The following is a 230,686-nucleotide window of genomic DNA, read 5'->3' on the forward strand; positions in this document are numbered from 1 at the left end:
CTTCACGTACAGGTATCTCAATCGTTACCTTTGTAACCGCTCTCGGAGTTGGATTAATTACCGCACATAATATGATTGCGCCAACGCCAGGCCCGATGGTTGTAGCTGAGAATACAGGCTCGGATTTAGGACTGTTTATTCTGTACGGCATTATCGTAGCGATTCCGGCAACTCTTGTTGGGGGATACATCTATGGAATGTTCATAGGAAAGCGCATCAAGACGGAGGATGAAGTTGAAACCGTTGAGGAAGAAGTTAAACAACTGCCGCGTAAGGAAATCAGCACAGCGATGTCCTTCGGCATGCTCTCCCTTCCGATCATCCTGATCCTTGCCAACACAATTTCACAGATGCTGTTTCCTGGGACATTCATTGAAACGTTGTTCGGATTTCTGGGAGACAAGAATGTTGCGCTGCTGATCAGTGTATTAGCTGCTATTGTCCTGCTTCGCCCTTATATTGCAGAAGATTCAGGCAAATTGTACACCGAAGCCATCGCAACAGGCGGTATGATCATTCTGATTACCGGTGCCGGCGGCGCGTTCGGTGCTGTCATTAATCACAGCGGAATTGGTGACTATCTGATTACGACGATGCAGAGCTGGAGCATACCTGTGCTGCTGCTGGCATTCATATTCACACAAATTCTGAGAGCATCCTTAGGATCTTCAACTGTTGCCCTCGTTACTACATCAAGCATTATGGGACCGCTCGTTGCGGATCTTGGTGTATCTCCGATCCTGCTTGGACTGGCCATCTGTGCCGGGGGTATCGGCTTGTCCCTTCCGAATGATTCCGGATTCTGGGTTGTTAACCGGTTTGGTAAGCTGACGGTTACCCAGACTCTGAAGGTATGGACACTGGGTGGATTTATCGCAGGATTGACAGCGCTTGCGACAGTCTATGTATTAAGCTTGTTCAGCGGAATTCTGCCGGGAATTTAATCAATACCATAATTACAATATATAGATAAGGTGTGGATACGATGAGTGGAACGACAGAGAAACGAGATGCTGCGGAAATATTAGACCAGCTCCCTTCACTAGATCATGAGATGGTGCAGCAGCTTCTGTCCATAGAAATTAAGGAGCTGGATCGAAAAATTATCGTTCTGGATGATGATCCGACAGGAGTGCAGACCGTACACGGCATATCTGTATACACGGACTGGTCTATGTCCACCATGCTGAATGGTTTTCGCGAGGAGCAGTCCATGTTCTTCATCCTGACGAATTCCCGTGCCATGGTGGCCACTGAATCAGAAGAGGCTCACAAGGAAATTGCCCGCAATGCCGTTGCGGCTTCTAAAGAGCTTAATAAGCCTTTTCTCATCATCAGCCGAGGTGATTCCACATTACGGGGCCATTATCCACTGGAAACAGATACACTGAAGGATACGATTCAAGCGGAGTCAGGCTCCACATTTGAAGGAGAAGTTATTCTTCCTTATTTCAAGGCAGGCGGACGTTATACGATCGACAACATTCACTATGTACAGTATGGCGAGAAGCTAGTTCCTGCTGGCGAAACTGAATTTGCCAAGGATCGAACCTTTGGTTATACCAGTTCTCATCTGGGGGATTGGGTTGAGGAGAAATCTGAGGGTGCTTATCTGGCCAAGAACACCACTTACATTGCTCTGGATACACTGCGCTCTATGGATATTGATACGATTGTAGAGCAGCTTATGCAGGTCCAGCACTTTAACAAGGTCGTGGTTAACGCCGTTGACGATGTAGATGTGAAGGTCTTTACAATAGCACTGATCCGTGCCATCCGCAGCGGGAAAAATTTCATGTTCCGTACAGCAGCCTCCTTCACCAAGGTCATTGGAGGAATCAGCGACAAGCCGCTGCTAAGCAGGGAAGAGCTAATCCCCTCTCCTTCTAATGAAGGCGGACTGATTCTGGTCGGTTCACATGTTCAAAAGACGACAGAACAGCTTGAACAACTAAAAACAATGGCGGATATCGCATTTATCGAATTTGATGTACATCTCGTTACCGATGACACCGCATTTGCAGCTGAAACAAAACGGGTCATCTTGGAAGCCGAGCAAGCCATTGCATCAGGCAAGACCTGTACCGTATATACTCGTCGTGAACGGCTGGATCTCGGTGAAGGCATGAAGAATGAGGAATTGAAGCAGTCTGTAAAAATATCCGATGCCGTAACAAGTATCGTCCAGCAGCTCAACGTGCGTCCGCGCTTTATCGTAGCCAAGGGCGGTATTACTTCGAGCGATATCGGGACCAAGGGACTCGAGGTGCAGCGTGCTACCGTTGCTGGTCAGATCAAACCCGGCGTTCCGGTGTGGATTACAGGTGAAGAGAGCAAGTTCCCTCACATTCCTTATATCATCTTCCCTGGTAATGTCGGAGATCAGGACACGCTCAAAGAAACGGTCGAGCTGTTAGATCAACAATAGTTCATGAGTATCATCACGTATTCATATAAACAAGGGCTGACGGATATCCGTCAGCCCTTGTTTATATTATCGAAACTTCGCTCTTGAATTCTTGTTCATTACGAAGGGATGCTCAGGTTACATGTGTCTCTACTCATACAGACAGGAGCTAAATACATTGTGCACATGAATATTGTCTACCGTTTTGGCCAGCTGCGCCGTCATCAGTACAAATGCATATCCTTGCTTCGGATACATCCAGACCATACAGCCGCCTATACCGTTATGACCAAAAATATCCCGTTCGATGTACCCTTTGTGACGCGCAGGCATTTTCCATACAAATCCGTAATCCGAATCGACCTCATCAATATGAAGCGTCTGAGGTGTAACCATCTGTCTGAACGTCAGTGGCTGTAGAAGACGCTTGTCTTCCGCATACTTCGTTTCATTCAGCATGGCCTTTGCGAAGATCATCAGATCATCCGCTGTACTGATCAAGCCGCCAAAGGGCAGCTTCGCACTCATCAGCTGGTCCATTCGCCCCGCTATCGCTTCAAAGCTTCCTATAGGTGCCATTCTGGACTGATCTGCACCAGGTTCACCAAAGCCGGTATCCTTCATCCCCAGCGGATCAAAAATATGTGTCTTCAGATAATCTTCATAGGTCATGCCGCTGATACGCTCGATGATCTCCGCAAGCACAGTAAATGCAATATTGTTGTAGCTTACTGAAGTACCGGGAGCAGCTGTTAAGGTACTGGATACGAGAGAAGTGAAGATCTTGGAATGATTCATTCCGTCTGCTTCAAGCTTGCCTTGAGCCCATCTTGCCATATAGGACTCATCCAATCCTGACGTATGGGTCAGCAAATGCCATAAGGAAAGCTTGTCTTTTCCCTGTTCACCGAACTCAGGGAGCAGCTCAGTTATAAGCTGGGATGGATGAAGTAACCCCTGCTCCCATAACTGCATAATGGCTAATCCAAACATGGGCTTCGTGATGGAAAATACCGGATAAGTGCTCGTACTGTCTATATTTGTTCCATGATCATGCATGCCATAAGACCGCAGATCAATGAAATGCTCTTTATCTGTGATGCCAAGTACAGCAGATGGCCATGCTCCAGCCTTCACTTTCTGTTCGATGTAACGATACATGGGTTCAAATTGACTTAATTGCTGGCTCACTCCTGATACCTCCATCTAAATATGTAAATTTGGGGCTGATTTTGTCGTGCTTACTACTAGCCCATCCCATATCGTAACACGGAAATTTATTGGTTACAAAAAAACGTCTGCTCCTTAGCAAAGGAAGCAGACGATGTTCCTATGAAATTTCGGGGAGCAGAACCTTTAGTCAGTCCACTCTTGAATTCGATTCAGCATGACGCTGACCTCAGCACGATTCGCCATGTCATTCGGTGCGAATTTGGACTGGGATTTACCTTGGATCAGCTGGTTGTTGTACAGATAGGAGATGGAGGACTGGGCCCAGTGATTCTGAATATCTGTAAATGGTGCCGTTTTAACGGTCGACTCACTTGTCCCTGCCGTAAGATGCCTGGATAGGATCGCAGCTAATTCTGCTCTTGTAATGGGAGCATTCGGCTTGAACGTCAGCGCCCCACTCTTATCCTTGGAGCCCTGAATCAGACCGTAACTCGCAGCGGTTTCCACATAATCATAATACCAATCGGTCGTTTTGATATCCGAGAATGAGGGTGCCATCGTCTGAGCCATATTAAGCTCAAGTGCAGTTACAACCGCTTTGGCGAATTCAGCCCTTGTCATATTGCGGAGCGGTTCAAAGTTGCCCTCATTCGTGCCGACAAGCACTTCACTTGTAGCCAGACGAATGATGGCATTCTCTGCCCATTTGACTTTGCTCAATGCCGACTGATCTTTAAACCCGGAGATGATCTCTTTACTTGTCGGCAGACTCACTTTTTGCTCAGCTTTATCTCCCACGGTCTCAATAACTTCATTTACTTTACCTGCTCCCGATCCGCTCCCTGAGATCGTAATTGTAGGATGGTTCACACGATGTATGATGTTAATGCCAGGATTATCCGGCTGAATAATGATCGACTTGGATTGGTTCAGTTTAGCTGCCCCCGCCTTCAATGCGCGAAATTTTACCGTACCTACTTTACCATATCCCGTAAACAGCTTCGCATTCTTCGATGTAATCGCCTCGGCAATTTGTACGGTACCTGACGCATTCACTTTATTAAGCAGGCTCATCGGATTGCTCGTTTTCTTAAAAACGCTTGGCGTAAGCTTGGTCTCTCCCTCGACAGGCGCAAGGAGCACTTTATCAAAATTCAAGTGAACCTCATAGCCCTGTACTTTGCTGTAGTCTCCCGTAAAACCCTGCAGCCATATCGCAACTTCAACAACATCTCCTGTCTTGACATGGTATGAAGAGGGTACGAGACGAACCATCGGAAGATCGGATTGGCTGTTCGAGGCAGAAGTAACGGCCGTCGATTCTGCAGCAAAGATCGCTGTAGAATTTATAGTAAGTACTAGACTGCTTGCCAGTAGAATTGCGGCTAATTTCTTCGATATCGGAGAATTGGTCATCAAGAGTACAGCTCCTGTCATCTTAATATGTAAGGAGAGAGGACTTGTGGTCCTCCCTCCAGCTTACTGATTCGTTCATCCATTCGAAATTACAGCTCGTAGTTGCCGATAATGTATGAGATATCCAGCAGGTCTACTGCACTGTCGCGGTTAATATCGGCAGCAGATGCCTTGGCATTTGCCCATGCAGAGCCTTTTGTCTTACCGAACTCTTTGGCTGTCAGCTGCAGATCTACGAGATTCACTGCACCGTCATTATTGACGTCACCTGCTGTCAGCGGTCCGAAGTTCAATGTTTCATTGCCGTCTACGGTTACGCCTGCTGTTTCCGTGATGTGACCCGGAACAACAACGCGTACTGTGTAAGTTCCTTCAGGAACCTCAATGGTGTACGTACCGTCAGCCCGAACCGTTCCAACACCTGCTACTGAACCGTTGCTATCTACAGCTTCAACAACGACCTTGTGTACGCCATCCGCACCTTGGTACCAAGTCTCGCTGTAGTCAACACCGTCAGCGAAGGCTTCGGCATCAATGCTGCCTGTAATGGAGTATTGACCTGGTGAAGGATCACTTGTTACCGTTACAGACGCTCCGGTTATGTCACCTACAGCAATATCTGCAGAAGTACTGTTCAGTGCACGAACATTCGATAATTCGAAGTCGTATTCGCCTTCACTTACGCCAGCGAAGTTGAACGATGCAAGTGCACCCTCTCCGGTATACCCAGACTCCAATCCTACCAAAGTAATGACGTAGTCTGTTTTCGCCAGCCCATTACCGAGTGCCGTTGTTTCTTCATAGACGTATGGGGTTACGCCCGGATTCTGCTCTTCTTGATACGTTGCGAGAACCACGCTTGGTGCTGTTGTACCTTTTACCAGATCCTCGTCATACGTCAAGCTGAACTGAGCAGAATAGAGATCTTCCACTTCGGAGAAATCAATGTCCAGATTAAAGGATTCATTGACACCAACTTCATCGGCAGAAGGATCCACCGTTAAGGAGATTTCGCCTGGTGTCGGTTCTCCTGGTTCTTCTCCGTCACTTTCGTAGCTGACAAGATGTGAAGGTTCAATAAACCCATTGCCCGTGTAATCATAGACATACACTTCGAAATCATTCTGGCCTTCTACAATGGGTACTTCAATTGTAAATTCACCGTTATCCGAGATCGATCCAATTGCATAGTCCCACTCGCCATCAACAAGGTAACCTGCCTCAACACCAATACCTGAATAATTACCCAGAGCATCTACCATAAGGTCGGATTCAATCTGCCCCCGGATGGTCCCGACGTCACCTTCGACGGTAATTTGTGGGTCATCCAGAGTCGACACTGGTGCTGCCGTATCGAGAACAAATGGATACGCTTCATCTAGATACTCTATCCAGCCTCCATTTATTAAAGCTGATCCAGAGGCAAAGTAAATTCCATCCTCAAGTTTGATAATGTTAGGCCCATTAATGATCGTTCCATCCCATTGTTGTATCCAGTAATCTCCAGGCTCCATTTCTCCATTAGATTCATCAATTGAACCCAGCCATTTTCCATTAGGATTAAGAATATCTAAAGCTATTTTTTCGTTCCCTGCATTCACGGAGAAATATACATCTGTATAGTCATACAGCTCATCTTCATTAGGCGAGAAAAATTGAGGGTCTACCGCAACATCAGATACGACAGGGATTTCAACAGGCTCACCAACGTACACATAGACTGGAATTTTCAGCTGGTGACCGCCAGCTTCCGTCAATATAAGCTCGCCTTCGTAATTTCCATCCGCTATCCCATTACTCATTGCAATCGTTACATCAATCGAAGCTTCTCCATTAACGGGAACAGAAATGCTGGATTCACTGACACTCAGCGTCCCTGGAGGAGTACCATACCACTCTGTGGATACGCTGTAGGAAGATCCTTCACCCACCACATCACTGACTTCAATCGTTTTGGTTGATGTCGATCCTCCATCAAGTATTCCATAGCTCAGTAGTCCTGTCTCATAAGGAGTCTCTTCACCCGACTCTACTGCGGTTGTTTCCTCCTGAACCAAGGCTACTGCCTTCGCTTCCAAGGTACTCTCCAGATCAAGCCTGCCTGCCCCTTGAATGTTGTGCTCATACCGGTTTCCATCTAGATCACTCAGTTTAAGTGCATTATTGGTCATTAAACCTTTGATTTCAGATAGGGTTAAGCTCGCATCCTTATCCAGCAGCAGTGCAGCTGCTCCCGCAACATGCGGTGTAGCCATACTTGTACCCTGGAAGTCAGCATAAGCTTCTGAATAATCTCCACCATAGGCTGGAATTGAAGAACGAATCGCAACACCAGGTGCGGAGATATCCGGTTTGATTCCATATTTAGGAAGAGCGGGACCTCTGGAGCTGAAATCTGCCATTAAGTCCTGCTGTAAGTCAATTCCGAATGTAATTTCATAACCAGGAGTAGCCTCGATCTTGCTCTTCAAGGCTGTACCATCCTCAAGAGATATACTAAGGGTTGGGATGTAATCCCCTGGTACACCCAAGGTTCCACCAAAGTTCCCTGGTTCGTTATTATAAATGATGGCAGCTACAGCACCCGCAGCCTGTGCATTTACAGATTTCTCTGTAAAGGAAATGCTTCCTCTTTGGATAAGTGCAACCTTTCCAGTCAAATCGACTGCTTCTGTTTCGTCCGTCGTTCCAAGACCTGCATAAACGACTTCTATTGTTTCTCCATCCAGTGTGGATAAATCCGGAGAGAATGTCATCAGGCTGCCATAAGAAGTAAGTAGCCCCTCACCATCAACTGTTGGTACATTAAGAGGGGGAGTAGAAGCACCTACCGAGATGGGTATTTCGGCAGCTCCCGGCGAACCAAGTGTATAATCATCTGGTCCCGAATTACCATTAGCAACGACGGCAACAACACCAGCCAGAGCCGCATTGTTTAGTGCAACGGAAGCAGGGTCAAATTCGTTGTTCATTTCACTTCCCAAAGATAGATTTATGATATCCATGTCATCCTCAACCGACTGTTCAATTGCTGCAATTACTCCTGATGTTGGACCGCTGCCGCCTGGACCGAGCACTCGATACGCATATATATCAGCTCCATAGGCTACGCCCCGTACCCAGCCTGTTCCACTTTCTGGATCAAGCGGATTGCCGCGGCCGGCAATCGTACCGGACACATGCGTTCCATGATCGGTAGCAGCTTCAGGATCATTAGGATCTGGAGGTGTTTCGTAAGGATCATCATCATTATCAATGAAATCATATCCGCCTTTATATGCATCAGCTAAGCTTGGATGCTCATAATCAATTCCCGTATCCAGTACACCTACCTTAATGCCTGCCCCATCATATCCGATATCCCAGAACGTATCTGAACCAATAAACGGTGCACTTTCATCCATATTAGGAGTAATACTGTTGATTGGCGTCGCTTTCATCTCACTATCCGGATACACGGCTTTGACACCCGGAATCGCTAACAGGCTTTCAACCCGATCAGCCCGGATATCTACTGCATACCCGTTAAAAACAACAGAATATGGTGTCTTCAGCGTGGCATTCAGTCTTTTTGCAGCAGAGGCAAAAGACTGTTGCTGTTTCTGAATGAGGCTGCGCTGATCGTTATTTCCCGAGTTTAAATTTTGAGAAGACTTCGATTCATAGAGTGCGATCGGCTCTTCTGATAACTCTACGATTACACTGATTGTACTTGTACTGTCTGATTCAGGAACATAATTTTGCGGGGTAATTACTGAGGAAGCTCGTTCGGAATTATCACTCTGTGTATAGGATTCAATTTTCGAACCGGTATTCGTACTCTGATCTGTGTTATTTAATGCAGCTTGCTTCTTGCTACTATTCAATGTGACACCATTCATCTGAGAGTTCAGCTTGCTCTCATCTAAATTAAATAAGGAAGGATCAAACTTTCTATTCGTTGCTTCAGCTCCGGAGACTACCGCGGGAAATACTGTGGATAGGAATAACGTGGAGACAACCGATAATGACATCAATCTACGTCGAATGGGCTTAGACTGCATACTACTCCTCCTATACTATTCAATGTAAGCTAAGTTTCTGCAATACTCTATCAATCTTCTTCATGTCCTCTCCTCATCGCATGTCTCCTTTTTCGATAAACTTCTTCTTATGTAGCTTGAAGTAACACTATCGTTCTTCGAAAACTATTTTAATTCAACACGCTTAAAAACATTGTAGAATTTCCTGATATACCTCACATGATGGTAGAATTGTTGTCAAACGCCTTATTTTTACACAAAACTCGAGCTATTTTCGCATAAAATCGAACATACCAAACTGCTTAGGTGAAGTTATTTGACATCGATTCTAATCTACCATTGGTTGAATGCTGTATAATGGATAGATCTTTTGTCATATCGACTCGTATTCTCGGAATCGAATATTAAAAAACAGGAATTTAGTGCTACACATTGTATCGAAATGGTTATATACTTAGTCGAATTGTACTAGAACTAAAGAAGCTGTAAATTACATCTAGAAGTAAGTGGGTTGGTCAATCTATCGAGAATTATTTGAGAAAATAGGTGTAATCTTATAAATGTTTGATTTGTTCGGCATTGAGTCGAACCATCAAAAAAACCTTGAGAGGCGGGAAGCCAATCAAGGTTTACTAATCTAATTTGATTCTTCTCTCTGTTTCAAGGGCTAACTATGTCTTCTCGCCATGCAACCCACCCTAATGGTAAGTCGGCAACGTCAACAATTGCTGGGTCCATCATATTTGATTTCATTCTGTTTCCTTCTCTTGATAGCACTTGTGCATTCTTCAGTATTTAAAATGTAGAATTCGAGCTCCTGCTCGACAGTAAAACCCGCCCTTAAATAGACCCCAAGCGCTGTATGATTAGAGCTCGACACGCATAACTTTACCTCTTCAATAGCTCTTTCAAACAAATCCGTTACCGCATACCGCATTAGTGCAGTACCAATCCCCTTATTTCGAGCTGCAGCAGCTACCGCAATATATTCCAAGCTGCCTTCAGCATGCTCTTCGTTTCCTTCCGTGTAGACATAACCGAGGAGCTCTTCTTCTTGAGTATATAGAAATAGTCGATTCTCGTTACTCCGTCGTTCTAGAATTGCTGTTGAATTATAGTAGGTACTTGGAAAGCACTGATCATGCAACGTCGAGAAGGGCGCTGCCCACCGCTCATCCCAAGCTTCTATTGAACCATTTGAAGCATGATGGAAGTATGCCCCTCCTTGTTCCTTTATTAATGCATCTGGTTTAATTACAAGAACCGTTTCCTTCTGTTTATAATCAGCCTTTAACTGGTTCATTAACTCTCTTCCACGATCGTTCGCCGTATTATAGAAGCCTTTGAATGTATGTACACGACTCTCTAGCTTGGCTAGGCCTGTATTCCATAGATCAGTGGCAATCCTCTGCCACAAGGGTCCCAACTCCGTGTCGATAAAAGGCCCCCAAATTTCTGCTGCTCCTGCTTCCAGTTCGACATCAAACCCAAGGATGCCAACAATTTTTCCTTCCTCCATATAAACTACGATAGAGTCTTCAAGAGACAAATCTGAGAATTCTTCTGTCAGACTAGCCTCAATCTCGTGTCTATTCATTCCTGCATAACCAACATTGCTGCTCTTACTGCTATTCATTCTGGCGATAAACGTTGCGATCTCTTGAATCGGGGGTGTACGGACAAATTCAGCCACGCTGCAAGTCCTCCGTTTTTTTTCACAAGTTAATAGATCTGTACTTATTTATTCGACAATCACCTTACCGTCTCTTCTACTTTCCCGCAAGGGTAAGAATAATTATAGCCAATTCATTTTTCAGCCAATATATCTCATTGAGCTCTCTATAACAAAAAGAAGCTGTCCCCTTAGTAGAAGACAGCCTTTGGCCTAATAGCTCAAATCAGATATTTTCTAATAAAATAGGTCGGTGTACAGCTCCAGGCATGACAATAACTGTTGATCAGATTGCTGCCGTATGGCGACAGTTTTTTTATCATCTGGATTGTATACCTCCCAGAAGGTATCCGCCCCGTCCTTAATCATTTCGCCCCAATATTTGCGCATTTCATCCAAGGCCTTCTCCTTCTTGCCTGCTTCAAACAACGCCTCGATGAGATGATGCACCATGTAAGGTGTCATGGGAGCAACCGTCGGTGGATCTATAAACAGTCTGTCGAGCAATTCAGCCCGATCTTCCTTATCCGGCACTTCCGCAAGCACCATCCAGATTTGGGAGGCCCAAGACAGGTTTCTATCCTCGCCACTAATGAAGTAACCTAGATTCTCGTCCCACAAATACTCCAGTGCAGCTTGGGTCAATCGATCGATCTCCATTGAAAGCATGCTGCTTAATTCTAACTCCGATAGCTCTTGAGCCAGCAGCCTTGCACGCTTAAGGCAATAGATCAATACAGCCTGTGCAGAGGCCTGTTTATTCAACTCCGGATGCCAATCAACAAAGCACCACCACTGTGGATCATCCCTCACGATTCCCCGATCATCCACTCGTTCGAGGGCAAGCCGTATCTGGTCTTTCGCTGCCGGCCAGAGCAGCTCCGCTGTGGCTTTATCCTTTGTCGCATTGTAGTAATCATAGAGGGTTGATGCAAAAAACAGTGAATAATCAAACAAGAAGGTATCATCTGCCAGAGGTTCAGGTCGTTCAAAGATACATGCTGATATCTGGCCTTGATCAGCTCGCAGCCCGGCAAATAAGTACAAACAGCGTTTAACCAGACTATGATTGTTAAATGTGTAATAGTTCGCCAGTGCTTGCAGCCTCAGGTCTCCAAGCCATAGTCTGCGATCCCTTTTGGGCCCGTCCTCAAAGACCGTATGCATACAGTTTTGCAGGGTGCGAATGCCGATTCGATCCATTTCTGCGATATTCGCCGGAAGACCTGCGGGCAGCGGCTTAACCTCTGCCAAGTTCCCTGATGTGACCGCTCTTGCCTGAATGTCCGCAAATTGAACTTTGTATTTCTGAGAGGTACTCAGCACAATGACCTTCATATAGCGGAAGGTATACCGACGCGGCAGCTCAATCCGCTGTGGCAATACGTCAATAACGATAACCTCATCCTGAAGCCAGGAACGGCTGAGCCATCCGTTATAGGAATCGAATTCTTCCCCCATCTCACAGGGCATCTCCCCAAAGACAAGCTTCAGCCGCAGCGGGGCATCCTGGGGGCTCCCGGCAGCACGAACGCTAAAGGATACATAGCCTACATGATGATCACCAAAATCCAGAATGAAGCTCTCGTTACTACCGTACGTTCTGTCCAATACATCCTCCACTGCCGACTGGGGCTGCATCCTCCAGCCTTGAAATGCAGTTTCGTCAGCGATGACCTGTACCGCTTCTCTTGGATAAAGAGTAGATTCATATAATTTGGGGAGTAAATCTTGGGCACGCTCCAGCAGACTTCCTCCAGGTACGAGCATTGGCATGTTGTAATCTTCCTTTCATTCATAATGTCAGCCCTTCACGGCACCCGCCGTCATTCCGGCAACAATCTTTTTGTTGAATATAATGAACAGCAGCAGAGGCGGTATAGTAATCAGCAAAATATTCATGAATAGGAGATTCCATTGTGTATTAAACTGGCTCTGAAAATTGTATAGTGTCAGCTGGACCGTTGCATTCTTCGCGCCTGGGAAGAAATACAGCGGGTTAGTAAAATCGTTAAAGATGCTGACCGAGGAAGTAATAATAATCGTCGCCGTAACCGGCTGAAGCAAAGGAAAAATGATTCGGTAAAACAATGTAAAGCCGTTAGCCCCATCCACTACCGCCGCCTCATCAACCTCCCGGGGAATTTGGGACATAAACCCTTTATACAGCAGCACGCCAAAAGGAAAGCTGAGCGCCACTTCTACCAGTACGAGACCCATCATGGTTTTGTACAGACCGATGCTATCCAGTACCCAGATCGTTGGAACAATTGCAGGAGGGATGATCAGCCCGGCGAGAATAAAAAAGTTTATGATTGGCGTCGCTTTGCTGACCCTTCGCTGAACGACATACCCGGCCATCGCACAGACGGCAATAAGAACAAAGATGGATAGCAAAGTGAGGACGGTACTATTCACAAATGCAGTAATCAGCATATAATCACGGGCTGTGACCACTTCTCGGATATTGACCCACAGATGAACTTGAGAGGGCCAGCTCAGATTAAGTACCGCCGCCTCCTTTTGATCCTTCAATGCATTGACCAGCACGAAATACAGCGGAACGATAAATATAATGACCGTAAGAAGGACAGATACAATCTCGACAATAGCTCTCTGAATGGACTTCTTCATAGGTCAACCTCTTTCCGGTTCAAATACATGTACAGCGGAAAAGCGAGTGCCGTTACAAACAGGAACAGAATGACATTGCCCGCTGTCGCGAGTCCGTAGAACCCTCCTTGATATTGCTTATAAATAATAGACGCAATAAGGTCTGTCGTGAAGCCAGGTCCTCCCTTGGTCATCGCCCATACAAGATCGAAGGAGCGCAGCCCGCCGATAAAGGACAGAATAATTACGGAGTTGGTGGCCGGCCGGCTCAGAGGCATGATAATATTCCAAAACTTGCGGAAAGAGCCGCCCCCATCGATTTGAAGAGCTTCGTAATATTCAGCAGGGATCGATAAGATCCCCGCAATGTATATGACTGTTGCAAAGCCGACTCCCTTCCATACATCCACCAGAGCGACCGACAGCAGGGCGATCCGCGTATCACCCAGCCAATCCGGACCGGTGATGCCTATGAAGGACAGCGCAGTATTAATCAGCCCCTCGGTCGGATGCATCATCATGCTGAAGGCTATACCGATGGCGATGGTGCTCACTAGGGTCGGGAAAAAGATTACAGACTGCAGAAACCCTTTGGTACGCAGCTTGGAGGTAAGAAACACACCCAGCAGCAGACCAAGGATTACTTTTAGACTGCAAGTCACGACCGCATAGATGAATGTATTTTTAAATCCGATGCTTAGTGAGGATTCCTGGAAAAAGGTAATGAAATTTTCGAATCCGATAAATTCCCAATCGGCCAATGTCCACCTCGTCATACTGAAGAAAAAGGACATGATGGTAGGAAAAATAAAGATCACGAAATAGATGATGGCTGCTGGGAGCAGAAACATGTAAGAATAGGTTTTTCGGAATACTTTGGACATACGGCAATTACCAGCCTTCCAGTCCAAGCTGTTTGGCTTGTTTCTCTACATCCTTGTCGTATACCTCGGCACCTTCGGCGGCGGATTTGATTCCGGCACCTACTTCCACCGTAATTTGCGGCAAGCTCGGTCCTTTAATTGGAGAGAGGAATTCCAGGGCAGGAGCTGTTTTTCCCGATTCAAAATAAGGCACCATATCTTTAACGGCAGGAGCTACATCTTCCGGCATCTCGGCCCCATTGATTACATAAGGCCCTGTCGGCATGGATACGGTAGCACTGGCTGCCATTCCTTCTGGAGAAGCAATAAATGATACAAATTTCTTAGCCTCCTCAGGGTGTTCCGTATTCTTATAGATGTAGGCTGCGCCTGGCATCCAGACGGTCAAGCCGTGATCATCAGCACGGTCACCCGGCTGAGGGAAAAATCCGATGTCTTCGATCTGATCCGCATAGTTCTGGACAAGCGGAGGGATGGCAAACGTCAGCATTGGATAATGTGCGCCTGTTCCTTCAACCAGCATCTTCAATCCAGCATCATAAGTTGTTGCCAGAAAATCTTTATTCAGATAACCTTTATTAAATATTTCCTGAAGCTTCTCGAAGCTGCGAAGCGCTGCAGGTGTGGTCGCATATTTCGCTGTTCCTGCGGTGTAATCGTCTGCGAACCCCGGAGCATCAGATTGAACGTTATAATAATCCGCAAGAACCACTAGCTGAGAGGTCCAGCTGTCCTTGTATGTGCCAATGACCGGAGTGATGCCGGCAGCCTTAATTGTCTCGTTGTTCACCATCAGCTCTTCCCAGGTTTCAGGGACGGTCAGCCCCAGCTGCTCATATACCTTCTTGTTGTAGAACCAGCCGCCAGCCATCGTGGAACCCGCAGGGACTCCATAAATTTTCCCGTTATACGTAACTGTCGGTTTGAAGGTGTCCATTACATTGTCCATAAGCGATTCATTGGTCAAATCCAGCAGATTCACTTCCGGGTTAAGCGCTTGCATTAATGAACCTGAATTATACATGATGATGTCGGTCATATCCCCAGTAGACAGCCTTGTCTTGACCAGATTGTCTCCTTCATCTCCTCCGGGTCTCGTCTCGACTTCTACTTTAATATTCGGGTTCTTCTCTTCAAAAGCAGCGATCATCGCTTTTGCACTGTTTAGTGCATCCTGCGTGTTATCACTAAGCAGCGTCAATGTCACATCTCCCTCTGCGGATGATGGAGCTCCCTCTTCTCCACCAGCAGCACATCCTGATAGTAACCCAACCGCAAGCAGTACAGAAATGATCAGTGCAGCTCTTTTTCTTCCTTTTTTCATAAAAACCGGCCCCCTACCTGAATGAATTGACATTCGGGACTTCTACATCCCCTGAGTACATTGTAAATGCTTTCATTCAGGTTCAGTCAGTGCGTCATTTTTTGGATTGATGTCCGTATTTTTTGGGTCCTCCTTATATTGACCTGGAAGAACACCTGTATATTTCTTGAACACCTCGGAAAAATGGCGATACGTATGATAACCAACCCGTTCACTGACGTCCGCGACCTTCAACCCTCTCTGCAGCAGCCACTTTGCCTTCTCCATCCGCAGTCTGGTCAAATATTTGATAAAGGACTCTCCCGCAGAATCCTTGAACAGGACACTGAGGTAGGCTGCATTCAAGCCAACATGCTCAGCAACCTCAGCGAGTGACAGGTCCCGCATTCCGTTCAGATGGATATAGGCAAGAGCCTTCTCGATCGCTTCCTTGCCTTTAGATTCGTTCTTATCTCGAGCTTTGGCCTTATACGTGCACAGCCCTGTCCATCCCACTTCCTCCGCTTGCTTCAGAGCATATCTTGCCGTCTCCAGGCTGATGAACAGATCCGCTGGTTGAATCGCGATCTCCCCCTGCCCAATGGGATAATCCTGGTCACGGTAATATTGTGCATGCTGTGCCCAGTAATCTTCGCCTGGCATTGTACGGTGCAGCATCACTGCGAGCCTATCCTTACCCATCTGAAACTGAATGACTGCTTCTTCACTAGCGTGAATTGTAAAATGATCGGCACGAAATGCAAGAACTGTAGCGTAGATAACGCCGGTATGCTCCAGCTCATGAAGCTCAGACCATGCATTCGGACAGCTTTCGTTATTGAGCAGGAGGTTCAGCAGCGCTCTTTCGACCAGCGCCTTTCTATTGCCCTCCCAATCGCTGCGGAGCACCTCCATTTCTTCCCGTTTAGATATGTGGCCCAGGACCTTGGTCAATGCCTGATTGATGTGCTCGATCGTAAAGGGCTTCTCCAAATAATCGGCTACCCCGAGCTGGATCGCTCTTTTGACATATTCGAATTCGTTAAAGCCGCTGAAGACAATAAAAGAAGCGTTCTGTACCTCCTTCGCTGCCAACTCGATCAGCTTCAGTCCATCCATTCCCGGCATGCGAATATCGGTAAGAATCAAATCCGGCCGAACATCTCTCACAAGCTCCAGTGCACTGCAGCCGTCATTCGCTGTACCGGCAAGCTGAATGCCAAGGCCGTTCCAATCTACCATTTGCCTCAGCCCTTCTACTACAATGTATTCGTCATCAAAGATTACGGCTTTATGCATGCCTGCGTCCCTCCTCTTGTGTTAATGGTTTAAAGCTTAGCTCAATACACGTACCCTTCCCTGGAATGCTGGCAATCTGAAATCTGCTTGAGGATCCATAATAGAGCTGCAGCCTTTCCTTCACATTGCTCAAACCATAACCATGCTCGATTGCTGCCGGGTCTTCAATTCCCACCCCGTCATCCTCAACACGAAATACAATGAATTCACCTTCTCTTCGTCCTGTCAGCCGAATCCGGCCTTCCCCAACTTTGGGCTCGAGTCCATGATAAATTGCATTTTCAACCAGCGGCTGCAGAAGCAGCTTGATCATCTCCATGCTCATCATGGATTCTTCGATGTCCTCCTCAAAGTGAAAACGGTTATTGTACCGGATATTTTGAATGTTCAAGTAATGCTTAATATGCTGCAGCTCTTTAAAAATAGGAATCAGCTCTTTGCCCTTGTTCAGGCTAAGCTTAAAGCTCTCGGATAAAGAAATAGCCATCTGGGCGGCCTCCGGACTTCCCTTGAGCATGGCCATCCAATAGATGGAATCAAGCGTGTTATATAAGAAATGCGGCTTGATCTGTGCCTGTAGTGCCCTTAGCTCAGCTTCCCTTTCCTTAAGTACAAGGGACACGACTTTTTCATTCAGTTCATCATTTTCAGAAGCCATACGCTTAAAAGTCTCGCCGATGACACCGACTTCATCCTGCTCAAATGTAGCCGTGAACTCTCTTTTTCCTTTGTTCCATTCCATCATCAGTTTTTTTAATCGAGATCAGCGGTTTGGTAATGGTGCCGGACAATATGTACGACAGAACAAGAGCGGTAAGTGAAATTAACAGTGCAATGACCATAGTTGCCGTACCGATCCGGTTTGACTCTGCCAGCAGCTCCTTCTTCTGTACTGAATGAATAAAGGTCCAATTCGTCGTCTCGTTCCGATAGGAGCTTACCAGATATTTTTCCTCCTTTAATTTCTGAATCGCTTCACTGGCAGAGCTGTATGGAGAGACCAGATGATCTCCTTCCGAGGCGTCAGGAAATACGACCCTGCTTCTCAGCTGCGTATCCTCAATTGCCATATAGCTTCCGGTATGGTGATGAACATTAAATGCACTGTCAAATATATTTTTGGATACATTGACAATAATCACGCCCAAGCTCTCTCCATTCATACCTTCCGAATCTCGAAACAGCTTGACGGTCGAGAAGGAATCTTTCGTATCACTAAGCACGTCTGTTCCATAAAAAATGACTCTACCCTCGGCGTTTACGGCCTTTTGATACCATTCTGCATTTTGAATCTGCGTTATTTTCGTATCATGCTCGTATATGCCTGCATCGTCTGAGCGGCCTAAACAGTAGATTTGAAAGTGATGATCCAGTATGCAGATGGAATTAACGAACCGGTTGTCCAGGAGATGGGTATTGATAACTCGCTGAATTTGAGCTGCCATTCGCTCACTTGTTCCCGATGGTGAAGCCACTTGCTCACCGTTCTTGATATGTATAAGCTCGTTGCGAATCGATTCATTAAGGACTAGAGCCCGATTCAGATTGATTAAATTACGAAATAACAAATCTGCCATCTCGCTTGCCGTCTTTAAATGATCGGAATTGGTCTGCGCATGAGTTCGCATCATTGTATTTGTAGTCGTTTGAAAGGAGAAATAGCCGAGAATAAACAAAGGAGGGATCGATAGAGCAATCATCGCAAATAAAAACCGGGTTCTCAGCTTCTTGAAACGTATAGAACTCACGAGAAAGCGTTTCCAATTGTTCATACATAACCACCTTTCCCTAATTCTCTCTATGGGGATGAGCAGATTATATTACAATTTCATAGCATTGTTAAAGAATTTTCTCTTTTTGCCAATTCCACATTCGTCTAGATCAATTCCATATTTCTGTCATACCCTATCTTATCTTCGATCAAAGGAGGAGTTCAGATGGGTGGAGTAGTAGAAAGTTGCGGCGTAGGTGGCTACGGCGGTGGAAATAAAATTGGTGCAATCTTGGTACTCTTTATTCTTCTCGTCATTATTGCGGCTTCATTCGGATGGGGCGGACTTGGCGGATTTGGCGGTTACTGATATTTGAGTCATTAAGACAGGGCTCTGATCGTGAAATTCAGGGTAAAAAAGTCCAGACCAATGGACTCAATGCAACATAAAAATATTTTATCTTGATGGTAAAGGAGGAATTTCTGTGAGCGGAGTAGTTGGAGGTTTCGGTTACGGCCAAGGCGGCGGATACGGAATCGGTGCAATCCTGGTTCTCTTTATCCTCTTGGTTATCATTGCTGCATCTTTCGGATGGGGCGGATTCGGCGGTTACTAATGGATTAAGCACAAAAGAGGTGTTCCATGTGTGGAACGCCTCTTTTTGTGTGCTGTACTGCAGAGATATGAAACCCCGCTCAAACCAATCCATCTGTAGCCAGTTCTGACTGGCAATCATCATTTACTGCTTCTGGTTCATCTTATTCACGGCGCTAAACAAAGCCTTAACTGAGGATTTGGCGATATCGGCGTCAACGCCGCAGCCCCAGAATACGGTTCCATTACTGGATGTAATACCGATGTAAGAAACGGCCTGTGATTTGGAGCCCGTCTCAAGTGCATGCTCGCGGTATACGAGATCGGTATACTCCAATCCGCAATGCTTCTGCAGCGCATTACTGATGGCATCCAGTCTTCCGTTACCGTTACCGGTAATTTGTTTAACCTCTCCTCCAGATTGAATCGTTACGATCGTATGGAAGTCCTCATCATCCGGGAACTGGTATTTGACAAATTCGACGGGTGCTGAAATGTTTACATATTCCTGCATGAAGATATCGTAAATTTCATTAGGCATCAGCTCTTTTTGAGTACGATCTGACACATTCTTGACGACATAACCAAAGTCTTCGCGCATCTTCGGCGGAAGATCAAGACCATATTTCTGCTGTAGTACGAAGCCGATACCGCCCTTGCCGGATTGACTGTTGATACGAATAATGTCACCTTCATATTCACGTCCGATATCAATCGGATCAATCAGCAGGTAAGGAACAGACCAGTGAGCACGCTGCTCCTCTTCACGCCATTTCATCCCTTTGGCGATCGCATCCTGATGTGAGCCTGAGAAGGCCGTAAATACCAGTTCCCCGCCATATGGATGTCTTTCATCCACATTCATTTTAGTCAAACGTTCATATACCGAGATGATCTGAGGAATATTGGTAAGATCAAGCTGAGGATCTACTCCATGAGAATACATATTCAGTGCCAAAGTGACGATATCTACATTCCCTGTGCGTTCTCCATTCCCAAATAAGGTTCCTTCTACCCGCTGTGCTCCTGCCAGCATCGCCAGCTCCGCATCTGCTACACCCGTTCCTCTATCATTATGCGGATGGACCGACAAGATTACATGTTCCCGATGGCTTAAGTGTTCACTCATATATTCGATCTGGCTCGCATAAATGTGCGGCATGGACATCGATACGGTAGCTGGCAGATTAATGATCACCTGATTGTCAGCTGCAGGCTGCCATACATCAAGCACACTATTACAGATATCAAGAGCAAATTCAATCTCCGTACCGGTAAAGCTCTCAGGCGAATACTGGAACTTGAAGTTCCCTTCTGTATCCTCTGCACACTGCTTCAACAGCTTTGCCCCAGATACCGCAATATCAATAATTTCTTCCTTGGATTTACGGAACACCTGCTCACGCTGAGCAAGGCTTGTTGAGTTGTACAGATGGACGACCGCTTTTTTGGCTCCTCTAAGGGATTCAAAGGTCTTGCGAATAATATGCTCTCTGGATTGGGTAAGTACTTGGATCGTTACATCATCTGGAATAAGGTTCTGCTCAATCAAGGTTCTAAGAAAAGCGAATTCGGTCTCGGAGGCGGCTGGAAAGCCGACCTCAATCTCTTTGAATCCAATGTTCACAAGGAGATTAAAATACTCCAGCTTCTCTTCAAGGTTCATGGGTACCACGAGCGCCTGATTTCCATCTCTAAGATCGACACTGCACCAGGTTGGTGCTTCGGAAATGTATTCTTTCTTTGCCCAGTTCATGCTAGTCTTCGGGGGCATAAAATAACCTCTGGCATATTTCTCCACATTTTTCATCATAACGACCACCCTTTTCCCAATAGTATGTACATCTGATTTATGGATGCAAAAAAAGCCTTCCATCTCTTCATAAGAGACGAAAGACTTTACATCTTACGTGGTACCACTCTAATTCATACCATATGGTATGCACTCAGGCAGATACAGGTCCAGTTGCAGTGAACTTATATCCCCTAATTGATAACGGTTAGGACTCCGGCTCCACCTACTACAGTTCAGCGAGCTACTTCAAGGCGAGTTCCAACATTCCTATGCGGCTGTTTTGCACCGGACAACAGCTCTCTGATCGCTTGGAATTGATGTACTATTCCTCTTCATCGTATTTAAATATTGATGTCATTTTATACTACAAAATTGAAGTTAGCAAGTGAATTCACGAAAAAACTTACAAGTTCCGTAAATTCAATGACATCGAAGTCCCGAACAATCGGGAGCAGAATACTTAACGTTTCTTCAACGAAAGAACTTTTTCCAGTTAATCCCAGCGCTGATCCAGTTTGTCTGCATAGAAGGCAATAGCCTGTCTGTAGCTCTGAACTCCGGAATGATTAGAATTTTCAGCAATTTCCTCGAGCAGCAGCCTCATGGCGGATGCATATTCTTTGAGATTATACTGAACCATTGCTAGAAAGACTCTAAACTCTCTATTATCTGGGAATTCTTCTATGCCTTGCCGTAATACGTTCTCGGCAGCTTCATACTGACCCAAGTTTCGATATGTACTGCCCAGTCCCAACAGAGCTCCTGATCTATCTTCTCCCTGGATCCCTATAGAGATGGCCTCCAAATAATAAGGAACAGCTTCTTGCTCAAGGCCTAATGAATCGTAAGTCCAGGCAATTTGATAGCTTAATTGCGCCGTTTCCTCAGTTTCAGATCTATTTTTAATATGCAGTAATCTCTCCAGCGCTTCTTCCTTGTTTCCTTCATTTCTTAATTTAATGGCTTCCTCGATTAGATCCATAATGAATACTCCTTCTCGTAGCATGCTTGCAGTTATATCTTAACAAGCTCATAATCCACATTGAAGTCACTGATTAATTATACTTGTTTTTTCCCTGTTCATAAGTCCATCTACCCACTCATAGCATTCCGCAAGTTCAACATCCGTGATACGATCAGATCGGTGCTCGAACAGTATAAGGACATTCGAATTCAGCTCCCGAATGGCGATCAAATAATCCTCGATCGGTGCCCAGCCATCAATAGGAGATAATCCCGGAAGTACCGGATGGTGTCTTAGAACCGCATTATCTGTATAACGGGCATTGGATAAATGTATTAGCTTGGCATAGCGGGCGTACTCGTGAATCACTTTCATTGCATCAAAATCCGGATCGGTCAATGTCTGAAGGAACAGCCGCGCCGTATCCAGACAGATTCGAATAGAGGGATACTTCTCCAGTAATCGAATCAGCAAATCGGTTTCCACGATAACACGCGGTACGGCATCAAATTCAAGAACCGGTGTAAAATCGTAGAGCTCTCCATAATGAGATAATCTCTGAAATACCTCTTCACTTCTGGCTTCAAAGGATAACTCCGAATCCTCCCTGTCCCATTCATACTCCGCTTCATTGTCGAAATACCACAGCTCCCAATCCTTCTGCGGATCCAGCCTTACCGGCTTAGGATAATGGAACAGTACATATGCCGGAGTTAAATGACGGTCACGTAGATACTCTAGCTCTTGCTCAATGAAACCAAAGGCTTCCTCTCTTACATTCTCATCTGAAGACATAAACAGCGCATCCCGAAATTCATGCTGTCCAGATCGGGGAGCGAAATGGAACCCATATTTAAACCCATCCTTATGCGACAAGGACAAGAGCCTATCAAAATCCTCCTCAGACTCATATAAACAATTCTCAATCCCGAAAAAATGACTTTTGAAATCCCTTTCATATTTACCCAGGTCAAATCCACCATATTGTCCGATTAAAAATTGGGCAGGCATCTAACTTCTCTCCTCATATGTACAAGTGATATTTCTCTAGTACTATATCATATTACCACCTCAATAGTTAAATTCTCCCATACAACAATGAATGCAATAAAATGCACAAAATGACCTCTAAATAAGAGATCATTTTGCGTCACTTCCAACAGTTAATTTATATCTCCCACTCGTTCCCTTCTCCACCGAAGCAGCAAGAACAGGCCGATCATTAGTATCAAGACCACATACAGAATTGGCTGTAAAAGTAACGGATCAACAATCCTTGCGGTTCTTACCAGCATGATATCGAAGAACGGACTCAGCATCCATATGACGCAGGGCACCAGCGCTGCGATAATGATAACGTAATTACGAGCCAGACTTGAGATCATCGCCGTCAAGGTGGTGAACAGGAGCAGCAGCACATACAAGAGCCCCATCGTTATGAAGATGAATTCCATGAAGCTTAGATCATACCAATACGGGCCCAGCCAGCTGTTAAAATAGGAGTTAATCGAGATCGGGTAGAACACACTCTTAATCTCATCTGAATAAAACATAAAGAATGCGGAGAGCTGAATGGCATATAGTACGGTCACCGCCAGAATTGCTGTTAACCATTTGATCAGGAAGTGTTTCCGCCCTGTTTTGGACGAATATTGCAAATAGATGACCCCATTACTTCGATCCCTGATATATAAGGGAATAAGCAGGAACATGCTGCTCACGAGGACCAAGATTTGAAGGAACCCAAGCAGAATCGTATAATTTTGCATTAACTCATCGGAGAAAAGAGAAGTAAAGATGCCTTCTTTTTCATATTGTTCAACTTTCTCGAGCTGTGCATCATTTAAATCCATTATTGCAGCAGTATTTTTGCTCTCATATTGCTCAATTAGTCTCCCTCTTGCCCCTATTCCATAAAACAAGTCGTTGCGCTCCTTATGATTGTAGACATAACTGCTGACTTCAAAGGGCAGAATTCCTTCACCCGACTTTTGTTTGTATTCCTCATAAGAATTGACCCTGTATTCCTTGAAATAAGGATCTGATTTGATAAGCTGGTCTGCCTTCTGCTCCAGATCCGTTAATTGCTGCTTGAAATCCTCAAATTCTTCTGTACCCATATGGTCCCCGTATTGTCCGAGCATCTGTATCGTCACTTGGTGCACGTCCCCATTCGGTCTGCCATTAGGAAAATATTTAAATGAAAATTCCAAAAACAAGAAATAAAAGATCACATGGAACAAAGCAAGAAAGATAAGCACCTTCGGATTAAAAATTTCCCGCAGCTCATAACCAATTAATTTCATGTATTCCCCTCCTTTCACAGCCCCTGCTTCTTGAATTTGCGCATGCATAAGACAACCCCAAATGCCAGCAGGACAGTCCAGCTCAGGAGTGTAACAAGTTCGTACCATTGGTATGTGCGAAAGATCGATTGACCCATGAACATATATTGAGCTTCCAAGATCATATGAAATGAGTTAAATAAACTGGCCAGAATGAGGAAGCTGCCTGATGGTATAAATGACCGCCATGCCACAATGATGCCCAGACATAGGGCAAATACCCCAAATACATAGTAGCTGTTCCTGACCAAGATCGATATAATGAACGCCATGCTGCTAAACATCAGCTGAGCCATCACAAATATGAGAATGACCAGCATGAGATATTCTAAGAAGCTTAATTCCCACCAAGGGATATAAGGGAAGTTTTTATCGGATATAAATAGGCTGCTCATGGATACATTCCACAGTCCTGAATAATCTGCCATGAGAAAATAGACTCCCAAGCTCGCTATAATCAGGAGCACACCCGAGATGAATGAACCGGTCAATGAGGCGAAGAGCTTGTCCCACATCAGCTTGCGGCCTCTTCGGGTCGAATAGACGACATGCTCGCTGCGGTGCTCCGTTTCGTATTTGCAGATCAAGCCTGTGATCAGTACCGCCAGCACCATAAGCTCGATCGCGATTCCGCCGAAGAGGGTCTCGAACAACTTCGAATGCATGCGATACATGCCCCCATCAAAGAACAACTGCTTATGCTCTTCCTTGTCGATCAGCTCTCCCAGCCGTTCACCAAGTGCAGCAAATTGTGTCCTAATAAATTCAGCCGGGCTGCCTGTAACACCATACAGCTCCATTGCATCTTCCGCATAAGCTTCTACATCTAGCTGCTTATATACGGTATCTGCGGTTTGTGACTTCACGTAATAATGCTCAATCAGCATCGCTTGATGAAATATTTGCAGCTCATCTTCCGTGTATAAGCCAGGTTGATTATAAACGTATTTCGTCAGATTATCCTTCTCAAAAAAGCTTGCAGCCGTTTCATAACTCTGCTCTGTTCTAGACTCCGTCACCGCATTCATTTCACCCAGCGATTCGTTCGCCTTCTGACTCAAACCCGCAAGAGCTGCCTCATCCATTTCCGCTCCATATTCTGCCGTAAGCGCATTAACCAGCTGTAAATCCTCCTTAATGTAAGTCACGGGCCAGATCAGAAACACATTCCACAGAATGAATATAACGAGCAGGATCGGGAATACCGGTGCTTTCAGCACTTTTCTCAGCTCATACCCTTTAATGCCCCGCATAGACTTCATCTCCTGCTAGGTTCACCTCATCCTGATAAGTGTATATGAACACATCCTCAAGACTTGGTATGACTTTACTCGAAACGATATCCGGCTCGCCTGCTTCTGTTAAGAAGCGAACCTTCAGCCTGCCGAGCTCCTGCTTCTCGGACAAGATCAAATATTTTTCTTTCAGCACTTCTGCCTCCTCATAGCTCAGCTCCGTCTCGTACACTTTATCTTCAAGACGTGCGCACAAGGATTCCACACTCTCCTTATACAGCAAACGCCGATCCTTGATCATCAGGATTTCGTTTGCAATGAGCTCCACATCAGACACAATATGCGTAGATAAAATGATAATTCGATCCCGTGCCAGCCGGGTAAGCAAATTACGGAATCTCACCCGCTCCTTCGGGTCAAGCCCTGCCGTTGGTTCATCCAGAATCAATATCTCAGGATCATTCAGCATCGCTTGAGCAATGCCAACTCTCTGGATCATCCCGCCAGAGAATTTTTTCATTTTCTTGTTTTTGACACTCTCCAATGCTACAAGTGCCAGCAATTCATTAATCTTGGTCGAGGCCTGCTCCCTGCCCATTCCTTTCAGAGCAGCAATGTAGTGCAGGTACTGCACCGGCGTATCATTCTTATAATATCCGAACTGCTGCGGCAAATAGCCGAGTCGATCTCGGTATCTCTCCCCCATCTGCACGATGTCTTCTCCGCCATACAGAATCTCGCCTTTTGTTGGAAAAAGAAGGGTTGTCAGCATTTTAATCAGTGTCGTTTTGCCCGCTCCGTTCGGAGCAAGCAAACCGTACACCCCGCTCGCAAGCTCACAGCTGATCTCCTCCAGCGCAGTGAAGGTACCGAATTTCTTCGTTACTTGATTAATGGTTAACATGAATTATCTATAGCCTCCTGCCTGCTGTAATTGAAACATTTGTTTGAGATGACGGGCATACAGCATAAAGCCCGCTATCGCGATAAATCCGTACACGAGAAGTGGAACCTGGTTCAAGACCTGCTCAAAGACCGGTCCCAGCCCCAAGGAGAGCAGTACATTAACACTAATCCAGCTCATACCAGCGATAAGCCAGGACCAGCCCGATTTCACATGCAGCTGAAAGTACATGAACAAGGCTGAAAAAATAAACAGCGAGCTGGCTGACATAAGGATGCTTCTTGCCACATCAAACCCTTCAATTTGCACGGCAAGCACCATAATTGAGATCATATTTGCGGCAAGGCTGAGCAGGCTGAATATGAGCATTCGAAATGCAGCCAGCTGATGGACGTTATATTTGCACGCCATCTCTGTTTCGTAGGTGCTCTTGGTACGAAGCTGAACGAAGAACATTACCGCAATCGTAAAATACAGCACAGGCGATGTCGTGAAGATAAGTACGGACATAGACCATGGAGAAGCTGAATTTACTTGTTCTCCGGCAGCATAGCCAAACAGCACCATAATGAGGAGTCCAACAATTGTAATCAACGCAATTTCTGCTCGATCCTTGAACAGCACCCGCAGGCCTAGCTGGCGTGCCATATCCATCAAGTTCCGTGAGAGCGATGGCTTCGGCATCAATCCTCTTGCTACGATGTGCTCCACCTCGGTACGGATGGTATCCTCATCCGGGAATTCAACATAGAACGGCTTGTCATTATGAGGCATCGGTATTCACCTCCAGCTTCTTTTTTATTTTGCGAATCATTGCATAGTATTTGGATTTTACTGTAGATTCCGGGAGTTGCAGCATATCCGCGATCTCAAGAAACGTATATTCGCCAAAAATTTTAAGCCTGAATATGGACTGGCTGCCCGGTTCCAATTCACTAACAACGTGCATAATTCTCATGACTTCCTCTCTGTTCTCTACACGGATCGTAAAGTCTTCCGGCTCGGACATGACATGCTGGTCCTCCTCCATCGTTTCCGTCGATTGACGATAGCGGAAGGCTCTGGACCGATAATAATCGATCACTCGATTGGTGGCGATCCGATACAGCCAGGTACGAAACGCAGCTCTCTTCCCGTCAAAGTGCTGAATGGACTGCAGCATGGAAATAAAAATTTCCTGTGTGAGGTCCATCGACTGCTCCTTGTCCATCGTCTGTCTATATACGTAGCTGTAAATCTCCTTGTAATAGGACGATACCAGCTTATCCGCCGCGGCTTTATTCGATTGTCTCTTGATCTGCCTGATCCACTGTTTCTCAGATTCCATAAACAAAGCGCTCCATTCCTATCAAACCGGTTCGTTTATATATGCGTAGTCCTTGTCCAAATAGTTTGACACAAGATTAAATATATTTTTCATTACAGCAGCAAAACGAACTATAAATGATGTTCAAGCAAAAAAAAGCTGTCCTCAAATAGGTTAACTATTTGAAAACAGCTGTATGTTTAGATTAAGCTAAATGGTCATTTAGAACCCCAATAAAAGAACATATGTTCGATAATTGCAGCTTCGGAATTAGACAGGCGTCGCCTCGCTTTTCATATTATTAGTATAAATCCTGAATAAATATAAGTCTATATTTTTCCAAATAAATCATCTATATTTTGATAGACCTGGCCAGGTGAATACATTGGGTTCATGAATGGAGGCTAGCTGGAAGTGAAGATTCGGTTGTGGAGTACCAATCTGAAGATCCGATTATTTGGGGAATCGCTGTTCAACATGCTGTACTGGATGTACTTCCCCTTCATTACGGTTTATTTCAGCGAAGTGTTTGGATTACAGACAGCTGGGCTAATGATGACGGTTCCTCCCTTGTTCAGTTTGGCTGGCAGCTTAATTGGCGGATACATGGCTGACCGTCTGGGCAGACGTACCGTAATGCTTATCGGTACAGCACTGCAGACCATCATGTTTGCCCTGTTTGCCGTATCGACTCATCATGTAGTGGATTATGCGGCTTTTATTGGTATTGGTCTCGGTTCCGCCCTGTACAAACCCGCCAGTTCCGCAATGGTGGCAGATCTGGTCCCGCAGGAGGACCGTAGACAAGTATTTGCTGCTTATACGACGGCGAACAATTTAGGAGCCGTGCTTGGGCCTGCCTTAGGCGCTGTTTTCTTCTTCGAATATCGGCAAGAGCTGCTGTGGTGCTGTACATCCATCATGCTGATCTACTCGGCTCTGATCTTGTTCTTCGTTCATGAGAGCAAGCCTGAATATGATACCGATCGTACATCATCCCATTCATTTATGAGCTTACTGAGGGAACAATGGACAGGCTACGGGATTATTTTCCGAGACAAAATGTTTCTTCTATACTTGCTGGCAGGAATATTCTCACTCATTTCAATCATGCAGCTGGATCTTTATTTAGCAGTCTATATTACAAATTACGTGCCAGCACAGTCCTTAATTTCTATGTTTGATATACACATCCAGTTGGAGCATACTGAAATATTGGGCTGGGTTCTCGGCTTGAACGGTCTGATGTTTGTGCTGTTTGTACTTCCAGTCACCCGATGGCTGCGTCCTGTTCAAGACCGGAACGTATTCATTCTGTCTGCATTGCTGACAGGAATCGGTACATTTCTACTCGGACTGGGCACGAATATCTGGTACTTGTTTGGCTGCACAATCATTTTCACAATCGGAGAAATCGTAAGATCACCCGTGATGCATAGCTTCATCAGCCATTACGCTCCAGAGCACGCCAGAGGTCAATATATGGGGGCAGACCATTTGCAGTATATTGCCGGACGTCTGTTTGCACCCGTTACTGTTTTTTTATCTGCCTGGGTTGCCCCGCTCGGTATCTTCAGCCTGATTTTTGCTTCATCGATGATCAGTGCATTACTGTACTATGGGTTATTTCGAGGACTTCAATCAAGTGGCGTATAAATCATTCCAGCATCCGAAATATGGCGTGCAATTGCCTATAATAGAAAAAAAGAGACACAGTACTTGTGTCTTTTACGTCTTTAGGTTGCTGCATTTGCAGCATTATTCTGCCTGGCCTGAATCGAGTGAACTCCCATTACAACGGCGATCCATTCGTAAGAATCCACTTCACTTGACAGGTTATCCAAACGATACGAGCCGGGTCCGAAGAAGCCCGAGGTTCTTGTAAAGGTCGCAGCAACCTTCCCTGACTCATCCTCAATCGTATATTCTTTGGAGAAAGCCGGAGAAGTGATGGAATAGATTCCTCGTGAGCCCGCATGATATTCATACCTTTTCGTGAAAAAGCTCATCTTGGCTCTGACGATTCCAACAATCTCTTCACCAGGATCCATTACATTCCACTTTCCCGAGAACGCACGAAATTTACCTGAATAAACCAAATCTCGGGATGGACCATAAATGTCCAGAGAAGTGCCGAAAGCACTCTTTAAATCGATACTTCCGGCTTCCTGTCCCGTGCCATCCACAATTTCTGTCATACCCGAGCTGAAAAAGTTATTCCTGAAATTAAGCTCCATTCCGCTTCCCCTCTCCATAAGGTAATACACACCTTACAATGACTTAGATCCAGTCATACTTCTCTCTTATCCCCTGATGAAAGGCATGATCCGGATTCTGCTCAACCATCTTCTGGATGGCCTGCTTCCATGTCTGCTGGATCTCTGTCGGCTTATCGTTTGTAATCGACTGCTTGCTCATCACGCTCTTGAGATATACCAGATCCTCCTGCAGGCGATTCAAATCCTTCAGAAGCAGCTGATGTGATTTATGACGCAGGTGATTTGTCGATTGCAATGGCTGCAAGAGATCACTCTCAACATATTGGTGATAGTCCTGCAAGAGATTTGCCATCACACGGGTGGATGCACTGTCTTGCTGCCTAAAGTAAGGCTCCATCTTCTGCAGCGACATGCTGCCCAGTTCCAGACTGCGCGCTGCCTCATCAAGTCGATTCACCACCTGATCAGTCTCTACAAATTCATTTGTCTTAAGCTTCTCTGTCAAATAGGCAATATCCTCTATCGGCAGAGTGAACCCCCTGCCAACCGCTTCATTCCATAAGCTCTCGTTGGTTTCCCTTTGGGCATCCTTATAATTCATTAGATGAATATTCAGCACTACACTTGAAACGAGCAGCATCGATAGCAATCCTATGATTAGTTTACTCTTATGTTTTTTCCAAAAATACATCATCATCGTTCCTCTCACTTATAACGTCCCCGGATGCTTGTAATACTCAATCATCTTAATGAACTGTAATGAATAGTTGCTCTCCACTTCGCTAAGGGAAAATAATTTCCCATCCCATTCACGCAGTGCGAACACATAATCATGTCTTACCTCATCCATGGCTGGTTTGCCTATGTATTGTCCCTCGTAATCTTTGAACTGGTCCTTAAATGCTGTATCAAACATGATCCGATGCTTAAATGATGCATTGACAAAAGCATTAACCAGCACCAGGGTGTCATTACTCTTATCGACGACTAGGTAAATATTGCCTCGATCATCTTCAATAAGATCTTTGTTGATTTGAATATCCATTTAATCCACTCCTTTTTTCTCTCATCTACATCAACTCTTATTCAAGCAGCAAAAGTTATTTTTGAAATATCATGGCACATTTAATATTAATTATAATACCAGTTATTCTCATTTAATTAAATAGTTGAGTTATTAATAATTCCATGTCGAAAAATACAGAATCGTGCGATTACCCGAGAAATAATTCATGGATTAGCCCTTCTTTACCACTCCAACTACCATATTACTGCCATAATTAAATTTATAACCTGATTGAAGCAGCTAAAGGTATTATAAAATGGATTCAGGTATGGTGGTATAATGAAGGAATATGATCTTTTGTGAATTTTTCATATCATGTTTTTTTCTGAATATAATATTTAACTTCGAAGAATGAATCTGATTCCTGAACTTACCGATCTAACTCATAAAACACCATTAAAAAACCCAGCTTATTAATAAAACTGGGCTCAGCTTTTGAAGATTTAATTTAACGATGAATCCCCATTTCGGACAAACGTGTCGCTTTCACGAGATAAGAAGCCAGGCTTGGGAACAATTTTGCGGCTCCGGGATAGAGACGATTGGTCTTGGCAAAAGCCAGCTTCTGAATACGGTTAGCCCGTTTCAGCAGCTTGCCAAAATGGTGGTTTGCCTCCAAAGTATACTCGCTCTGCCACTCTTCATAAGTAATCTCTGATTTTAAATATTGATCGGTTACAGCCGAGCAGATCATAGAGGATCTTAAGGCAACAGACATCCCGTCACCACACAAAGGAGGGATCACCATTAGGGCATCTCCAATATGGGGGAAGATCGACCACGGCTCGGGAACCGTAGATAATCTGACCGGAGCAATAGATACCTGCGTTCCTGGGGCAGGGGCTCCTTCGTTCAGTCTGGCGAACAGCTTCTCATTATCCTGTGCTGCCGCCTGTAATATTTCGGATACCGACTTCCCTATACGCTGAACCGTCTTCAACGGAAGCAGTGCAGCAACATTGGCTATCTCTCCTCCTTCAATTGGAGATATCCCAACATAGCCGCCTTCACAGAAATACAGCTCCACTCGGGGCTCTGTCTTGATGCCAGTATAATGGGATTTTACCCCGACATAAACCTCCGAATCTAGTGGGGCATCGATATCCACCCCTTGGACAAACTTGGGTCTAGGAGTTCCATAGGCGCCAATAACGGACTTGGCATGATAATGGACGACCTCCTTCCCTTGCCGTACGGATACACGATAGCTGTGATCATCAAGCTGAACAATATCCAGCACCATCGCTTTAGATACGATGCTTGCACCTGCTTCGACGGCTTGTTGATGCAGCATCATATCCAGCTCATATCGGCTGATTCCCCAGGCTTGGCCTGGAAGAGCTGAATCGATCTCGCCTCCATTTGGCATGATGATCTTTGCACTGTTCATCACGCTGGGCTCCACTTGAAAAGCAAACGGATCAACACCCACATAAGCCAGCATCTCTAAAGTCTCCGGTGACATGAACTCCCCGCATGTTTTATGTCTAGGAAATGCTTTGCGGTCTAACAAGACTGTGTCATGGCCCATACCTGCAAGCTGCACAGCACATGCACTTCCCGCGATTCCTGCTCCTATGACAATGACATCCACTTGTTGCTCCATGTGTAATTCACTCTGATTGTCCACATGCCTCACCTTCCCTTCTTCTATTTGCGGCTCCTTTACTGTCTCGGGATAATTACGGCATATCGGAACAAAGGCTTCCAGTTATAAGTCATGGATTGATGATTAAGCCGTGTTTGCAGCTCCTTCCAGTCCGAGCCTTTAAACCCTTTTGCGACAGATAGCGGTCCATCATGCCGTATATAACGATTTCTCGAGATAATCCTTGTTGTGATCCATACGGCCGTATAGGAAACGGTATGCCTATGAATATCATTAATGACAACCCCGTATCTCGACGCACGCAGCATATGGGATACGATCTCAACGAGCTTCTCACCGTCAAAATGATGTACGAACTGGGAGCCTGTGACGATATCAGCTGATGCATCCGGCAGGTCACATACATCAGCCTGCAGCACAGTTACTCTGTTCTCTCCCTTGAATAGAGCCCTTGCTTCATCACATGCTTCTGCTGTCATATCAACAAGCGTGATACTCAGCTGGATACCCCGTTCATCTGCCCAGCGAAGCAGCTTGCGGTTCACGTCACCCGACCCTGCACCTACATCTAGAATGGACAAGGAATTCGGCCTGCCCATCTCCTTCCACAGCTTCTCAACTCCATATTTCGTTGGGCCCGGAGCTGCAAAAATTTTATTTAATCTCCTTAAATGCTTAAGCGCTTCGGTCAGCTCCGCTCCGCCCAAGGAGAAATCATCCATTAATTCCTCTTCCTTTGCTCTTCGATCCAGCTTCCTAAAGATAGACATGATCTGCCTCTACGGATGAAGAACGGTATGAAGGAACATAGGAGAATCTCATAAGCTCTGCCGTTAACCCGGGGCCAAAAGCCATCGCCACTCCTTCTGCTGTCTCACGCTGCTGAGATCTCAGCTCGCTGCGCATCGCATCCAGCACAAACATGATGGTCACAGAAGACAGGTTGCCGTAATTTTTCAGGATGTCCCGGCTGTATTTGGTCTGATCGTCACGAAGTCCAAGGACTTCCTGAACCGAATCTACAATGCCTCGCCCACCCGGATGAATGGCATATAATTCAGGCTGAGGTGCACCTTCGAGCAGATAATCCATTTCTTCAGCCAGATGGGTTCCGAGCAGCTTGGGAATTCGCGGAGACAGATACAGATCAAAGCCCGTGTTCCCCACATCCCAAGTCATATCCTCGGCACAATCCGGCAATAGAACTGAGTAGCCCTTACCCAGCTGATAGTAATGCTGATGCTGCTCTTCAGCCATGCTCACAACACATGACGAAGCTCCATCTCCGAAGAATGAAGCGGCGAACAGCGCTTCCCGTTCCATCACCGGTTGAAAATGAAGTGTACACAGCTCCACACACACAACGAGCACTTTAGCATCTGGTGAACCCTGCACTACGTCCCTTGCAGCTTGAATGGCTCTCAGTCCTGCCGCACACCCTTGGAAGATCAGTGGAATACGCGTCGTTCGTGGGGACAAGCCCAAATGCTTGATCAGCAGCACATCCAGCCCTGGCAAGAATTGACCTGTACAACTGACGGTAACCAAATGCGTAATTGCCTCAGGTGCCGTATTCGAATCTTTGAGTGCTCTTTCCGCCGCCTGGATCCCAAGCGGTACCGCTTCTTTTTTATATGTATTCATGCGCTCTTCCGTAGATGGAACCTCGTGATCTGGATTGGAAGGCAGATACTCACAGTCCTCCGGGTTCCCTGTAAAGCTGGGTTCACACGTATATCTCATCTCAACACCGCAGGATCTAAATATTCTTCTCGCGAAACGAGCCAGCTCTGGCTTCTCCCCGAGTGTTGATTCCATCAACTTGGCTGCATCTGTCTGCGACAATGAGTGAGTTGGGAGCGCAGTCCCAAGTCCTATTATAGAAATACGTGAGTTTAACATATCGTTCATCCAATTTTCCTCCTATTTTTGCGTATATGCCTGTAAATAGAGTATTTCCCCACCGTCAGAATTTTGTACAAGCCAATCACTACTCCATATATTCTGTTGACAACGTACTTTTTAACCAATTTTAATTACATAAAATGTTAATAAATCGGTCATCACTGTGATGTTTCTTATATTTTTATCCCATGTTTTAAAACTATTTACCCTTACCAACTCATCTGGAATCTTTAAAATTAGAATTAGGAGGCGATAAACAGAATTCGCCAGTCCAAAAATGTTGAGGAGGAATGTAGTAAATGGAAAATGTGTTGGTCCAAAGCAAAAAGAAGTTCCACTTTCGATTGTTGCTTGGAATCGTATTCGCATTCATCACATGCTTGATCATTGCAGAGATTGCCTCGGCTCATGGTTACATAAGTGCTCCACAAAGCCGTGCATATCAATGTAAGCTGGGTCAGAACACAAATTGCGGAAATGTACAGTATGAGCCCCAATCCTTAGAGGCGAAGGGTAATTTCCCGACAGGAGGACCTGCCGACGGACAGATCTCAGGAGCTGGAATCTTCCCGCAGATGAATGAACAGTCTCCTACTCGCTGGAATAAGGTCAACATGAACACAGGTTCAAACACATTTACTTGGACGCTTACAGCTGCTCATGCGACAAAGGAATGGAAATATTACATTACGAAACCAGGCTGGGATCAGAGCAAAGCACTTGCTCGCTCCGATATTGAATTGTTCTGTTCCATCAATGACGGCGGTAAAAGACCGGACTATACCGTAACACATACTTGCAACATTCCTGCTGACCGCAGCGGCTACCATCTTATTCTTGCCGTGTGGGAAGTTGCAGATACAGGGAATGCATTTTACAACACGATTGATGTCAATTTATCTGGTGGCAGCGGAGGAAACCCTGGCGATACGACAGCCCCAACAGCGCCAAGCGGACTGCACTCCATGGGTGTTACTGCTAACTCCGTTTCCCTGATGTGGTCAGCAGCGACAGACAATGTAGGTGTCACTGGGTATGAAATCTACAGAGGCTCTACATTGGTCGCTACCGTATCGGGTTCAACCCTGACTTACAATGCTACAGGTCTTACAGCCAATACAAGCTATTCCTTCACAGTTAAAGCGAAGGATGCGGCGGGCAATGTATCTGCAGCGAGCAACGCGTTAAGCATTACAACCTCCGGCGCGGGTACACCCGATACTTCTGCCCCAACAGCTCCAAGCGGGCTGCATTCGATGGGTGTAACGGCGAGCTCCGTATCCCTAATGTGGTCAGCAGCAACAGATAATACAGCCGTAACAGGATATGAAATCTACAGAGGCTCCACACTGGTCGCTACGGTATCCGGTACTACCTTGGAATATAATGTAACGGGTCTTACTGCCAATACGAGCTATTCCTTTACAGTAAAAGCCAAGGATGCGGCAGGCAACGTCTCTCCTGCGAGCAATACACTAACCATTTCCACTTCGGCGCCGCCTTCAACGACAGCACCTGCGTGGACACCAGGAACCGCGTATAAAGTGAATGATCTTGTAACTTACAACGGCGTAGTGTACAAATGCCGCCAGGCTCATACGGCTTTGACCGGATGGGAACCGGCAACCACTTTGGCGCTGTGGATCGAGAATTAACACATATGCAGTGAGTTAAAAATGAACAAACAAAACAAAGCTCCAGGAAAGGCAGGAGCTTTGTTTTTGTTTGCTTTTTATTATTTCTCTATCAGCTGCTTAATCAGAATATATCGTTACAGTCCTTTTTCTATTGCATATCTGCCCCAGTGAGGCCGGCTACCATCCCTGTCTGTAAATCCATACTCATCGGACAATCCCCATGAGCTGAGTGCAAGCCCGCTCTTCTCATGCACCTTGGGATCTGCTGCGAGACATGCGGCCGCCTTGCCTACATAATCAGGTGTTTCCGAAGCAATGAAATGAGGCTCCGTACGTACAGCATCTCTCCAGTTGTCTTCCGTCACGCCGAAGTAATCCAGCATGGCTTCTGAACGTAAGAAGCCCGGGGTGAGTGCCAGTGCTGTAACGTTGTGCGGCTTCAGTTCCTCAGCCATGGCCTTTGCTAAATGAATAACAGACACTTTTGCCAAGCTATAGTAAAGATTACCTCGGTATCTATCATCAACACCGTCCGTTATTTCAATAATCAACCCTTGCTTCCTTGCCACCATAAGCGGTGCTCCAAATTTGCTGGTGATCATGTGCGAATGGACTGCCCGCTTCTGCATCGTTAATCCATCCTCCAGCGAGTGCTCCCAGAACGGTTTGGACCAGTCTGTAAGCGGATCACCTCCCCACACATCATTTACGAGTATATCCAGCCTGCCTTCTCTTTCCTGGGCAACACGCGCAAACAACCGCTCTACCTGCTCTGGATCTGTGTGGTCGACCTGTACCGCAATTCCGATTCCTCCAGCCTCTGTCACCAGCTCTGCCGTTTCTTCAATCGTTTCTGCTCGGTTCATATCCGATTTATCCTGTCGAGTACTCCTTCCCGTACAATAAACAACGGCTCCGCTCGCTCCCAGCTGAACGGCAATCGCCCTTCCTGCTCCGCGGGTGGCACCTGCTACAACTGCAACTTGACCTTTTAAGGCTGTCACTTATTCTTTCACTCCTCTGGTATTCTTTTTCTTATAAATCGCAAACTTCTGCTGTCCTTCTTTCTTATTGTAAATGTGAAATATGACAATACCTGTCGTAGTTAAATCCAAAAATTCTTTGTATCTTACCTTTAACTGCTTCAATCAAGAGTATGTATTGTATAAAAAAACCGCTGAAAGGAATAAATCATTCCTTTTCAGCGGTTTATCGGGGTCAGCGGCTTCTATTTCATTTCAGCACGATTACTCTACTTCTAGTTTTCTAGCTGCAGGTAAATCAGAGACAGTCGGTGCAGGAGATACCACTTCTTCTGTAATCAATCCAGATTTCATCACCTGTACAGCCTGTTCTTTATCTAGAAGTCCTTCCCATCTCGCAACGACGAACGTTGCTACGGCATAACCAATCAAGTTAATTGTCGTACGGAAATTCCCCATAATTCGGTCTGGAGCCAGCATCAGTGCAACAGCTGCGATGGGAATGAAGCCTGTGCTTGCCGCCGTTGCAGACAAGGCAACAAACGCAGAACCCGGTATACCTGCCATCCCTTTGGATGTAAGCAGCAGCACAGCAAGGAGCACCAGCTGTTCGTACAAGCCGAGATCTGTTCCTGTCGCTTGAGCCAAGAATACAAGTGCGAGTGACAGATAAATCGAGGCCCCGTCAAGGTTAAAGGAGTAGCCTGTTGGCACCACCAATCCTACGACGGATCGATCACAGCCTGCTTTCTCCAGCTTCGTCATCAGCTGCGGCATAACCGCTTCTGTTGAACCGGTAGCAAACGAGAAAATAATTTCCTCTCGAATTAGTTTAATCGCACCCCACAAACCAATGCCGACAAAGATCCGCATAATGACTTCAAGAACAAGCAGAAAAATGAGGCAGGCAACGGCCATGGCCAGGAACAGCTTGCCGAAAGCGAGCAGGGTCTGCATTCCATATTGACTTACCGCATAAGCCATCGCTCCAAAAGTCGCAATGACGGTCAGCTTCATGATGAAGCCCATAATTTGAAAAATAACTTTGCTGACATGATCCAGCAGATCAATCAAAAATTCGGATGTCCGGCCTCCGATTCGAACGAGTGCGAAACCGAATAAACAAGAGACAAGCAGTACTTGCAGCATAGCATTCGATGCGAATGCGGACACGACACTCTCTGGAATGATGTTCATGATAAACTCGGTCCCTGTTGGCAGCTCAGAATTTTTCGTGGCCTGTCCAACCTCGTCAACGGACAAGCTGGCAGGATCCACATTCATTCCTTGTCCTGGCTTCATGACATTAGCAGCTACTAGACCGACGATCAGCGCAATGGTGGTAACCACTTCAAAATAGATCAAAGCCTTTCCGCCGATTCTGCCAACAGTTTTGATGTTACCTACCTTTGCTATGCCTAGCACAACAACGACGAAGACAAGCGGTGATATGATCATCTTAATTAATTTGATAAATCCGTCACCGAGTGGCTTGAGTGCTATGCCGAAGGAAGGCCAGAAATAACCCACAGCAATTCCGAGTGCAATGGCCACCATAATTTGAAAAAACAAACCTTTGTAAAAAGGCTTCCGCTCTATCGTTTGTGCAGCCTCCATCATAACGCCCCCATATCCATCCTGTACTTTTTTTATAACTATATGCCGGGCAATATTTGACGTCAATTTATCTAACATAATTTTGGAGGAATGCTTATTTAGCGAAGACAAACTGGGCATGATACACAAAAAATGCAAGTATACATCATAATTAATGGTATTATATGTAATTCATTTGGTATTCACGTTACATTCACTATCATATCACATATAAATAACCGGATCGCAAATGCAATCCGGTTCTATACACAATCTATCTCTTCTCTATTATTTAGAAGGGTGATGCTTCCTATTCACAATAGACTCCAGCTTCTGGGAGATCATAACCCGTTCATGTTTCAATTCCCATATCCGTTCGGTTACTTTGGCTTTCTCCGCTTCATCCTTCTCCAGATTTAACTGCCTGAATAAGGACAACAGCTCGTCGTTCAACGCATCAAATTGCATCCATAATTCATTTCGCAATACCGGTGTATCCTTGTTCGTCTCTTCCTCTGTATAATTCTTCATCGAATTGATGATTTCTTGCTGCCATTCTGTGTCATTCATTCGGATCGCATAATTCAGGAGATCCAAATAATCATCTATTTGTAATGAATTGGTCATGCGTTGTATTGTCATGATTGATCCAGTGTCTCCTTTACTCTCTTTTACCGAGTATTATACTAGGTTTTATAAGAATTTCAAGAGTTCAATTGATCTTCTTGCAAAAGTTAACTTGAAAAGTTACTTAAATCATTACTTATTGATTCCGTAACTTCACTTTACTGTCCATTTTATTCTAATCCAATTTGATCCGATCCTATGTGATATACCTCACATATAAGTCTGACGCCGATATTCATTCGGAGTAACCCCATACTCCTTTTTGAAGACGCGGTAAAATGAACGCAGGCTGTTAAACCCTGAATCAAAAGCGATATCGGTTACGGCATCCGTCGTCGATCTAAGCAGCATATGGGCAAAAGCCGCTCGCAAACCATTGATATAATCACGGAAGGAGACATGAAACTGCTCTGAAAAGATTCGGGAAATAAGATATTTATTAATGGCAAGCTCTTGCTCTAACACATCCAATGTAAGGGGTTCCAAAAAATGACGATCGATATAAGCTAGAATTTTCTGAACCTTGTCAACCTCCTTCAAATATTCCACTCTCCGCAAGGAAAGTAACGGCATCGCATGTCCTAGAATGACCGAGGTATAGGCCTTCAGCAGGCGCTGCTCGCCATGTTCTTTATAGAGATGGTATAGCGTCCACATCACTTGAGTCAGTAATTCATTCTCGGTAATCAAAGGACGACTCGGAGCATAGTGAAGCAGATCTCCCGTATAATCCCCAGGAAAAGAAGCATCGAAGAAGATGAGCATCATTTCGCTGTTCTCATTGGTCCTATAGCTGTGAGGCTGATTAGGAAAAATCAGGAGCATATCTCCTGTCGTGAGCAAATACGTATCACGGTTGATATTCGCTTGAATGCTTCCCGAGAGAAGCATGGCGATCTCAACGTTCTTGTGCAGATGAAGAGGATACGTGTTATTCCTGGATATGAATGCATGAAACTGCTTGTCACGCTGCTGATATTTAATCTTCATATTCGATCCCTCCAACACAGTATAGAAGCACCTGCAACACAGTATAGAAGCACCTGCAAATTCTGCATCTCACACTAACCAAAACATAATATGTATTTGCGCCTGAGCACAAGAGAAAAGATCAATTTTTGGCACGAAAGCGCAAAATTGTGGCAGGTAAATATCTTCCAAAAGTCTTAAAGTATATAGGTGTAAGGAAGATCGATAAGGAGGAGTGAATTCACATACGGAAGCTTTTGACTAATAAAATTGAACCGGAGGGAGACAAATTGCAAATGAAATCAAATCATAAGCGATTCAAAGGATTAATGTCTATCGGCTTGAGTTTTTCGGTAGCGCTTTCAATTATGAGTGTCCAACCCCCTACTGTTGCCATGGCTCTTGAGGCCACTAAGAAGCCTGTTCCTGATGCCTCTGTTCTTGCATTTCCGGGTGCGGAAGGCGGCGGTGCTTATGCAACAGGCGGCCGGGGTGGAGATGTATACATCGTGACTAACCTAGAAGATTATAAGGAAAATGAGGAGCCGATTGAAGGCTCGCTGCGGTACGGTATTTTATCCACGCCGCAAGAAGGACGCACCATCGTCTTTCATGTTTCCGGTACGATTGAGCTTGAGAGTTCCTTGCGCTTAAACAATATTAAAAATTTGACGATTGCAGGCCAAACTGCCTCTGGTAATGGTATAACGATTGCGGGCTGGGATACAAATATCAGCAATTCAGAAAACATCATCATTCGTTACCTATCCTTTAGGCCCGGTGCTACCAACGTATTGAACGGCAGTGATTCCATGGATGCACTCTGGGGCAGAGACAATAACCAATTTATAATTGACCACTGCTCCTTCAGCTGGAACACCGATGAGACCTTGTCGTTATACCGAGGTGAGAATGGGACCGTTCAGTGGTCGATCATCTCCGAAAGTCTGACGCTATCTGGACATTCCAAGGGCAGACATGGCTATGGCGGTATTGCCGGCGGTGACAAAACGACATTCCATCACAATCTTTACACGAGTCATACGTCCAGAAACCCCAGACTCGGGGGTGGATATGCAGGTAAAGCAGATAAGGACCATGTGGCCGTTGTCCAATTTGCTAACAATGTAATTTACAATTGGGGCTTTAACGGCACATATGGTGGCGGCTTCAATTTCACGAATTTTATGAACAATATTGAAATTGCAGGGCCCGGCACGAGGGATAATGTAACCGATCGAGTCATTGATGCTGGAGAGTCCGGCAAGCTTGGCGGCTTCTATATTTCAGGTAACCGGATCAACGGTAAGCCCACCGGCTTGCTGGATGGTTCTTCGGCTTATGTAAAGAGCTCCGGTGATTCAAGCGGTGATCAGTTAACGACATTTGCAGCCGAGCCTTATTTATCCGCGGACAGCACAGGAGTTAATCATGGCGTTACGAACAAGGGCTTTGACCAGCATGTCCTCCATGGAGTAGTCGATGCCAATGGGCATTTGCTAAACACCATTCTTCGTCAGGCCGGAGCAACGTACCCCCGCCGAGATGCCATCGATGCTCGGATTGTAGCCGAAGTAGAGCAAGGTCTCGGAAGATATATCAATACGGAGCACGAGGTTGGTGGATATATTAGCAGCTTCGGTGTCATCGAAGATCAGCATTCGGATGGATATGATTCCAACCTTAATGGAATTGAAGACAAGTGGGAGAAGAAGAACAAAATCTGGGGTGTTGAGGATGCATATAAGACCGTTACGCGTTCAGGCTATACTTGGCTCGAGCTATATATAAACAGCCTGGTCGATATGGAGCATGCTGCGGAGAACCCTGAAGCGAAGCTCCAAGCCCCTTCTAATAATGAGCAATTTAAGCTCGGAGAACCCATTCAGGTTAGAGTCAATGCTGCCTCCAAGTTTAAGCACAAAATCAAGAACGTTGCAATATATAACGGTTCTGAGTATCTTGGAGACGCTGTGAAGAAAGGAAATACGTATCAGTACACGATCAAGGGACTGAAGGATGCTTCTTACTTTATCTCTGCCCGAGTGACCGATTCAGAGGGTCATGAGACACAAACAACAGCTGCCAGTATTCATGTGAATACGAGCGATCACACGCTTGATCAAGCCGGCTGGTCTTCGAAGGACATCGGTTCACCAGATCTCAGAGGTTCGGGCAGTATATCCGATGGGATTCTGACGGTAAAAGGGAACGGTAAACTTGGCAAAAGCGAAGGCAGCAGTGAACGGTCACCTGAGCGAGACGCTGCGAAGGATGATTTCCAATATGTGTACAAGAAGTTGAGTGGCGATATGGAGCTTACCGCAAAACTGGAAGACATCGGCTCAATTGATAACCACGCTTTTACCGGACTTATGATTCGTGAGGATCTCCGTAGGGACAGCGCTGCGGCGGCACTTGGTCTATCTTGGGTGAAGCTGTCGAAGGACACCAGCTGGTCAGCTTATCTCGCCGGAAGAAATCAGACAGGAGCCCCATTTGATGAGCTGACTGAGACGCTGGATAGTCCAGCGGCAGCTGAATCTGCCGGTATCCAGTTGTTAGCCGACATTCCTTTCAAAGTCAACGGTGTCTCTCAGGGTTACTGGCTCAAGCTTGGCCGTAAGGGCGACACTTTCTATGCTTATGGTTCTACGAACGGAGCTGACTGGAGCAATATCGGAGAAAAGACTGTTGCCATGCCGGACTCCGTCTATGTCGGCTTTGCCGTTGACAGTAATGATGTTGCTAATGAAATTGAACAGTTGAATTATGCAAAATTCTCTAATCTTTCCTTGACCGAGGGCTTTGAACCTATAACTGATTAGCTGATGAAGCCATCATATAATTCTTGTTCCTATTTGCAAAGCGCCGGGTGTGAGTTACAAGCACCGGCGCTTTTTTATTATGAACAAACACAAATAGCCGCAAATAAGCGGCTATTGTGGTCATTATTTATTTTACATTCGAATCCATATATATTCCGGATTTATGACTAGTTATCCAGCGTATATAGTGGAAGATCTGCTGGAAGTGATGCCGGGCGCTCACAAGTACTCTTCATCGTGTAGTGATGACCGTCATCTGATGCGTCATGGAAGGCCCACATGGCTTCAAGGACATGATAGGCGAGCTCACCGCTGGCCCGGTGTTCACGTCCACTCCGAATGGCATACGCCATATCTGCCGGTCCAATTCCCCGGGTGTTCTGATCGTAGCCTGGCAATAGCTCAACCTCCTGCCAATCCTGCTCTCCCATGCGCTTCAGCAGTACAGGTCCGCCGAACGTATTCGGATCCGGCACACGAAGTGTCCCCTCAGTTCCGTAAATCTCAATATTAGGGAGCTGGCTTCCTCCAAAAATATCAAAGCTGGTTACAATGGTGCCGATTGCGCCTTGCTCAAACCGAAGCAAACCTGCGACATGGGTAGGAATTTCTACCTTGATCTTCTGACCGTACTTCTTCTCGCTGCTGATCGTACGTTCATCAAGTGCCTTACCTGTCATCCCTGTGATACTTGAGATCGGACCCAGCAGTTGAATGAGTGCAGTCAGGTAGTAGGGCCCCATATCAAACATCGGGCCTCCCCCTTTGGCATAGTAAAATTCAGGGTCCGGATGCCAGAATTCATGACCACGACTCATCATAAAAGCGGTCGCCGCTACAGGTGTGCCGATAAGCCCCTCTTCGATTATTTTCAATGAGGTTTGAATGCCTGTGCCAAAGAAGGTTTCGGGTGCAGAACCAACGAGCAGTCCCTTCTCCTTCGCAGCCCGAAGTACCGCAGCCCCCTCTTCCCGGGTAACCGCCAGAGGCTTCTCGACATACACATGCTTGCCCGCTTCTATTGCCTGCAGACAAACATCCGCATGCACGGCAGGAATCGTCAGATTGATAACCAGCTCAATCTCGGGATCATTCAGCAGCTCCTGAACGCTGACCGCTCTTGGTATACCGTATGTCTTGGCCTGCTCTTCTGCTCTTGACAGGTCAAGGTCAGCACAGGCCACCAATTCAAGACATTCGAATTTATTACAGTTCTCCATGTAGATGCTGCTGATTTTACCGCAGCCGATAATACCCACCTTCACTTTATCCATCGAATGTTGTTCTCCCTTCAACCTGTGTAAGGTCTCGTATTAGATCTGACTATCGCCCATGCCTGTATATTGTATCGCCTTACCTTGCTTAGCCGCTGCTGCTTGCTTGCCCTCTGCAGCCCACAAGAATCCGCGGACCATGATTTCTTTGACCTGTGGCATTTCCACAATATCCGCGTGATGGCCAAGCGAGTTGTAGAACACTCTGCCTTGTCCCCAGCGCTTCGTCCATACGACAGGCATATCAACTGCACCGTTCGTAGAATGCGGCCCCTCTACAATCGGGAATCTTGTCGTAGCCAGCACTTCGACAGCGGGGTCGATGTGGAGATAATACTGTTCACTTTTCACTTGGAAATCTTCAATACCAGCAAGCAGTGTACTGGAGCTGTTCTTGATATTTACCATATACTCCACGCCGTCATTCCCCGGATGTGCTACCCACTGGCCACCCGTCATAAACTGCCAGTCAACATTCGTGCGGAAGGCATCACACATTCCTCCATGGAGTCCTGCAAGTCCCACCCCTTCCATGACAGCTGTTGAAACGTTGCTTGCGAGGTCCTTCTCAATCTCACCCATAGTCCAGCAGGGAATAATGAGATCTAGAGCCTTCAGCTTCTCCGCATCACGATATGCTTCAAGTGTATTCGCTACTTCCACCTCGAAATTTTGCTCCGTCAGCCATGCTTTAAACAATGCTGATACCTGCTCCGGCTCGTGGCCGTCCCAGCCGCCCCATACGATCAGTGCTTTTTTCATCCTGATACACTCTCCTTAAACGTTATTAGATTAAATCGTGGATTCGTGTAAAACAAAATTTGACCTATACTTTGGTCATATAGATTTCTAAACGATTAGTCTTCAGCCATTTCAGACAGTGTCACCCAGCGGCGCTCTTCCACCGAGCGCTCTACCGCTTCAAGAACCGCCTGGCAGGCAACTCCATCATGGAAATTCGGTACAGGCTGTCTGTCTTCTTCAATCGCATTCATAAACTCCACTACTTCATGAGTGAAGGTGTGATCAAATCCAATCGGATGCCCTGTCGGCCACCATGCCTCCGCATACTTGTGAACCCCATCTGTCGCCATGACTCGGCGGAAGCCCTGCACATCCTCTGCATCATTTACAAAGTAAACCTCAAGCTCATTCATCCGTTCAAAATCAAACTTTACGCTGCCCAGGCTGCCATTAATTTCAAACGAGTTGGTGCTGCGATGACCCGCCGCAAAGCGAGTTGCCTCAAAGCTGCCGATGGCACCGCTTTCAAACCGGGCTAGGAACAGTGTCGCATCATCGACGGTTACAGGTCCTTTTTCCGTGTTGCTATTCCCCTTCGCAGTTAGTCCTGTCATCTCCGATGCAATCGGACGCTCCTTGATGAAGGTCTCGCTCATACCGATAACCTCTGTAAATTCTCCAACCAAATAGCGAGCCATATCAATCAAGTGCGCTCCCAGATCGCCGTGTGAACCAGATCCAGCAATTTCCTTCTGGAGTCTCCAGACGAGCGGGAATTCAGGGTCCAAGATCCAGTCCTGCAGGAAATTCGCTCTGAAATGATAAATCTTCCCCAGTCTGCCGCTCTCCACAAGATCCTTGGCCAGCTGAACGGCCGGTGAGAAACGATAGTTAAAGCCAATCATATGCTTGATGCCTGCAGTTTCGGCCGCTTCCAGCATTTCACGGGAATCCTTAAGATTCAAGGCAAGCGGCTTTTCGCAGAAAATATGCTTGCCTGCCTGCGCTGCAGCAATGGCAATTTCTTTGTGGACATCACTTGGCGCATTGATATCGATAAGGTCAATATCTTCTCTAGTCACAAGCTCTCTCCAGTCGGTCACACTCTCCTGCCAGCCGAACTGCTCCTGTGCTTCCTTCACTCCCTTGGGATCACGGCCGCAAATAACCGACATTTCAGGTTTCACGGCTTGGGGGAAGAACATAGGGACACTGCGATACGCATTGCTGTGCGCCTTACCCATAAATTTATAACCAATCATACCTACGCGAACAGAACTCATGAAATTACCCTCCTGTACGTTTTTTGGATGAATCTCGAACGATTAGTTCAGCTTGTAACAAATATCTGGGATGCTCCTTGAACACCTCGGCCCCATTGGATGAATCTTCACATGCCGTCAGCATCAGTCGTGCAGCCAGCTCCCCCATCTCATAAAATGGGACTCTGACACTGCTGAGCGGAGGTACACAAATGTCTGCAGAATCCGAATCATCGTAACCGACAATTGCGGGAAAACGCTCTTGATCCGGGAGTAATTCCCGCAGCCTCTGAAGCAGACCAACAGCCATCCGATCATTGGCTACAAAGACGGCATCTACCTCATCGATCCTCTTCGCAATGTCATCACCTATGGCATAGCCGCTTCGTCTGCCAAAATTCCCTTCAAATAGAAGTCTGTCATCCGGTTCAAGCCCCCGCTGCTGAAGCGCTTTCTCAAAACCCTTGAAACGATCCAGACTGTTCGAATACGTGAGTGGTCCGTTCAGGAATGCAATACTGCGATAACCCTGATCCATTAAGTGCTCGACAGCCATTCGGCTTCCTTCCTCATGATCCACATCCACTTCCGGGAAATTCTCCCCATCAAAATGCTGGTTGACCACAATAAAGGGATGCCTTGCCTCCCGCAGCTTTCGTAGGGCTTCCCGCTCTCCCGGCTCATCCTTCGCACCGAGTACGACAAGAGCATCTACCTTCTGCATCCGGAAAAACGATTCATACTCCGGTGTATCCTCTCCGCTGCGAAACAGAACCAGAAGGTCATAGCCTTGCTCCCGCACCGTATTCCCCATTCCACTGAGAATTTCAGAGAAATAGTAGCTTGAGAACAGCCTTGCCTTCGGAATATAAGGCAGAACTACGCCAATGTTCCCACTCTTTCGGCGGGCAAAGCTGCGTGCGAGATTACTGGGTACATAACCAAGCTGGTTGGCAGCATCCAGCACTCTGATCCGCGTCTCTTCCTTAATAGGTCCCACGCCATTCATTACACGGGAGACCGTTGCCTCGGATACACCCGCTAAATCAGCAACTTCTCTTCGTGTTGCAATAATAGATCCACTCATTTCCATATCTAATGTACGCGCGTACATTTTCTCATGGAGAGGTTCGATTGTCAATTGATTTGATACATATTTTACAAAAAATAATACGCCCATGATCTCTACCTGACCATGAAGTCATTTACAGGTGTTAGAGATTCGTGAGCGTATGTATGGACAACGGTAATGTTCTTTTTACATCAGCTTTGCTTCAATGCTTCTTTTACGGAGCCCGCAGCATTTTCCTCTTTACTCGCTTTGGACTGCTTCTTCAGCGTACTGCTAGGTGCAGATTCTGAGGACTGGGCTTGTCTGACTTTATGCAGCACCTCTTTGCCCGGAAGAAAATGCTGAGTTCTTATGTAGCGGATGGTTCGGGTCTTGGCTCTCATGACAATCGACTGCGTCTCGGCCCTGTCATCTGCCAGATATCTGACTCCGCCAAGAATTTCACCTGGAGTGACTCCCGTGGCTGCAAAAATGACATCGTCCTTACCGATCATATCCTCCATTGTCAGCACTCGATAAGGCTCGGTAATTCCCATCTTCAAGCAGCGCTGATATTCATCTGCATTCGCAGGCATTAATCTGCCCTGGATTTCTCCTCCGAGGCAAGACAGCGCTGCAGCAGCCAGCACTCCTTCAGGCGCCCCTCCTGAACCGACATAAATATCAATCCCCGCTTCTGGAAATGCCGGTGCCATCGCTCCAGCCACATCTCCATCACTCAAAAATTTAATTCGAACGCCTACTTTACGCAGCGTCTTAATGATGCTCTCATGGCGATCACGGTCTAGAATCATAACGGTTAGATCAGAGATATTCTTGTTTAACTCAGTGGCCGCTTTGCGCAGGGTGACATCAATCGGATCTTCAATACTTACTTTTCCGACCAGCGCTGGTCCGACAGCAAGCTTCTCCATATACATATCTGGAGCATGAAGCAAATTCCCTTTGCCTGCAACAGCGATAACAGATAACGCATTATTCAGTCCCTTGGCTACAATCTCGGTTCCTTCCAGCGGGTCCACAGCAACATCCACTTCCGGCCCCTCACTGTTTCCTACTTCTTCACCGATATACAGCATTGGAGCCTCATCCATTTCCCCTTCGCCAATGACTACCGTCCCTTTAATGGATACAGAGTCAAACATGGCGCGCATCGCCAGAGTGGCGGCCTCATCCGCACTATTCTTATCCCCCCTGCCCATCCAAGGAGCTGATGCCAATGCAGCTAGTTCTGTTACTCTGACTATCTCAAGCGCCAATTCACGTTCCACTTTGCTTCCACGCCCTTTCTCCCGTTTGAGTCTTATCATAATAGAATAGGAAGCATAAATCTACCAATTCATCCCTTATTTTATAATGAAATGGATGAATTTTAAATGAATATTCCCCTTCATATAAGTGAAGTGCTAACCGTTTCTTGGTCCCCATAGAATAATTGCAACCCCCGCAAGACAAATGAAGGAGCCAAGCCAATCGTAGAAGTCCGGTGTTTTCTTATCGACTCCCCAGCCCCACAATATTGCCATAATGACGAAGACGCCTCCATATGCCGCATACACTCTGCCAAATGTGGGAAATTGCTGCAGCGTAGGGATGATGCCATAGAGTACTAGAATTAAGCTTCCTGCAATTCCATAGAAATAATGTCTTCCTTCTCTAAGCCACAGCCACACTAAATATCCTCCGCCAATTTCGGCAAGTCCGGCAAGTATAAACAAAATGATAGATACACCCATTGAGATTCTCTACTCCTCTATAATGAAATGATCGGATTAAGTATTCATCCCGAGGCTGTCATACACCTCAATTTTATGTCATGAATTTCATTTGAATCGAATTCGCAGCTCAATAAAAAAAAACGGCAAAGAGCCTCATTCAATAATGAATGTACTCTGTGCCTTTGTCTATCCATTTATAACCGAGTAATATCCTGCTAATTACCCAGTAACCACTTATTTGGCAGGTAAATATTCTGTCGTGAATACTTCACTTACATCCAAATCTTTGGTGAGCAAGCCGATCTCCAGCAGTTGATCCTTCAGCTCACTCCAGCGAGCCTCGGTCATATAGCCCATGCCATTCGCTTCCGCGTCGTAGCCGAATACAAATTCTCTTTGTTGTTCTTCTCCATAGGCAATCTCATCTTCTGCCAGGTTGGTGTTAATTTCAAGAATCTTCTTATTTATTTGTTCATAATTCTCTTTATAATCATACCAGCCTTCTACCGTACCATTAATGAACGCTTTGACTGTCTCCGGGTTCTCCTCTAAATATTTTTCAGTGGTGTATACAACGGCAGCATACGGTTCATATCCGGAATCAGCAATGAGCTTCGTTCCTACCAGATGCCTTGCTTCTCCACAACAAACGGCTCACCATTAACGAAGGACTGGCTTGCAGACTGAGCGTCTTCAATAAAGTTACCATGCTGGCCAGTATAAGCGACTTCCTTAACCGTATCCAGACTGTACTTATGCTTCAAGTATTCCCAGTAAGGCTGGCCTTGCTGAATAAATACGGTTCTGCCGTTCAGATCGTCAAAATCCTCAATACCGGACTCTTCATGAAACATGAGAGCCTGTGGACTGATCTGGAACGTCGTCGCCAATGCGACGATTGGGATGCCTTCTTCACGAGCAAGCAGAATCTGATCCGCATGAGCTACGCCGAATTCCGCTTTACCGGAAGCGACGATCTGAATGGACGAGACCTGAGGACCTCCCGGCTCAATCGTTACGTCGAGATTCTTCCCTTCATAAATCCCGTTCTCTTCAGCAGCATAGAACCCGCCATGTTCCGTCTTGGCGAACCAATTGAGCACGACCTTAACTGGAGTTACTTCGCTTGATTCGCCCGAGGCACTCGTGGTATCCGATCCAGTGTCTCCGCCGCCGCATGCGGTTAACGCTAACGTCACAGCCAGAAGCACTCCACTTATCTTGGTTCTATTATTACTCCACTTTACCGGCTTCTTCCACATAACCCTTCACACTCCGCTCATCTTTTTTTGATATGCTGATATTATATAAGTGATGTTCTGCTAGATTTGACAGCTATTCGTCGGGGCTCCAGTAACCTTCATGAACAGCGACGATCTCATTTGCCAGCTCCGGGAACGGCCCGATCACTTCAATTTCTTTTTGTCCTCTAGCAAAGATCTCACGGCAAGGCATGTCAAAAGTCGGATTCTGGGGATCATTGCCTGTCAGCACCAGCAGTTCCTTCTCGGAGATGCCGTATACGACCCGCCCGATATTTCCCCAATACATTGCTCCTGCGCACATGGCGCAAGGCTCTGCTGTCGTATACAAGGTACATTCCCATAAAAATGCAGGGTCATATGTATGGGATGCTTTTTCCATCAATGCAGTTTCAGCGTGACCCGTACAGCGATGCTCCGTAATCTCGACATTTCCCTGCTCCAGCAGGATATTGCCTTCTTTATCCACGAGCAGCGCGCCAAACGGTGTATTCCCACTCTCTCTGGCCAAACGTGATACTTCTACACAGCGCTTCAAAAATACAACATGATTGAGTTCCACTGCCTGACTCCTCGTTTTCTTCTCCCCTTCACCTCTCTGAATATGATTTGATATTAGTTGAACGACCACTTAACGTCAATTAATCTTACACAGTTTTATCATTCTGAATAATTTGTGTCGATATTTTTGTGAATATGTACATAAAACTCAGGGATGAACTAAGTTTGATTAAGAAAAAACACGCCTACACTAGGCTATTCAACATTTCAAGTTACATAATATGTTATATACATGTAAATTCGTATAAAGTATCATATATCCTTTATTCAAATTAATCATGTTAGCTCAACTTGCCTGCAAATAAAAACAAAGCTGCCGTTTCATCGGCAGCTCGCTATAAGTATTCATTCAATCCACTTTTCACATCGTAATTCTATTATAGCAACACTCTTTTTATTTGCTCGGCAATGACCTCATAATGCTTATTAATAAAAAAATGATCTCCCTCATAAACGGATAGCTGACAAGCTCCAGATGTCATATCTCCCCAAGCTTCCAACTGATCTATTGCGATTACATCCTGATCACCGGCAAGAACCGTGATATCAGTCTGAAGTAAGTCTCTAGGCTTCCATTCGTAATTTTCTACGATCCTCATATCGCCTCTGATTAAAGGCAAGAACACATCCAGCAGCTCTTGATTCTGAAGGGCTTCATCTGACATTCCACCGAGCTTGATCATTTCTGCAAGAAAAGTTTGATCGGGTAAGGCGGAAATCTGCTTCACATGTCCATTCAAATGTGGTGCCCTTCGAGCACCTACAAATAAATGTGTGAGCTCATTGCCATGCTTCTCTTTAATATAATGTGCAAGCTCGTAGGCGATAAGGCTTCCCATACTATACCCAAAGAAAGCAATGGGCTCCCTCATAAGATGTACCGGAATGGACAAGTAGGCATCCTCCACTGCCTCATCTATGCTGTGATGGTACGGTTCATTCATTCTTCGTCCTCTGCCTGCCAGCTCAATGGGATGAAGCTCAATGAACTCAGACAGTTGGTTCCGCCAGCGAAAGTACATCATTGATGATCCTCCGGCATAAGGAAAACAGAACAAGTGGATCCTTTTCATAGCTGCCCCCTCTATTCCAAAGCCCGACTAAGCTCTTGATCTGCTGGCAGGGGTGTTTCTACGTTATCTTTGCTACTGCCAAATTTAATCTTGATTCCTGGAATTAATCCAACAGTAAGCACAAGAACAGATAGGATGTAAGCTGTCAACAACGAAGTATTGCTCATGACTACGCCTGCTAAGGAGGACCCAATCAACATTGCACCCATGAACATAGGGGTTATGGTTCCATTTACGCGTCCAATCATTTGTTCATCAATTTTGGTAACGAGAAATGTCGAGATAATTACATTTACAAAAGCAAGACATAGAGAGCTAAAAAAGCTAATGACCAAGGTGAGCCATAGCCAACCTGATAATACCTCTCCAAGTGTTGTGATCGCTAGAAGAACAACTCCTAGAACAAGCGTACGATTTTGATCCAGCTTACTGCTTAATGCGGCCGCAATACCTCCACCGATGAGCAGCCCTAAGCCAGATGCACCCGTTAGATACTGTACTGACGTTTGTTCTAGACCGAGTCGCTCTGTAATCAGAAAGATTTCTAGAGGACTGATCAGACCCGAAGATAATCCCAGAATAATAAATAAGAGAGTCAGGAACTTCAAAGAACTGGACCCCAGAACGTATTTCCAGCCTTCCTTCATCTCACTAACGAGTGAGGAACGCTCAGCGGAACTCGGTTCGTCTTTGGGCAGAAGCGTTAATATGAGAGCCGAAGAAATAAACAGAACAAGCAGAGAATACATGGAAGCTTGAATTCCGAGTGTAGTATATATGAACGTACCTACGATGGGGCCGAGGATAAGGAATAACGATTGTGAGCTCTGTGTGATCGCAATTGCCGACTGGACATGCTCCTCTTCGACATTTCGTTTAACGATCTTAACAGAGGAGGGCTGGGAAAATTGACTGACGATGGATGATACAAAAGTGGCAGCATACAGTGCCTGCCAATATCCTGAAGCCATTACTGCTAGTATAAGCACAATCGAAAGTGAACTGAGAATATCACCAAGGATCATGGTCTGTTTGGGATTCCAGCGATCAGCAAGTGCTCCTCCAATAAAGGAAAATACAAAGATCGGAACGTATTCCAGTACAGTAATTAGCGATACAGCAATCGGGTCCCCCTGGGTTTGATCCATAATAAAGTAAAGAATAGCCATATTTCTAATCCAGATCGCTAAATTTTGAAGCAGATCAGAAAAGGTAATTACTAGGAAAGCCCGGTTCTTAAACAGATTATTCATAGCCATCTCCTTTTTTTAAACCGACTATTCGGTCTACTAATTTATAAAAGAAAAACTGATAAGTTGATATCAGTCCTTCATTGTTTTACTTGTGCTCTGAATTCCCGTCAGCAGGTTTGCGATTCCTAATTTATACAATCTGCGAATATCTGATAAGTCTTTTTCATAATAAAGCGTACCTAACCCGTTAAATAATCCATTAATAATGTACATTAGATCTTGCGGGTCACTAGGCTTCAATTCCTCGCGTTCAATGCCTTGAATGATGATACGCTCATAGGTTACATAAGGGATACGTATAAGTGACAGCATTTCATCCAGGACATCTTGACTGACGACTTGACCGGAAACAAATTCATTAATGGCATGATTCAGCGGGTTTGCCAAATCATCTACATAGTGGTCCGCTAGACCATACAACTTTTCGACGGTAGTTTCGTACTGTGATTCCTTCTCTTGCCAAGAATCCATCCACTCTTGATTATTTAGCTTGATCAAGAACATGAACAGCTCCTCTTTGCTTTTGAAGTGATAATATATACTGCCTTTGCTTCGATTGTTGACCGTACAGATCTCTTCCATCGAAGTAGCATTGTATCCCTTTTGAGCAAAGAGTTCTTTTGTATTTCGTGCGATATCCTTTTTAATCTGAGCTACATCTTTTCTGCGTTTAACTTCGATCGATAACCCCTCCAAAAAACTGACTGGTCAGTCTATTAATATTATAACCATAAAAGCAGTTAATTTCCAATATGTACCCTCTTACATATCACCATATTTACACGGGATTTGCAAGAGGGTACTGGATATTTTGAAGTATTGAATCCCTTCATTCGACCAATTTAGGGGGCACTATGACTTGGATTCACTATAATAATTATTTATCCTCTTTTTCATCCTTAAAGGCTTCACTAATTTCATTAGCAATTGTCTCAGGCAGCTTCTCCACCTCACGTGCTGCCTCGTTCACTTCTTCAGGGACATCCTCATTCTTAATGACACCGAATTTGAAAAATTTGTTAGCCATTTTTCTCCTCCTCTAATCATCTTTTTGTTAGTGTATCACAGCTTTTGTTGTGATGTTAGTATCTTCCAGCTCATTTATTATCGTATTTGGATCATGCGCAATTTGTTTCAATAAGTTCATGTAATGCTTCGTTAATATATGCATAAACTGTGGCTCAAACATAGCTGTTCGATAATCAAATTGAATCAAGTATACCTCTTCCATCTCCTGAGCAGTAACATATAGGTCATACTCACAATAATTCCACCCGCAAGGATATGAAGAGATACAATAATCCCTCTCCTTACGATCTGCTGAAGGCATAATAAAGTTATTGAGATTAAACATGGTGTTAAACAGCGGATTTTCACCTGGAGTCAGCGGTATCTCCAAATCCTCAAGCATTTTCTCAAACGGGTAATACTGATGCTGAAAAGCCAGATTCATCATCTCTTGAACCTTTTGGAACATGGCTGTCAACGTAACTTCTGAATGAACTCGGTATCTCAGTGGAATTGAATTAATAAACAATCCTACGATTCCCTGTAATTCAGGACGTTCTCGACCAAATGCGTACGTGCCGACTATTAGATCTTCTTGATTCGTTAACTGGCTCAGCAAAACGAGATAGGTGGAGTACAAGATCGTATAATCCGTTACTTCCATATTCATCATGTTCTTCATTTGTTCGATTAAAGCTTTGGGAACCTCTACTCTGACATGACTTCCGTTATGATCAGACATTGTTGATTCATCAAGCTGTAATGGTGATAATTGAACAGGATGATACCCCGTAAGATAATTCTTCCAATAGTCAGAGGCGGCTGTAAAATGTCCTTGCTCCAGCTTTGTATGCTGCCATTCAGAAAAATCTTTATACTGCAATGCTACGGGGTTTAGCTCCGAACCGTCATACAGCTTAAACAATTCATCCAAAATAATGCCAAGCGAAGTTCCATCAGAGATGGCATGATGCATATCCAACAATAGGATGTGGTCTTCCAAATCAAGCCTGAGCACCTTGGCTCTTAAGAGAGGTGCAGCGTTAAGAGCAAAAGGCTGGATGAATCTCTCGATGACTTGATTCACTTCATTATGGGAGCCTAGCTGTTCCTTCTCGAGCCGGAAGCTCACTCGGGACATAACTCGCTGGATCACATAGGAGCCTTGAATTTCAAATAATGTTCTAAGCGCTTCATGACGTGATATAAGCTTCTGAAAGCTAAGCTCAAGTCTCTCCAGATCAAGAGCACCTTGAATCCGATATGCTGTCGGCATATTCCAATCCGTATTTCCTATGCTGGACAAGTAACCGTAAGACTGATAAGGAGTGGCCGTGTACACCTCTTTAATAGCGGCCGGTTCGATCGATTCGTAAAGCTCAGAACTAGTTACAGACCTCTTGTCTAAATACTCGGCAAGGAGCTTAATGGTTGGATAATCAAAGATCGCTTGTAATTCAATCGAGACATTTAACTCCTTCTTTATTCGAGCGGACAACATCATCGCTTTAAGTGAATGGCCGCCTGCTTCAAAGAAATGATCCTCTATACCGATCTCAGCAACATTTAAGACATCACACCAAATATCAAGAAGCTGTGATTCTAGTGCATTCGTTGGTCTCTCACCGCCTTTCGATCGATTCACTGGACTTGGCAGGGCATGCCGGTCTACTTTGCCATTCGCTGTAAGTGGCAGCTTGTCCATGATAACCATCGTCGACGGGATCATGTATTCGGGAAGCTCTTCTCTTAAGTGATCTCTAATGAATTGATGCATTCGGTCCTGCTCCACACCTTCATTAGGAACGAGATAGGCTGCCAGGAAGGAATGACCCTGTTCATCTCTTCGTGCGGTTACGACCGCCTCTCTTATCTCCGGAAGCTCGAGCAGCTTGCTTTCGATCTCTGTCAGCTCTATTCGATTACCCCGGATCTTGACCTGGTGATCCAGCCGGTCCATGAACTCCAGATTGCCATCCGGCAGCCACCGTACCCGATCTCCTGTCCGATACAACCGATCTCCCTGCTCGAATGGGTGCGTGATGAATCGGCTCTTCGTCAGCTCTGGCTGCTTCAAATATTCTCTGGCTAGACCGCCTCCTCCAATATACAGCTCTCCGGGTAGACCGATCGGCTGCCGCTGCCCCCAGCGGTTTAGCACGTAAACTTTGGTATTGTGAATCGGTTTCCCAATCGGAACACTGCTATGAGCTCGGACATCCTCATCCACCGAATAGGTTGCTGCGAATACCGTCGTCTCGGTCGGACCATATCCGTTAGCGATCCGATGAGGACCCAAATAATCAAGCGCCTTGATGACATGCTTCTTCGAACCGGCTTCCCCTCCAAAGAACAGCTTTCTTACATACTTCAAGCTCGTGACATCAAAATCTACCAACGTATTAAACAAGGCTGACGTCATAAATGCGGAGGTAATCGCATGCTGCTTCATCACTTGCGACAACGCGGCTGCATCCAGTACCTGCGTCTTCTCAATCAGATAAAGCGTTGCTCCGTTCAGCAAAGCACCGAATATTTCATAGGTTGATCCATCAAAGGCATAGTTCGACAGCTGCAGCATCCGATCTTCCGGCTGGACATCCATAAATCCGTTATTCACACTGGTCTTCACCACGTTCCGATGTGTAGATACCACCCCTTTGGGCTTACCCGTTGAACCCGATGTATACATGATATAGGCAGCAGACTCTGGGGATGCAGACACCTGTCCATCACGTCCGTGCTCACGGACAAGCTCACTCCATTCTCGTCCACCACTGCTCCAGTCGATCTCCGAAAGCCACAGCACGGCGCCGTTGTAACCCTCCACACGCATACCTGCCTCTGCAATCAACAGCCTTGCTTCACTGTCTTCGAGCATATAAGACAGCCGCTCGGACGGGAAGCTTGGATCTAATGGTACATAGGCCGCTCCTGCACCCAGAATGCCCATAATTGAGATGATCATTTCAATGGAACGATCCGTCAGCAACCCGACAGTATCTCCAGGTCGTATCCCTTGAGCCTGCAGCATGAGAGACAACTGGGCCGCACGAGTGTCGAGTTCTCGGTATGTGACCATCCTGTCTTTAAATATTATTGCAGGATGATTAGGACTCCGTTCAGCCTGCGCTTCAAATAACTCCATAATTGTAGAATCCCGAGGGTAATCTTCTACTGTGCCCTCAAACGTAATTAATTCCAGCTTCTCCTGTGCAGTTAGCAACTCGATATCTTGAATAAGAATTTCATGTCCAGTTACTAGCTGAACTAATACATGTTCATAATGCGCCAGCATTCTCTCGATCGTCTTCGCTGAGAACAAATGAGCGTTATATTCAATAGTTACGGCTAATTCATCATCGGTCTGTACTGCTCCCCAAGTCATATCAAATTTAGGCTGCGTACTCACCGTCTCAAATGGATGGATCTGAAGCGACGTCAATTCTAAGGAATAGGATTCCATATTCTGAAGTACAAACAATGTATCGAATAAAGGCTGCGCTGGATGATTCCTCGAAACTTTTAACTGGTCGATGAGCTCTTCTAGTGGATAGAAGCTGTGATCAAAGGCTGCTAATAGTTGATTCCGAACACGATCAAGATAGTTAGCTATTGTAAGATTCCCTAACGGTTTTAGCCGAAGGGGTAACGTACTCACAAACATGCCGACCATTCCTTGAGTATCTGAGAGCTGTCTCCCCGCTTCAGGCACACCAATAATGACATCCTCTTCTTGCTTATATTTCGATAACAAAATGGAATAAGCTCCGAACAACACCGTAAATAAGGTTGTCCGATGAGAGGACGCGATCTCCTCAAGCTGCCGCAACAGACTGGAATCAATGATAATTCTGGAATTCGCTCCTACAGGGGGCTTGGTGCCAACATTGTTGAAATCGTATGGAAGGTTTGTTAACGGCAATTCACCACTAAGCTCCCTGAGCCAATACTGTTCCTCTGCTTTGTACCGTTCACTGTCTTTGTACTGCTGCTCCCACCATGCATAGTCTTTATACTGCAGCTCCGCCTTTGATCGCAGTTCCACGCCTTCATATTGCTGAAACAACTCGGTAACGATAATTCCTGTTGAGATCCCATCTGAAATACTGTGATGCATATCTAGAACAAGTACGTGCCTCGTCTCTGATACGGAGAGCAGTCCTGCTCTGAACAGCGGCCCGGATGAAAGATCAAATGGACGAACAAACGAACGGACATATTGTTCTACGCTGGATTGATCAATAGGACGATCCACACGACCATCGATCCAGTCCCTTCGTTCGATACTCAAATCTACATTACGATTCAGGTCAATTCTTTGTCTAAGCTCTTCCCCAATCATGACATAAGAGGTTTGAAGGGCCTCATGCCTCTTCATGACTATGGAGAGGGCATCCTGCAGCTTACGATAATCAAGGTGACCCTTAATTTCAAAAGCTAGTGGCATATTATAGCTGGTTCCCTCTTTTTGCAGCTGCTGGATATAGTAGAGCCTCCATTGAGAAGAAGATACGGGATAGTTCTCTAATACAGGAGCAGCACTCATTGCACGTAGTCCTGTAATGTCCAATTTCTTGTCCTTTATTAAAAGGGCTTGCTCCGCTATCGTGTCATGAGTAAATATTTCCTGTAGAGAAAGCTTTACTTGTAATTCCTGGTAAACTCTGCCGGACAGCATCATGGCTTTAAGAGAATGTCCTCCGAGTTCAAAAAAATGATCTCTAATACCAATAGGCCGGGCTTTGAGAATTTCCGTCCATATTTGTACTAAGATGCGCTCGATTTCGTTTGTTGCTGAAGCATTTGAATACGCTTGGACGTAAGGCTCCGGAAGCGCAGCTCGGTCTATTTTGCCATTCGCTGTGAGTGGCAGCTTGTCCAAGATGACCATCGACGTCGGGATCATGTATTCGGGAAGCTCTTCTCTTAAGTGATCTCTGATGAATCGATGCATTCGGTCCTGCTCCACACCTTCATTAGGAACGAGATAGGCTGCCAGGAAGGAATGACCCTGTTCATCTCTTCGTGCGGTTACGACCGTCTCTCTTATCTCCGGAAGCTCGAGCAGCTTGCTTTCGATCTCTGTCAACTCTATTCGGTTACCTCGGATCTTGACCTGGTGATCCAGCCGGTCCATGAACTCCAGATTGCCATCCGGCAGCCACCGTACCCGATCTCCTGTCCGATACAACCTCTCCCCCTGCTCGAATGGGTGCGCGATGAATCGGCTCTTCGTCAGCTCTGGCTGCTTCAAATATTCTCTGGCTAGACCGTCTCCTCCAATATACAGCTCTCCAGGTAGACCGATCGGCTGCCGCTGCCCCCAGCGGTTTAGCACGTACACTTTGGTATTGTGTATCGGTTTCCCTATCGGAACACTACTCTGAGCTCGCACATCCTCATCTACCGAATAGGTTGCTGCGAATACCGTCGTCTCGGTCGGACCATATCCGTTAGCGATCCGATGAGGACCCAAGTAATCAAGCGCCTTGATGACATGCTTCTTCGAACCGGCTTCCCCTCCAAAGAACAGCTTTCTTACATGCTTCAAGCTCGTGACATCGAAATCTACCAACGTATTAAACAGAGCTGCTGTCATAAATGCAGAGGTAATCGCATGCTGCTTCATCACTTGCGACAATGCGGCTGCATCCAGTACCTGCGTCTTCTCAATCAGATATAGCGTTGCTCCGTTCAGCAAAGCACCGAATATTTCATAGGTTGATCCATCAAAGGCATAGTTCGACAGCTGCAGCATCCGATCTTCCGGCTGGACATCCATGAATCCGTTACTCACACTGGTCTTCACCACATTCCGATGTGTAGTTACCACCCCTTTGGGCTTACCCGTTGAACCCGATGTATACATGATATAGGCAGCAGACTCTGGGGATGCAGACACCTGTCCATCACGTCCGTGCTCACGGACAAGCTCACTCCATTCTCGTCCACCACTGCTCCAGTCGATCTCCGAAAGCCACAGCACTGCGCTGTTGTAACCCTCCACACGCATACCTGGCTCTGCAATCAACAGCCTTGCTTCACTGTCTTCGAGCATATAAGACAGCCGCTCGGACGGGAAGCTCGGATCTAGTGGTACATAGGCCGCTCCTGCACCCAGAATGCCCATAATTGAGATGATCATTTCAATGGAACGATCCGTCAGCAACCCGACAGTATCTCCAGGTCGTATCCCTTGAGCCTGCAGCATGAGAGACAACTGGGCCGCACGAGTGTTGAGTTCTTGGTATGTGACCACCCTGTCTTTAAATACGATTGCAGGATAATCTGGGCTCCGCTCAGCTTGCATTCGGAATAGCTCCATAATTGTGGAATCCCGGGGGTAATCTACGGTTGTACCTTCAAACGCATTCAATTGAAGCTTCTCTTTATCTGTTAACAATTCAATATCTTTAATTTGATCCAGGAATGGGTCAACGATTTGTTCGAGAATATGCTCATAGTGAGAAGACATTGCTCTAACTGCTGACTCAGAATATATCTCTTGATTAAATTCAACAGTCATCAGAATAGTGTCTTCTTGTTCAACTCCTGCCCAAACCATGTCAAACTTAGATTGGCCGGATGGAACCTCTAACTGGGTTACTTTAACATCTTCAATAAGTAACTCTGCGATATTCATATTCTGTAGAACAAATAGCGTATCAAATAATCGGCTTTTTCCAGAAGCTCTATTTACATTTAATTCCTCCATCAATTCATCCAGTGGATAATCGGCATGCTGGTAAGCTTCAAGCATCGTCTTCTTCAATTCCTCAACATATCCATCAATGGATAAATCTGCTTTGGGCTCACTTTGTAGTGCCAATGTTTGGACAAACATGCCCACAACTGGTTCCACTTCTGGAAGATATCTTCCGGCAACGGGAATTCCGACCACGATTTTTTCCTGCTCCGCATATTTGGATAACAGAATATAATAACCCGCTATTAAGAGCATATACAAAGTAATATCTTTTTTCTTCATTTTCTTTTTCAATTTGCCTACCAGTACTGGATTCAAATGAAACGAGTACTTTGCCGCTTTTGAGCTCTGATTAGAACCTCCACGTCGTTCAGCAATCGGCAAAATCAACTCGGGAACCTCATCTTTATACATCCCCGTCCAGTAATGTTTAGCAGCAAGATACTGCTCGCTCTTACGATGCTGCTCTTCCCAAACCGCATAATCTTTATATTGAATAGACAGGTCGGGGAGCTCCTCTTCCTTGTATAGCTTGAATAACTCATTAAAAATAATGGAAGTCGAAACTCCATCTGAAACGATATGATGCATATCAATAAATAGAAGATGGTGTTCATCCGATTGCTTTTTAAGGACAGCCCGAATCAAATAAGGTGATGACAGATCAAAAGGTGTAATCTGAGATGAAACCCATTTCTGAATTCCCTCATCTTCTAATGATGGTGCTCCTGCTTCATCTTCCTGTATTTTTATTTGCCAGTGGACACTGTCTGGGTGCAGAATCTGTTGTTTAATCTCATTTCCCATGAGATGAAAAATCGTCCTTAACGATTCATGCCGTATAATCAACTGCTGAAATGCCCTGTTTAGTGCACTTATGTTTAGCTTCCCTGTAAGGCTGAGCAGCATAGGCATGTTATAGCTCGTACCTGCCTGCTCATACTGTGAAGCAAGATAGATTCTTTTTTGAGCTGAGGATACAGGATAGTAATCCATTGCTTGCGCCTGCGGCAGAATGAATTTCTTGGACGAAGCTTCCGAACGTTTAATCAACGCTGCTTGCTCTCTAACTGTCGGATATAAGAAGATATCCTGCAAACTGAAATGGATCCCGAACAAGTGCTGTACCTTAACGGATAGCTGCATCGCTTTTAAAGAATGTCCTCCGAGGTCAAAGAAATATTCGAGCACCCCCGGGCTCTTGACACCGAGCACATCAGTCCAACACTGTTGGAGCTGAGCTTCGATCTCATTCGCAGGCAAATCCTTCTCCGTAAGATTAGCTGCCCGAATCGGCTCAGGAAGCTTGGAGCGATCTATCTTGCCGTTCGCCGTAAGCGGAATGGTCTGAATCATCATAAAATTAGAAGGTATCATGTAGTCTGGAAGCCGGCTCTTTAACCCCTCTCTCCATTCCGAATAGAGCTCTGGCTCAGCTTTGCTATTTGCTATGGATTTATTGCATACAACATAAGCGCTCAAGCTCACTGTCCCTTGAGGATCTGTGATCGGAATGACAACCGCCTGGTTAATCGATGGAATGGAGTTCAGCACGCTTTCAATTTCTCCTGTTTCCACACGATTACCTCGAACTTTCACTTGTCCATCCAACCGTCCCAAATACTCTAGCTCTCCGTCACTAGACCATCTAACCAAGTCTCCTGTCCGATACATGGGCTTGCCTTGTTCCTGAGGGTTAGGGATAAATCTTTCTGCTGTCATCTTTTCATTGTTCAAGTAACCTGCGGCGACACCATCGCCTCCAATGAACAGCTCACCAGGCATGCCCATCGGTTGTTCATGCCCCCACATATTTCGAACGAAGAGTGAAGTATTATGAATTGGCTTCCCTATTGGCACACTGCTCTTCTGCTTAAGTTTATCTGTAACGGGATAAGTGGTTGCAAATACGGTCGTTTCGGTCGGTCCGTATGCGTTAATGATTCGTCCTTCGCCTAAATAATCAAGTGCTTTATGGACATGCTGAACAGACGCGACTTCACCGCCGAAGAAGAGCTTGTTTACATGCTTAAAACAAGTCACATCATAATCCACCATCATGTTGAACAAAGAAGTGGTCATAAAAGCTGAGGTTATGCGCTGCTCGTCCAATATTTTTGCAAGCGATGCTGCATTCAGCAATTCGTCTTTTGTAATGATATGCAGGGATGCTCCATTCAGAAGAGCCCCAAAAATCTCGTAGGTGGAGCCATCAAATGCATAATTGGATAGCTGCAGCATCCGATCTTCCTTACCCAATTCAGCATATCCATTATTAATACTTGTCTTGACCACATTTCGATGTGTCGTCAGAACCCCTTTGGGTTTGCCCGTTGATCCCGATGTATACATAATGTAGGCAATATCTTCAGGTGCAACTGTTCTATTATCCTTCGTTTTTGTTATGTCGGTTTCGGTTGTACCGTGATTAGGTACCTCACTAAATGCAATATGTGTTAGTCCTTCTTGCCTGTAATCATTCCCACTCGTCGAGACTAGCCAGCTTGCTCCGCTGTCCTTTAATATATATTCGATTCGATGTTCAGGAAGCGCAGGATCAAGCGGAACATAGGCTGCTCCGGCTTTTAGAATACCGAAGATCGCAAGAACCATATCCATAGATCTGTCGGCAAGAAGCCCAACACGATCACCTTGGCTGACTCCCATGGAGATCAGAATTCTCATGAAGTTGTCTGCAGCTTCATTCATCTCTTGATATGTCATGACCTTGCTTCCGTGGATTAGAGCCGGTGAATGAGCTGAGGCCAAGGCTTGCTGCTCGAATAAGTATGGTATCGCAGCCTCATGTGGATACTCTTCCTGCCTACTGTGATGTAGAGTCAGCCATGCATGCTCCTCTTCCGTCAGCATATCGATATCCATTAATAATTGATCAGGTGCATTAACCATCTGATCCAAGATCGTAATATAATGTCCGAACATACGCTCTATCGTTTCTTCTTTATATAAATAGGCAGCGTATTCTACGATAAAATCCAATCCATGCTGAGACTCTCGACATCCCCATGTCATGTCAAACTTTGCCTGGCTCCAATCCCATTCAGCTGATCGAAATGTAACATTCTCAAGCTCAATAGGTGCTATGTCCATGTTTTGAAGTACAAATAACGTATCGAATAAGGGATGTCGGCTTATATCTCTTGAGACGTTCAGATCATTCAACAGATCCTCTAATGGATAATCCGCATGCGTCTGTGCATCCATGAATAGTTGTTTGACTTCTCTGATCCATTCATGGACACGAAGGCGTCCCTTGGGCTGAGATCGTAATGCAAGCGTGTTTACAAACATCCCTATCATATGATGGGTGTCCTCATGAGCTCTGCCCGCAATTGGTGAGCCTACAATCACATCTTCTGTGCCGCTGTATCTGGATAAGAGGAGTTTATAGCCCGCAAGCAGCACCATGTACAGCGTCGCTTCATTTGCAGAAGCAACTCTTTTGAGCTGATGAAATAAGCCTTCTTCAATCTGGAACGACATTGTTCTCCCTGCAGCACTTCTCACCGAAGGCCTTACATAATCTGTACATAGCTCTCCTTCAGGCAATGTCCCGGCGAACTGATTCCTCCAATACTTCTGATTCATTTCATAGCTTGGGCTTGCCTTGTACTGTTGCTCATACACTGCATAATCTTTGTAGTGTAGTTGCAGAGCAGGTAATGCTTCCGATAGATATAACCGTGTTAGATCCTGATAAAGGATTCCGGTTGATACGCCATCAGATATAATATGATGGGTATCGATAAACAATAAGCTGTTAGATTTGTCTAAATTGATAATCATCGCCCGAATGAGAGGGCCGTTCCCTAAATCGAAGGGTTGAATAAAGGAAGCCAACGTTTGATTTATCCATTCTCTTTTGGCAATATCAGAGGAATGATATCGTGAGTAGTCTTCAGCACGGATTTCTAAGAAATCCATGGACCAAATAACATCCTCAGGTGTAATAATCTTCTGTCTCAGTTCTTCACCGATCCATACAAATGAAGTTCTTAACGATTCGTGCCGTTCTATCAATTGAATAAATGCTGTCTCCAGCCTGCTTCGATCCAGTTCACCTTCAACTTCAAGAATCATAGGCATGTTGTAACTCGTTTGCCCCTTCTCCAATTGCTGCGCGATATATACTCTTTTCTGCGCTGAGGATACAGGGTACGTCTCCTGAACAGGCGCTGGTGTTATCGGCGTGTACTGACTTTCCTGAGACATTTGAATACATCTAGCCATCTCTGTCAGCACCGGAGATTGAAACACTTCCTGAAGTGAAAGTTTAACACCAAGCGCTTTATGTATCTTTGCGGTTAGCATCATTGCTTTTAGTGAGTGCCCACCCAGCTCGAAGAAATGATCCGATGCATTAAGGTGATGAATGCCCAAGACCTCTTTCCATATGTCACCAAGCGCAATTTCCGTTGCTCCTGACAATGGAACGGATATGCTGGAAGCCCTATTCGGTTCCGGCAGCCTGCTTCGATCCACTTTTCCATTCGTGTTCAAAGAGAACGGAGACTCCATCACCTGAAAAACTGCAGGCATCATGTACTCAGGAAGAGTTCTTCTCAAAGCCTCTCTGCATTTCGATATATTAAAGGACAAGTGATCTGCCGCAGGAACAACATATGCACATAAGTACAGGTGTCCCTGCTGATCATGAAATGTTTTGACTATTGCATCCTTGACCTCACTTAAATCTTTCAATTTACTTTCGATTTCCCCTAATTCAATTCGATGTCCCCGAATCTTGACCTGAAAATCTATTCTGTCCAGGTATTCGATGCTTCCGTCAGCATTTCTCTTGACCATATCCCCTGTCTTATACAGCTTCTTCCCAGCGAGAAACGGATGTTCAATAAATCGCTCTAATGTCAGTTCAGGCCGGTTTCGATAGCCCGCCGAGAGACCATCCCCGCCAATATATAACTCCCCTGGCACGCCTACCGGCATGGGCTTTAAATCTCGATTTAATATATATGCTGTCGTGTTATGGATTGGTTTGCCAATAGGAATGCTCCCGGGTTCAGTTATGGAATGGCAGGTAGCAAAGACTGTCGTTTCGGTAGGTCCATACATATGCAGCATTTTTCCCGGTCCGAGCACCTTCAAGGCTGTATTAATATGTTTCGCTGATGCCTTCTCTCCTCCGAATAAAACATGACGTACATTGGCTAATGCGTTCGGGTTCCAATCCACTAATGTATTGAATAGAGCCGTTGTCATAAAAGCAACACTTATCTCATAATTCCTAAATGCGTTGCCAAGCGATTCAATATTGGAGGCTTCTTCACTACTAATTAATACTAGAGAGGCACCATGCAGCAATGCTCCATAAATATCAAATGTAGCTCCATCAAAGGCATAGTTCGAGATTTGCATTAATCTGTCCCTTTGATTTAACTCAACATACCCGTTATTTATGATTGTTTTTATGACATTTCGATGAGTAGCCGTCACTCCTTTGGGCTTACCGGTGGACCCGGAAGTATAGATGACATATGCATCACAATCTGGGTGCAAGTGGACGGATGAATCTTGAATCAATTCCATTCCTTGTGATGATTGCAGATCTGATAGGGTGATAATCTCACCTTTAAATTCAGATAAATCCTTGTCCGTTAGCAGTACAAGCTGCTGTACGCCCGCATCCTCCATCATATAGGTCAGACGTTCAGACGGAAAAGTCGGATCAAGCGGAAGATAGGCAGCGCCTGCCTTTAATATCGCTAATATGCCAGAGATCATCTCAAAAGAGCGCTGTGCACACAGGCCTACAATAGAACCAGGCTTAACGCCTTTATTCCTCAGCAGAACTGACCATTTCTCAGAAATCTCGTTAAGCTCCCGATAGGTCCACTCCGAGTTACCCATAACGACTGCAGTCCTGTGTGGTTCTGTCATCGCTTGCTCTACAAAGAGATCGACCAGAGTCTGCTCTGATGGATAGTCCGCCTTTGTCTCGTTGAAGCTCGATAACAGCCGTATGTCTTGAGAAGTTAGGACAGAAATGTCCTTCACTTTCATCTCAGGGTTATCCGTAATTTGACTGCAAACTCTTTCTATATGGGAAAATAAACGCTCAATAAAGCTTGAAGAATACAGATCCTCGTTATAATTTATCTTGGCTCTAATTTCTGTACCTGGGCCTATGGAAATGTTCAGATCATAATTGGTATGCTCGTAAGCTTCAATGGAATTGATCTTAAAGCCAAGCCCAAGCTCTTCCGTATCAAACATACTATCGCTTGCAGGATAATTCTCGTATACCAACAAATGATTGAATAGGGAACTCCCGCCTGCTTCCGCTTGAACATCTGCAAGTGATAAATAGCTATGTTCCTCCGCTAGTACTGAGTTCTCATGGGTGGCTTTGACTAACTCTGCAAAAGTGGTTTCTGTTTTCGACTGAATTCTTACCGGAATGGCATTAATAAACAAACCCATGATTTTCTCAACCTCTGGAATAGATGGAGATCTACCCGAGACGATGGTTCCAAAAACAACATCATCCGAATCTGTATAGTATTGAAGAACAACCCCCCAAACAGCCTGAAAAAGACTGCTCATCGTAACCTGATAATGTCGAGATAAGGCGGTAAGCTGATCTGTAAGTGGTTTACCTAGACTAAACATGCTCTCTTGAATGTTCGAACGATCTTGGTTAGTCGGATTTTGTTCTTGGGGGAAAGACGCCTCCTCATAACCTGACAGATATTTGTTCCAATAACTTTTTGCTTGTGAGGTATCTCTGGCTTCCAACCACTGAATATACCGCTTGTAAGGAATAACGCGGGAGAGCCTGACAGGCTCTCCTTGCAATTCTTCCCGATACAATGAGAACCACTCCTGAAATAAAATTCCCAGGCACCAGCCGTCAATCAGAATATGGTGGTTACTCCATACAAGTTCATAAGAATTCGTGCTAGTTTTGATCAAAGTTAATCTTAGTAATGGACCTTTAGATAGGTCGAAGCCTATCTTTCTGTCCTCAAGTGCAAGCTTAGCTACGTGGCTAACTCGTTCAGATGCTTGTACAGTGGTCAGATCCTCCAGCTTGATCTTGATGTTTCGTTTCTTCAATACCACTTGCCTTGGCTTATTAATTTTGTCATACACAAACACAGTCCGAAGGATATCGTAACGATGTATAACTTTATTCAAGCTGTTTTCAAGCGCATGTTCATTTACACGCCCTTCCAACGAGAAAATCATCTGCTCAAAATACATATCTCCTTGATTGTACAATGAATGAAACAGCAGGGATTCCTGCATAGGAGATAATGGATAAATATCTGCTATTTCTGTCTTGCTCATATCATCCCTCAACTCCTTCTCATCTGATAGAAATCAAAGTCCCTTGATGATGTCCTCAATATCGTCCAGCTCATCAAAAGTCAGATCTGAATCTGTGTAATCACTAGGTGTGTACTCTTCTTCTCGATCGATACAATGATGAATTAAAGATTGTAAATGAGATTTAAACTGCTCCAGCCGAAGATGCGCCGTGTTCTCCCCGATAACTATTGGGTTATAGCGATAAGTGAGCTTGAATTGGCTCTCGCTGATGACACAGTTCCATTCTTCCTGATGTGTCATCCTATTTTGTGGGCTAATGAGATTCCCCATAGGCATTGGTGAAAAATATTCAGGTTGGTTATTCTCATGGCTCTCAAATTGACCCAGATAGTTAAATACAATATCTGGATTCGAAGCTGTAACGCCTTCATCCATATCTGTGGTCAAATACTTGAGAACACCGTATCCTGCGCCTTTGTTCGGAATGCCGCGCAGCATTTCCTTTGTATTTCTAAGCGTGTCACCATAGTCTTGAGAGGAAGACAGGATCACGGGATAAATCGAAGTGAACCATCCGATCGTACGGCTCAGATCCGTTTCTTCTACTAATTCTTCTCTTCCGTGTCCTTCCAAATGAATGAGTGTTTCGGTCTCGTAAGTCAATGCCAGAGCAGATAACAGCAGATCATTAACTTCTGTATGATAAGCTCGATGAACCTCGGTCAGGAGCTGCAGGGTCATCATTACATCCAGTTCCATGCTTAAGGTTGCACTTTCTTTGTACGTGCACGGTTCCTGCTTGCTATTTGAAAGCGATGAAGCCCGTTCCTCTATTTCATTCCAGTAAGAGGCTTCACTTCGATAATTCCCTCTAACCGCTTGAGCTGTAAGACGGTGACTCCAGTCATAATAAGTGTCCGTCTTACCTAGGTTCACAGGTTCCTCTCCCGCAAGCATCGAGTTATAGATTTGCATTAAGTCCTCGATGAGGATTCGCCAGGACACCCCATCAATAATTAAATGATGCATGGCAATGAGCAGATGATCTCCTTGATTTGTTTTAAATATTCCAATCTTAACCAGCATACGTGTAATATCCATCTGTGATTGAATCCCCGTTGCTAGGTATTCGATTTGTGATGTCTGATCGGTATCCTCGTCAAGCTCATACGTATCCAATGTATAGAAAGGGCCTTCCTCCATAGGACAAACGATCTGCTTCGCGACCGCATTCTCCTTGATGAAGCGAATTCGAAGGGCATCATGTTCAGCAATCAACTGAGCTAAGGATTTATGCAGGACCTGCTCATTCCATCCTCGCGCATTATACAGCACCATAGATTGATTAAAGTGCCCTTCATGCTCCAGATTTTGTTCGAAGAACCAAGCTTGAATGGGAGTAAGCGGTACTTCTCCAACCGAAAGGCTTGAAGACGCTCTTTTCGTCTCTGTCCGTTCAAGATACAGCGCGCATTCGGCAATGGTTGGATACAGCATTAGATGCTTAACCTGCAGCTTCCAGTTCAGTTTAGCCAGCTTCGAAACAATCTGGATCGATTTGATGGAATCTCCACCGAGTGTGAAAAAGTTATCTTCTACGCCCATTTGATCAACACCAAGCACCTCTGTCCATACTTCAGACAGCACGATTTCCTCCTCTGTCTGTGGCGCAATGTAGCTAGCTTGAATGAGAGTAAAGTCTGGGTCCGGTAATGCTCGATGATCCAACTTGCCATTTCGAGTCAAAGGAAGCTGGGCTAAGAATATAAAGTAAGACGGTATCATATACTCAGGCAGTTTTTCTTGTACAAACCTCCTGATTTCCTGTGTCGATACATTTTCAGAATTCACCAGATATGCACATAGATGATGTGCTGAATCGTTCTTCCTAGCAATGACTACGGCTTCTTTCACCAATGGATGCTCCAAGAGCCTTGCTTCGATCTCCCCTGGCTCAACGCGATGTCCACGAATTTTAACCTGGTGATCTATTCTTGAAATGAACTCTAAGCTTCCATCTGGCAGCCATTTTACCTTATCTCCTGAACGGTATAATCTCTGTTCTCTGAGTGACGGTATAGATGTAAACCGACTACGGGTCATCTGGGGTTCCCCAAGATATTCCTGGGCAAGACCGTCTCCTGCAATATACAATTCTCCTGCGATGCCAATCGGCTGCAAATGTCCTTCCTCGCTAATTACATAAGTCCTTGTATTGTGAATAGGTCGGCCAATCGGTACTGAATGCTTGGATTGAAGTGTTTCATCTACATTGTAGGTTGTCGCGAAAACCGTTGTTTCCGTAGGCCCGTAGCCATTCGCTATTCGGTTTGCTCCCAAATATTCATAAGCACTGAGCATATGAGGCTTAGAAGTCGCTTCACCTCCGACGAATACCCTCTTTGTATGTTTTAGAGACGTAACATCATAGTCAACCAGTGCGTTGAAGAGTGTGGTCGTGATGAAAAAGGATGCTATGTGCTCCTTCTCAATAATTGCCGCTAGCTTAGCGATATCCAGAACATCTTCTTTCCGGATGACAATAAGGGTGCTTCCGTTTAAGAGCGAACCAAAAATTTCAAACGTTGATCCGTCAAAAGCGTAGTTGGACAACTGAAGAATCCGATCCTCTGGTTTGAGGTCAACAAATCCGTTATTTATGGAAGTCTTCACAACATTTTGATGTGTTGTTACAACCCCTTTTGGCTCTCCAGTTGAACCTGATGTATACATGATATAGGCAGGCATTTCCGGATCAATCTGTATCTTTTCAACTTCAACAGCTTCAATATTGCTCCAATAAAATGGCTCTAGAGGTACATATACTCCATGGAATCCATCTAGGCTAGTATCATTAGGAGCCGCCAGGATCGAAGCACCACTGTTGTTTAACATATAAGCAGCACGTTCATCAGGGTATGAAGGATCGATCGGCACATATGCACCACCTGCCCGCAAAATCCCTAATATTCCGACGATCATTTCTATAGAACGTTCAGAGCGTATCCCGACTGCTGTTCCTGGACGGAGTCCTTTCTTAATTAACACACCAGCAAACTGTCTGGTCAGTCTGTTAAGATCCGAATAGGTTAATGACTCTTGGTCAAATTGAACCGCTGTATGATCCGGTCTTCGTAAGACCTGCTCCTCAAACAGCTCTATAATATTCTGAAGTCGAGGGTACGAGGCAGCAGTGCTGTTGAAGCACTCGAGAATCTGCTTCTCTTCTTCTGCAGTAATCAGCTGCAGCTGCTGTAACTGCCTATTAGGCTGGGAAGTCATTTGATTCAGAATATGGACAAAATGGTGTGCCATTCGATCAATCTGTTCCTCTTGATACAGCTCCGTACTATACTCCACAGTCATTTTTAACAAATCATCATGATCATCAACTGCCCAGGTCATATCAAATTTGGCAGTACGAGTCGCCCATTCGAGCGGCTCAATATCCAGCTCGTTCAAATGAGTTATTTCAGGCCTTGCGTCTTGAAGCACGAACATGGTATCGAACAGCGGACTCCTGCCTGGATCTCTGTTGATACGGAGCTTCTCAACGAGCTCATCCAAAGGATATTCTCCGTGTTCAAAAGCCTGCAGCGTTTCTGAGCGAACAAGACTTATCCATTCTTCGACCTGATAATGACCTTCTACACGATTGCGAAGTGCAATGGTATTAACAAACATTCCTGCAATAGAAGCGGTATCCGAATGATATCTTCCAGCAATTTGTGTACCGACCACAATATCTTTCTCCGCAGTATATTTGGACAGAAGAAGATTGTATCCGGCTAGAAGGATCATGAACATTGTGGATTGGGTCCGAATCGATAATTCCTTAAGCTGCTCGTATAGTTCAGGCTCGATTTCGAATGAATACACCGCTCCATCAAATCGCCTTCTCATCGGTCTTCTTCCTTCGGTTAGAATATCGATGACTGCAGGAGGCTCCTCAAATTTGCCAACCCAGAACTGTTCACTTGCCGAATAATCCGGTTCTAATCGCCTGTGTGTCTGCCACGATGCGTAATCCTTATATTGAGCAGGCAGCGCCTTTAATTGTTGTCCCTCGTATAACCTGATTAAGTCTCGATACAGAATGCCTGTTGTTATTCCATCCGAAGCAATATGGTGAGTATCTATGAATAGTAAAAACTCTTCATTTGAGGAATGATACAAACCCGCCCTAATGAGAGGTGCTGTGCTTAAATCGAAGGGGCGTATAAATGCACCCAAGCAAGATTCGATAAAAGCATTCAAGGACAATTCTTGTACATTTTCACCTCTAATAAGCTTAAATTCAATCTCATTGATCGGATGAATTCGCTGCCTGACTTCGCCCTCTTCCATTGCATAGCTGGTTCGCAAAGCCTCGTGACGATGAATTAGCTTTATAAGTGCGAGTTCCAAACGCTCTATCACCAATGTTCCTTTCATCCTCATAACAATAGGCATATTATAGCTGTTATTTGTATCTTCAAACTGCTCGATAAGATACAGCCTTTTTTGTGCAGATGATACAGGATAGCTGACTTGTTCTGCAGCCTTCGGAATCGGAGCATATTTTTGTATACATCCTTTTTCAATAAGCCCAGCCATCTCAGCTAAAGTTCCTGCGTTGAATAGCTCAGGTAAGGCAATCTTTACTGCCCAGCGCTCAGATATGCGGGCTGCAAGCATCATCGCCTTTAGGGAATGCCCTCCAAGCAGGAAGAACGAATCTGAAGATCCAATCGTTTCTATTCCCAGCAGCTCCGACCAGAGCTGTGCAAGCTCGATTTCCGTATCTGAGGTCGGTTCTACGTAAGAAGAACCTGTTATCTCGGGCTCTGGAAGAGCTCTCCAATCTACTTTTCCGTTATGATTTAGTGGAAGTGAATCAAGCAATATAAACAAGGACGGAATCATATATTCTGGCAAAACGGACCTGAGCCTCTGTCTCCATTCTACAATCAATTTTTCTTCGCTAGACTGGGCTGGAGAGTCACAAACCACATATGCCACAAGTATTGACGTTCCATTCTGATCTCTATGTCCCGCAACGACGGCCTCGTTTACGTCAGGCAGAGAAATGATCGCCTTCTTAACTTCATCGGATTCAATCCGGTTGCCCCGTATTTTTAACTGCCCGTCGGCTCTACTTATATAAGTCAGCTCTCCATTAGGCAGCCATTTTACGATATCGCCTGTACGATACATTCGCTCTTTCTCATGGAAGCCGTCTATAAACTTGCTGCTTGTTAGTTCGGGTTGACTTAAATATCCCTCTGCAAGACCATCACCTGCAATATACAGCTCACCTGGAATGCCCACTGGCTGCAGCTTACCCTTCGCATTTAATACGTAAAACCTTGTGTTCCTTATCGGCCGACCAATAGGTATATTCTTCGTTGTCTTTATGTGATGATCCACCGAATACATGGATGCAAATACGGTTGTTTCCGTTGGTCCATAGGCATTAATCACCTTATGCTCTCCTAGAGCGTTGAGCACCTTAAGTACATGTTGATATGAAGCAGCTTCACCGCCGAATATGATCTTGCGCAGTCCCTTTAAGCAATCCATATCATAATCCACCATTGTATTGAACAATGCCGTTGTCATAAACTGTACGGTAATATTCTCGCTTCTGAAGGTGGAGGATAGGACAGAAACGTCTTGAAGCATCGTGCTTGGCATTAAGACGAGCGTTGCTCCATTTAACAAAGCACCGAAAATATCGAAGGTTGATCCGTCAAATGCATAATTTGACAGCTGCAGCATTCGGTCTCCAGGACCCAGCTCTACAAATCCATTATTACAGCAAACATTTATTACATTCTTATGAGTCGTGATAACTCCTTTTGGCTGTCCTGTTGATCCAGAAGTATACATTACATAAGCTGTGTCAGCGCCTGTTGCATATGTTCTGGTGGATATGAAAGAATTCTCGGCGTAGATTTCCGGCTCAGACAATGAAATGACCGTCCCTGCATATTGTGAAATGGTCCTTCCTTCTTCAGCAATGAGCCACTTTGCCGCGCTGTTTTCCAGCATAAAATGAAGCCTCTCATCAGGAAAGCTCGGGTCAAGCGGAACATAAGCGGCCCCAACTTTCAATATAGCCAATATAGAGACGATCATTTCTGGATTACGATCAGCGAGCAATCCGACGCAGCTGCCAGGACGTATGCCATGCCTCCACAAGTAGCCTGCCATTCGAACGACACGGTCGTTTAACGTCCTGTACGAAATTTCTTGTTCTTGATACTGCAGAGCTATGTGTCCGGGTTGCTCTTTAGCTCTTCGTTCGAAAAGATCGATTAAAGACAGATCATTCGGATAGTGAGACTGGGTCTGATTCCATTGTTCAAATTGATCGTATTCTGCATCCGACTGCATTTCGAGATCCCTCAATTTCGTATTCCGGTGAATAAGCATTTCATGTAGTAATCGTTCATAATGAGCAGCCATTCTTGCAATTGAAGCCTCATTCCATAGATCAGAACGATATTCAATCTCTGCCTTCATTTGCCCTTCTTCTTCCTGCCATGCCCAGGTCATATCAAACTTTGCTTGCTGGCCACGCCACTTCATAGGCCGAATGTTCAGTTCCGGCAACGCTGTAGCGTTCAATCTCATATCCTGTAGAACAAAAAGGGTGTCAAAAAGCGGATTTCTACTCGGACTAAACGGAATGTTCAGCTTCTCAGTTAAGCTGCTAAGTGAATACTCTCCGTGTTCAAACGCATCAAGGATATCCTGCTTAAGATTCGTAATATATTCGCCAACGGTTTTAGCTGAGTCGGGTTTAACCCGAAGCGGCAGTGTATTTACAAACATGCCCATCGTTTGTTGGGTATCCGCATGGTTACGTCCTGCAATGGGTGTACCTACAACAATATCCTCTTCCCCCGAATATCTCGCTAAGAGCGTGCTATAAGCAGCGAGAAGCAGTGTGAAGTGCGTTGTGCTATACTTCTCAGCTTCTTGCCTGAGAAGCTCACATAGCTTATCAGGCAAGTCGAATCGGTATATGCTTCCCTGCGGACTTTTGACAGCTGGACGTTGATTGTCCATTGGCAGCTCTGCAGTTCCTTCAAAATCCGAGAACTCCGCAAGCCAAAACTGCTCACTTTCTTGATATGCTTTATCTTTGATCCGTTCGTTCTTCCATACTGCGTAGTCCTTATACTGCACTCTAACCGGTTTGAGAGGAAGACCACGATATAAAGTCATCAGCTCTTCGTAGATCAGCTCCGTAGAAGCTCCATCCGAAATAATATGATGTGTATCTAACGCCAAGTAGTGAAGCTCAGGATGAACGGTTAACAATGACACCCGAAATAGTGGGGCAATATTTAATTGAAAAGGCTTCACAAATCCAGTCATCCATTGGTTCAGATTATCTTGCATGTCAACTTCCTCTGACCTGTTCTCCAGCACATCACGGGATAATCGCCATTCAAGCTTGCTCGTGTCGCATATCCTTTGTGAAAACTGACCTGATTCCAAATGAATTGATGTTCTTAGGGCCTCATGACGCCCAATAATTCGAACAAAGGAAGCCTCGAGTCTATCAACATCAAGCATTCCTTTAAGCTCAAATAGCATTGGCATATTATAGCTGAGAGCAGCTTCTTCGTGTTGATATGCATAATAGATTTGCTTCTGAAGATCCGTTAAAGGATACTCTGACTGTTCTGGCACCGATTCAATAGCCATATGAGGCTGCAGGTCTGACTGCTGAATCCAAGCGGACATATCTTCAAGAATGGGCATTTGAAATATATCAGACAAGGACATTTTGACATTAAATTGTTGATGAATTCTGCCCACGAGCATCATCGCTTTAAGGGAATGACCACCAATCTCAAAGAAATGATCATAAATTCCGATCCTGCTGATCCCTAGAACCTCTTCCCATAAGCTGACGAGCACCTTCTGCGTTTCGTTAGTGGCAGGAGCATAATGATCACCATGTCTAAGCTCAGGCTTAGGCAATGACCTACGGTCCACCTTGCCGTTACTTGTTAAGGGAAGCTCTTCTAACGTCACAAATACTGTAGGAATCATGTACTCTGGCAAGTAAGGCTTAAGTTCGTTCTTCCAGCTGGCAATCCTATGAGGGGTTAGCTTCTTGGTTAGCAATCGTTTGTCTTCCGGTACAATATAGGCGCCTAGATAGGAATGTCCTTGTTCATCCGAATTGGCGACTACAACGGTCTCTTGAACTCCCTCTAGCATTCGAATTTGAGCTTCTATCTCACCCAGCTCAATTCGATGTCCTCTGATTTTCACTTGAAGATCGATTCGTTCCACAAATTCCAGGCTGCCATCCGGGAGCATTTTTACGCAATCTCCTGTTTTGTACAAACGGGACGACGTTAGACGTGGAATTACGACGAATCTTTCAGATGTAAGCTCTGGCCTGTTCAAATAAGTGAGTGCTATACCATCTCCGCCAATGTATAATTCACCCGGTATACCAATAGGCTGCCGTTGGCCTGATTTGTTTAACACATAGATGGTTGTGTTATTCATGGGACGGCCAATAGGGACATGTGATGCCGAGCTGATCTCGTGAAATGTCGAGAACACAGTCGCTTCTGTTGGACCATACATATGGATAAGTCGTCCTTCACCTAGTACATCGAGTGCTTTACCTACATGATTTACAGATACCTTCTCCCCGCCGAACAGCACTTTTCTGGTTCCCAAAAAGCAGCCGGAGTCGAAGTCAATAAGTGTATTAAACAACGCTGTCGTAAGAAAAAGAACCGTGATCTGCTGACTCGATATAACATCTACCATAGCAGCAGCATTAAGCATCTCTGTGCGCTCAATTAGAACGAGCGAAGCACCATGGAGTAAGGCACCAAATATATCAAATGTTGCACCGTCAAAGGCATAGTTAGAAGCCTGCAGAAAGCGGTCACTATGATTAATCAGTAAATAACCGTTATTGATCATTGTCTTTACAATGTTACGATGTGTTGCGACAACTCCCTTAGGTGTTCCTGTTGAACCAGACGTATACATAATATATAAAGGCTGTGTAGGTTCAATTTGACGGTATTGTCCCAGATCGGAATTAGGCGCACTTGACCATAGTGATGTATTGTAATGAATAAATTCCCCTTCATAACCAGACAGCTCATACCCATCCGATGCAATGACGAGATCTGCTTGACTATCCTCCAGCATGAAGAGAATTCGATCCTCTGGAAACGTTGGATCTAGCGGAACATACACCCCTCCTGCCTTCACCACCGCCAGAATGATTACAATCATATCCATTGAGCGATCCATTAATAGTCCCACTCGCTGTCCTGACTGCAATCCTTCTTGGAATAGATACCATGCTAGTTGATTAGCAGCTTCATTCAGTGCTCTGTAAGACATTGTATTTCTGCCCATAATTAGAGCATCTGCCTCACCTCTAACCTTGCTTTGCTGCTCAAATAATTCAGCAATGCTGAGGTGCGCAGGATAATCCGCATCCGTGTTGTTCCACTCGTCAAGCTGTTCTGCCTCCGTTGATGTTAGCAGCTCTACATCTCCAATTCTTAAATTAGGATATTCAAGAAGCTGGTTAAGAATATGGAAGTAATGATGAGCTATTCTTTGAATCGTTTCTGGTGTCCACAAATCCGTCCGGTACTCAATTCCGAGCTCCATCCCCTCTTCGGATGCAGAGCAAATCCATGTCATATCGAATTTCGATGTGCCCTGATCCCATTCGGAGTAATCTACAGTAAGTCCAGTATTCGCCAGTGGCTCCTGCTCCTGCTCCTGCACAACAAACATCGTCTCAAACAAAGGATGACGACGATGATCGGTAGACAGAGATAGGCGATTTATTAATTTCTGTAAAGGATACATCCCGTGCTCGAACGCGGACAGAATGTGCTTATGAACGGAATCCAGGTATTCCCGAACGAGCAGCCCTGAATCAGGTGTAGTCCGAATCGCAAGCGTGTTGGCAAACATACCGGTCAGACTCTCTTCTCCCACTTCTCCTCGTAGTGAGAATGGTGTTCCAACCACGATGTCATCTTGTCCTGAATACTTGGCAAGCAGCACTTGGTATGCTGCCATCATGATCATGAATAATGTATCGTGACGAGCAGCGGATACATTCCGCAATCTACTCACTAGTCCATTAGGTATCTTCATATGAACACGTTCACCGTCAAAGCTTCGTTGTACAGGTCTAACATAATCTGTTGGAATATCGATAACTGCCGGATGCTGCTTGAATTTGGACAGCCAATAACGCTCACTGCTCTCGTATCTTCTCTCATCCAGTTCCGATTCCCAAACCGCAAAATCTTTATAATGAATACGAATTTCTGGCAGCTCTTTCTCTTCGTATAATGCGATCAAGTCCTTCAATAAAATTTGGATCGACATTCCATCCGATATAATATGATGCATATCTAACATAAGGATGTGATGATCATCTGCTAGTTTCACAAGACCTGCTCTAAAAAGTGGAGCCTGTCCCAGATCAAATGCAGCAATGAATTGACTTGCAAATCGTTTAACTGCCTCTTCTGATGATTCATCATCCCTTAACATTTCCTGCTCTAATATGAACGGTACTAGATCTTGTGTTCGATGAATTTTTTGACATAGCTCACCATTTTGTATTTCAAAAGATGTTCGCAGCACTTCATGTCTTTGAATAAGCTCAAGGATGTTCTGCTCAAGCTTTTCGACACTAATCCTGCCCTTCAGATCCACAGTTATTGGCATATTGTAGCTTGTGTTCGCATTTTCGAATTGCTGAACGATATATAGTCGCTTTTGAATCGACGAAGCCGGATAGAATTCCCGAGGAGCTGCTGGCTGAATCTTTAGTAGGTGAGATTTCTGTTTATTAACCATCCACTCCGCCATCTCTCGTATAGTAGGCAGCTTAAATACATCCTGTAATGATATATGGACTCCGAAGCTTTTCTGAATCTTTGCCGCCAGCATCATTGCTTTGAGCGAATGGCCCCCGATTTCAAAGAAATGCTCATCAATACCTATTCTCTTAAGTTGAAGTGTTTCTTCCCATAACGAAATTAATCTCTCTTCCAATTCATTCGTAGGAGCTGAATAATTGTCGTGTTCCAGCTGCTCAGGTGCAGGCAATGCCTTGTGATCTAATTTACCGTTTGAGGTTTTTGGAAGCATACTTATCGTAATAAATGTACTCGGTATCATATATTCAGGAAGCGTATGTCGTAATTCTTTTTTCCACTCCTGCACCCTATTCTCAGTTCCCTCTGGAACAACATAAGCACACAGGTAAGAATGTCCATGCGGATCGCGCTGAGCGGTGACTACCGCCTCTTTAATCGAAGCGATTTCGACCAGCTTACCTTGAATTTCTGTGAGCTCTACTCGATTGCCGCGAATTTTCACTTGCTGATCAATTCTTCCTCTGTATTCCAGCATTCCATCAGGCAGCCATCTGACTAGATCACCTGTTCTATACATTCTCTGTCCTGGCTCAAAAGGACATGACACAAATCGCTCGTCACTTAAATCTTGCCGGTTAAGATAACCTGAGGCCAGTCCATCACCCGTAACACAGAGCTCGCCTGGAACCCCTAAGGGTTGAAGCTGTCCCATTCGATTAAGGACATACACTCTTGTGTTATGAATTGGCTTCCCGATTGGAACGGTATCGTAAGTCAACAAACGCTCGTCTACGGAATAAGTCGATGCAAACACGGTTGTTTCTGTAGGTCCATATCCATTGACCAGCTTGTTTGCCCCGAGTACTTCGAGCGCTTTTGTAACATGAGTTTTAGATGCAGCCTCTCCCCCAAAGAACAGCCTTCTTACATATCTAAGGCTATGAACATCCCAATCAACCAGTGTATTAAACAAGGCTGCTGTCATGAAGCAGGATGTAATTTTCTGAGTCAGCATCAAATTTGCCAGTTCTTGAACATTCAGCAGCTGTTGTTTGGAGATGAGAACGAGAGAAGCACCGTTTAACAGAGCGCCAAAAATCTCATAGGTAGATCCATCAAAAGCATAATTGGATAACTGTAATATACGATCCGACGCTAGTACATCCATAAACCCGTTGTTAACCGAGGTTTTGACAATATTACGATGAGTTGTCACCACCCCTTTTGGCTTTCCGGTCGAACCAGAAGTATACATTATATATGCTGTACCTTCCGGAGAAATGGAAGCAGCAGGAATGGGAACCTCTGTCATCTCATTCACGTTATACAAATCGTCTCGAATGGAAAGGATCTTTCCATGATAACCCTGAATAACTCGATCTTGATCCGTAATAAGCCAGCTTGCCATGCTGTCGGTGAGGATCTCTCTAACTCTTTCATCTGGATAAGCCGGATCAAGCGGGATGTAAGTGCTCCCAGCACGTAAGATAGCAAATATAGAAATGATCATGTCCATGGAGCGTTCGGCTAACATGCCTATCGTTGCTCCTGGCCTTACTCCCTTATTAAGCAGAGCTGCAGCTGCTGTTTCAACACGCTGGTCTAGCTCTTTGTAAGTCAATTGCGCATCTCCCATAATGAGGGCAGGATGATCTGGAACCGTCGATACTTGCTTCTTAAACAAGCTTACAATAGATTCATTTCTTGGATAGGCTGCAGTTGTATCATTATAACGCTGTAGCTTCTCTCTCTCTTCCATAGTCAATATACTTGCTGTATCCAAGCTGTGGTGAGTATCATTCATCATACAATCCATAACTCCCAGATAGACGTCAAACAGCCGATCCGTGAACTGCTTGTCATACATGGACACCATCTTGACGGATAATTCGCCGAGAGTTACTGAAACGCTAAAATCAAGTAACGTGTTTGTTCTTTCGAAGCTAAATGGCATGAATTCAAACAAACCTTCGTTAACCGTTTCATAAACGTGAAAATCAATAAAATTGAAAGCCGTATCGAAAAATGGATTTTCCATGCTGCTTTGTTCTTCCACTGCTTTTTGAATCTGTACTAAAGAAAGTCTTCCATACTTTTTCAATTCATTCTGCTTGACTTGAACGTACTGAACGATGTCTCCCCAGCTCATACCTGGCTGGAAGATCGTACGAAGCGGCACTGTATTCAAGAAACACCCCAACATGCGTGCTCCATCTTGTGAAACAGGGCGACCATTTTCTACAAGGCCGATTAAGATATCACTCTCATATGAGAACATGTACAGTGTACTGATGTAAGCTGCTAAACAAATGGATTTTACCGTCACTCTCTGCTGCTGTGCAGCTCTTTGCAAATCGTTATACCGTTCAGAAGATAGGGTCTTGATGGAAGTATTGGATTCAATAACCTTGCTTAATCTCGGTTGTTCAGGGAATTCATACTTGCGATAGTCGCTTAGCTCAGCACGCCAGTAGTCGATCATCTCTTGATTTGAAGAAAGGGCCAGCTGTTCAATCACGTATTCTTTATAGGTTGATTTTATAGGACTAAGCAATGACTTCTTCCTCCCTCAACATGCCACATAAATTTAATAGCTCTGATATAAAAACGGCTACGCTCCATCCATCGAGTATCGCATGATGAAAGATCCAGCCAATATATGTTTCCTCATTAGAAGTGAATAGCACGATTCTCCACAGAGGTGCTTGATTTATATCAAAGGGGTGTTCACGATCTTTTCTGAGATAAGCTGTAATTTCTGATTCCACGTCGGAGGAGATGAGTTGAACCTCCTTCACTTCGAAATCGATGTGCTCACATATATATTGAACAGGCTCTGGAAAATCTGAGATATTAAACCCCGTACGCAGCATAGGATGTCTGCCGGCTAGTTCATTCATAACCTCATGAAGCATGGAGGCTGTTATTCGAAGCCCATTAATACGGTATATAAATTGGTCGTGATACACCCCTTCGCCTTGATGCTGTATGTAGTGAAAGACCATGCCTTGTTGAATGTCACTCATCGGAAACAAATCCAGAACGTGCTGCGGAAGAAAAGAACGGTACTGAGGACTTTCTATCCATTCCTTTTTTTGTTCGATCAGCTTTACTTCCATTTTTCTTTTCTCTTCATCCATAGAATTCGTGAGATGACCGTTCCGAACCAGGCTTCGAATCGTTGGATACCTGTATAGATCAATAATTTCCATACTCGTCCCCAGCTCTTTATTCATCATGCTGATCAACTCAATGGCTCTGATGGAATCCCCGCCTAATTCGAAATAGTTGCTGTCTACCCCCATATTGGCTTGATGAAGAAGCTCCTGCCAAATACGAAGCATATTCTCCTCTATAGGAGACTCTGGCAAAACGAGACGATCAGTTTGATTCAACTCAGAGACGGCTCCAGGTGTCGGAAGCCGCTTTACATCCACTTTATTGTTAATCGTCATCGGAATCTCTGGCATGTGGAAAAAGTGAGCCGGTAGCATATACTGCGGAAGATGCAGTGACAATTGTTTTCTTAGCTCCCCTGCTTGTTGAGAGCGTTCAGATACGTAATAGGCACACAATTTATCTTCATTGAAGCGATCCTTTTTGACAGTTACCACTGCATGTTGAATCCCTTCAATTTGTAATAATCTAGATTCGATTTCACCTAATTCTATCCGGTAGCCTCTAATCTTCACTTGATGATCCATACGGCCAAGATACTCGAGCTCACCATCCATACTCCAACGGGCCAGATCTCCTGTCCGATACACGCGTACACCTGGAAGAAAAGGCAATGTTACGAAACGCGCTTCCGTGAGTTCCGGCAGATTAATATATCCCCTGGCAACTCCATCTCCTGCAACATAAATCTCGCCCTCTACACCAATAGGTACAAGTTCACGTTTATCATCTAGTATATAAATTTGAAGGGTAGGAATGGGTTTCCCAATGTTACTGACACGATTGTTTATTTCCTTCATGCCAATCTCTTTATATGTCACATGAACTGTGGTCTCCGTAATACCATACATATTAATAAGCTTGGTATTCGGGAATTGTTGCTGAAAATCTGCTAACATCGCGGGCTGAAGCGCCTCACCCCCAAAAATAACCGTTCGAACTTTAAGGCTGCTCTCCTGAACCGTTAATGCAAGCTTAGCCAACTGATAAAATGCAGTGGGTGTCTGGTTAAGCACGGTTACCTTCTCTACTTGCAGCAGATTAAGAAATTTAGCCGGCTCCCGGGACACAGCTGGCGGAACAATCACCAGCGTGCCTCCATATAACAAGGCTCCGTACATTTCCCATACCGAAAAATCAAAGCAGAACGAATGGAATAAAGTCCAAACATCCTTCTCAGCAAAGTCAAATAAGTTTCTATCATTAAACAGAAGTCGTACGACATTGCGATGCTCTATCATTACTCCCTTTGGTTTCCCTGTAGAGCCTGAAGTATAGATGATATAAGCAAGATCAGAAGGTGCACTCATATAATGTTGGACGCCAGTCTGATCATAACTTGACAAGATCGGAGACTCCTTTGGATTCACGACCGGGATATCCATTCCTTCTGGAACTAGCGAATGATCCTGAGCGATGCACAGCACGGCTCCGCTGTCCTCCAGCATGTAACTGATCCGATCTGCTGGATACTCCGTGTCAATCGGCATATAAGCACCGCCCGCTTTTAATACAGCGAGAATTGAAATGACCATGTCCATTGTTCTTGGACAGAGGATGCCTACAATCTGGTTTGGCTTTATCTGCCTTGAACGAAGGACCTCTGCCAGCTCTTCTGCTCTACTATTGAGCTGATCGTAGGTCAATTGCTGCTCTTCAAATTTCAAAGCGATTCGGCTTCCGGACTTTTGTACTTGTCGCTCAAACAAGCTGTGAATCGTCATCTCCCTGGGGTAATCAGCAACCGTGTCGTTAAAATCATGAAGAAGTCTTCGCCTCTCCTGATCGGGCATGAAATTCAAGCTAGACAGTTTGATAATCAACAACCCCTTCCAGTATTGTCGTGTAATAATCCAGTAATCTCTCAATCGTCTCTCTTCGGTATAAATCCGTATTATATTCCATTCGTAGCTTAAGCACGTCAGACTCCTCATACACATGCATAATTAGGTCATATTTGGCTGTATTGCCGGTTTCAATTGTCATATAAGCTGACGTCTGACCTAACGAATATTGATGAGTAAATTCATTCTGCAGCGTGAACATCACTTGAAGGGGAGAACGAAGTGATCCTGCTTCTCTCCCTGAAATGTTGTTCAGTACCATTTCCAAGGGAACATCTTGGTGTTGATAAGCTCCAAGAGCTGTGTTTTTCACTTGATCCAATAATTCGTCAAAAGTCATCTCATCCGAGATCTCTACCTTCAAGACGACCGTATTGGCTAGAAAACCGATGAGTTTCTCGGTATCTGGCCTGCTTCGATTGGCCATGACAGTCGTAATCGGCAGTTCGGCTTGTCCTGAGAAACGGTGAATTAGATAAGAGTATGTCGCGAACAAGAGCATAAACAGAGTCGTATTCGTATGAGCTACTTTCTCGTAAACCAGTTTGGTCATACGAGGGCCTACTGCCTTTTCCAGCGTATCTCCAGCAAATGTGGAGGTTTCAGTGAGTAGGGCATCAGGAGGCACCTGCAAGGATCCTTTTGTTCCTTCAATCTGTTCTTTCCAATATTCTGCTTTACTATATAAAAATGAGGTAGACGTGTTCTCTAGGTCGGACTGCCATAAGATGTAATCAGAGTAAGTCGCCGTCGCCGTCTGTTCCTCTAGTTCTTCTTGTAAATAAAGCTGAATAAGCTCATTCGTAAAAATTTCAACAGACCACCCGTCTGACATAATATGGTGCATGGAAATAACCAGCGTATGATCTACTAGACTATTTGCCAATAGTGTTAAGCGAATGCAAGGGTCACTTAAAAGATCAAAGCGTCTGTTCGCCTCATTCTTAATAAATGTATTGCGGTGCAGCTCTCGTTCTACCTCGTCCCACTCTTTCAAATCAACAAATTGAACGTAAGGCTGGACGCTGTCCTCAATATATTGATAAGGGCTGTTGTCTGCTACCCCGAATCTAACTCGCAGTGCTTCATGGCGCTCAAACAAAGCAGCCAAGCATCCATAGAGCTTGTCATATTGAATGTCACCTTGAAACCGGATAGAGAAGGTGGATGTATAGAACGGGCTGTCTGGAACCATCATGTGCAGGAACCATTGACTCTTCTGTTTAAGCGTCAAGGGCAGCCTGTTGCTGTTCCGTGATCGAACAGGGATCGTTAGGAACTCCGTCTGCTCCTCTGCGTCATTTAACATTTCTAATAAGCCAGCTACCGTTGCCTGTTCAAAGAATTGTTCCGCTGTAATCTGAATAGAATATCGTCTATATATCATCGTAATTAGCTTGGACATTTTAAGTGAATCGCCACCTAGCTGAAAAAAATCCTCCTGCTCGGACAGCTCATTCAAATCTAGAATCTTACAGAAGCAGTCCGTCAGAAAGGCAGCCTTTTCTTCGGAATTGTTATCCCTTTCCGCTTGTGATTCTTGAATTTGGTAGACTTCTATTTCACTCGCTGTAAGATTGTACTCTTTCAATATTTCTCTAATGCTTGAATATAGCGCACATTCCGAGCTTGTTGCTTCATCTGAGGAATAATATACGCAGATTAGTATATTTTGTTCGATGTTATCCGCAGTCATTTTAATTTCTTCTTGAACATTTGAATACTCTATTGGACTTCTATTAAATTTAGAATCTCCGAGTAGTCTATTCTTCTGCACACGTTTCTCCATTAGACAATCCAATTCACTTAGAAGCTCATCATAACTACCTTCCATTAGATCATTCACAAGCAGCCGCCTCTGAATTTTTCCCGTAGGCGTACGGTGAAAGCTTTCACTCCTGACTGGAATTACATATCTCGGATGAACTCCAAACTGTCGAGAAATAAGCCCTCTCAATTTTTGTATAATTAGAATGCAGTAATCGGGTTCATTGTGTATTGGACTAAAGAACAGCAATAAATGATCATTCCCATTCTCTCCGCCAGACACGCCGGCAGCAGCAACATAACCATGAACGATTCCTTCGACTTGCTCCATCACCGCTTCAACTTCAAAGTTATAAACATTCTTGGCATTGATAATAAGAACATCTTTCTCTCTGCCCGTTAGAATGAGACTTCCGTTTTTTACAAAGCCTAAATCACCCGTTTCAAACCATCCATCATCTGTAAAAGCTTCCTTCGTCGCTGCTTCATTCTTGAAATAATGGTCAATGATCGTACTTCCTTTGAGTTGAATTCTTCCCACTGTTTTTTCGCCAAGCTCAGCGCCACTCGGATCGGAGATGCGAAGCTGTACACCTGGAATGACTTGTCCTATCTCTACAAAAGCTACTGACTCATTGCTATCCTTGCCTTCATCAAATATCAAATGGTCATCCAGGCTGTCCTTGCGCACAAAATATACGCCCGTTGACGGAGAGTCATCTAAATGCCTCCCAAAACATAAGCTTCCTGAAAATTCGGACATTCCATAGGCAGGTATAATGCTGTTATTACTTAATCCAAAAGGAGCTAGTTTTCTCAAAAACTTTTTCGCTGTCAACACGGAAATGGGCTGACCTACATTTAAAAGAATCTTAACGGAAGTAAAATCCCACTGCTGATCGATCGCTTCTCCATTTAGTTGATTGATCTGATCGTATCCAAAATTAGGAGCCCAAGAAAAGGTTACTTGGTGCAAACTCATATCTTCCAGCCATACAGCCGGCCGCGATAGAAACCTCTCAACAGGACTTAAAATTTGTTCACTACCGATCACGGTACCCAGAATGTGGTTGGTTAGAAGCCCACCTGCATGATATAGAGGCATCCAATTCAGCGTGATCTCATTCTCCGTTAAATGTAAATGACGCTGAATACCTATAATGTTGGACAGTATATTCGAGTGTCTGTATGATACACACTTTGGAATGCCGGTTGTACCCGAGGTGAATAGGAACATAGCATAGTCCTCGGCATTCGCTGGATGACGATATGAAGAAGGATTGGATTGCAGCAAATCGTTTGTTGATATTATTTTTTCATTGGCACGATGTATTGGTTGATCGGTTACGATAAGTGGAGATTCGAGGAGGCTTCGTACCTTCTCAAATTTTATTCTTTCTGCGTGATTCGCTGAGAGCTGCAATGTGTTCTTCATAGGTGCAGGGAGAAATCCGCCCATGACACAGCTCCAGAAGAGGATAACAAAATGATCAATTCTTTCGATTTGAAAAATGACTTTATCACCCGGTCTAAGCCCTTGCGCGATAAGTCCGCCAAGCATTCGTTCGGCCTGCTGTGACAACTCAGCGTAATTGGATGCAATGCGCTCATCATTATTTAGATAGTAATGAATTTTCTTGTCAGGATATCTTAGAACCGTCTGATTAAAAGCCTCTACTAATGTATGGGGGTCACTTTCATTCCAAGTTAACGGCTTCCCTATAAGTAGAGAAGAGTTATTTTCACTCGTTCCTTTAAGTTTCTCCTTCATTTTTACTGTCGGTTTTGAATATGTAAAATGTTCTCCCCTCTGTAGTGTGGCAGAGGCACGGTTAAGACGGGATTCGTTTGAATACGCCAAACTTTTTTGTTCATTAAAGAGAGATACCTTAACATTGGATAGCGTATGAAGCTGTCGAATGCGATCTTCAAGCAAATGGTTAAACATCATCTCATGCTTCCTCCTTCAATTCAGAGTAAAATTGAGTTCATGAATAACTTGATCAAGGCTTTCTTGTGCAATATCAATAGAGATCCATCCGCGAACACTATTAATAAGCCAAATCTGTGATGCCTCAATCATATCTCGAATCGTAAGGACTCTCTCTACTAGCAATCCGCTCTGGATCAGCTCATTGCGAAGCGTACCAGCTAGAAGTCCGCAATGTGTAGGAGGAGTGAATTTCGTATTGTTGATTTCCAAGACGACATTCCCGGTTGTAAACTCTGTTAATTCCCTTTTTTCATTCCATAGAAGTACATCGTAGACTTGTCCTCTATTCTCATAATGATCATTATAGATCGCCCGATAAGTTGTTTTGTGGTATAGGAATCGGCTTGCAGAGGAAACCGGAAATTGTGCTAAGATGGCTTCCATCGGACCTTGTATTTCATATAAAGCCTCGTTACAAATATGGAAGCTTCCGTCTTTGGACAGCAGCATTCTTACTTTCCAGATTCCATCCCTATATTGAATTGAATGCTGTAAGAGTGCTTGTCTAATCGAGACCCAATTCCCTTCAAATTCAAAGTAAGCAGCAGATTTCTTCATTCTTTCAAGATGAGGTTCTAACAAATCGAATCTTCCATTTTCCAGTCGGATCGATTCGAGTAGCTGAAATTCGGGTCTGACTTCAGTAAGTAGTAATGCTTTTGTTCGAGCCTCTTGATATTCTTCCTCTGCTGTAGAGTCCCAGGTAATACCGCCGCCAACCCCATATTCAGCTATATTTGTGCAATGATCTATCCAAACCGTCCTGATAGCTACATTAAATACAGCTGATCCATCTGGATTGATGATACCAATGGAACCACAGTATATTTCTCTAGGCGTATTCTCCAGCTCCTGTATAAGGTGCATCGTGCTAATTTTGGGTGCACCCGTAATGGAACCGCACGGGAACAAGGCTTTAAATGTATCGAATAGACCGGCCTCCTCTTTAATATTAGCAGTTACAGTGGAGGTCATTTGAAACAAGGTATAGTACTTTTCAATATTAAATAAATGGGGTACCTCTACACTTCCTGGCTCAGCAATCACTCCAAGGTCATTTCTCAGCAGATCTGTAATCATGACATTTTCTGCTCGATTCTTCTCCGAATTCCGTAACCATTCAGATAGAATCTCATCCTCTTCCAATGTAACGCCGCGTCTAACAGTTCCTTTCATCGGGCGAGTTTCAATCTGTCTGCCTTTTTTCTTGAAGAATAACTCTGGAGAGGCGCTTAATATACTATAATCTCCCATATGCACCATTGCCGAATAATCAGCTTGCTGAGCAAGACACAATCTTGTGTAGAAGTTATAGGGATTCCCTTCAAACTTGGAACGAAGCCGCATGGTATAGTTAACTTGATATGTATCTCCTCTTCGTATCGCTTGATGAATTTGACGTATGTGATCTTTATATGTGTGTTCCTCGATCGTAGGACTCCATTCTGATACCTCAAACGCTTCACATTCAAAGTGAATTTCGTCGTTATGAACCTGATCAAAAATTCCAAACCAGAGAAGAGGTAAAACGGTATTCTGATGAACCTCAAACGCTGAATCGAATGCCGGTGCGGCCTCATAAGAAACATAACCAGCTGCATAATAACCCTCTTTTGTGTACTGCTCGACTCTCTCAAGAGCTGCTCTAATTTCTGAAATATCCCTTGCCTCAATAATTTCTATGGGATTAGTAAAAACCTTGCGCTGTCTACCCTCCTCTTCACTCACAAAATCCAAAATGATATAGGGACTGTCCTCTTTTATCATCATCGATCAGTATCCTCCTATGACTGCCGGTTATTAAACATACTTTAATTCTGCTGCTCGTTTTTTTACTGCGTACATATAGAGAAAGTTGTTTAATATTTGTTTTCCGTAGGGAGTGATTATGGATTCAGGATGAAACTGTACACCTTCGATATCATATTTCCGATGCCGAAGTGCCATGATCTCCCCTGCCTCAGAAGTTGCCGTTACTTCTATATCATCAGGAACATCATTATGCACGATAAGGGAGTGATATCTTGCAACCGTCAAAGGATTCGGAAGATCGTGAAACAGGCCCTTGCTCTCATGATGGATGAGGGATGTCTTCCCATGCATAGGTTGATCTGCAGCCATGACTTCAGCTCCAAAAGCTTGAGCAATCGCTTGATGACCGAGGCACACACCGAGTATGGGAACTTTTCCGGCAAAATAGCGAATTACCTCTAGTGAGATACCAGCATTAGAAGGATTTGAGGGACCTGGAGAAATTACAATGTAATCTGGATTCAGACTTTCTAGTGCATTCAATGTAATCGAATCATTTCTATAGACGTTGACCTCTTGCCCAAGTTCAGATAAATACTGCACTAAGTTGTAAGTGAATGAATCAAAATTATCAATGATTGCAAGCATATACATCCTCCTATGATTAGGATCCCACACTTGGGAGTATAGACTGACCGTCCGGTCTTTTTATGGGTAGAAATAATCATTTTTATCTCTATGACTCGCCTCCTACAATTTAGACTGACTATTCGGTTTACTTTACTTTAAATGCAACTCTGAAACTAATCGACAATATGTACTACTCAGCTACAATTTTGCCTGAGAATGGTAACAGTATATCACAGGAAATACGAATATTTGTTATTATATTTAGTTTTTTCTGTAAAAATGTTCAAAATAGTAAGGGCGGCCTATTGTTCAATCCAGCTTTCGACATGTTAAGACAATTGACCATGCTATCGCCCTCGGCTGCGGACATGGTTCGATTTAATGGATCTCGGAATCGTGGTTGGGGCCTGCTTGTATATCCATTTTAGATAAGAACGGATCTTCGGGTCAGCCTGCAGCGCTTCAATGGAAGTCAAACCTAGAACAACAAGCTCCCTGTTCGTATATAAATGGTGAATTTGCTTATGGCATGGAATACAGAGATCAGCCGTTTCCTTATAGTTCCCACCTAATTCACGCGGTGTTAGATGATGCACCGTCGTTACGGGAACAACTCGATTGCATAGTTCACAGGGTTTGGCCTGTTTTACTGAATCCTTCACTCGCAATAACCTCCTCCTCTGACCGACAATGAACGAGTCTATTTAGCATGATGAGATTGTTTAAATGATATTCATATTCACGAAGCAGAATGGATGGATTTATTTACTTTTCACTGCGCATACTAAACCTAAAAAAAGGGTGAAAAGGATGCTTGCGACAGATGAATTAGAAACGTATCGCATTTCATGCGGACAGATGAATTACACATTACAATGGCTGTCAACACTTGCGGACGACAAGCAGATCAAAGAGAGGCTGCTTCCTTATCTCATGGCAGTACAGCCTGCTACCCTTGCACAGCTTCAATCCACAACGCCTATTCCAGGTATATTGTTCGTAACTAACATAGATGCACAAAAATACCTCCTGCAAGGACATGTATCAGTAATCATGGAGAACATCGTGGGTCCAGAAACACCCGCAGCCGTTATCCCGGTGCAGAAGCAGCAGTACCGAAGTATTGAGGAGCCTAAGGAGGAATTTGCTGAGCTTGGACCATTTGAAGCTTTTACTGAATCACTGGAGACCAATTTGTATATGATGCGTCGTCGTTTACCCATTGAGGAAGTCTGCGTTCATAAGATTGAATATGACAACGGAAGAATAAAGGGCGCCATTGTGTATCACAAAGATCATAAACAGGAAGCACTTCAATTGGAACAAGAGGCCCAAACCGCGTTTGAAAATTATTCAGACAGTATTCTGGATACGTCAACACTTGCTCTTGCCCAGAATGGATTGCAATTTACACTAAGCAATGTGAATCTGCTTACGGAGCACCCGGTTCAATGTGTTCGCCGTATTATGAAGGGCCAGGTTGTTCTCTTGCTGGAAGGCTCGCGCAAAGGTCTGATTGCTCCAACTTATTTATCGGACTATTTCCAGGCACCTTCTGACTATTTAATGGCTCTGCCTTTCGTTATGCTGATCAGAGCGATAAGAATATTCAGCTTCATCATGGCTCTGACCCTGCTGCCTCTATATGTAGCGATCATCAATTTCCATTACCAAATGATTCCTTCTAAAGTGATCGAAACATTATTTATATCAAGGTATGCGGTACCCTTTTCTGCCTTCTTCGAAGCATTAATTATGGAAGCTGCCTTACTCGTTCTGCTAGAAGCTGTTGCCAGACTGCCTACGAAGCTCTCGCAGAGCGCCGGAGTCGTCGCCGGTATCGTGCTGGGTACGGCTGCCGTTGAAGCGAAGCTCGTCAGTAATATTATGATTGTTGTTATGGGTGCCTCCGCCTTGTTTACCCTGACCAGCGCTAGTATTGCACTTCGAAATTCGTTATTCGTATACAGTATACCTGCTCTGTTGTTGGCTAATTTCATGGGCATTACAGGTATATTCTTATTCTGGTTTTTATTAATGGCAAGACTGCTTCAAGTCAAATCGCTAGACCGCCCATTTACTACCTTTAGCGTGCCTGCTCTGACCGATTTTTTCAGAAGGAGATTTTGATGTGAAACTTCACACCCAGAAACCGAACCAACAATCGATATCCATTTTATCCGGAGCTTATATATTACTTGGGGTTCAAGGGGGTTTTTTTGTCATCACACTCCCCACCTTGATTACGAACGAGGCTGGCAAAATATCGTGGCTGCTTCTACTCGTTACTGGATCTTGGATATTGTTTACCATGATAGGTTTAGCCAAATTAGCGGGAGCCAGAGGTATGTCCTGGAAGGAGCTTAACCAAGCTGCTTTTGGCCGCATTGCAGGATTTGCTATAGGTGCAGTCTGGTTTCTGTCGCTATTGTTCACGAACGCATACATTATTCAAAAATATGCTCGTTTACTCAATTTGTATGACTTTCCAAATACTCAGCCTTTGTTATATACCATATTAATGTCCTTGGCAGCACTTTTTGCTGTGTGGGGCGGCTTGCATGCCATATCAGGAATTTTCATGGTCAGTATGGGGTTACAGCTGCTGCTCCTTGTTGCTTCTTTTATTTTTGTTATCCCATTCATTGATTTGAAGTACATCACTCCACTCACACTTATGGAGATAGACCACCCGATCCGTGCGATAATCTATTCCTTTGCTGGGTTCTCAGGACTCGAAACGGGTGTCTTGTTCTTGCAGGCCATGAAGAAGGAGAACAAGTTAGGAAATGTGCGCATGTTCGCTTGGGTTTCAGGGATAAGTCTCATCCTGCAGCTGTTTCTCGTAGAAATATGTATGTCTGTTTATGGATTTGAACTATTAGAGACAACACAATTCTCAACCATTACGATGATGAGATTGGTAAGGCTCCCATTCATCGAGCAGGTGGATCAGTTTGCCGTAGGATTGCTCTTTCTTCGGTTTCTTCCTATAGCTTCGCTTTATTTATGGTCGTGTACTGAAGTATTCAGGAACTTAGTCTTTCGTTCGATACCATATAGCATACATCTCTTACTTCAAGGAACGGTACTGCTAGCGATCGGACTTATGTTTATGAGTATACAAATCTCCAAACAGATCGATATGTTGGTCGTCATCCTATCGGCTGGCTGGTTTGTCATCTATGCCCCCCTGCTGCTGCTGCTCGCCTGGCTGCGTACTAGAAAACGCAAATGAGGAAAGGAAGGATTCAACTTGCCAAAGAAACGATCGCTATCGATGACGCTCGTCCTAATTATCATGCTGCTATGCAGTTGTACGCGCCCTGCTCGTCTGGAAGAGCTAAATATAGCCTACGGTGTCGCATTTGATGCAGTAGAACAGGAAGGCCATTTCAAAGCTACCTATCATATCCCTGTTTATCAGACGGATGATGTAGAGAATGTAACCGTTTCCGCTGTAGGCAATTCCTCCAAAGAAACTCAGGGTCTGGCTGAGCTTCAGCTCACAGGTAAGTTTGGTGACGACAAAATGAAGCTCATCCTGATTGATAAAAAGCTCGCAGAGAAGGGCATTAATCCGCTCATCCAGCCATTTATCAAGGATCGCAGAGTGCCCGTGCTATTTAAAATGGCAATCACTGAACAATCTGCTGCAGCCATTATCGAAACGAATAAAAAACCGATCGATCCCTCCACTCAGATCGTCAATATGATTACAGAGAATGAGAATCAGAACGCAATTCCAACCAATCATTTACATATTTTTCTAAGAGACTGGACAAGTCTAGGAGAAGACCCTTTTCTGCCATTGCTTTCAATGTCACAAGAGAAAACTCAAATATCCGGTATTGCATTATTTAAAAATGATAAAGTGGTGGATACGATCAAAGGATATAAAAATTTGCTGCTCTTCACCATTATCCAGCAATCTGCCCAAAATGCAAAATATCAGTTCAATTCGGGCCCTGATCTGCTCACTGCCAGAATCAAAGATAATTCGGTCCGTTACAAATGGAACAATAAGGTCTCGCCACCGCAAATGGACATAACCGTAGACATCGAAGCTCTGCTATATGAATCTACGCATGTCTTCAATATGCCGACTCAATCGGAATATGGTGTAATTAAGCAATCACTCGATCAAGACTTGAAGATGAGCTTAGAGAAAATGCTCCGATCCTTCCAGGAGCGTAACATTGATCCCATCGGTATCGGTTCAATTGCTCGTTCGAAGGAACGGCACTGGAATGCAGAAGATTGGGACAGCATCTACCCAACCGTACAAATCAAAGTTCATGTAAACTCTAATTTTGTCGGCGATGACATGTAATATGAAGGACTCGTCATAAGTTTAAAGATTTTAATTAACGATATCCACTTTTGTTAACCCGTAATAATTGATTCACTCGCTCCGAACTGACTAACATGAGAACGGTTAACAGCAATACGGCAGCCGGAAATAAGCTGATGCCGAAGTGTGTAGCGAGCAGTCCGAATAACGGCGGAAGGAATGTGGTCCCTGTATAAGCAACAGCCATTTGGTAGCCGATTAATTTCGCAGCATGCTCCTTGCCGAATCTTGCAGGCGTCTCATGAATAAATCCAGGATAGATTGGAGCAAATCCGAGACCAATGAGAACGAACCCTGCAAGAAGGAACATCTCAGGCAGCGGCAGCAATAAGAACAGACCGCCAAGGACCGCTATGAGCTGACCTGCAAGTATTAACACCCGATTGCTTAATTTCAATGTAATAAATCCGGTAATGAAACGGCCGATCGTAATCCCGCCGTAGTAAAGCGAGATCCATACTGCGGCAGTATCTGCAGCTACATTTCTTTCCCCTACCAGATAACTCGCTCCCCATAAACCGACAGTCATCTCTACCCCACAATAAAATAAGAAAGCAACAAGTGTATATTTGACACCTCTCATCCGCAGGGGGTGCTGCGACTTGAAATTCAGCATTTCTCCGTTCGTTGAGTGAGTACTGTCTTCGATATTCGCTTGTTCCTTTATCTCATCTGATGGATGCAGCCGAGCTACCTTTTTCCACAGAGGGAGTGTGACGAAGAGCAAGAGTACAAGACTAAACTGAATCATGGAGACAGCAAAATACCCCTCTCTCCAGGAATTCTGCTCGGCGATGTAATAAGACATAATAATAGGTCCACCGGTTGCTCCTACTCCCCAGAAGCAATGCAGCCAGCTCATGTGATGCGCTTTGTAGTTAGATGCTACATAGTGATTCAGTGCAGAGTCGACTGCACCTGCTCCTAGACCAAGAGGAATCGCCAGCATAATCAGCCATACAAGTGTTGGTGCAAATGAGAAACCGATCAGCGCACCAGCTGTCAGTATACAGCTGAACAAAGTAATCTTCCCTGTTCCAAAGGCATGTATCAACTTCCCGCTCGCGAGACTCGATACAATGGTACCTGCTGCGACAATCATGGACAGCAGGCCTGCCGACTCAAAGGATGCTCCAATATCAGGCTGCATAACCGGCCACGCAGCACCCAGCATGGAATCCGGAAGGCCAAGACTAATAAAAGCTAAATAGATAATAATCAAAAACCAAGTTGCCATTTCTCCATCCCTTTCTTTCTAAGCTGTCATTCGTTAAGCTCTGTATACTTGGGCTCTAACTCACTCAGAGCCAGCCATTTCAATCCATCCGCATAATCTCGAGCCACAGAAGGCTCCAGGACAACCTCAGGACAAGTCGGAATCGCATGACTGATAAGATAGCTATTCCATTCGGTCAGGAACGCTTCTTGATCAATATGCTCCTTATATATAACGATGGTATCGGGTGCCAAGACTGCATTCACACTTTGCATAATGCGGCACGCAACTTCGTTAAAGGCTCCCGCATCTATCGGTTTGCTCCAATCTACATCGATTGGAAGGTATTTAATCTCACCGGCCATTCCGTTCTTCCCCTTGATGATGCCTCCATTTAGATACGTACCCATGCCCGGCGGATATTTCTCCGGAAAGTAAATGCCGACGATACACTGATCATCAGGTACTTGCTCCCGGTAAGCATACCCGCTTATGGCTGCATTGACATCGTTCTCAATAATAACAGGTAATCCATAGGCTGATTCCAGCTGCTCCGTCAATCGTACCCCGTAGAGCGGCTTATGACTGGTAACTGTAATTACCCCGTCAACCGATTGGCCTGGGATCCCGATTCCGATGACTTTGATGGCCTCAAATTGCTCCAGCAGCGGGTCAATACATTGGAATACAATACTTGAATTAAACTCCTGATAAACAAACCTCTCCTGCTTTAATATTTCTTCATTGAGATTCACTACACTAGCCTTGATCACATCTTCACCCTGCTCTTCCACCATATGAAGCACCAAGGCAAGACTATAGTTATAATTAAATCGATAAGTAAGGGCAGGCCTGCCGCCGCTGGACACCTGAATCTTATCTTCAAACAGCTCTCCGCTGTCTACCAAATGCTTCACTAGTGAATTGATTGTGACTACACTCAGCCCTGTCTTATTTGCAAGCTGCGGCTTGGTTCCGGTTCCACTCTGTTTCATCACTCGACGAATCATGTTCAAATTCATCTGTTTCATTAGACTTGCACTTGCTTTTTCTATGGAGATCACCTGCTATCCAATTGTGAAATAGACTTTATAAATAAACTTTATAAAGTCTATTAATTTATATACTTTATTGAAGGTCATGTCAATACCTTCTGAAATAATGAAACAAAAAAGAGGCTCCAACAAGCTGAGCCTCGGCTAATCGTTTTGAGTGCCTTTATACTTTACGAGATAACTTGTAATGACTTGCGCTCAAATTCACTTCAGGTAAACTGACTTCCTTCCCCCTGATCTCTAAGATGCTGCGAAACATAAACACCAGATGCAGCAGCAGCAGACTGTCCGTGGACTTTAGCTGCATATTCAGCAGCCGTTCCAGCTTCATTAGCCGATAAGCGGCAGTATTGCGGTGAATGAATAGTTTGGAAGCAAGCTCACTAATTTGACCTTGACAAGAAACATAGGTCTCGAGCGTTAACAGCAGATCAGGATCACCTATGACCGCATCCTCTAATCTTCCCAAATATCGGTCGACATAGAGCCGCATACTCTCTGGAGGAATAGCTTCCAGTATTACAATCAGCTCCGATTGCACAGCAGAGAAGCGATTATCTGTCACAGCAGCATTCCTCCTTCTAATCTTGCATACCTATCAGCTTCGCGGGGTTAGTTGCCACCATCTGGTAAATATCATCAGGCGAGAATTGGTAATCCAGCATTGTAGAAATCATCGTGCGCATCCCTTGAACGGGAGTCGGAGCTGCACGAATACCATAATCTGTTCCGAGCACAAACTGATCGATGCCTACTTCTCTGATTGTTTTCATCCAAGCAGTGGCATTAGAGAAACGTCCCAACTCCGCTCCCATGTCCATGTATTCTTTTTCGACGTAATAATGTGTTCTAGGTACATCCGGATACAGCCAGTCCACAAGGCAGGCTTCAAGAAAGGCACCTCTCGCTGCAGCTGCCTTCTGCTGCTCGATCGTCATCTGTCCACGCACTGGGTGGGCAATCAATACTTTCCTGATTCCGTATTCTTCTGCCAAATCCAGTAGTCTAAGTGCTTCCGGTACCGATACATGCCCGGTGTTTAAATATACCTCCGGACGCTCTGCGATCATAGACAATATTTCATGCAGTCCTTCTGAAATGGGTCCTTCTAGAGGGATGGATGTCGCTACAGGCAGCTCCTCCTGTGCAAACTTAGGGAAGGCATCTTTAAAGGGAACCAACTTGCCGTCAATCAGGGTGGACTCCCTCTCGGCAGAATGTCTTGTGCAATGGGATCCAAAACTAATGAAACGGCAGCCTTCCTCCAGATGCAGCGCTGTTTTTACAGAGCGAGGATTAATTCCACCGTGACAAGAATTCATCAGATAACCTCCATAGGTATGTATTCCCGGCACATGTCTGTTAACGATCCATGCCATTCCTGATGCCCAACCGAATACATCATAATAAACGATGCTTCTCATTCCAGCAGATGCCGCTTCCTGAGCGACCTGAATCGGATCAAAATGTCCCGGATTCGAGTTCAGAACGGGGCCGGCATGAACATGGCTGTCAATTGCGCCAATCAGCAATTCATCTGGCAATTCCATCGATCTTCTGTAAAAGGACTCATTCCACTTGGAACGGTCCGGCACTCTCGGTTGCACAGACTCTATCTTTCCTGGTACGTTCAGTTGCTGATTTAGCATGATTTGTTCCCTCCATATAATTTTCATCATTCTTCTGCATGCTATCCTTTGACTGCTCCGCTCATCACACCTGCAATGATACGAGAGCTGAATGCGAAGTATAAGACGGCTACCGGAAGCATGGACATTACCATTCCCGCCATTAACTGAGGATAGTTGGTACTATACTGAGATTTAAAATAAGACATGCCCAAGGGTACCGTTCGGAGCGATTCATCATTCAGTAACACAAGTGCGAACGAGAACTCGTTCCAACAAGCAAAGAATTGTAATATAGCAACGGTGGTAAGCACAGGTACCGCCATGGGGACAACAATTTTAAACATCGTACCGCTGAAGCTTAGTCCGTCTATAGCCGCAGCTTCTTCTATTTCTCTCGGAATTCCCACCACATAGCTGTAGATGAGCATTATCGGCATGGATAGATTGAAGGCTATGTATGGGATAATCAGTGTGTACCACTGGTCATCCAGCCCCCAATTTTTGAAGAGCAAATAGATGGGAACCAATAGAGCATGAATTGGCACCAGCATACCAAATAAATAATAGAAGATCATTAATTTTTTCCCTTTAAAATTAAGGCGTGCTGCAATATAACCCGTAACGTATGAGATTATGACAATGCCCAGAACGGATAAAAAGGTCACCCTTGCACTGTTCCAAGACAGCTGCAGCATATTGGTCAGCTCAAGTGCTTCTACGTAGTTTGCAAAATGAAGATTTTGGGGCAGGCTCAAAATACTGTTCGCGAATTCTGGTTGTGTCTTGAGGGACGAATAGACAATCCAGATAAGAGGATAAATACAACTAATAGTAAAGATAAACATAATGGCATTAACCGCCAAGCCGGCGAGCCTTGGGACGAATTTCTGAATACTGCGCTGCTTCCTGAGCTCGAGCTCCATCACAAGGCTCCCCCACTCTCATTCTGACGTTTCTGCATTACTAATGTACATAAGAGAATAATCAGCATCGTCAGCGTAATGATGGCAATAGCCAGCGCTGATCCATAGCCGTATCGGAAACGAAGAAAGGAAGTTTCATACGCATAAAGAGCCATTACTGATGAAGCGTTACCCGGTCCACCACCGGTCAGCGCATATATATGCTCAAAACCACGCATATTGTTGGCTATACATAGGAGGGATGCGACGAGAAGTGTTGGTTTTGCTAGTGGGATCATGATATACCATGCTTTGCGTATGCCTGTAGCTCCATCCAGTTCTGCTACTTCCAGCACTTCTTTGTTAATGGAGGACAGGCCGGCAAGCATGAGAAGAGTAAAGAAACCAATATTTTGCCAAGATAACGGTATGGATACTAACAATACAATAGGGCCCGTCAAATCCAGCCAAGATTGTGCCCATTCTCCAAGTCCTGCTCCACGAAGACCTCCGTTTAACAGACCGTAGTTGTAGTTGTAGATCATCATCCACAAGAAGGCGATAATGACGGGTGCAAGCGTAGAGGGAAAATAACTCATTGTGCGGTGCAGCCCTTTCATCTTAACCAGCTTTGACATGAGCAAGAGAGCAAATACAAAACCAAGCCCCACTTGTCCAATCAATCCGTACACCGTCATGAGTACATTGTTCACAAATGCAGTCCAAAACACCTCATCCTGCAGCTCCTTGTAATTATCCATGCCAATAAAAGTCTTCTTCGGACCACCTGTCCATGAATAGAAGCTGTCGCGAAAGGCTGCAAGGATGGGTAATAGGACGACAAAAGAATAAACCAACAATCCTGGCAGCAGGTACAGTAGAATTAGCCACCCCTTGGGTCTCAGCGCCTTTCCCATAAATCCAGATCACCCCCTACTAATCTTCGAGTCGTATACTTAGGTATAAGATTATTAAGGCTTATTTAGAAATGTCTCGTATGCACGCTGGGTGCTTTCAGCAAATTTCTCGGGTGTAATGGATCCTGCCATTACCCCTTGAATCTCCGTATTAATAACTTCAACGATAGAAGCGTCAAACCACAGGTCGAAGATCTTGGTCGCTTCTGCCGCCGCACTAGCCTCATAGGCAGCGAGTGCTATGGGATGAAGTTTGGAAGTATCGAATGTTCCGGGATCATAAGCGGGAAAGCCGCCTACTTCTGCCATCAGCTTCGCGCTGTCAGCTCCTGTCAAGTACTCAAGGAGTGTCATCATCGCATCCAGCTTCTTTCCTGGCTCTACTTTAGAGTTGATGCTATAATATACTCCCGCTCCTCCAGATGAACTGAGTGCATGACCAAGTCCGGCTTCTACTCCCGGGAATACAGCTACTCGTGTAGTCTCCTTAATATGGCTTGGCGCATTGTTGACAATGTTCATTGCCGACCATATTCCACTGACAAATGCTGCAGAACGTCCCTCGAAATAGTAATTGACCATCGTCTCGGTATCAATCGAGTTGAGATCCTTGTTTAAGTATCCGGCGCTAGCTAGATCACTCATTATCGTAACAGCCTCTACAAACCCATCATCCGTAAACTTGGCCCCGTCTTTTGCTAATATAGATTCCGTCCATTCAGGACCAGTGAACCGGTCTGTCAACGCACTGATCCAGCTGGAAATGGCATAACCTTTTGATTTGTCACCGTATGAAAAGAGATTTATTCCTTTATCCGCGAGTCTTTGACCGGCTTGCATCAATTCGCCCCATGAGGTTGGAAATTCGGTAAATCCAGCTTCCGAAAATAGTTCTGCATTGTAGTATATTAAATGTGTTGGACCTGCGGCGATCGGAATTCCATACACCTGACCGTTTCTTGTCCCTGCATCCAGCGTTCCAGGCCGATATCCATCTCTCCACTCAGGTCGTTTCCCCAGCTCTGTATCCAGAGGGAGTACAATTTCATTATTTACGAAGTTGGTCATCCACGATCCAGGTACGATGAATACGTCCGGCATATCATCTGCAGCCGCAAGCGCCTGTGCTTTAATCGAGTAATCCTCGTTCTGCAGCTGCTCTTCTACCACTTCGATGTCAGGGTAATCTTTCCTGAACCTATCAAGGCCATCCAACACAGCTGTATCCTCAGGACTCTTACCTATATTCGATTTTTGATACCTGTGCATTACAGTGATCGTCATTTTATCTTCGTCGCCGCTCATCGTTTCACTATCTGTAGGTCCACCACATGCCGTCAGTCCACTCGATAACGCTAGGATCAAAGCCAGAATCATAGGTGCTTTTTTCAACTCTCCCCACTCCTTTGTATTCGTTTCAGGAAGATTTGGAATCCAAGATTGGATACAATCCGCAGCAAAAAAAATTCACTGAAAAATTTCTTTGAAATTCAGTGTGGTTACTGACTTTTCCGAAAAATTAAGCGATCGCTCAATTTGCCATAAATGATCGGTCATAATCTGAACCGCTTCTTGTTCATCTTTGCGGATAATCGCCTTAATTAGCTCTTGATGATCTTGGCAAAAGCTTTTATTGGTTCCGTATATTGCAATAATGACAGAAGTTAGTGATATTAACTCTTCTAGAAAGTGAAAATAGTAATAATTATCTGCCAGCTCTGCCAGCTTCAAATGAATATCTACGGTGACATCAAGCGCTCCTACTATGTCTCCCTCATGGCTGGCCTTATGTTCCTCCAGTACTAGAGTCTCCAGTGGACCGAGCTGTTCTGGCTTGACAATGGTACAGAGCTTTTTGACCATCGAGGACTCTATAACCCTCCTCATTTCAAATACTTCTCTCGCTTCTTGCGCACTGGGACAGGATACAAATGCACCTCTGTACGGAATATCTGTAACCAGCTTCTCGATCGCCAATCTTCTAAGCACATTTCGAATTGGAGTTCGGCTGACTTGAAAAGCTTCAGCGAGCGAGTCCTCAACTAATTGAGTATTCGGAAGAAGCTTATGCTGAGTTATCGCCAATTTGATTGCCTTGTAGATTTCCATCTCCTTTCGCTTGCTCATATTTTCACTCCGTCCTGTAGAATAGTTACCATTCGATTAAGATTGAATTCTTAATTTGATATTATGATAATTTTAGTGCTTCATTAGGTCAATATAATTGACACTATTTCGGAATCGTGCACAAAATTATTTAATTATTCAACCTATTCATGTTCATATTCAAGTCATCACCCAAATAAAATAACATTATATGTTAGTTTTTGATCAGTATAAATAGATACAAGCTCGCTGTGTAACCCCTGCCCTATTTTGTGAAGCATATCAACGTGGAACATGGCAACAAAAAAGCTATCCCTGCGTTATTACGCGTCAGGATAGCTTTAAGGTTTTGATTGACCATTCACTAACTTACTTTCGCTTTAGCTTATTGGTTTGACTCATCAAATATAATAAATAAGGTGTTCCCAGCAGTGCAGTAACAATGCCCGAAGGCAATTCCTTCGGAATGATCACCACTCTACCGATCAAATCCGCACCGGCCAGGAGGATGCCACCGATTAAAGCAGCGATCACCATTGACTTCCGATGGTTGGAGCCTACGAGCATCCTTGCCGCATGAGGTGCAAGTAATCCGATGAAACCAACAGAGCCGACATTAGCCGCTGCGATTGAAGCAAGGAGTACAGAAATGACCGCAACATAGATACGCGTATTCCGAACATGAAGCCCAAGACCATTGGATGTATCTTCACTGAAGGTCAACAGGTCAACCCTTCGTCCCAGCCATGCTGCAAGCGGTAGCAGAATAAGGATTGCGGGAAGAATACGTAAGACCTCTGTCCAGCTTCGATTGTAGGTGCTGCCTGCCATCCATGACAAGGCAGGTGCGACATCTAGCTCGGCATGGATAATCATTAGATTAATAATTGCGGATCCAAAGGCAGCCACAGCGATCCCAACGAGTGTAAGAACCGTTGGATGAAGTCCCCTTTTCCAGGATACCGCATAGACAATCGCAGCAGCGACGATTCCACCAATCACCGCACCAACTGGAATCCAATTCGCAGATAATGCCGGAAAGCTAACCATTATGAGCAATGCTCCAGCTCCTGCGCCACTAGTAACTCCGACGACCTGAGGATCACCGAGCGGATTACGAACAGCATTTTGCAGTAAGCATCCACTGACGGCAATCGCCATACCTGATAAACCAGCAGTCAGGAGCCTAGGCAGCCTGTTATCCAGCAGAATTGAGCGATACATTTCGTCACCGCCTCCGGTGAATAATGCGGCTACTTCCGCAAATGGGATGTACAAGCTTCCATTCATCAGACTGACGATCCATACAAGCACCAACAATCCACCGAATATACCAACAAGCAATGGATATGGCATCCGACGCAGGCTGGTCCCTGTCATCATGGAGCTGCCAGAACTATCACTGCTGCCAATCATCGATCGGGATACACGCAAGGCAAGCCATATAAGACAAGGAGCTCCGATCATTGCCGTTATTGCACCAACCGGTAATTCCCCGTATGCATCGACAAATGTACGGGAGATGGTATCAGCACCTACTAACAGAGCTGCACCCCATAGAGCAGCAAGCGGAATTAATCCCCCGTGTCGATTCACTCCGGACAATCGCACAAGATGAGGTGCAACGAGTCCGATAAATCCGATAGGACCTACCACACTTACCGTAACACAGGCTAGCAATACGGAAGCACCCATGGCAAGGAAGCGAATCGTCCCTACTTTTTGTCCAATGGAACGTGCGGATTCTTCGTTTAGTGTCAGCACATCCCATTGCCTTACTCCCATGATCAGCACAAGGAGCCCGCCTATAATCCAAGGCCATGTAAAGTTGACTCCGTCCCAGTCATTCTGAATCAGTGATCCCGAGCCCCATAAAAAAATACCTTGAGTCGTCTGCTGATTCAGCAGCAGCAGCGCACTTGTCACCGAGGATAACACAAGGGTTACGATCATCCCTGATAAGGCAATTCGAAGCGGAGAACCCTTTGTTTTGCCCGCAAGCGCAAACACGGACAGGGCAGCTAGAGTCCCCCCGATGACCGCCAAGGGCAGTGCATACATATGCTGAAGTCCTGGCCAGAAGATCATGCCTGCGACGACAGCCAGGTAAGCACCGGCGTTAACACCAAGGGTCGTCTCTGATGCGAGCGGATTTCGCGTAACAGTTTGCATCAGCACACCTGATACCGCAAGTGCTGCGCCAGCCAAGAGACCTATCACTGTTCTGGGCAGCCGAACACTGCGGATCATGTGATGCTCTGCCAGATCCTGAGGAGTTGTCAGGGCCTGCACCACGGTCTTGACGGATATATCAGCTAAACCTTGAGTCAGGCTGAGAAATGTAAGTAATAACAGCGATACAACTCCTGCTACTAGCATCCATAACGGCTTCCAGCCCCTCCCCGATGCGACGGAGGGGGCTGGATGAATGCTCGCAGGCTCAGAACCTTGAGCCCGATATTTCCCTAATTTCATTGTGTAAGCAAATCAGCCGTCTTCTGTGCCATGACCTGTGCGGATAATGGGCCGCCGTATGGCCACATATCACCGCCAAGCGCATATACACGATTCTCTTTAACGAAATTCAGTCCATTCCAGACCGGATTGTCCTTCAGCTGATTATCGATGACATTATCGCTTTCTTGAATAATATGAAGGAAATTCGCATCTTCCAGAGCTGGCAGAGCTTCTACATCCGTCGTTGTGAAGCCGTAAGGTTCAAATTGACTAGGCTTATATGCGTTCGTCAAGCCGATGTGCTCCAAAATCTTGACCGCAAGTGAATTATCCGTCGATATACGGAAGGTTACTGCATTTTGGTTGCTGAATCCCATGGCAAGTGCAAACGGACGTTCAGTCATACCGGCCTCTTCCAATTTCGCTTTGGAGTCAGCATAGGCTTGATCCAGCTCACTGAGTACTTTTTCTGCTTCGTCTTTCTTGTCCAGCACGTCTGCGATCGTATTAAAAGTACTCAGCATCTCTTCATACTGATCTCCTTCTCCCTCAGCAGGATAAGGGTCAAACACAAGTGTCGGTGCGATCTTGGTATAGGCTTCATAATTGGATCCAAGATTGGATTTAAGCCCGATGATGAGGTCAGGCTTCAGTGAGGCGATAATCTCCAGGTTAGGCTCTTGACGTGTACCCACATCCGTCACATCTCCACCAATCTCAACCGGAATATCAACCCATGTATTCATCCCTTCAATATCAGCAATCCCAACGGGCTGAACACCAAGGGCCATCACATCTTCAGCATACAACCACTCCAGAGCAACAACACGCTGTGGTACACCTGTAATTTCTGTTTCTCCCAGCACATGCTTGATGGTTCTCGTCTGCGGCTCACTCGTATTGCTGTCTGCACTCTGTGCAGGCGGATTCGTTGACTCTCCAGACCCGGAAGTTTCATTCGAAGCGGTACCTGAACCACCTCCACAACCAGCAAGCACCAGAGCAAACATTAACACGATGAACACCAAACTCTTTGCATTACGCACTGCATTTCCCCCTCAAATCTCTATGTATTTTATAATTATTACTAGATGATAATCATTATTGATAATGGTTATCATTATCATCACTGTTTACAATAATAGATACTCCCCTAGATTATGTCAATAAAATTCTTGCTTGTATAACCGAGATATTCATCGTAGCTTCCGGAGATAACAAAAAGCAGGCCGCTTAAGAGGTTTACGCCCCATGGCCTGCTTTCCCTATTTAAATTCCTCATCTTAGAAATGTTCCAGCTCCAGTAAAAATTGGAATGTCGTTCCCTTCCCTTCTATACTTTGAACACTGATGCTGCCTCCCATTAGCTCAAGGAGGCGTTTTGTTATCGCCAGCCCCAGACCCGTACCTCCGTAATTGCGGCTAATCTTGGGATCTAATTGAGAGAAGGATTGAAACAGAAGCCGTTCCTTGTGCTTTGGTATGCCGATCCCTGTATCCTGAATCTGAACCATCAACAGTACTCGCTTGCGGCCAGGGATATGAACTGATTCAGCTCGGATCGACACCTCACCGTATTCCGTAAATTTCACTCCATTGCTGATTAAATTGATGAGAATCTGCCTTATTTTTGCTACATCACCGATCATACTGTGCGGTATTCTTTGATCACATTCCTTCGTTAGCATGATTCCCTTATTTCTTGCCTGTACACTGAAGAGATTCGTCACTTCATCTAACACATCATGAAAATTAAATGAGGTTTGCTGTACCTCTACCCGGCTAGTTTCCAGCTTGCTCAGACTGAGAATATTATTCAATGTTTGAATAAGTGAATCACCGCTGCTAAGTATAATCTCCGCATAGCTGAGCTGTTCTTCATTAAGATTCGTGTCTGCAAGCAGAGAAGCCATCCCCATAATGGCGTTCATAGGTGTTCGAATTTCATGGCTCATGATGGATAGGAATTCGGATTTTTCCTTTTCTGCCCGTTCCGCCTCATCCTTTGCTTTCATAATTTCGTTCATAGAAGTCAAATCTCTGAGAACCACGACAGAACCCTTTTTTTCCTGATCTATAATAGAATGCACTTGATATTCGGCAATAAAAGTGGTGCCATCCTCTTTTCCAAAGACTGCCTCTTGAACACAGGTGTGTGCTTCATTTGATAGAATCGCTCTGTGGATCGGCATCTGATTCTTGTCGTACGGATAGTAGTTTTCATTAAACTGGTTTAGATAATCCGCCAGCCGAGATCCAATTACCCCATCCTCGTTCATTGTCAGCAGCTTCGCACCTGCTTTATTTAAATACAATATCCGTCCTTCCGAATCCACACCGAAGATCGCATCCTTAACCGTATTCAAGATTAACTCCAGCTGTTTACCCAGATTCTCGATTTGCTTCAAATAGACGGTGTTTTCGGTTGTGTCGGCTGTAATGCCATAGACACCTACGACACGGCCATCCATAATGATAGGCACATTGATGACGTGAGCTTCGAAGGTATGACCGGATTTATGCAGCATTTTGATATTGTATTCCTGGGGAATTCCTTTGGCCGCTTGAGCGAAGTGATCGTGGGTTTTCTGTAAACTGTCCGGATCAATTAAGGGTGAAAAATGACCTGATAACAGCTCCTCCTGGGTATGCCCCGTCAACGCACACTGGCCTTCATTAACTCGAATCAGGTTACCATTTAGATCTAAAGACGCTACGCCGAGCGGGTTGTATTTAAAAAGAGATTTATATTCCAGCAGCTCCCGCTCCATATCATCAGGCTCTAAGCTCTGTACCTTGCTTACTGGACTATTCGATGGAGAAGGGACAAATTGTACAATGACATACCCTTCTTCCTCTATAAGACTGATCCACATGTCTGCTGTGCTGACGGCGCCCCGCTGATCCACGAATTGCAGGCGCCGGCTTATTGACATTTCTTCAGTTGTCTTCAGCTGCTGCACAATATGGACAAGATTGAATTCAGTAGGATTCGGATTCACCATGATATCTAATAAAGTCAGTTGTGAGTTCACCTGATCACTGCTTATACCCAGCCAGTTCTCCATGGCCTTATTCACATTGACGCATACGCCATTTTCTTCCAACACAAGCGCAGAGGGAATCGGAGCTCTGTAAAACAGACTTTCCCAATGCTTGCTTTTTGTGATTAAGTCAGACATTCAGTTCCCCCTCTATTTTTCTAGAACTATACTATTAATAACCGGAAGCAGCCGAGTTCAAAACGAAGAAATAAAAATGAATTTATTGAATTTTATTGTGTTGATTATATATAAGATTATATATAAGAAAAGACAGCCAATTCGGCTGCCTCACGATTAATATTTGCCAATATCAGTTGGCTTATTCTCACGGGTCAGTTTCGTAAATACGAATGCTCCCAAGCAGGCTGTAACGAATAAAATAGCTCCCATGGGCACTGCGGTTGTTTCGTCAATACCGACGAGAGGAGAAACGGCAGAACCGATCAGCAGTGGTACTAAACCTAATACCGCGCTGGCGCTTCCAGCCCGATGTCCTTGATGCTCCATTGCCAGCGTGAAAGTACTTGTCGCGACAATTCCGATGGTAATCATATAGATGAAGATACATATCACAACGAGGAATAAAGGTCCGCGCAGTACGGTTGTAATTAAGAGCAGGAGTGTAGCACTAACGGCTACCCATACCCCAATTCTGAGCAGTGTTCGTTCAGGAACAATACCGCCAAAACGACCAATCAGAAAGCTTCCGAAGATGATGGCAATCCCGTTAATGCCAAACAGGACGCTGAATACTTGTGGTGACACTCCATAGATCTCCTGATAAACAAATGGGGTTCCTGAGACATAGGCAAAGCTCCCGCCATGAATAAACCCGACGGTAAGGGCGTATCCCATGAACACCTTATCCTTAAACAAGTCTCCCATCGTCTTCACGGAATGTCCAAGCGAGCTTGGCATCCTCTTCTCCGGAGGCAGTGTTTCTTTGAGACGCATCCCGATGATCAGCACGATAAAGAGTCCAAACAAACATAGGAAATAAAAGATCGATTGCCAGTTTGCTGACGGTATGAGCAGGATAGCTCCCCCAGACATCGGCGCTACCATTGGAGCTACAGCATTAATGACTGACAGCAAGGCAAAAAACTTCGTGAGCTCTCTGCCGTCAAACACGTCTCGCACCACCGCACGTGAGATTACAAGTCCGGCAGCAGCGGTGAAGCCTTGAAGGAACCTTGCCGCAATCAGCAGAGAAATATTAGGCGCAAGGGCACAAAATAACGATGACAAAGCAAATAAACTGAGTGAAATGAGCAGCGGGATTTTTCGACCGCGAGCGTCACTAATGGGACCTACAATAATTTGACCTACAGCGAGACCAATCAAGCATGAAGTTAAGCTTAACTGAACAAGTGAAGCTCTTGCACCCAGATCCTCTCCAATCTCGGGGAAGCTGGGAAGGTACATATCGATATTGAACGGTCCTAATATGCCGAGCAAGCTTAACAAAAACGCTAAAGCTAACCGCTCTTTACCTGTTGGATTATGCAGCATGCGCAGTATACACCTTATTTCTTATGAATTTAGCTTAAGTTTGTTTCGGTCTTACATAACAAGCCACAGGCTTGTCCCCCTGAAGATGCATGCACAAGCATGAGATTTCCGAAAAAAGACAAAGCTCTGAACATTATAAGCATTGATTGGCTATTTGTTAAGACATTTCTTTAACACGAAGTGATTCATTCCTATATGGCACAGTAAACTCGCCGTGGATTTCCATATCAAAAAAGCCGCCATGAAGGCGACTTTCTAATCCAGTCTTTAATACTCAGGCGATTAACAACCTCTTAATCCCTGTATTCATCTTTCTTAATCTATTTCCTGACCGGTCCACAATCTCACTCGATCTTTAATCCATCCCGTATATTGCTGCTCCATTTCTACTGCGCCTTCTTTATCCAGCTCAGCAAGCATATTGTCATAGATGGCATCAAATTGATCCGGAGCTGCAATAATTGCTTCAGGAATGCGCTTCTGAATAATGTCCTGCGTTTTTTGGTAGATAACATTGTAATTTCCGCTGTCGGTCGGGATTGGCATATTGTATGCAGCTCCCCACTCTTTAACTGCGAATTCATCTTCGGATGGGAATAGTTCCTTCCAGGTGCTGATTCCGTAGCCTGCAAGCACTTCCTTCTCAGCCTCTGAATACCCCATTTGAATCTGCTCCGGGAAATTAGTTGTGTAGTAGTTATCCGTCGAATCCTTCACGCCGTCACCATAATGTGCTCCAAATATGTTGTAGAGACCAATCCCTGTTTCTTTGGTAAAGTTACTGTTATCGTTGTTTTTTCGATCTTGAATGTCTGTCGGAATCTTCCGGACCCCATCCTCTACAACATAATGCTCGCCTTCGATACCCCAGTTTCTTAAAATTTGCCCTTCCTCAGAGGACAGCCAGTCTAAGAACTTGATAGCACGAACTGGATCCTTCGCATCCACCGTTATACCAATACCATATCCATCGAAGCCCATTGGCTGAAAGTCTGCGCGCTTGAAGGACTCATCCAAGGTAACTGGATAGAATCCATACGTGTTTTCGTCCATGCCCGAGCTTTTGAGCGCGTTCTCTGCATCACTGAATCCCCAGTTTGGATCGAACAGGGATAGCACACGACCACTTGCAATTTTGGCCTTATACTGATCATCCTTCTGAACAAAGCTTTCTTTATCTATTAAACCATCGTTCCACAATTTGTTTAACCAACGGAAATATTCTTTCTCTTCGGGACGCTTGTAATGAAGCTGCGCTTCATAAGTCTCGGGATCAATGAAATACTCCCCATCCCCTGGACCGCCTGTAGCCATTACTGCAGGGTCCGTTACCGTAATCATTCTCCGCCATCCATCTGCGCTCAGTGTGAGCGGGATCGTCGGCTGACCGTCTTCTGTAGTTGGATGCAGCTCATAATACTCTCGAATTACTTTTTCGTAATCCTCTATGGTCTTGATCTCGGGATACCCAAGCTCTTTGGCAACACGGTGTTGAATGGCTACCCCGTTTGTGGCATCGAAATACGTTTGGTCAATAGCACCATTGGTTGGAAGCCAATATATCGATGGATCCTCATTGCTGTATTTTAATCGATTGAAATGCTCACCATAAGCTTTCTTGATGTTTGGTCCATGTTCTTCAATTAAGTCTGTAAGATCGAGCATAGCTCCAGCTTCTACCAGTCTGGATAAGTTCCCTTTAGGAAAAATTAAATCAGGATATTCGCCGCTTGCAGCCATGAGTGAAATCCGGTCATTTCCGCCTCCGCTGGAGATATCAAACTCTGCATTAATGGTTACACCCGTCATTTCCGTAATCTTCTTGCCTACAGCATCCTCCATTCTGTTCCAATTGGGACTGGCATCTGCACCGAAGAATGTGAATGTAATCGGCCCATCTTCATCTGTACTCTCGGGTGCATCACTCCCTGTGGAGCTGCCGCATCCAGCAGCCAGGAGTAAGGAGCTTGTGAGTAACAAAGCGGCGACTCTCTTTTTCTTCAAACTAGGTCTCATCTCTAGAACCCCCTATTTCTTATGAATTTCTGATCTCATTGATGAATGCGTTTACAACAAATTCTTAATCACAGTATATGGAATAAATAGAACACAAACCTTGATTTTTCAGTCAGCAATATAGGATGATATAGACATGATGATGTACGGCTCTGTGGTGATATTGTGAATAAGGTACAATTAAACTGGTTTACACTGGATGAAGAGTTTCCGTTCTTTATTCAATATGGCGGTCACGATGAGGATACGACCTTGCATAGACATAACGAATTCTCAGAACTGGTCATCGTTCTTCAAGGGCATGCAAACCATATCGTTAATAATGAAGTATCCTTTATCAAGAAAGGGCATGTATTTGTCATTAACGGCGAGACCGTTCATGGGTACAAGGATCCTCAGGATTTTAGAATCTGCAACATTATGTACAAGGCTGATTTGTTGACCTACATAGGCTCTGATCTAAATGCTTCAAAAGGTTATCAAGCACTATTTGTACTTGAGCCGCTCTATCGGAACATTCAGTCGAATGCTAGTAAGCTTTATATGTCACTCACTAATTTGGACTATGTCACCTCCCTTCTGACTACCATGATTGATGAATATGAGAACAAGCAGCAGGGCTATAAAACAATGCTCATCTCCCGATTTATGGAGCTGGTTGTGCACTTGTCCCGCCACTATGAGAATAATGATACCGATACGGGTGGCCATGTCATGCACCTGGCTGCAGCGGTTTCCTACATCGAAGATCATTACTTGGAGCCGATCACACTTGAAGAGGTTGCAGCGCATGCCGATGTCTCTGTGAGGCATCTGAACCGGATCTTCAAATCCTATTACCAAACCTCACCGATGGCGTATCTACAGCGTCTCCGATTAGAGCGGGCCTGTCAGTTGTTGAGATTGACCCGGCTCCCCATTACGGAAATTTCATATCAATCCGGATTCAATGACAGTAATTATTTTGCGAGACAATTTAAAAAAGCATATGGCTTCTCCCCCAAAGCATTCAGGCAAAGTGATTCATCCTGATGTATAGAGAAATGTATAGTGCTATGTAATACAAAAAAAGAGATAGATCGACGTCATTCTTGATGTCAATCTGTCTCTTTTGTCATTTTAAAAAAACATTTAATAGTATTGAATGGTCAGAAAATAGAGGCTCCTTCATTCTATTCTATTCATCTTGAGGTTCATACTCATACCAATCGAAATAGGAAGGCACAGCATCACCAGCAGGACTTGCCGCGAACATCGCAATCATAACCCCCGTAAAACCGCTGGCAACTTCTGTAGACAGGAAGGCCGTCTCCGCCGTTCCAGCTGTAACCGATACAAAACCAGCCGAATCACGAAATGAGAAGGTGAAGTATTCTCGGTCGGTTTGAACCTCCAGCTGAACTGGTCCTGAAGGGCAGTCATAATGCTCTTCGACTTTCAAGGAACCTGCGGTTCTTCTGAATATAATCTTCTTGCATCCATTCACAGAAGCGATCGCCAGTTCATAATGGTATTTCTCATTCATATATACGGTAAGTCCTGCCTCGTCACCATCGACCGCAGGCTCAAATTCAACCGAAGTCGTTACTCTGCTCTTAAAATGACTTAGCCTGCGTCCTATGTATGCCGGAGATCCGATATCACCGAGTGTAACGGAATCTCCTCGGAGCGCTAGATAACCTGCCCGCTCTGTCAATGACCAGCTATCCGGTCTCGGATTACGCAGAAACGTCCAATCTACTCCAAGCTCAGCCTGGTCAAAGTCATCTCTAATAGGTTTCTTTGGCAGCGGATTCCCTATAAATTGTGGTGCATCCATAACAGGCTCAACTCGTCCTCCATTACCAATGATTGGCCATTGATCCTCGGTCCAAGTCACAGGTGCTAGGAATACCTCTCTTCCCAAATGGTGCCTCATCGGGTAAGAAGCCGGCCTGATACCCAAAAATACAGCCCACCAGCTGCCGTCATGAGCTTCAATGATATCAGCATGGCCTGTAGCGTGAATGCTGCTCTTCAGGCTACGATGGGACAGAATGGGATTATGGGGACAAGCTTCGAATGGCCCGTAAGGCTGTTTGCTTCTCGCTATGGTCTCCATATGCCCGTACTCGGTTCCCCCCTCGGCCAGCATCAAATAATAGTAATCCCCTATCCGGTACAAATGAGGGGCTTCCGGGTATGCGCCTCCTGTTCCCGTCCAGATCAGACGACTGTCTGTCAGCATGTCGCCGGTTTCTATGTCAATCTCACATTGATAAACTCCATCCCCTTGATCTCCGGAACGGGTTGACTGAAAGTAGACACTACCATCCTCATCAAACAAAAGGGAAGGATCAATTCCATCCTGTGCTACACGTATCGGGTCAGACCATGTTCCTGCCGGATTCTGTGTCTTCACATAGAAATTGCCGATGCCCCCTACGTTTGTCGTTACCATATAGAACCAGCCTTCATGGTATCGGATTGTAGGAGCAAAGATGCCACATGAGCTCGGTACATTCGTTAAGGGAAGCTGCTGTTCTGTTGTAAGTACATGTCCAATCTGCTCCCAATTCACGAGATCGATACTATGAAATATTGGTACACCTGGAAAGTATTGAAAAGAGCTGGTAACCAAATAATAGTCTTCACCCACTCTGCAAATGCTGGGATCCGGATAAAATCCGGGAATAACAGGGTTTGTGTACTGCATACGATGCACTCCATTCTATCTTTTTAACTTATTAACTAAGATGTACATCATTTTATTGCATTCCTCCTTCAGAAACCTTGATTAATAAGTCACGTTTCTAGCACGATTTAGACGGGGATTTTATATAAACAAAAAAACGGCCGTATATAACAGCCGCTTGATCATATTAGTATCAATCAGGATTTGTTAACTTCCTGCTGATCCAATATCACTCCTATTATTCAACTGATAGGAATAGAATCCCTTTATCGACCTTTATCGAACCCAGTTACAGTGATCTGATATACCATGCATCGCATGCGAAATGCTCCGTATCCATCAGAGGCTTCGTTAAAGCCACAAATCCATTCTTCTGGTAGAATCGATTAGCCGCAGACATGCTGTTAAACGTTTCGAGGTAACATTCACTGTAGTGCAATCGGGCATAATCCAAAGCGACCTCCAGCAGCTGTCTTGCTGCTCCCGTACCGCGTGCTTCTTTGAAGGCATACATTTTCTGCAGCTCGCATATATGTGGGAATCCACTGATGGGTCCGATACCACAGCCCGCTATGATCTTGGAATCCTTCTCGACAACCCAATATTTAGAGCCTTCTTTGTTGTATAGATGATAGAAATCTCCCAAATTCGGATCTGTCCATGCCGTTCCCGGCTTATTCGCTCCAAATTCAATTAGACAGGTTCTGATTAAATCTTCAACTGGCTTATTATCTCTTTCTTCGATCTCTCTTAATAACATGATGTAAACTCTCCTATATGCATGAATGATTTGGATAATACGTTGTTTCTCGATAGCCTTCTCTGCTATGTATCATAGTGCAAATCCCTTGATCAGACAATGCATCAAGCCAGTTATTCTCAATAACGTTTGACTAAGATTATACAGAGTATAACTCTCTATCTATTCCACGGCTCGCACAACCTGCAAAAAAACAACCCATATCTTATCGATATGAGTCATTCCAATCCTACTCTATTATTCCTGCACAGGCTTCACCGCACTCGTACAGGCTGCTTGCTGTACAGCGCGAACAATTCCCCCGTATCCAGTACAGCGGCATAAGTTACCGCAAAGTGCCTTCTCAATCTGCTCCAGGCTCGGTTCAGGATGAGCATCCAGCAATGTTTTGGTCGTCAATATCATGCCTGGTGTGCAATATCCGCACTGGAATCCGCCTTCATCAATAAAAGCCTGCTGTATGGGATGAAGCTCATCATCATTAGAAGGTGCGAGACCTTCAATCGTAACGATCTGCTGATGATCACATTGATAAGCCATAAGCAGACAGGAGTTTACCGGCTCATCATTCATTAGCACCATGCAGGCTCCACAGCGGCCAATCTCACAGGCTATTTTCGTACCTGTCAGCTGAAGACGATCCCGAAGGATCGTCACCAGTCTCTCGGTAGCCGGAACCGTCAGCTGAACATTACTACCATTTATCGTACAGCTCCATTCGATCATTTCATTTCCCATCATGATGGCTGCACCCCTTCCTTCTTGTCACTGAAAACGGGCTTGATCAGCTGCTCTCTCTGAACAGGCAGCTTATTAAGCCAGACTCCGGTTGCCTGGTATATCGCACTGACAATAGCAGGAGCCAGAGCAACGGATCCGATCTCTCCTATGCCCCTGGGTCCGAATGGATCATTCTCCGGCAAATGTTCAATCGCCTCTACATCCAGTCTTTTTTGCATATCTTGAATAGTTGGAATAAGATACGTGTCCAGATTTGTTGTCATGTATTCACTATTCTCCATGAGGGAATCTTCCATCAGCGTAAACCCGAGGGCCATTCCGCTGCCCCCTTCAATCTGGCCGACATATCCCATGGGGTTCATCACTGGTCCCGCTGCTACGACATGTCTGATGTCATCAACCTTCACTTGACCTGACAAGGTATTCACCTCAACCTCTGCCATTACCGCGGCATAGGTATATAAATAATGTCCACCAACGACTTCATCGGGGGTTGTGGGGTAATCAAATTTGGTATCAAAGGTAAGCTCTTCAGCTGACGCTAGCTGTGTAATTGCTTGAAATGACAGAACCCTGTATTGATCCTCTCTACTCTCCTGGCTCCTGCGCCAAATTCCCCCTGGTCCGGTGACAAGCTCGTGTGCAGGAATCCCGGTCGCCTGGCTGGCGAGAAGAGTTATCTTGTCTCGGAATGGTGTCTTTAACCGCTGCAATGCCATCCAAGCCATTGTGGTTGACCGGGAAGCTGTACTGGAACCGCTGTGCGGTACACGATCCGTATCCCCTATTACGATCTCAAGATCCTCCCGGACACAGTTAAACAGCTCACACAGCATAATTTCGAGGGTCGATACGAGTCCCTGCCCAAATTCCTCGTAGCTGAAGGCCGCCTCAATCTTCCCCTCCTCATTCAGCCGCAATCTGCCGCCGGCAGGATCAGGTATGCCATAACCAAGACCCGCACCGTGCATTGCTATCGCAGCACCCTTCCCTTTACGAATCCAAGGTGGAAGCTCGGTACGCTCCTCTTGTATCCATAGATCTGAATGATGAACGGCTTCCCATACTTCCTGCAGCCCGTTTGTAACCAAAATTTGCTGACCAAGTGGTCCCGGATCACCGTTACTTCTGAGGTTCCGTCTTCTTAGCTCCCAAGGATCTATTCCTAGCTGTGCAGCAGCCCGATCCATCTGCCCTTCCATAGCAAAGATTGCCTGATTTCCGCCAAACCCTCTGAACTCGCCAGAAACTCCATTATTGGTATAGACCGATAGCCCTTCCACATCTACATGTGGAATGGAATAAGGACCCATGGAATGCTCTGTCGCAAAGTTCAATACAGGCGCGCCAAGCGTGGCATAAGCTCCTGTATCGGCGGTAATCCTTACACGATGAGCGGTTATCATCCCTTCTTTCGTAAAACCGGTCTCCATCTCAATCTTCATCGGATGCCGTTTCAACCCGGCACGTACAGACTCTTTGCGAGAATTATGAATTTTGACTGGACGTTTAGTTCTCAGGGCGAGCAGCGCACCGTAGGGCTGAACATTCAGCTCATCCTTTCCTCCAAACGATCCGCCTATAGGGCTCGAGACAACCCGAATCATTTCCTCTTCCATGTTTAAAATACGGGATAGCTGCATTCTGTCCTTGTATCCATGCTGGGTCGGTGCGTACACACTGAGTCTGCCGTTCTCTTCCGGAACGAACAGTCCTCCTTCTGTTTCCATATAAGTGTGCATTTGACGAGGCGTATAGTATGTCTCTCTGATGATATGCTCTGTTTCTATCCATGCAGCTTCTGCATTCCCTCTCTTCACTTCTGTACGATGCAAAATATTGCCATGCGGGTGGAGCTTAGGCGCATCTGGAGCAAGCGCTGCTTCTGGGGAGCTGAGTGGTGACAGCACCTCATATTCGACCTTGATCAGCTTAAGGGCAGCTTCCGCTATTTCCAGCGTGTCTGCAGCTACTGCTGCGACTGCGTCTCCTGTGTAGCGAACAAATTCATCACAGAAGACAGGCTGATCAGGGGTAGCGATGCCGAAGGCATTCATCCCTGGAACATCCTTATGGGTAAGCACGGCTTGCACACCAGGAAGACCTTCAGCAGCCGCTGTATCTACACTAATGATCCTCGCATAGGGATGGATGCTTCGAAGTACCCTTCCATATAACATGCCGGGAAGTGATTTATCGGTTAAATATTGAAGTGTTCCGGTTACTTTTTCTTTGCCGTCTGGACGGGTATACCATCTCTTTCCGCTGTTTTCCTTGTTTAGCCGCATGAAGCTTCACACTCCTTCTCCCATGACTACCTAGTTCAAGGACTTCCATAAGCTCGATACAATCAGATTAGAAGCCGATAGCTTACGATAAGAATCTGAGGCATACAGATCTGAATAGGTTACGAACTCTGCTTCAATCGTTTCTGCCAGCTTGGTTAGAGAGGCTTCGCTCATCTTATGTTCGCGCAGCAAGGCTTCACTTTCTCTAAGCCTCATCGCGTGACCGGAGCCTCCACCTGCTGCAATCGCTATGGAATCCCATGTGCCTGCCTCATTTATGGAACCATGAACTGCAACGGTCACTAATGAAGGGGTAAAAGCTTCTCTTCTGCCGATTTTGTGAAAGAAGGATACAGGTCGGTATTTCTGACCATGCGTATGGATCCTCGTTTCTACTGGAATATAGATGTTCAGCAGCAGATCAGAAGCATTACGCTGTCCTGTTTTCCACTCCTCAAGCCAGGACAGCAGGCTCTTTTCTTCAAGCCCCTTCTCGGTAAGCCATAGCAATGAAGCATCATAGACGAGTAGGGCTGGAATGATATCGCCCACACCTGAAGCAACATTGCCCCCGATGGTGGCTAGATTCCGAATAGAAGGAGCCGCGATGACTTCAGCTGCATCATGAATGAGTCGGAAGCTGTCCCGAAATCGAATATCCTCGGTACATGTCCGGAGCCTGCACATGGCTCCAATATTCAGCTTCTCTGGATCTTCTGATATGTTCCGAATCTCCGGGATTCGATTCAGGCTGATTAGATGCTCGGGCATCAGCGCCGTACCCATCTCCCACTGTGTTCGAAGAAGCGTTGTACCTGAAGCCCAGACAAAGCCTGCATTCAATTTTTCTGCTATATTCCTTGCTTCATATATATCTCCAGGCTGCCATACCGTGGGATAAGTGATTGGCTTATGCTCATTCAATGACATTGAAGTACCTCCTTCAGCTTCCTATGTATCTTCATAGAGATCATCTGAATGCAAATGTACAAGCTGCCTTTCCTTCGACAGTTTTTGTTTGATTACAGCAAGCTCTTCCTTTGTATCTGCGTCCAGAAACTGATCTTTATTAAAAGGAATACCGATTCCTTGAATAGTGCTGCTTCGCAGCAGTTTGCGTGCGCCTTCATCCCCTTTGAGCTGCATTAAAGAGTTGAACATGGTACGGCTAAACAAAATGGGCGGCTTAAGCTCGTCATGATCTTTGGCTGCTACATAATCAAGATCAGGAGAAGACTTTAAACGTGCAATCAGTTGATTGATGTGAGCCTGTTGAATGAGGGGCTGGTCTGCAAGCAGTATCATGGCACAATCGGCTCCTTTTTCCTTCACTGTTCTGATTCCTTGCCGCAGAGAATATGCCATTCCATCCCGTGCTTCATGGCACACGGATATATATACCTTCTGCTCTTCAGCTGTACTGACCCATGTCAGCGGATCATCCGGTCTAACGACCACGACGATGAAGTCCAGCTCAGAAGCAACCACCTGTTGAAGTACTACAGCTCCCATCGTCATCTCATCAACCAGAGGAAGATTCACCTTGGGTTCACCCATTCGCTGACTGTTTCCTGCAGCTAGAATAATTCCTGCCTTCCGCATTTAGCTTCTCCTCCTTACCGGCACCCCAGGGCTGACCTCTTTTAACGGAGATCAGCTCTGCAACGATAGCAATCGCTATCTCCTCTGGTCCTTCTGATCCAATCGTTAAGCCCACCGGTGCGTGTAAACGAGGCAATGAAGGCAGGCCGTCTATCAATCTGGAAGTTCTCGTCCGGGAACCCAGAATACCTAAATAGGTGTATGGTATATCTGCAATTGAAGCTGAATTTACATTTGTATCTGCAGCTGACAACAATTCGAGGAAGCCTCGTTCATGTGGATAATGGTGACTTAGCAGCAAAATATAATCTTGACTTGTTATTTGGAGGCGAGGATAGATTTCAGCTGGAAAACCAACCAAGAGCTCTGCACCCGGGAATCGGTCTGCACTGACAAGCGCTTCACGCCAGTCAGCTACCACTACTCGAAACCCGGAAGCCAGTGCCATGCGAACGACAGGAATTGTGTCATTGCCCGCACCGATTACAATAAGCCTCGGCTTCGGTGTGTAGGTATTAGAGTAAAGCCATGCCCCACTGTTCCACTTTTGAGCTGCGTAACTTGGATGGTGGGTTATTTTGGCATGTGATTTGAAGGGTTCGCTATCCTTATGGGGAATGCATTGAACGGAATAATCTCGAATAGCTCCCTCGTCCGCAGAGCAATTTCTACGCAGATCAACTTGAATTCCGCGATCTAGCAGCCCGCCCATTTCCAGCAGGATCTGCTTCAACGCCTCATCGACAGGCTCCAGCAGAATGTGGAGCAAACCGCCGCAGCCGATGTTCTCGCCCCAAGAGAGGTCATCGTCCGGGCGCATATCATAGACGATTTTTTGAGGGCATCCAGTAGACATTACATACTCTGCATGCAAGGAGAGATCGGTCTCTATACATCCAGGACTAATGCTTCCATACATGAGCCCCTGTTCTGAGAACAGCATAGATACGCCTTGTTTGCGGTAGGCATGACCTTCTACATATACAGCGGTAGCAAGCACAAACTTTGTTTCCGTGGTTTGAACCAGCTTGCAGATATCATGCATTTCCATACCGATCCCCTCCTAAATGATATTGGCGGCTTCATAAAGCTGACATGGCTTCAGAATGCATAAATACGAGCGGCAGCTGCCGCCCGTATCCGGGACAATCCATGTTAAGATATATGTTTATTTCTCTTCATTAACCGGGCTATACTCAGATCTGCTTCTCTCAGCACAATGCCCCTGTCAATGGTCTTGACCATACGGTTCTCAAGAACAATCTGGCCATCAATAATGACGGTATCTACATTGCTTCGTGTGGCTGAATATACGACACGGGAATAGATATCAACCTCATGGGATGGAAACGTATGAAAATCATTTAAATCGAGCAGAACCAGGTCTGCCTTCTTCCCAACCTCAAGGCTGCCGATCTCTTTGGCCAGACCAAGCACTTCAGCACCGCCCATCGTAGCCATACGAAGCACTGTCCTTGCGTCCATGACCGTCGGTCCATGCTCTACTTTATGAATAAGAGCTGTATATCGCATCTCCTGGAACATATCCAGATTGTTATTGCATGGAGCACCGTCCGCTCCGATGCCCACATGAACCTGCCGGTTCAGCAGATCGGGTATGTCAGCGATGCCGGAGGACAGCTTCATATTTGAGCCAGGACAATGCGTTACCTTGACATCACGCTTGCGTATAATCTCCTTCTCTTCCTCACTTAGCCACACACAATGTGCAAGAATGAGCCGTTGATTCGCGAGCCCAATATGATCTAGATATACGACGTTGCGCATGCCCCGTTCATTCTCGACAAGCTCAATCTCGCCCCGATTCTCGGAGGCATGGGTGTGCACCTTCACATTATATTGTGCCGACAGATCACGAACCTCGGTTAGAAGCTCCTCTGTACAAGAGACAACAAATCTCGGGCAAAAGGCATATTGAATTCTTCCTCCACCAAAGCCGTTCCATTTCTCAAGCAAAGCAACGCTCTGCTGCAAGGAATCCGCAGTTGTCTCTTGCAGTGGCAGCGGCACTTCATCACCATGATCCATCATGACCTTTCCGGAGAGGGCCCTGATTCCACTCTGTGCAATGGCTTGAAAGGCCGATTCCGTATGATGAACCGTCTCCATATCCAGAATGGTGGTTGTGCCGCTCGCTATGAGTTCGCCCAGCCCGAGCAGAGCAGAGTAATAGACCGACTCCTCATCGTGTGCTGCTTCCAGCGGCCAGATCCGCTTGCGAAGCCAATCCATGAGCTCCAGATCGTCTGCCCTTCCGCGGAACAACGTCTGGCATAAGTGGATATGAGTTTGTATAAATCCGGGCAGAAGTGCTCTGCCGCCCGCTTCAATGATGCGGTCCGCGGTAACATCAATGCTGGAAGCAATTTCTTTGATCCGGTTATCTTCTATTAATAAATCACCTATCAGCACTTCTTCATTCGGATTCATGGTGACGATTTGAGCCCCTTTAATGAGGATCGTTCCCATATGACGACCTCCCTTGATCAAGATTCAAATGTGTACAGGTGCTCTTCACGATTACATGTGTTCTCCTACCAGCCGATGGCAGCTCCGTCGCCGCGCGGATCAGCAGCCCCGCTGCGCAATCCGTTCTCTTGAATTAAAATTCCCTGGGCCTGCCCCATCAGATCGTCCCATGGACCAAGAGGCCGTACTTTATGTCCCATCTCTTCGAGTTCATTCAATATTACATCATCAAACCGCTGCTCCAGCTTCAGCTCATCCCCCTCTTCTCCCCAAGTGCGCCCATACACCCAGCGAGGCAGGCTGATCGCCTCTTGAACAGACAAGTTGTAATCCAGCACAGCCGTAAGGAGTGACAGCTGGGTTTGCGGCTGACCTTCACCGCCTTGAGTCCCTAACAGCAAGTACGGTTTCCCGTCTTTGAATACCATTCCAGGCATCAAGGTGTGGAAGGAGCGCTTGGCTGGTTCCAGTACATTCGCTTCACTTGGATCCAGAGAGAAGAAGGAGCCTCTGTTCTGCAAAACGATACCGGTTCCTTCTGCCATATATGCTGAGCCAAAATCGAAATAGAGACTTTGAATGAAGGATACCGCGTTCCCTTCGTGATCCACTACCGCTGCATAGGCTGTATCCTGCCCCATGGCTTTGGACAGTGTCGGCTCCGCCCTATTCGGATGCTGTTCAATCTCCTGCCATAGCTTATCGGCATATGGCTTAGACAATAATTCCTCAAGAGGAATCTCTCTGAAATCCGGGTCTGTTAGATATCGATCACGATCACGGAATGCCTTCTTCGTCACTTCAGTCATGAGATGGTAATAAGTGCTGGAAATGCGCTCAACTGAGGATACTTCTGTATGCTCAAGCATGTTCAGCATCATCAATACGGAGAAGCCTTGTGAATTCGGAGGCATTTGATAGACTTCGTAACCTCGATAACCCGTAGATACAGGAGTTACCCATTCCCCGGTATGATTCTCGAAATCTTCTTTTTGCAAAAAACCGCCATCCTTCTTCACCGCATTCGTAATCTGTTCTGCAAGCCCCCCTTTATAGAAGACGTCCTTCCCCCCGCTTTGCAGCAATTTAAGCGATGCGGCCAGCTCTTGCTGAATAAGAATGTCGCCTTCCTTGAGCAGTTCTCCATCCTTCAAAAAGACGGACGCTAGTCCTTGATCCGCTCGAATAAACTGCTCATCCTTGATGAGCCATTCTCTTAAGTTGCGAGATACCGGACAGCCGTGCTCCGCATAGAAGACGGCAGGAGCGAGCAGGTCGGACCAGGACAGCTTCCCGAACTTCTGGGATACTTCCCACCATGCATCCACCATCCCCGGTACAGTTAACGCACTCAGCACACCGCGCTGTGGAATGGATCGAAGCTGCATCTGTTCAAACATTTCTCTGGTCAGCATGGCTGGTGAGCGGCCTGAACCGTTGTATCCGGACAGCTCTCCTGATGCTGCGTTGTAAGTTAGAAAAAAAGAATCGCCGCCCAGACCGGTCATATGGGGATAAACGACAGCCAGCGCAGCACTTACTGCAATCGCCGCATCATAAGCATTACCGCCATCAGCGAGCATTCTTGCGCCCGCACTGCTGGCTAGATAATGTGGTGAGGTAACCATGACTTCCATACCTACAGGCATTTGATTCAGCATGAAATTCCCTCCTTATTGACCACAGAGTAGACATCCAGTGCGGCCTGCACCGCTTCACCAGCCGGCAAGCGATATCCTTCACGGATCAGGACAGCCTCCAGTGCGCCTAAGGTGTGGAGCACATTTTTCTGATTACAGCTGAAGCCCATCGTTCCGATTCTCCATATTTTCCCCTTCAACGGGCCGAACGAACTTGCGATCTCGATTCCGAAGTCATGCAGCAATCTGCTGCGAACCGCTTCTCCATCAATACCCTCTGGGATATTAATACAAGTTACGCAAGTAAGCTTGCTCTCTTCATTACCGAACAAGGTGAGTCCCATTCCTTTAACGCCCTGCACGAGCGCTCTAGCATTTAGCTCATGTCTCAAGAATCTGGCTTCCAGACCTTCTTCGAGCAGGATTCGGAGTCCTTCATGAAGAGCATATAGCATGGATGTCGCTTCTGTATGATGATTCAGCCTTGCAGCACTCCAGTAATCCTGAATCTGGCTCAGATCAAAATAGTTGCTTCGAATCATCTGTCCATCATTCGCAAGTTCAACATTAGCCGGGTCTCTGAGTCCACGCTCAACCCTTTTACGGGACAGGAGCTTACGCTCAATTCGGTCATTATAAGTAATCGGAGCCATACCGGAAGGAACAGAGATACACTTCTGTGTACCTCCCATAACCGCATCGAGCATCCAGTTATCGGTCTCGACCGGTACTCCGCCAATGGTAGCGACCGCATCAACAACTAGGAGAATATCCAGCTCCCTGCACGTTCGACCTATCTCGGCAAGCGGCTGCATCTGCCCTGTCGAGGTCTCTCCATGCACCATCGCTACGATACCGGGCTTATGCTCATGAATGGCCTCAATCACCGTCTCTGGATCAAACACACCGCCCCACTCTGTCTCGATGTGAACGACGTCTGCCCCGCAGCGCTCCGCAATTTCAACCAGCAGGTGCCCGAATCGGCCATAGATCGGTACCAGCACTTTATCTCCAGGCTGTATAATGCTTACAAGTACAGCTTCGAGTCCGGATCTGGATGTACCGTCTACCGGATAGCTCCACTGGTTATTCGTTTGAAATACATCCCTGACGAGCTCCATTGTTTCATTCATTAAGGACGTAAATTCGGGATCAAATTGACCCAATATAGGAAATGACATGGCTCGGAGCACACGCGGATCTACTTCCACGGGCCCTGGCGTCATAATTGTTCGAAGTGAAGGGTTTAGCTCCTTATATTTCTTCATCTGTCTTCCCCCTGTAGCCATATTGATGCAGCAGCTCAATGAGCACTTTAAATCCTTGGTCAATCTGTTCGCGTGACGTATACTCCAGTGGATTATGACTGATGCCGTCCTTGCTTGGCACAAAGATCATGGCAACATCGCATATGCTCGCAAAGATTTGAGCATCATGTCCGGCTCCACTTGGCATTTTCCGATAACTGAGCCCTAATCGCTCACATATTTCTACGGTGTTCTCTACCCATGCCGGATTCATTGGCGTCGGTTCAACAGACAGATGCTCCTCTGAACTGGCAATTAGCTCATAAGAATCTGCAATCGTGTGAATTCGTTGTAGGATGAGCTCTGTAAATTCGTTAAGGATAACTTGATCCGTATGTCGGATATCCAATGTAAACTCCACCGTTCCCGGCACCACATTTACAGCTCCAGGAAATACTTCTACATTGCCTACGGTTGCTACCAGCGGATCCCCATAAGTAATCGCCAGCTTCCTTATTTCGCTGATCATCTCGGCTGCACCAGCCAGAGCATCCTTCCGATAGGACATCGGTGTCGTGCCTGCATGATTGGCCTCACCTTGAACCGTGATATCAATTCGTTTCTGCCCAACAATTCCAGTTACGACGCCAATGGATGTATTCGTTCGCTCCAGTACTGAACCCTGTTCGATGTGAAGCTCCACATAACCGGCAGGTGCCTGAATTTCAGAAGTATGACCTGAATCAGGACCAAATCCCGCCGCTTCAGCAGCCTGCTGCAATGTGATTCCTTCTGCATCTTTAAGCCCTCCGGCTGCAGCCCAGCTGCTAAGCCCTGTGACGCTCCTTGATCCCCAAAAAGCAAAAGGAAATCGGCTGCCCTCTTCTTCACTGAGTGATAAGGCAACCAGCGAACGACTTGGTTCTCCGTAGGTTTCTTTCAAATACAATAATGCAGCTATACCTGCTGCGACACCCAGCGCACCATCAAACTTGCCGCCAGATTGAACCGTATCAATATGAGAGCCTGTATACAGCGGAGCATCATTCCCTGTTCCCTGAAGGCATCCATATAGATTGCCCGCTTCATCAAATGAAACGCCCAGCCCTCGTTCCTGCATGAATGCCGCCAAATGATGCTGGGCTCTCAGCCAGGCGGGAGAGTACAGCAGTCTGGTGCACCCCCCCGCCTCACTGGCGGACATTTCTTCGAGATCATCCAGCAGTTTATGTAGAAGAGTTGAATATGCCTCGAACGCTTCGTCTTGAAGCAGCGGCATTGATGTAATATCAGCGGAATCAGGCATACCTATCTCCCCCTTTGCTTGCTAATGTCGTCCTTACTCCAGCCGCAATGAATCTTCCCGGCTTCTGCTCTATTAATCCTGTAACATCATTGTAGACGAGAATGCCGCGGCTGAATGTACCTTTAATTCTACATGAGAAGCTTCTGTTCATATAGGGCGACTGCGGATGCCTGTACCGAATATCCTGTTCGGTAAGGACATAACCTTGATTAAAATCAATGATCGCGAAGTCTGCATCCTTGCCGATCTGTATTTCACCCTTGGTTCCAGCGAGTCCGAACCTTTTTGCCGGATTTGCTGAGAGCAATCTTGCCATCGTCGTCAGCGGAATACCTCTCTTCACGTACCCTTCATCGAGCATTAGTAGTAACGTGCTCTGGGCACCAGCAATACCTCCCCATATCTCAAAGAAGTTATCGGTTTCTTTCATAGATGGCAGGCACGGTGAATGATCCGAGGCAATGAGATCAATCTGTTCATCTTCTATCGCTTCCCACAGCTGTTCCTGCTCGATTAAGTTTCGCAGCGGTGGTGCGCACTTCGCAATGGCTCCAAGCTCAAGCACGTCCTCCTCGGTTAATACCAGGTAATGGGGACATGTCTCTACCGTGACATCCAGCCCGTCTATCTTGGCCGTCTGTATTAGCTCAACGGCTCGCCGGGTGCTGATATGTACAAAGTGAAGTGGACATCCGGTCTCTTTGGCATACACAAGAGCTCTTTGAACAGCTTCGATCTCCGCTTCTGGTGGACGCGAGTCCAAGTAATCCCTAGCACTGACATGCCCCCGCGATTGCTTGGCATAAGATAATGCGCTCGTCATCTCATCACTCTCTGCATGAAGTGCCAGCACTCCTCCGATCTCGGCAATGCGTTCCATCCCCTTAATCAGCGTCTGATCATTCGCTCGTGTAAAGATTTCTTCTCCTTCTCCACCTGGCTCAGACATAAAAGCCTTGAAGCCGGCTGCACCCGCGTCCGCAAGAGGTGCCAGCTCTTCGAGATTATCTTGAACCAGCCCTCCCCAAAATGCATAATCCACATAGCTGTGACCCTTCGCCCGCGCCCCCTTCATCTCCCAGCCGCGCATCGTTGTCGTCGGAGGCACACCATTGAGCGGCATATCAATATAGGTTGTAATCCCCCCCACAGCCAGGGATGCAGAGCCTGTCTCGAATCCTTCCCATGAATCCAGTCCCGGTTCATTAAAATGGACATGCGCATCAATAGCTCCCGGCATAACGACAAGGTCCGTTGCGTCATATATCGTCGTATCCCCATCTGGAATCAGTTGTGGCTCAATCGCAACAATGACACCTTCATTAATGCCGATATCCATTTTCTCTACTCCATGCGGCAAGACGATATGACCGCCTTGGATAATGACCTCATAATTTGATTTCATCAGAAGCCCTCCCTTGTAGACGCATAGCTTATCTATAGCTGAGGCATCTGCGTTCTTATACTAACTCCCTCTATAAGTGCTGTAGCCTCCAGGTGCAACCAGCAGTGGAACATGATAATGCTCCTCATCGTTTGCGACGTCGAATCGCAGCGGGATCACATCCCAGATTGAGCGGATTCCCGTTTCATTCAAAAACGATTCAAAATACTCCCCTGCATGAAACCGCAGCTCATAAGTTCCGGTTGTCAGCTCTCCCTCGAGAAAGGGAGCATCGAGTCTTCCGTCGTCATTCGTTTGAGCGGATGCTAAATACTTCGCCTCACCTGTACTCTCAATGAAATACAGCTCAACCTTCATACTTCTTCCCGGTATACCTCTGCTTGTGTCCAACACATGGGTCGTCAGTTTACCCGCCATTATATACTTCCTGCTTCTTGAGGCTTGTTCTCATAAGCAGCAAGGTCCTCCTGCGTCATCGAGAAGCCTTGGAAGCCATAAGGTGGACGCGGTTCAGTAAATACGGAGCCCGGACCTTCATCTACAGTTTCTACGATCGTTTCCCACGTACGGTTGTTGGACTCAAACGATACTTCCTCCAGCTGACTGAAGTTTTTCAGAATACGAAGGCCGATCAGATATATTAGATATTGAATGGATGGAGAGTTATTCTCATGAAACACGGTTGCTGCAATATCGCGGATCTGTTCTGCATCAACGTAGCTGTCACGGGTATCATCAAGTCCGTCTGCCGGATTCTTGTATTTCCAATGGATATCGAGGAAGATAAACAGCGGTCTGTCAGAGGTTTCAGGTAAAGTTGTATATTCATCGCGGACAAAACCTGCGAATCCGCTGCCTTTCACTTTAATCAGGCGCAGATTCTTGACACTGCTCTGGGCATAGGATAATTCGATATTCTCGCCGCATCGCTCTACTTCTACAATCGCTCCTGCACTTTCGTTGTGGGAGTACTTGAAGACAAGATTGCTCGGGATATTGCCATCAGGAGAGCCAACCTGGATATTTTCGAATGGCACTTGTGTAGCGTTCATGCGTACTCCGGTCATCTGCGGGTAGGTTTCAATAAAACGGCGGCTTGCATACTCCAAAAATCCTTCTACCGTTGCTCCGGTATAGTGAGCTGCATGTCTTAATATGAAATTTTTCATCGAATCCGTTGCAACAACAAGGGAATTGTCGCCCTCTGTAAAGGAGGTTAGAAAATCCTCCCCTTTCACCGCGACTTTAATATTCATACCGAACAGCACATTCTCTCTGCCGCGAAAAGGAGATTCCGGAATGACCGTTATCCCTGTGAGTGGTTTAGCATAAGAACGGAACACCCACACATCTCCCTTGCCGTAATACATTGTTCTGGAATCCAGCTGGTCTCTTGTCATATTGATTACCTCTCCTCTTCCATATGTTCTAACATCCATGCTTCAAGCCGATACCAGCTGATACGATATACTTCACGGAGGGCTGTCTCAAACTCCGTCTCATAGCTGTGATGGACTCGCTCCTTAATCGCTGCGATAATCTCGTCAGAGGATTTCCCCTTCACCGCGATAATGAATGGGAACTTGAAGGTCTGCGTATACTTCCGGTTCAATTCAGACAGTACACTATGTTGTACCTCTGATAAGGCTTGGAGCCCGGCGCCGGCTTGTTCTTGGACAGAATGACTGCTCATCGCGATTCTGGCTCCCAAATCCGGATGTTCTCGCAGAAGGATCAGTTTCCGTTCCGTATCTGCTGATTCGACGACACTTTTCATTTGTTCGTGCAGCTGAGCCATAGATGTGAATGGCTTCTTACTGTACGCCTCTTCTGCAACCCAAGACGAATGTTCGAATAACGTGCCGAAGGCTTCTGTGAATTGTTCCTTGGAATAAGAGTTAACATCATCAATTGATAATTTCAGAAAGAATCACCTCCGGATCGAATGTATAAGAGCATTGTAGTGTGGGGAGAGAATATATGACAATATAAATCACGCCGATTTGTTATATAAAATAACGCAAGCCATTTCCTTTGTGTCTCGTGCACGTATGGATTGTTACATTTACACAACAATTACTTATGCACTCCCTGATCCTGAAGAAATTTGCGGAAGGTAAAAACAAGCTTAAGCTTAAGCAGATCATTCGATTTTTTGAAATCCATTTGCAGCAGACTGCTTATTTTATCCATTCGATAAGTCACGGTGTTGCGGTGCACAAAGAGCTGCTTCGCAGCCTCATTGATCAGTCCGTCATTTTCAATAAAGGCTTCAAGCGTGTTCATTAGCACCTGTGTCGGATCTCCATCCTTCACTAATAGAGGCTCAAGTACTTTGTTACAATATGTTTCCATGATGGATTCAGGAACGTGCTGAAACACATAGGCGAATTCCAGCATCTCAAATTGCAGCGCTGTATCCTTCATTCCGAACCGGCTAGCGATGGCCCGTGTATCCAGGCACTCCTGGAATGCTTCACGCAGTGATTTGGGTTCATGCTTCATCTTGCTTATCCAGAACCTTGGCCCAACGCCCCCTGTCTTCCTTCCTCCGATCAAATCCTCAAATCGCGAAGTCAAGAATCGCGAGAGCTCTTCACCGTAATCTTTGTCAGCCGGACATGCGTAGATGGACAGAATTCCTTCATCCATCTGAATATGATGCGATGCAGTCAGCTGCATCATCGGATTATACTGAAGCTCCCGATGCACCTGCTTGATCAGCTTCCCTTCTGTGTAACCCTCCGACTCGATTGTCGTCAGCACACATTGGTATGTCCCGGAATCCTGAAACAATTGAACTCCCAGCCCCTCCGACCTGCGTATGAGCTCCTCACAGCCCAGCTTACGATCCAGATACTGCTTCACAATCACTCTAATTTCATCTTGAACCGTCGGGTTAATGTGCTCCCGATAAGTCATATCCATATAAAATGCGAGCACCTCCGACGCCTGCTGAAACAACTCCTCCTCAGCCTTAAGTCCGTACGCACCATCTGTATAAATTAACAAGAATCCGTAATCCTCATCCTTTTGCATCACAGGCACTCGATAACAGCTTCCGTGATCCCATTTGACACGATGCATGACATTTTTGAAGGGCCAGCCCTGCTGAATATTCGTGTCCCTCATTTCCTCGCTAACATACAGCATATGCCCCCGGGAACCGATCACCGCAATAGGGTAGTTCAGAACGGCAGCCAATTTTGAGAAAACATCGTTCTTCTGATCCTGCTCAAGCGCAAACTGCATGAGCCGCTTTTGTTTGTTTACAACCGTCTCCAGTGTTCGTGTATTCCGTTCATATTCAGCCTTAAACAAGGCGTTCATCTGATCTGAAAATGTAAATTGAAAAGGCAGTTCAAGCAGCGGCAGCTGAAGCGCATCCGCTTCCTCAATGATCTGTGCAGGGATGTTCTGCCAGAATCTTCCCAGCTTCACACCGAGTCCAGCGCAGCCTCGTTCATTCAAGCGGCGCAGCAGTTTAACCGCATCATCTTCGCTATCCTTCATGACAAAAGCGGTAGTAAACAACATCTCGCCAGATTTGATCCAATCTGCAATATCAGGTGCATCCATGACATTCACTGACTTCAGTGTACGCATGGTCCCTTCAGCACCCGCAACAAGCTTTGCTTCCGAAAGCGGATATATGGATAAGGCTTCTTTTACCGTTAACTGCATTGGAACACACCTCTTTCATATCTAACATCTTATGTAATGTTAAACCAAGTATTGTTAACTATTATAACATCAAAATGCAATTTGGGAATATACAACAAAAAATATTTTTCTTCAATAAAAAAGAACGACCCTCATCCACATCTAGAGTCGTTCCTGTTCTATATTTATTTTGTTGTCAATGATTACAGAACTGTTATTCTGCTGTTCTGCCCCTCTTCTTGTCACCCAGACGCTCACCGTATTTAAATACCAGGATCCCGCCAACAATGACAAGAACACCGACCAATTTATTTACTGATAAATCGATCTTTTCCAGTCCAAACAGTCCCAAGGAATCAAACAGCACGGCAAAGCCTAGCTGAGCAGTGAGTGTAATCGAGGTTGAGAAGGTCGGACCGAGCAGCTTAATGCCCTGCATGAGGCTATACACAACCGCTACTCCAATCATACCGCTGAACCAATACCACAGCTTCATATGCTGCAGCTGGAACGTATCTGCTCCCTCGAAGAGGAGGCTGGCTGTCAAGGCAGCTACTGCTCCGAGTCCCAATACAATGGTTGTGGTCAGCCAAGAGCCGGTATGCTCGTTCATTTTGCTATTGAAGATGACCTGCAGACTTACGAATGCTCCAGCAACCAGCGCCAATATAATCCCAAGTGCCATAATAATATATTCCTTTCTGCTCTACAGTTTTAATATAATGACACCCGATATCATCATTGCGATGCCAATTAAGCCGGGAAGGGTGATCTTCCGTTTCATGACACCAAACCACCCGTTGGTATCAATAAGATAAGTCAGGCTAAGCTGTGCAATCAGCAGTGCGGATATGGTTAATGTTACTCCCACCTGCTGAATGGCCGAAACTTCACTAAAAATGATAATGGCTCCCATTGCTCCACCCGTTATATAGAGCGGCTTCACATTCTTCAGCTCTTTCCAGCTTCGATCGCGAACAAGCATGAGAATAAACAATGCTAAAATAAATCCGGTCAGCTGTGTTATGGTCGCAGCCTGCCAGGTCCCTACATCTGAGCTGATCTTTGCATTGGCGATTCCTTGCAGTGTAATACAGGCTCCTCCCAATGCTGCATATAAAATACCTTTCACTTGCGGTGTTCCCCTTTCTGCGTTACGTCGCTTACTTCGTTGAATCAGACTGTTATTATTAAATAACACGATGAAGCATTAGAAAAGGACATATGTCCTCAAAAATAAAAAAAACACGGATAACCGTATCGTCTCTAGGATACCGTTATCCGTGTTTTTTGAATCCTATATATCGAGCTTCTTTCTCTAAACGCTTAGGGATGAGTGCTTCGGAGTATTCTCCATTTGCTTCTTGCTCCCCCATACTGCAAGGACTGCAGCAAGTGCGAGTATGGTGCAAACCACAAACATCGCTTGATATGACATGACCTGTATAACGATCCCCATGAGTAGTCCGCCCAAAGAATATCCGAGATCATAGGAGGACATAAACAATCCCATCAATACGTATCTTGATTCGGCAGGCAGCACAAAGGACAGATACGTTGTCAGGGTTGGATAGAGCAGTGCAACGGCAATACCGTTAAATACCGCAGAGATGTACACAAAGCCTCCGATCGAATCCATCAATACGAGCAGGAAGGATCCTGCTGCGGCACATAGAAGCATGGATGAGATCAGTAAAGTGTTCCAGCTTCCATCGGACGGAATTTTTTTGCGCAGCACAAATCTGCAGCCAACCACGACAATCCCTTGAATCATTAAATACAGACCAGCACTTCCTGATCCACTTGACACCATGTACAGCGGAAGAAAAGTGGCCGTCGCTCCAAAAATACAAGAGCCTAGAAGCATAACGATCGAGCTGATCAGAAGCGGCCTGCTCTTACCAATCATTGCAAACGATTTGAACATTTCCGTTAAGGTATATGATTTCTTGTGCTCTGTCTCCTGTGGAAGTGGTACGTTGAAGCCTACCAAGAGGGTGAGCGCTCCAATCGAGATCACAACCAGCGTATAGACCCAGCCCATACCGCTCTCCCATACCTCCATTGCCACGATAGGTACAAATAGAGAGGGAACCATCGTGAAGAGCGTGTACATGGACATGCCCTGAGCGCGGTCCTTATCTGCCAATCTTTCAACAATTCCGGTCTGCATTGTCATGGAAAAGAACGCCGTTCCTGCTCCTTGCAGCGCACGCAGCCAAATATAACCCTCCACTCCGCTGAGGGTATATAAAATGAGACATAGAACGTGAACAAGCAGTAAGCCTCTCATCACGGTCAGAGGTCCATATTTTCCCATCAGCTGTCCAGCATAGGGACGCAGAAACATACATGTCAGCATATATGCCCCCATCATAAGACCGATTTCCGCTTGTCCGATGCCTTCGGCTTCACTTTGCAGCGGCAATATAATCGTCAATAAGGAGTTCGCGGCGAAAAACAGTAGTGCTAACAGATATAAGCGAATAAATGATATAGAAAGAGGCTTAAGCTGACTCAATGCCGGTCTTCCTCCTTTATATATAAAAGGCCTGCGATCACAGCGGCCTCATATGAACTTCTTAATGAACTTTGGAAACCAGTAGCTTCGTATAAGCATGCCGATTCTCTTCGTAAATCTCTTCACGCCGAAATAAATCTACAACTTCACCATTCTTCATAACGAGAATACGATCTGTCATGTTGGCTACAGAAGCAATATCATGGGATATAAACAAAGTCGACATACCGATCTTATGCTGAAGCTCCTTCAGCATTTTTAGTATTTGGGCTTGTACCGTTACATCCAGACTAGAGGTAGGTTCATCGCAGATGAGCAAATCAGGTCCCAAGCTGATTCCCCGTGCAATGGCAACTCTCTGCCGCTGGCCACCGCTCAGCTCATGAGGATAACGATCCATATGCTCCTCAGACAACCCTACCATTTGCAGCAGCTTCACAGCAGTCTTCCGCATGTCGCCTCTGACATCTTCTAGAAATGAAGGAATGACCGCCGAAAAATTGCCCAGCGGCTCCATTACGGAGCGATAAACCGGCAGCCTTGGACTCAGCGCCGATGTAGGATCCTGAAAGACAACTTGAATATGCTTGCGAAATTCCCGAAGCTTCTTGCCCTTCAATATGTGGATCGGCTCACCTCTCCACAGAATTTCACCTTGATCCAGATTCGTAAGTCCCAGCAGCAATCGGGCTATCGTACTCTTGCCGCTCCCACTCTCTCCTACAACTCCTAGACTTTCTCCCTCAAACAGCTGAAAAGATACATCATTCACGGCTGCCATTTTCCTGGAACCTTCGTTGTACCATTTATAGAGGTGTTTAACATCAAGCATCGGTTCCACGATAACACCATACCTCCTATATGACGATTTCGATAAGCTAAATCAAATTACAGCAGGCCAAGCAGTACAGCATCATTGTCTTTACTATTGTGCTCCGCATGATGACTGTGATGATCATGCTCATCAAGCGTTGGGCAGGAAGACAATAATTCTCTCGTATATTCATGCTCCGCGTGAGCTGTGATAAGATGTGCAGGCTGACACTCGATAACTTTGCCGTCTTTCATAACGGCAACCTGATCTGCCCGGCTGAGAACAAGACGCAGGTCATGAGAGATGAGCATCACAGCACACCCTGTTTCATCCTGAACCTTTTTAATAAGATCCAGCACAAGCTCTCCATTGATTACATCCAGCGCTGTGGTCGGCTCGTCAGCAATCAAGAGATCTGGCCTCAGAATCAGAACAGCAGATAATGCGGCACGCTGCAGCTGACCTCCGCTTAGTTGAAAGGAATAGCTGTTAAACACACGTTCTGCGGGAAGTCGGCATTCTTCCAGCGCAGCGAGTACCATTTCCTTCGCTTGATGCTTCGTGTATGAATGATGAGCACGCAGTGTCTCTACAAGCTGCTTCCCAATTTTCACAAAAGGAGAAAAGCTTCCTTTGTAATCTTGAAAAACATATCCTATACGGCTGCCGCATAATGTTCTTCTCTTCTTGGTTGTCCATGGCACAATATTATCACCCTGGAACTCAATGCTCCCACTCGTGACAGAGCACAAGTCAGGCATCAATCCAATGATGGCACTTGCCGTCATACTCTTACCGCTTCCGCTCTCCCCGACGACAGCCAGCATTTCACCGGGATGAATGGACAAGGACACATCTTCAATAATCGGCCGTTCAGGCTGCCTTGATGATACAATATGAAGGTTGCGTATATTAACTACGGCTTCTGGTAAAGACACGACGGAATATCCCCCTTCTGTTAGGTTTATGCTGCATACTCCGAGGATTCAGAATATCTCCCAAGCCTTCACCGATCAAATTAAATGCAACTACAACAAGCATAATTGCAACTCCAGGATAAATCATGAGCTCTGGAACAGATTGAAAATAGGATCTGCCATCATTAAGCATGGCACCCCACTCTGGAGAAGGCGGCTGTGCGCCAAGACCAAGGTAAGACAGTGAAGAAATTACAAGAATTGTTTTACCAATATCAAGCGCAGCATAGATGAGCACTTGAGGCATAACAGATGGAAGCAGGTGCCGGAACATAATGATGAACGGTCCACTTCCCGCTACACGAGCAGCTGCGATATAATCCTTTTCTTTTTCAGACAGAACAATACCCCTCACTATTCTTGCATATCCTGTCCAGTTGATTAGTACGATGGCAATAATCATATTGCTGAGGCTCGGTCCAAGAAAACCGGAAATGGCAATGACCAGCATGAAATCCGGCAATATGCTCAGCCCATCCACCGTACGCATGATGAACTGATCCGTACGTCCTCCAGCATATCCTGACAGCACGCCAAGCGGAATACCAATAAGCATAACAATAATAATAACCATTCCGGCAATTCCGAGTGTTGTTTCCGCACCAGCTACAAGGCGTGAGAATAAACATCTCCCCATATGGTCTGTGCCTAACGGATACTGAGCACTTGGCGGTGCAAGACGTTCAGCCATATTTACCGTCAGTGGATCATTCGGGACGAGAACAGGGCCAAATATCACAAGCAAGATCATAAATAGAAGAATACCTGCTCCGATCAGTATCATAGGATCAGCAAATACTTTTTGAAAGATCGATACTCGGTATCTACCGGCATTTAATTTACGATTTGCAGACAGCATTAACCCGTCTCTCCTTTCCCATATCGAATCCGTGGATCAATGAGTCCATATACGAGATCTACTACAAGATTCACGATAATAATACATGCACCCATCAGCAGCAAGTAGCCCTGAACGAGCGGATAATCACGCTGGAAGATCGCTTCTACGGCCATACTGCCAAGCCCTGGCCAAGAGAACAGCGTCTCCACCACCACAGACCCGGCGATCAGGCTGCCAAAAGACATCCCGAACACGGTGAGCACCGGAATTAATGCTGCTCTGAATGCGTAACGTGTGTAGATTCTACGCTCTGACAATCCTCTTGCCCTGGCAGCTCGAATATATTCTGAAGAAAGGCTCTCCAGCATTCCAGAGCGAAGCAGACGGGCATGAATGGCAGCAAGAGACAACCCAAGAGTAATTGAAGGAAGCAGCAAGTTCTTCAGTTCTCCTCTTCCCATCGTAGGAACCAAGTTCAGCTTGAATGCGATAAAATAGATGAGCAGCAGACCGATCCAAAATACAGGTATAGACGCCCCGATCAAGGAGAAGAATCTGCCGAGATGGTCAGGAAGCCGATTAGGGTAACGAGCTGAAATAAATCCAACAGGCACAGCGATCAGTATCATGACGATCATTCCCCCAATCGCTAGTTCCAATGTGGCTGGAAGCCTGTCCATAATCTCCTCCAGAACCGGTTTGTTTTTGAGCAAAGAATTCCCAAAATCGAGCTGTATCACATTGGACAGCCAATCCAAATACTGCACATATACAGGATCGTTTAGACCAAGCTCTTCTCTTAGAGCCTCTTCCTGGGCTTGGGTAGCTCCCATCTCATCGATTCTAAGAAGAGATGCGACGGGATCTCCCGGAGCGAGCTTCATCAGCACAAATATAACGATCGATAAGACAAACAAAACGACGATGAGCTGAATCAGACGGGCTCTAATTAATTTAAGCAACTATTTCACATCCATTTTATTGGTAATGATATAATATTCCTCTGCTCCCGGCTCCCAATTTGTCACCCGATCATTCATACCTACAATAATGTTAGGGTATACAGCGTAAGCATGCGGAACCTCTTCTTTAATAACTTCAACTGCCTCTTGAGTCAGTTGTATTCTTTCATTCGGGTCACTTGTTTCATTCAATTGATCCAGCACAGATGTAAGTGAGCTCATGTTGAGATCGGTAGCATTTAACGCCCCATCCGGCATAAACGCTGAATTCAAGAAGTATCCTCCGTCACCACGAGGTGCTGAGAGATTACTATAGGTAACAATGTCCCAATCTTTATTTTCACGGATTGTCGTATCTACATTTTCTACGGTTTGAATATTGATCGTGATGCCTGCCTTGGCAGCCTCAGATTGAAGCAGCTGGGCAATAAGTGGCAGCTCTGGGCGTCCTTTGTAAGTGAGTACTTTCAGAGTCAGTGGCTTGCCGTCCTTCATCATCTGCCCATTCTGTAAAGTGTATCCTGCTTCTTCTAGCAGCTGCTGTGCTCTCTCCACATGAAGCTCGTTTATTTCATCTTGACTGCCAAATGGCAATCTCGTATTAAACGGGCCATTTGCAGGCACAGCATGACCCATCATAATGTTATTCGCGATACTTTCACGGTCCAGCAATAAATCGAGTGCTTGTCTTACCTTAAGATCCTTCACACCTTCTCTGTCTTGATTAAACAGTAGGAAATGCACTCTTAGTCCAGCAATGGATTTGACGGAAAGGTTCTCGGCCTGCTCAATGGTTTGTACCGTTTCAGCAGGTAATTGTGTGGCTACATCGACTTCACCCGACTGCAATGCCATAGAACGAACGTTGCCGTCTTCATTAAACTTAAAGACTACTTTATCTAGAGGAGATGCTCCATCCCAGTAATGATCATTACGAATCATATCAATTTGAATGTTGGGAGTAAAAGAATCGACCTTAAATGGCCCAGTACCTACAGGCGCAAGGTTAAATGCATCTGTACCCATCTCTTCTTCAGCGGCAGTGCTAATAATGGCTGCATAAGGATTGATTAATTCCGATACCAGGGCCGGATGTGCTTCTGTCGTGTTAATGATCAGCTTCTGCCCTTCGGCGGTCATGGAATCGATCTTTAGCGCTGTCCCAAGTGAAGAGTTAACACGGACTGCTCTCTCTAATGATGATTTGACAGCTGCTGCGTCAACAGCAGAGCCATCATGGAAGGTTACTCCGTCACGGATGGTAAACTCCCAGCTTTGATTGTCATCTGTCGTCCATTCTGTTGCGAGCCAAGGCTGCACTTCCAGATTCTCATCCAGTCGTACGAGCGTCTCTGCAATACCAGCTCTGACTGCGACCAGATCGTTTGAAGGATCCAGAGTGCCGCTCTTAAAATGAAACATAAGTCCCAGTTCCTTGGTTCCACCAGCAGAACTGCTTCCCGCAGTATCCGTTGTTCCTTCACTGCCTCCTGAAGTTCCACCATTTCCGCTGCAACCAGCCACAATAATGGCCATAATTAGGGTTATAATCTGTACACTAATCCATTTTTTATTGTTTTTCCCTCTGCCTCTCACCCGTATGACTCCCCTTCTAGTACATTTTATATAATAGTAGAACGTTCTCCCGCATGAAAAAAGATATGTACACGGTATGTATTTACGCTGTATTTACTTTCGTAAGTATTACGAATAACAAAAATTAATTTATCGTAATCCTTACGATTTGTCAATTACTATTTTCTTAATTTGCTATTAACTTATCTACCTCTTCTTTCCCACACAAAAAAAGCCAGAGAACTATGCTCTGGCTTAGAATCGATCATATGATTATGCTTTTGGTGCGATCATTTTGGCTGGAACTACATACTCCTCAAATTGTTCTTCTGTCAGCAGTCCTGTTTCCAGAGCTGCTTCCTTTAATGAGAGGCCTTTCTTATGCGCCAGCTTAGCAATGCTTGCCGCGTTCTCATATCCAATATGCGGATTAAGCGCGGTCACCAGCATCAGAGAGTTATTCAGATTGTGTTCAATCTGTGAGCGGTTCGGTTCAATGCCGATTGCACATTTGTCGTTGAATGCAATAATGGAGTCCGCCAGCAATTGAACAGACTGCAAGAAGTTATAGATTATGACCGGCTTAAATACATTCAGCTCAAAATTGCCTTGGCTTGCAGCAAAACCGATTGCCGCATCATTCCCCATGACTTGAGTTACAACCATAGTCAGCGCTTCGCTCTGTGTCGGGTTTACTTTACCTGGCATGATGGAGCTGCCCGGCTCATTCTCAGGGATGGTGATCTCACCAAGTCCACTGCGCGGACCACTCGCAAGCCAGCGTACATCATTAGCAATCTTCATTAGATCGGCTGCTAATGCCTTGACAGCACCATGAGTGTAAACGACTTCGTCATGACTTGTCAGGGCGTGGAATTTATTCGGTGCCGATACAAAATCTTTACCCGTAATGCTGCTAATTTCGGCAGCTGTCATTTCACCAAATTTAGGATGGGCATTAATTCCTGTTCCAACAGCTGTTCCGCCGATAGCGAGCTCCTTCATAGATTCTACACTCGTCTTGATCATTCGCTCGCTCTTGGCCAGCATCGCTTCCCAGCCGCTAATTTCTTGTCCTAATGTAATTGGAGTTGCATCCTGCAAATGAGTACGGCCAATCTTGATAATATCCTGGAACTCTTCTGATTTCTTGCGGAATGTTTCTTTCAGGACAGAGATCGCAGGAAGGAGCTGATCCTCAACTGCCAGTACACCTGCAACATGCAGTGCTGTTGGAAACGTATCGTTAGAGCTCTGTGACATATTTACATGATCATTCGGATGAAGACGCTCCTCTTTGCCTTGCTCAGCAAGCCACTTATTACCCAGATTAGCAATAACCTCATTCGTGTTCATGTTGGACTGTGTTCCGCTACCGGTCTGCCATACAACCAGCGGGAAATGATCGTCAATGCGTCCTGCAAGAATCTCGTCCGCTGCATAACGGATGGCCGCTGCTTTGTCCTCGGACAATTTGCCGAGCTTCAGGTTGCTCTCAGCCGCGCTTTTTTTCAGTATTGCAAAAGCCCGAATCACTTCAATTGGCATCTTCTCTTGCCCGATCGGGAAGTTCTCCTTGCTGCGCTGCGTTTGTGCACCCCATAAGCGGTCAGCAGGTACCTTCATTTCACCCAATGTGTCTTTCTCGATGCGATATTCCACTTGCAACTCCTCCTTAGGTATATGAGATAGGATGTTGTATCATCATGGCATATAGATTCGGCGTTACTTTGGATTCACAATATACAGGCGGCTTGACTCCTCAAAGATCTCTCCAGGTTCAAGGGCAACAAGACCAATCTCTTCGGAAGATCGTCCTGATACATTCGGCGCATTGACCAGATTCATTTGAGGTTCCGGACAGAAGAACTGCTCACATGCATTGTTGTTCCAGATCATCCAGTGCTTATAAGATGTGCCTACATCATACACAAGCTTGGTTCCGGATATCGTGTTCGTCAGCTCCATGTAATTCCGTCCGTTCTGCGGCTCTGCCGTGTAATGGTTGTCCATGGAAGCAAAATAGGGGCTTACTCCTTCCGTCTTCAGCAGCACTTCCTCATCGGTCAGAGGCTGTGTATTGCCTGTTGGAAGATTGCGTTCATTCAGCTCTATCCGCTGTCCAATCGTCGCTTTGGCCACATAATCCGCTGCTGTGCTATTCGGTTCAAACGGCGCATTAATGGCGGTATGGAAGGCAAGAAGATTCGGCATAGATGTCTGACCTTCATTTTCAATCGTGATCTGCTGCTGCAGACCTGCTGCATTCAATGTATAGCGTAAACGTATCGTATATTCAAACGGAAGGTATTGATAATACTCATGACCCTCTCTAACTACCTGTTCAATAATGACGTAGCTCTCCTGATCATTCGCACCATAACTAACCACATTCCAAGGGATGTAGTGTAAGAATCCGTGCAAATGATTGCCTGTTGCTTCTTCATTTACAGGAAGCTGATATACCTCGCCGTTCCATGGGAATTTGCCGTCTTCATATCGATTAGGCGGGAATAGAACCGGGATGCCGTAAATGCCCGGGTTCGCCTTCAATTCTTCAACGTTGTCTTCCCCAGGCTCTCTGAGATACTGATGATTACGCTCTACATCTCGAAAAGAGACAAGATTGCCTCCGATTTCTGGAATGAGCGCAGCTTCATAAGCACCATGCTTCAGCTTGATCGCGGCAAGACCGCCGTACACGCCTTCTGTTGCGGAATAAATTTGTTCTAATGCCATTCTCTCATCATTCCTCCTATTATGTAGCGCTTTCATATCTAGTATTGAACTAGTTCCGTGAATCCATTTTTTATATGAAAATGATTTACCTACTGAACGAATATACCATGTTATTCAAAAAAATTCTATCCAGCACAGCGAAGCAGCGCCCCTAATCACGCGAAAAAAAAGATTGCAGCCCCACATCACTCAAGGCTGCAATCTTCGTTATAATTATTCCGCCAAATATCTTGTTGATCCGCTCTGGTAAGCAGGACCCGCTAAACATATTTCCCATGTCTAGGCACAGCCTGAATCTCAAAATTACGAGCCAGCCGTTCAAGCTGCTCCGTCATCTGGGAGCCTTTCATTACATGTCCATGACCCGTAACCAGCAGTGCCGGCTGTAACAGGTTCAAGCACTCAACAGAACGTTTAGCTTGCTTCCAGTCTATTGTGAAATAGGTAGGGGGTCCGTTCAGCTCTCTATCCTGAAACAATACATGCCATAGAGATTCTTGCTGAACAGTAATCACTGCATCCCCTGCTATGAGTGCGTGATCCGCGTCTCGAAACAACGAAACATGTCCCGGCGAATGTCCCGGTGTATGAATCCAGCGCCAGTCCGGGGCTCCAGGAATGGAATAATTCGCAGGCAGCTCAGCCACCCGATCGTCCAAATGAATGGCTTCATTCGGATATGCAAAAGACAGCTTGGCAAGAAGTCCTCCACTCGCTGACGGGTCCGCAGGAGGATAATCGCTAACTCCGGTCAGATAGGGAAGCTCCATAGGATGGGCATACACAGGCGCTCCCCAATGCTGTACCAGTTCTATAACATTACCTACGTGGTCAAAATGTCCGTGTGTCAAAATGATCGCCGTCGGCGGCCCTTTAAACCGCTCCTCAGCAACATGGATAATATCGCTCGCAAAGCCAGCAAGTCCTGTATCGATCAGTACCCATTGTCTAGTACCCGGTATGCCTACAAACAAGACATTGACAAATAACGTGCGCAAACTCAATATATCGGGTGCAACCTCTTCCAGTGCCGTCTTGCCCTCAGTAATCAGATTGTCAGACTCCATATGACGGATACCTCCCATAAATATATTGGAATGCGCTCCTTTATGTAACCAGATTATAGAGTACCCCGAGCCTTAGTCCGGTATGCACGGTCAATCAGCAGAGAACTCACCTTATTAAATATAGTCAGCATGTCATAGGAATAGACCAAGTACTAATCGTCCAAGGCTTTAAATATAAAAATGCCGATGCTTTCCTCTATTCTGGAATGGTATCAATCGCCGCATCCAGCAATTCATCGAACAGATCATCGTCTTCTTCAATTCTGGCATCCAGCTTCAGAAATTCCTCTTCTTCTCCAGGCTCTCCGGCAAAATGAAGGCTGTAATCCCAATCCTTCCCTCTCTTACTGTAGAACGAAATTTCATATTCCACTGGACTCTCGTCTATAGTAAATACTGTACTGCCCAGCCATTCGTTGTCCTCATTCTTACCCATCGTGGCTCTGATGATTTTATAACTCACTCTTCTTCTCTCCTTATTAGACAGCTATTTTCGTATGCAGCTGGTTCATGAAATTTTTAATGGTTTTTTTGATGAATACCACGTATATTGTACAATAATAAAATAGATATGCGAAAGCAACCCGTTTACGTTAAACTGGGTAAGCAGTACTTTTTTTACCATGGGTAAATTATTATTGCGCTGTGAATGTACAAGCGTGTATTGGAGGATTAATGAAATGAATGATTTCGCACAAAAATTAAAAGCCTATGCTGAGCTCACTGTAAAAGTTGGCGTCAACATCCAGCCAGGTCAAACCTTGATCGTTCATGCTCCGGTCGAATCCAAGGAATTTGCTCGCCTGATCGTTAAGGAAGCCTATGATGCCGGAGCCGCTCTCGTCAAGGTTCAATGGAATGATGAGCAGATCACCCGTATGCAGTACGATCTTGCTGCAGATGAAGTATTCTCGATAGAGCCGAAATGGACTGCCGGAGAAATGACGGAGCTCGTTGAGCAAGGTGCAGCCGTGTTACATATCTTGTCTGAGAATCCGGACCTGTTGAAGGGCGTCAAGCAGGAAAGAATCGTCGCTTCTCAAAAGGCACGCGGCAAAGCGATGGCGAAGTACCGTGCTTATCAGCAGGCTGATAAATTCAGCTGGTGCCTCATCGCTGTACCATCACCTGAATGGGCAGCGAAAGTGTTCCCTGATGCACCACAAGAAGAACAAGTATCGTTATTATGGGACGCTATTTTCCAAACCGTTCGAATCGGAGAAGCAGATCCGGTAGCTGCTTGGCAGACACATCTCTCCACATTGGAGAGCAAGTCTAAGACATTGAACGAGAAGAAATATAAGAAGCTGCACTACAAAGCGCCGGGTACGGATCTTACAATTGAGCTTCCCGAAGGACATCTCTGGGCTCAAGGCGATAGTATCAATGAGAAGGGCTTTACGTTTGTAGCTAATATGCCAACAGAAGAAGTGTTTACTGCCCCTCTTAAGACAGGTGTTAATGGTACGGTATCAAGTACAAAACCGCTAAGCTATGGCGGCAATCTAATTGACAAGTTCTCGCTCACATTCGAGAATGGACGAATCGTAAACGTAACCGCAGAAGAAGGGCTGGAAGCACTGCAAAACCTGGTTGAAATTGACGAAGGCTCTCACTACCTTGGTGAAGTCGCACTTGTGCCGCATCAGTCTCCGATCTCGGACACGAACATTCTGTTCTATAACACCTTGTTTGATGAGAATGCGAGCAATCACCTTGCCATCGGAAGCGCGTATGCCTTCTGTCTCGAAGGCGGCAAAGAAATGGATCAGGAGCAAATTGCTGCTGCTGGACTGAATACGAGCCTAACTCATGTCGATTTCATGATTGGTTCGGGTGAAATGGACATCTATGGCATTACAGCGGATGGGAATGAAGAGCCGATCTTCCTAAAAGGAAATTGGGCGTTTTAATTTAAAAAAACAAACATCAAAGAGCTCAGGTCCTTAGTAGACCTGGGCTCTTTACTTGTGCTCATGAACTGCCGTTTATGTCCTGTTCTCCACATAGGTTTCTGGGTAAGCTACGGCTTGAGAATGACCTTCATGCAGTTTTCTTCCTTATTATTAAACACTTCATAAGCCCTCTCCGCATCTTCCAATCTCATCTGATGTGTTATGATATCGGTCGGGTCGATTTTACCTGACTTAATCTGTGCGTACAGCTCTGGAATCAGGTGAATCACTGGAGCCTGTCCCATCTTCAGCTCTACGTTCCGTTCGAACAAGTGGCCGAGTGGGAACATATTGTAATTGGCTCCGTACACTCCGATTAATTGAATCGTACCAAACTTGCGTACGACCTCAGATGCAGTTCTGAACGCGCCGAGTGACCCTCCTTGCAGCATCAACGCTGTCTCCACCTTCTCCACAGCTGTTCTCTTGGCATCCATTCCGACACAATCGATGACGACATCGGCCCCGCCGTGTGTAATTTCTTTCAAATATCCTTCAAAGCCCTTGATTTCTTCAAAGTTATAAGTCTCGACCTGATTCGTCCGCTTGGCATGATCCAGTCGATAATTCAAATGATCGACAGCAATAACCCGTTTGGCGCCTGCCTGCCAGGCAAATTTGTGTGTAAGGAGACCTACAGGGCCGCAGCCAAGCACGATTACGGTATCACCAGGCTTCACCCCGGCATTCTTGACTCCCCAATAGGCCGTCGGAAGAATATCGGATAAGAACAACAATTTGTCATCTTCCAATTCAGCGTCTTCTGGAATAACAAAAGGCATAAAATTACCATAGGGCACTCTGAGGTATTCCGCTTGGCCTCCCTGATATCCTCCATAGGTATCTGAATACCCTAAATAACCGCCGCTGTCCTTCGTATCATTAGCATGGTCACATTGGCTTTCCATTTCGTGCTTACAGAAGAAGCACTCTCCACAGGATACGTTAAATGGGACGATGACACGGTCCCCTTTTTTGACATGAGTTACTCCTTTGGCAACTTCCTCGACGATTCCCATGGGCTCATGCCCGATCACATAATCTTCATGCATACCAGGAATCAGCCCATTGTAAATATGCAGATCGGATCCGCATATCGCGCTTGAAGTGACTCGTATAATGATATCGTTATTGTCCTGCAAGGAGGGATCAGCGACCTCTTTCACCTTTACCTTCTTTTTACCTTGATATGTTAATGCTTTCATCTAATATCACTCCTTTCTCGCTTATTTTAACCATATGGCTGGATGAACTATCAGATTTATCATTTTTATTTGTGACATTAACTTAATGACAATAGAAACGTATATTTCAAAATTATGGAGTAAACCTTCAAATTATAGTAAAATAGTGGAATGATTGTCCAAAAATAGAGAAGCTTCATGATAGAGAGGGGATATATATGTCTGACCGGATCCAACTGCTGTTGGCTGCGGACTATAATGATCTAGGCGAATCCCTGCAGAGAGAGATCTACTATGAATACTATCAGATGATGTACGGGTTTATCGTATATATGTTGAAGGATCACTCCGCCGCTGAGGACATTATTCAGGAAGCATTCATCAAAATTATTAAAAATAAGCCCGAATTTGAAAATGAAGCCAAGCTGAAAGCATGGCTGAAGGTTGTTACCAAAAACACGGCCATTAATTATTTGAGAAAAATAAAAAATATCGTAACCAACTTGACGCGGACAGTGTTTTCTTAGATGTAGAGACCGCGCAGCAGACATCAGCTTCAATCGAATCCGTAGTGGAAACGAAGATGATGCAGGAATCCATAGAGCGCTATATGGATAAACTCAAACCCGAGTACCGATCTCTGATCGAATTACGATGGAAGGAAGGACTCAGCTATCGTGAGATGGCAGAACTGCTGGACACAAGAGAAGATGTCATTAAGCAGCGTCTCTTCCGCGCCAGAGAACGCATCAAAAAATTGTTGCATAGAGAGTGGGGCGCAGCACATGAGCAAAGAAAAGTCAAATGATTGGCTCGAAGAGCCATTTGACGAAGTATACGAACGAGAGTTTGAGGAGGCCTTCGACCTCGCTTTCGAGAATGCTGCAGCTGCCTCCACATCAGTGAATAAGGAAGCTATGGCAGCATCCTGGGACAAGGTTAATCATGAGATTCAGAATATAAAGAAACGCAAAAAAACGAATCAAACGCTGGCAGCTTGCAGGTGTTATCGCCGCTTCAATTACGATGGGTGCAACCATATTCAGCTCTCCAATAGGAACTCAGGCAAATACGTTTGTTCAGAGACTGCAGCAGGTTGGCGATAATTTGGTTCTTGTGTTCCAGGGACCTAGGCAGGATTTCTCGGGAGCGAAGACCCCTCCGCCTCCAGGTATGATTGAGAATCCAAGCTACAATTTTAGCGGGGATCCAGAAGAGCTGTACAGCCAATTCGAGAATCAAGTCAGTGTACAGCACAATTTATTTCTCGTGGAGGTACCCAAAGAAAAGGCGTTCAGCAATACCACATTTCATATAAACAATTTCGATCTCCCGCTGACTCCAACGCATATCAAATATCATCTGCTGCTGGATCAGGAGAATCCGGTTTACCCTGAGAATCCTTACTTATCAAATGAAATTTATATTGAGTATTTCGATGGAGATGAACGAATAGCGAAAGTTTCTGTTAAGAAAATGTTCTCCGTGAATCCTGGTGCACCAGAGTCAGGTCCGGCATTCAGCGGAGTTCCTGAGGAAGTTGCACTTGATGATGGTACAGTCGCTGTCTTCTATGAGAATATGGAACATGATCAGCTCGCTTACCGAAGCAATCTCGTTATGGTCATGCTGATGGGATCCGAATCTATTTCGAAGGAAGAGCTTCTTAAATTCGCTAACATCATTCAAGAGACGAATCAATTTCCAATGAAAGAATAGCTGAGAGATAAAGAGGTGTCTTACGTTTACGTAGGACACCTCTTTCATGTTCTTTTGGTCTATTTAAAATTACGATAAATCGTTGTTATATGAATTATTCATATTAAATGAAGATTAATTCCACATTCTCTAGATGCTAGTTATACAAATAGCCAGGTGTATAAAATGAAGCCTTTTCCACGGTACCATTGATTCTAACCATATGTGTAGAGAGCGTTCTGTAATAATAACCCTTATTTAGATTGTATACCGTCTGGTTGGTTTCGACACTTTTGGAATGCGTTGTAGAATTCGAAACTGCTCTTTCGCTCCTCCAAGCGGAGCCATCCCATCTTTGCAGTGTCACATCCACACTGATGAAATCAGCAGCAAGCTTCGCTTCTGTATGTCCTGCTATGTAAATACTGCTGGCATTCATCGTTAACTCCGATTTAAATCCAACAAGAAACTGATACGTTGCAAACGGAGTAATAAAACCCGATTCCTCAGGCGGCTTTGACGTTAATGCCCCGGGTTCACGCTGTTCTTCGGCTCCCGCTAAGCTGGCAGCAATCAGGGATACGATGAGCAATAGAGGAAATAAAATAATCGTTTTTTGATTTTTCTTAGATTTGAACATTAACATCACCATTCCTCACTATGTTATTTGGTTAAATCTATCAAATAGTACGGACGAGGTTTTGTACTCGTTTCACTGATTAATAGATTGTCATTTGGTGATGACAAAAAATTATGAATCTATTAAAATCCCTTGATTTGAGCAGCGGAAGTTATTTTGTAATCGTCTCTATGAACACAAAAAAATACTTTACGGTAATGTCCGCCGCAAAGTATTAGACAATGACTAAACTATTTAATTAAGCCCCAGCTTCCTTATGACTGCTCACTGTCTTCTTCTTGACCTCAATTCTGGATATTCGATGATGATCCACTTCCTCAATTCGATATTGGTAATCACCATACGAGATACAATCCCCTGGCCTCGGTGGAAAGGAATTCAACATGGATAATGCCCAGCCGCCAAGAGTGTCATAGCCCGACTCTTCAATATCGAGGGACAAGAGCTGGTTAAGCTCCTCCAAGAGAATGAGTCCATCGATGGAGTATTCAGAAGCTCCTATATATTCCACAAGCGGTCTTTCATTATCAAACTCATCTTGGATTTCACCCAGAATCTCCTCCACGATATCTTCAAGCGTCACTAGTCCAGAGGTTCCTCCATACTCATCAATTACGATCGCAATCTGAGTTCTGGACACCTTCATTTGCTTCAGCAGAATGGCAATCGACGTTGATTCCGGAACCGTAAGAATGGGACGAATCGTCGTTAAATATTCCTCCATCCCTGACATGAACAAATCCTTAAGGTGAACAAAGCCGATAATCTGATCCTTATCACCGGTACAGACAGGATAACGGGTCCGCATTTGCATGCTTGCAATGGTCAAATTCTCATGAATCGTCCATTCCGTATTCAAGCAGATCATCTCAGTACGAGGAATCATAATTTCTCTAGCGGTTGTTGCGGAGAAATCAAAGATGTTATCAAGCAGTGTATATTCAAATGCATCAATCACACCGTCATTTTTGCTGTCCTTCATAAGCTGCAGCCATTCTTCTTCACTCTGTACCTTTTCCTTCTTCACAGATAAATGAGTCCCCTCCTGATGAGCAGGACCTCTTGCTCCTATATTCAAGCACCAAATGAGAGGAGACATAAAGAACGTAAACAAGATAAGAAATCTGCCTGACTTTCTTAAGAGACGCTCCTGAACATGAGAAGACAAAACAGAGGGTATCCATCGTCCTGCCCCAAGATAGGTTAACGTAATGACAATAATAGCAAGCGTTGTAGACAGCACTGCTGCTGGCCATACATCTAGACCCATATTTTCCAGAAGCGGTGATAACCTCGAGGAGATTGCAGCTTCACTGAGCCAGCCGAGTCCAATAACGGGCAAAAATATGCCAAGCTGACAGGTGGTGCGATATTTAGCTTTGTCAGCTGCAAGTATAGATAACACTTCGTGATGATCGGTCTCCTGGCTGCTCACCTGATTACGCACTAGTGACAACCGGCCAATAGCACTGTCTAGAGCTGCAAACAACCCGCTGATTAGAGCGAGTGCCAATATAATCATTACATAGATGCCAAACGATAGAGGGTCACTCAAATAAGGTCCCGTATCCCGAATTCGGTAACGGGTCCACCTCCTTTTTATCGAGCATGAAGTACTCATACCACATACAATTGCTGATATATATGCTCCGCTGGCTGAAATAATGGCAAAAAAATAGCCTTTGATGTCCAGAGTTTTCGTTCTCCTGGATCATCAAAGGCTATCCCTTATTTTATATTACGACGTCACTGTATTAACGTCTTCCGCCACGAGGCGCTGTTGGAGCATACGGATATTCATAGTTCAACGGCTCATCGAATGTTGCATAATCAAAATTCACCATCAGGATGATGATCCGTTGACCTGTGTTTGGATCACTGATAATAATGTGGTCGCGGCCTGCCGCTTCAAGGATGCCTTGGAATACTTTAGCGTTCCACTCTCTGTTGCCTTCATATGTCGCATAGAATGTACCGAATTTCCCAAGGTTCAATCTAAGTATATTTTCAACAAAAGATTGCTCAGTGAACGGAATAGTTTGCTGAATGACCGCACCATTCGGCGTCATTACACTTCCGCTGGATACTTCGGGTGGAACTACAGTCATTCCTCCCTGCATCCCTTGCATGTTTCTTGGAGCATTTGCAGGCCCCGAATTTCCGATCTTATACGATACAGGCTGATATGGTTGGTTAAACATTTAAATACCTCCCTAATAGTAAGGTGTGCATCAATGTGCTAAAAAACCGCCGGACAGTCCGCCCCAGATGGGCTGAAGAAACAGTGTGCACGGAATCTTCCGGTATTCTGTTGGTTATACCAAGTTGCCGGACATGCTCCAGCTGGTCTGAAGAACCAGAGGGCATTGCTTGCAGGCCATACTTTTTCACCGTTAATAACACGTCTGGCCAAACGAATTTCGGACTCTCTCGCCGCTTGATAAAAGTATCCTTTTTGAATCGCCTCAAAGCCGCCTGGTGACTGGTATACCATATCGTTAATGGAGCGAATATTACGAAAATCAAGACATCCGCCAAGGATCCGGTTCACACCCACGTTCCCTACCAGAAGCATACCTGTTTCTCCGTCTTCCTCTGCCTCGGCTCTCATAAGCCGTGCGAGCACTTTTACATCCTCAGAATTTGCTTTAATAACCGCCAAATACGTTCCCTCCTCCCTGTAAGTCGTAAGCCTCTCGCCTAGTACCCTATATCCTATTGTGCATTCGCCCAGTTCGTGACACTTCTCTACAAAAAAAATACAAAAAAATCCTGCATCCGCGTCAAGCAACGATCTACAGGATAGGCAAAACCAATGAAAATAACGAATAATGTTAAACAGACGAGTGTCACTACTTTCTGTCCAGTTAGAAATAAATTTCTTAATCCTGATCTTTAAACAAACGATCTAAGTAATCCTTCAACGACTCATGATGTGAGATTTCATAAGATATGTCCATATATTTAGGAAAAAAACCACTGCCAATCAACACATCATCCTTGATTACAATCATTCTTTTCTTCAACTCCACTGCTATTCCGAATTCAATATACGCATGCGGATCCCATTCATTCGAAACAACAACATAATCCGCGTTCTCTATATTTATCCTGGATTCCTTAATGCTGTTCATATTGGTTTGGGTAATATTTATTTCATTCTGTAAAAACAACATGGCGTTTAGTTCTTTCCCTGGAATCGTAGGAATAGCAGGACCCGCAGCAAGAATGATATGTACGTTCTTCTTCATCAGATAACACTCCTTCCTCTAACTTCCATAAATTACACGAACAATGTAACAACGAATCTAACACTCGCACTTAACCTTCTTCTTTACTTGGCTTAAGGTCTTAATTGTATTAACCCGATAGTCATACAAATCATACTAATGGCCCAAAGTATTCCAATCCATCCGATCGTTAGGGAATTCTGTGATGAACTGGCTGTTGCTCTCGTTTCCAACAGTTGGATTCACCCCATTGCTCCCCAAGAAAATAAAACTAAATGTGCTAAGATAAAGCCGTAGCCTGCTTTTTTATGTCTAACCATTAACACAATTACAATGACAACAACCGTTCCCATAACCGCTAACATACAGAATGATAGTAATAATAGTACCTCTTCTTCTAATAGCATTGAATTCTCCTCTTAAGCTCATAGGTTGGTTAGACATAGCACTCGTATTCAAAAAAACACCGACGCAAATAACGCCGGTGTTAATAGGGTAATGACTCATTTCAAGTTGATCGATAAGCGTATTATATATTAGTAAGCAGTTATTATATACTTATCACCCTTTACAGTCGGCAACTCTAATAAATTCCCAACGCGTTCTGCCGATAATTCACTTCCATCTGCTGATGCAATACGTATGAGGGAATCCGAGTAAATACGAAGCTTCTCTCCACGATCCGAAGTAATTACTCCGTTTGTGAGTTTATGCTCCTCCCATTCGATATCAATTGTGAAGCCTCCTCTTGCGCGAAGTCCTGTTACACTCCCTTGCTTCCAAGCTTGTGGTAAGGCCGGAAGAATCCGGATACCATCAAGATGACTTTGCAGCAGCATCTCGGCAATTCCTGCAGCTGCCCCAAAGTTGCCGTCAATCTGAAATGGAGGGTGATTGTCAAACAAGTTGGGAAGTGTTGATTTCTTCAGCAGCTCTCTAGTATGATAGTAAGCCTGCTCTCCGTCCAACAAACGAGCCCAAAAATTAATAATCCACGCTCTACTCCATCCTGTATGTCCTCCACCATTCTTCAATCGACGATGAAGTGTAATCCTGGCTGCATCAGCTAAGTCCGGGGTATAATCCGGACTAATTGTAGTTCCCGGATGAAGAGCAAACAGATGAGAGATGTGCCTGTGTCCAGGATCTTTTTCTTCATAATCTACTAGCCACTCCTGCAGTTGACCATATTGGCCTACTTTCATATCGGGTAGACGAGAAATGATCTTCGCCCATTCCTTACGAAGACTCTCATCGGTGCTTAGCAACCTACTGGCCTCAATACAGGCATTCAATAGCTCTGTTAAAATTTGATTGTCCATAGAAGGACCGTAGCATAGAGTACCTGACTCTCCGCTAGGAAGCCCATACCGATTCTCCGGTGATACGGAGGGATTCGTCACAAGATACCCTTCAGGACTTTCGATGAGAAAATCTTGAAAGAACAAGGTAGCCTCTTTCATCGTTTCATAAGCCTGTTCCAAGAATGCTGGATCAGGATTATATTTGTAGTGTTCCCATAGATGAAGCGTCAACCATGCGCCGCCCATAACCCATTGTGTAGCAGGTGGATAAATATCCTGCGGCGCGGTATCTGCCCAAATATCGGTATTATGGTGAGCGACAAACCCTCGGCAGCCATACATTTTCTCTGCTGTTACACGGCCGTTCGCCCTCATTCGTTCGATCAATTCAAACAACGGTAGATGACATTCTGCAAGATTACAGCTCTCCGCTGGCCAATAATTCATCTGGGTATTAATATTAATCGTAAACTTACTGTCCCAAGGCGGCGACATGGAATCATTCCATATCCCTTGCAGGTTGGCTGGCAGTGATCCAGGACGGCTGCTCGAAATAAGCAAATATCGCCCAAAGTGAAAATGTAACGCGTATAGACCCGTATCCTCCCCTCCTGATTGCAACTTTTCCAGCCGCTTATTTACGGGTTCAACAGAAGGCGACTCGGAGGGCTTTCCCAGGTTAAGCTGCACTCTATTAAACAAATGCTGATAGTCCTGAATATGTGTTTCTTTTAAGAGGTTAAATTCCTTGACTGCGGCCTGATTCAACAGCTCGTAGCATTGCTTCTTTGGGTCCTTGAAACGAAAAGTGCTCGCGACAGCGAGGAGGATAACAACCTCATCTGCCTGATCTATTATCAGATGCTCACCCACTACCCTAACGGTTCCACCGACAGGGATGGCTTTGGCAGCCGCGCTATAAACGAGCCCCTCCCTTCCACCGCAATCATTGGTCATTACAATCGTGTCCGTTCCATGCCGATGAGACTCATCCATATGCTTGCCCTTCTTCCGTTCAAATCGGGAAGTGAGAGACAATGCACCAGGGCGGTCCGCTTCAAGTCTTATTATCATCACCTGATCCGGATAACTGCAAAATACCACCCGTCGATAGGTAATACCACCATATTCATAGGTTGTGATAGCCACCGCTTTTTCCAAATCGAGTTCCCTGCGGTAATTGGCCAGCTCCCCTTCAGGATGATCAAAATGAATGAAAAAGTCCCCCGCCGTTAAATAATGCCTCTGACTGCGTGGTGTTCCGGAAAAGGCGGCTTCTGATAAACGATGGGCTTCGATCAGCCTTCCCTCAAACAGTAACTCTCGAATAAGAGAGAGGTTCGCAAGAGCATCCGGGTTGTTTCGATCTCTCGGACCTCCATACCAGATTGAATCTTCGTTAAATTGGATTTGCTCCTCTTCAACGCAGCCAAATACCATGCCGCCTAATCTTCCATTCCCGATCGGAAGGGCTTCATTCCAGTTTAGGGCTGGTTGGTCGTACCATAACGTCGTTTCGGCAGTTAATGACATTCGGTCCTCCTGAAATATAAGTCGTATATATAATTCTTACTTTAGCTGCAATCGACTTGCCTCTATAATTCCACTACAGCTTTAATCACTTTCGATTCAGGCTCTAGCCACTCATCAAACAAATTAGCCATCTCTTCTAACGAAGCACGATGAGTAATATACTGATCCAGATTGATTCTGCCTGTGGAGATAGTCTTTATGACGTGAGCAAAATCCTCTCTTGTTGCATTCCGGCTGCCCATAATGGTTAGTTCTCGTTTATGAAACTCTGGGTCGTTGAACGTAATATTGCCCTTAACGAGACCTACATATAGCAAAGTCCCGCCATGAGCAGTATAATTGAAAGCATTTGTCATGGATGTAATATTACCCGTTGCATCAATGACGATGGGCATAAGCGCTCCAGCCGTTAATTTTGAGAGCTGCTCAAGCAGGTCCTCGTCAGCTGCGTTAATGGTATGGTTAACCTTAGCCCACGAGCGGCAAAAATCTAACCGTTCCTTGTTAACATCCATAGCAATGACATTGGCTCCTGCCTCTTTTGCGAGTGTCATGACACCAAGTCCAATGGGTCCGCCTCCAATAACAAGCACTTCTGTACCTTCACAAATTCCGGATCTGCGAACCGCATGAGCACCAATAGCCAGCGGCTCGATCATTGCTGTATGGTCCAGGGATAATCCTTCGGACTTTAATAGATGTGATATCGGAACCTTAATTCTTTCGCACAGTCCCCCGTCCACATGTACTCCCAATACTTGAAGCTGCATGCAGCAGTTGGGTCTCCCCGATCTGCAGGCTATGCAATGATTACAGTGTAAATAAGGAACAATGGTGACCTGATCTCCTGGTAATATGCCTTGATCTTGGTTGCTAATCTTTGTGACGATCCCAGCCAGTTCATGTCCTAAGATGCGCGGATATTCAAAAAAAGGCTGGTTCCCTTGATAAGCGTGCAGGTCGGTCCCACAAATGCCAACCCGCTTTATTTCAATTACTGCTTCATCCTGCCCCAGTATCGGCTCAGGTAAATCTGTAGCATAACGAAACGTTCCGATTTGTTCGCAAATGATACCTCTCATTCTTCATATCCCTCCCGGCTTCCAATGAATGCGGTTACATTTTAACATTTCTTCCTAATCGAATATTCGCGGGAAGGACCTCCATTGCCTTCTTCAGGTAGGTTTTATTTTGTATTCTCGTAGGATTCTTTATATTCTGCTGCCATTTGATCTCCGCCGCTCGTTCTCCACCGTTCAACCTCGACACAAATGCTAGAATGCAGTACATCGAATTTGCTGCTGTAACAGATTTGTCTCTTTTTATGTATCCTGAATATGTATAATCGTCTATAGACGAAAAAAAAGCCGCCCTCATTAGGGCAGCTCTGTAATATCTGACATGCTGTTCAACATTTTTAATTAAGGATTAGCAGTAATCCAATAATCGTAAGAATGGACAACATATCCTTGGTAAGCTTCATAGTTAGCAAGCAAATCCGGTAATTTAGCAAGCTCTTCTTCCATGTAAGCTTCTCCTTCTTCATAGAAGGTAATATGATCGCCCTCATGGCTTTGTTTCATCTCAACAGAGACGAGAAGCGGCTTACCTAAACGGTCTGCAATCTCCATTTCTTGGGCTACAACCGCTGCTATTCCGTTTGATCCCTCTGCGGTATCACGGAAGGCCATTAATGAAACATGATCAAGTGTCTGAATCATCCATTCACTAACCGTTATATTCTTGCCTGGAAGCTCATATGCGTCAAGCCATACAGCGAGATCGGCACTCGTCTCCAGATCAGAATTTTTTTTGGTCTCTCGTGCAAAGTATTCCATATTTGCGGCCCATTCTGTAAGTACACGGTCACGGTCAATATGCCAGGCCTCATTTGTATACGGCTCTACATCAACATGGATACCATGGAATTTCTCCTGCTCCGAAGCATGCTGATTATATTCCTTAACATAATTGATTAACCGGGTAATACGGGGTCGGTTCTCTTCAAGCCCCCATATCGGATGGCCTCCCATGGCATGAACCTCGATCCCCATGGCTGCTGCCTGACTGACAAAATTTCGATACAGCTCAAACGGCTGCTCCAAATCAAGTCTTACATACAAATAATTTATATTTTTCTCTTCTACAAATTCGAGCACGCGTTCACTGTCATGAATCACTTGCTCTGCTTGCCAAATGTACGTCCCCCGGATAGAGCCCGGTTCTGGATCCGGCGTTGGCTCTGGATCCGGTGTTGGCTCTGGATCCGGTGTTGGTTCTGGATCCGGTGTTGGCTCTGGATCCGGTGTTGGCTCTGGATCCGGTGTTGGCTCTGGATCCGGTGTTGGCTCTGGATCCGGTGTTGGTTCTGGATCTGGTGTTGGTTCTGGATCCGGTGTTGGTTCTGGATCCGGTGTTGGCTCTGGATCCGGTGTTGGCTCTGGATCCGGTGTTGGTTCTGGATCCGGTGTTGGTTCTGGATCCGGTGTTGGTTCTGAATCCGGTGTTGGTTCTGGATCCGGTGTTGGCTCTGGATCTGTACCGTTTTCGCTGAGGTTAGACCAATACACATAATCATGCACTGCTACGCCGGCAAAATTGCGGTATTCCTGCAGTGATAATGACACCTCGTTAAGTACAGCTTCCATTTCTTCTGCTGATTTACCTGCAAATGAGGTGTACTCTTCACCTGGCATCGGTTTTGTGTTTACAGCGATAACAACCTTTGCGTCATAAGCTTCCGACCATTCCATTTCTTGCTCAATTACATGAGAAATGCTGTCATCGCCGGTTGCTTTATCACGGTAAGCCATTAAAGTGATTTGATCAAACCTATTCATGAACCATTGGATTAGCGGCGTATCGGTCTCAGGCACTTCATATTGGTCATACCAAAAAGGCAGGTCAATGGCACTGATTAGAGAAGCATCCTGATTCGCAACGTCTAAAAACAGCTCAAGATTGGTTAAATAGGATTGAATGATAGACTCGCTGTCCTCGCTCCAATCATTCAGAACATAGGGTTCAATATCCAGATGAATTCCTGCAAACTGTTCCGATTCCTCAGATTCAGCATTGTAATCAACAACCCAGTTAGCAAATTGAAGCAGCCGTTCTCTCCCACCTTCTGTCGCCCAGTAAGGATGGCCTGCGAGTGCATCAACCTTGATCCCCCGCTCCTGCGCATTTCGCACAAAGGTCTGATACATTTCCTCTGGCTGATTCATATCAATTCTTAAGTAAATATGATCAATATTTTGATTGTCGGCGTATTCCAGTACATCTTGGCCGCCATCTGCGATGGTCTCTGCCTGCCATAACCATGTTGCCCGCGTAGATGAATGACTCGATTCAAAAGCAGTCATAAATATAACACTTATGAATAAGACAACCCATAATAAACCGCGGGATTGATTGCGTATCATATCCTCCCTCCAATTCTCCTCTCTTTTTTGAACCAACGCTATTATAGCAGTGGATAAAAGTAAAAGAATGAGCCCTGGTGCTCAACTTGGGCTCATTCTTCTATATTCGGTCTTTAGCCTGATTATTCGATTACAGTCCCAGGATTAGGGCTCATATATCATTTTTCTTGTCATACCGCCATCAATGACCAGGTTCTCTCCAGTTACAAAATCGTTGTCAGGTGCCGTCAAAAATAAACAGGCTCTTGCAATATCCTCTGGCTTGCCAACTCTTTGCGACGGATGCTGGACATGATCTATTTCTCTAAGTTCACTGTAGTCTCCTGTTTCAATCCATCCCGGACTAATACTATTGACCCGAATCCGTTTATCTGCCAGTGATACAGCCATCGCATGAGTAAGTGCAACAATGGCTCCTTTGGAAGCCGCATAGGCTTCAGAGTTCGGCTCGGACATCGTCGCTCTCGTGGAGGCCATATTGACTACAGCGCCGCCCTGTTTATTATTCCCCATATATTTAGCCGCTTCTCTTGTCGTTAAAAAACAGCTGCGAGCATTGGTATTCATGACGTCATCCCATTCATTCAGGGACAATTCAAGCGGAGACTTCCAGATGCCATAACCTGCGTTGTTAATGAGGATATCGATCTTCCCATATTCCCGCATGGCTGTATTCATTAAATGTACAATTGCTTCTTCAGACCTAACATCGCAGGCAACAAATATGGCAGTTTCACCTTTTTGACGAATGGCTGCGGCTGCCGCGGCCCCTTTTTCTTCATTTTGATCGGTAAGGACCACCTTCGCTCCCTGCTCAGCGTATGCTTCAGCTACAACTTTACCAATACCTTGCGCTGCGCCTGTCACGATAACAACATCATCTTTGAATTTCATTATACCTCTCCTTATGACTAGAGATTGGAACCAGCTATAATTTTCTGATAACTATATATTACACAAATTTAGGTTCTGGCATAAATCCGAATCAATAACCTAATGAAATAGAAATCATGCCCCTAATAAAGAATAATTAATCGAGTATATCTCAATTGAAACGGTTCAGATTCAACAAGGATTAAAAACAAAAAGCCGCCCCATTGGGACGGCTGATCAATGACATGCTAACCTCGAACACGTTCGGTATATACTCTGTTATAACGCTTGAACCCAAGATATCTGGTCCCCTGAAAAGTAAGCTGGCCTTCATCGCCCTCAGCGCATAAACCATACTCATCTCCGCCGACCTTGAACTCAATCCGATCTCCGCTGTCCACTTCAAACGTAATAAAATAGAGCGTCCGCGTATTCTGCCCCTCGCTTTGACTCTGCTGTGATACCTGAATTCTTCTTCCTGTAATTCTTGAAGGGACAGTCAATACCGGCTGCTTATTGTTCCGTCCCCAAGTAAGGAGCTCTTTTCCCAGGGTCAATGCGACAATACCGAGAATCACGACAAATACCGCCGGGAATACCGTTCCGAAAAAATCAAACATCCAGAAAGATTCAAATCCCATGCCGTCTCCTCCCGTCCTCTGATTCTTGTCTGTAAATAACCGACTACTTGTTTATGTATATGCCGTAGTGCGGTCAACTTGTCAGTTCGCGGAAGAAATACTTCATGGGATTAATTTTAAAGGACGCTCCAGCTGGTCCCGCCATCCATCGTCTGCATTAATATTGATTTTTTCTCACTGGCATTCTCAAGCAGTACCCACCCTACTTTGGGGCTAACGAACTGCAGCTTGACAACCTCAGGATAATCTACAAGCTTCTCTGCCAAAACTTGACTTACAGGCAGTCTGTCCCAAGTCTCCCCTTGATCTATCGTATGATAGACATAAGACCCCTGCAGTGCCCAGCCTTCAGACTCACTGACAAAAGTAGGATACAAATCCTTGTTCACACCACGCTGAGAAGGCAGATTAAACTGGACATGCTCCCAAATAGAGCCTCCATCTGTCGTAAACAGACCGCTGTACTGAACACCGCTGCCTTCCGCACAGCCTAAGGGAAGATACATTTGCTGATGATCTACACTTAAGCTCTCTATCTCGCCAAGAGAATAAGAAGAGCAAGACTCATACAATGCTGATGATCTGTTGAAAAACGGCTCGTTAATAGACCAGGCTTTCCCTGCATTCTTGGTTACATAAATCTTAGGAGCGCCAAGCTCAAGCACGGATACGACTCCTTGCTCTCCGCCCGTGAACTGCATGCCTTCAACATATCCGCGCAGCGGTATAGCATGATCCGTCTGCTGAAGTGGAGAGCTTGTCATCACTTCAGACCAATTCATTCCCCCGTCAAGCGTCGAGAATATTTTCTTCTCCTCTTTGCCCGTACCAGCATTGTCACTTGTCATTAAGTAGCCTTCCTTGGCTGAAGCAAAATGTAGTGCAGTAACCTTCTGAGTCTCCTCCAATGAAGAAATCATCCAGCTCTCCCCGCCGTCATTCGTTCGCAGTACCACATTGTCAGTTCCATCTGTTCCGGAACGAACAATCCAGCCATTCATGCCATCCAGGAAAAAAATATCCTCTCCGTAAACCGGATTCGTCGCAAACTTCACATTAGATGAAGGAGAAATATTCGTCCAGGTCTCCCCATTGTCACGGGTATAATATAAACGCAGCTCGCTTCTCGTTACTCCCCAAGCCAGACCGCCATAACCATGAATTAATTGAAAGTCCGTTAATCGTGTCTGAATTTGATATTTGTTCATTTCATCGACTTCGTAATTACTAGGTTCAATAAGCGTAATTGTCTGCCCATCTTCCAGCTGCTCTTCCTTTACGACTACTGGCTGAGCCTCCTCGGGTTCCGAAGATGTGCAAGCTGTCAGCGCCAGTGTGAGCATAAGTATACATACTAGAGCCCGCTTTGTCATTTCTCGCATGCTATTCCACCTCTTTGTGCCTGTTAAGGCTGTCCTCTAAGTTAGACATTATAGCATACTTTATTTTGAATGAGAGTCAAAACTGTTACTTGTTCCTCTTTATTCTGTAATACATTTCGCCCTCCTGGCATCTGCCAGAAGGGCGAAATTGTTTGTACTTTATTCATGTTATTATTTCTTAGATTGCTTGTCTCCAAGCTCGCTGTTCCGGTATCCATAAAAGAAATAAATACATAGACCGACGAGAATCCATACGGCAAATCCACCCCAGGTTGATCCGTCCAGCTGAAGCATCAGCAGTACACAGAATGCAGCGCTCAGCAGTGGAAGAAACGGCACCCAAGGTACAGAAAATCCTCGTTTGAGATCTGGCCTGGACTTGCGCAGACCAATAACACCAAGCGATACGACAGCAAATGCAAACAGGGTTCCAATGATGGTCAGGCTGGCAAGCTGATCCAGCGGCAGCAATCCGCACAGGAGTGCGATAATAATGCCTACCATCCATGTACTGCGAACAGGGGTCTGTTTCTTCTCATCCACTTTAGATAAGAACTTAGGCAGCAGCCCATCCCGAGAGATCGCAAACAAGAGCCGGGTCTGACTAAACAATAGAACAAGCAGCACCGTCGTAATACCCACTATGGCTCCCACTGAAATAAGTCCTGCTACAAAGTCTTGTCCAACAAAACGTAATGCGAAAGCGACAGGGTCCGCAACTCCAAGATTGGTAAAAGGAACCATCCCGGTCAGGACGACAGCGACAAGTGAATACATAATCATACATACAATAAGTGATCCAATAATTCCTATAGGAAGATTACGCTGCGGGTTTTTGACTTCTTCTGCCGCTGTAGCCACCGCATCGAATCCAATATAGGCGAAAAACACAACGGCCGCACCACTCATTACTCCTGTAAAACCAAATGGCATGAAGGGAGTCCAATTGTCAGGTTTCACATAAAATGCACCAACCAGAATGAATATGATGATAACTGCTATTTTGACAATAACCATAATTGCATTAAATCTTGCCGTTTCTCTCGCTCCCTGGGTGAGTAATAAGCATATCGCCAAAATAATGAGAACGGCCGGCAAATCTATGATTTGTCCCTGCGACAAATTAAAAGCACCGGATATAGCGGTGGGAAGATGCATGCCGAAGCCTTCCAGCAGCCCTTGAACATAGGCTGACCATCCGCTTGCTACCGATGCCGCAGCAACACCATACTCTAGTACCAGTGTCCAGCCCATTAACCAACCGACCACTTCACCGAATGCGGCATAGCTGTAAGCATAGGCACTACCCGATACAGTAACTGTGGAAGCCAGTTCTGAGTAACACAACGCTGCCAGAATACAAGCGATGGCGGCAATAACGAAGGAGATCATTAGTGCGGGCCCTGCATGCTCTGCAGCGGCTTGTCCGGTAATAACGAAAATACCGGTACCAATAATAGCACCGACCCCAAGTGATATCAGATCCAGCGCCCCAAGTGTCTTCTTAAGGCCTGTACCCTTGTTCAGGTCAAAATGCTTCTTGCGAAATAAATCCATAATGTCACTCCTAGATGAATGTTGCAACGCTTTAGTGCATTTAAGCACAAACAATTATTATGCGAAAGTTAGCACAGCTTGTCAACTTTAATCCTTGAATTAGAATCATTTGGCTTAAGCTTTGGTAACAGATTGCCCTGAACTTGAATTTTTATTATAAATTGATCAACCGGCCAAAAATAAGTATTGCTACGATAGCGCTTTCTATATTATTATGTTGGAGTAGGTTACAACTAATCATCTACTTACTATTTTATACTATCTTAATAAATGAATAATGGATCTTCGGGGTAGGGTGAAATTCCCAATCGGCGGTGACGTTCTTGCAATAAAGAACGAAGCCCGCGACTCGCTGCTCAAGCATTCCTTGCGCACGCGACTGACTTGGTGCAATTCCAAGGCCGACGGTTACAGTCCGGATGAGAGAAGATCATCGATTACATGCGGTTGTTATATGAAGACGCATGTTTATTTGATCACCCCTGTTGATTGTGCATGGTTACATGTGCGTATTCACATGGGTTTTTTACTATCTGAAGATACCATATTCAAATTCTCACTTACGAAGGAGTTTGGAATATGGAACACACGAACAAAAAAGCATTACCTGCAGCCGGCTCAACCGGCTTCTGGCTCGTCGCACTCGGAGCAGCACTATGGGGTATCGGTCCTCTGTTCCGGATTCATCTGCTGGACTACATGACCTCGACGCAAGTCGTCCTGATTGAGCATCTCCTTGTCTGTCTGGTTGCTGTACCGATTCTATGGATTAACCGATCTGAGCTGAAAAACCTGCGTCTGAAGCATGTATTCGCTCTGCTTGTCATATCCTGGGGAGGATCTGCACTAGCTACCGTTATTTTTACAATAGCCTTGTCCAGTGGTGATCTGAATGCGGTTGTGCTGCTGCAAAAAATGCAGCCGATCTTTGCCATCCTGCTCGCAAGGCTGATTCTCAAGGAGACGCTGCCCAAACGTTTCGTCTTCTTCTTCATTATCGCTATTGTGGGAACGTATTTGCTTACCTTCGGATTCACCATTCCTTTTGGAACAAACAGCGAATGGATTAAAATAGGAAGCCTATTATCCTTACTCGCCGCAGCTCTATGGGGTGGATCTACGGTGATGGGACGCCTGCTTCTCGGGCAAGCGCAATACAAGACAGTAACCTCTCTTCGATATGTACTCGCGCTGCCTTTACTCCTTATTATGACCTGGATGGAAGGAGCATCGATGAATCTTCCACAGGCAGGAGCGGATCTTGCGAGCATCGGAGTTAACTTGCTGGCACAGGCTTTGCTTCCTGGCCTGCTGAGTCTGCTGCTATATTATAAAGGCTTATCTTCGACCAAAGCATCGATGGCTACCCTTGCCGAGCTTAGCTTCCCGATGATGGGTGTGCTCGTAAACTGGATCGCTTTTGGACAGTTGGTTACTCCTGCTCAGCTCATTGGTTTTGTGCTGATCTGGACGACATTGTTTATATTTGCTCGTCAGCAGCAACAGAGCAGCCAGCAGCTGGTCTCGCGCACGACATGAGATGAAAGGATTAAGATGAGGCTGAGCTGGATTTTGATCTCTATATCTTCTAGACTTGAAGAGTTATAGCGAAGTCGCTGTCCATTTGGACGGCGATTTTTTATATATAAATAAATTTTTACTTTCTCCTCCATCTTCCCTCCAACTGCACATGGCAACCTGACAGATTTATGCGTTATGATAGAGAGAACGATTAGAAAGGGATGATCAATTAGCCTATGACTTCTTTTCCTTATACATCATATGACGCGGTAGGGCTCGCACAGCTGATAAGAGATAAACAAATTTCTCCAGTAGAGCTTGTAACTGCTGCCATGGAACAAATCGATCAATTGAATCCTGAGCTGAATGCCGTGGTCCGTACTCGCTACGAAGCAGCACTGCAGGAAGCAGGTGAGGTGAATACACTCGCCCAGCCTTTTGCAGGTGTCCCCATATTGCTAAAAGACATTTCACAAGCAATTGCTGGTGAGCCTCTGACATCAGGTTCTAAATTATTTGCTGAACACAAGCCACTCTACGATTCTCATTATGTAGCCAAGCTTCGGAGAGCCGGTTTTATTCCGATTGGACACACCAACACCCCGGAATTTGGACTTAAGAATATTACCGAGCCTAAGCTGCACGGCCCTTCAAGAAACCCATGGAATACAGACCACTCTCCAGGCGGCTCCAGTGGAGGATCGGCATCAGCCGTTGCTTCCGGCATGGTACCCATCGCCGGAGCAAGTGACGGCGGAGGGTCAATTCGCATCCCCGCTTCGTTCAGCGGGCTGTTCGGATTAAAGCCTACCCGTGGACGTACTCCTGTAGGACCCGGGGTTGGCCGGCAGTGGCAGGGCGCATCCATTGATTTTGCCCTGTCGAGAACGGTGAGGGATAGTGCGGCACTGCTCGATGTACTGCAAGTGCTTCAGAACGAGGCTGCATTCCAAGTACCGCTGTACCCGGGAAGATACGTGGAAGATATGTATTTAACGCTTGAACGGAAATATCGAATTGCCTATACATTGGATTCTCCAGTAGGCACACCTGTCAGTGAGGATGCCAAGGAGGCCGTGCGCAAGGTCGTGAAATACCTGGAATCTGAAGGACATATTATTGAAGAAAAACAAAGTCCGGTAAACGGCGTTCATCTCATGGAGAACTATTATATGATGAACAGCGGTGAGATGGCAGCCATGGTACTGAAGATGGAACGTGGACTTGGAAGAACCATTACTTCAGAGGATATCGAAATTGAAGGCTGGGTGCTTCTTGAGGCTGGCCGAAAATTATCCGCAGCGGAATTTGTACATAGTCTCGCAGAATGGGATGTTGCTGCCGCACAAATGGCTTCTATTTTTGACCGATATGATTTCTATATCACACCGACTAATGCCTATCCGGCTCCGCAGATTGGTGAACTGACGCCTGGGCCCGCGAAGATCGAACAGCTGCTTAGGGTAAGTGAGTTATCTAAGGACAAGCAGCAAGCGCTTATCTATGATATGTTTGAACCTAGCTTAACTTACACTCCGTTCACCCAGCTTGCTAATTTGACAGGTACTCCGGCTATGAGCCTTCCCCTTCATCTTAGTCAGTCCGGGCTGCCTATGGGTGTTCAGTTCATGTCTGCTAAAGGAAGAGAGCATGAGATGCTGCAGCTGGCACACCTGCTTGAGAATACAGACCTGTGGATTTCTCCTTTAGCTTCTGGAGGTGAACATTAAGACCCATGGACATTCTTGGGGTCAAGCTGCACTCCGCCATGGAGCAGCCCATTGATTTGAATGAGATCGTAGGAGGTCTGCCCTGTGAACAGCAAAAGAAAATTCGCAGGTTCAGACGTTTCCCTGACCAATTAAGATCTCTATGCGGAGAGCTGCTAATTCAGAGCTACGCTGTCGAGCATTGGAAGCTGCCCCCTAACAAGCTGGACAGGCAGACCAACCACTTTGGCAAACCTGAATTTGTTCATTATCCGACGCATCATTACAACATCTCTCACTCAGGGGCCTGGGTGGTAGCTGCTTTTGACCGACATCCGGTTGGCATTGATATTGAAGAGTTAAATGATGTAGACCTGACTCTTGCAGATCGATTCTTCACTCGGAACGAGGCGGAGCTGGTGCATAACCAGGCAGACCTAGAGCAGAAGCAGATGTTCTACACTCTTTGGACTCTTAAGGAGAGTTATGTAAAAGCGAAAGGTGCCGGACTTTCAATTCCTCTTGATTCTTTCGAATTTGGTATAACCCATCAAGGTGAGGTTACATTCTCTAGCACTAACGCGGGAAATGAAGAAGCTTGGTCCTTTAGAAGTTATGCAATCGATCCTGATTACTCGCTCGCGGTTTGCAGCCGATCTGAGCAAATACCAGAATCCATCGATCTCATTACCTTAGATCAGCTCTTAGCAGATCATTCGATACTCCGAAGCAAGTCGTAAATTAAAAATCACGCCAGCAGAGTCGTTACTATGCTGGCGTGATTTTATGTTAAACATATGTGCTCACTTCATGTTAACTAGCGACATTAGCTTGTTTATCAGCTGGCTGATCCATCTTCCGATCACGCATCTTATAGTGGGCGAGCAGCAAGAATGGAATGCCACACGCTGTCATTAGCGCCAAAGGCATAAATATCATTACCGGTTGATCCACAGATAGCGAGGTTAACAGCCAGCCTCCGATGACCGGGGCGAGTACATTCCCCATATTGTTAAATCCGATCATACCGAAATAAGTTCCGCGCAGCTCTGGTTTCGCGATCCTGTCTACCAATAGATCCATAAGTGTAAACATCAGCACTTCTCCAATTGTAAATATTACGACACCAAGCAGCAGCATCCATCTGGATTCAAACAATCCAAATACAAGCAAACTACTGGCCACAAAAGCATTACCTACGATTAAAGAAACCGCGGGAGGAAAATTCTTAAACCATCTTACCAGCGGATACTGCACGATCAGCACGACCACGGCATTCATGGACAGCATGTAAGTAAACATTTCTGCTCCATTTTCGAAGCTTGGGCTGAGCTCAAGATATTGCGGGAGCGTCGAACTAAAATGTCCATATCCTAAGACACAAAATATAGAACCAATCAGCACATACATAAAGGTACGATCACGGCTAGTCACCATGAAAGCTTCTTTTAAAGATACGGACTGTGCTGTGACAGCACGGCCAAGGTCAATATCACTTCTTCTACCGAACTGGAATATAAGAACCAGCCCATATAAGATGTATACCAACCCAGCGGCTATGAATGGAGCTCCGCTCTGTGATGTTCCAAACTGCAATCCGAGTAAAGGACCGATCACGACACCGACATTAATGGCCGCATACCTCAAATTAAAGATTAGCAGCCTGTTCTTCGGATCTGTAATATCCGACAGCATCGCTCGTGAGGTGGGCTCAAATACAGCTCGGCACAGCCCATTTAGTGCGTTCATAACAAAGAACATCCAAATCTGATTGGCCACGGCAAAACCGATAAATACAAGTGCCCAGCTAAAAATCGAGAAGATCAGTACTTTTTTACGTCCTATTCGATCCGATATGTATCCCCCATAAAAACTGGCAAATACGCCGATCAGGGAGCTGACAGCGACAACCATACCTGCCTCCGCTGGACTTGCTCCCATCGATTTAATAAGATAGATCGACAGAAAAGGAATGCTCATTGATGTGGCCATTCTCCCGAACATCGTTCCTACGATAATGGTCCAGGCGAGCGGGTGAATCTGTTTTAAATGACTGTTCATATTGCCTCCGTCTGTGTCTGCAAATAAGTAAGTTAGTACATATCATTTCAGCTTATTTGCTATCTGTCAATACATGTAAACACATGCTCAAGGGGAATACGAGCAGTGGTAATTAGATAACTCTATGTTTTTCTATTATGAATTTTTCATATATTGAATTAATCACATTATATTTCTATTCATTCTCATAAAAAAACCTTAGGATGATATATTCACCCTAAGGTTTTGATTAAAAGCGATATTAAGTTCTACCCGTCCAGTCGTCGGATGCAACTTCTATCCACCGCTCACGGATGATCTCGTAATCTTCCTTGGCAAGCAGCCGCTCTCGTAACAGATCCGCGTTCTCCTGCCAACGATTTGGCTTCTTGGTACCTACAATGGCCGTATCCACACCAGGCACTGATAAAGTAAAGCCTAGCGCCTTAGCAATAACCTCCTCATTGCTCTCACCTAAAAATCCGTAATTCAAGTCCCGTAACCGATTCCAATATACAAATGGATATGCCGTTTCTTCCAGCGTATCATAAGTCCAGGCAACGTTGGCCAGCGGCCGTTTCGCTGTCACGCCCATTCCCCGCTTCCGGGCTTCCGGAATGGTCAGCTCAATCGCCTCTTGATCCGCTATATTGACAGAAGTTTCTAGGCTGTCGAACACGCCCGTCTGAACGGCATACAATGCATCCTTATGATCTCCGCTGTAGCCAATAAATCTTGTTTTCCCTGCTTCCTTGGCCCGTTTCAATACTTCAATAACGGAGCCCTCTCGAAGCACTTCTTCCGAGCAGCTATGCAAATGAATCATATCCACATATTCCGTGTTCAGTCTTCTCAAGCTGCGATCGATCGATTTGGACAGCATAACCGGATCCCAATCAGGCTGATCAAATCCAGAAGCATGTCCACACTTCGTGAACAGATACACTTCCTCTCTCTTGGGACCAAGCACCTGCCCGATCAATTCCTCACTGTCTCCGTAACATTCCGCCGTATCAATCACATTTAATCCGGCTTCAATCGCACTTCCGAGCAGACGATCGACCTCAGGCTTCGAAATGCCGGTTCCGATCTCTGATCCGCCAAAACCCAGTACGCTGACCTTCATTCCTGTTTTTCCATAAGAGCGCTGTTCCATAAAATCTAGCCTCCTTGGGTAAATGTCAATTTTATTAAAATATCTGACATGTTCGTATTACCACCTCATGAAAAAGCGAAACATTACGAGGTGCTCTCTCCATATTTATTTCAATTTCAAAGCTTCGTACTGAATTAGACTACAAAAAGCAGTATATTATGACTGCTGCACTTCATTCATCTCCTAGTCAGCAATATTCTTGTTGTCCAAGAAATTATACTACAAGGAAGGAGAACGATAAATCTACAATTTAGTTGATCTAACTACATATTCCATTCATCATTGTAAATTCTTTTTGAAATTCGACCATAGGTATAAAAACGAAATTTGCGGCTTATAAGACAGACAATTTTACATTTAACTCGAAAAACTCCACGAATCATGACTCAATATGTAGAAATTGATGGAAACCTAGCCAAATTTATAATCCCTCTGACACTACGTTTATAAATATATAACATTCCAAAGGTACAATGAGCTTGTCTTTCAAGATAGGGATAAGCGCCTTGCCTTGAATAATCAAATTTATCGGGGGTTATGAATTGAAAAAAAGAAACATGCTTCTTACTACTTTTACTCTGCTTACCGCTCTAATTGCAGGCTGTGGCTCTAATGCCGGCACTTCATCACAAGAATCAACGGCGCCTACCACTTCACAGACTTCGGATAACACAGGAACTTCTGGCGAAGCAGCCAGCACAACCCAAACCATTGATCAGCTCAAAATCAGCTTTGTTCCTTCCAAAGACCCGGAAGATATTATTACAGCAACGGACCCGCTTAAGGATCTCTTGAAGGAGCAGCTGTCTACACAAGGCTTTGAGGTGGGAGAAATCAGCATCGATGTAGGTACGACCTATGAAGCTGTCGGTGAAGCACTATCCGCAGGAACGACAGATATCGGCTTTATTCCCGGCGGAACCTACGCGCTGTATGATGACGGAGCTGATGTCATTCTGACCGCAACTCGTGCAGGATTGTCCAACGACTCTGATGCTCCAAAAGACTGGAATGAAAACAAACCAACGGAACCAACTAGTGAGCAAGCAACCTATTATCGCTCCCTGGTCATCGCAGGGCCATCTGCTAAAGGACAAGAGCTTGCTGAGAAAGTGAATAACGGCGAAGAACTCTCCTGGGAAGAATTGAATGACGCTAACTGGGCAGTTATGTCAACAACTTCTTCTGCAGGTTATATTTATCCAACGCTGTGGCTGCAAAGCAACTACCAGAAGAGCATCACGGATCTGTCCAATGTCGTGACATCCGATTCTTACGGCAGCTCCTTTGGCCGACTGGCTGCAGAGCAGGTCGATGTTATCGTTGCATTTGCTGACGCTAGACGCGATTACGCTGAACAATGGACTAGTGAATTTAACCGCACAAGCCCGATCTGGGATGAGACGAATGTCATCGGTGTAACCCAAGGAATCTACAATGATACGATCAGCGTGAGCAAGAACAGTGAAGTCATTACCGATGATCTCAAAGCCGCTCTTCAGGAAGCATTTATCGAGATCGCGAAGACAGAAGAAGGTAAGAATGTCATTGCTGTATACAGCCACGAAGGCTACCAAAAAGCTCAATCCTCTGACTATGACGGTGAGAGAGAAGCACAAGAGCTGATTCGTAACATGAAAAATCAATAAGATAAACGGAACCAAACCAAATAATATGCTTTTAAAAAAAGTGAGAGCATCAGGCTTCTAATGATGTTCTCCTTTTTCATCTCGGCAGCAGAAACCATAGGAATGGAGTTTGACCCATGATCGAGTTTATCAATGTACAAAAGACCTATCAGAACGGCACAACTGCACTGCAAAATATTAACCTCAAGATCGAGCAAGGCGAATTCGTTGCTGTCATCGGACTGTCCGGAGCAGGTAAGTCGACCCTCATTCGGTGCATTAATCGTATGCATGATATTACAGACGGACAGCTGTTTGTAGATCAAGTCGATGTATCCAAGCTAAGAGGCAAGCAGGTGCGGAATTTTCGTAAGAGAATCGGCATGATTTTTCAATCCTTCAATTTAGTCAACCGAATCAGCGTGATCAACAACGTCCTTGTCGCCTTTGTCCCGCATCTTCCGATGTGGCGCAAGCTGACCGGAATCTTCACCAAAGAACAGAGAATAAAAGCACTCGAGGCTTTAGATAAAGTAGGTATTCTCGACAAAGCTTATGTTCGGGTAGACCAGTTGTCGGGCGGACAGCAGCAGCGGGTAGCACTTGCACGGACACTTGCCCAGAACCCTGACATCATCCTAGCGGACGAGCCGATCGCTTCCCTTGACCCGGTCACCTCCCGAATTGTGATGGATGACTTTAAGAACATCAATGAAACCTTGAACATCTCTGTCATTATGAACATCCACCATGTGGAGGTCGCACTCGAGTATGCGGAGCGTATTATCGGGGTTCGAGCAGGCGAAATTGTATTTGACGGTCCACCGTCTGAAGTCACTAAGGACACCCTGGATGAAATATACGGCAGCAAGCTCAAGGATGTTCCCCTCCCGGAGGAGGTGGCACTGACTCATGTATGATAAATTGTTTCCGCCAAAACAGATGGTGCTGGATAACGGCAAGGTCGTTATGCAAAAAAGAACACGACTTCCGCTGATTCTTATTATTCTTGCGATTCTGACTGCAGCATCCGTTCAATTAACCGGCTTTGATCTTCAATTGCTATTTTCGAGAATCAAAAACTTCTTCAAAATATTAGGTGAAATGGTTCCTCCGAATTGGAGCTACTTCCCGAAGCTGCTGGAAGCACTTCTCGCGACACTGCAAATGTCACTGCTCGGCTCTATGATTGGAGCGATCCTCGCTCTGCCGTTTGCCCTGCTCGCTTCTTCCAACGTGATGAGGAACAAGGTGATCACTTCGATCTTCAAGATTATGATGAGCTTATTAAGAACATTGCCGACGCTGGTCACCGCCTTGATTGCGACCTTTATCTTTGGACTCGGACCTATGGCAGGCCTCGTCGCCATTATTTTATTCACGCTATCTTATGTCGGTAAGCTTCTATATGAGCAAATTGAGAACGTCGACATGGGACCTTTCGAAGCGATGGAGTCGATTGGAATGAATCGGGTGGAAGCTTTTCGCTATGCTATTTTTCCACAAGTGCTCTCCCGGTATCTATCTACATCCTTGTTCTGCTTCGAGGGGAATGTTCGCTATGCAGCCATTCTTGGTTATGTAGGCGCCGGAGGGATCGGTCTTCTCATCAAGGAGAACCTGGGCTGGCGTGATTATTCGAACGTTGGCATGATCGTTTTTGCACTGGTTATCACGGTATATATTATCGAATCCATCAGTGAACATTTCAGAAAAAAGTTAACATGAGGAGATCCATGCTATGACAACCATTGAGAAGCAATTGGGTGCTTCCCCTCGGAATCATCGATATATTTTGACGGTTACCATTATTGTACTGATTCTGTTCATCTGGTCACTAGACACTGTAAGCTTCGAGGACGTGAATCAAAAAGGAATTTCGATTGCATTAAATATATTAACAGGTATTGTGACTCCCGATCTCGAACTGCTGTTCAGTCTAACCGAGCAAGGAGTGCTCTACCTGCTGCTTCAAACGACAGCCATCGCCATACTGGGAACACTTGTCGGTGCCGTGCTGTCTGTTCCGCTCTCTTTTCTAGCAGCATCCAATATCGTACCAAAGCCTATCGCTTGGCTGACAAGGCTGCTGCTCATCATGATTCGAACGATTCCCGCACTTGTATATGGGCTCATGTTCATTGGGGTAACGGGACCCGGACCGTTTGCAGGCGTACTGACCATCGGACTAACCTCTATCGGCATGCTGTCCAAATTGTATGTTGACTCCATTGAAGAATTGGACAAGCAGGTACTGGAATCGATGACCTCTCTTGGCTGCAATACATTTGAGAAGATCCGATACGGTATCATCCCGCAGCTCTTTTCGCTGTTTATGTCGGTGACAATCTACCGTTTCGACATGAATATGCGTGAAGCCTCGATCCTGGGACTCGTTGGCGCAGGAGGAATCGGTGCCCCTCTCATCTTTGCGATGAATAGCTACCGCTGGAACCAAGTCGGCTCCATTCTGATTGGCTTAGTGATTTTTATCCTTCTCATCGAATGGATGTCCAATAGACTTCGCTCCAAGCTCGTTAATGGCTAATCTTTTGAATCAAATATACCCTTAAGTTAATCAGCTAAAGGTATTATGAAATTTGTTCTTTTATATCTAATAAATCATTGCAAGCCAAAAACCTCCGAATGCATTCGGAGGTTTTATTTACGATGTTCTGAGCGGGAGAGTACAGCTGGTTTAGTAGATCACTCTCCAATTGTTATTGCAGGAAGCATGTATGGTTTCTCGCTTCATGATATAGTCTGCCAAAATTTCCGTCATATCTGTCGGGATCTCCCGTACGACAGGCTTGTTCACCAGCATGGAGAAGTTCCCTCCCCCTCCTGCCCGATAGCTGTTCATGACCACTTCATATTCAGCGTCATCCGCTAATGAAGAGCCTTTGAATAACAGCTTCGTGACTCGGCTTCCTTCAGGTCTGGAAATGTCCAATTCATATTCGATTCCTTCCCACATGTCATAATTAAAATGCTGCGGCTTCGGCAGAAGATAGCTATCCGAAGTTCTAAGACCTGTTCCATTCGCATCCAGACTGAAATAACAAGCATTCTGCTCTAGTGCCGCCCGGATATCGCTGCCGGTCAGAAGCAGCACTTTGAGTGTATTCGGATAAATATAATTAGAGACGACATCTCTCATCGTAATGTGCTCGGTGAACCCTCTCGCTTCATTGGTAAATATTGCGGCACAGGAGATGGGTGCCCCTGTTGACTCCATTTGTACCCGATTAACGAACTCCGTAAAAGCATGATCTCTCTGTCTTGCAGCCATGGGATCTGTAATCGACATATCCCCTTCGACTCTGCCAATCGGCTGATCCAGCCATGCTTGAGTTCTTCGTTCACCTTCGGCAAAGATCTCCAGTATTTCTGGATCTGCCTGTGCATCCTCTGCATGCAGGAGTATGGCATTCCTGTCACGGATTACCCACCCACCTTCAGGCTTGCGGCTAAACATCAGCTGCACCTTCGATATCGCCTGTCCTGAAGAGCCAGGCTGCACATAGACCACTCCGTTCAGCTCTCCCGCGAGCAGACGATGCTGATGACCTGTGAGCAGCACATCAACACCTTCAAGCCGCATGCACATCTCATAACCCTGATTCTCTCCTGTCAGAGGCTCGGTGGCATCTCCTGTATGAGGATCACGTTCAAACCCGCCGTGATAGCTTACAACGATGGCATCCGGCTTCTCCATCTCTCGAATGTGAGTTACCCAGCGCTGCGCCGAGGCAAGGGCATCCTCGAATGCCAGGCCTTGAATGTTCGAGGGTTCCTCCCAGTTCGGAATATAGTGCGTCGTGACACCCAGAACAGCAACTCGAATGCCCTCCTGCATCTCAAATAGACGATAAGGCTGTCCAAACGCCGGCCGGCCATCCGTCTCATTCACAATATTAGCCGACAGATAAGGGCACTTCGTATCCTCCATCGTGCGCTGTAGCAGCTCCATCCCGTAGTTAAACTCATGATTGCCAATTATCGCTGCATCGTATTCCAGTGTATTTAACACAGTCGCTGCAGGATGAACACCCTTCCTATCGTACTTGGCGTAATGATACATGAAGGGAGTCCCCTGCAATAGATCTCCATTGTCCAGCAGCAGTAGAGACGGATCCTCCATCCTTTCTTTACGAATGAGCTCTGACAGTTTGGCATAGCCGAGCGGCTTATCCCCTGGTCCCCGGTAATCTGTTGGATAGATATGGCCATGTACATCACTTGTCTGGAGCAGTGTAATCGTTACTGTATTTGTTGAATTCATTATTTTATGTATCCTCCCATGCTCTAACTGCGGTATACTCCCATCCTATTGTAAAAGAAAAGCAACAACGCATCGTAAAGGTTTGTTTATTTAAAGTTAATTATCCGTTTACAATGGTCCTGTGTATGCAGTCAAAAGAACCACCTTCCCTCATTACAGGAAAAGATGGTCCTCACAATGTGCTATCTACTTGGTTTAAACAGAATCAAATCAGCCTTTTGCTCCGATTCTTTTTGTGATTCAACAATATTCGTCTCAATCAGACCTGGACATACCGCATTGACCCAAATCACCAAATTATTGTGGGCTGAACCCAGGTTCAAGTCACGAAATGCTGGCTTGGATTCCCCGACTCGGGGTGGAATCGCTCACGGAACTGGCCGTCCGTATACGTACCGATCACCTTCCGCCAGAAGGCCTGGGCAGCGACATTCGTACGAACCTGTGACACCTTCCATTCCCCGGGGAAACGGCGGAACAGCTCCTGAGCTGCCCAGGTGCCAACCCCGCTGCGACGATATTTCTGCATCACAAAAAACTCCGTCATATAGTAATCGCCCTCACGGCGTTCGGACAATCGTTCAACTAACGCGAATCCGGCAGGCACTTGTCCGCTTCGAATAAGAAAGGGGAACTTGTCCGAACGGATAAAATACTCATTCAAGTTCGGATATTCGGGGAAGACTCCATCACTGTTCACATCAATATCTAAATACTTGGTAAAATCATATAAATAGAATTGCATCAAATGCCTTATAACCTGGCTCTCTTCCCTGGATACAATAGTGAGGCTTAATTCCATTTTATATCACCCCGCGCTTGTCTTTTTTATATACTCTACGTCTATTAAACACGATTACACCGAATCCATTCTACTAAACTATAAAACTTTCGTTTCAGACCTTCAAGCGTACTGTCTGATCCTCTTCCTTCTTCTTGGCGGAATGCTTTTTCCTTTGAAAAATCAATGTGGTAAAATAAGGTCAATCCATAAATCTAATAAACCGGGGGTTACATTGCTATGCATATACAAAAAGAAACCGACCGCAAAAAGCTAGATGAACGTGTTGTAACCATGCCCTGGTTCGTTCAGCAATTCATTGACTACAAACTGCCGGACCTGTCACCCTCTACTCTGCTGGAGTATGTCAGGGATTACGATACATTTTTTACCTGGCTTCGTGCAGAGGGATTATCTGCGGCGGAGAAGAACTCAGATGTCACCTTGAAGGATCTGGAAGTACTCCGTATGGACAGCATCACAGGCTATCGGATCTACTTAACGACGAAGAGAGAAGGCGCAAATTCACGTATCACAATATCCCGCAAGCTGTCCTCTCTCCGCTCACTCTTTCATTATCTCAGCCAGATTGCAGAGGACGAGGAGTTTTACCCGCTCCTGAAGCGTAATATTATGGCCAAAATCGAGATCAAGCGCGTTCATAAGCCCAAGGATACAGCGGCCAAGCTCAAAGGTAAAATACTAGAGGAGGATGAGCTGCTTGAATTTATCGGCTACATATTAGAGGGCTATGCGAAGGATGTCGAGAAGAACAAGCAAGCTCTGTACTCCCATGAACAGAATAAGGAAAGAGATGCTTGCATCGCCAGTCTCATTCTCAATTCAGGCCTGCGGGTATCCGAAGTCGTGAATCTAAACGTCGATGATCTTGATCTTAATAACAAGGTGCTCTATGTATACCGTAAGGGCAACAACGATGAAACCTTCAAGAATCCAGTCTATTTCCGAGAGCAGGCAAAAGACGATCTTCTCACTTATATGCAGCTGCGGACACTTCGCTACCATACACCCAAAAGAGAAAAAGCACTCTTCGTCACGGTCCCCAATGGTCAAAAAGATGGGAAACGCATGACAAAGCGTGCCATTCAAGCGATGATTATCAAGTATGCCAAACGTTTCGGGAAGCCTTATCTCACGGTTCATAAGCTTCGGCATTCCTTTGCAACCGACTATTATTTACAAAATGATATCTATAAGACCAAGGAGCAGCTGGGTCATGCCTCTACAGAAACAACAGAGGTCTATGCACATCTAACCGATAAAACGATGTCCGAAGCTATTGAACGCCGCACCGAATCATAAAATTTGCAATGCTCGTGACTTGATCACGATTGTAACAGGCTGCCGATTCAGGCAGCTGTTCTTTATTCAGCCATTCTAAATCGACAGCAATAACTGCCCTCACCTGTTCTAGCTGAAGTAAAGCAAGATCCTCCTGTTCTCGCACCATGAGCAGCTTAGGATAGGATGCTTTCTTAAACCCCTCCACCAGAATGTAATCATAGGCAGAGAATCGCTTGATGATATCCTCAAGAGATGCACTCCGTTTCTCGATGACCGCATGTCTGGTATCAGAAATAACTGCAACGGCTTCAGCACCAGCTTCACTATATTTACCACTGTCGGTATTCGGATGATCCATATCAAAATGGTCATGCCCGTCATGCTTAATGACAGCCGCTTTATACCCTCGTTCTCTCAGCTCTTGCACCAATCTTGTAATCAGTGTCGTTTTTCCCGCATTCTTATATCCGATGACTTGCCAAATCCTCGATTGAACACGGTGTGTATCGTCAGAATTCATCCTGCTCCCCCTTCATCTAGCATCCGGCTGCCGTGTTCAGCTTAAGCAGCTCTACGGGATCCCCTGCCTTAAGACCTTTGGATTCTGGACGAACTATAATGAGACAATCACTATCCTTAATCGTGACCATCACACTCGACTCGTCCACTTTTGCTGCAGATGCATATACTTTTCCGTCCTTAATGCTTAATTTGCCCCGAACATAACGAGTGAAGTTGTTTACCTTGGCGTAATCCTCTCCTAAGGTTGCGGTCCACTTCTCCAAATAAGGCGAATCTGAAGCCTGCATCATTCGAAGAGTCGGTCTGACGAACAACTCAAACCCGACATAACATGCGCCTGGATTACCCGACAGGGCGAACAGTAATTTACCCTGTACGACAGCAGCCGTGGTCACACTGCCAGGCCGCATCATGACCTTGTTAAATAGCATTTCTACATCATCCTGCCGAACAAGATCGCCCATAATATCATAGTCCCCGACGGAGACCCCGCCAGTCGTTATAATTACATCATACTTCTGGACCACTTCCTCCAGCATACGCCGTGCAAGTTCAATATCATCCACAATGGAGCCGAGCAGATGCGGCTCACCGCCGGCCTGCTTCACTTGAGATAAGAGCATGTAGCTGTTGCTGTTCCTAATTTTGCCGGGCTGCAGTTCTTCATCTACACGAAGCAGCTCTGTTCCTGTTGCGAAGACAGCGACCTGCGGCTTACGATATACCGGCACCTCGTGGAATCCGAAGGTGGCGAGGACCGATATTTCTCCTGCAGACAGCAGCGTCCCCTTTTTGATCAGCAGGTCACCTTCTGAGATCTCTAATCCAATGGGGGTAACATTAGTGCCTGATGTGACAGAACGTTTGAAGCCGACAGACGCGGCTTCAGCTTCACTTCGGACCTCGGCAGCCTCGATCATAACCACTGCATCGGCTCCATCCGGCACTTGTGCTCCTGTCATAATTCTGGCCGCTGTTCCAGATTGAATAACTTTATCTGACGCATATCCACACGGAATTTCATCTATGACTTGAAGCCATATTTGATTCGTACTGGAAGCCTCATGAAGATCGCTGCTCTTCACAGCATATCCATCCATCCCTGATCTCCGAAAATAAGGGTAGGGGTGCGGTGCGTGAATATCTCGACTAATCGTATGGCCATGCACCTCATCAATGCTTACGAGCTCCGTGTCCATCTCTTGTATATACTTCGTTAACATCTGCTGAGCAGCCTCGACTTGTATCGCTTTACGATTAAATTTTGGATCAGTTGATAGATTTACCATCTTATACTCCTTATGTTTATCATCTTTTTCCAAAGTGTAGCGGCTTCTTACGATCCCTGCAAGGTCTTCATAGTCCAATTCCTCAATTCTGTTCAAAAAAAAGAGCTGAGTCTAAAGATTAAATCTACTTTAGATCCAGCTCCGTTCTTATTTGTTTGTCTTCCCTGTTTACCTTTACTTACCTTCGCCTTGTAATACGTCCTGAACCCATTTTCGTTTTGGGCCGGCTGCTCTTCTTCGGAGATGAGAATATACTTGATCCACTGCTCTTTCCTCGTTCAATCTTACCTTTGCTGGAAGAAGAGGACGATGAGGAGCCTCGTTCGAGCACGCTGTTTCCTGAGGTTGACTTGCTTGTATCTCCTGAATCTCCCAGCCCTCTCCTAATAATGGATCCACTCTTGTTCGTCGTTAGCGGAGGTGCCATCGACTTATCGTTATCCGTAGGCGTCCGATACGTTCCTTGGGATGGTTTATAAGTCTTCTGGGTCGTATAACCCCGATATTTCCCTGCGCCTTTTAACGAATCAAACATACTGTCGAGAATCGATGCCGTTATATAACCCTGGAGAAAAGAAGAGCTGTAGTTCTGTCTGACATATTCTTGCGAGTCCACTTCAATGAGCGTATCTTCCGGTGTTTCTGGGTCTTGCTGCAGATGATATAACTCATCAGGATATACAAGGAACATTCGCTCTGTATCCTGTGGAGATACTTCTTCCGGTGATCTCTCTTCCATCAGCTCACTCGCAACTTCAGGTACGGTCATACCAGCGGCACGATATACATAGGAAGTTGAATTGCCGCTGCCATTCACAGATTCGAGCGGGTAGTTCTCTTTGACCGCAGACGCTGTTCCACATCCACTAAGTACTGAGACGAATAAACTGAGGACAAGTACAATTTTGATCATGTAAAAAAAACGCTTGTTCATGGTTAACCTCTCCTAGGTTGCCCGAATAACTTTAACATCTGCTGGAATGATGTGCTCTCCCTCGTACAGCATAAAACGTCCATTTTGCCATTCAATCCTGAGCAGGTGATTGTCATCAGACTGATACTGCCAGACATGCTGCTCTCCGCTTTGGGAGAAAGGAGTTCTTCCTGTTGTCAGCACATGCCCTGCGTATTGTTCTTCCATATGATAATCTCGGTCATCAAGCTCTATTGTTGTCGGTACTTCATCCGGGCTGTCGAGTCGTCCATCAATCGGCTGGTACAATCCGTAGGTGAGTCGTTCCCTCTCTTCTATATGCAGGTAAGCAAGCTGATTGCCGTCTTGAAGCGTAAGCACGACTGCATTGCGTCCACGATTCTGCACTCTTCCGACGACCTCGTAAGTGATCAGTGATACCTCGCATATATCTCCAGGAGCCAGCTGCAGCATACTCTTCTCTTGCGGCTCCGGCTTTGGCTTCGACAGCAGATTCGTTACTCTTTTCCATATACTCATTATCTATCAATCCCCTATTTCTTACTCGATCCTCATTATAGTGAAGCCGAAATGATCAATGCCCCAACCACATGCAGTGTTCCGGAGAACAACCCATATCCAATCTTGCCCTGCTGCATGCCTCCATCAATATCAAAGGCAGCGAACCTGCGAATGATGAAATGGACGACAGCTTCGATCACAAGCAGAATGATAAAAGAAATAACGGAGACGATTAATGCGTCTCCTAAATGATACGATACAGATATCGAAGAAGACAAAATGTAGCCCTGTGCGAACAGCTTCATAATAAGTCTTGTTGTTACCGCCATATTGCCTGCCTTCACTTCTGCAAAATCCTTATACTTCGTAAACAGCGAATCGATATACATCAGTATAAATAGCAATACAGCTCCCGATCCTGTCCATACCAGCATGCGTAAAATATCCATAAATTCCATCTTGGCCTACATCCCCCACTGTTCAAGATAACTCCTCATGAAAAACGAAGGAGAAACTTTAAAGGTCTCTCCCTCGCTTATATATGTGCTGATCCTGTTATCCATTCATAGATTGATCAACATTACGCTTATTTATTGTCGTATTGCTTCATCAGCGCAGCGAGTTCGTCCTCAACAGCCTGGTCTTTACCAAGATTCTCAAACTCTTCGTCGAGAGATTTATCCTTCTTGTTCATTTCATTGCTTGCTTCTGCCAAGGCTTCAGCCTGCAGCATTTTATCTTCCATCCGTTTAAGACCGGCTGTTGCAGAATCTGAGCTAAAGTCATTCATCGCCTTGTTAATCTCAGTTTGTGCTTTGGCTGCATTATAACGGGCAACCAGAGTTTCACGCTTGCTCTTCATTTCAGTGAGCTGCTTGCGCATCTCCTCCAGCTTGCTGCGGAGATTATCAGCCGCCGCCTTGTTTTGGTCGTAACTTGTCTTGTATTCAGTAAGCTTCGCTTCTGCATTCTTCTTCTCTTCCAATGCGCGACGCGCCAGATCAATATTCTGGGCCTTGGCTGCGGTGTGAGCCTGCTCTTCACGCTTCTTAACCAACGCTTCTTGCTCTTCGTACAGAGACTTGAATTTCTTCTCTAGGGCAATCTGAGAAGCAACCGCCTTCTCTGCGTCCTCAAGGTCTTCCTGCATATCACGAATATATTGATCCGTTAATTTAATCGGGTCCTCTGCTTTATCAATCAGTGCATTAAGGTTAGACATCGTAACATCACGTAATCTTTTAAAAAACGACATTTCATATTCCTCCCAATGGTTTTCTATTCGCCTTCTTCTTCATAACTCATCAATTTTGCATCTAATCCAATATTACGAATCAATTTAAAATACGTTTCAAAATAATTAAAAACCTCTTAAATAAGGCTTGGGTATAGACTGCTTGCCGCTAATAGCTTGGGATGCGTGCAACGCCCAATACGGATCACGCAGCATTCCCCGTCCGACCGCAACGAGATCGGCTTGACCCGATTTAACCACATTTCTCGCATCCTCATAATCCTCCAGCAGGCCAACCGCAATCACCGGAAGCTCCAGCTCATTCTTGAATATATGGGCCAAATCCACCTGATATCCGGCTCTTGCGGCAGGGCCTCCATCCGAGCCAATCGGGCCTTCTCCTCCAGAGGTGATATGGAAGATATCCACGCCCGCATCCTTATATTTTTGACTAAGTTCAACCGCATACCGAACATCATAGCCATGATCTACATACTCCTTCGCGGAAATACGCATGATGATCGGCATTTCACTCGGAATCACTTCTTTAACCGCCGTAATCACCTCAACACCAAAACGGGATAAGTCCTGACCGTATTCGTCCTCACGGAGATTTGTCAGAGGAGAATGAAATTGATGAATTAAGTAACCATGTGCTCCGTGTATTTCAACGGTATCAAAGCCAGCCTCTACTGCCCTTCTCGCCGCTTCCTTATAATCGATGACCAACTGCTTCACTTCTTCATACTCAAGCGCTCTTGGCACGTCATACCGCTCGCTGAATGGAATGGCAGAAGGTGCAACAGGTGGCTTCGCATCTTGAGCCTTACGGCCTGCATGCCCCAGCTGAATACCGATCTTACACCCGTAGGAATGAACGGCGTCAACCAGTCTTCGATAGGATGGAATTTGGTCATCACTCCATAGTCCTGTATCCAGATCGGTAATTCTTCCGTCCGGATGTATACCCGTCATTTCAACAATAATCAATCCCGTACCGCCTACAGCGCGGCTGACATAATGTACGTAATGCCACTCATTAGGAATCCCATCCTCCTGCGTAACACTGTATTGACACATCGGCGGCATGACAACGCGATTTTTAATTTCCAGGCCCTTTATCTTAATAGGCTCAAACAATTGACTCAAGCGCCCCTCAGCTCCTCGTCTTTTTTTCTAGAATAATATCATCCTGCTAAGGTAATAACAAACAAGTAACACCTTGTTCCTTGCTACCAATTTCGCATAATGCAATACAGTTTAGCCTTCAAATACATAACAAAGGAGTTAAATTATTAATGAAGCGTTTGTCATGTTACATCTTGATGTTAATGCCCTCTATTGCCATTATTAGTGCTTTGATATCCCCAGACTTATCGAATGCCTTCTATAAGAATCATACGAATTCTATACAGCCGGCGGCCATTCACAAGCCCGATTCTTCAAGAGCTTCCTCCGAACGTAATACACCAACTCTGGGACAGCTGCGTAAGAAATACAGCCATTACTTCCTTACCAATGGACCAAGGGTTAACAAGGTGGCGCTAACATTTGACGATGTTCCCGATCCTAGGTTTACTCCGCAAATTCTAGATATTCTTAAGAATCACGGTGTAACAGCTACCTTCTTTGCGAATGGTCATCGGATCGCAAAATATCCCAACATTTTCAGGAGAATTCATGAAGAAGGTCACGCGATCGGTAATCACAGCTATTCACATCCTAACTTCAACCGATTGTCCGTTCCTGAATTTGTGAGTGAAATTCAAAGAACAGAGCAGGCTGCCTATCCGATTATTCAGTATTATCCAAAAATGATCCGTCCCCCTTATGGAGAAATTACCGAGGATCAATTAAAGTGGGCTGCAGAACACTCCTATCGCATTGTGAATTGGAATGTAGATTCACTCGACTGGAAGGGAATCGGCAAGAACGAGGTTATACAGAACATTATGTCTAACATCAGACCAGGAGCGATTGTCCTTCAGCATGGCGGAGGCGGCGTAGGCTCAGATCTCAGCGGTACGATTCAGGCGCTGCCTGAAGTGATTACCAGGCTCCAAGCCTTAGGCTATGAGCTTGTCACCGTGCCTGAGCTGCTTGGAATCAGCCTGGAAAAGTAAAAAAACTCGTGAAGGCCGCTGGCTCTTCACGAGTTTACATAGTTCAGGTTATTCGGTTATTCAACCCGATTGATTGGATTCATTGATTCATTCTTTGATGAAATATAATTTCACGTCCTGGATTCCAAATTCACTTACAAAGCTCGGACTTCCAGGAATAAAGATATCAATTTTGTTACCTTTTATGGCACCGCCAATATCCGTAGCCGTGGCTACAAAAGCCTTATCCGGCAGCCCGTCATGAGAATGTCCGGTTACGAGAACCTTGGTTCCAAGAGGGATGACATCAGGATCTACCGCAATGGTACCGAGCTTCAGATCATTGCCGAAATAATCGACGGCTCCGTATCCGCCGTTCTCCGCAGGATCCGAGGAGTAAGCTGTCGCTTTGACATTCAGCGTTTTGCTATAATCAAAATTCTTGCCCCACGCCTCAACCACTTTGTTTGAGCTGTCTACATTTAAGCTTGCAGTCACTGCTTGATTGCTGTTACTGCCAGCTGCTTGAGCCGTCAATTTCGACGTTGTTGGTATTGTAATCTTCAGTCCGCCGTAAATGTTATATGGCGAGAGTTTTTTTATTTGCATTCATTAGTTGTTGTAGATTTACTTTATACTTTTTGGATAGTGTGTAAAATGTGTCCCCTTCTACAGCAGTATGCACCTTGGCCGCCTGCGCGGGAACAACCTGAACCATCAAAGCCGCACCTAAGATCGCTGCAGCAATGCTAGTCTTCTTGAAAGATTTAAACATAATGTCCTCCCTCATGAATCTGACTGACGTAAATATATCACAATTTTGTAACCTTGTATTATGTAAATGTTGGAAACTGCTGTCTAACCGGCTCCAATCTATACACAAAAATACCCCAGACACGAATGTCTGGGGCAGTAATCATTACAAAATATAAGTGTTATAATACCTTGCTGAGAAAATCCTTCGTACGCGGATGCTGAGGATTCGTGAATACTTCCTCTGGTGTTCCTTCCTCAACGATCTTACCGCCATCCATGAATAGAATTCGATCGCCGACTTCGCGGGCAAAGCCCATCTCATGTGTAACGATGACCATGGTCATTCCACCTTCGGCAAGCTTCTTCATGACATCCAGCACTTCTCCAACCATCTCGGGATCCAGCGCTGAGGTAGGTTCATCAAACAGCATGACATGCGGCTGCATTGCAAGAGCTCTCGCGATCGCGATACGCTGCTTCTGTCCGCCCGACAATTGGTTAGGATAAATGTTCTTCTTATCGGACAATCCCACGGTCTTGAGAAGATCATCGGCAATTTTGTCGGCTTCTTGTGCAGCAATATTTTTCACCGTGACTGGGGCAAGTGTAATGTTCTCTCCTACTGTCTTATGAGGAAACAGATTAAAGTGCTGGAATACCATGCCCATTTTTTCACGGGTAGAGTTAATGTTATGCTTCGGATCTGTTATGGAATTGCCTTCGAACAAAATGGTTCCATCGCTCGGCACTTCCAGCAGATTCAGGCAGCGTAGAAATGTACTTTTGCCTGATCCTGAAGGACCGATTACGACGACAACTTCACCTTTGCCGATCTCGATATCAATTCCCTTCAAAATATTGAGATCTCCAAAGGATTTATGCAAATTTTTAACGATTATCACTTGTTCTCAGCTTCCTTTCAAATGCACCTAGCAGCTTGGACAGCATGAAGGTAAGAATGAAGTAGATGACCGCGGCAATGATATACGGGCTCAGACCTTGATACGTAATACTGCGAACCGTATTCGCCTGGTACATAATATCCATCATACCGATGACGGAAATAATAGACGATTCCTTAATAATGGTAATAAATTCATTACCGATGGCCGGAAGAACTGTCTTCATCGCCTGCGGCAAAATGATATGTCTCAGTGCTGCTCCACGCGTCATACCGAGTGAACGGGCAGCTTCCATCTGTCCTTTGTCCACTCCCTGAATTCCTGCTCTGAAAATTTCAGCGAGATAGGCCGAGCTGTTAATGGATAATGTGATTACACCGGATTGCAGTGGTGAGAGATTAATACCAAATACCAAGGCCAAACCATAGTGAATAATCATCAGCTGAACGAGCATTGGTGTACCGCGCAGCACTTCAACATAAGCGGTACCCAGCCATGCGAGGATCTTAATTCCCGACATGCGTACCAGTGTAATAATAAGACCAATGAGGAAACCGAAGATTACACCGAGAGCGGACAGCAATAACGTGTATCCAATCCCTTTGGCATAATAGCTGCGGTACTCCCAAGCTACTTCAAAAATATTTTTGTCTCCCGTCTTGCCTGCTGCCAGAAGACTTGCTTCCTCTACCATTTCAGTAATTCTGTCGTCTGCTTTAAGTTCGGCAAGTGTTTCATTAATAACGGCTAGCAGCTCAGTATTACCTTTTTGTACCCCAATCGCAGCATCGGATTCCGATTCATCCGGTACAGCATCAGCGAGCACAATGTCATCGTTTAAGTAACCAGCTGCAACCGTATCCTCTACGATTAGCGCGTCGACTCGCTCCGTTTCAAGCTGCATTACGATATCACCGATCTTATCCAGTGAGGTTATACTCGCATTCGGCACTCCCTGCGCAATTTCCTCTTGAATGGAACCTTTCTGAACACCGAGCTTCGTGTTCTCAAGATCAGCCATCGTCTTATACTTGTCCGTATCTTCAGCACGAATCACGACAACCTGTCTTGCTTTATAATACGGATCCGAAAAATCGATGCTTTGCCGACGTTCTTCCGTCGGAGTCATACCGGATATAACGATGTCAACACGACCGCTCTGCAGCGCTGGAAGCAGGCTGTCAAAGCCCATATCCTGAATAACCAGCTCAGCTCCCATCTTCTCCGCGATCGACTTTGCAATTTCGATATCAAAACCGACAATTTGATCCTGACCATCTATCGTTGTATGAAACTCATAAGGGGGGAAATCTGCACTAGTTCCCAATATTAGCTGTTGTTTGTCACTATTAGCATCCTGTGCATAAGCCGTTTGAAGTCCTGCAGGAAGCAGGATGATCATGCACATAAAGAGCATTAGCAACCGAAATGTTTTCTTCAACCCTTGTCTCTCCTTAACTGACTTATAATTATAATTGTTAATAATTCGAATCATCATTATAAGTGAAAATGTATGAATATGCAATGAACTTCCAATAATTTTCACGCTTATTCGCTTACAATCGACTCGAACACTCGAAATTCGACAAAGTTAAAGACGATATTATACTGACAATGCTATAATGCTTGTGTAATGAGGCCATCCATTAAATAGGCCGCCACGAGGAGAGCGATTTGAATTGAACAAACAGACCATTAATCAGACCATTGATCAATATAGTTCCCGTTTCAAAGAGATTTCATTATATATTGGTCAGAACCCGGAGCTTGGAAACGAAGAATTCCTTGCATCCGCAAGACTTAAGGAAGAACTGATTTTCCATGGCTTTGAAGTCGAAGCACCTATACTTGGCCTTGAGACCGCATTTATCGGTACTTACAGCGCTGCTAAGCCCGGACCAAGAATCGCACTGCTCTGTGAGTACGATGCCCTTCCTGAACTAGGGCATGCCTGCGGCCACCACTTAATCTGTATGATGAGCTTGGGTGCAGCAGTGGGTCTCAAATCCGTCATTGATGAGATCGGGGGTTCCATCAAAGTATTTGGAACGCCTGCTGAGGAAACCAAAGGCGCCAAAGTACCCATGGCTGCTGCCGGATTATTCGACGACTGTGATATTGCCATGATGACGCATCCATTTTATGCATATGAGAAATCAGGCACCTCCCTGGCCATGGATGCTATCCAATTTGAGTTCTTCGGTAAATCCTCACATGCAGCTGCAAGTCCCCATGAAGGGATTAACGCACTTGATGCTGTTATTCAAACGTTCAACGGCATTAATGCTTTCCGTCAACAAGTGAAGAGCACTGTTCGCATCCATGGCATTATTAACCATGGCGGTGAAGCTGCCAACATTATTCCGGATTACGCCTCAGCCCAGTTTTATGTCCGGGCATCTACACGCAAAGAGCTTGAAGTGTTAACGGAACGCGTCATTAAAATTGCAGAAGGAAGCGCTCTTCAAACCGGCTGCACTTTGAAGACGTCCAATTATGAAACTTCATACGACGAGATGAACACGAATGAGATTTTGTCTGATGTCTTTAGTGCCAACTTAGTAGAGCTTGGTATTAGCAAGGACGAGATCAGTACTGGAGACGATCACGGCTCCATGGATATGGGCAATGTATCTTTAAGAATTCCAGCCATCCATCCGTACATCAAAATTATTGAGGAGAAGCATGCGCTTCATTCAAAGGAATTTAGAGATTTGGCAATGGAGGAACGAGCACTCTCAGGCATGATTCTCGCGGCCAAGGCACTCGGAAACACCGCTTATGATGTCATCACACAACCAGAACTGCTTACCCGGATTAAAACAGCTCACCATGCAGTAAATCACATTTAAATTCAGCAAATGAATCAATTTCATAAATCATTAAATGAAATTCCCGTCAAAAGAAAAAAGGGTACCGAGTTTAATTCTCGGTACCCTCTTTATAATGAAGCAACTAAGTTAACACTTTATGCCGCCTACAAGCCCAAGTGAGATCGCTAAATAGTTAAGGCTGATATAAATGACTTCATTGTAAATAGTTAAACGAGTTGAAGTTACTTCGCCGTTAACCTCTCGTATATATCCGTATAGGCTTCTGCCGATACATCCCAGCTGTAATCTCCGTTCATCGCATTATACATAATTATCTGCCAATGATCTTTGAGACCATAGAACTGCAATGCTCTTCTGATTGTAAACAGCATGTCATGTGCATTGTAATTGGTGAAAGTGAAGCCTGTTCCTTCTCCTGTAAACTCGTTGTAGGCCTGTACCGTATCATTCAAACCACCTGTCTCACGAACAATCGGGATGCTTCCATACTGTAATGCGAGCAGCTGGCTGATTCCGCAAGGCTCAAACATGGAAGGCATCAGAAACAGATCACTGCCGGCATAGAATCTTCTGGATAAGCCTTCATTAAACCTTATTTGTGCTGACATCTTCTCAGGATGACGAAGACCTGCCTCATAGAACCAGTGCTCGTATGCATGTTCACCTGTACCCAGTAGAATAAACTGGACATCATCGTAATACAATAGCTCATCAAGTGTTCTGCATACCAGATCCAGACCTTTGGACTCTACAAGACGAGTAACCATTGCGATGACAGGAACCTCAGGTCGAACGGGCAATCCAAGCTCCTGCTGAAGAGCGGTTTTATTTTTAAGCTTTAACTCCATATCAGCTGAGGTATAAACCGCAGCGAGATCTCTATCGTTCTCAGGGTTATAACTGTCCGTATCAATTCCATTAACGATTCCCGACAGCTTGCTGCCAAGCGATCGAAGCAGTCCATCAAGACCATATCCGTAGTGAGCTGTCTTAATCTCCTCAGCATAAGTCGGACTAACCGTCGTCACATGATCGGAATACACTAAACCGGCCTTCATAAAGTTTAGATTACCGTAGTACTCTACACCATCCATCGTAAAATACTGATCATGTAAATTTAGTAAGTCATGATGTACCTCGTACGGGAATATACCTTGATACAACAGATTATGAATCGTAAACACCGTTCTAATGGACTGATATTCAGGGAGATGATCATAATGTGCCTTTTTAATTAGCGGGATCATTCCTGTATGCCAGTCATGACAATGAATGACATCCGGCTCGAAATCCAGAAATGGGATTACTTCCAGCACCGCACGATTATAGAAGGCGAATCGTTCACCATCATCCATGTAACCGTATATTCCATCTCTGCCGAAGTAATATTCATTATCGAGGAAATAGAATGTAATGCCGTTATGAACGAGACGCTCTACTCCGCAATACTGCTTGCGCCAGCCGACGTATACATCGGCCACCGTTACGGGCTCCATCTTCTCACGGTAACGGTCATTTATGCCTTTATATTTGGGTAACACAACTCGAACATCAACCCCATTTTTACGCAATGCCTGAGGCAGTGCGCCGATGACATCGGCCAGTCCTCCCGTTTTGATGAATGGATGCCCTTCTGCTGCGGCGAATAGTACATTCATTAGTGCTTCCTCCTTGATCGATGCTTTCGCTCTACATATATACTGCTGGTGTGTTTTGTTTATACAATCGGAGCATCCTGCAGTGCTTGTTGGGTTGTCGTTTTTTGGGCTTGACGGCTTTTTTCTTATCCAGTGCAATCTCATTTTTGAGTTCCACAGGCTTAGCGTCCGATTTTACTCTGCCACGGGTTGTCTTCTTCAAAATAACAACACTGAGAGGCGGAAGCGTGAGAACCAGACTGTTCGGCTGTCCATGCCAGGAAGTTTTCTCCGTGCGGATCTCATTATTAACATGCTGCCCTTCTCCGCCAAATTCCGTGTCGTCACTATTGAAAATTTCAGTATATGAACCAGGTCTTGCGATTCCTATGCGATAATTCTGTCTAGCCACAGGCTGAAGATTAATGACGACAATCAGTGTATCTCCTGGCTTCTTGCCTTTTCGGAGATAGGAAATAACACTTTGTGAGTGATCATCTGCTGATATCCATTCATAGCCTTCACCCGAGTGATCCAGTTCCCATAGTCCTTTTTCCCGGATATACAGTTCATTCAGCGCCTTAGAGTAGGCATGAAGCTTACGATGACTCTCATAATCCAGCAAGAACCAATCTAGGGGCTCTTCATCCTTCCATTCGATAAACTGACCGAATTCCCCTCCCATAAAGAGCAGCTTTTTGCCAGGAAAGGTCATGAAATAACCGAGAAGCGCACGAAGTCCTGCAAATTTCTGCTCATAGTTGCCTGGCATCTTGTCCAGCAGCGACTTCTTCCCGTGCACCACCTCATCATGTGAAAGTGGAAGCAAGTGGTTATCCGCCTGCGCATAAACAACAGGAAAGGTAAGCAGATTGTGCTTATAAGGCCGATAACGGAAATCTGTTTTGAAATACTCCAAGGTATCGTTCATCCAGCCCATGTTCCATTTGTAATTGAAGCCAAGTCCGTCAGCAAATACAGGGCTTGTCACACCAGGCCATGCGCTTGATTCTTCCGCCATCATGAGTGCATTAGGATAATAATGATAGATCGTCGTGTTTAACTGTTTTATAAAATCGATGGCTTCCAAATTTTCGACGCCGCCAAATTCATTTAAAGTATATTGGCCTTCGTTTTTCTCAAAATCCAGCCTGAGCATACTCGTGACCGCATCAATCCGAAGTCCATCAATATGATATTTTTCCATCCAGTAAATGGCGTTAGAGATCAGAAACGATCTCACCTCCGGCTTTGAATAATCAAAGCTCAGTGTACCCCAGCCTGGCTTATCGGATTTGAGTGGATCCGCATACTCATAGAGCGGTGTACCGTCAAACATACGAAGTCCGTGTGCATCTCTCGCAAAATGAGCAGGTACCCAGTCCAGAATCACGCCTATACCGGCTTGATGAAGCTGGTCAATCAAGAACATCAAATCTTTAGGAGTACCATACCTGCTGGTTGGGGCAAAATAACCTGTATTCTGATAACCCCAGGACAGATCGTAGGGATGCTCACTGAGCGGCATGAACTCGACATGAGTGTAGGACATTTCAACAAGATAAGGGATGAGCAGCTCCGCCATTTCTCGGTATGTATAGAAACTCATATCATCCTTTTGCTTCCATGTTCCAAAATGCATTTCATATATATGGAGCGGTTTATTGTAAGGCTCCTTCTGTTTGCGGCGCCAAGCCGCATCATGCCATACATATCCTTCGATGTCCGCTGTTACCGATGCCGTTGCCGGTCTTACCTCTGCCTCGAAGGCATATGGATCTGCACGGAGCAAGGATTCACCATGGGGAGAAATAATATGATATTTGTAAAAAATTCCTTCTTTAATTTCAGGAAAAAAACGAGTCCAAAGTCCCGAATCGGGTATCTTATATAAGAGATCAGACTCGCCAAGGCCGTGATAACCGTTCCGATCGTGAGCAAGGCCCACTTTTATCGCGTTGGGAGCCCATACCGTAAACCGGTAACCCTTAACCCCATCTTCCACAACGGGGTGTGCCCCCATAAAGTGATGACTGAAATGAGACGTCCCTTCATGAAAATAATAAATATCTTCAGAAGAGATGATGGATTGTTCCAACCATTTGTTCTCGGTCAAAAGATCACCTGCTTTTTTAATTAGAATTTCAAACACATTATTACCCCATTTTCACCAATTTGAATAGCAAAAATAGCTCAAAATCAATTTTTTATTTATTTTTCAAGTTTTTCTGAAAAGGTTGTTTCACGGGTGAAGGTCGCCGTTTAATAATATCTCAACGTCAACATTAACATTCGGGAGGGAAACGAAATGGCTAAGAAAGACTGCATCGCCATGTTGCTCGCAGGAGGAGAAGGAAAGCGCCTTGCGCCTTTGACATCGAGCATTGCTAAACCTGCTGTTCACTTTGGTGGAAATTATCGGATTATCGATTTTCCTCTCAGCAACTGTGTAAATTCAGGAATTGATACAGTGGGAGTATTAACACAATATGAGGCTGAATCACTGCATCAACATATTGGTGAAGGTGAGCCTTGGAGACTGAACCAATCTGGCGGGAATGGAATATCACTCCTTCCTTCTTGGAATATTGGATGTGAAGAAGGATATTGCGGAACTGCTGATGCTATATATAAAAACATTGAATTTATTGATCAACATGATCCGGAAGACGTACTTATTCTGTCTGGAGATCACATTTATCAAATGGATTATCGTGAGCTGCTTCAATATCACACCGACAAAGGTGCTAAGGCGACGATTGCTGTTATCGAAGTACCTTGGAATGAGGCACATCGCTTTGGTGTGATGGGTGCGGATGAAGACATGCGTGTTACCGAGTTCGTTGAAAAACCAGCGAAACCGGAGAGCAACCTGGCTTCAATGGGTATTTATGTATTTAAGTGGAGCTACTTAAAGGAGCATTTGCTTCGTGATGCGGCCATTCAGGAATCTGGACATGACTTCGGTAAAGATCTTATTCCAGCCATGCTTACGAGCGAAGACCCGCTATATGTATACAACTTTAACGGGTATTGGAAAGATGTAGGCACGGTTCAATCGTTATGGGATGCCCATATGGATCTCTTGAACGGAGTAACCTTGAACAAGGAATCTGAACAAACGTGGCCGATGTTCACTCGCCAATGGCGTACTAAACCAAGTGCTCATAAACCGAGAACAAGCAGCTTTGATACTTGTATGGTTCATGAATCATGTGCCATTGAAGGTGATGCAGACCGTTCGGTCATCTTCTACGGTGTCGAAATTGGAAAGTCAAGCTCCATTAAAGACAGTGTAGTGATGCCGAATGCGAAGATCGGACGTAATGTAACGATCGAGCACGCAATTATTGGCGAAGGTGCCATTGTAAGAGATGGCGCAGTCATCAAAGGCAAAGTAGACGAGATCGTAGTCATTGGACCTCATGAGACCGTCGTTTCTAAGCCTGCGGTACGTACTCAGCCTAACCGTCTGCTTAAAGAAGTATATGAAAAAACAGGTCGCCTTCGTGCGGAAGGCTTATCATCATAATAACATTTTCGAACGAAAAGAGCACCCCTTCTTCTAGGAGTGCTCTTTTCACTTGCAAAATAATAGGGTGCCAGCTTACACCTTAACGTTCGTACAAATTTACAACCCGGACTCCCATGTCCGTAACGCCTTGATGCTTGAATCCAAGCCCTTGGTAAAATGCATTAAGCTTAGGACTATGCGTAATACAATCCAGCCTTAAGGCCCTCTTACCTTTAGAGGTGACAATCTCTTCTGCCGCATCAAGCAGCCACTCACTGATTCCACGTTTGCGGTACGCTTGACGAACCGTTAGTCGATGCAGATAGCCGTATTGATCATCATTAAGAGGACCCCAATACGATGGATCACTGCCTTGCAGCGTGAACATACCGACAGGTACTTTGTTCAGATAAGCGACATATACTTCACGGTCATCAAAATAGGAGCGGACAGATTCCGAGGTAAACATGTCCGGTGTCCAATGCTTCAATTCGCTTGCAACCATCCATTCCGCTGCTTCCTTCAACAGAAAAACAATATCATTCGTTTCTTCAGGGGTGGCTTTGACTAGTACAAGCATGCCCTCTTGTTCTTCTCTTTGCTTAATGAGCTCTAGATTGTCTAACACGATCTCTCTCCTCCAATACCCATTATGCTTCAATGGTTCCTTGCTGATCCTGCTCCTCATGAGGCTCTTCCTTCAAGGCAGGCAAGCGAACCGTAACTGTCGTGCCATTGCCGAGTTCACTCTGCATGCTCATGATGCCCCCATGAAGCTCAATGAGCTGCTGGCTGATAGCAAGTCCAAGGCCCGTACCACCATGCTGGTGATCCACTTGATAGAAGCGGTCTTTTACTTTTGCCAAATGCTCTTCACTGATCCCGATCCCCGTATCCTGAACCGACACGATGATGAATTCATCTTCGCGCTGAAGTGTAATGTAGATCCACGAATTCATGTGAGAGAACTTGATTGCATTGTCAATGACATTAAGAAATACCTGCTTCAAACGATTGCCATCGCCCAAAATAAGATATTCCTCTTCCTCAGCGTCCAGCTTAAGCTGGATTTGCTTCTGCTCTGCCTTTGCCCATACATTCAGCATCACTTCCTGCATGACTTCACGTACACTAACTGACCCTTTAACCATTTTCATTTCGTTTTGCTGCAGCTTAGAGAAATCTAACAGCTCCTCTACCAGCCCGATTAATCGATTCGTTTCGTTCGATATAATCTTTAGACCCATCCGCGTCTCATCTGGATCATAACCTCCGGATTCAAGCGTTTCATTCCAGCCTTTAATGCTGGTAAGCGGGGTCCTCAGCTCATGAGAGATCGACGAAATAAAATCATCCTTGACCTGGTTGCTGCGCACAATTTCCTGAGCCATATAATTCAGCGTTGAGGCCAGCTCTCCAATCTCATACTTGTAATCCCCTTCGATCCGGACATCGAACCGGCCCTTCGCCATTTCAGCGGAGACTCCAGTAATGATGTTGATGGGCCTTACAATAGAATTAGCGAGCCCAATACTTATCGTGAAGACAAGAACGAGGACACCAACGACAATCAGACTGGACCAAATAAGGATATCGATCAGTGCTTCATTGACACGCTCCATGCTTGTTACGTAACGGGCGATGTACACATTGTCATTACCATAATCAATCTTCGTCGACACCGCCATTACGGACTCCCCTGTTACCGAGTCTTTCCCGATCCAGCGTCCTGTGCTGCCCTTCAGCGCCTGAGGTATATCACTCGTCTGAATAGTTCGGTCGGACTCAAAGCCCGAGGACAAGGCAAGCACATTTCCTTCTGTATCCAATATTTCTAGAGAGGTATTGTCCAGCTTGAGATAGTACATCAGATTGGATATAAACGAGCTTTCATTGCTGCTGTCTATAAATGAAGAATTATAGTATCGGATTACATTTTTCGAATTGGATTCAATGTAATTATAGATACTGTCATAATAATATTTCTGCATCGCAACCAGGAAAATAGATTCGATCAGCAATAGCGCAAGCAGAACGAGAATAAAATATTGCAGAACTATTTGCCTGCGTATGCCTTTCATCATTGAGCTCTACCCTTCCACTTGTAGCCATGCCCCCAAACCGTTTGCAAGTATTCCGGCTCTGAAGGGTTGTCTTCAATTTTTTGACGCAGACGACGAATGTTCACGTCCACGATTTTGGGATCTCCCATATATTCTTTGCCCCAGACATGATCAAGAAGCACATCACGGCTCAGCGGTGTATTTTCTTTCTCCAGGAAGAATTGCACCAGTGAAAATTCGGTCGGTGTAAGTTCAATCGCTTGACCGTTTCTTTTGAACAGCTTGGAAATAAGATCTAAGGAGAACGGTCCTGATTCAAATGTAACCTTGGCAGCTGTTTCACGGTGAACGTTCACTCTCCGGAGCAGCGACTGAATGCGTGCAATAAGCTCAGTAGGGCTAAATGGCTTGCTGACATGATCATCCGCTCCAACCGATAACGCATAGACTTTATCTTGCTCCTGCACCTTAGCTGTCAAGAAGATAATCCCGATGCGCTCGTTTGTTTCCCGAATTCGGCGGCAGACTTCAAACCCATCTATTCCAGGAACCATGACGTCAAGAAGAGCAATATCGATATCATTTACAGAGTTGATAATTCTCATTGCCTCCATACCGTCTCCTGCTTCAAGCACTTCAAAGCCATTACGCTTCAAGTTCAACACGATAAAACTGCGGATCGATTCCTCGTCTTCCATAATCAATACTTTACTCATTTAATCACTCATTCCTTCCTGTTCCATCTCTTGCGGGATATTATCCGGTTCCGTTACACCTGCCTGTTTTGGTAAACGATATCCGATGACCTGATTGCTCGACCGGACAATCTGTTTCCATTCATCTTTTACTTTCTCCCACTCATCAAGTGAGAAGAATTTGATCTCTGCTACAGTCTCATCCGTATCGATCAGCTTGAAGCGAAGATATTTATCCTTGACCGATTTCGTATCCAGTGTAACATTTCCGTGCTGCTCCGGCTTAAGGTTGAAATAAAACCGATCCTGATCATCACGGTACTGCTGCATAACAAAGGTCATGTCATCCTTCCCGTTCCACTGATAGAAGGAATAGAAGTAGAGCTTCTCGCTGTCGACAAACATCTCCCAGCCTGGCGGAATTTCGAGCAGTCCAAATTCAACAATTCCATCGTTGTTAATATCTTCACTCACGATTTTTCGCGGCTTGAAGGTGATATCTATTCCTTTATAAGCCTCAACAAGCTGGTTGTTCTCCATATACACAACATCTGTGTAGGAATTGGATGCATCTAGACCGATATCAAGTAAAATACCTGTATGATTCGGTGAGATTTTACCCGCCGATACGTTGTAGAAGTCCCTCATGCGAGTTTCGATTGTCAGCTTGTCAATCGGTTCGAACACTTCATCTATATATTGATAGACCGTTACGGTTCCTTGACCGCTTGTCGGCAATATATTCATGATCGTCAGATCATTAATGCCGTCCCCATTCATATCCATTGGATTGCGGGACTCATCTACAATGACATACTTGGAATAAGGCATTTCCAGTATCTTTTGAAGGGTGCTGCCATTATAACTATAGGATGCAAGCCAGTTCTGGGCATTCTGTTCCACACTGTTCGAGAAGCCGGCGATAATTTCCAGATCGTCATCTCCTGTGATGTCTTGCAGCCGGAATGAATTGAGGACCGATCCAAGACCATCAAAGGTTAATTTCTTAACCCAGGTCACCCCTCGCTTCTCAAGCACCATCCCATGGATTTTCACTTCTTCATCCGGTGTGTCATAGAAGACGACGGCCTCCATCACTCCGTCATTATTCAAGTCTTTCTGAATAATCTTGTTAGACATCTCTCTTGGCTGTGTAATCGTAGAGCCTTCAGGTAATTCCCCCTGAATAACGCTGAGCAGATTCTCCCGCTCCGATGTCAGCTGCGGCGTTTTCATAAGCGACTTGGGATCGTTGAAAGAATCAAGTCCGTTCGCGCAGGCAGTAAGCAGCATAAGTACGGCAAACAGCAGCACTGCATGAAATATCCTTTTTATATGTTGTGCATTTAACACCTGATCACTCTTTTCACTCGTTAAATCTTGTTTTTTTCGTGCATGGTCAGACGCCGGCCCCGGATATCAAAGGCAATTTTTCCTTCAGATAGCCCCCATATCCTTGCCGCATGACGTTCCGCTAGCTCGATAGGAAGTACGGCAATCACAGTAACATTCTCTTCCGAGCACAGCTTCTTAAAGTTCTCAAGCACACTGTCTGCTGACTTCGGATCGAGTCCAATAACAGGCTCATCCGCCAAAATAACCTTGGCGCCATGAGTCAGTGCTCTTGCGATCGCCACACGCTGCCGCTCTCCGCCGCTAAGCTGTCCAGCCTTCATATGGGCTTTATCTAGCAAGCCCACACTCTCAATAATGTCCATGGCTCCCATATAATCATCCGAACGTACCATCCCGGTCACCATTCTCCACCAAGGCGTTTGCCCTGAACGACCAATAAGTACATTCTTGAGCACCGTCTTATTCGTGAACAGCTCTGGATTCTGCTCCAAATAGGCCCATTCGCGCTTAATCTGCTTTTTACCAGCATAACCAGCACCGAAGATATCCGTACCATGTACCGTAAATTTTCCTTTATCCCATTGCTCCTTCAGGGCCAAACAACGAAGAAGCGTGCTCTTACCGCTGCCGCTGCCGCCCACAATCCCGATAAATTCCCCTTGCTGCATGTCAAAGCTTATCTCACGAAGCACCGGAAGCTTGTCCGCACCTACGCTTTTTGCTAGATTCTCTACTCTGATCATTTACGCTTTAACTCCTCTTATCCGTAGATTGTATATTCTTAGTTTATTGGAAAAAGAGTCGATTTACCATATGAGAACAAACATTCCTCAGATTAGATTTGTTTTTGATCCCTGTTTCGATCGAAAAAAGAAGCCTGCTATTCCAAATACCAGGTAACAGCCGCCAAGAAGCCAGAACATGGCACCCGGAGCACCGAGCCCCAGCATGATACCTCCTAGATTCGGCCCTAAGATGCTTCCTATATTAAATTGAAAAGAAGCGACAACATTTGCAGATGGAAGCAGCTGCTTCGGAAGAATATCAGCAGCATATGCGAGCCCCAGTGAGAAGAAGGAGCCCACAAGCCCACCGGCAAGTGTAAGTAGAATCAAGGTATACCAAAAATGAGTACCGACCATTGGAATCATTAGAAAGAATAAACCTCCTAATATTCCGCTGATCATCAGTATCTTTTTACGCCCGTATTTGTCACTAAGTGCACCTAACGGGAGCTGCAGCAGCAGTCCGCCAATCCCTACAAAGGGCAGGAGCGTTGAAATGTCATTCTCAGAGAATCCGATTCGAAGCCCATATATTGGGAAGTTACTGTTCATTCCCGACTCCATATAACCGTACAGGAAGGCTGGCAGGAGTGCATACCACGCAAGCATGAAGCCTATTCTGTACCGCCCCTTGACCTGCTGCGTCGTACTCATTTTCTCCGGGCGTGTATCCGGCAGTCGTAGTGCAAGGAACAGCACAACAAGCATGATTAGAAACAATATGACGAACGGCAGCATTTGATTGTAATCCAGCAATTTAATACCTAGTGGTCCAAGACTAAATCCGATACCGTATGACATTCCGTAAATCGATATATTTCTTCCTCTTGAGCCCGGAGGCGTCACCAGCAGAACCCACAGCTGTGTTGCATAGTGTAATGCGCTGTCTCCAATTCCGACGAGGAACCGAAGCAGAAACCATAACCGCAGATCCGGGAAAACCGGAAATAAAATTAACGGGATCATGACTACAATAAGTCCTGCAACAATCAGTTTCTTAAAGCCGACTGCACCCAGAATTCGTTCTGCAACCAAAGTCATTGCAAAAGAACCGACATACATGACTGCGGCATTCATGCCGTTCACACTTGAGGATACGCCCATCTTCTCAATAAATATGGAAAGAACGGGTAATAATAAACCTTGACTTAAGCCTGCTACAATAATAATTGCGATTAAGATCAAAAAATGCCGTGATGATCCTTCTTGGTGTATTCCCTTCTTCAATGCGAACCTACCTTTCACTTGAACAAAAAGAAAAATCGTCATCGCTGACGACCTGTCACTGTCCTCTATTATAGCCCTCCGGCTGAGGAAACGGGTTACAAAGTATTCAACATTATAGTGGACAATACGCCCAAATACAAGCGATAATGAAATGAACGCTTACTTTTCGTAAAAGATAAGCTGATACCTGTGATAGGAGGTCTGTTTATACAGATGAGTTATCAGGTGAAAGTTGACGTTTCTCCCATTTATGAGCTGCTGAACAGCTTTATGGTTTATGTAACAAGAAGATGGGTTCGCAGTCTTGATCTCGGTCCAGAATGGATTGAGAACATAGACAGCACATTAAGCTTGGATGTACGGGAATCCATTAGAGCTGCTGCTGCTTGGCCTTTCAGCGATTATGATGTGCTGTTTGCATGGACGGCACTGCGGGAGCAGACGAGCGAGGTACAGCCATTCCTTGAAGAAATGGCGGGCAGGCCTATTGAGGAGCTCTTTCAAATGGTCCGTCCCTTGCTTCCAGATCTGACGGTTGAGCAGGCTTCCCGAATACGGGATCATTACATCCCTCTGCTTCAGCTATGGGACAAGCATTATTATCAATCGCTTCTTCCCGAATACCGAAAGCTTATAGAGGAAGACAGCTCCGAGAAAGAACTGCTATTGACGAAGATGAGTCCTGACCGACTGGTGGACTATGCAACAGCAGGCCTTATCGTAGAAGACATTCCGGGGTTAAAAAAAATTATATTGTTTCCAACCGTTCATAACAGACCGATTAATATGTATTGCTTCTACGAAGGTATGCTATTAATTCAGTATCCGGTTGATGTGCCTGAAGAGCGTGATGATGAACCGCCTGTCAGCCTGCTGAGACTAACCGAAGCCATTTCTGATCCTGAGAGATTACGCTTGCTTCGTTATATATCTAATCAGCCTAAATCCATTAAACAGATGTCCAGTGAGCTCAGTCAGTCCGAAGAATTTCTTCGTCCCCATCTTATGGCTCTGCGTGTATCCGGCTTGCTGCAAACCCACTTAGGTGAGGATCAAAGTGAAAAATATAGCCTGAGAACGGATGGACTATCGGAGCTTAACATGTATCTGGAAGCTTACATTCAAATATGACAACGTTAGAACAGCAAGGAGTGAAAATAATGAAATCCTACGTACCGCAGCAGATTATATTTGATCTTGACGATACACTCATACACTGCAACAAATACTTCAATTTAACGCTCGGTGCGTTTTACGAACTCATGCAGGAATGGTTTTGCGATTACAACATTACAATTGATGAAGTGAGATCGAAGCAAATTGAGATCGATGTGTCCGGGGTTAACATTTTCGGCTTTGCCTCCCAGCACTTCCCGCAATCCCTGATTGATACATACGTATTTTTCTCCAAAAAAGTTCACAGAGCCATCGACCAGGATGAACAGGCCCAGCTCCAAAAGCTAGGTATGAGCGTATACGAGCAGGAGGTCGAAGCTTATCCTGGCATGGTAGAAACGCTGGAGCTGCTTCGTGACCAGGGTCATACGCTCCATCTGTATACAGGTGGAGAGCATATGATCCAGCAGCGCAAAATCGACCAAATGAAGCTTGGCGAGTACTTTGATGATCGAATCTATATTACGAAGCACAAAAATATTGAAGCACTCGAAGCCATCATTTCGAAGGGGAATTTTGACCGCTCCGTCACCTGGATGATTGGCAACTCGCTGCGTACGGATATTGAGCCCGCGATTTCTGCAGGAATTCACGCAATCTACATCGAGCAGGACGTGGAATGGCAATATAACGTAATTCAGCTGAACAAGCCGGACAATTATTCCTTATACACGATCAAGAAGCTGGTCGATGTTCCTGATGTAATCCAAGGATACTTATCAGGTCTACAAAATTAGGTGTAATTTACAAAAGAACTGTCCACTCCCCTTAAGTTCGCTTTCTTGGGGTGTGAGACAGTTCTTTTTATGTGGGTTATATGCTCGTTTGAGTCGGGATCAACTGCAACTACTCACGCTCTAGTGTCAGCTTCCCTGTTGCTTCATCGGCCAGGACAATTCTCGCTTTATTGACAGCTCCTGTACTTGTCTTAAATGACAACAGCTGTGTCTTGCCTTTGGACAGCAACGACTCAAGCATCTTCTCGGAGATTTGTTTGCCCGCAAAATCCTTCCATATGACAAATCCGCAGCCTTGCTTGAAATGACTGCAGCCATATCCTTTACGGCCTTCAATGATTGTCCCGCCGCAGCCCGGACGCGGGCAGCTGCCGAGTGCGGTACGCCTACTAGAAGTCTTGGCAGACCCCGATGTACGGGTTGACGCAGCAAGGGAACCTGTGGCAGATGATGCTGTCGATACTCGGGAAGCTGAACTTCCTTTAGATATAGAGGAAGTATTCGACGCAGACGATTTACTCGAACCAGCTGATGCTGACACTCTTGTCCCTCGCTTGGTGCCCTTAGCGCTGCGGCCTCCTCTGCCTCTCTTATTCATATCCTCATCTCCAAAAGCATCCTTCGCTGCAGGCTGCTGTACACGGACCTTCTCAATGATGGAGATCGTGAACCGTTTAACATTGTCCATGAACTTGTCCTGTGCAGCTTCACCCTTGGATATTTGATTCAGCCTGCGCTCCCATTGTCCTGTCATTTCCGGAGAAGCGAGCAGATCGACTCCCGCACTACGAATTAACTCTATAGCGGTGCGGCCTTTTTGTGTTATCGTCATCTTCTTGCCCGTCAGCTGGATGTAACCAACCTGCTTAAGCCGTTCAATAGTCGCTGCTCTTGTCGCTGGAGTTCCAAGGCCTGCGTCCTTCATCGCATCTCTAAGCTCATCATTCTCAATCTGCTTTCCTGCACTTTCCATCGCTTTCAACAGAGTTCCTTCCGTGTAGCTCTTCGGCGGCTGAGTCTGCTTCTCTTTCATTTCGCTCTTCTTGCATGAGACCGGCTGCTCGCTGTTCAGATGGAAAGGCTCAGACGTATGCTCCTCCTGCTCCTCATCATCCCCGTCTTTCTTGCTTCGGCGCTTCTTGGCAGCGGAATCCTCTGGTGGCAGAACAACCTTCCAGCCTAAGGACAGCAGCTCCTTCACATTTGTTTTGAAGGTCTCTTTTTCCACTTCCGTAAAAACAGTATGCTGCTTGTACTCCGCCGGCGGATAGAAATGAGATAGAAAACGGCGCACGATCAGATCATAGATCTGATTCTCGTCTTTACTTAAAGAGCCCGCTTTCTTGAGTGTGGGCAAGATGGCGTGATGATCCTCGACGCGCTGTGGATTGCAGACACTTCGATTACCTTTGTGCACAAATGAAGGATTCGCCCCTTCCGCCAGCTCGGCGTAAGGTCCATTTTTCAGCAGCTGTAGAGTCTTCTGCATGCCATCAATATTTTGCTCGGTCACATAATTCGAATTCGTCCGCGGGTAAGAAATAACCTTGTGCTTCTCATACAGTGCCTGAGCAATATCCAATGTTTTTTTGGCAGGAAAACCAAACTTGGCGTTGGCCTCTCGCTGCAATAGCGTCAGGTCATACAGCTTAAACGGGTATTCCTTCGTATTCTTCACATCGTATTTGGCGATGCGTCCCTGCTTGCCTTTGACCTTGTCCGCTATATTCTGGGCGACATCACTGGACGTCAGCCGATCGCCTTGCCACACACCTCGATACTCCGTCTTCTCCTGCTTGAAGGTGGCTGCGACTTCATAGTAGGTCAGAGAATCAAAGGCTTCAATTTCCTTCTCCCGGTCATAAATAAGGGCAAGGACAGGCGTTTGTACTCTGCCGACAGACAGAAGGGCATTATGTCTAGTGGTAAAGGCTCTCGATGCATTCATTCCAATCAGCCAATCTGCCTCGCTCCGTGCTCTTGCCGCTTCCGTCAAATGATAGAAATCCGACGCGTCATGCAGCTGGTCGAAGCCGCGTTTAATGCTCTCAGCTGTCAAATCCGAAATCCACAGCCGCTTAACAGGCTGGCTCAGCTTAAGCTGCTGCTGGATGAGGTCGAATATATACTGACCCTCACGCCCTGCATCACACGCATTGATGATCAGATTCGCCTTTCGCGCGAGCTCCCCAATGGTTTTGAGCTGATCCTTCGTCTTCGGATTCGGTACAATCTTGAATCGATCGGGTATGATGGGCAGATCATCAATACTCCATCTCTTGTACTTGGAGTCATATGCCTCCGGCTGAGCCAGTCCCAGCAAATGGCCAATCGCCCAAGTAATGATGTACCTTTCTCCCTCCAGATACGTTCGGTTGTTTTTGGCACGCGGTTCCACCACGGCTGCTATCGTTCGTCCCATGTCGGGCTTTTCCGCGATAATGAGCGTCTTCATCCGTCCGTTCCTCCCTATTTTAGCCCTGTACGAGCCAAAAAGGAGCTTCCCTCATATTTTGACGGAAGCTCCTTGCTTCTAAGTACCCTCATTATAGCAGAAAACTTGATGTTTCGTAAGTTTCAAGCATTTTTGCTGTATCGCGCCGTTCCGTGAACGAATGGGTCTGCTGGACGCCAATTGCCCGCTGATTTTTATAATTCAATATACAATAGGTATAAAATCAGCGGGCAAAAGCGCACGCTTCGCTCCCTCAGCCCCATTTCGTTCCCTCCACTATACATACAGCTGAACTACTTTCAAAAAACGAGAACATCAAGTTAAAGGAAGGAAGCAAAAGCCCCTATGAACTTAGGAAAGTTTCATAGGGGCTGATATGATATTGAAGATAATACCGGTAGCACGGGTACGAAATTATAAATTATACAAGAACGGTAGAGCCCATCAGGTACTTATCCACCTCACGAGCGGCTTCGCGTCCCTCGTTAATTGCCCATACGACAAGACTTTGTCCACGTCTCATATCACCTGCTGCAAATACTTTATCGACATTCGTCGTATATTTGCCATAGCGGGCTTTGACGTTCGAACGCCGAGTTGTTTCAAGTCCAAGCTGCTGCGGAATCGTTTGTTCCGGTCCATCAAAACCGATGGCAATAAAAGCGAGATCGGCTTCAAAGACACGCTCTGTGCCTTCAATCGGCTGGTAGATTTTGCGTCCTGTTTCATCAACGATACGCTGAATTTGTACCGTATGCAGTTCCTTCAGGTTGCCCTTCTCGTCACCAACAAATTTGGTCGTCATGATAGAGAACTCACGCGGATCGTTGCCAAACACGGCTTTTGCTTCTTCTTGTGCATAATCAAGGGTGTACACGTTAGGGAATTGCGGCCATGGATTCGTAATCGGATCACGTTCAAGCGGTGCCTTATCATGTGTACCGAACTGTGTTACGCTTTTGGCGCCATGACGCAGTGAAGTGGCAACGCAGTCAGATCCCGTGTCCCCGCCGCCAATGACGATGACCTTCTTGCCTTCCGCAGAAATATAGTTTCCGTCGGCAAGATTGGAATCCAGGTAGCTCTTGATCGTTCCATTGAGGAAGTCCATTGCATAATGTACTCCGTTAAGCTCGCTACCTTCAATATTAAACTCACGCGGCTTCGTCGCTCCTCCGCACAATACAACGGCATCATACTGCTCCGTCAGCTCCTGGGAAGAGATGTCCTTACCAATCTCCGTATTCGTAATGAACGTAATACCTTCTTGTTTTAACAGATTCACACGGCGTTCTACGACACCTTTGTCCAGTTTCATGCTAGGAATACCATAAGTCAGCAGTCCACCCACACGATCGGCACGCTCATAGACGGTCACGAAATGTCCGGCTTTGTTCAGCTGCGCAGCTGCTGCAAGTCCGGCAGGACCTGATCCAACGACCGCTACACGTTTGCCCGTCCGTTTTTCAGGCGGATTAGGAACGACCCAGCCTTCCTCAAATCCTTTTTCAATAATAGCTTCCTCTATCGTCTTGATCGTTACAGGCTGACCAATCAAGCCCACGGTACAAGAACCTTCGCAAGGGGCAGGGCACACACGACCCGTAAACTCAGGGAAATTGTTCGTCTTATGCAAACGGTCAAGCGCTTCCTTCCAGAGACCACGGTAAACAAGATTGTTCCATTCGGGGATCAGGTTATGCACCGGGCAGCCTGAAGTTCCCCCGATCATATCGATTCCGGTGTGACAGTAAGGTGTTCCGCAATCCATGCATCGTGCACCTTGAGTACGGAGTTCTTCTTCTGACATGTGCTTGTGGAATTCCTCCCAGTCCTTGATCCGCTCTTCGGGAGGTCTGTCAGCCGGCAGCTGTCTTTTATACTCCATAAATCCTGTAGGTGTAGACATGTTACAATTTCCCCCATCCATTCTCATCTGCATCAACGATACGGGCTATCCTATAAAATCCGAACAATAGCGATATAGTTGACAGTTCGTGTAGAGTTTTTGACTATTGTATCACAAAAAAGCACAATTTGTACTTATCCGAATCACGAATTTTAAATCTTGATGTACAAGCGGCTTATATCCACATCATAGTACAACATTCAGAAACTCACCTAAATCTATATTTCAACTATAGTAGCACCCGCAAATCCTGATGTTAAATGGACTATGCGCACAATAATTTGTATTATTCATCACAAATCGCGTCAACTTATGATCGATTTTATTTATCAGGGTTTTCATAAAAAGTGTTTGTACAAACATGTCACTTAAAGTGTTTACACTTTTTTTCTGTAAAATTGGAACGTGAACTCATATGGATTTTTCTCATCTTTTTCACCGTGAATCTCCTCTGTCAAATCCCACTCATCCCAATTAATATCGGATATGTAGGTGTCCCCATCCATTGTTTCATGGATCCGGGTGACGATGAGTCGATCCGCATAGGGAAGAAATTCCTCATATACCTTGGCACCGCCAATGACGAACAATTCCTCTTCTTTTGCGAGCTCAACACCCTCAATAACCGAATGAATCACCTCTGCACCTGGCAGCTCTAGCTCTTGTCGAGTAAGCACGATATTTCTGCGATTAGGCAGTGCTCTGCCCCTGAGGGAATCCCAGGTTTTACGGCCCATGATGATGGGGTGCCCAGTCGTCTGGGATTTGAAGAAATCCATATCTTTCGGAAGCCGCCAAGGCATGCCATTGTCCTTGCCAATTACACCATTCGCGCTCATGGCCCATATCATCGTAATCCCCATGGTACACCTCCTATTTTAATCACACAGACACCTGCGCCTTAATCGCCGGATGATGCTCATAATTCTCAAACTCAAAATCTTCATATTTATAATCGAAAATAGAATCGGGCTTGCGTTTAATAACCAGCTTCGGCAATGGGTACGGCTCACGTGCCAGCTGAGTGTTCACTTGCTCCAAATGGTTCAAATAGATATGAACATCTCCACCTGACCATACGAAGTCGCCAACTTCAAGATCACATTGCTGTGCGACCATATGTGTTAGAAGTGCATAGCTTGCAATATTAAACGGCAGTCCCAGGAAGGTATCCACCGAGCGCATCGTTAACATGCAGGACAGCTTGCCCCCGGCTACATAGAATTGGAACACAAAATGGCACGGTGGCAGCTTCATGTGCTCAATCTCGGCTACGTTCCAGGCACTGACGATATGTCTTCTCGAATCCGGATTATTTTTAATTGAATCAATGACATTCGCAATCTGGTCAATAAACTGTCCATCTGGAGTCTCCCAGGCTCTCCATTGTGAACCATATACAGGTCCCAAATCTCCATTCTCATCGGCCCATTCATCCCAGATACGGACCCCATTTTCTTTAAGATAACGGATATTCGTATCGCCGCTTATAAACCATAGCAGCTCATGTATGACGGATTTAAGATGAATACGCTTGGTTGTAACAAGCGGAAATCCCTTCGACAGGTCAAACCGAAGTTGACGTCCAAATACAGAGATTGTACCTGTTCCGGTGCGATCTTCCTTTTTGACTCCATGCTCTAAAATATCTCTAAGCAGCTCTTGATAGTCTTTCACAGCAATCCTTGCCCCTTTCTTAAGTAACCATTCCATAAAGGTATTATGAATGGGATTGACTATTATAACAGTTTACCATGTGAAACCAGGTCAGTCAGCAGAAAAAAAGAGGCAAAGAGAACGAGTTACCGCTCTCTTGCCTCCAAATCAATGCATGCTGTTTAATGATTGAAACTCAATGTAACTAATTAACGTACCATTGTGTGGATTGGATGACCCAGTACCACTTCAGATGCTTCCATAACGATTTCACCGAGTGTTGGATGCGCGTGGATCGTCAAGGAAATATCCTCAAGCGTAGCACCCATCTCAATAGCAAGACCGATTTCAGCAATCAGGTTCGAAGCTTCCAGACCAACGATTTGTCCGCCCAGTACAAGACCTGTTTCTTCGTCAGCAACCAGCTTCACGAAGCCTTCAGGATGTCCAAGGGAAACGGCACGACCGTTACCTGCATAAGAGAATTTACCGGATTTAACTTTGTATCCTTTCTCTTTTGCTTCTTTTTCCGTGTAACCCACGCTGGAGCACTCAGGATCAGTGAACACAACAGCTGGCATTACTTTATAATCAACAACAGACGGCATTCCTGCGATAACTTCTGCTGCTACTTTACCTTCGTAAGAAGCTTTGTGTGCAAGTGCAAGACCTGCAACGATGTCGCCGATTGCGAAGATGTGCTTATGGTTCGTACGACCTTGGTTGTCAACTTTAACGAAACCGCGCTCGTCTGTTTCAACACCGATCAGATCCAGACCAAGCTCACCATCTGTATTAGGACGACGTCCTACAGTTACGAGCAGGTAGTCAGCTGTAACTTCTTTGCTTTCGCCGTTTACGCTGTACTTAACAGTAACATCTTTATCCGTTTGCTCAGCGCTTTCTGCTTTTGCATTCGTTACGATTTCGATGCCCGTTTTCTTCATGTTCTTCGCAACAAGCGTAGTCATGTCTTTGTCAAATCCAGGAAGCACTGTATCCATACCTTCGATAATGGTTACTTTCGTTCCGAATTTGGAGTACATTTGACCAAGCTCAGCACCAATGTAGCCGCCGCCGATAACGATCATGCTTCCAGGTACTTCTTGCAGGTTCAGAGCTTCTGTTGAGGACAGAATGCGTCCGCCAAACGGGAATGGCTTCAGTTCGATTGGACGGGAACCTGTTGCGATAATTGCATTTTTGAAACGGTAACGCGGAGATTCATGATCGTTGAATACACGCGCTTCGTTTTCGTTAATGAACATGCACTCGCCGTTGAATATTTCAACTTTGTTGCCTTTAAGAAGGGAGCTTACGCCGCCAGTCATCTTTTTAACAACGCCGTTTTTGAATTCTTGCGTTTTTGTAAAGTCAACTTTGACATTCTCAGCAGTTACACCGAATTGATCTGCATGTTTTGCATTTTCAAATGCATGTGCTGCAGAGATCAAAGCTTTAGAAGGAATACAACCGCGGTTCAGACACACACCGCCAAGCTCGGATTTGTCAACGATAAGCACTTTTTGTCCAAGCTGTGCCGCACGAATTGCAGCAACATAACCACCAGGGCCAGCACCAATGACTAGAGTATCAATATCGAGAGAAGCGTCTCCTACTACCATGTTTTTATACCTCCATTACCAGCAGCTCGGGATTAGCGAGCAGGGATTTAATGTAGTTCATAAAGTTTTGAGCTGTTGCACCATCGATAATACGGTGGTCGAAGCTTAGGGACAGAGCCATAACTGGAGCTGCCACTACTTGACCGTCTTTAACAACCGCTTTTTCACTGATACGTCCAGTTCCAAGGATTGCAACTTCAGGGAAGTTGATGATCGGAGTGAAGAACATACCGCCTGCAGAACCGATGTTTGTAATAGAGATGGTGCTGCCCTTCATTTCGTTAGGGGACAGTTTGCCATCACGGCCGCGGGAAGCAAGATCACGGATGCTGTCAGCGATCATCCAGATGCTCTTACGATCTGCATCATGGATAACAGGTACGATCAGACCGTTGTCTGTATCTGTAGCGATACCGATGTTGTAGTATTTTTTGTAAACAATTTCGTTTGCTTGCTCGTCGATCATTGCGTTCATTACAGGGAACTCGCGAGTCGCTGCAATAAGTGCTTTGACGATGAATGGCAAGTAAGTCACTTTAGTGCCTTTTTTCTCAGCGATCGGCTTCATACGAGTACGGAAGGCAACCAGCTCAGTTACATCTACTTCGTCCATGATGGTAACGTGCGGTGCAGTGTATGCAGATTTAACCATCGCATTAGAGATTGCTTTGCGGATACCTTTGAATGGTACACGCTCTTCTTCAGCACGAGCATTCGCTGCTGCTGCCGGTGCGCTAGCTGCTTCTTTTGTTTCTTCAGCTGTAGATGCTGCTGGTGCAGAAGCTGCTTGACCGCCGCCGTTCTTGAATGCTTCAACATCTTCTTTTGTTACTTTACCGTTGTTGCCAGTACCTGTAACTTCAGCGATGTTAACGCCTTGCTCACGAGCAAATTTGCGAACGCTAGGAGTTGCGAGAACTTCTTTTGCAGGTGCAGAAGAAACTTCTTTCTCTCCGCCTTCTTTGGCTTCGCTTGGGCTGCTTGCTGCTGGGGAAGAAGTTGTATCTGCTCCGCCTTTAGCTGCGTCAGCTTCTTGAGATGCTTGCTCTTCTTCCTCTTGTTCAGGAATGTCGCCTTCTGCATCAATGACAGCAACAACAGCACCCACTGTGAAGATGTCGCCGTCTTTAGCGAATACTTCTTGTACAGTACCGTTTACTGGACAAGGAACTTCTACGACAGCCTTGTCATTTTGTACTTCCATGATGATATCGTCGTCAGTAACTTTATCACCTGGTTTGATGTGCATTTTGATGATTTCGCCTTCGTGAAGACCTTCACCGAGCTCAGGGAACTTGTAATTAAATTTTGCCACTTGTATTACCTCCTACTTTAGATGACTACATAGAAGAACTGTACATAAGGAGCTGAAACTTCAGCTCCTTATGCTGTTTTAGGACAAACGATTCGTCCATCGTTCATTCTATTTATTAGAATTCGAGTACTTTGTTAACCGCATCAATTACACGATTAGGAGTTGGGAGCCAAGAGTCCTCAATTTGTGCGAATGCATAAACCGTGTCAGGAGCAGCAACGCGAAGTACGGGTGCTTCCAGGTGCAGGATCGCTTTTTCATTGATTTGGGCAATGACTTCAGCTGCTACGCCGGAGCTCTTTTGAGCTTCTTGAACCACGATAGCGCGGTTTGTTTTCTTAACGGACTCAAGAATGGTATCGATGTCGATCGGGCTGATCGTACGAAGATCGATAACTTCTGCCTTGATTCCTTTCGTTTTTTCGAGTTCTTCTGCAGCTTTAACAGAAGTGTGAACCATCATGCCGTAAGCGATAATCGTTACGTCAGAACCTTCACGTACCACGTTCGCTTTACCAAGCTCCACGGTGTAATCTTCTTCTGGAACTTCTGCACGGAAAGCATGGTACAGGTTCAAGTGCTCCATGAAGAATACGGGATCGTTATCACGGATCGACGCAATCAGAAGACCTTTTGCATCGTAAGGGTTAGAAGGAACTACTACTTTAATACCCGGTGTTTGCGTGAGCAAACCTTCGAGGGAATCTGTATGAAGCTCAGCTGCTTTTACGCCGCCGCCGAAAGGTGTACGGAACACGATCGGGGAGTTGTAACGGCCGCCGGAGCGGTAACGCATACGTGCAGCTTGAACCGCCATTTGGTCAAGTGCTTCAAATATAAAACCTACGAATTGAATCTCTGCAACTGGACGGAAGCCAGTCACACCAAGACCTACTGCCAGACCACCGATAGCGGACTCTGCAAGTGGTGTATCAAATACGCGCTCTTCGCCGAATTCTTTTTGCAAACCTTCCGTCGCACGGAATACACCGCCGACATTACCCACGTCTTCACCGAAAACTAGGACATTCGGATCACGTTTAAGCTCGACGCGCATGGCGTCGCGGATTGCTTCTTTCATGTTCATTTGTGCCATTGCTTCATATCCTCCTTAAACATTTAACAGTTCGTGCCTATATGAGTTCCATTCAGTGGAACAGTTACTTACACCAAAGATTTATTGAAAATCAGCTTTTTGCTCTTCCAAATGTTTTGGAGTATGCTCGAACATGCTGTCAATCAAGCCAGGGATTGTCATTTTTTCTGTTTTCTCAGCGCGTTTGATCTCGTCGTTCACTTTCGCTTTCGCTTCATCTTTCACGCGAGCTGTATCTTCTTCAGTCCAGAGACCTTTTTTCTCCAGATATTTAGCAAGACGATTGATTGGATCTTTCTCGTTCCACTCGCCTTCCTCGTCTTTAGTACGATATTTAGAAGCATCGTCAGACAGGGAATGCGGACGGTAGCGGTAAGTTACTGCTTCAATCAAAGTAGCGCCTTCTCCATTGCGAGCACGTTCAGCAGCTTCTCTAACAGCGGTGATTACTGCGAATACGTCCATTCCGTCAACTTTGATGCCTTTGATACCAGCTGCTACTGCTTTATGAGCAATAGACAGAGCTGCAGTTTGTTTGGAGAAAGGTGTTGTAATGGCATAGCCATTGTTTTGTACGAAGAAAATAACCGGCAGTTTGAAACGACCTGCATAGTTCAGACCTTCGTAGAAGTCACCTTCGGAAGAACCGCCGTCACCTGTGTAAGTGATCGCAACGTTCTTTTGGTTCTTCAATTTAAAGCCCATAGCAATACCCATCGCGTGCAAGATTTGAGCACCGATGATGATTTGCGGCATCATTACGTTTACGCCGTCAGGAATTTGACCACCATGTTGATGTCCACGGGAATACAAGAAGGCTTGATACAGCGGAAGACCATGCCATACAAGCTGTGGAATATCACGGTAACCAGGTACTACGTAATCTTCTTTCTCAATGGCAAACTCACTGCCGATCATGGAAGCTTCTTGACCGGATACTGGAGCGTAGAATCCAAGACGTCCTTGGCGGCCCAGATTAACTGCGCGATCGTCCCAAGTACGAGTAAATACCATACGGTACATAATTTCTTTCAATTGATCATCGGACAGCTCAGGCATTTTGTCTTTGTTAACGATTTCACCGTCAGGAGACAATACGGAGAGAGCCTCTACATCCTCTGTATAAACTTCATAAGGAACCTTGCTCATTTTTTTCTTCACCTCAACAAAAAATTTGAATATCAAGTTCCGCTGTTATAGAATTATTATACACCTGTTTTGTCACATACGTCAAAGATAAACGTTGATTTTTTTAAGTTTTTCTTTTGTTTGTATGTATAACAGTTGTTATGAATTAGTATAACAGTTGTGGAAAAAACCTGTTGCTTGTACTAGCCGAGCAACTAGGGTTAATCTTATCTTATTGTTAAAACGAATGCAAAACATAGACGAAGAAAGGTGACGATTTATGACGGATTCTCGCTATTTGAAACGAACCATCCTGAAGGATGAGATTGAAAGCCGGTTCTTAAACGCAACAAGAAATCTCCGGATCTACCTTCCGCCGGGCTACAATGAAGTATTAAGCTATCCTGTCGTCTACTGTCAGGACGGTGAGGAGTTCTTCAACTTCGGCCGCATAGCTACTACCGCCAATCGTTTAATTTTAGATGAAGGTGTAGAGCCTTTTATCATTGTTGGCGTTGAAGTCGACGTAAAAACCCGCACTCAGGAGTATGCGCCTTTTGGAGAACAATTTGAGGCTTACACTTCTGCCTTTGCGAAAGAAATCATTCCCTATATCGAACAAAAATATCCGGTCCGTCGTACAAAAGAGGAAAGAATTCTTGCCGGGGACTCTCTCGGCGGCAGTGTCTCCCTTCACATTGCGCTTATGTATTCAGATATGTTCAGCAAGGTTATCAGCTTGTCCGGTGCTTATTACCCCGAATCCCAAGAACTGTACGCACAGTCCTCCGACCTGTCATGGCTGAGCGTGTGGATGATTGTGGGACTGCAAGAGAACAGCTTCGAGACGGATCATGGCATCTTCAACTTTGTAGAGATGAATCAGGATACTCGTGACTTGTTAGAAGAGCGTGGAGCTAAAGTGAAGTACGCTGAAAAAGACGGCCGTCATCAGTGGGGCTTCTGGCAAAATGAGCTTCCAGACGCGCTTGAATACTTCCTCGATAAACAATAATACATTCACTACAGGTGTGGGGATGAGGTAGTTCACAACAGCTGTTCTATAACAGATCCGGCTCAAGTGACTCTTCTTCCCCCCCTTTTTACGTGATCATTGTTAACGTTTACATCCAGCATCTATCATACACCAATTTATGACACAAAAAAACCGGCTCTGCTTGAGCCGGTCTATTATTATTTCAACTTTTCTTTCGTAATTCTATCCAGCAGCACATCGCTGCCCAAATCGATCAGTCTATGCACCTCATCAAAATTACCCGTGTAGTATGGATCCGGCACCTCTCTATGCGGTTCATCAGGAAGCAGATCCATGAATTTTAATATGTTGGCTTGTTCTGCACCGGGTAAATTACGGACGTTGCGCTCATTCGAGTTATCCATGCACACAATATAATCAAAGGAACCGAAGTCGCTGTCTGTAACCTGTCTTGCCGTCATTCCTTCAAAACTAACCGAATGCAGATTCAAAATCTTCTGTGTCCCTTCGTGAGGAGGCTTTCCGATATGCCAATCCCCTGTCCCTGCAGAATCCACCAGAATGTGTTGCTCCAAATGCCTCTCATTCACTTTATGACGAAAAATAGCTTCCGCCATCGGTGATCTGCAAATGTTGCCTAAACAAACAAATAATACTCGAACCATCTCTTGCACCCTTCCCTTCTTACACGCTATATCAACAAATATATTATTTATTCAAAGTCTGCTGCTTGCTTGGTGTAACCGGAGCTTCATTCTCAACCGTCTGCAGCGTACGCTTCGGTAGTCTCCATCGATAGTGAACAGACAGCATGCGGAAGAAGACAACCGCACCAAACAAAATCAGTAAGCTTACTGTATCATCTGCAATATGAAGTCCGATCATCAGCCCTGCCAGAATGGCCCACACTGCATATATTTCATCTCTGAGCACCAGTGGCTTGCGTCCAGCCAGCAAATCTCTAATAATTCCGCCGCCAATCCCTGTTAATACCGCAGCTACAATCACGGCACTGATCGGATGATTCATCTCGGCAGCATAGAGTCCGCCTTGAATGGCAAAAGCCGATAAGCCTATCGCGTCAAAGAACATTTCTGTCTTCTTCCAATGCCCGATCCATGAGTTTGGCAGAATAAATGCGATTGCTATCGAGAACAATGCCAGCATAATAAACGTGCCTTGACTCCACAATGTAGTAACGGGAACACCAATCAATATATTTCGTATAACTCCGCCGCCGAATGCCGTAACCATTCCGAGAACGACGACACCTAATATATCATAGTCTTCTTCCATAGCAACGAACGCACCGGACATGGCAAAAGCAATCGTACCTATAATACTAAAGATCTCAAACACATTCATTTCCACTTACGATCTATACCTCACTCATTAAGTCATATTCAACACTTGTTCCATTGTAGTCAAGGGCGATCCATTTGTGCAACCTTTATTTGTGGACTATACTCAAATGAAAAAGAACATCAAGAAGTAAGGAAGTGGCCAGATGCCGAACACAAGAGTTGCCATCTTTACAGGAGGAGATCTTCATGAGGAATATATCGAGAAGCTGAATGCAGACGACATTTTAATCGGTGCCGATTACGGCGCTTGGTATTTAGTCCATCAGCAGCTCAAGCCTACGATTGCAGTTGGAGATTTTGATTCGGTATCGGAGGAGCAATATAAGCGCATTGAAGAATACAGTCACCAAGTCGTCAGGTGTGATCCCATTGACAAGGACCTGTCTGACACAGAGCTTGCTCTAAAATATGCCTACTCATTTCATCCAGCCGAAATTGTTATTTTTGGCGCAACAGGCTCGAGACTCGATCACACGCTGGCGAATATACAGATCTTATCCAAAACCCTGAAGCACGGTATACGCTGCAGCATTATAAACCGTAACAACCTGATTACTGCAACGGATTCTCGTATTACTTTACATAAGAATGAATATGACTATATATCACTTATCCCTCTAACGACTGAGGTTCGCGGAATCGATCTGGATGGCTTTATGTACCCTCTGTCGGACGCAGTTCTGTCCATAGGAGATTCGCTCGGGATCAGCAATCAAATTGTAAGCTCAGCAGGTACGATTACCATTAAGGAAGGCATTCTGCTCGTCATACAGAGCAAGGACTAAACACAACAACAAAAATCCATTCGATTCGGAATGGATTTTTTGTTCTTATACAGCTATATTGGGTCAGCCAAAATATCGATGATAAATCGTTCGCGCTTCCGCTACATCCTTCGTTCCATGAACCAGCGCTCTTCCATCCTTGAATATGACCAGTCGGACTGCTGCTTTGAGATGAAAAGAGACGAGAAAAGGATTCACCTCAACCTTACCTTGATGGAGCGCGCGCAAACGATCGGCCGTTTCTTGCAGGTTAAGCTCTCTTCTGCGTGCAGGCCTGATCTGTACCGTATCCCTCCCACACAACACATCGGTTCGATCGGTATTTGCTGCACTTAGATAAGGATATGTTCTCTCATGCCCGCAGGAGAGGCAGTTCGGATTCTTCGCCAGATCGACACCAATCGTGGTATATTCATTGCGCCACATGTCAAAAGAGAGCAGCTTTCTCCTCAGCGCTTCATAATTTCCGGTAAGGAGCTTGAATGCCTCTGCTGTCTGATTCGCAGTGACCATCTGGACCGCTTGTGGAAGAATTCCTGCCGTGTCGCATGTGTCTCCACCAAGCGGGACCTCACCCAGCAGGCAATTCAAGCAAGGGGTTTCCCCAGGTAAAATGGTATATGTGATACCGTAGCTGCCAACACATCCTCCATATATCCATGGCGTATTGTGCTTTTGGGCAATATCATTAATGATCAGCCGGGTATCGAAGTTATCGGTGGCATCCATAATCAAATCTGAGTCTGTGATCAATTCTTCTAATTCCTCTGCGCCTACATCCATAACATAAGCATTAATACTCACTTCAGAATTAATTTGGCGAAGCCGATTCTCGGCAGCAATCGCTTTGGGAAGACGGGACATCGCATCTGCTTCACTGAACAGCTGCTGTCTCTGGAGATTACTCCACTCCACATAGTCACGGTCAGCGATCGTTATACGACCTACGCCTGAACGAACCAGCGTTTCCGCAATTCCCGTTCCAAGTGCCCCTGCTCCAATAACGACCACATGACTATTTTTCAGCTTCTGCTGGCCTACCTTGCCGAATGGCGCGAACAGCTCCTGTCTCGAGTAACGATCAGATATGGCTAATGCATTTGTGCTCAAATCCTGTCTATTCACGTATGAATCATCCCTTCCATCGGACTGCTTGCCGATGCGTAGCGTTTGACCGGGATCATTCCAGACTCGTAAGCCTTCCTTCCTGCCCATACAGCATATTTCATCGCTTCTGCCATTTTCACAGGGTCCCCTGCTCCTGACACTGCTGAATTCAGCAGAACGGCATCCGCCCCTAGCTCCATTGCATAGGCTGCATCCCGAGGAGAACGAATACCTGCATCGACGATTACAGGAACCGCGGCTTGTTCAATAATCAGCTCCAGCGCCCTCGGATTGTTGATTCCTTGACCTGAGCCGATGGGAGACGCTCCCGGCATGATCGCATGCACACCCAGCAGCTGCAACCTCTTTACAAGCATCACATCGTCCGAAATGTATGGCAGTACAACAAATCCTTCTGCAAGCAGTATTTCGCAGGCTGTATATGTTTCCAGCGGGTCTGGAAGAAGTGTAGTCTGATCCCCGATCACTTCTACCTTAATCATATCACATAGTCCAGAGGCTTTTGCTAGTCTAGCTATTTTTACAGCCTCCTCCGCTGTTCTTGCTCCAGCCGTATTGGGCAGTAATGTGTACTTGGATAAGTCGAGCTGATCCAGAAAATGAGGCTCATCCTTCTTCTCCAGATTCAGTCTGCGTACTGCAAAAGTAAGCACTTCCGTCTCGGAGATCTCTACCGCATTGCGCTGAACATACAGGTCATCGAATTTACCCGTACCTAATAACAGCCGAGAACCAAAGCTATAATTTCCAATATTCAACATCATTAACCGCCTCCCACAAAATGAACGATCTCGATCTTGTCTCCGTCTGCAAGCTTCGTTGTGGAATGCAGATCTTTCGTTAATATTTGATCGTTCCACTCGACCACCACCGTTTTGACACCTAATTCAAGGGAATCTATTAAATCGCTGACTGAGATAACAGAATCGTCAACCGGCCTATATTGTCCGTTAATGACTATCTTCAATGAACCAACCTGCCCTTCTCCAAGATTCGCATAGGTGAGAATTCGGTTATTCCGAGCTCTTCTTCACTCTCACCAGCGACAAGTCTGCTGATCATTTCTCCTGTTACTGCACTTAGAAGAATTCCATTACGATAATGTCCTGCCGCAATGTATAATCCTGTAATCCCTTTATACTGTCCGATATAAGGCAATCCATCGATCGTTTGTGGTCTGAGTCCTGCCCAGCAACGAGCATAAGCAGCATGTTCAAGCTGCGGAATCCATTTACTTCCCTCATGGAGCAGTTGAAGTATTCCTTTTACAGATACCGTCTTATCGTTATGAAAAGGAAGGCTCGTTGCCCCAATCCATATCTCTCCCCCTGGCTTTGGAACAAGATAAACATCATGTGTATAAAGGGTATAATCCAATCTGATCTCAGGTAAGGAAACGGCTATCATTTCACCTTTGACAGCTACTGTAGGAAGGTCTATTCCCAGGCTGGACAGCCCCCCTCGGATACCCAGTCCAAGTCCTGATGCGATAATGACGTTGTCACAAGTGTAGCTTCCTGTTGATGTTTCGACACCATGAACGGCTCCATTCTGGACATCAATTGATACCACCGGCTGTTGTTCCAGATAACGTGCACCTTTGGCCTTAGCCCCATCAATTAGAGCTCTATTGAATTGGTTGGGTAACAGCTGAAGCTGATCAGGATAATAATAAGCGCCTTCCGCTTGGTCACAGATCGCGGGAATCTCAGTTCTAAGCTTGAGTGGATTCCAATACTCTTGATAGCCTGTTTTTATTGATTCCATGGAATCATTCATAAACGGCGAGACAAAACCTGTACTATTCAGCCCGACATCGATAGGAGTTATATTGGATAAATCATTGATTAATGGCTTAATTAGCTTAAGACTGCGTTCAGCCAAATTTTTTAGCGCAGGAGTTGAGAAGAATTCTAAATGCGGTGCCAGCATACCTGCAGCAGCTCCTGAAGCTCCCGATGCCATCCCCTTTCCCTCCAACAACAGAACATCCTTACCATCCCTTGCCAAAAAATAAGCAATGGCTGAGCCGATAACCCCTCCGCCTACCACGATAAACTCTGACCTGCGAACGGTACCCACGGTTTGATCGTAATCTTGCATGTCCATCCTCCTCCTTTACTTGATCGGTCCATAACGACATAGCGCATGATGATATTCTTGCACTGCACCCAGCGGATCTGCTGCATTCATCACCCCGGATATCACGGCAACACCTGATGCTCCTGCATTTACGAGTTCATCTATATCTGTCGGCTTTATTCCTCCTATCGCAATGACCGGAATATGCACCTCCGTGCAAATCTGCTGTAATGAGGCGACTCCTCTCGGAGCAGCACCCGGCTTACTAGAGGAAGGATAAATATGACCGTACATTAAATAATCAGCTCCCAGGTGCTCGGCCTGCTTTGCCTCCTGAAGGGAATGAACCGATACGCCAATACGTGTCTTTGTAATCCCGCGGCTTGTCATAGAGCTCTTGAGGGACTCGATCTGATGAAGCTCCTTCATCCCGATTTGGAGAATGGCTGGGTCATACTTAAATACCAGATCCACTTGACGATTGAACCCTATCTTACTCATTGGAATCTGATGAAGGATCAGGGTATCTATGAACTGTTCGAGTTCCTTCTCGGTGCTACGTTTATCCCGGATATGTACAGCCGTCGTATAGGGCCATATTGTCGAGAATATGGGAATCCAGGCAGCTGGAGATGAGGAGGGAGAGATCACATGCAGTTCAAGTTTGGGCTTCGATTCGGGCTTCAATATGATAGATCACCTCCTTATTGAGAAAACAAGCCTGCGGGTGATTACCTCGTATGTTCCGCAAGCCATCGCAGCAACAAAAAAACCACTTCCTAATGGAAGTGGTTAAGTTTACATTGATAAAATGCAACAATGACTGATACATGAAATCTACAGAGCGTATCTCTATTGATGAATCACAAAGCCTGCGCTCAAGCATCATATCAGTTCCCCACTTCCCTACGCTGGTATAACCCAGATCAGGTACAAAGAGTCCGGAATCGATTCATTCCATCTCAGCCGCGCACGTGCGGCCCCCCTAGTGAAAAGACTATATAGTTGTAGAATTACGTTGAATATGTTAGCACATAAGCAAGGATTTGGAAAGTCTTAACTTGATCATGATTAAACTTTAGTAGACCATTCTTCTACATTCCAAGTCTTCGTTACCCAATCCTCGTAAAAATCCGGTTCGTGGGAAACGAGCAATACAGTGCCTTTAAATTCTTTGAGTGCACGCTTCAGCTCTTCCTTGGCTACCACATCCAAGTGATTGGTCGGCTCATCAAATAGAATCCAATTCGTCTCACGCATCATGAGCTTACATAGACGCACCTTCGCCTGTTCTCCCCCGCTCAGCATGTTCAGCGGTCTTGTAATATGTTCATTCTTAAGACCACAGCGCGCAAGATGCGCGCGTACTTCATGCTGATTCAAATGAGAGAATTCATTCCATACATCATCAATTGGTGTAATTTTGCCGGGACGTACTTCTTGTTCGAAATAAGCCGGGAATAGGAAATCCCCCAGATAGGTCTTCCCGCTCAGCGCAGGAATTTTTCCGAGAATTGTCTTGAGAAGCGTAGATTTACCGACGCCGTTACATCCGACAATGGCAATCTTATCTCCACGCTCAATCGTCATGGTCATTTTGGGAAGCAGTGCATAGTCATAACCAATCTCAAAATCAATGCCTTCAAATACGGTCTTGCCGCTTGCGCGGGCATCCTTAAAACCAAACACCGGCTTGGCCGCTTCTTCAGGACGATCAATACGTTCAATACGATCCAACTGTTTCTCACGGCTCTTCGCCCGTCCTGAGGTTGAATAGCGAGCCTTGTTGCGCTGGATAAAATCTTCCTGCTTCTTAATATATTCCTGCTGCTTCTCGTAAGCATCAATATGCTGATTCTTGTTAATATCGGCCATCTCAAGGAACTTGTTATAGTTCGCCGAGTAACGGGTCAGCTTCGCAAATTCAAGATGATAGATGACGTTCACGACCTGATTCATAAACTCTGTATCATGTGATATCAGCATGAAGGCATAAGGATAATCCTTCAAATAACGAGTCAGCCATTCAATATGCTCAACATCCAAATAGTTCGTAGGCTCATCCAGGAGAAGAACGTTGGGCTTCTCAAGAAGCAGCTTGGCTAGCAGTACCTTCGTCCGCTGTCCACCGCTTAGAGCTGATACGTCCCGATCTAGTCCTATCGCATTCAGACCAAGCCCATTTGCCATCTCTTCTACTTTGACATCAATCAAATAAAAGTCACCCATATCCAGCTGCTCCTGAATCTCGCCCATTTCTTCAAGCAGCTGCTCTAATTCCTCTGGAGAGGCATCGGCCATTTTCTCGGTAATGACCATCATTTCTTTTTCCAGTTCAAGTAAAGGCAGGAAGGCGTCCTTCAATACGTCACGAATGGTTTTGCCCGGTGTCAGCTTGGTATGCTGATCCAGATATCCATAACGGACTTTCGGTGTCCACTCCACTTTGCCGCTGTCCTTCAGCAGCTGTCCTGTCAAAATATTCATCAGCGTAGATTTACCTACGCCGTTCGCACCGACCATTCCCACATGCTCTCCTGCTAATAAGCGGAAGGAAACATTTTTAAATAATGTGCGATCTCCAAAATTGTGGCTGACATTTTCTACAGTCAATAAACTCATATAATGCAGTTACTCCTATCTTGTATGGCATTCGCCTTTAGTCTCTGATATTTAATCGAATATTCATTGAAGATCAGAACTTAATGCAATCACATTTGCTTACTGAAATAGCATAAGCCCAATCCATCTAATATGATATATTAGCATAATTTGAAGGCTCACTGATACTAAGATTTTGGGAGTCAATGCAAAAATAGCATCATCACTCCATTTGGACGTCTCCAATGTAAGGAATTAGGCTAATGGGGGGAGCCGGAAAGCGGGCAATTCATGATGTGAATGAAAAAAGACCCGAAGCCGGGTCTTCTCCAGTAATGATTAATGTGGTACCTGTGGACTGAAATCATCCCGGCTCGATTGATCGGCATGATAGAACACAACATCTCCATCCAATAAGCTAAAGGCGTGTCCGTATGCATCAAAAACTCTGTTTTGATACCCTTCCATCTTCCACTGATTCATTAAAGGAGCATGGATATACTGCAGATGCGGAGCATTAACCTTTCCTTCCTGAATGGATTCCAGATTGAAGTTTACGATTATATAACCGTTCTTCAGGAAGATAGGTGACTTCTCGTCAATTCCTCTATTCGTCCTAGCATATTCTGAGATATTCGTTCCTTGCCTCACCACGTAAGGCTCGGCTGGAAGACTATACTCACCGTACCACTGCTGGATTGAGGCGTTCGCACGAAGAGTATCACTGCTTGCCGTTACCGGTATATTTGTCTTCGGTCCAATAAAGGTTCGCAGCTGCTCTGGAATCATCAGAAGATCCCATCCACCTACAGGCGTCTTCATTTTGGTAAACACCGTTTGATAATAGCTCTGGTATGCACTCTCGGTAATCATGCCTGTATGAAGGCTTTCATCGTGATGATATTTGTACCTTGCCGTATCCTGAAGCTGCCCTTCTGGTACATTCCGCAGTCGTTCATTTAGGATGACATATCGCTGAACCTGATCTTCTTCTGATCCGATCCGGACAAAGTTCTGTTCCTTCGTATGGTAATAGAGATCTACGAGAACTCGGGTCCGTCCATCCTTCGTGACGAAATAAAAGGTCGGTGTGATCCGAATTCCATCCTCGGTGCCAAACATATTTCCTTTGGTCTTGAAATCAAATTTGAAATGATAGCCGGTCTTCATCGCTACATTCTTGTACCCTTCCGCAGGATGGCTTCCGGGGCGGATCGGCGTCGTAAACCTCTCATCGATTCCTCTCGGATCACCGTCAATACCCAAGGTTCCTACCCAATAAGATACGCCGGTTGGAGCACTGCTGCCCTCCGTCGTTCGGAATACATTTTCCCAGCTGTAGTCTGCAATATCCGTTATCCGAAAATCGTACAGCCGGCCAATAACCTCAACAGATACCTCATCACTTGCGATATGATGTATAAGATCCAGGTTGGCATCCTGCTCATTTTGAGCATTATAATTTGAAGGGGCATTTTCCGCGATATTCCTGAATTCTACCTGATATTCACCTTCGTCCACCCATACAGGAAGATAAAAGGTCGTATCGAGCTGGGCTACCGGAACATTAATCCATGTGTCTTGCGGATAAAACTGAGATTGGTCATGGCTAAACACATCAAAAGGGAACTTCACCTGCTTAATCCGATAATACTTCGCATAATCTCGGTTTCCGTATCCAGGATAGCTTGTATGCTGTCCTTCCGTCGGAATTCTTACTTTAAACGGACGCTCCAAAATTAAGGCTGAACGTTTCATGTTCGGAATCGTCTTCTGGTTATGAGCCTGATCGTCGGAGACGAGTGAGAAGTTCACCACAGACGTATGTACGGTAACTTCATTAATGGGGTTTATTGGATAGCTACGAGTTGCTCCACCCCCCACCGCAGGCTGAATAAGTGTATAATTAATAGTTCCAGAAGATGGATTATCCGCTTCATTCAGCAAGCTCTGGCTAATAAGAAGTTGATTCTCATACAATATGGTTTCTCCGCTATCCTTGTAGGACCTGATCTTGGGTGCTTGAGGTATTTTTGTCGGGCTAGGTCCATTCTGGATTACAGTTCCCCCATCCATTACAGTGGTGGTTGTCCCTTTCCAAGTAAAATCGAGAGAATCATTCTTCACTTCGGGTGGTCCTGTCTGAGCTTCAGCCATTCCGAGCAATATCGAAGTATCATCAGGCGGTGAAGGCTTACTGTCTCCTCCATCGACTTCATCCGGAGTAAAGCTAATTGCGCCGCTGTTTTTTGGAATAACATGTTCCTCTACATTCTCAGACTTGTCGAGCTGCACAGAAGGTGCTGTATATCCATTAGGCCTTAACGTTACCGTCTTTCCAGGCAGTGCATAATTTGACATCGTCGCTTGCTCAATACCGTAAACCTCAAGGTTGTTCACAGTCCAATAAGAGTAATCCCTTTCGAATGAAAATTGATAATTGACCGTTTCAGATACGGACTTCGGTTCTGGAGGTACTTCAACCATATTCCCATCCTCATCAGGTACAGGATCCTGTGCCTCCTCCCATTTCAGCACATAGGTAATCTCGGCGTTACAATCGTAAGTAATCGTACCTTTCTGCTGACCAAATGTATGCTGATACAGATAATGATACGCCCATGCATTGGTATATAAGTGCTCTGAAGTAGGAATTCCGATTGTCGCATCGAAATGAAGTCCATTCGCGGCATCATCCGCTAGAATATGACCTTGAGCCCCAGGATCCATAAAAGTCGTTGTAGGGCTTGAGCTTTGAGAAGGAGGATTAATCTTAGGTGTACACGCAGCCTCTCCTCCTGGTTGCTCAGGCTCTTCATCCGGATCACCACCCACCGTTACCGTGGCATAATCATATAGATGATATGGACCTTCTTCACTATCCCAGATCGCGGTAATTCGAGCACTTCCTTCACTGACAGCAGTCACTCTGCCCGCAGCATCTACAGTGGCTACCCCTTTGTTGTCGGAGCTCCATTTCACACTGTCCCGATAAGAAACATCCACCCAGCTTGATTCCGATCCATCATACTGGGTCGTTTTAACTTTTGCGTACAGTGGCTTCTTCTCATCGACGGACATAGACATGTCTTCTTCGACTTTTAGTTCTTTAATTTCTTTGATGAAGCCGGTGTATTCGATACGAAGAGGTGTTTCATATTTAACTTGATATTTGTTATCTTTATCAGGTCTTTGCCCATAGACTCGACGTTCAGCATGAGTGTATAAATCAGAATCCAGTGAAATTTTACCCGTTTTAGTTTTAATTACAGCAAACAAACTACCTCGTTCCCATTGTGGTTTACCTTCATAACCATAATTAGTTGAATTGACGTATTCAATATTTTCTAATGCCAGTTCTTTAACATGTTCAACTTTGTATGGGTTGCCTTGAATATCGATTAATGAATTTGGTGCATAATTCTTAGTATTGATTTTGTCAGTAACAAAATTCTCAGCTTTAGGCCATGCCTTATCCCCAGATCCAACTGTAGAAGTCTCCACTCTATCTGCACCTTCATTTCTAACTGCAGACCATTTTTCATCATCACCTTGAGTCCAAGTTGTTGCTGGGTTAGGCTCACTAAAACCAATTACTTTAACTTTCAAGGTTTGTTTTCTGAAAGATGGGATACTGCCATTGTCAGGAGTTAAAGTAGCCTCTTTTTCATCAATAGGAGGGTACCCATTTTCCCACAAACCCAATGCTTGGTTTTGACTCAAAAACGTAATCAGAACAATGAAGAAGAATGCAATTGACAGCAAATATTTTTTCATCTTACATCCCCATTGTTAAATATTTTTATTTATTAATTACTCTAAGGTAGGTACCATTTTCCATAGTTACATCAATTAAAGTATCCTTAGTTATGTAGCGCACAACCCATAAAGTGACCCCATGCCTATGATTGGAGAAGTACTTAGCTGTTTCATTATTAGGTAATGTTTCGTAACCATATTTTTCTGGTAATTCACTATATATAGTTTCTCCTCGTAGCAATTTCGCTCCCGAATTACTGTAATGACTTGAGCTGAAGTTGCTTGACTTAGGATAAATTGTTATCTGCATATACACCGGATAAATTCCTTTTTGTTGTGTGAGAAATAATTTGTTTCTCTCAGATACAAAAACATCTGAATAAATACTCTGTTTATTGTTCCAATCTTGTGTATTTACTGCTATTGCCCTATGAAAAACTAAGCTTCCTGCTCCATTTTTAAAAGTAAATGTTTTACCCGATGCATCAGCGAACGTTTCGTTACCGAAGGTAAACGGAGTTACTAACTCCAAATTCGATTTCTCCGTACCTACGGCGCGCAGCTCTGTTAAATCGGCGAATGAATTTGCTGATTTGCTAAGCACGTTCTCCAATCGAAGGACAATGGCAGAGACCTCCGCCCTGGTTGTCGTCTGGGTAAGTCCAAAGGATCCATCTGTGTAACCTTTCATTAGGGCTGTCCCCATCACAATCGCAATAGATGGAGCCTTCGTCTGACTGATCTTACCTTGGAAGTACTCTTTAACTGGAAGAACTGTAGTCTTGGTATCTGACCAAGCCTGCTTGTACTCGGCATCATTTGCTGCAAGTCCAGAGCTCAGCCATTTGGCCATCTCTTCTCTGGTCAATGCCTTTCCAGGTTGAAATCCGTTAGGATAGTCAGTCGCCTTGATGAAACCCATACCTGCTGCTGCATTTACCGCAGATTCTGCCCAGTGTCCTTTCATATCTGAAAAGTCATCAGTACTCTGAACCGTTTCATAGTCAGCCACTCTAGCAATCAGGGCTGCGAACTCAGCACGAGTTATATTGGCTTTAGGACGAAAAGTTCCATCAGAATAGCCTTTGAAATATCCTTTCTCGACTGCACTATAAATGGATTGATTGGCCCAATGAGTAGAAGGAACATCTCTAAACTTACTGTTAGCTGCACTGACTGGCAGTGAGCTTCCTAGTATATTAGCGGATAGAAGGGCTCCCGCTAATACTAAGCTCATCTGTTTTTTCATTTTCCTATCACTCCTGTTATGTATAGTTGTTATCTTGCTCCGGCTGTCTACGAATTAATTAGCTATAGTTCTAGTATTTTATCGGAAAATCACTATACATATTTTATAAAAAAATCCATTTTTCTACTTGTCTACCGACGTGCATTATTCATGCATCCATGTTCAAAATAACCCGCAGCTGCCGCTTCCTTAGACGTTGTAAATCGCTCCATCGGTACAAATTCAAGATTACAGGTGCTTGGATAATAGTATTTAATCCCTGTCTCTGCATCAATTCCACCTACAATTGGAGTCGTCTTCACGAGCCTGCCTCCCGAAAATGCATAATTATTGTAATATCCGGATCCAACCGGAATTCCTTGGATGAACGCCATCACTCCCACATCATCAATGGTGTTGTACCATTCCTCCTGTGGAATAACTGGAAGAGTAAATTGATAAGCATAGCCATTACGCAGAGCTTTTTCATTATGATTATGAATGGCGTACGCGAGATCATCCTGAATCTCACTGACAATTGTTTGTCTTCTTACTTGATCAAAGGCATCAGCATCTTGTAGGAGTGGGATACGGGTGAGAGATCGTATTTCATCCAGATACCCTTCCACCCATTGACCCGTGCTGTGCTCATATGCATATACATAATCATCTAATGTAAATCGAACCGTATTCCCCAGATCATCCGCATAGATGTACATTTTTTTCTCAGTCCATAGATGCTCTTCTGCATTCCAGCCTTCCTCATTCGTATAGGGAGCACTCTGATAGATGTAATAGCCGTCATAATCAATGACCAGAAGTGCAGGCAAATATGTCATGAAAACATTTTGTGCTGATCGATCTTCATCCAATCCAAAATTGAGGGAGATCGTATGCATAAAAGTGTCTAGCAGAAGCTCCTTGTCTACTCTTGTAAATTTGGATGAGGCATAGCTTGTTTCGAGCAGAGGATCTTCATTCAAATTCATCACACTGCTTGCGTCCTGAACCGCTGTCTGAACAGCCTGCGTATATTGCTGCTCCAGCCATACAGCCTCGGCTTCATCCTTTAGGTCCATACTATAGAACCAGAATGCAGGAAAGAAGATGAGGACGAAGAGGATGGCATAATCAGTAATCCTCATTAATGACCATCCCTCCGTAGTTCACATGAATCGAGCTTCCATTTCCCTGACCGAGCAGCAACCATTCCTTGAATAGATCAGCTGGTGTTCTGTTGGTATTCATACAAGTTACACGAAAAAAATCTCCTGCTGTAAGCTTGTATACTCGGGCTTGCTCATCTCTGGACATTTCATTATCCGGAAACAAAACCTCCATGATCTGTTCATCGTAATAACCATCTAGCACTGCTTCGAACTTTCCAGTAAACGTCGCTTGATTCATCGGGTCTGTATATTCAGGAACATAGTTTTTGTGCATATGCTCAAGCTTAACGTCAAACGTGTTTCCGGTAAGTGCCAATTCTTCTTGAAACTGCTCGTACATTGTCGGTGTAATATACCCTTTCGTCCGCACCGCATCTACAAATTTAGTCACTGTGTTATATGTCGTCAGCCGGGATAGATCATCCTGTCTTCCAGCAGCTTCAACTGCCGGGTACACATAAAGGAGCAGGACAGCAAGCAGAGCTGCAAGTATTTTGGACACACTGTTGATCACGAGGCATCTGCCGCCTTTCGATAATGAATTTGCTCGAGCTTACCAACTGTTCCTCTTATATATTCCACGCTGTATTGATCTCCGGCATTAAGATCAAGGTTGTCAGCCGGGATCTTCCCGTCAACATATATGACAATGTCCTCCTGTGGAAACTGTACTACACTGCGCACATAAGCACCGCTGACCGTGGGCCTTACTGCTTCTCCAAGGATGGTCTGTATACGACCATCCTGTCCTGACTGATGGATATGTCTTGCTGATGCTGTAGTTTCCATCGAAGATATTAGAGATACAGCTAATAAACATGCGCCAACCCAGGTCGTAACAGCTACAGCGATAAGCAGCATGGATCTAGTGTGTTCTCCCAGATCACAACCCCTTCTCTCTTTCCATAATTAAGCAATTCCCTAGCTGCTTAGGACTGTACAAATAGTAAACCTCTCACGACATTAGAGTTGTCCTTAACCACAGTAGCTTTGAATCTACCGCTAGGATTTACATATTCGTTCAGACGCTCATTCAATGTATCGTTCAGCACTCCACTGGTACCGCCCTCCGGATTAACGACTTCCCCATATCCATTATTCGTGGCGGAGCTGGTATTCAACGGGTATCCGTACCACTGACCTTCTGGATTCTTGCCTGTTCTGATATAGATCCCAAACTGATCTTTACCTGCAAATTTACGAAGTGCATTCGTCACTTGGGATCCGCTGATTGTGGTTCCGTCATACACGGTAAAAGCAGCCTGTGACAGCTCGGTCTGAATGTCGGCAAAATTGTTCTGTGCAGTCTTTGTAGCTTCCTGAGCTGAAATAAACAGAATAACGACGATCGTGATTAGTGCAATAGTAAGAAAAATACCTGCAGCTACTTTAAGAGCAGATGATGCATTTTGCATGGTTATACCTCCGATATAATTTTGATTTATAGGAATCATTTCATAACTCATTTGTAAGATGATGATTGAATTCATTAGACTTTAGCTCAAAGCCTCTGTATTTGCTCATAGTAAATATTCATTTGTGTGAAGCTCACCGTAATTAGCGGAATGACTAGATACAGGAAAATTAGCGAGTACATCGGCATGAAACCGATCATTTTTCCCCATTCCGCTTTCTTGTCAATCATTTGGGCATACTCCTGCCTTCGCTGTTCGAAATAAAACGACATCTGCCCTTCCAGATCATCAAAGGCTTCCTTGATCGTAATTGCCCCAAGAGACAACATAAGCTTATCTATCATTCTTTGAAATTCAGGCAAAGTCACTTCTTCTTTAAGGAGCTCCAGTGCTGCTTCTGGTCCCTGCTCGAAATGAAGCAGACATTTTTGAAGCGGTGTTTTGAAAATGACAGCAAAACGGTTCAGCCACTCCAAAATTTCCTCAACTGACATTCGGTCCATTTCTCTTAATATAGAAATCACCGTCTGATATTGATAAATTTCATGCTTCATATCCATACTTCGTACTTTACGCTGCATGTATAGCAGCAATAAGGGTAGTTGAAAGCCTACATACCCGATTCCGAAGCAGAGAGCCAGCTCCCACCACTTAAGAAATTCATCATTCCAAGCTTGGAGCTTGTCCATAATTCGAGATACGGATGCAAGCACTGTTTCTCGATCCTGCGACTTCTCAGATACCGCAAGGAGTAATCGTTCAACTTCTTCATAAGAGCTGTGAGCATTCATATTCAGATCACGCATTACCTTCTCATCCAGCTCACTCCATGCAAGTGCTTCCTCGAGCTCATCATCAGGCAGCTTTCCAAAGATTGTTGTCTGGGTTACCGGCTTGGTCAGAATGTGCTGCTTCTCAACATGATGCAAGTACAGCACACTGCCAAATGCGACGAAAAAGCAAATACTGGCACATAGAAGCCGTCTTACCACAAACCACTCCACTTTCAAATGCGTATTCGTATCACGGAGCAGCTTGACCATCGAATGATATTGTTTGGTACCTGACTGGGGCACAAAGCTTGAAACGAACGGTTGAATCCATTTCCAGCGATAAATCTGTTTTTCGAGGATTCTTTTTTGCTGAGTGACCCGAAAAGTTGTCTCCTGATTACGTTGAAGCTGCTGAAGCATAAGATAACAACCAATGATGATGACGTAGATGGATAATAGAATGATGAAACCCATCTTGCTGTCATAAAATTCATTCATGGTCGGAAAGCTGCTTCTGGCCCAGTTCTCGATTGGCTTCGTAAAGAAGACCGGAATGAGACTGATCAAATTAAGTCCTTTTAACAGATAATCAAGCTTGTCCAGCCGTAGTATTTCAAGATGGATCTCTTGAGTCAGGCTGCTGATCCCTGTTAAATATATAGAGCTCTGATCCGCATGCTGATCACCAAATTCCATGACCATATAGGAGATTCCGGCAAAGGCTTTCAGGAAGCGATTGGGAGCTGTCTCATAATATCGCTCAAGTGCTTCATCCGGATTAACAGAGGTTAAAGCCGCATAGATATGCATTGCATGCCGGGCAGCCTCCCCATGAGCGAACTCTGCAGCTTCGTACAGCGCTTCCTCCACCATGCCGTGCTGATGGTACCTGTGACGTACATCGGCGAACAATTCAATCATTTCAGACAATAGCTTCCTCTCTTGCCTTGCTACCGTCATATCCAGGAACAGACTGTTAATGATAACGCCAACAAGGCAGGACAATACAAGGAAGCTGAGCCCTGGCTGTAGGGAGAAGAGAATGCCTCCTGCGGTGAGAAAAGAAATCCATATGGACCATGTAAGCTTCATCGTTTGACATCGGAGCAGATACTCGCTCATCCCCTGCTGATAGCTTAATTTCTTCCTCACTAGCAAGATGTACCCCGACAGCACAGGA

181 protein-coding genes, 1 pseudogene, 2 riboswitches and 1 other annotated feature (2 of these 185 cut by a window edge) are annotated in these 230,686 nt (G+C 45.3%); of the genes and pseudogenes, 31 read left to right on the forward strand and 151 right to left on the reverse strand.

Annotated features, from left to right (window positions below; genetic code table 11):
* Both TCA2_RS05110 and TCA2_RS05115 read left to right on the forward strand, forming a co-directional pair.
* Positions 1–944: the 3' portion of a GntP family permease gene (locus tag TCA2_RS05110; RefSeq protein ID WP_047910489.1), read on the forward strand. Its footprint begins 400 nt before the window's first position; only the last 944 of its 1,344 coding nucleotides appear in the window; its start codon lies off the left edge, out of view; its stop codon occupies positions 942–944.
* 41 nt (positions 945–985) lie between these two features.
* Complete coding sequence (locus TCA2_RS05115) at positions 986–2,428, forward strand: four-carbon acid sugar kinase family protein (RefSeq protein ID WP_047910490.1); 1,443 nt, start codon at positions 986–988, stop codon at positions 2,426–2,428.
* A gap of 129 nt (positions 2,429–2,557) precedes the next feature.
* Here TCA2_RS05115 and TCA2_RS05120 read toward each other — a convergent pair whose 3' ends face one another.
* The 11 genes from TCA2_RS05120 to TCA2_RS27480 all read right to left on the reverse strand — a co-directional run bounded on the left by TCA2_RS05120 (position 2,558) and on the right by TCA2_RS27480 (position 18,561).
* Positions 2,558–3,598 carry a serine hydrolase gene (locus TCA2_RS05120; protein ID WP_047910491.1) on the reverse strand — a complete coding sequence of 347 codons (1,041 nt, stop codon included), beginning with the start codon at positions 3,596–3,598 and terminating at the stop codon, positions 2,558–2,560.
* Between the two features lie 165 nt (positions 3,599–3,763).
* Positions 3,764–4,996 carry an S-layer homology domain-containing protein gene (locus TCA2_RS05125; protein WP_238546305.1) on the reverse strand — a complete coding sequence of 411 codons (1,233 nt, stop codon included), beginning with the start codon at positions 4,994–4,996 and terminating at the stop codon, positions 3,764–3,766.
* An 89-nt stretch (positions 4,997–5,085) separates the two neighbouring features.
* Positions 5,086–9,039 (reverse strand): S8 family serine peptidase, encoded by a 3,954-nt coding sequence (locus TCA2_RS27820; RefSeq protein ID WP_047910493.1) that lies wholly within the window; start codon positions 9,037–9,039, stop codon positions 5,086–5,088.
* 697 nt (positions 9,040–9,736) lie between these two features.
* On the reverse strand, positions 9,737–10,711 hold the full coding sequence (locus TCA2_RS05135; RefSeq protein WP_047910494.1) for a GNAT family N-acetyltransferase: 975 nt from the start codon (positions 10,709–10,711) through the stop codon (positions 9,737–9,739).
* Between the two features lie 216 nt (positions 10,712–10,927).
* Positions 10,928–12,466 (reverse strand): sugar hydrolase, encoded by a 1,539-nt coding sequence (locus TCA2_RS05140; RefSeq protein WP_238546288.1) that lies wholly within the window; start codon positions 12,464–12,466, stop codon positions 10,928–10,930.
* 27 nt (positions 12,467–12,493) lie between these two features.
* Positions 12,494–13,324, reverse strand: coding sequence for a carbohydrate ABC transporter permease (locus tag TCA2_RS05145; protein ID WP_047910495.1), 831 nt, complete (start codon positions 13,322–13,324; stop codon positions 12,494–12,496).
* Entirely contained in the window at positions 13,321–14,187 is an 867-nt protein-coding gene (locus TCA2_RS05150) for a carbohydrate ABC transporter permease (RefSeq protein WP_047910496.1), read from the reverse strand. Before TCA2_RS05150 ends, TCA2_RS05145 begins: the two co-directional genes overlap by 4 nt.
* A gap of 7 nt (positions 14,188–14,194) precedes the next feature.
* Positions 14,195–15,511: an ABC transporter substrate-binding protein gene (locus tag TCA2_RS05155; RefSeq protein WP_047910497.1), complete on the reverse strand. Its 1,317-nt coding sequence runs from the start codon at positions 15,509–15,511 to the stop codon at positions 14,195–14,197.
* Between the two features lie 72 nt (positions 15,512–15,583).
* The gene (locus TCA2_RS05160; RefSeq protein WP_047910498.1) at positions 15,584–16,789 is read right to left on the reverse strand and encodes a response regulator; all 1,206 of its coding nucleotides are present in this window, start codon (positions 16,787–16,789) and stop codon (positions 15,584–15,586) included.
* Complete coding sequence (locus TCA2_RS27475; RefSeq protein ID WP_238546289.1) at positions 16,782–17,534, reverse strand: sensor histidine kinase; 753 nt, start codon at positions 17,532–17,534, stop codon at positions 16,782–16,784. The genes TCA2_RS05160 and TCA2_RS27475 overlap by 8 nt, the downstream gene beginning before the upstream one ends.
* Complete coding sequence (locus TCA2_RS27480) at positions 17,488–18,561, reverse strand: cache domain-containing protein (protein ID WP_238546290.1); 1,074 nt, start codon at positions 18,559–18,561, stop codon at positions 17,488–17,490. Before TCA2_RS27480 ends, TCA2_RS27475 begins: the two co-directional genes overlap by 47 nt.
* 165 nt (positions 18,562–18,726) lie before the next feature.
* Here TCA2_RS27480 and TCA2_RS27100 point away from each other — a divergent pair, with 165 nt between their 5' ends.
* Together TCA2_RS27100 and TCA2_RS27105 are read left to right on the forward strand one after the other, a co-directional pair.
* Entirely contained in the window at positions 18,727–18,870 is a 144-nt protein-coding gene (locus tag TCA2_RS27100; RefSeq protein WP_193745990.1) for a sporulation protein YjcZ, read from the forward strand.
* Between the two features lie 115 nt (positions 18,871–18,985).
* The gene (locus TCA2_RS27105) at positions 18,986–19,117 is read left to right on the forward strand and encodes a sporulation protein YjcZ (protein WP_193745991.1); all 132 of its coding nucleotides are present in this window, start codon (positions 18,986–18,988) and stop codon (positions 19,115–19,117) included.
* Between the two features lie 123 nt (positions 19,118–19,240).
* Here TCA2_RS27105 and leuA read toward each other — a convergent pair whose 3' ends face one another.
* From leuA to TCA2_RS05205, 8 genes are all read right to left on the reverse strand, one after another.
* Positions 19,241–20,905, reverse strand: coding sequence for a 2-isopropylmalate synthase (leuA, locus tag TCA2_RS05170; RefSeq protein ID WP_047910499.1), 1,665 nt, complete (start codon positions 20,903–20,905; stop codon positions 19,241–19,243).
* A gap of 72 nt (positions 20,906–20,977) precedes the next feature.
* Positions 20,978–21,235, reverse strand: a binding site (T-box leader).
* Between the two features lie 148 nt (positions 21,236–21,383).
* Positions 21,384–21,872 (reverse strand): tetratricopeptide repeat protein, encoded by a 489-nt coding sequence (locus tag TCA2_RS05175; protein WP_047910500.1) that lies wholly within the window; start codon positions 21,870–21,872, stop codon positions 21,384–21,386.
* 66 nt (positions 21,873–21,938) lie between these two features.
* On the reverse strand, positions 21,939–22,865 hold the full coding sequence (locus TCA2_RS05180; RefSeq protein ID WP_047910501.1) for a TIM barrel protein: 927 nt from the start codon (positions 22,863–22,865) through the stop codon (positions 21,939–21,941).
* Positions 22,866–23,017: 152 nt separating this feature from the next.
* Positions 23,018–24,160, reverse strand: a complete 1,143-nt coding sequence (locus TCA2_RS05185) for a hypothetical protein (RefSeq protein WP_047910502.1) — start codon at positions 24,158–24,160, stop codon at positions 23,018–23,020.
* 14 nt (positions 24,161–24,174) lie between these two features.
* Positions 24,175–25,452 carry an ABC transporter permease gene (locus tag TCA2_RS05190; RefSeq protein ID WP_047910503.1) on the reverse strand — a complete coding sequence of 426 codons (1,278 nt, stop codon included), beginning with the start codon at positions 25,450–25,452 and terminating at the stop codon, positions 24,175–24,177.
* Positions 25,439–26,338, reverse strand: a complete 900-nt coding sequence (locus TCA2_RS05195) for an ABC transporter ATP-binding protein (RefSeq protein ID WP_047910504.1) — start codon at positions 26,336–26,338, stop codon at positions 25,439–25,441. The genes TCA2_RS05190 and TCA2_RS05195 overlap by 14 nt, the downstream gene beginning before the upstream one ends.
* A gap of 3 nt (positions 26,339–26,341) precedes the next feature.
* Positions 26,342–27,112, reverse strand: a complete 771-nt coding sequence (locus tag TCA2_RS05200) for a hypothetical protein (RefSeq protein ID WP_047910505.1) — start codon at positions 27,110–27,112, stop codon at positions 26,342–26,344.
* Positions 27,102–27,665 (reverse strand): RNA polymerase sigma factor, encoded by a 564-nt coding sequence (locus TCA2_RS05205; RefSeq protein WP_047910506.1) that lies wholly within the window; start codon positions 27,663–27,665, stop codon positions 27,102–27,104. The genes TCA2_RS05200 and TCA2_RS05205 overlap by 11 nt, the downstream gene beginning before the upstream one ends.
* A 393-nt stretch (positions 27,666–28,058) precedes the next feature.
* On the opposite strand from TCA2_RS05205, the gene TCA2_RS05210 reads away from it, so the two are divergent.
* Positions 28,059–29,300 carry an MFS transporter gene (locus tag TCA2_RS05210; RefSeq protein ID WP_047910507.1) on the forward strand — a complete coding sequence of 414 codons (1,242 nt, stop codon included), beginning with the start codon at positions 28,059–28,061 and terminating at the stop codon, positions 29,298–29,300.
* 80 nt (positions 29,301–29,380) lie between these two features.
* Here the strand turns inward: TCA2_RS05210 and TCA2_RS05215 are convergent, their stop codons facing one another.
* The 6 genes from TCA2_RS05215 to TCA2_RS05240 form a co-directional block, all read right to left on the reverse strand.
* Positions 29,381–29,881, reverse strand: a complete 501-nt coding sequence (locus TCA2_RS05215; protein ID WP_047910508.1) for a hypothetical protein — start codon at positions 29,879–29,881, stop codon at positions 29,381–29,383.
* 43 nt (positions 29,882–29,924) lie between these two features.
* Complete coding sequence (locus tag TCA2_RS05220) at positions 29,925–30,503, reverse strand: hypothetical protein (RefSeq protein WP_152557652.1); 579 nt, start codon at positions 30,501–30,503, stop codon at positions 29,925–29,927.
* Positions 30,504–30,572: 69 nt separating this feature from the next.
* Positions 30,573–30,908 (reverse strand): hypothetical protein, encoded by a 336-nt coding sequence (locus TCA2_RS05225; protein WP_047910510.1) that lies wholly within the window; start codon positions 30,906–30,908, stop codon positions 30,573–30,575.
* Positions 30,909–31,377: 469 nt separating this feature from the next.
* Positions 31,378–32,559, reverse strand: coding sequence for an NAD(P)/FAD-dependent oxidoreductase (locus TCA2_RS05230; protein WP_238546291.1), 1,182 nt, complete (start codon positions 32,557–32,559; stop codon positions 31,378–31,380).
* A 35-nt stretch (positions 32,560–32,594) separates the two neighbouring features.
* A complete protein-coding gene (locus TCA2_RS05235; protein ID WP_047910511.1) occupies positions 32,595–33,308 on the reverse strand; it encodes an SAM-dependent methyltransferase in 714 nt (237 codons plus the stop codon).
* The gene (locus tag TCA2_RS05240) at positions 33,295–34,449 is read right to left on the reverse strand and encodes a type III polyketide synthase (RefSeq protein ID WP_047910512.1); all 1,155 of its coding nucleotides are present in this window, start codon (positions 34,447–34,449) and stop codon (positions 33,295–33,297) included. Before TCA2_RS05240 ends, TCA2_RS05235 begins: the two co-directional genes overlap by 14 nt.
* Before the next feature lie 293 nt (positions 34,450–34,742).
* Between TCA2_RS05240 and TCA2_RS05245 the strand changes: the two genes are divergently transcribed.
* Entirely contained in the window at positions 34,743–36,098 is a 1,356-nt protein-coding gene (locus TCA2_RS05245) for a lytic polysaccharide monooxygenase (RefSeq protein ID WP_047910513.1), read from the forward strand.
* A 116-nt stretch (positions 36,099–36,214) separates the two neighbouring features.
* Here TCA2_RS05245 and TCA2_RS05250 read toward each other — a convergent pair whose 3' ends face one another.
* From TCA2_RS05250 to TCA2_RS05265, 4 genes are all read right to left on the reverse strand, one after another.
* Positions 36,215–37,084 (reverse strand): SDR family oxidoreductase, encoded by an 870-nt coding sequence (locus TCA2_RS05250; RefSeq protein WP_047910514.1) that lies wholly within the window; start codon positions 37,082–37,084, stop codon positions 36,215–36,217.
* Between the two features lie 243 nt (positions 37,085–37,327).
* Positions 37,328–38,683: a cation:dicarboxylate symporter family transporter gene (locus tag TCA2_RS05255; protein ID WP_081872243.1), complete on the reverse strand. Its 1,356-nt coding sequence runs from the start codon at positions 38,681–38,683 to the stop codon at positions 37,328–37,330.
* Between the two features lie 264 nt (positions 38,684–38,947).
* A complete protein-coding gene (locus TCA2_RS05260; RefSeq protein WP_047910515.1) occupies positions 38,948–39,301 on the reverse strand; it encodes a hypothetical protein in 354 nt (117 codons plus the stop codon).
* A gap of 195 nt (positions 39,302–39,496) precedes the next feature.
* Positions 39,497–40,276 carry an AraC family transcriptional regulator gene (locus tag TCA2_RS05265; protein WP_047910516.1) on the reverse strand — a complete coding sequence of 260 codons (780 nt, stop codon included), beginning with the start codon at positions 40,274–40,276 and terminating at the stop codon, positions 39,497–39,499.
* Between the two features lie 275 nt (positions 40,277–40,551).
* Here TCA2_RS05265 and TCA2_RS05270 point away from each other — a divergent pair, with 275 nt between their 5' ends.
* A complete protein-coding gene (locus tag TCA2_RS05270; protein ID WP_052511752.1) occupies positions 40,552–43,083 on the forward strand; it encodes a polysaccharide lyase family 1 protein in 2,532 nt (843 codons plus the stop codon).
* A 167-nt stretch (positions 43,084–43,250) separates the two neighbouring features.
* On the opposite strand, the gene TCA2_RS05275 is transcribed toward TCA2_RS05270, so the two are convergent.
* The 21 genes and pseudogenes from TCA2_RS05275 to TCA2_RS05360 form a co-directional block, all read right to left on the reverse strand.
* Positions 43,251–44,357 carry a Gfo/Idh/MocA family protein gene (locus TCA2_RS05275; RefSeq protein WP_047910517.1) on the reverse strand — a complete coding sequence of 369 codons (1,107 nt, stop codon included), beginning with the start codon at positions 44,355–44,357 and terminating at the stop codon, positions 43,251–43,253.
* Between the two features lie 39 nt (positions 44,358–44,396).
* A complete protein-coding gene (locus tag TCA2_RS05280; protein WP_047910518.1) occupies positions 44,397–45,119 on the reverse strand; it encodes a ThuA domain-containing protein in 723 nt (240 codons plus the stop codon).
* 95 nt (positions 45,120–45,214) lie between these two features.
* Positions 45,215–46,384, reverse strand: coding sequence for a Gfo/Idh/MocA family protein (locus TCA2_RS05285; protein ID WP_047910519.1), 1,170 nt, complete (start codon positions 46,382–46,384; stop codon positions 45,215–45,217).
* Between the two features lie 4 nt (positions 46,385–46,388).
* Positions 46,389–47,450, reverse strand: a complete 1,062-nt coding sequence (locus tag TCA2_RS05290; RefSeq protein WP_047910730.1) for a LacI family DNA-binding transcriptional regulator — start codon at positions 47,448–47,450, stop codon at positions 46,389–46,391.
* 176 nt (positions 47,451–47,626) lie between these two features.
* On the reverse strand, positions 47,627–48,706 hold the full coding sequence (gene glpX, locus TCA2_RS05295) for a class II fructose-bisphosphatase (RefSeq protein WP_047910731.1): 1,080 nt from the start codon (positions 48,704–48,706) through the stop codon (positions 47,627–47,629).
* Between the two features lie 135 nt (positions 48,707–48,841).
* Positions 48,842–49,171: a YnfA family protein gene (locus tag TCA2_RS05300; protein ID WP_081872244.1), complete on the reverse strand. Its 330-nt coding sequence runs from the start codon at positions 49,169–49,171 to the stop codon at positions 48,842–48,844.
* A 216-nt stretch (positions 49,172–49,387) separates the two neighbouring features.
* Positions 49,388–49,510 (reverse strand): hypothetical protein, encoded by a 123-nt coding sequence (locus tag TCA2_RS27825; RefSeq protein WP_274358782.1) that lies wholly within the window; start codon positions 49,508–49,510, stop codon positions 49,388–49,390.
* Positions 49,511–49,690: 180 nt separating this feature from the next.
* A pseudogene (locus tag TCA2_RS27955) lies at positions 49,691–49,780 on the reverse strand (hypothetical protein); the annotation flags it as partial.
* A complete protein-coding gene (locus tag TCA2_RS27485; RefSeq protein ID WP_238546292.1) occupies positions 49,774–50,415 on the reverse strand; it encodes an ABC transporter substrate-binding protein in 642 nt (213 codons plus the stop codon). The pseudogene TCA2_RS27955 and the gene TCA2_RS27485, both read right to left, overlap by 7 nt.
* A gap of 73 nt (positions 50,416–50,488) precedes the next feature.
* Positions 50,489–50,977: a nucleoside deaminase gene (locus tag TCA2_RS05310; RefSeq protein WP_047910521.1), complete on the reverse strand. Its 489-nt coding sequence runs from the start codon at positions 50,975–50,977 to the stop codon at positions 50,489–50,491.
* A gap of 376 nt (positions 50,978–51,353) precedes the next feature.
* Positions 51,354–52,049, reverse strand: a complete 696-nt coding sequence (locus TCA2_RS05315; protein WP_047910522.1) for a thioesterase II family protein — start codon at positions 52,047–52,049, stop codon at positions 51,354–51,356.
* Positions 52,050–52,060: 11 nt separating this feature from the next.
* Positions 52,061–53,302 (reverse strand): MFS transporter, encoded by a 1,242-nt coding sequence (locus TCA2_RS05320; protein ID WP_047910523.1) that lies wholly within the window; start codon positions 53,300–53,302, stop codon positions 52,061–52,063.
* Between the two features lie 69 nt (positions 53,303–53,371).
* Positions 53,372–53,983 (reverse strand): TetR/AcrR family transcriptional regulator, encoded by a 612-nt coding sequence (locus tag TCA2_RS05325; protein ID WP_047910732.1) that lies wholly within the window; start codon positions 53,981–53,983, stop codon positions 53,372–53,374.
* A 196-nt stretch (positions 53,984–54,179) separates the two neighbouring features.
* Complete coding sequence (locus TCA2_RS27110) at positions 54,180–54,329, reverse strand: hypothetical protein (protein WP_193745993.1); 150 nt, start codon at positions 54,327–54,329, stop codon at positions 54,180–54,182.
* A gap of 27 nt (positions 54,330–54,356) precedes the next feature.
* Positions 54,357–68,351, reverse strand: a complete 13,995-nt coding sequence (locus TCA2_RS05330) for a non-ribosomal peptide synthetase (RefSeq protein WP_047910524.1) — start codon at positions 68,349–68,351, stop codon at positions 54,357–54,359.
* 33 nt (positions 68,352–68,384) lie between these two features.
* Positions 68,385–81,779 carry a non-ribosomal peptide synthetase gene (locus TCA2_RS05335; protein ID WP_047910525.1) on the reverse strand — a complete coding sequence of 4,465 codons (13,395 nt, stop codon included), beginning with the start codon at positions 81,777–81,779 and terminating at the stop codon, positions 68,385–68,387.
* Entirely contained in the window at positions 81,772–84,225 is a 2,454-nt protein-coding gene (locus tag TCA2_RS27830; protein ID WP_081872246.1) for a non-ribosomal peptide synthetase, read from the reverse strand. The genes TCA2_RS05335 and TCA2_RS27830 overlap by 8 nt, the downstream gene beginning before the upstream one ends.
* Entirely contained in the window at positions 84,206–87,964 is a 3,759-nt protein-coding gene (locus tag TCA2_RS05345) for a condensation domain-containing protein (RefSeq protein ID WP_047910526.1), read from the reverse strand. The genes TCA2_RS27830 and TCA2_RS05345 overlap by 20 nt, the downstream gene beginning before the upstream one ends.
* A 15-nt stretch (positions 87,965–87,979) precedes the next feature.
* Positions 87,980–89,776 (reverse strand): aminodeoxychorismate synthase component I, encoded by a 1,797-nt coding sequence (pabB, locus tag TCA2_RS05350; RefSeq protein WP_238546294.1) that lies wholly within the window; start codon positions 89,774–89,776, stop codon positions 87,980–87,982.
* Between the two features lie 30 nt (positions 89,777–89,806).
* A complete protein-coding gene (locus tag TCA2_RS05355; RefSeq protein WP_047910527.1) occupies positions 89,807–90,406 on the reverse strand; it encodes an aminodeoxychorismate/anthranilate synthase component II in 600 nt (199 codons plus the stop codon).
* A 329-nt stretch (positions 90,407–90,735) separates the two neighbouring features.
* Positions 90,736–91,050 carry an HNH endonuclease gene (locus tag TCA2_RS05360; RefSeq protein WP_047910528.1) on the reverse strand — a complete coding sequence of 105 codons (315 nt, stop codon included), beginning with the start codon at positions 91,048–91,050 and terminating at the stop codon, positions 90,736–90,738.
* 148 nt (positions 91,051–91,198) lie between these two features.
* Here TCA2_RS05360 and TCA2_RS05365 point away from each other — a divergent pair, with 148 nt between their 5' ends.
* The 3 genes from TCA2_RS05365 to TCA2_RS05375 are packed head-to-tail and all read left to right on the forward strand — an operon-like array spanning position 91,199 to position 94,721.
* The gene (locus tag TCA2_RS05365; RefSeq protein ID WP_047910529.1) at positions 91,199–92,518 is read left to right on the forward strand and encodes a spore germination protein; all 1,320 of its coding nucleotides are present in this window, start codon (positions 91,199–91,201) and stop codon (positions 92,516–92,518) included.
* Between the two features lies 1 nt (position 92,519).
* Complete coding sequence (locus TCA2_RS05370) at positions 92,520–93,626, forward strand: GerAB/ArcD/ProY family transporter (RefSeq protein WP_047910530.1); 1,107 nt, start codon at positions 92,520–92,522, stop codon at positions 93,624–93,626.
* A gap of 18 nt (positions 93,627–93,644) precedes the next feature.
* Positions 93,645–94,721, forward strand: a complete 1,077-nt coding sequence (locus tag TCA2_RS05375) for a Ger(x)C family spore germination protein (protein ID WP_152557656.1) — start codon at positions 93,645–93,647, stop codon at positions 94,719–94,721.
* A gap of 34 nt (positions 94,722–94,755) precedes the next feature.
* Here the strand turns inward: TCA2_RS05375 and TCA2_RS05380 are convergent, their stop codons facing one another.
* From TCA2_RS05380 to TCA2_RS05440, 13 genes are all read right to left on the reverse strand, one after another.
* Entirely contained in the window at positions 94,756–95,979 is a 1,224-nt protein-coding gene (locus TCA2_RS05380; RefSeq protein WP_047910532.1) for a sugar MFS transporter, read from the reverse strand.
* A gap of 26 nt (positions 95,980–96,005) precedes the next feature.
* Complete coding sequence (locus tag TCA2_RS05385) at positions 96,006–96,989, reverse strand: ROK family protein (protein ID WP_238546295.1); 984 nt, start codon at positions 96,987–96,989, stop codon at positions 96,006–96,008.
* A gap of 187 nt (positions 96,990–97,176) precedes the next feature.
* A complete protein-coding gene (locus TCA2_RS05390; RefSeq protein ID WP_047910533.1) occupies positions 97,177–97,578 on the reverse strand; it encodes a CdaR family transcriptional regulator in 402 nt (133 codons plus the stop codon).
* Positions 97,579–97,594: 16 nt separating this feature from the next.
* A complete protein-coding gene (locus TCA2_RS05395) occupies positions 97,595–98,662 on the reverse strand; it encodes a DUF6282 family protein (RefSeq protein WP_047910534.1) in 1,068 nt (355 codons plus the stop codon).
* 41 nt (positions 98,663–98,703) lie between these two features.
* Positions 98,704–99,567, reverse strand: coding sequence for a carbohydrate ABC transporter permease (locus TCA2_RS05400; protein ID WP_047910535.1), 864 nt, complete (start codon positions 99,565–99,567; stop codon positions 98,704–98,706).
* On the reverse strand, positions 99,567–100,463 hold the full coding sequence (locus TCA2_RS05405) for a carbohydrate ABC transporter permease (RefSeq protein WP_047910536.1): 897 nt from the start codon (positions 100,461–100,463) through the stop codon (positions 99,567–99,569). Before TCA2_RS05405 ends, TCA2_RS05400 begins: the two co-directional genes overlap by 1 nt.
* Before the next feature lie 54 nt (positions 100,464–100,517).
* On the reverse strand, positions 100,518–101,855 hold the full coding sequence (locus TCA2_RS05410) for an ABC transporter substrate-binding protein (protein WP_047910537.1): 1,338 nt from the start codon (positions 101,853–101,855) through the stop codon (positions 100,518–100,520).
* Between the two features lie 75 nt (positions 101,856–101,930).
* A complete protein-coding gene (locus tag TCA2_RS05415) occupies positions 101,931–102,590 on the reverse strand; it encodes a GntR family transcriptional regulator (protein WP_047910538.1) in 660 nt (219 codons plus the stop codon).
* A 348-nt stretch (positions 102,591–102,938) separates the two neighbouring features.
* Positions 102,939–105,044: a Fe(3+)-hydroxamate ABC transporter permease FhuB gene (fhuB, locus tag TCA2_RS05420; RefSeq protein ID WP_047910539.1), complete on the reverse strand. Its 2,106-nt coding sequence runs from the start codon at positions 105,042–105,044 to the stop codon at positions 102,939–102,941.
* Positions 105,041–106,072 carry an ABC transporter substrate-binding protein gene (locus TCA2_RS05425; protein WP_047910540.1) on the reverse strand — a complete coding sequence of 344 codons (1,032 nt, stop codon included), beginning with the start codon at positions 106,070–106,072 and terminating at the stop codon, positions 105,041–105,043. Before TCA2_RS05425 ends, fhuB begins: the two co-directional genes overlap by 4 nt.
* Positions 106,073–106,309: 237 nt before the next feature.
* Positions 106,310–108,208 carry a PAS domain-containing protein gene (locus TCA2_RS05430; protein ID WP_052511755.1) on the reverse strand — a complete coding sequence of 633 codons (1,899 nt, stop codon included), beginning with the start codon at positions 108,206–108,208 and terminating at the stop codon, positions 106,310–106,312.
* Positions 108,209–108,364: 156 nt separating this feature from the next.
* Positions 108,365–109,582: a Bcr/CflA family efflux MFS transporter gene (locus tag TCA2_RS05435; protein WP_047910541.1), complete on the reverse strand. Its 1,218-nt coding sequence runs from the start codon at positions 109,580–109,582 to the stop codon at positions 108,365–108,367.
* 315 nt (positions 109,583–109,897) lie between these two features.
* Complete coding sequence (locus tag TCA2_RS05440) at positions 109,898–111,598, reverse strand: ABC transporter substrate-binding protein (protein ID WP_047910542.1); 1,701 nt, start codon at positions 111,596–111,598, stop codon at positions 109,898–109,900.
* A gap of 165 nt (positions 111,599–111,763) precedes the next feature.
* On the opposite strand from TCA2_RS05440, the gene TCA2_RS05445 reads away from it, so the two are divergent.
* Complete coding sequence (locus TCA2_RS05445; RefSeq protein WP_047910543.1) at positions 111,764–112,630, forward strand: AraC family transcriptional regulator; 867 nt, start codon at positions 111,764–111,766, stop codon at positions 112,628–112,630.
* Positions 112,631–112,775: 145 nt separating this feature from the next.
* Here TCA2_RS05445 and TCA2_RS05450 read toward each other — a convergent pair whose 3' ends face one another.
* The 28 genes from TCA2_RS05450 to TCA2_RS05585 form a co-directional block, all read right to left on the reverse strand.
* Positions 112,776–114,293, reverse strand: coding sequence for a glycoside hydrolase family 43 protein (locus tag TCA2_RS05450; protein ID WP_047910544.1), 1,518 nt, complete (start codon positions 114,291–114,293; stop codon positions 112,776–112,778).
* Positions 114,294–114,561: 268 nt separating this feature from the next.
* On the reverse strand, positions 114,562–115,032 hold the full coding sequence (locus TCA2_RS05455) for a GNAT family N-acetyltransferase (RefSeq protein ID WP_047910545.1): 471 nt from the start codon (positions 115,030–115,032) through the stop codon (positions 114,562–114,564).
* 237 nt (positions 115,033–115,269) lie between these two features.
* Positions 115,270–115,773, reverse strand: a complete 504-nt coding sequence (locus TCA2_RS05460; protein WP_238546297.1) for a (2Fe-2S)-binding protein — start codon at positions 115,771–115,773, stop codon at positions 115,270–115,272.
* Positions 115,770–118,061, reverse strand: a complete 2,292-nt coding sequence (pucD, locus tag TCA2_RS05465) for a xanthine dehydrogenase subunit D (protein WP_047910546.1) — start codon at positions 118,059–118,061, stop codon at positions 115,770–115,772. Before pucD ends, TCA2_RS05460 begins: the two co-directional genes overlap by 4 nt.
* Positions 118,062–118,091: 30 nt before the next feature.
* Positions 118,092–118,991, reverse strand: a complete 900-nt coding sequence (locus TCA2_RS26055; protein ID WP_052511757.1) for a xanthine dehydrogenase family protein subunit M — start codon at positions 118,989–118,991, stop codon at positions 118,092–118,094.
* Positions 118,992–119,012: 21 nt separating this feature from the next.
* The gene (locus TCA2_RS05475) at positions 119,013–119,663 is read right to left on the reverse strand and encodes a nucleotidyltransferase family protein (RefSeq protein WP_047910547.1); all 651 of its coding nucleotides are present in this window, start codon (positions 119,661–119,663) and stop codon (positions 119,013–119,015) included.
* Positions 119,611–120,714 carry an XdhC family protein gene (locus tag TCA2_RS05480; RefSeq protein WP_052511760.1) on the reverse strand — a complete coding sequence of 368 codons (1,104 nt, stop codon included), beginning with the start codon at positions 120,712–120,714 and terminating at the stop codon, positions 119,611–119,613. The genes TCA2_RS05475 and TCA2_RS05480 overlap by 53 nt, the downstream gene beginning before the upstream one ends.
* 104 nt (positions 120,715–120,818) lie before the next feature.
* A complete protein-coding gene (locus tag TCA2_RS05485) occupies positions 120,819–122,153 on the reverse strand; it encodes a 5'-deoxyadenosine deaminase (protein ID WP_047910548.1) in 1,335 nt (444 codons plus the stop codon).
* Between the two features lie 65 nt (positions 122,154–122,218).
* On the reverse strand, positions 122,219–123,814 hold the full coding sequence (gene ggt / locus TCA2_RS05490) for a gamma-glutamyltransferase (RefSeq protein ID WP_047910549.1): 1,596 nt from the start codon (positions 123,812–123,814) through the stop codon (positions 122,219–122,221).
* Complete coding sequence (locus TCA2_RS05495; RefSeq protein WP_047910550.1) at positions 123,808–125,061, reverse strand: alanine--glyoxylate aminotransferase family protein; 1,254 nt, start codon at positions 125,059–125,061, stop codon at positions 123,808–123,810. Before TCA2_RS05495 ends, ggt begins: the two co-directional genes overlap by 7 nt.
* Entirely contained in the window at positions 125,048–126,346 is a 1,299-nt protein-coding gene (locus TCA2_RS05500) for a M20 family metallo-hydrolase (protein ID WP_238546298.1), read from the reverse strand. Before TCA2_RS05500 ends, TCA2_RS05495 begins: the two co-directional genes overlap by 14 nt.
* On the reverse strand, positions 126,339–127,751 hold the full coding sequence (gene allB, locus TCA2_RS05505) for an allantoinase AllB (RefSeq protein ID WP_047910551.1): 1,413 nt from the start codon (positions 127,749–127,751) through the stop codon (positions 126,339–126,341). Before allB ends, TCA2_RS05500 begins: the two co-directional genes overlap by 8 nt.
* 60 nt (positions 127,752–127,811) lie before the next feature.
* Positions 127,812–128,168 carry a hydroxyisourate hydrolase gene (gene uraH, locus TCA2_RS05510; RefSeq protein ID WP_047910552.1) on the reverse strand — a complete coding sequence of 119 codons (357 nt, stop codon included), beginning with the start codon at positions 128,166–128,168 and terminating at the stop codon, positions 127,812–127,814.
* Positions 128,168–129,151, reverse strand: coding sequence for a factor-independent urate hydroxylase (gene pucL / locus TCA2_RS05515; RefSeq protein WP_047910553.1), 984 nt, complete (start codon positions 129,149–129,151; stop codon positions 128,168–128,170). Before pucL ends, uraH begins: the two co-directional genes overlap by 1 nt.
* A 5-nt stretch (positions 129,152–129,156) precedes the next feature.
* Positions 129,157–129,675, reverse strand: coding sequence for a 2-oxo-4-hydroxy-4-carboxy-5-ureidoimidazoline decarboxylase (gene uraD / locus TCA2_RS05520; protein ID WP_047910554.1), 519 nt, complete (start codon positions 129,673–129,675; stop codon positions 129,157–129,159).
* A 152-nt stretch (positions 129,676–129,827) separates the two neighbouring features.
* Positions 129,828–131,435 carry a PucR family transcriptional regulator gene (locus tag TCA2_RS05525; protein WP_047910555.1) on the reverse strand — a complete coding sequence of 536 codons (1,608 nt, stop codon included), beginning with the start codon at positions 131,433–131,435 and terminating at the stop codon, positions 129,828–129,830.
* A gap of 193 nt (positions 131,436–131,628) precedes the next feature.
* A complete protein-coding gene (locus tag TCA2_RS05530) occupies positions 131,629–132,099 on the reverse strand; it encodes a DMT family transporter (protein ID WP_047910556.1) in 471 nt (156 codons plus the stop codon).
* A gap of 21 nt (positions 132,100–132,120) precedes the next feature.
* Positions 132,121–132,546 carry a DMT family transporter gene (locus tag TCA2_RS05535; RefSeq protein ID WP_047910557.1) on the reverse strand — a complete coding sequence of 142 codons (426 nt, stop codon included), beginning with the start codon at positions 132,544–132,546 and terminating at the stop codon, positions 132,121–132,123.
* Positions 132,547–132,732: 186 nt separating this feature from the next.
* Positions 132,733–133,935 carry an MFS transporter gene (locus TCA2_RS05540; protein WP_047910558.1) on the reverse strand — a complete coding sequence of 401 codons (1,203 nt, stop codon included), beginning with the start codon at positions 133,933–133,935 and terminating at the stop codon, positions 132,733–132,735.
* A gap of 61 nt (positions 133,936–133,996) precedes the next feature.
* Positions 133,997–134,776 carry an ABC transporter ATP-binding protein gene (locus tag TCA2_RS05545; protein ID WP_370510316.1) on the reverse strand — a complete coding sequence of 260 codons (780 nt, stop codon included), beginning with the start codon at positions 134,774–134,776 and terminating at the stop codon, positions 133,997–133,999.
* Between the two features lie 47 nt (positions 134,777–134,823).
* Positions 134,824–135,687, reverse strand: a complete 864-nt coding sequence (locus tag TCA2_RS05550; RefSeq protein ID WP_052511762.1) for an ABC transporter ATP-binding protein — start codon at positions 135,685–135,687, stop codon at positions 134,824–134,826.
* Positions 135,662–136,585, reverse strand: coding sequence for a nickel transporter permease (gene nikC, locus TCA2_RS05555; protein WP_047910559.1), 924 nt, complete (start codon positions 136,583–136,585; stop codon positions 135,662–135,664). The genes TCA2_RS05550 and nikC overlap by 26 nt, the downstream gene beginning before the upstream one ends.
* Positions 136,585–137,529 carry a nickel ABC transporter permease gene (gene nikB / locus TCA2_RS05560; RefSeq protein ID WP_047910560.1) on the reverse strand — a complete coding sequence of 315 codons (945 nt, stop codon included), beginning with the start codon at positions 137,527–137,529 and terminating at the stop codon, positions 136,585–136,587. Before nikB ends, nikC begins: the two co-directional genes overlap by 1 nt.
* A complete protein-coding gene (gene nikA, locus TCA2_RS05565; protein ID WP_238546299.1) occupies positions 137,530–139,125 on the reverse strand; it encodes a nickel ABC transporter substrate-binding protein in 1,596 nt (531 codons plus the stop codon).
* Between the two features lie 252 nt (positions 139,126–139,377).
* Positions 139,378–140,766 carry a class II fumarate hydratase gene (fumC, locus tag TCA2_RS05570; protein WP_047910561.1) on the reverse strand — a complete coding sequence of 463 codons (1,389 nt, stop codon included), beginning with the start codon at positions 140,764–140,766 and terminating at the stop codon, positions 139,378–139,380.
* Positions 140,767–140,829: 63 nt separating this feature from the next.
* Positions 140,830–141,843: an aldose 1-epimerase gene (locus TCA2_RS05575; protein WP_047910562.1), complete on the reverse strand. Its 1,014-nt coding sequence runs from the start codon at positions 141,841–141,843 to the stop codon at positions 140,830–140,832.
* Positions 141,844–142,103: 260 nt separating this feature from the next.
* Positions 142,104–142,910, reverse strand: a complete 807-nt coding sequence (locus tag TCA2_RS05580) for an MBL fold metallo-hydrolase (protein WP_047910563.1) — start codon at positions 142,908–142,910, stop codon at positions 142,104–142,106.
* 196 nt (positions 142,911–143,106) lie between these two features.
* Positions 143,107–143,346, reverse strand: a complete 240-nt coding sequence (locus TCA2_RS05585) for a hypothetical protein (protein ID WP_047910744.1) — start codon at positions 143,344–143,346, stop codon at positions 143,107–143,109.
* Between the two features lie 244 nt (positions 143,347–143,590).
* Here TCA2_RS05585 and TCA2_RS05590 point away from each other — a divergent pair, with 244 nt between their 5' ends.
* Positions 143,591–144,823, forward strand: a complete 1,233-nt coding sequence (locus tag TCA2_RS05590; RefSeq protein ID WP_047910564.1) for an aminopeptidase — start codon at positions 143,591–143,593, stop codon at positions 144,821–144,823.
* Between the two features lie 110 nt (positions 144,824–144,933).
* Here TCA2_RS05590 and TCA2_RS05595 read toward each other — a convergent pair whose 3' ends face one another.
* A complete protein-coding gene (locus TCA2_RS05595) occupies positions 144,934–146,070 on the reverse strand; it encodes a zinc-dependent alcohol dehydrogenase (RefSeq protein ID WP_047910565.1) in 1,137 nt (378 codons plus the stop codon).
* Between the two features lie 197 nt (positions 146,071–146,267).
* On the opposite strand from TCA2_RS05595, the gene TCA2_RS27835 reads away from it, so the two are divergent.
* The 4 genes from TCA2_RS27835 to TCA2_RS05610 are packed head-to-tail and all read left to right on the forward strand — an operon-like array spanning position 146,268 to position 147,768.
* Positions 146,268–146,576, forward strand: a complete 309-nt coding sequence (locus tag TCA2_RS27835) for an RNA polymerase sigma factor (RefSeq protein WP_274520932.1) — start codon at positions 146,268–146,270, stop codon at positions 146,574–146,576.
* 56 nt (positions 146,577–146,632) lie between these two features.
* Complete coding sequence (locus TCA2_RS27840) at positions 146,633–146,857, forward strand: RNA polymerase sigma factor (protein WP_274520933.1); 225 nt, start codon at positions 146,633–146,635, stop codon at positions 146,855–146,857.
* Positions 146,835–147,155 carry a hypothetical protein gene (locus tag TCA2_RS05605; RefSeq protein WP_047910566.1) on the forward strand — a complete coding sequence of 107 codons (321 nt, stop codon included), beginning with the start codon at positions 146,835–146,837 and terminating at the stop codon, positions 147,153–147,155. Before TCA2_RS27840 ends, TCA2_RS05605 begins: the two co-directional genes overlap by 23 nt.
* 1 nt (position 147,156) lies before the next feature.
* Positions 147,157–147,768, forward strand: coding sequence for a hypothetical protein (locus tag TCA2_RS05610; protein WP_047910567.1), 612 nt, complete (start codon positions 147,157–147,159; stop codon positions 147,766–147,768).
* Between the two features lie 136 nt (positions 147,769–147,904).
* Here the strand turns inward: TCA2_RS05610 and TCA2_RS05615 are convergent, their stop codons facing one another.
* From TCA2_RS05615 to TCA2_RS05675, 13 genes are all read right to left on the reverse strand, one after another.
* Positions 147,905–148,387 (reverse strand): hypothetical protein, encoded by a 483-nt coding sequence (locus TCA2_RS05615; protein WP_152557660.1) that lies wholly within the window; start codon positions 148,385–148,387, stop codon positions 147,905–147,907.
* A 238-nt stretch (positions 148,388–148,625) separates the two neighbouring features.
* Positions 148,626–150,008 carry a hemolysin family protein gene (locus TCA2_RS05620; protein WP_081872252.1) on the reverse strand — a complete coding sequence of 461 codons (1,383 nt, stop codon included), beginning with the start codon at positions 150,006–150,008 and terminating at the stop codon, positions 148,626–148,628.
* Between the two features lie 133 nt (positions 150,009–150,141).
* Positions 150,142–150,588: a spore coat protein GerQ gene (gene gerQ, locus TCA2_RS05625; RefSeq protein WP_047910570.1), complete on the reverse strand. Its 447-nt coding sequence runs from the start codon at positions 150,586–150,588 to the stop codon at positions 150,142–150,144.
* Positions 150,589–150,626: 38 nt separating this feature from the next.
* Entirely contained in the window at positions 150,627–151,049 is a 423-nt protein-coding gene (locus tag TCA2_RS05630) for a cell wall hydrolase (RefSeq protein ID WP_047910571.1), read from the reverse strand.
* Between the two features lie 220 nt (positions 151,050–151,269).
* The gene (locus TCA2_RS05635; protein WP_047910572.1) at positions 151,270–151,638 is read right to left on the reverse strand and encodes a hypothetical protein; all 369 of its coding nucleotides are present in this window, start codon (positions 151,636–151,638) and stop codon (positions 151,270–151,272) included.
* 221 nt (positions 151,639–151,859) lie between these two features.
* Entirely contained in the window at positions 151,860–152,024 is a 165-nt protein-coding gene (locus TCA2_RS27115; RefSeq protein ID WP_193745995.1) for a hypothetical protein, read from the reverse strand.
* A 129-nt stretch (positions 152,025–152,153) separates the two neighbouring features.
* Complete coding sequence (locus TCA2_RS05640; protein WP_047910573.1) at positions 152,154–154,454, reverse strand: glycoside hydrolase N-terminal domain-containing protein; 2,301 nt, start codon at positions 154,452–154,454, stop codon at positions 152,154–152,156.
* A gap of 62 nt (positions 154,455–154,516) precedes the next feature.
* Entirely contained in the window at positions 154,517–155,536 is a 1,020-nt protein-coding gene (locus tag TCA2_RS05645) for a zinc-binding alcohol dehydrogenase family protein (RefSeq protein ID WP_047910574.1), read from the reverse strand.
* A gap of 339 nt (positions 155,537–155,875) precedes the next feature.
* A complete protein-coding gene (locus TCA2_RS27120; RefSeq protein ID WP_047910576.1) occupies positions 155,876–157,879 on the reverse strand; it encodes a hypothetical protein in 2,004 nt (667 codons plus the stop codon).
* Between the two features lie 144 nt (positions 157,880–158,023).
* Positions 158,024–158,773: an SDR family NAD(P)-dependent oxidoreductase gene (locus tag TCA2_RS05660; RefSeq protein WP_047910577.1), complete on the reverse strand. Its 750-nt coding sequence runs from the start codon at positions 158,771–158,773 to the stop codon at positions 158,024–158,026.
* A gap of 227 nt (positions 158,774–159,000) precedes the next feature.
* Entirely contained in the window at positions 159,001–159,393 is a 393-nt protein-coding gene (locus tag TCA2_RS05665) for a DUF2500 domain-containing protein (protein ID WP_047910578.1), read from the reverse strand.
* 116 nt (positions 159,394–159,509) lie between these two features.
* Entirely contained in the window at positions 159,510–160,775 is a 1,266-nt protein-coding gene (locus tag TCA2_RS05670) for a hypothetical protein (protein WP_047910579.1), read from the reverse strand.
* A gap of 171 nt (positions 160,776–160,946) precedes the next feature.
* Positions 160,947–162,332: an amino acid permease gene (locus TCA2_RS05675; protein ID WP_047910580.1), complete on the reverse strand. Its 1,386-nt coding sequence runs from the start codon at positions 162,330–162,332 to the stop codon at positions 160,947–160,949.
* Between the two features lie 277 nt (positions 162,333–162,609).
* A riboswitch (FMN riboswitch) is annotated at positions 162,610–162,767 on the forward strand.
* A 144-nt stretch (positions 162,768–162,911) separates the two neighbouring features.
* Between TCA2_RS05675 and TCA2_RS05680 the strand changes: the two genes are divergently transcribed.
* The 3 genes from TCA2_RS05680 (at position 162,912) to TCA2_RS05690 (ending at position 166,302) form a co-directional block, all read left to right on the forward strand.
* Positions 162,912–163,871, forward strand: coding sequence for a DMT family transporter (locus TCA2_RS05680; RefSeq protein ID WP_047910581.1), 960 nt, complete (start codon positions 162,912–162,914; stop codon positions 163,869–163,871).
* 218 nt (positions 163,872–164,089) lie between these two features.
* On the forward strand, positions 164,090–165,583 hold the full coding sequence (locus tag TCA2_RS05685; RefSeq protein WP_047910582.1) for an amidase: 1,494 nt from the start codon (positions 164,090–164,092) through the stop codon (positions 165,581–165,583).
* 5 nt (positions 165,584–165,588) lie between these two features.
* Positions 165,589–166,302, forward strand: a complete 714-nt coding sequence (locus tag TCA2_RS05690) for a 4'-phosphopantetheinyl transferase superfamily protein (RefSeq protein WP_047910583.1) — start codon at positions 165,589–165,591, stop codon at positions 166,300–166,302.
* Positions 166,303–166,375: 73 nt separating this feature from the next.
* On the opposite strand, the gene TCA2_RS05695 is transcribed toward TCA2_RS05690, so the two are convergent.
* Both TCA2_RS05695 and TCA2_RS05700 read right to left on the reverse strand, forming a co-directional pair.
* Positions 166,376–167,623, reverse strand: coding sequence for an MFS transporter (locus TCA2_RS05695; RefSeq protein WP_047910584.1), 1,248 nt, complete (start codon positions 167,621–167,623; stop codon positions 166,376–166,378).
* A gap of 241 nt (positions 167,624–167,864) precedes the next feature.
* On the reverse strand, positions 167,865–168,758 hold the full coding sequence (locus tag TCA2_RS05700) for an aldo/keto reductase (protein ID WP_047910585.1): 894 nt from the start codon (positions 168,756–168,758) through the stop codon (positions 167,865–167,867).
* Positions 168,759–169,300: 542 nt separating this feature from the next.
* Here TCA2_RS05700 and TCA2_RS05705 point away from each other — a divergent pair.
* From TCA2_RS05705 to phnE (TCA2_RS05720), 4 genes are all read left to right on the forward strand, one after another.
* Complete coding sequence (locus tag TCA2_RS05705) at positions 169,301–170,407, forward strand: phosphate/phosphite/phosphonate ABC transporter substrate-binding protein (RefSeq protein WP_238546300.1); 1,107 nt, start codon at positions 169,301–169,303, stop codon at positions 170,405–170,407.
* Positions 170,408–170,523: 116 nt separating this feature from the next.
* Positions 170,524–171,306: a phosphonate ABC transporter ATP-binding protein gene (phnC, locus tag TCA2_RS05710; protein ID WP_047910586.1), complete on the forward strand. Its 783-nt coding sequence runs from the start codon at positions 170,524–170,526 to the stop codon at positions 171,304–171,306.
* Positions 171,299–172,114, forward strand: coding sequence for a phosphonate ABC transporter, permease protein PhnE (gene phnE / locus TCA2_RS05715; RefSeq protein WP_047910587.1), 816 nt, complete (start codon positions 171,299–171,301; stop codon positions 172,112–172,114). The genes phnC and phnE (TCA2_RS05715) overlap by 8 nt, the downstream gene beginning before the upstream one ends.
* A 13-nt stretch (positions 172,115–172,127) precedes the next feature.
* Positions 172,128–172,934: a phosphonate ABC transporter, permease protein PhnE gene (gene phnE / locus TCA2_RS05720; protein WP_047910588.1), complete on the forward strand. Its 807-nt coding sequence runs from the start codon at positions 172,128–172,130 to the stop codon at positions 172,932–172,934.
* A gap of 150 nt (positions 172,935–173,084) precedes the next feature.
* On the opposite strand, the gene TCA2_RS05725 is transcribed toward phnE (TCA2_RS05720), so the two are convergent.
* The gene (locus TCA2_RS05725) at positions 173,085–174,671 is read right to left on the reverse strand and encodes a bifunctional UDP-sugar hydrolase/5'-nucleotidase (protein ID WP_047910589.1); all 1,587 of its coding nucleotides are present in this window, start codon (positions 174,669–174,671) and stop codon (positions 173,085–173,087) included.
* Positions 174,672–174,990: 319 nt separating this feature from the next.
* Positions 174,991–175,473, reverse strand: coding sequence for a GNAT family N-acetyltransferase (locus TCA2_RS05730; RefSeq protein WP_047910590.1), 483 nt, complete (start codon positions 175,471–175,473; stop codon positions 174,991–174,993).
* Between the two features lie 219 nt (positions 175,474–175,692).
* On the opposite strand from TCA2_RS05730, the gene xerS reads away from it, so the two are divergent.
* On the forward strand, positions 175,693–176,775 hold the full coding sequence (gene xerS, locus TCA2_RS05735) for a tyrosine recombinase XerS (protein ID WP_047910591.1): 1,083 nt from the start codon (positions 175,693–175,695) through the stop codon (positions 176,773–176,775).
* Here the strand turns inward: xerS and mobB are convergent.
* The 7 genes from mobB to TCA2_RS05770 all read right to left on the reverse strand — a co-directional run bounded on the left by mobB (position 176,750) and on the right by TCA2_RS05770 (position 182,386).
* Complete coding sequence (gene mobB / locus TCA2_RS05740) at positions 176,750–177,277, reverse strand: molybdopterin-guanine dinucleotide biosynthesis protein B (RefSeq protein WP_047910592.1); 528 nt, start codon at positions 177,275–177,277, stop codon at positions 176,750–176,752. The two genes, xerS and mobB, sit on opposite strands and share 26 nt — an antisense overlap.
* A 16-nt stretch (positions 177,278–177,293) precedes the next feature.
* Positions 177,294–178,568, reverse strand: coding sequence for a gephyrin-like molybdotransferase Glp (gene glp / locus TCA2_RS05745; protein ID WP_047910593.1), 1,275 nt, complete (start codon positions 178,566–178,568; stop codon positions 177,294–177,296).
* 178 nt (positions 178,569–178,746) lie between these two features.
* Positions 178,747–179,502 (reverse strand): DUF4247 domain-containing protein, encoded by a 756-nt coding sequence (locus TCA2_RS05750; protein WP_047910594.1) that lies wholly within the window; start codon positions 179,500–179,502, stop codon positions 178,747–178,749.
* Between the two features lie 12 nt (positions 179,503–179,514).
* Positions 179,515–180,021 (reverse strand): DUF4178 domain-containing protein, encoded by a 507-nt coding sequence (locus TCA2_RS05755; protein WP_047910595.1) that lies wholly within the window; start codon positions 180,019–180,021, stop codon positions 179,515–179,517.
* Between the two features lie 35 nt (positions 180,022–180,056).
* On the reverse strand, positions 180,057–180,461 hold the full coding sequence (locus tag TCA2_RS05760; protein ID WP_047910596.1) for a DUF350 domain-containing protein: 405 nt from the start codon (positions 180,459–180,461) through the stop codon (positions 180,057–180,059).
* 128 nt (positions 180,462–180,589) lie between these two features.
* Complete coding sequence (locus TCA2_RS05765) at positions 180,590–181,258, reverse strand: PspA/IM30 family protein (protein ID WP_047910597.1); 669 nt, start codon at positions 181,256–181,258, stop codon at positions 180,590–180,592.
* Between the two features lie 105 nt (positions 181,259–181,363).
* On the reverse strand, positions 181,364–182,386 hold the full coding sequence (locus TCA2_RS05770) for an NADH:flavin oxidoreductase/NADH oxidase (RefSeq protein WP_047910598.1): 1,023 nt from the start codon (positions 182,384–182,386) through the stop codon (positions 181,364–181,366).
* Positions 182,387–182,535: 149 nt separating this feature from the next.
* Between TCA2_RS05770 and TCA2_RS05775 the strand changes: the two genes are divergently transcribed.
* Positions 182,536–183,360, forward strand: coding sequence for a polysaccharide deacetylase family protein (locus tag TCA2_RS05775; RefSeq protein WP_047910599.1), 825 nt, complete (start codon positions 182,536–182,538; stop codon positions 183,358–183,360).
* An 87-nt stretch (positions 183,361–183,447) separates the two neighbouring features.
* Here the strand turns inward: TCA2_RS05775 and TCA2_RS05780 are convergent, their stop codons facing one another.
* The 4 genes from TCA2_RS05780 to TCA2_RS05790 all read right to left on the reverse strand — a co-directional run bounded on the left by TCA2_RS05780 (position 183,448) and on the right by TCA2_RS05790 (position 186,438).
* Positions 183,448–183,948, reverse strand: a complete 501-nt coding sequence (locus tag TCA2_RS05780) for a 3D domain-containing protein (RefSeq protein ID WP_193745996.1) — start codon at positions 183,946–183,948, stop codon at positions 183,448–183,450.
* Positions 183,920–184,114: a LysM domain-containing protein gene (locus TCA2_RS27970; RefSeq protein WP_193745997.1), complete on the reverse strand. Its 195-nt coding sequence runs from the start codon at positions 184,112–184,114 to the stop codon at positions 183,920–183,922. Before TCA2_RS27970 ends, TCA2_RS05780 begins: the two co-directional genes overlap by 29 nt.
* Positions 184,115–184,274: 160 nt before the next feature.
* On the reverse strand, positions 184,275–184,997 hold the full coding sequence (locus TCA2_RS05785; protein ID WP_047910600.1) for an amino acid ABC transporter ATP-binding protein: 723 nt from the start codon (positions 184,995–184,997) through the stop codon (positions 184,275–184,277).
* Positions 184,984–186,438: an ABC transporter substrate-binding protein/permease gene (locus TCA2_RS05790; RefSeq protein WP_052511766.1), complete on the reverse strand. Its 1,455-nt coding sequence runs from the start codon at positions 186,436–186,438 to the stop codon at positions 184,984–184,986. Before TCA2_RS05790 ends, TCA2_RS05785 begins: the two co-directional genes overlap by 14 nt.
* Before the next feature lie 238 nt (positions 186,439–186,676).
* On the opposite strand from TCA2_RS05790, the gene TCA2_RS05795 reads away from it, so the two are divergent.
* A complete protein-coding gene (locus TCA2_RS05795) occupies positions 186,677–187,849 on the forward strand; it encodes a M20 family metallopeptidase (protein WP_047910601.1) in 1,173 nt (390 codons plus the stop codon).
* 203 nt (positions 187,850–188,052) lie between these two features.
* Here TCA2_RS05795 and glgA read toward each other — a convergent pair whose 3' ends face one another.
* Complete coding sequence (gene glgA, locus TCA2_RS05800) at positions 188,053–189,489, reverse strand: glycogen synthase GlgA (RefSeq protein ID WP_047910602.1); 1,437 nt, start codon at positions 189,487–189,489, stop codon at positions 188,053–188,055.
* A 31-nt stretch (positions 189,490–189,520) separates the two neighbouring features.
* Positions 189,521–191,566, reverse strand: a complete 2,046-nt coding sequence (gene glgB / locus TCA2_RS05805) for a 1,4-alpha-glucan branching protein GlgB (RefSeq protein WP_370510321.1) — start codon at positions 191,564–191,566, stop codon at positions 189,521–189,523.
* 210 nt (positions 191,567–191,776) lie between these two features.
* Here glgB and TCA2_RS05810 point away from each other — a divergent pair, with 210 nt between their 5' ends.
* Positions 191,777–193,000, forward strand: a complete 1,224-nt coding sequence (locus TCA2_RS05810) for a glucose-1-phosphate adenylyltransferase (protein WP_047910603.1) — start codon at positions 191,777–191,779, stop codon at positions 192,998–193,000.
* A gap of 82 nt (positions 193,001–193,082) precedes the next feature.
* On the opposite strand, the gene TCA2_RS05815 is transcribed toward TCA2_RS05810, so the two are convergent.
* From TCA2_RS05815 to TCA2_RS05840, 6 genes are all read right to left on the reverse strand, one after another.
* The gene (locus TCA2_RS05815; protein ID WP_052511768.1) at positions 193,083–193,610 is read right to left on the reverse strand and encodes a GNAT family N-acetyltransferase; all 528 of its coding nucleotides are present in this window, start codon (positions 193,608–193,610) and stop codon (positions 193,083–193,085) included.
* Positions 193,611–193,632: 22 nt separating this feature from the next.
* A complete protein-coding gene (locus tag TCA2_RS05820; RefSeq protein WP_047910604.1) occupies positions 193,633–195,066 on the reverse strand; it encodes a HAMP domain-containing sensor histidine kinase in 1,434 nt (477 codons plus the stop codon).
* Positions 195,063–195,761: a response regulator transcription factor gene (locus TCA2_RS05825; RefSeq protein WP_047910605.1), complete on the reverse strand. Its 699-nt coding sequence runs from the start codon at positions 195,759–195,761 to the stop codon at positions 195,063–195,065. The genes TCA2_RS05820 and TCA2_RS05825 overlap by 4 nt, the downstream gene beginning before the upstream one ends.
* Positions 195,762–197,093, reverse strand: a complete 1,332-nt coding sequence (locus TCA2_RS05830) for a hypothetical protein (RefSeq protein ID WP_047910606.1) — start codon at positions 197,091–197,093, stop codon at positions 195,762–195,764. It abuts the gene before it with no gap.
* Positions 197,094–197,113: 20 nt separating this feature from the next.
* On the reverse strand, positions 197,114–197,839 hold the full coding sequence (locus TCA2_RS05835; protein WP_047910607.1) for a phosphonate ABC transporter ATP-binding protein: 726 nt from the start codon (positions 197,837–197,839) through the stop codon (positions 197,114–197,116).
* Between the two features lie 87 nt (positions 197,840–197,926).
* Positions 197,927–199,108: an MFS transporter gene (locus TCA2_RS05840; protein WP_238546301.1), complete on the reverse strand. Its 1,182-nt coding sequence runs from the start codon at positions 199,106–199,108 to the stop codon at positions 197,927–197,929.
* Between the two features lie 213 nt (positions 199,109–199,321).
* On the opposite strand from TCA2_RS05840, the gene TCA2_RS05845 reads away from it, so the two are divergent.
* Both TCA2_RS05845 and TCA2_RS05850 read left to right on the forward strand, forming a co-directional pair.
* Positions 199,322–200,239 (forward strand): ArsR family transcriptional regulator, encoded by a 918-nt coding sequence (locus TCA2_RS05845; RefSeq protein ID WP_047910608.1) that lies wholly within the window; start codon positions 199,322–199,324, stop codon positions 200,237–200,239.
* Positions 200,240–200,268: 29 nt separating this feature from the next.
* Complete coding sequence (locus TCA2_RS05850; protein WP_047910609.1) at positions 200,269–201,021, forward strand: HAD family hydrolase; 753 nt, start codon at positions 200,269–200,271, stop codon at positions 201,019–201,021.
* A gap of 109 nt (positions 201,022–201,130) precedes the next feature.
* On the opposite strand, the gene TCA2_RS05855 is transcribed toward TCA2_RS05850, so the two are convergent.
* The 8 genes from TCA2_RS05855 to pdhA form a co-directional block, all read right to left on the reverse strand.
* Positions 201,131–203,476 (reverse strand): type IA DNA topoisomerase, encoded by a 2,346-nt coding sequence (locus tag TCA2_RS05855; RefSeq protein WP_047910610.1) that lies wholly within the window; start codon positions 203,474–203,476, stop codon positions 201,131–201,133.
* A 421-nt stretch (positions 203,477–203,897) separates the two neighbouring features.
* Positions 203,898–205,385 (reverse strand): glutamate synthase subunit beta, encoded by a 1,488-nt coding sequence (locus TCA2_RS05860; protein WP_047910611.1) that lies wholly within the window; start codon positions 205,383–205,385, stop codon positions 203,898–203,900.
* Positions 205,386–205,762: 377 nt separating this feature from the next.
* Positions 205,763–206,248, reverse strand: coding sequence for a dihydrofolate reductase (locus tag TCA2_RS05865; protein ID WP_047910612.1), 486 nt, complete (start codon positions 206,246–206,248; stop codon positions 205,763–205,765).
* A gap of 19 nt (positions 206,249–206,267) precedes the next feature.
* The gene (locus TCA2_RS05870; protein WP_047910613.1) at positions 206,268–207,062 is read right to left on the reverse strand and encodes a thymidylate synthase; all 795 of its coding nucleotides are present in this window, start codon (positions 207,060–207,062) and stop codon (positions 206,268–206,270) included.
* A gap of 188 nt (positions 207,063–207,250) precedes the next feature.
* Entirely contained in the window at positions 207,251–208,666 is a 1,416-nt protein-coding gene (lpdA, locus tag TCA2_RS05875) for a dihydrolipoyl dehydrogenase (RefSeq protein WP_047910614.1), read from the reverse strand.
* Between the two features lie 4 nt (positions 208,667–208,670).
* Positions 208,671–209,981, reverse strand: a complete 1,311-nt coding sequence (locus TCA2_RS05880; RefSeq protein ID WP_047910615.1) for a dihydrolipoamide acetyltransferase family protein — start codon at positions 209,979–209,981, stop codon at positions 208,671–208,673.
* A 115-nt stretch (positions 209,982–210,096) separates the two neighbouring features.
* On the reverse strand, positions 210,097–211,077 hold the full coding sequence (locus TCA2_RS05885) for an alpha-ketoacid dehydrogenase subunit beta (protein WP_047910616.1): 981 nt from the start codon (positions 211,075–211,077) through the stop codon (positions 210,097–210,099).
* An 81-nt stretch (positions 211,078–211,158) separates the two neighbouring features.
* Positions 211,159–212,226 (reverse strand): pyruvate dehydrogenase (acetyl-transferring) E1 component subunit alpha, encoded by a 1,068-nt coding sequence (gene pdhA, locus TCA2_RS05890; RefSeq protein WP_047910617.1) that lies wholly within the window; start codon positions 212,224–212,226, stop codon positions 211,159–211,161.
* Between the two features lie 259 nt (positions 212,227–212,485).
* Here pdhA and TCA2_RS05895 point away from each other — a divergent pair, with 259 nt between their 5' ends.
* Entirely contained in the window at positions 212,486–213,220 is a 735-nt protein-coding gene (locus tag TCA2_RS05895) for an esterase family protein (protein ID WP_047910618.1), read from the forward strand.
* 179 nt (positions 213,221–213,399) lie between these two features.
* Here the strand turns inward: TCA2_RS05895 and TCA2_RS05900 are convergent, their stop codons facing one another.
* On the reverse strand, positions 213,400–213,867 hold the full coding sequence (locus TCA2_RS05900) for a low molecular weight protein-tyrosine-phosphatase (RefSeq protein ID WP_047910619.1): 468 nt from the start codon (positions 213,865–213,867) through the stop codon (positions 213,400–213,402).
* Between the two features lie 43 nt (positions 213,868–213,910).
* Complete coding sequence (locus TCA2_RS05905) at positions 213,911–214,567, reverse strand: trimeric intracellular cation channel family protein (RefSeq protein WP_047910750.1); 657 nt, start codon at positions 214,565–214,567, stop codon at positions 213,911–213,913.
* 142 nt (positions 214,568–214,709) lie between these two features.
* Here TCA2_RS05905 and TCA2_RS05910 point away from each other — a divergent pair, with 142 nt between their 5' ends.
* Positions 214,710–215,351, forward strand: coding sequence for a thiamine diphosphokinase (locus TCA2_RS05910; protein ID WP_047910620.1), 642 nt, complete (start codon positions 214,710–214,712; stop codon positions 215,349–215,351).
* Positions 215,352–215,414: 63 nt separating this feature from the next.
* Here the strand turns inward: TCA2_RS05910 and TCA2_RS05915 are convergent, their stop codons facing one another.
* The 13 genes from TCA2_RS05915 to TCA2_RS05975 form a co-directional block, all read right to left on the reverse strand.
* Positions 215,415–216,476, reverse strand: a complete 1,062-nt coding sequence (locus TCA2_RS05915) for a thiazole biosynthesis adenylyltransferase ThiF (RefSeq protein WP_047910621.1) — start codon at positions 216,474–216,476, stop codon at positions 215,415–215,417.
* Positions 216,473–217,240 carry a thiazole synthase gene (locus TCA2_RS05920; RefSeq protein WP_047910622.1) on the reverse strand — a complete coding sequence of 256 codons (768 nt, stop codon included), beginning with the start codon at positions 217,238–217,240 and terminating at the stop codon, positions 216,473–216,475. Before TCA2_RS05920 ends, TCA2_RS05915 begins: the two co-directional genes overlap by 4 nt.
* A 2-nt stretch (positions 217,241–217,242) precedes the next feature.
* Positions 217,243–217,446: a sulfur carrier protein ThiS gene (thiS, locus tag TCA2_RS05925; protein ID WP_047910623.1), complete on the reverse strand. Its 204-nt coding sequence runs from the start codon at positions 217,444–217,446 to the stop codon at positions 217,243–217,245.
* Complete coding sequence (gene thiO / locus TCA2_RS05930) at positions 217,443–218,582, reverse strand: glycine oxidase ThiO (protein WP_047910624.1); 1,140 nt, start codon at positions 218,580–218,582, stop codon at positions 217,443–217,445. Before thiO ends, thiS begins: the two co-directional genes overlap by 4 nt.
* A 15-nt stretch (positions 218,583–218,597) precedes the next feature.
* Positions 218,598–219,248 carry a thiamine phosphate synthase gene (locus TCA2_RS05935; RefSeq protein WP_047910625.1) on the reverse strand — a complete coding sequence of 217 codons (651 nt, stop codon included), beginning with the start codon at positions 219,246–219,248 and terminating at the stop codon, positions 218,598–218,600.
* Between the two features lie 199 nt (positions 219,249–219,447).
* Positions 219,448–219,558: riboswitch (TPP riboswitch) on the reverse strand.
* Positions 219,559–219,632: 74 nt separating this feature from the next.
* A complete protein-coding gene (locus tag TCA2_RS05940) occupies positions 219,633–221,183 on the reverse strand; it encodes an ABC-F family ATP-binding cassette domain-containing protein (protein WP_047910626.1) in 1,551 nt (516 codons plus the stop codon).
* A 318-nt stretch (positions 221,184–221,501) separates the two neighbouring features.
* Positions 221,502–224,939, reverse strand: coding sequence for a DUF5704 domain-containing protein (locus TCA2_RS05945; RefSeq protein WP_047910627.1), 3,438 nt, complete (start codon positions 224,937–224,939; stop codon positions 221,502–221,504).
* Between the two features lie 25 nt (positions 224,940–224,964).
* A complete protein-coding gene (locus tag TCA2_RS05950; RefSeq protein ID WP_047910628.1) occupies positions 224,965–226,170 on the reverse strand; it encodes an S-layer homology domain-containing protein in 1,206 nt (401 codons plus the stop codon).
* A gap of 131 nt (positions 226,171–226,301) precedes the next feature.
* Positions 226,302–227,294, reverse strand: a complete 993-nt coding sequence (locus tag TCA2_RS05955) for a F0F1-type ATP synthase (RefSeq protein WP_047910629.1) — start codon at positions 227,292–227,294, stop codon at positions 226,302–226,304.
* Complete coding sequence (locus tag TCA2_RS05960) at positions 227,281–227,832, reverse strand: hypothetical protein (protein ID WP_047910630.1); 552 nt, start codon at positions 227,830–227,832, stop codon at positions 227,281–227,283. Before TCA2_RS05960 ends, TCA2_RS05955 begins: the two co-directional genes overlap by 14 nt.
* A complete protein-coding gene (locus tag TCA2_RS05965; protein WP_047910631.1) occupies positions 227,829–228,179 on the reverse strand; it encodes a hypothetical protein in 351 nt (116 codons plus the stop codon). The genes TCA2_RS05960 and TCA2_RS05965 overlap by 4 nt, the downstream gene beginning before the upstream one ends.
* Before the next feature lie 68 nt (positions 228,180–228,247).
* Complete coding sequence (locus tag TCA2_RS05970; RefSeq protein ID WP_047910632.1) at positions 228,248–228,733, reverse strand: hypothetical protein; 486 nt, start codon at positions 228,731–228,733, stop codon at positions 228,248–228,250.
* A gap of 86 nt (positions 228,734–228,819) precedes the next feature.
* On the reverse strand, positions 228,820–230,686 hold the 3' portion of the coding sequence (locus TCA2_RS05975) for a hypothetical protein (protein WP_047910633.1). The gene runs 209 nt beyond the window's last position; the window shows 1,867 of its 2,076 coding nt (coding positions 210–2,076); the start codon falls outside the window, past its right edge; it ends in the stop codon at positions 228,820–228,822.

Origin of the sequence: Paenibacillus sp. TCA20, from assembly GCF_000732325.1 — a bacterium.
GTDB classification, from domain to species: Bacteria; Bacillota; Bacilli; order Paenibacillales; family Paenibacillaceae; genus Paenibacillus; species Paenibacillus urinalis.

What these genes read in the sequence shown, in the direction of transcription:
- TCA2_RS05115 (WP_047910490.1), top strand. Translation starts at nt 986, where the DNA reads ATGAGTGGAACGACAGAGAAACGAGATGCTGCGGAAATATTAGACCAG.
- TCA2_RS05125 (WP_238546305.1), bottom strand. Translation starts at nt 4,996, where the DNA reads ATGACCAATTCTCCGATATCGAAGAAATTAGCCGCAATTCTACTGGCA.
- TCA2_RS27820 (WP_047910493.1), bottom strand. Translation starts at nt 9,039, where the DNA reads ATGCAGTCTAAGCCCATTCGACGTAGATTGATGTCATTATCGGTTGTC.
- TCA2_RS05140 (WP_238546288.1), bottom strand. Translation starts at nt 12,466, where the DNA reads ATGCCAATGCTCGTACCTGGAGGAAGTCTGCTGGAGCGTGCCCAAGAT.
- TCA2_RS05145 (WP_047910495.1), bottom strand. Translation starts at nt 13,324, where the DNA reads ATGAAGAAGTCCATTCAGAGAGCTATTGTCGAGATTGTATCTGTCCTT.
- TCA2_RS05150 (WP_047910496.1), bottom strand. Translation starts at nt 14,187, where the DNA reads ATGTCCAAAGTATTCCGAAAAACCTATTCTTACATGTTTCTGCTCCCA.
- TCA2_RS05155 (WP_047910497.1), bottom strand. Translation starts at nt 15,511, where the DNA reads ATGAAAAAAGGAAGAAAAAGAGCTGCACTGATCATTTCTGTACTGCTT.
- TCA2_RS05160 (WP_047910498.1), bottom strand. Translation starts at nt 16,789, where the DNA reads ATGCATAAAGCCGTAATCTTTGATGACGAATACATTGTAGTAGAAGGG.
- TCA2_RS27475 (WP_238546289.1), bottom strand. Translation starts at nt 17,534, where the DNA reads ATGATGGAATGGAACAAAGGAAAAAGAGAGTTCACGGCTACATTTGAG.
- TCA2_RS27480 (WP_238546290.1), bottom strand. Translation starts at nt 18,561, where the DNA reads ATGAACAATTGGAAACGCTTTCTCGTGAGTTCTATACGTTTCAAGAAG.
- TCA2_RS27100 (WP_193745990.1), top strand. Translation starts at nt 18,727, where the DNA reads ATGGGTGGAGTAGTAGAAAGTTGCGGCGTAGGTGGCTACGGCGGTGGA.
- leuA (WP_047910499.1), bottom strand. Translation starts at nt 20,905, where the DNA reads ATGAAAAATGTGGAGAAATATGCCAGAGGTTATTTTATGCCCCCGAAG.
- TCA2_RS05175 (WP_047910500.1), bottom strand. Translation starts at nt 21,872, where the DNA reads ATGGATCTAATCGAGGAAGCCATTAAATTAAGAAATGAAGGAAACAAG.
- TCA2_RS05180 (WP_047910501.1), bottom strand. Translation starts at nt 22,865, where the DNA reads ATGCCTGCCCAATTTTTAATCGGACAATATGGTGGATTTGACCTGGGT.
- TCA2_RS05185 (WP_047910502.1), bottom strand. Translation starts at nt 24,160, where the DNA reads ATGAAATTAATTGGTTATGAGCTGCGGGAAATTTTTAATCCGAAGGTG.
- TCA2_RS05190 (WP_047910503.1), bottom strand. Translation starts at nt 25,452, where the DNA reads ATGCGGGGCATTAAAGGGTATGAGCTGAGAAAAGTGCTGAAAGCACCG.
- TCA2_RS05195 (WP_047910504.1), bottom strand. Translation starts at nt 26,338, where the DNA reads ATGTTAACCATTAATCAAGTAACGAAGAAATTCGGTACCTTCACTGCG.
- TCA2_RS05200 (WP_047910505.1), bottom strand. Translation starts at nt 27,112, where the DNA reads ATGCCTCATAATGACAAGCCGTTCTATGTTGAATTCCCGGATGAGGAT.
- TCA2_RS05205 (WP_047910506.1), bottom strand. Translation starts at nt 27,665, where the DNA reads ATGGAATCTGAGAAACAGTGGATCAGGCAGATCAAGAGACAATCGAAT.
- TCA2_RS05215 (WP_047910508.1), bottom strand. Translation starts at nt 29,881, where the DNA reads ATGGAGCTTAATTTCAGGAATAACTTTTTCAGCTCGGGTATGACAGAA.
- TCA2_RS05220 (WP_152557652.1), bottom strand. Translation starts at nt 30,503, where the DNA reads ATGCTGCTCGTTTCAAGTGTAGTGCTGAATATTCATCTAATGAATTAT.
- TCA2_RS05225 (WP_047910510.1), bottom strand. Translation starts at nt 30,908, where the DNA reads ATGGATATTCAAATCAACAAAGATCTTATTGAAGATGATCGAGGCAAT.
- TCA2_RS05235 (WP_047910511.1), bottom strand. Translation starts at nt 33,308, where the DNA reads ATGTCTATCTTTAGGAAGCTGGATCGAAGAGCAAAGGAAGAGGAATTA.
- TCA2_RS05240 (WP_047910512.1), bottom strand. Translation starts at nt 34,449, where the DNA reads ATGAACGATATGTTAAACTCACGTATTTCTATAATAGGACTTGGGACT.
- TCA2_RS05245 (WP_047910513.1), top strand. Translation starts at nt 34,743, where the DNA reads ATGGAAAATGTGTTGGTCCAAAGCAAAAAGAAGTTCCACTTTCGATTG.
- TCA2_RS05255 (WP_081872243.1), bottom strand. Translation starts at nt 38,683, where the DNA reads ATGATGGAGGCTGCACAAACGATAGAGCGGAAGCCTTTTTACAAAGGT.
- TCA2_RS05260 (WP_047910515.1), bottom strand. Translation starts at nt 39,301, where the DNA reads ATGACAATACAACGCATGACCAATTCATTACAAATAGATGATTATTTG.
- TCA2_RS05265 (WP_047910516.1), bottom strand. Translation starts at nt 40,276, where the DNA reads ATGAAGATTAAATATCAGCAGCGTGACAAGCAGTTTCATGCATTCATA.
- TCA2_RS05270 (WP_052511752.1), top strand. Translation starts at nt 40,552, where the DNA reads ATGAAATCAAATCATAAGCGATTCAAAGGATTAATGTCTATCGGCTTG.
- TCA2_RS05275 (WP_047910517.1), bottom strand. Translation starts at nt 44,357, where the DNA reads ATGGATAAAGTGAAGGTGGGTATTATCGGCTGCGGTAAAATCAGCAGC.
- TCA2_RS05280 (WP_047910518.1), bottom strand. Translation starts at nt 45,119, where the DNA reads ATGAAAAAAGCACTGATCGTATGGGGCGGCTGGGACGGCCACGAGCCG.
- TCA2_RS05285 (WP_047910519.1), bottom strand. Translation starts at nt 46,384, where the DNA reads ATGAGTTCTGTTCGCGTAGGTATGATTGGTTATAAATTTATGGGTAAG.
- TCA2_RS05290 (WP_047910730.1), bottom strand. Translation starts at nt 47,450, where the DNA reads ATGAGTGGATCTATTATTGCAACACGAAGAGAAGTTGCTGATTTAGCG.
- TCA2_RS05300 (WP_081872244.1), bottom strand. Translation starts at nt 49,171, where the DNA reads ATGGGTGTATCTATCATTTTGTTTATACTTGCCGGACTTGCCGAAATT.
- TCA2_RS27825 (WP_274358782.1), bottom strand. Translation starts at nt 49,510, where the DNA reads ATGGGCTATATGACCGAGGCTCGCTGGAGTGAGCTGAAGGATCAACTG.
- TCA2_RS27485 (WP_238546292.1), bottom strand. Translation starts at nt 50,415, where the DNA reads ATGTGGAAGAAGCCGGTAAAGTGGAGTAATAATAGAACCAAGATAAGT.
- TCA2_RS05315 (WP_047910522.1), bottom strand. Translation starts at nt 52,049, where the DNA reads ATGAAAAGGATCCACTTGTTCTGTTTTCCTTATGCCGGAGGATCATCA.
- TCA2_RS05320 (WP_047910523.1), bottom strand. Translation starts at nt 53,302, where the DNA reads ATGAATAATCTGTTTAAGAACCGGGCTTTCCTAGTAATTACCTTTTCT.
- TCA2_RS27110 (WP_193745993.1), bottom strand. Translation starts at nt 54,329, where the DNA reads ATGGCTAACAAATTTTTCAAATTCGGTGTCATTAAGAATGAGGATGTC.
- TCA2_RS05330 (WP_047910524.1), bottom strand. Translation starts at nt 68,351, where the DNA reads ATGAGCAAGACAGAAATAGCAGATATTTATCCATTATCTCCTATGCAG.
- TCA2_RS05345 (WP_047910526.1), bottom strand. Translation starts at nt 87,964, where the DNA reads ATGATGTTTAACCATTTGCTTGAAGATCGCATTCGACAGCTTCATACG.
- pabB (WP_238546294.1), bottom strand. Translation starts at nt 89,776, where the DNA reads ATGATGATAAAAGAGGACAGTCCCTATATCATTTTGGATTTTGTGAGT.
- TCA2_RS05355 (WP_047910527.1), bottom strand. Translation starts at nt 90,406, where the DNA reads ATGCTTGCAATCATTGATAATTTTGATTCATTCACTTACAACTTAGTG.
- TCA2_RS05365 (WP_047910529.1), top strand. Translation starts at nt 91,199, where the DNA reads ATGCTTGCGACAGATGAATTAGAAACGTATCGCATTTCATGCGGACAG.
- TCA2_RS05380 (WP_047910532.1), bottom strand. Translation starts at nt 95,979, where the DNA reads ATGGCAACTTGGTTTTTGATTATTATCTATTTAGCTTTTATTAGTCTT.
- TCA2_RS05385 (WP_238546295.1), bottom strand. Translation starts at nt 96,989, where the DNA reads ATGAAACAGATGAATTTGAACATGATTCGTCGAGTGATGAAACAGAGT.
- TCA2_RS05395 (WP_047910534.1), bottom strand. Translation starts at nt 98,662, where the DNA reads ATGCTAAATCAGCAACTGAACGTACCAGGAAAGATAGAGTCTGTGCAA.
- TCA2_RS05400 (WP_047910535.1), bottom strand. Translation starts at nt 99,567, where the DNA reads ATGGAGCTCGAGCTCAGGAAGCAGCGCAGTATTCAGAAATTCGTCCCA.
- TCA2_RS05405 (WP_047910536.1), bottom strand. Translation starts at nt 100,463, where the DNA reads ATGGGAAAGGCGCTGAGACCCAAGGGGTGGCTAATTCTACTGTACCTG.
- TCA2_RS05415 (WP_047910538.1), bottom strand. Translation starts at nt 102,590, where the DNA reads ATGAGCAAGCGAAAGGAGATGGAAATCTACAAGGCAATCAAATTGGCG.
- fhuB (WP_047910539.1), bottom strand. Translation starts at nt 105,044, where the DNA reads ATGAAATTAGGGAAATATCGGGCTCAAGGTTCTGAGCCTGCGAGCATT.
- TCA2_RS05430 (WP_052511755.1), bottom strand. Translation starts at nt 108,208, where the DNA reads ATGTCTGACTTAATCACAAAAAGCAAGCATTGGGAAAGTCTGTTTTAC.
- TCA2_RS05435 (WP_047910541.1), bottom strand. Translation starts at nt 109,582, where the DNA reads ATGCTGCATAATCCAACAGGTAAAGAGCGGTTAGCTTTAGCGTTTTTG.
- TCA2_RS05440 (WP_047910542.1), bottom strand. Translation starts at nt 111,598, where the DNA reads ATGAGACCTAGTTTGAAGAAAAAGAGAGTCGCCGCTTTGTTACTCACA.
- TCA2_RS05450 (WP_047910544.1), bottom strand. Translation starts at nt 114,293, where the DNA reads ATGCAGTACACAAACCCTGTTATTCCCGGATTTTATCCGGATCCCAGC.
- TCA2_RS05455 (WP_047910545.1), bottom strand. Translation starts at nt 115,032, where the DNA reads ATGTTATTAAGAGAGATCGAAGAAAGAGATAATAAGCCAGTTGAAGAT.
- TCA2_RS05460 (WP_238546297.1), bottom strand. Translation starts at nt 115,773, where the DNA reads ATGATGGGAAATGAAATGATCGAATGGAGCTGTACGATAAATGGTAGT.
- pucD (WP_047910546.1), bottom strand. Translation starts at nt 118,061, where the DNA reads ATGCGGCTAAACAAGGAAAACAGCGGAAAGAGATGGTATACCCGTCCA.
- TCA2_RS26055 (WP_052511757.1), bottom strand. Translation starts at nt 118,991, where the DNA reads ATGTCATTGAATGAGCATAAGCCAATCACTTATCCCACGGTATGGCAG.
- TCA2_RS05475 (WP_047910547.1), bottom strand. Translation starts at nt 119,663, where the DNA reads ATGCGGAAGGCAGGAATTATTCTAGCTGCAGGAAACAGTCAGCGAATG.
- TCA2_RS05480 (WP_052511760.1), bottom strand. Translation starts at nt 120,714, where the DNA reads ATGGAAATGCATGATATCTGCAAGCTGGTTCAAACCACGGAAACAAAG.
- TCA2_RS05485 (WP_047910548.1), bottom strand. Translation starts at nt 122,153, where the DNA reads ATGGGAACGATCCTCATTAAAGGGGCTCAAATCGTCACCATGAATCCG.
- ggt (WP_047910549.1), bottom strand. Translation starts at nt 123,814, where the DNA reads ATGCTGAATCAAATGCCTGTAGGTATGGAAGTCATGGTTACCTCACCA.
- TCA2_RS05495 (WP_047910550.1), bottom strand. Translation starts at nt 125,061, where the DNA reads ATGAAGAAATATAAGGAGCTAAACCCTTCACTTCGAACAATTATGACG.
- TCA2_RS05500 (WP_238546298.1), bottom strand. Translation starts at nt 126,346, where the DNA reads ATGCCTGATTCCGCTGATATTACATCAATGCCGCTGCTTCAAGACGAA.
- allB (WP_047910551.1), bottom strand. Translation starts at nt 127,751, where the DNA reads ATGAAATCAAATTATGAGGTCATTATCCAAGGCGGTCATATCGTCTTG.
- uraH (WP_047910552.1), bottom strand. Translation starts at nt 128,168, where the DNA reads ATGGCGGGTAAACTGACGACCCATGTGTTGGACACAAGCAGAGGTATA.
- pucL (WP_047910553.1), bottom strand. Translation starts at nt 129,151, where the DNA reads ATGACAAGAGACCAGCTGGATTCCAGAACAATGTATTACGGCAAGGGA.
- TCA2_RS05525 (WP_047910555.1), bottom strand. Translation starts at nt 131,435, where the DNA reads ATGCAGTTAACGGTAAAAGAAGCCTTATCCATATATCCGCTTTCGGAA.
- TCA2_RS05530 (WP_047910556.1), bottom strand. Translation starts at nt 132,099, where the DNA reads ATGGCACTTGGGATTATATTGGCGCTGGTTGCTGGAGCATTCGTAAGT.
- nikC (WP_047910559.1), bottom strand. Translation starts at nt 136,585, where the DNA reads ATGCTGTCTGCAAATCGTAAATTAAATGCCGGTAGATACCGAGTATCG.
- TCA2_RS05575 (WP_047910562.1), bottom strand. Translation starts at nt 141,843, where the DNA reads ATGGCATTAGAACAAATTTATTCCGCAACAGAAGGCGTGTACGGCGGT.
- TCA2_RS05580 (WP_047910563.1), bottom strand. Translation starts at nt 142,910, where the DNA reads ATGGAGTCTGACAATCTGATTACTGAGGGCAAGACGGCACTGGAAGAG.
- TCA2_RS05585 (WP_047910744.1), bottom strand. Translation starts at nt 143,346, where the DNA reads ATGGGTAAGAATGAGGACAACGAATGGCTGGGCAGTACAGTATTTACT.
- TCA2_RS05590 (WP_047910564.1), top strand. Translation starts at nt 143,591, where the DNA reads ATGAATGATTTCGCACAAAAATTAAAAGCCTATGCTGAGCTCACTGTA.
- TCA2_RS05595 (WP_047910565.1), bottom strand. Translation starts at nt 146,070, where the DNA reads ATGAAAGCATTAACATATCAAGGTAAAAAGAAGGTAAAGGTGAAAGAG.
- TCA2_RS27835 (WP_274520932.1), top strand. Translation starts at nt 146,268, where the DNA reads ATGTCTGACCGGATCCAACTGCTGTTGGCTGCGGACTATAATGATCTA.
- TCA2_RS27840 (WP_274520933.1), top strand. Translation starts at nt 146,633, where the DNA reads ATGATGCAGGAATCCATAGAGCGCTATATGGATAAACTCAAACCCGAG.
- TCA2_RS05605 (WP_047910566.1), top strand. Translation starts at nt 146,835, where the DNA reads ATGAGCAAAGAAAAGTCAAATGATTGGCTCGAAGAGCCATTTGACGAA.
- TCA2_RS05615 (WP_152557660.1), bottom strand. Translation starts at nt 148,387, where the DNA reads ATGTTCAAATCTAAGAAAAATCAAAAAACGATTATTTTATTTCCTCTA.
- TCA2_RS05620 (WP_081872252.1), bottom strand. Translation starts at nt 150,008, where the DNA reads ATGAGTACTTCATGCTCGATAAAAAGGAGGTGGACCCGTTACCGAATT.
- gerQ (WP_047910570.1), bottom strand. Translation starts at nt 150,588, where the DNA reads ATGTTTAACCAACCATATCAGCCTGTATCGTATAAGATCGGAAATTCG.
- TCA2_RS05635 (WP_047910572.1), bottom strand. Translation starts at nt 151,638, where the DNA reads ATGAAGAAGAACGTACATATCATTCTTGCTGCGGGTCCTGCTATTCCT.
- TCA2_RS27115 (WP_193745995.1), bottom strand. Translation starts at nt 152,024, where the DNA reads ATGCTATTAGAAGAAGAGGTACTATTATTACTATCATTCTGTATGTTA.
- TCA2_RS05640 (WP_047910573.1), bottom strand. Translation starts at nt 154,454, where the DNA reads ATGTCATTAACTGCCGAAACGACGTTATGGTACGACCAACCAGCCCTA.
- TCA2_RS05645 (WP_047910574.1), bottom strand. Translation starts at nt 155,536, where the DNA reads ATGAGAGGTATCATTTGCGAACAAATCGGAACGTTTCGTTATGCTACA.
- TCA2_RS27120 (WP_047910576.1), bottom strand. Translation starts at nt 157,879, where the DNA reads ATGATACGCAATCAATCCCGCGGTTTATTATGGGTTGTCTTATTCATA.
- TCA2_RS05660 (WP_047910577.1), bottom strand. Translation starts at nt 158,773, where the DNA reads ATGAAATTCAAAGATGATGTTGTTATCGTGACAGGCGCAGCGCAAGGT.
- TCA2_RS05665 (WP_047910578.1), bottom strand. Translation starts at nt 159,393, where the DNA reads ATGGGATTTGAATCTTTCTGGATGTTTGATTTTTTCGGAACGGTATTC.
- TCA2_RS05670 (WP_047910579.1), bottom strand. Translation starts at nt 160,775, where the DNA reads ATGCGAGAAATGACAAAGCGGGCTCTAGTATGTATACTTATGCTCACA.
- TCA2_RS05675 (WP_047910580.1), bottom strand. Translation starts at nt 162,332, where the DNA reads ATGGATTTATTTCGCAAGAAGCATTTTGACCTGAACAAGGGTACAGGC.
- TCA2_RS05680 (WP_047910581.1), top strand. Translation starts at nt 162,912, where the DNA reads ATGGAACACACGAACAAAAAAGCATTACCTGCAGCCGGCTCAACCGGC.
- TCA2_RS05685 (WP_047910582.1), top strand. Translation starts at nt 164,090, where the DNA reads ATGACTTCTTTTCCTTATACATCATATGACGCGGTAGGGCTCGCACAG.
- TCA2_RS05690 (WP_047910583.1), top strand. Translation starts at nt 165,589, where the DNA reads ATGGACATTCTTGGGGTCAAGCTGCACTCCGCCATGGAGCAGCCCATT.
- TCA2_RS05695 (WP_047910584.1), bottom strand. Translation starts at nt 167,623, where the DNA reads ATGAACAGTCATTTAAAACAGATTCACCCGCTCGCCTGGACCATTATC.
- TCA2_RS05700 (WP_047910585.1), bottom strand. Translation starts at nt 168,758, where the DNA reads ATGGAACAGCGCTCTTATGGAAAAACAGGAATGAAGGTCAGCGTACTG.
- phnC (WP_047910586.1), top strand. Translation starts at nt 170,524, where the DNA reads ATGATCGAGTTTATCAATGTACAAAAGACCTATCAGAACGGCACAACT.
- phnE (WP_047910587.1), top strand. Translation starts at nt 171,299, where the DNA reads ATGTATGATAAATTGTTTCCGCCAAAACAGATGGTGCTGGATAACGGC.
- phnE (WP_047910588.1), top strand. Translation starts at nt 172,128, where the DNA reads ATGACAACCATTGAGAAGCAATTGGGTGCTTCCCCTCGGAATCATCGA.
- TCA2_RS05725 (WP_047910589.1), bottom strand. Translation starts at nt 174,671, where the DNA reads ATGAATTCAACAAATACAGTAACGATTACACTGCTCCAGACAAGTGAT.
- TCA2_RS05730 (WP_047910590.1), bottom strand. Translation starts at nt 175,473, where the DNA reads ATGGAATTAAGCCTCACTATTGTATCCAGGGAAGAGAGCCAGGTTATA.
- xerS (WP_047910591.1), top strand. Translation starts at nt 175,693, where the DNA reads ATGCATATACAAAAAGAAACCGACCGCAAAAAGCTAGATGAACGTGTT.
- mobB (WP_047910592.1), bottom strand. Translation starts at nt 177,277, where the DNA reads ATGAATTCTGACGATACACACCGTGTTCAATCGAGGATTTGGCAAGTC.
- glp (WP_047910593.1), bottom strand. Translation starts at nt 178,568, where the DNA reads ATGGTAAATCTATCAACTGATCCAAAATTTAATCGTAAAGCGATACAA.
- TCA2_RS05750 (WP_047910594.1), bottom strand. Translation starts at nt 179,502, where the DNA reads ATGAACAAGCGTTTTTTTTACATGATCAAAATTGTACTTGTCCTCAGT.
- TCA2_RS05755 (WP_047910595.1), bottom strand. Translation starts at nt 180,021, where the DNA reads ATGAGTATATGGAAAAGAGTAACGAATCTGCTGTCGAAGCCAAAGCCG.
- TCA2_RS05760 (WP_047910596.1), bottom strand. Translation starts at nt 180,461, where the DNA reads ATGGAATTTATGGATATTTTACGCATGCTGGTATGGACAGGATCGGGA.
- TCA2_RS05765 (WP_047910597.1), bottom strand. Translation starts at nt 181,258, where the DNA reads ATGTCGTTTTTTAAAAGATTACGTGATGTTACGATGTCTAACCTTAAT.
- TCA2_RS05775 (WP_047910599.1), top strand. Translation starts at nt 182,536, where the DNA reads ATGAAGCGTTTGTCATGTTACATCTTGATGTTAATGCCCTCTATTGCC.
- TCA2_RS05780 (WP_193745996.1), bottom strand. Translation starts at nt 183,948, where the DNA reads ATGCAAATAAAAAAACTCTCGCCATATAACATTTACGGCGGACTGAAG.
- TCA2_RS27970 (WP_193745997.1), bottom strand. Translation starts at nt 184,114, where the DNA reads ATGTTTAAATCTTTCAAGAAGACTAGCATTGCTGCAGCGATCTTAGGT.
- glgA (WP_047910602.1), bottom strand. Translation starts at nt 189,489, where the DNA reads ATGAATGTACTATTCGCCGCAGCAGAAGGGCATCCATTCATCAAAACG.
- TCA2_RS05810 (WP_047910603.1), top strand. Translation starts at nt 191,777, where the DNA reads ATGGCTAAGAAAGACTGCATCGCCATGTTGCTCGCAGGAGGAGAAGGA.
- TCA2_RS05820 (WP_047910604.1), bottom strand. Translation starts at nt 195,066, where the DNA reads ATGATGAAAGGCATACGCAGGCAAATAGTTCTGCAATATTTTATTCTC.
- TCA2_RS05825 (WP_047910605.1), bottom strand. Translation starts at nt 195,761, where the DNA reads ATGAGTAAAGTATTGATTATGGAAGACGAGGAATCGATCCGCAGTTTT.
- TCA2_RS05835 (WP_047910607.1), bottom strand. Translation starts at nt 197,839, where the DNA reads ATGATCAGAGTAGAGAATCTAGCAAAAAGCGTAGGTGCGGACAAGCTT.
- TCA2_RS05845 (WP_047910608.1), top strand. Translation starts at nt 199,322, where the DNA reads ATGAGTTATCAGGTGAAAGTTGACGTTTCTCCCATTTATGAGCTGCTG.
- TCA2_RS05850 (WP_047910609.1), top strand. Translation starts at nt 200,269, where the DNA reads ATGAAATCCTACGTACCGCAGCAGATTATATTTGATCTTGACGATACA.
- TCA2_RS05855 (WP_047910610.1), bottom strand. Translation starts at nt 203,476, where the DNA reads ATGAAGACGCTCATTATCGCGGAAAAGCCCGACATGGGACGAACGATA.
- TCA2_RS05860 (WP_047910611.1), bottom strand. Translation starts at nt 205,385, where the DNA reads ATGTCTACACCTACAGGATTTATGGAGTATAAAAGACAGCTGCCGGCT.
- TCA2_RS05865 (WP_047910612.1), bottom strand. Translation starts at nt 206,248, where the DNA reads ATGGGGATTACGATGATATGGGCCATGAGCGCGAATGGTGTAATTGGC.
- lpdA (WP_047910614.1), bottom strand. Translation starts at nt 208,666, where the DNA reads ATGGTAGTAGGAGACGCTTCTCTCGATATTGATACTCTAGTCATTGGT.
- TCA2_RS05885 (WP_047910616.1), bottom strand. Translation starts at nt 211,077, where the DNA reads ATGGCACAAATGAACATGAAAGAAGCAATCCGCGACGCCATGCGCGTC.
- pdhA (WP_047910617.1), bottom strand. Translation starts at nt 212,226, where the DNA reads ATGAGCAAGGTTCCTTATGAAGTTTATACAGAGGATGTAGAGGCTCTC.
- TCA2_RS05895 (WP_047910618.1), top strand. Translation starts at nt 212,486, where the DNA reads ATGACGGATTCTCGCTATTTGAAACGAACCATCCTGAAGGATGAGATT.
- TCA2_RS05900 (WP_047910619.1), bottom strand. Translation starts at nt 213,867, where the DNA reads ATGGTTCGAGTATTATTTGTTTGTTTAGGCAACATTTGCAGATCACCG.
- TCA2_RS05905 (WP_047910750.1), bottom strand. Translation starts at nt 214,567, where the DNA reads ATGAATGTGTTTGAGATCTTTAGTATTATAGGTACGATTGCTTTTGCC.
- TCA2_RS05910 (WP_047910620.1), top strand. Translation starts at nt 214,710, where the DNA reads ATGCCGAACACAAGAGTTGCCATCTTTACAGGAGGAGATCTTCATGAG.
- TCA2_RS05920 (WP_047910622.1), bottom strand. Translation starts at nt 217,240, where the DNA reads ATGTTGAATATTGGAAATTATAGCTTTGGTTCTCGGCTGTTATTAGGT.
- thiO (WP_047910624.1), bottom strand. Translation starts at nt 218,582, where the DNA reads ATGCAAGATTACGATCAAACCGTGGGTACCGTTCGCAGGTCAGAGTTT.
- TCA2_RS05940 (WP_047910626.1), bottom strand. Translation starts at nt 221,183, where the DNA reads ATGAGTTTATTGACTGTAGAAAATGTCAGCCACAATTTTGGAGATCGC.
- TCA2_RS05945 (WP_047910627.1), bottom strand. Translation starts at nt 224,939, where the DNA reads ATGAAAAAATATTTGCTGTCAATTGCATTCTTCTTCATTGTTCTGATT.
- TCA2_RS05950 (WP_047910628.1), bottom strand. Translation starts at nt 226,170, where the DNA reads ATGAAAAAACAGATGAGCTTAGTATTAGCGGGAGCCCTTCTATCCGCT.
- TCA2_RS05955 (WP_047910629.1), bottom strand. Translation starts at nt 227,294, where the DNA reads ATGAGGATTACTGATTATGCCATCCTCTTCGTCCTCATCTTCTTTCCT.
- TCA2_RS05965 (WP_047910631.1), bottom strand. Translation starts at nt 228,179, where the DNA reads ATGCTGCTTATCGCTGTAGCTGTTACGACCTGGGTTGGCGCATGTTTA.
- TCA2_RS05970 (WP_047910632.1), bottom strand. Translation starts at nt 228,733, where the DNA reads ATGCAAAATGCATCATCTGCTCTTAAAGTAGCTGCAGGTATTTTTCTT.